Genomic DNA, 230,686 nt, shown 5'->3' with positions numbered 1-230,686 from the left:
ACTAATTCTGTATTAAGTTTTAATATTCCTCGTTTTTCTGCATCCCAAACCATATTAGCTCCTATTCTGCATTTTACGCTAAAGCTGGGATTACGAGATTCTATTTTTACAAGTATCGAACTATTTCCTATGCGATTTAATCTAACTAGTGGTGTATTACCAATTGTAAAAGAGTTGTCTTCGTAGATTTTATTCATCTCGTATTTAACCGAATGAAGTAACAATTACGTTAAAATTTTAAGCATAACTTTTATACTATAGATAAATTAAATAATTGTATGTATGCTCAGTTGTAATAAAATTAATAATTTTTATTCAATTAATACTTTATTAAATATATTTTAAAAATATTAATTTTTAAAAGAACAAATTAGTATAAATAAAGACAAATACCATTCCTAAATTAAAAAATAAAAGATAATCCAAGAATTAAGTTACAAGAATAAACTTAACCTTAAATAGTTAAGTTTATTAATAAAAAAGATATAAATTATAAAAGAGAAAATATATATATTTGTTAAAATAGAATAAAATCTGTTACATTATAATTTATATAAATATATATTTAATATAAAACTAGATTATTGATTATAAAATATCAAAATATAAAAACTAAAATATAATATTATAGGAATATAAACTGAAATTTATTTTAAATACCATGTTAAAATTTATAGATTAAATTTTATTTATTATGTAATAATTATAATTTTATAAATTTAAAACGGTAATTTTCACATGAGAATGAACAAAATACTATGAAATTGATTAGAAAGAAAATTGCTAATCTTAGAAAGCTTTTACGTTATCACGATTATCTATATTATATAAAAGATTCACCAGAAATTCCAGATGTACAATATGACCAAATGATATTGCAATTAAAAAAATTAGAAAAAGACAACCCATCATTAGTTGAGCCATATTCTTCAACTCAAAAAATTGGTGGAGGAATATTTAAAAAATATAATCAAGTACAACATAATATGCCAATGTTATCATTAGATAATGTTTTTGATGAAAGAAGTTTTTTATTATTTAATAATCGTATAAATAACAAATTAAAAAACAAAAATATAATAAGATACTGTTGTGAATTAAAAATTGATGGTTTAGCTGTTAACATAACATACAAAAAAAGTTTATTAGTTAAAGCTGCAACTAGAGGAGATGGTTTTTTCGGTGAAAATATTACAGATAATATCCTTACAATTAAATCTATTCCTTCAAAACTTCAAGGTATTAATATACCTGATTTTTTAGAAGTAAGGGGAGAAGTCTTCATGACTCAATCTGATTTTGAAAACCTAAATAAAGAACATAAATTGCAAAATAAAAAAATATTTGCCAATCCTCGTAATGCGGCTGCAGGTTCTTTGAGACATTTAAATCCACAAGTTACTGCTATGCGTCCTTTGAGATTTTTTTGCTATGGTTTAGGATCAGTAAAAGGTAAAACATTATCATTTAGTCATATACAAAACCTTAAACAATTAGAAAAATGGGGCTTACCTGTTAGCAAACATATTCGTCTAGCCTGCAGTACTGATGAAGTAATTAATTTTTATCAAGACATTAAAAAAATTAGGTATACTCTAGGATTTGACATAGATGGAATTGTGATAAAAGTAGATTCACATGAAATTAGGGAAAAATTAGGATGTATTGCGAAAGTGCCACGTTGGGCAATAGCCTTTAAGTTTCCAGCTCAAGAAAAAACGACTTATGTTAAAGAGGTGAAATTTCAGGTAGGAAGAACTGGAATAATTACACCAGTTGCAGTTCTTCGTTTAGTTAAACTTGCAGGAGTAAATATTAAAAGAGCTACTTTACACAATTCTGATGAAATTAATCGTCTTGACTTACATATAGGAGATAAAGTTGTCATTCGTCGAGCTGGTGATGTTATTCCTCAAGTTATGAGCGTAATTTTATCTGAACGTCTTAACAATTCAAGTAAAGTAATATTTCCTATAAAATGTCCAATTTGTAAATCTAACATAGAACGCTTAGAAGGAGAAGTTATTGCTCGTTGTACAGGAGGATTAACTTGCAAAGCCCAAAAAAATAGTTTACTTAAGCATTTTATTTCTAGTAAGGCTATGAATATACAAGGTATAGGTAATAATTTAATTGAAAAATTAATTGATAAAAAATATGTTAAAACTCCAGTAGATTTATTTTTATTAACTAAAAAAAAGTTAATTAATCTTGATCGTATGGGATTAAAATCAGCTCAAAATATATTAAATTCATTAGAAAAAGCTAAACATACAAGTCTTCCACGTTTCATTTATTCTCTTGGCATTCGAGAAGTAGGTGAAGTAACATCTAGTAATTTAGCAAATTATTTTATTACTTTAGATAAATTAATTAATGCAGATATTAATACATTAATCAATATAAAAAATATTGGTTTAAAAACAGCCATTAATATCATTCATTTTATGAATGAAGAAAATAACCTAAAAATAATAAATAGTCTTATAAACGATATAGGTATTCGCTGGACAAGCGTTATAAAAAAAAATTTAAAACAATCAAGTAATTACTTTCATGGAAAAGTTGTTGTTCTTTCAGGTTCTTTTATGAATATAAAACGTAATGAGATTAAATTGAAGTTAATTGAATTAGGTGCAATTGTTAAAAATCATGTGTCCAAAAAAACTAATTTATTAATATGTAATACAGCAATCAGTAATAAATTAATAAAAGCACAAAAATTGGGAATTAAAATAATAAATGAAAAAGAAATGTATAACATAATAGAAAATTAATTATCATTTTGAATGAAATTGTCATACAGTATTTTAATCGCTCCTATTATTTTCTTTATAATATTGAGCAATATATGAACACACCATCAATTGAATTTGATGAAATACCATTAAAGGTAATATAATCATTCCTATCGAACCAACAGGAAATAAAATATTTGCTAAGGGGATCCCATTTGCTAAACTTTTTTTGGATCCACAAAATAATACTACAATTTCATCATGACGATTAAATTTAAGCAAACGTGAAAAGAAATAGTTAATAATTAATACAAAAAATAATAGTAAGACACATTCTATAATAATGTAGAAAAGATCATAACAACTCACTTGATGCCATATTCCATTATTTACAGCATCACTAAAGGCAGAATACACCACTAGCAAAATTGATATTTGATCAATTTTATTGATTAAATTATGATTTTTATCAATCCATAAATTTATCCAACGGCGTGATATATGACCTAATAAAAACGGAATCAATATCTGTAATATTATTTTTATAATCTGTTTTATTTCATTTCCTATATTTATATTTGTATTATGCAAACTTAACAACAAATCAACAATCAATGGAGAAATAAATATTCCTAGCAAGCTTGAAACAGAAGCACTGCATATAGAAGCTGCTACATTACCTCCAGCTATAGAGGTAAGAGCAATCGCTGATTGTACTGTAGCAGGCATACTGCATAAGTATAAAAAACCAGAATCAATTTCTCTATTAATATTTATTGGATTCCATCGAACTAAAATTAATCCTAAAATAGGAAATAGTATAAAAGTACTAAATGTTATCCATAAATGAAGTTTCCAATTTCTACTTCCTGAAATAATTTTTTCATGTGATAATTTAGCACCATGCATATAAAATAGTACAGAAATAGCTATGATAGTTAGATACTTAAATAAGTATATAAAACTACCTTTTAACGGTATAAAAGAAGCTAATAATACAGTAATTATTATTTTGATTATCATTGTTATGATTTAGCTATAGAATTAAATAGTAAAATGATTAATAGATAATAAATATAAATTGAAAATAAATTGTGATGTTTAAATGTTACTAACATTAAGAATAAGAACTTAATAGTGATATTTATATAATTTTAAAAGTTGATATGATTTAGATAATAATTAAGAAAATAAATAAAATATGTTAGATCAATTTTTTGGGTCGTGCAGGATTTGAACCTGCGACCAATTGATTAAAAGTCAACTGCTCTACCAACTGAGCTAACGACCCAATTTTACTAAAGATAAACTAGAATTATAGCATTTATCTTCACATTCTTCATAAATTATTTTTCTAAAAAACGATCTTAATGATGGTGGGTAATGACGGATTCGAACCGCCGACCCCCTCCTTGTAAGGGAGGTGCTCTACCAATTGAGCTAATCACCCGAACTAATTTTATATTTTTGATATGTAGTTAATCTTGAATCATATTTAAATATACTAGATTATAAATCTATATACAATAGGATATATTTCCTATTTATTCATAGTATAATGTTTTTTTTAGAAATACAAGTTTTATATTAAAATTTAATTTTTATTTATTAAATAGTAACATTATAAAATATAATGTAAATTGTTAATAACAAAAATTAATTTTTGGCAAATTGAAGGGATTACCTAAATGAACGTAAAAACTCGTTTTGCACCAAGTCCTACTGGTTATCTACATATTGGTAATGTTCGTACAGCGCTTTATTCCTGGCTATTTGCACGTCATCATAATGGTACATTTATCTTAAGAATAGAAGATACTGATATAGATCGTTCTAAACAAGAATTCGTTAAAGATATTATAGACAGTATGAATTGGTTAAAATTAAATTTTAATGAAGGACCATATTACCAAACTAAAAGATTTCATCGCTATAATAATGTTATTAACAATATGTTAAAAACTGGTCTTGCATATAAATGCTTTTGTTCAAAAGAACGTTTAGAATATATACGTGGAATACAAATGAAAAAAGGGGAAAAACCAAGATATGATGGATTTTGTAGAAACAATCAAAAAATACCAGATAACATGCAATATGTAGTACGTTTTCGTAATCCACAAGAAGGACATATCATTTTTAATGATCAAATTAGGGGTATGATTAGATTTAATAATGAAGAATTAGATGATTTAATTATTCGTCGTACTGATGGATCTCCTACATATAATTTTTGTGTAGCAATAGATGATTGGGATATGGGCATTACACATGTTATCCGCGGTGAAGATCATATTAATAATACACCAAGACAGATCAATATATTAAGAGCTATAGGAGCAAATATACCAGTTTATGGACATGTTTCTATGATTTTTGGTTCTGATGGTAAAAAACTATCTAAACGTAATAGTAGTATATTAAAAATATCAGACTATAGAGAAAAAGGCTACTTACCGGAAGCATTGCTTAATTATTTAGTAAGACTTGGTTGGTCTCATAATGATAAAGAAATTTTTACTATATCTGAAATGATAAATTTGTTTACAATAAATAAAATAAATAAATCTGCTAGTATATTTAGCATTGATAAACTTAGATGGGTTAATCATAGGCATATCAATACATTGCCTTTAGATTATATAGCAAACCAGTTACATGAACATATTAAAAATCAAGATATTAATATTAGTGATGGTCCTAAATTAACAAAAATAGTTGCATTATTCAGCAAAAATTGCAAGACTTTACAAGAAATGGCAATTTCTTGTCGTTATTGCTTTGAAGATTTTACTGAATTTGATCATAACTACGCTAGAAAATATTTACATTATAAAAACTATGAATTACTAAAATCTATTCGTAATAAATTAATCACAATTTGTGATTGGAATATTGAAAACATTTATAGTACAATTTTAAATGCGGCGAATGAATTTAAAATCAATACTAACACTGCATGTATGGCTTTACGTGTGGCTATTACAGGTGTGAATTATTCGCCAGCTATCAATTATATTATTGAAGCAATTGGTTTAAATAAGACTATATCGCGTATCGACAAAGCACTAACTTTTATTACTAATAGCTGACTTATTTGCAGAAGTTAATTTTTATTATTGTTAGATAAACAAGTTTAATTATTACGATTTAATCCAATATATATCATATAAACATAAATTACTTTCCTCTTTATTTATTGAAAAATTATTATTTAAGTGAACTACTGTTAAATTATATTTATTTTAATTAAGGGGCTATAGCTCAGTTGGTAGAGCAGTTGCATGGCATGTAACGAGTCGGCGGTTCAACTCCGCCTAGCTCCAATAATGTTAATTAAATTTAATTTTTGTTTTTCACATATAATGTTTTATACTATATTCCATTGAGTATAATCTTTAGTTGGGATAACATTTAAATATTAACATTGGTTAAATTTTAGCTCTGTAGTTTAATTTATTTTTTTTAATTTTTATTAAAGAATGCTTCGATACTTCTCTATATATCGTTTTGATTATACAATTGCCATGATCAGTTTTTTTAAATGTTTATAGCAATTGCTAATAATTATAATTTTCGGTATAAAATTAAATTTACTATAAATTTTTATTACTATAAAATTTAATAAATGTTCAGATAGGATACTGAATATGTTTGGAACAAGTATTATTGGAAACCTTATTAAGGGAATAAAAAGAGTTAAATTAGTATTATTAGGACCAGCATTTGTTGCTGCAATAGGTTATATTGATCCTGGTAATTTTGTAACTAATATTCAAGCTGGTACTGCTTATGGATATAAATTATTATGGGTAATAGTATGGGCAAATATTATGGGCATGGTAATACAATTAATGTCTGCTAAATTAGGAATTGTTACTGGTAAAAATCTAGCTGAACATATTAGAGATAGATTTTCGCCTCCATTAGTTTGGTTTTATTGGATTCAAGCTGAAATTATTGCTATAGCAACTGATTTAGCAGAGTTTCTTGGAGCTTCACTTGGTTTTAAATTATTATTAGATATTACTCTTTTTCAGGGAGCAATTTTAACTGGAATAGCTACTTTTTTAATTTTATTTCTTCAAAATTATGGTCAAAAATACATTGAAATAGTAGTTGGTTCTTTATTGATTTTTGTAGCTGGTGCATATGCTGTTGAGTTATTTTTTTCAAAACCAAAAATTAATGAATTATTTATGGGTATTGCTTTGCCTGTATTACCAAATCTCGAGACAGTATTTTTTTCAGCCGCCATATTAGGAGCAACTATTATGCCGCATGTGATATATTTGCATTCGGCTCTAACTCAATCTAGTGATGGTAATAGTAGCATAAAAGAACGTTATACATCTGCTAAATTAGACGTAATAATTGCTATGACTATTGCTGGTTTTGTAAATTTAGCTATCATGGCAACTGCCGCTGCGGTTTTTCATTTTAGCGGATTTACTAGCATTAATAAATTAGATCAAGCCTACTTAACTTTAAAACCAATTTTAGGACAAGCTGCAGCAACTATTTTTAGCTTAAGCTTAGTAGTAGCAGGTCTATCATCTACAGTAGTTGGTACAATGGCAGGTCAAGTTGTAATGCAGGGTTTTGTACATTTTAAAATACCTTTATGGTTTAGAAGAACTATAACCATGATACCATCTTTTATTGTGATTTGGGTAGGTTGGGATATAGCACATATTTTAATTTTAAGCCAAGTATTTTTAAGCTTTGGCATAGCATTAGCACTGGTTCCTTTAATTTCTTTTACAAGCAATCATGAAATAATGGGTGATAAAATGGCTAATTCATACCTATTACATAATATAGCCATATTGATCACATTAATTGTAGTTGTATTAAATGTTTATCTTATAGTAGGAGAACTTATGGGTAATATAACACCATTTTAAAATTAATTTTTAAATTATATATTTTAGATTAATATTGGAGTTAAAGTTAGCTATGCGATTTATAATTTAATACCTATGACATTCATTATAAATTAATCTAAAAAAATGTAATTATGTATGCTTGACCAATTAAGTCTTATTATTTTAATAATAATTTGATTTTTTTAAAAAATTAAGTGTTTTTTTGCTAGTTAATATGTCCCCTACAGGAATCGAACCTGTAATTAACCCTTAGGAGGGGTTCGTTATGTCCATTTAACTAAGAGGACTTATAAATTTAAATTTTTTAATTAAAATTGTTGTTAATAATAGTATGTTAACATCTAGTTATATTAAGTCTAGTTATATTAAGATTTTAATCTATATTATTTAATAATTTTAAGTCATAAATTTTATACAGTTAAAAATCAGTTTTATTGAGAGAAGGTTTTTGTTAACTAAAATAATTAATCCTTTAAGTAGTAGTCTAAAAATAATTATCTAAAATTAATTTTAAACTAAAAATTATAATTTTATTACATGGATATGATACAGCTATATCATTAATATAATTTTACTTCGGTTTCGAACATATAATTAAACATATAATTATTATAAAATAATTTCAATTAAAGATAATTATTATTATAAACTTGGAGTTTTTATGCAAATTTTTATCATGAGACATGGTGATGCTTTATTAGGAGCAAAAAGCGATAAAAATAGGTCTTTAACGCTGCGTGGTATTAATGAATCATGTCTTATTGCAAATTGGCTTAAAGATAATGATGTTTATATTGAATCAGTGCTAATTAGCCCTTATAAAAGAACAATACAAACCTTTTTGACAATAAAAGATATTTTGAAATTTACAAGTCAAGACATCAATTTAGATTTAACACCAGACGGAAAGTCTTTATCAGTTATTCAATATATAAAAAGAATGCAAAGTCAAGGAATAAAATCGGTGTTATTAATATCACATTTACCATTAATAATTAATTTAATTAATGTTCTGTGTCCTGAAGAAAAATTAATTGAATTTGCAACCTCTTCTATTGTTTTTATAAATTTTTGCTTTATTACAAAAAAGCATAAGATAGTATGGTTAATCAATCCATCTGATATTATAAAATAAGAAAAATAAACCACATTTATTATATAGATTACTTATAACGTATTTAATTTATTTTACTTTATTAATTTACTGCCAAAAGTTTATTAAACAATTCTTCATATTAATTAAAAAAGATTTTAAAAGCAAACTAGTTTATATTTTATTAATTTAAAAAGCATGTATTAAAATTTATTTATCATTTTCTTTGATATTGTCTTATATCTTATTATTTTATTTCTTTTTTTTATAAGTTAAATTAAAATTACTATATTAAAAGGTGTTTAATATGGATCAAATTCTTATTGAAGAAGCATTAAATGAACTTAGTACTATTCAAGATATGCTTCGCTGGGCAGTAAGCAGTTTTGTAGATGCTAAAATCTGCTATGGACATGGTACAGATAATCCTTGGGATGAAGCAGTCCAATTAATTCTTCCTGCCATTTTTTTACCAATAGATATTCATGAAGAAATTAGTAGTGCACGTTTAACTACAAGTGAACGTAATCGCATTATAAAATTTGTAGCACGTCGTGTTAATGAATATATTCCGTCTGCTTACTTAACTAATAAATCTTGGTTTTGTGGTTATGAATTCTATGTTGATAAAAGAGTAATTATACCACGTTCTCCAATTGGTGAATTAATAAAAAGTAATTTCATAGGCTTAATTAAACATCCACCTAATTACATTTTAGATATGTGTACTGGCAGTGGTTGTATTGCAATAGCCTGTGGTTATAATTTTCCAGAATCTACAATTGATGCAGTTGACATTTCTAAAGAGGCTTTAGATGTTGCTAAAAAAAATCTTAGAAAGCATCATTTAATAAAAAATGTTAATTTAGTTAAATCTAATTTATTTTGTAAATTACCTAATATAAAGTATGATCTTATTATTACTAATCCACCATATGTTAGTATGAAAGAGCTAGATATGTTACCTGATGAGTATCATCATGAACCTAAAATAGGGTTATTATCTGGTAGTGACGGTTTAAAAATTATAAATCTTATTTTAGATGGAGCTCCAAATTATCTTAGTGATGACGGTATTCTTATTTGTGAAGTAGGTAATAATAAAACAAAAATGATTGAGCAATATCCAAATATACCTTTTACTTGGTTAAAATTAGATAATGGTGGTGATGGAGTTTTTATGATAACACGTAAACAACTTAATTAATGTACAATTTTCTTTTTAGGTAGATTAAATAATAATCAAAAAGGAAAATATATGGCTGGGAATAGTATTGGACAAATTTTTAGAGTAACAACATTTGGCGAATCGCATGGAATAGCATTAGGTTGTATTATTGATGGAGTGCCACCTGGAATTCCATTAAATGAATCCTTAATACAAAGTGACCTTAATCGTCGGCGTCCAGGTTTTTCCAATTATACTACACAACGCAAAGAATTAGATCAAGTAATAATACTATCAGGTTTATTTAAAGGTATTACAACAGGAACTCCAATAGGTTTATTCATTGCAAATAATGATTGTCGTTCACAGGATTACAATAATATAAAAGATTTATTTCGCCCAGGACATGCTGATTATACTTATGAAAAGAAATATGGGATACGTGACTATAGAGGTGGTGGTCGTTCTTCAGCTCGCGAGACTGCTATGCGCGTAGCAGCAGGTGCAATTGCAAAAAATTATTTAAAGATGAAACACGGAATATTAATCAGAGGATATTTATCACAAATTGGAAATATTAATTGCGATTTTAAAAATTGGAATGTTATTGAAACAAATCCTTTTTTCTGTCCTGATCCAAATAAATTAGATTTATTAGCTAAATTAATACGTTCTTTAAAAAAAGAAGGTGATTCTATTGGAGCTAAAATTACAGTAACTGCTGAAAATGTACCTCCTGGACTAGGTGAACCAGTTTTTGATAGATTGGATGCAGATTTAGCTCATGCTCTAATGAGCATCAATGCAGTAAAAGGAGTAGAAATTGGTGATGGTTTTGCAGTAGTAAATCAAAAAGGTAGTCAACATAGAGATGAAATTGGCAATAATGGCTTTCAAAGTAATCATGCTGGAGGAGTTTTAGGAGGTATTAGCAGTGGTCAAATTATTATTGCTAATATAGCAATAAAACCTACTTCTAGTATCACAAAACCAGGAAATACAATTAATAAAAATGGCGAAACAACAAAGATAGTAACTAAAGGGCGTCATGATCCATGTGTAGGCATTCGTGCTGTCCCTATCGCTGAAGCAATGATGGCTATTATATTAATGGATCATTTATTAAGAAATAATGCTCAATGTTCTGATATAATTTCTATTCAATCTTATCAACGATAATTAATTTAATTTTCTTAAATAATACAATAATTTATATTGTTTAAAGTTGATTTAATTGATACAACAATAATTGTACTATAATTTATTTTTAATAATATTAAACATTATTTAATGATAACTACTAAAATAATTTATATAAAATTATAAAAGTCTTATATTATGCTTAAAAATTAAAAAATTAAATTTTTAAGATTCTAAAAATAAATAATAAGTTTTACTCTAATTTTAAGTTATCTCGGATGAGGTTTTAATGAAATCTGCTGTAATTACTGGTTTAGGAATAATTTCTAGTATTGGAAACACTCAGAAAGAAGTATTGGATTCCCTTATTGAAGGTCGCTCTGGTATAAATTTTTCTGAAGAAATGAAAAATTCTGGAATGCGTAGTCAAGTTTGGGGTGATATTAAATTAGATACTACTGGTTTAATTGATAGGAAGATTTTAAGATTTATGAGTGATGCGTCTATTTATTCTTATCTTTCGATGAAAGAAGCCATTAGAGATGCAGGATTAAAAGTTCAGATGTATCAAAATAATCCTCGTGTTGGTTTAATCGCTGGCTCAGGAGGAGGATCTCCACGTTTTCAAGTATTTGGTGCTGATGCAATGCGAAGTCCACGTGGTTTAAAAGCAGTAGGTCCTTATATAGTAACTAAAGCTATGGCTTCATCAATTTCTGCTTGTCTCGCTACAGCTTTTAAAATTCATGGTGTAAATTATTCAATTAGTTCTGCATGTGCTACTTCTGCACATTGTATTGGTAATGCAGTAGAACAAATTCAACTAGGCAAGCAAGATATTATATTTGCAGGTGGAGGTGAAGAATTAAGTTGGGAAATGGCTTGTGAATTCGATGCTATGGGTGCATTATCAATAGGTTATAATAACAATCCTAAACAATCTTCTCGAGCTTATGATGAAAAACGTGATGGTTTTGTCATTGCAGGTGGTGGTGGGATAATTGTAGTAGAAGAATTAAAACATGCTTTGAATCGTGGTGCTCATATTTATGCTGAAATTATTGGTTATGCAGCTACATCAGATGGTGTAGATATGGTTATTCCTTCTGGTGATGGCGCAGTGCGTTGTATGAAAATGGCAATGCAAAATTACACATGTCCTCTTAATATTGATTACTTGAATAGTCATGGAACTTCAACAATAATTGGAGATAAAATAGAGTTAGAAGCAATTCGCAAAGTTTTTGGTAATAATATACCTAGTATATCTTCTACTAAATCTATAACTGGTCATTCATTAGGTGCATCTGGTGTACATGAAGCAATTTATTGTTTATTAATGTTAGAATATGGGTTTATAGCACCAAGTATTAATATTGAATCTTTAGATATATCTGCTGTAGGAATGAATATTATTACCCAAACTAAAAAAAAGGCTCTTAAAACTGTTATGTCTAATAGTTTTGGTTTTGGTGGTACTAATGCTACTTTAATAATGCGTAAATATTAGTTTAATTGTGAAATTACTTTTATAAAATAAAAATTTTTATTATTATAATTTAGTATATCAATATCTTATATTTTAGTTTTTTATAATTTTAAATTAACATTCACATCAGATATTAACTTACTAATCCTTAAAATCTTAGTAAGTTGTAAGTTATAATTTAATTTTTGGAAAAGATCATTTTTATTAAATCTAATCTAAAATATGATGTTTTATTTTTAATTAGATAATAATTAAAAATTATTTGTTATTTAAATATTATAATAAATAAAAAAACTTTAAAAATATTAACAAATATAAATAGTATAAAATTTTAACAGATATGTGGTAAGGATAATATAGTTTATCAGTCTATTTACTGAAAAATGAATATTAGTGCTTAACATATTACTGTTTATTTAAAAAACAAAAACTTATCTGATAATCTAAATTATATACTGATGATTATTTATTGATATTATATAAAATAATCCCTAAATTAAGGTTTTTGTTTATAAAATAATTTTATTTATAATACATTTTACTTGCAATATATGTATAAAATTGATCTTATTTATTATTTAAAATTTAAAAATTTTTAACAAATATATTTATTATCTAAAATAATAATTAGGTTTATTATTTTATGTTAATTTTATGTATATTTTATTAAATATAACTGAAAATAACTTTAAATATTAATAATGTTTTCTTTAATTAATCTATTTATGAAATATTTATTTCAGACTAATAGTCTTAATTTCAAATAAAAATAATGATGTTATTTTAAATAATAAATTATTAAATAAATAAAATGTAAAAGAGGTATTTTTATTAAAATTTCAAAAAAAATAGCGCTTTGTGTTGAATACGATGGCACTAAATATCATGGATGGCAACGTCAAGCAGATGCGCTTAGTATACAAGAAGAATTAGAACATGCTTTATCACAAATAGCTAATCATTCAATAAATGTTTTTTGTGCTGGACGTACAGATGCAGGCGTACACAGTACTGGGCAGATAGTACATTTTAAAACAAATACTCAGCGTAGTATTGAAGCTTGGACATCAGGTGTTAATACTAATTTGCCAGATAGTATTTCTATTATTTGGGCTAAAGTAGTTTCTGATAAATTTCATGCTAGATTTAGCGCTACAGCACGTAGATATCGTTATATTATTTATAATAATCACCTTCGTCCATCCATTTTTATCAATGGCTTAGCTCATATTCATTACCCTTTGGATGAAAAAAAGATGGAACATGCTGGTAGTTTTTTGATAGGAGAACATGATTTTACGTCTTTTTGTGATTCTTCTAGTCAATTAAGTAACCATAGACGTAATTTAATTCATCTTAATGTAATACGTCAAGGAAAATATGTAGTAATTGATGTTAAAGCAAATGCTTTTTTATATCATATGGTTCGTAATATTGTCGGAAATTTAATTGATATTGGATGCGGAAAAAAATCATCATCTTGGATGAAAACACTTTTACTAGCAAAAAATAGAATACTTGGATTAGCAACAGCAAAAGCAAAAGGGTTGTATTTAGTCGAAGTAGATTATCCTTTATGTTTTTGCTTACCTAAATCACCGATAGGACCACTATTTTTCTAAAATATAAATAGAATTAATCATTTTTTAATAAACAATAGTTTATTAAAATTTATTAAATTTACTTTAAATGTATTTTTACTTTATTACTAATATAATATTAATTAAATAAGATTATACATTAAATATCTTTATGTAAAGATAATGTTGATTAATTTAAAATTAATATCAATTAGAATATTAATACATTATACATGGATAAGTCATAAATGAGTTGGATAGAACGAATACCTAATAAAAAAAAAATTGTTCCTATTATACGTCGTAATATACCAGATGGTATATGGACTAAATGTGATAAATGTTGTCAAATATTATACCGTATTGAACTAGAACGTAATTTTAAAGTATGTCCAAAATGTGATCACCACATGAGAATAAAAGCCAGAGATCGTTTAAACAGTTTATTAGATCAAAACACTACATTAGAATTAGGCAAAGAATTTAAACCTAAAGATTTACTTAAATTTCGTGATTCAAAAAAATATATAGATCGCTTGCTAAATGCTCAAAAAGAAACTGGTGAAAAGGATGCATTAGTAGTTATGAAAGGACGATTATACAATATTCCAATTGTAGCTGCAGCATTTGAATTTAATTTTATGGGTGGATCGATGGGATCAGTAGTTGGTTCTCGTTTTGTGCGTGCAGTAGAACAAGTTATTAAAGATAATTGTCCATTAATTTGTTTCTCTTCTAGTGGTGGTGCACGAATGCAGGAAGCTTTAATATCTTTAATGCAAATGGCTAAGACTAGTGCAGCATTAGCTAAAATGAAGAATTTAGGTATACCTTATATTTCTGTGCTTACCGATCCAACTATGGGAGGTGTTTCTGCTAGTTTTGCTATGTTAGGTGATCTCAATATAGCGGAGCCAAAAGCTTTAATAGGATTTGCTGGGCCTAGAATTATTGAACAAACAGTAAGAGAAAAACTTCCTTTAGGTTTTCAACGTAGTGAATTTCTCATAGAAAAAGGTGCTATTGATATGATAATTAGGAGACCTCAAATGCGTTATAAATTAGCAAACATATTATCAAAATTAATGAATTTACCTGCACCAGCGATTGATAATAATGAAAAATTTGTTTTTATAAATAAACAACAATAATTATTAAAATTAATTTACATATCAAGTCTTATTTAATAAGACACCAATTATAAAAAAGGAAAATAGATATAAAAAATAATATAAAACTACCAAAACAGACAGATTCATTAGCATCATGGCTCAATTATTTAGAATTTATTAATAAACAAACTTGTTTAGACACAAAAAGCATAAAATTAGTAGCAAAAAGTTTAAAATTATTACAACCTAAAGAATTTGTTTTTATTGTATCTGGGACTAATGGTAAGGGTACTACTTGTCGTGTTATAGAAATGTTATTAATACAAGCTGGCTACCGTGTTGGCGTGTATAGTTCACCACATTTTTTAAATTATACTGAGAGGATTCGTATTCAAGGTAATTTATTAGATGAGAAACAACATATTTATAGCTTTATAGAAATTGAAAAAAAACGTATTAATAATTTATTAACTTATTTCGAATTTAGTACACTTTCAGCACTAATACTATTTAAACAATCAAACCTCGATGTAATTATTTTAGAAGTAGGTGTTGGTGGTAGACTTGATGCTACTAATATAATTGACGCAGATGTTGCAATTATTACTAACATAGCTCTTGATCATATGGATCTACTAGGTTCAGATAGAGAAAAAATTAGTATCGAAAAAGCTGGAATATTTCGTTCAGGGAAATTAGCAATAATAGGTGAACCTGATATACCTTATAAATTTAAAATAATCGCAAAAGAAAAAAGAACAACATTATTAAAAGTTAATAAAGATTGGTTTTATTATAAAAAAAAGAACAGTTGGTCTTTATTTGATAGATATGGATTATTAAATAATTTACCTTTTACGCAAATTCCATTATCTAATGTCGCTGTTGCTCTAATAGCTTTGCGTACTTCAGGATTTAAAATACCTACAAAAATTATTTATGAACAATTACCATTAATAAATTTACCAGGTAGATTTCAAACTATATGTAAATCACCACATATTATTCTTGATGTAGCTCATAATCCACATGCAGCAAATTATTTATCTCATCGTTTAAATAAATTACTAAAAAGAGGTAAAACACATGCAGTAGTAGGTATGTTAAAAGATAAAGATATTAAGGGAACTTTAATTGCTTTAATTAATCAAATAGATTACTGGTATTGTGCTACTTTAAATTGTCCACGAGGAGCTAAAGCTGATCAACTTGCATTATACCTACAGAATTCATATATTTTTTCAGATATTAAAAGTGCATGGCAAAAAGCACTTGAAAATGCAGAACCTAAAGATATCATTTTAGTATTCGGTTCATTTATAACTGTAACTGAAATTATGAAAATAACTTCAATAAATAAACTTTTTGATAAACACTAAAATTTCAATTTGTTAAATAATATATTATTAGATAATTAGTACAAGTTATTATAAATAAATATATTTATCTTAGTAAAGAAATAGTGTAAATATATATTAGTTAAATGTAATCTGATTTTAAATTTAATCACGTAATTAAATTATTTTAAATATTAAAAAATTAGTAAAATTTAACTTTTTAAAACAGTAAAATATTATTTTTTGGTTCTAATGATTTTAAATACTTAAAATATTAATTTATTCTTTTATTAATATACAATTAAATTTATTTAAATGTTTAATCAAATAACATACATTATATTTAGATTTTACTGTTTAAATATTAATTATTATTGATAATAAACTTTAAAATATACGGATGGATAATAAAATGATTTGGATTGACTATCTTATAATTATAGTTATTAGCATTTCAATTGTTATTAGTCTATTTCGTGGATTTATACATGAGGCTTTATCTCTAACCACTTGGATATGTGCATTTTATGTATCTCATCAGTCTCATCAATATGTTATGAAATGGATTTCAGATTTTTACGGAAATAATTTAATTAGTAAAATTATATCCTTGGTGATACCTTTTATCATGACTATGATTACAGGGACAATATTAAGTAATATTATTAGATTTTTAATAAAAAAAAGGGGCTTATCAAGCACTGATAGAATATTAGGAATGTGTTTTGGAGCAATCAGAGGTATTTTAGTAATGGCTTTAATTATTTTTTGCATGAACGTTTTTACTGATATTCCAAAAGATGAAGATTGGAAAAGATCCCATTTAATTCCTCATATTAATTATGTTGTTAGAATTTTATTTGATTATTTAAAAACATATAGAATCTTTCGTTTTGATGAAAATGCTGAAAAATCATTTTCGACAAGGAAATAATAACATGTGTGGTATCGTTGGTATTGTTGGTTTTGTGCCAATAAACCAATCTCTATATGATGCTTTAACAGTGCTGCAACATCGAGGACAAGATGCTGCAGGTATTTGTTCTATAGATAAATTAAATTGTTTTCGTTTAAGGAAAGCCAATGGTTTAGTAAAAGATGTTTTTAAAAAAAAACATTTGAAATATTTAAAAGGTAATATAGGAATTGGTCATGTTAGGTATTTGACGGCAGGTAGCTCAAGTTCTTTTGAAGCACAACCACTGTATGTTAATTTTCCTTATGGGATTACTCTAGCACATAATGGTAATTTAACTAATGCTAGTGAATTAAGAAATAGTTTATTTAAAAACAATCGTCGTTATATTGACACAACTTCAGATTCGGAGGTTTTGTTAAATATATTTGCTCAAGAATTAAGTCTTTTTAAAGATAATGCTTTACTTCAATCTAACGATATATTCAAAGCAGTCAATAGTGTTCATCAACGAATAAGAGGTGGTTATGCAGTAGTTTCTATGATAATTGGCCATGGAATAGTAGCATTTAGGGATCCTAATGGAATACGTCCAATTGTATTGGGAAAACGTATTCTTATAGATGGACGCATTGAATATATGGTTGCCTCAGAAAGCGTAGCTTTAGATACAGTTGGTTTTGAATTTATTAGAGATATTGAACCAGGAGAAGCTGTTTTCATTAATCAGAAAGGTCAATTGTTTGCTAATCAATGTGCTAAAAATCCAAAAAAAAATCCATGTCTATTCGAATATGTTTATTTCGCTAGACCTGATTCTTTTTTGGATAAAATATCTGTTTATAGTGCAAGAATTAGAATGGGTACTAAACTTGGCAAAAAAATTTCTTGTAAATGGAAACATCTCAATATAGATGTTGTAATTCCAATTCCAGAAACCTCTAATGAGATTGCATTAGAAATAGCACATGTTATTAATAAACCATATCGTCATGGTTTTGTAAAAAATAGGTATATTGGTCGTACGTTTATAATGAAAGGGAAAAATTTACGTAATATAGCATTGAAACATAAACTTAATGTTAATAGAACTGAGTTTATTAATAAAAATATATTACTGGTAGATGATTCTATCATTAGTGGTACTACTTCAATAAAAATCATAGAAATGGCACGTAAAGCTGGAGCAAAAAATATTTATTTTGCTTCTGCTTCACCAGAAATTAGATTTCCAAATTTTTATGGTATTAATATGCCAAGCTCAACAGAGCTTATTGCATATGGTCGTAAATTAGAAGAAATTCGTAAAATATTAAAGGCAGATGAATTAATTTTTCAAGATCTGAATGATTTAATTGAAGCAGTACGTGAAGAAAATAAAGATATTGTTAAATTTGAATGTTCAGTTTTTGACGGTATCTATATAACTAAGGATATCGATAAAGAATATTTAAGTAAATATAAAACTGACTAAAATATTTTTATAATATACATCATAAAGATAAATCAGTTATTTCTATTTTATATAGATAAAATTAATATCATAGATACTATGATAAGGTCGAGTGATGAAAAGACTTATTATTGGTATTACAGGAGCTAGTGGTATTATTTATGGCTTACGTATGCTTCAAGTATTAAAAAAAGTAAAAGAACTAGAGACCCATCTTATAATGAGCCAATCATCCTACCATACACTAAAAATAGAAAATGATTGTAGTTTACATGATATCCAAAAATTAGCAACTGTAGTACATAATGTTCAAAATTTAGCCGCTAGTGTTTCATCAGGTTCTTTTAAAACTATTGGTATGATTATTTTACCATGTTCAATTAAAACGTTATCATGTATTGTTCACAGTTACAGTAATTCACTATTAATCCGTGCTGCTGATGTTGTATTAAAAGAAAAACGAAAATTAGTATTATGTTTAAGAGAAACACCGTTACATATTGGACATTTGCGCATGATGATTGCTGCTTCTGAATTAGGTGCTATTATCATGCCAACAACTCCAGCATTTTATCATTGTCCGAAAACGATTGACCAAATAATAGATCAAACAGTTAACCGCATTATTGATCAATTTGATATTGTTTTGTCAAAAGATTTATTTACACGTTGGAAAGGTATATAGAATTTTTAATTATTTAAAATTAATATTTATATAATGTGTTTTTTCTAAAATTTATTTATAATATTGTTATTTAGCATAATAATGCTATGATATTGGTCATTTATCCATTATTAAAATAATTAATTATTTTATAATATCTAATATTTATTTTTTTGTTTTTGTAATGATTGAATTACAGTTAATGCGATAGTATATATTATATCATCTACAGAAGCACCACGCGATAAATCATTCACTGGTTTACTTATCCCTTGTAACATTGGGCCAATAGACATTAAATTAGCTGAACGCTGTACAGCTTTATATGTAGTATTTCCTGTATTAAGATCGGGAAAAATAAATACGGTTGCTCGACCAGCTACTTTAGAATTTGGTGCTTTAGATTTAGCTACATCTTCAGTTATTGCTGCATCATATTGTAATGGACCATCAATTACTAAATCAGGACGTTTTTTTTGAGCAATAAGTGTTGCTTCGCGTACTTTATCAACATCATTACCCTTACCAGAGTTACCGGTAGAATAAGATATCATCGCAACACGTGGATCAATACCAAAAGCTTTAGCAGAATCAGCAGATTGAATTGCTATTTCAGCTAATTGAATAGGAGTTGGATTAGGGTTTATTGCACAATCTCCATATATAACAACTTGTTCAGGCAATAACATAAAAAAAATTGAAGAAACTAATGAATTATTAGATGTAGTTTTGATTATTTGCAATGATGGTTTAATCGTATCAGCTGTTGTGTGGATAGCACCAGAAACTAGACCATCCACCTCATTATTTTCTAACATCATAGTACCTAATACTATATTATCTTCAAGTTGTTTTTTTGCTATTAACATAGTCATGCCTTTATTTTTTCTTAATTCAACTAGTCTTGATATATATTTTTCTCTAATTGTAACTGGATTAATAATCTTGATACCAATATTTAAATTAATATTTTGTGTTAAAGCGATTTTTCTTATTTCATAAGGACATCCTAATAGGATACAACTAGCTATTTTACGTTCAGTACAAATTACTGCTGCTTTAATAATACGCAGTTCATTCCCTTCTGGAAGAACAATACATTTTTTTGCTTTGCGTGCTAGTGAAGTTAATTTATACCTAAATGCAGGTGGCGATAAATAATCAATATATTTAGGAGATAAGGTTAATGATTTAATCCAATTGGAATGTATAAAACTAGCAATATATTCTTGTGTTTTTTTTATACGATATGTATCATCAAATGGTATTTTAATATCAAATACTTGCAACTTATGATAAGTTTGCCAAATATTAGTAGTAACCAGAAATACTGGTAATCCAGTTTTAAAAGCATTCTCACACAATTTACTTATATGATTGTTAATTTTATAGTTTCCGGTTAATAAAATTGCAGAAATTTTTACTCCATTCATTACTGCCAAACAAATAGCAATAATCACTTCTGGACGATCAGCAGAAGTAATTACTAATGTTTCTGAATGTAAATTCTTCACTATATCTGATAGACTATAAATACAGAAAGTTATATGTTTAATACGTCTAATTTTCATATCACCTTCGTTAATAATTTTAGCACTAAGGTGATGATATATGTCTACTGCTCTGATTGTGATTAAATCACGGCTCCATGGTATTAATCCGAGCACTGGCAATGAATTATCGAGAAATAATTTTTTAAAATTAACGTGATTTTTTTTATTTATCTGAAAAGTATTATTTAAAACTTCTGAAGTATAATAATATATATAGTTACTCTTATTTGTAGGAATATTTATTTTGTTAATTATAACTCCAATTATATTTTTGTTTTTTATTCCACCAAAATTATTTTGAGTTAATTTGATATGATCTTTTATTTTTGATACAGAAATATTTTCTGTTGACATAACGAAAATAATTTCAGCATTTAATGCTTTAGCAATTTCGTAATTTAATGCAATAGAAAATTGATATTTTGTTGATATACCTTGAATCAATACCATTTCTGCAGTGTTTGAAGTAAAATGATATCTGTCTATAATTTCTTCTATTAAAATATCTTTTCTATTAGCACTTAACAGTGATTCAACAATTGTTATTTTTAATGACTTTTCTAGAGGAATTAAAGAATATTTACTAAAAATATCATTAGATTGATTTAATATATCATCTTGTATGATAGGTCTAAAAAATTTAATGTTGATGTTTTTTTGTTCTATAACTCTAATTACTCCAAGACAAACACTATTAAGACCTACATTATTACAAGTAGGAATAATTATAATTGCACGTGACAAGATTTAATCCTTAAAATTTATAAATTTTGAATATTTTTATTATTACAATTAGTCTAATAAATGCTATTTCGTTAAATTTACAGTCTCTTTAGCAATTATTAGTTCTTCATTTGTTGGAATCACTAATATTGGACGATAGTTTTTAATATTTATAAAGCCAGCTTTACCAAATCTATTATTTAGGTTTAAATTATGATTTAATTTAAAATTAAGTATTTTTAGTTTTTTTAACACAAAATTACGTACCATTGCAGAATTTTCTCCAATACCACCAGTAAAAACTAACGCATCAAGTCTACTATTCATTAATGTAGTATAACTACCAATATACTTTGCTACTCGATGACAAAATACATCCATAGCGCGCTTAGCTTCCTCTTTTATTTTATAATTATCTTCAATGTATCGACAATCACTTGTAATCCCAGTTAAACCTAATAGACCAGATTCCTTTGTTAGTAATTCATGAATTTTTTCTGTTGTCATTCCTAATGAATTATGCATAAAAAATATAATAGAAGGGTCAATATCACCGCTTCTTGTACCCATTACTAATCCTTCTAATGGGGTTAAACCCATTGATGTGTCAACACATATACCATTACGTATAGCAGATATCGAACAACCATTTCCTAAATGACAAGTAATAATATTTAATTCTTTTTGTTTTTTTTGTAATATCTTTGCAGTCTGTTGCATAACATATAAATGACTAATGCCATGTGCTCCATAGCGACGTATTCCATGATCTTTATAAAATCTATAAGGCAAAGCATATAGATATGAAGATTCTGGAATTGTTTTATGAAAAGTAGTATCAAATACTGCAACATTTCTCTTTGAAAGATGTGGAAATTTTTTCATCGATTCACTAATACCAATCAAATGTGCTGGAATGTGTAATGGTGCAAATAACGTAGCATTTTTAATCATTTTAATTACATCTTTATTTATTATTAAAGAACTATTTATATATCTACCACCATGCACTATACGATGTCCAATTGCATTTATTTTACTTAAAAGTTTAGGTTTTTGTTGTAGTATTTCTGACATAATAAATTTTAATGTTTCTTGATATGTAGTACCTTTATTTAATATTTTTTCTTGTTTTTGATATTCGAATTGCCATTTAATTCTTGTTTCTGAAAGATAGAAACACTCAGCTAAACCTGAAAGATATCTATTACCTGATGAATTTATTATAGTAAATTTAATTGAAGAACTACCACAGTTTAAAACTAATATTAATTTATTTAGCATATAATTGCCTTTTATAAAAATTTAATTAAATAAAATAGAAACAATAACAATTAGTTAAACTATTTCTTAAAATTTAATTATTAATTGTATATCATAGAAGTATTTTAGATTAAATTAAACATTTAACAAAAAAAATTCTAAAAAATTTCTATATTTAGAAAAGATTATAAATATGTTCTAAAAATAAAAAAGTTAATGCAAACTATTTCCAATAAATATAAATCTATTATTTTATAAATAAAATTATTTCCAATAAAAACTAAATTTATTTACTTAATCCAACAATATAAATGATTTTTAAAAATAATCTGTTGAATATTACATTAATCATATTGAGTACTAAAACAACAATTAAATGAAGTTTTACTTCATCATAAACTATATTACTATAAATTTAATTAGAAAAAATTTCTATTACAGTGATCAAAATAAATAACTAAAATAATTTTTTATAATATGATTGATATCAAAATAAATTTTATTTTCATTATATAAATAATATTAAATAATATATAAGCATCTTATTTAAGAATAATAAATAAAACAAATACAATTATCCATAGTTATTCAAGAATGATAATCATGGAAGATGAAATTAATGTTTTTCATTACTAGTATTTAAAAGAACTTAAAATTGATTGAATAATTATTTCAGAGATTTCGCTTTATATATTCAAAGTAAAATCTTTTATTATTTTACTAGAAATTCATATTCTTTAAAGGTATCATTCCTTTATACTTAATATAATTTCATTACTTTCTTTAATAAGAAGCAAAATTATTTAAAATCAATTTATTTATGTAAAATGTATTTTTAACTTATCAGATTTATTAACTTACAATGATTATTATCTTTCGTAATTAACGACAATTATTATATCTTAATTTAAGATAACAATATTTTTAGTTAAATAATTTTTTATAGTTTACTAAATTTATTTCATTTAATTTTAAAAATTTGAGATTTAAAACTTATAATTAAGTAATATTTTATTAAAATTATTACAATAAAATTAAATTCCAAAAATAATTTAAAATAAAAAGTTCAAATAATATATTAAGTTAGCTATATTTATAATAAGATTTAATTAATTAATAAATCTGAAATTATTCATTGCTTAACATGGATTTGCTTTTAAGATTCAATTTATAGAATTCCAATTAATACGTTAAATTATAAGGAGTTGTTAATGGTATGATAACAAATACTGAAATAACAGCTCAATACTGGGCTTTTACATCTTTTGTAATTATTGCATTTTGTTTTTGTTTTTTTATGCTATTTGGAGGTTGGTTTTTAGGTGGTAAATCACATGGACGCTACAAAAATATACCATTTGAATCTGGTATTAAATCAGTTGGTAATGCAAGGATTAGATTGTCAATTAAATTCTATCTAATTGCTATGCTATTCGTAATTTTTGATGTTGAAGCTCTTTTCTTATATATATGGGCTGTCTCAGTACGAGAAAATGGTTGGATAGGTTTTACAGAGGCAACTTTTTTCATTATAACAATTTTATTAAGTTTAATATATCTTATAAGATTGGGAGTATTCAATTGGAATCCTAAATATCACTAAATTATCAATAATTTAAAATTAATGATTGCTAATAAAAATAAACAATATTAAATATAGGTAAAACATTAATGGATTATACATTAACCAAAATAAACAGAAATAACAAAAACAATGATCATTACCCCTTACAAAAAAAACAAATTGTTAATGATCCTTTAGATCATAATATTAAACGTAATGTTTATATGGGAAAACTTAAATTTGCTTTAAATAATTTAGTTAATTGGGGACGTAAACATTCGCTTTGGCCATATAATTTTGGTCTTTCTTGTTGCTATGTTGAAATGACCACATCATTTACTGCAATTCATGATGTGGCAAGGTTTGGTTCTGAAGTTATACGTTCATCTCCACGTCAATCTGACTTTATGGTTATCGCTGGGACACCTTTCATAAAAATGGTTCCAGTGATTCAGCGGTTATATGATCAAATGTTAGAACCAAAGTGGGTTATTTCTATGGGTTCATGTGCTAACTCTGGTGGAATGTATGATATTTATTCAGTAGTCCAAGGTGTTGATAAATTTCTACCTGTTGATATTTATATCCCTGGTTGTCCACCACGTCCTGAAGCTTACATACAAGCGTTAAGGTTATTACAACAATCAATTGAAAAAGAACGTCGTCCACTATCATGGAAAATAGGAGATCAAGGAATTTATCGTGCTAATATGCAATCTGAAAGGACAAGAAAACAAAAAGAAAATATTTCGGTTGTTAATTTAAGATCACCTGATACAGTTTGATAATAAATTAAAACTTAAAATAAATAATTTATTTTTTATATAACTATAGTCTTATTAAATTATTTTACTATAGGTTAATAATGGTGATGAGTTTATGACAAACTTATCTACAACTAGTTTAGTTAAACCGATATTACAAAACAATGATCATCTAGATGATCCTATAATTAATGATCTATATAATAATTTTGGAGATAATTGCTTCACTGTTCAATCTACTAGTATTGGATCTTTAGTATTATGGATTCAAAGAGAAAATTTATTAAAAATAATCAAATTTTTAAATAACCTACCTGGTAGGTATGTGATGCTTTACGATCTGCATGGCATTGATGAGAGAGTACGTATTCAACGTAAAAATTTACCTTTAGCTGATTTCTGTGTTTTTTATCATTTGTTATCTATTCAACGAAATAAAGATATAATTATAAAGGTAGCTTTGTTAGAAAAAGATTTACATGTACCTACTATTACAAATATTTTTGTAAATGCTAATTGGTATGAAAGAGAAACATGGGAAATGTTTGGAATTATTTTTGATGGACATCCTCACCTTGTCAGAATTATTATGCCACAAAACTGGGAGGGTTATCCTTTACGCAAAGATTACCCTGCACGCGCTACTGAGTTCGATCCTTTTTTTCTTACAAAGCAAAAAGAAGATTTAGAAATGGAAGCTCTTACTCTTAATCCTGAAGATTGGGGTATGAAAAGCAGAACTGATAATGAAGATTTTATGTTTTTGAACCTTGGTCCTAATCATCCTTCCGTGCATGGTGCATTTCGCATTTTTCTTCAGCTGGATGGAGAAGAGATTGTTGATTGCGTTCCTGATATAGGTTATCACCATCGTGGAGCGGAAAAAATGGGAGAAAGACAATCCTGGCATAGTTATATTCCTTATACAGACCGTATTGAATATTTAGGCGGTTGTATTAATGAAATGCCTTATATACTTGCAGTAGAAAAATTAGCTGGAATAATTGTTCCTGATAGGGTAAATGTAATTCGTATAATGATTTCAGAACTATTTCGTATTAATAGTCACTTATTATATATTTCTACATTTATTAATGATACAGGTGCTATGACTCCAATTTTTTTAGCATTTACAGATCGTCAAAAAATTTATGATATAATCGAAGCTATTACTGGCTTTCGTATGCATCCAGCCTGGTTTAGGATAGGTGGTGTAGCACATGATCTACCTAAAGGTTGGCAATATCTGTTAAGTAATTTTCTTAAATGGATACCTAAAAGGATTAAAGAATATAGTTTAGTTGCATTAAATAATAAAATATTAATAGAAAGATCTAGAGGTATAGCTGCTTATACAAAAAAAGAAGCGTTAGCTTGGGGAACTACTGGAGCAGGATTAAGAGCAACTGGACTAGACTTTGATATAAGAAAATGGCGTCCTTATTCAGGTTATGAACATTTTGATTTTGAAATTCCAATTGGTAATGGTATTAGCGATGCTTATAATAGAGTTTGTTTAAAAGTAGAAGAGATATGGCAGTCATTATCTATTTTAGAACAATGTTTAAAGAACATGCCTCAAGGACCATTTAAAGCAGATCATCCACTTACTACTCCTCCGCCTAAAGAACATACATTGCAACATATAGAAACTCTCATTACACACTTTCTTCATGTGTCATGGGGACCTGTTATGCCAGCAAATGAATCATTTCAAATGATTGAAGCTACCAAAGGTATAAATAGTTATTATTTAATTAGCGATGGTGGTACAATGAGTTATCGTACACGTATACGTACTCCTAGTTTTCCTCATCTTCAACAAATACCTTCAGTAATTCGCGGTAGTTTAATATCCGATTTAATTGTTTATTTAGGTAGTATTGATTTTGTTATGTCAGATGTGGATAGATAATTATGTATGATAAAAAAATACCTATTAAGACAATTTACTCAAATGAAGTGTTTGTATTTAGTGAAGAAGAATACTGCGCAATTGAAAATGAAAAAAAATATTATGAAAATACTCGTTCTGTATGTATTGAAGCTTTAAAGATAGTTCAAAACAAAAGAGGTTGGGTATGTGATGGAGCAATTAATGCTATTTCTGAAATATTGAATATCCCCCCTAGTGATATAGAAGGCGTAGCAACATTTTATAGTCAAATTTTTAGAAAACAAGTTGGTCGTCATATAATTCGTTATTGTGATAGTGTAGTTTGTTATATTAATGGTTATAAAGATATTCAGAAAAAATTAGAACAAAATCTAAATATTAAGCCTGGTCAAACTACAATAGACAGTCGTTTCACTTTATTGCCTATTTGTTGTTTAGGTAATTGCGATAAAGGTCCAATCATCATGGTAAATGAAAAAACATATATCAAGTTAAAACCGAATGATATTGTTAATATATTGGAGCAATATCAATGAAAATAAAAAAAATTATTTGTAAACCTGAAACTCATCCTTTAACTTGGCGTTTACGTAATGATAAAAAACCGGTTTGGATTGATGAATATTGTAATAAAAATGGGTACTTAGGCGCTAAAAAAGCTTTTAAAAACATGAAACCTAATGAAATTATATCTTTAATAAAAGAATCTGGTTTAAAAGGACGAGGAGGAGCAGGTTTTCCTACTGGTTTAAAATGGAGTTTAATGCCTCAAGATGAATCAATGAGTCCTCGTTATTTAATATGTAATGCTGATGAAATGGAGCCAGGAACTTATAAAGATAGATTACTAATGGAACAAAACCCTCATCAGTTGATAGAGGGTATGTTAATTGCTGCTTTCGCATTAAGGACTTATAGAGGTTATATTTTTCTACGTTGCGAATACATTGAAGCAGCAGCTAATTTACGTCGTGCAATTATTGAAGCTAATAGAGCAAATTTTTTAGGTAAAAATATTTTTGATAGTGATTTTAATTTTGAACTAATTATCCATACAGGTGCAGGTCGTTATATTTGCGGAGAAGAAACAGCATTAATCAATTCATTAGAAGGACGACGTGCTAATCCTAGAGCTAAACCACCATTTCCAGCAAACGTAGGAGTTTGGGGTAAGCCAACTTGTATCAATAATGTTGAAACGATATCCAATCTACCAGCTATTTTGCTAAACGGTATTAAATGGTATAAGAGTGTTTCTAAAAGTGAAGATGCCGGTACTAAAATTATGGGTTTTTCTGGGCGTGTTAACAATCCTGGCCTTTGGGAGTTACCTTTCGGTATTACAGCTTTGGAAATACTGGAAGATTATGCGGGAGGGATGCAAGATGGTTTACGCTTAAAAGCTTGGCAACCTGGTGGTGCTAGCACAGATTTTTTGATTGATAAGCATTTAAATTTACCAATGGAATTTTCTAGTATAAGTAAGGCTGGTAGTCGGTTAGGAACCGCTTTAGCCATGGCGGTAGATAATAAAATTAATATGATTTCTTTATTGCTTAATATTGAAGAATTCTTTGCTAGGGAATCATGTGGTTGGTGTACTCCTTGTAGAGAAGGTTTACCGTGGAGTGTAAAAATTTTACGTGATATGGAAAAAAAACAAGGCAGATTAGGAGATATAGAAATATTACAACAAATTTGCTATGAGCTTGGCTCAGGAAAAACTTTCTGTGCACATGCCCCCGGTGCTATAGAACCATTGCAAAGTGCGATAAAATATTTTAGAGAAGAATTTGAAGCAGGAATTGCATTAAAAATATTTAGTAATATTAAACCTATTACTGGTATTCAATCATATATTCCAAATATGAATTAAACAATTTATTTATTTATAGTAAAATATTAAGAATAATTTTCTTATATCTTTATGGAAGAAAGTCACTATGGCTATAATCCATGTGGACGGTAACCAATATAAAGTAAATGAAAAAGACAATCTGCTACAAGCTTGTTTGTCTATTGGTATTGATATTCCTTATTTTTGTTGGCATCCTATTCTAGGAAGCATTGGTGCTTGTCGCCAATGTGCAGTAAAAAAATTTCAAAATACTGAAGACCAAATAGGTAAAATTGTAATGTCTTGTATGACTCCAGCAGATAATGGAAGCATTATTTCAGTTAATGATAATGAAGCAAAACAATTTCGAAAAACAATAATTGAATTATTAATGATCAACCATCCACACGATTGTCCAGTATGTGAAGAAGGTGGTAATTGTCATTTACAAGATATGACAGTAATGACTGGACATAAGTCGCGACGTTATCGTTTTAATAAACGAACTCATCAAAATCAAAATTTAAGCACATTTATTTCTCATGAAATGAATCGTTGTATAACTTGTTATCGTTGTGTTCGTTATTATAGAGATTATCTTGACGCTGATTGTTTAGGAGTATACGGAGTAAATAGTAATATTTATTTTGGTTGTTTCGAAGGGGAAAAACTTAAAAATGAATTTTCTGGGAATTTAATCGAAATTTGTCCAACTGGTGTATTTACTGACAAAACTAGTTTAAAAAAATATAATCGTAAATGGGATATACAATTTGCACCAAGTATATGTCAGCATTGTAGCATTGGTTGTAATATTAATATTGGGGAACGTTATGGTGAAGTATGTAGAGTTGATAATCGTTATCATGGCTCTATAAATCATTATTTTATTTGTGATCTCGGACGTTTTGGATATGAATATATTAATCGTCAAGATCGACCAAATCAACCTATGCATTTAATAGGTCAGGATAGACTAAAAATTAGTTTAGAACAAGCAATTAATTTAAGTGTAGACATCATAAAACAAGCAAAAAGAGTAATCGGAATTGGTTCTGCACGTTCTAGTATTGAAAATAACTTCGCACTGAGAAAGCTTGTAGGTGTTGAAAATTTTTCCACTGGTATTCTAAATGATGAACAAGCTTGTATTGAAATGGTAATAAAAATATTAAGTGATGGAGGTATTTATAGTCCTTCTGTACGTGAGATTGAAAATTATGACACTATACTAATATTAGGTGAAGATATTACTCAAGTGGGTGCAAGGATTGCTCTTTCTGTACGTCAAGCAGTTAAAAATAAGTCTTATAAGATAGCAGAAAACAGTAACATACCTTATTGGCATGCAGAAGCAATCTCTAATATTAGACAAAATAATAAAAATCTATTGTTTATAACTAATGTACATGAAACAAAGCTTGATGATATTGCAAATTGGAGTTACTACGGATCTATTGAAGATCAAGCACTTTTTGGTTTTGCTATTGCTAATGCATTAAATTCAAAAGCACCATCAATTGATGGTAGTTTAGATAATAATTTGAAAAATAAAATGCAAGAAATAGTACAAGCATTAATTAGTGCAAAAAAACCGCTAATTATTTCAGGTACTAATTCTGGTAGTATTGCAATTATTGAAGCCGCAGCTAACATAGCAAAAGCTTTGAAGTATAGAGGTAGTGATGTTGGTATTACATTATTAGTTAGCAATGTAAATAGCATTGGTCTTGTTTTAATAGGTGGAAATACTTTAGAATTTGCTTTAGAACAATTCTCTAAAAATGAAGCTGATGTCTTATTAATAATGGAAAATGATCTTTATCGTCATGTATCTAAACCGCTGCTTGATGATATCATTTTCTCTAATCCTAGGAAAGTTATTGTACTAGATCATCAAAATACTTCTACATTAAAAAAAGCTGGATTAGTACTTTCAAGTGCTAGTTACGTTGAAAGTAGCGGTACACTTATTAACAATGAAGGTCGAGCTCAACGTTTTTTTCAAGTATATGATCCATCATATTATAATAAAAAAATTATAATACCAACAAGTTGGCGTTTGTTACATTATATACATAGCAAAATAGAAAATAAAAAATTAAGCTGGATAAATTTAGATAATGTAATTGATTCAATAATTACAGAATTGCCATATTTAAAAGAAATCAAAAATGCAGCACCAAATTCTAAATTCAGGATCAGTGATCAAAAATTAGCAAGAATGCCATGTCGTGCTAGTGGACGAACATCTATGCTAGCTAATATTGATATACATGAACCTCGTCAACCTCAAGATTTGGATACTATTTTTGCTTTTTCTATGGAAGGCAATAATCAATTAAAATCATCATGTTCTCAGATTCCTTTTGCTTGGGCACCAGGTTGGAATTCTACTCAAGCTTGGAATAAGTTTCAAAATAGAATAGGAGGAAATTTATTTAATGGCGACCCCGGTATACGTATTTTAAAAACTAGTACTAAAAAACTTCCTTGGTTTAAACCAATATCTATATTAATTAATAATAGTGACAGTGATATATTGCGTATAACACCCATCTATCAACTTTTTTCATGTGAAGAAATGTTTCAGCGTTCTCCAATCTTTCAAAAATTAAAATTGCAACCTATGCTTACGCTTAATGTTAAGGATGCGGCTAAATTAGGTTTGAGTAAAGATATTATTGTTGAATTTACTTGTATAAATGAAAAATGGCGCTTTCCAATAAAAATTTCTTCTACTTTACGGTCAGGTTTAGTAGGTTTGCCTGTGGGAATGACTGGAATTCCATTGTTATTAATAAACAAGCAAATTTACAATCTAAAGGAAGTAGTATGATAAATTGTTTTTCAATTAACAATTTTAGTATTGTATCAATATCTGTTTTTAAGTCTATAATAATTTTATTATTTCTATTGATTTTTAGTTCATTTATGAGCTTTTATGAACGACGTGTCTTAGGTTTATTTCAAAATCGTTATGGACCTAATCGCGTTGGTTGGGGTGGATCGTTGCAATTACTAGCTGATATGATTAAAATTTTTTTTAAGGAAGATTGGACTCCACCATTTTCTGATAGTCTCTTTTTCATATTAGCACCAATCATTTCTTTCATGTCTATGTTGTTAGTTTTTGTTATAATACCTATTTCACCCAAATGCGTAATTATTGATTTGCATATTGGTGTATTGTTTTTTTTAATGATGTCAGGATTATCAATATATGGAGTATTATTTGCAGGTTGGTCAAGCAATAATAAATACTCTCTATTAGGATCAGTAAGAGCTGCAGCTCAAACTTTAAGTTATGAAGTTTTTCTGGGTTTATCTATTATGGGTGTAATTATTCAATCTGGTTCATTTAATGTAAATGATATTGTAAAAAGTCAAGAACATATTTGGAATATTATCCCACAATTTTTTGGTTTTTTTAATTTTTGCATTGCTAGTACTGCCGTTTGTCATCGTCATCCTTTTGATCAACCAGAATCTGAACAGGAATTAGCTTCTGGTTATCATATTGAATACTCTGGAATGAAATTTGGTCTATTTTTTATTGGTGAATATATAGCAATTACAACTGTTTCTGCATTAATAGTTACTTTGTTTTTAGGAGGTTGGTACGGTCCATTTTTACCACCTTTTGTTTGGTTTTTTATTAAAACAATATGTTGTATTACAATGATTATATTAGTTCGTGCATCGTTACCACGACCACGTTATGATCAAATGTTATCGTTTGGCTGGAAATTTTGTTTACCTTTAACTTTGATTAATTTATTGATAACTGCTGCATTAGTTTTATATAAAATGTAGTCATAATTAAGAAGCAAGGATAACAAAAATGAATTTAAAAGATATTATCTTTGGTATAGGAACGATAATACGTAGCATGTTTTTAACAAGTTTACATGCTTTTTCAAAGAGGGAAACACGAATGTATCCTGAAGAAAAAGTATATTTATCACCAAGATACAGAGGAAGAATAGTACTAACACGTGATCCTAATGGAAAAGAACGTTGTGTCGCATGTAATCTTTGTGCAGTTGCATGTCCTGTTGGTTGTATTTCTTTAAAAAAAAATGAAACTAAGGATGGTCGTTGGTATCCAGAATTTTTTAGAATCAATTTTTCAAGATGTATTTTTTGTGGTTTATGCGAGGAAGCATGTCCAACAACCGCAATTCAGTTAATACCAGATTTTGAATTGGGTGAATTTAAACGTCAAGATTTAGTTTATGAAAAACATGATCTTTTAATTTCAGGTCCTGGTAAATATCCAAACTATAATTTTTATCATATAACTGGAATGGAAGTTAAAGGAAAAAATAAAGGTCAAGCTGAAAAAGAAGAAATACCTATTGATGTTAAAGATTTGTTGCCTTAAAGGAGTAATAAGTGAAGGAATTAATGTTTTATTTTTTTTGCTCATTAGCAATTATAACTACTTTATGTGCTATCATTCATACTAATCCGATACATATGCTATTATATTTAATTATTTCTTTATTATCAATTTCATCTATTTATTTTATAATAGGTGCTTATTTTGTTGGTGCATTACAAGTCATTATTTACACTGGTGCAATTATGGTTTTGTTTGTTTTTGTAGTAATGATGTTAAATCTTGGCAAAATCACTGAACAAAAAGAACGTAAATGGTTAAAGTCTTCTATGTGGGTTATTCCAACTATCATATCCATCTTATTACTCATTTTTATAATAGCTTCAATTATAACTACTAACCATAAAAGTATAAATAACAAAATTTTTGACGCAAAAGATATCGGTATTAGTTTATTCGGCCATTATGGATTATTAGTAGAATTTATATCAATGCTGTTACTAGCGAGCTTACTAGTTACACTACACATTGGTCGCAAAAATAATCAAGGTAAATTAGTTAAATAATTATTAGATAATAAAAAATAAACAAGGAGTCTTCATGATCAATCTACAACATGGATTAATCCTTGCAATAGTACTTTTTATGATAGGATTTACTTCTTTAATAATACGTCGTAATTTATTTTTTATTTTGGTTGGACTTGAAATTATGATTAATGCTGCAGCATTAGCTTTGGTGTTTGCAGGAAGCTATTGGGGACAGGTTGATGGTCAGATAATGTACATAATAGCAATTAGTCTTGCTGCTTCTGAAGCTGGTATTGGTTTAGCTCTATTAATCCAACTTTATCGTCGCTATGGATCATTAAATATTGATTCTATAAATGAGATGCAAGGATGAATCTTATATATTTAACTATATTATTTCCTCTTTTAGGTTTTTTATTATTGTCTTTTTCTTGTGGTTATTGGTCAGATAAGATATCAGCTATTATTGGTATGTGTTCTGTGGGATTATCGGGTATATTAACGATATTCATAGGATATGATTTTTTTGTACATAATCAAGCTTCGTTTTCTCAAGTATTATGGAATTGGGTAAATATAAATAATTTTAGTATTAATATTAAATTGATGCTTGATGGTTTATCATTAACAATGTTATGTATAGTTACTGGAATAGGGTTTTTAGTTCATTTGTTTTCAACTTGGTATATGAAAGGACAAGAAGGTCATTCGCGTTTTTTTGCATATACTAATTTATTTATTGCTAGCATGATTATGTTAGTATTAGCTAACAACTTGATGTTAATTTTCCTTGGTTGGGAATGTGTAGGATTTTGTTCTTATTTATTAATAGGTTTTTATTATACTAATTTAAATAATTGTAAAGCAGCTATAAAAGCATTTATTACAACTAGAATTGGAGATGTTTTTCTTATTATTGCATTGTTTCTTATATATAATAAGTTGGGTACTTTAAATTTAGATGAGATATCAAAATTAATAATAAATTATTCAAATAATGATCACATATTTAAATGGATTACATTTTTGCTTCTAGCAGGTGCGATTGGAAAATCTGCTCAATTTCCTTTACAAACATGGTTACCTGATGCCATGGTGGGGCCTACTCCTGCTTCGGCTTTGATTCACGCTGCAACCATGGTTACAGCAGGAGTTTATTTGATTGCACGTACTCATTATTTATTTTTATTAGCACCTCAAATACTTAATTTAGCTGGTATTATAGGTGCTATTACATTAATAATAGCAAGTTTTTCTGCCTTGGTTCAAACAGATATTAAACGTATCTTAGCATATTCTACTATAAGTCAAATTGGATATATGTTTTTAGCATTAGGCGTTAAAGCTTGGGATTCTGCTATTTTACATCTATTAACTCATGCATTTTTTAAAGCATTAATGTTTTTATCTGCAGGATCTCTTATTTTATCGTGTAATCACGAACAAAACATTTTCAAAATGGGTGGTTTAAGAAAAAAAATTCCTTTCATTTATGCTTGTTTTCTAGTAAGTGGTTCTTCCTTGGCTGCCTTTCCTTTAGTTACTTCAGGCTTTTATAGTAAAGAAAAAATTATTTTCAGTGCTTTAGTTAACGGTAATAATGTTTTAATGTTAGCTGGTTTATTTGGTACATTATTAACCTCTATCTATACATTTAGGATGATTTTTACTGTGTTTCATGGCAAAGAGAATATTATCATAAATCACAAAATAAACCAATATAAAGGTTTTAACTACTATGCGCCTTTAATTTTACTTTTACTTCTATCAACTTTTATTGGTTCATTAGTAACACTACCATTAAAAAATGTATTTCCCATTAATAATGTTCATTCAACTAGTAAATGGACATTAGAAATTATTTCCAGTATATTAATTATTATTGGTATTTTGATATCTAGAGCTTTATATATAAAAAAATATAAACTAGTAAATAATATTATTAATAATTTATCAAACAATTTTATTTTTGTTTTGTGTTATAGAGGGTGGGGTTTTGATTTTATTTATTATAACTTGTTTATTAAACCATATATTTTAATTGCATCCTTCCTTAAGAAGGATCCTTTAAACAAATTAGTTAACTCTTTATCATTTCTATTTAATTTTATTAACAAAGGTTTATTAATTAGTGAAAACGGATACTTAAGATGGTATATCTTATCAATTAGTATTGGTACTTTGGTATTAATGATTTTGATTTTAATCTAACATATTTATTAATATTATTTTTTTTATAAATATCATAAATGAAATAATTTATAGATAATTGAGAAAGGAATATACGCTGTGTTACTACCTTGGCTTATTATGATTCCTTTTATTGGTGGGTTGTTATGTGGATTAACTGGATATTTTAGTATCAAAACACCTCGTTTTGTTGCTATAACTACTGTTGGATTGATTTTACTTATTTTATTGCGAATATGGATAAATGGATATTTTGCTAATATAGAAGTAATTGGCATTCCTCAATGGCAATTAACTTATTGTATACCATGGATTTCAAGGTTTGGTATTAATTTTGATCTAGCATTAGATGGATTATCTTTTCTTATGTTAGTTTTGACTGGTTTTCTAGGTACTATAGCTGTACTTTGTTCTTGGAATGAAATTGAAAAAAACCAAGGATTTTTTTATTTAAATTTAATGTTCATTGTTGGTAGTGTTATTGGAGTTTTTCTTTCTGTTGACATGTTTTTGTTTTTCTTATTTTGGGAAATCATGTTAGTTCCAATGTATTTTCTCATTTCATTATGGGGTTATAAATCATCGGATATTGAAACTAGGGTAAATGCAGCTACTAAATTTTTTATATATGCTCAAATTTCTAGTTTAATTTTGTTAGTATCAATCATTGGATTATCTTTGGTATATTATAAATCAACTGGGATTTGGACGTTTAGTTATGAAAAATTATTGAAAACTACGATGTCTCATGATCTTGAATATGTATTAATGTTAGGATTTTTTATATCATTTGCTATTAAAATACCAATAGTTCCATTTCATGGTTGGTTACTAGATGCACAAAGCCAGACACCAACTTCTGGATCTGTAGATCTAATAGGAATACTGATAAAGACAGCTATTTATGGTTTAGTGCGTTTTAATTTACCATTATTTCCACATGCTTCAATTGAATTCGCATCAATTAGAATGTGGCTTGGTATTATTACTATTTTCTATGGAGCTTGGATGGCTTTTTCACAAACAGACATGAAACGTCTGATTTCCTATACTTCAATTTCTCATATGGGTTTTATACTAATAGCTACTGGTACTAATAGTGAATTAGCATTTCAAGGGATAGTTATTCAACTATTATCTCATAGTATTTCAGCAGCAGCACTTTTTATTTTATGTGGTCAACTTTATGAACGTCTTAATACACGTGATATAAAAAAAATGGGTGGCCTATGGTCTAAAATTAAATTAATTCCCGGTTTATCAATATTTTTTATAGCATCTAATTTGGGTTTACCTGGTACTGGTAATTTCATAGGAGAATTTTTGATTTTAATTGGTTGTTTCAAAACCATGCCGATGATCGTTATCATAGCAACATTTAGCTTGATTTTTTCTTCCGTATATTCATTAGTCATGATGTATCGTATTTATTATGGTAAATCAGTAATTAACATAGATATATCAGGAATGTCATCACGTGAACTACTAATTATAGGAATATTAATGATTTTTTTATTATTATTAGGCACTTATCCTCAACCAATTTTAGATATTTCATCTACTCCAATAATTAATATTCATAAATGGTTAAATGTCTCAATTCCAACAACAGGGCTATAATTTATCATGATAACTATTCCTAAGCAATTTATAGCATCTTTACCATTGATAATTATTGGATTTACAGTAGTTATTTTATTAATTTCCATTACATGTTATAGAAACAATTTTTTTAATGCCTCATTAGCATTGATCGGTTTGGCACTATCTTTATTATCTCTTTATTTTGTAAAACAAATTAATGAAATAGATATAATGTCATTGTTATCTATTGACAATTATTCTATTTTTTATATGTCATTAATAATTATATCAAGTTTATCAACTTGTATTTTTTCTTATATTTGGTTAAATAATTTTATAGGTTATAAAGAAGAATTTTATATTTTATTATTAATTTCAACTCTAGGCGGTTTGATTTTGTCAAGCGCAAATAATTTTGCTGTTTTACTTTTAGGTATAGAATTATTATCTTTACCTTTATTTGGTTTAATTGGTTATGATTTTTATAAAAAATTATCTCTTGAAGCTTGTATAAAATATACTATTTTATCAATAATAGCATCTTCTTTTTTACTTTTTGGTATTGCTTTGATTTATAGTAAGTGTGGTGGTTTAAATTTTTTCATACCAAGTAAAAAAATACCTTTGAATTTTATAGAAGAACCGCTATTCTTAGTTGGTTTAATCATGATAGTTGTAAGTACTGGTTTTAAATTATCTTTAGTACCATTTCACCTTTGGACACCAGATGTTTACCAAGGAGCTCCTACACCAATTTCTTCTTTTTTATCTACAGTAAGTAAAGTATCTATATTTAGTGCAATTACAAGACTATTTATTTACATTCCTATTATAAATATAGTAGCTATTAAAAACATATTAATTATTATGGCTTTTATGTCTATTATTTTTGGTAATCTTATGGCAGTTTTTCAAAAAAATATAAAGAGACTATTAGGTTATTCATCAATTTCTCATATAGGCTATTTACTGATATCACTAGTTGCTATAAAAGAACAAAAATTATCTTTGGAAACTTCTGGAATTTATATTATTAGTTATATAGTTAGCAATTTAGCAATATTTGGAGTAATTATATTAATATCTAATATTTATAAAGAAATAGATTTTGAGTCAGTTTATTCCTATCGTGGTTTATTTCGATATAATCCTTTTTTAACTATAGTAATGACCGTGATGTTATTATCATTAGCTGGTATTCCAATAACTTTGGGTTTTATTGGAAAAATGTATGTTATTATACTAAGTATAAAATCACATCTATGGTGGTTAATTGGTGCAATTATTATAAGTAGCGGAATTGGTATTTATTATTATCTAAGAATAATATTAAGTTTTTATATTAATACTTCTACAATAATCAATAATAATTCCATTATAAGTAATAATAATTGTACGTTAACAAATAATTTAATCTTAGGGAAAATAATATTGCTAATATCAACCACCTTGATTTTAATTATGGGTATTTATCCTCAACCTTTAATCAATTTAATACAACTTATTCATCCTATGATGTATGCTTAATATTAGATCTATTTTTTTAATAGACTTTATTAATAAATATTTTTATATATTAAAATATTTTAAAAATAAATAAATTATCAAAAATACTAAATTAGATTTTTATTTTTAGTTAAAAGTACTTAAAATTTTACCGGAACTGGAGTGAAAAATGTTAAAACGAACTATATCATCTAATGATAGTGTAATTGACGATTTAGCTCTAATGACTGATACATTAGAAGAAGTCTTGAAATCATCTGGTGATTTGTCTGATCAAAAATATATTGAATTAAAAAAAAAGGCAGAAAAAATTTTAAGTGATGTAACATCTCGTATCAATGAAACTTCAAGTGATTATTATTCTAGAATGAAAAAAACTGCTTTCCATATGGATGATTATTTACATGAAAAACCATGGTACGGTGTAGGAATTGGAGCTATCGTAGGATTATTAACTGGTTTTTTATTAATGAATAAATAAGTTGTTGTTTACGAAAAATAAACGGTGAGTATAAACTCGCCGTTTTTATTTTTATAAAATTGGAAGTTATTTATTTTTAATATTTATATCAAAACCTTAGAAGTATATTAATAATATATTTAAATATTTTAGATCAAAATAACAATTTTTATTGTTATTTATTGTAGTTTTATTTAAAATATGGTCTTTATACTTTAATTAATCGTATAAAATAAAATTTTTATTTAAAACAGAAATGTTTAAAATTTCAAAACAAATAAATTCTGATTTAATCAGAAAAAAATCTTCAAACCGGAACAAATAGTTAAGGAATCTTAATTCAATGAGTAATCCTCTAAAAGAAATTATACCGGTTAGTATTGAGGAAGAATTAAAAAATTCTTATCTTGATTATGCTATGTCAGTAATCATTGGAAGAGCTTTACCAGACGTACGTGATGGTTTTAAGCCTGTTCACCGTCGAATACTTTTTGCTATGAAAGAACTCGGTAATGACTGGAATAAACCTTATAAAAAATCAGCTCGTGTAGTTGGTGATGTTATAGGAAAATATCATCCACATGGTGATTCAGCTGTTTATGATGCTATAGTAAGAATGGCACAATCTTTTTCTTTACGTTATATGCTAATAGACGGTCAAGGTAATTTTGGTTCAATAGATGGTGATTCAGCTGCTGCAATGCGTTATACCGAAATAAGAATGTCAAAAATTTCCCATGAAATGTTAGTAGATTTGGAAAAATCAACTGTTAATTTTACTCAAAATTACGATGGTACTAATACCATTCCGGAAGTTCTTCCAACTAAAATTCCTAATTTATTAATTAATGGTTCATCTGGTATTGCTGTTGGTATGGCAACTAATATACCTCCTCATAATCTTAACGAAATCATAAATGGTTGTTTAGTTTATATAGATAATGAAAATATTTCTGTTAAAGAACTAATGAATTATATACCAGGACCAGATTTTCCAACAGCAGCTATTATTAATGGTCAGCAAGGAATTGAACAGGCTTATATTACTGGAAGGGGGAAAATATACATTAGAGCTCGTAGTAAAATTGAAGTAGACATAAAAAATGGTCGTGAAATCATTATAATTTATGAACTTCCTTATCAAGTAAATAAAGCACACTTATTAGAAAAAATAGCTGAGTTAATAAAAGAAAAACGTGTTGAGGGAATCAGCTTATTACGTGATGAATCAGATAAAGATGGTTTGCGTATTATTATTGAAATAAAACGTAATTCAGTAGCTGAAATAGTTTTAAATAATCTTTATTCATTAACACAGTTACAAATTTCTTTTAGTATAAATATGGTTGCTTTACATAATGGACAGCCAAAAATAATGTCCTTAAAAGATATTTTAGGAGCTTTCATATGTCATAGAAAAGAAATTATAACTCGTCGCTCTATGTTTGAACTTAGTAAGGCTCTAGATCGCATCCATATTTTAGAAGGATTACTTATTGCATTAGCTAGTTTAGATTCGGTGATTGCTTTAATTAGGAATGCAAATACACCTCTAGAAGCAAAATCTAATTTAATTTCTCAAGCTTGGAATTTTAGTAGTATTAAATTGCTTTTCAAAAATATTAATAATAATTTTATTTTATTGGATTCATTTGAAGAAAAATTTAATAAAGTTACAAAAATATGCAACCTTTCAGAAAAACAAATTCAAGCTATTTTAGATTTACGACTACATAAGCTTACTAGTCTTGAATGTAATAAATTAATACATGAATATAAATTTTTACTTAATCAAGTTTCTAATTTAAATTGTATTTTACAAAATTCAAGAATATTAACAAATGTTCTTCGTGAAGAATTAGAATCCATTCGTGATCAATTTAGTGATGAACGTCGTACTGAAATTATAACTAATAGTATTGATATTAATACAGAAGATCTAATTAATTCAGAAAATGTTGTAGTTACTTTATCACATCATGGTTATGTTAAGTATCAACCATTAAGTGATTACGAAGCTCAACGCCGTGGTGGTAGGGGAAAATCAGCCGCTCGTATTAAGGAGGAAGATTTTATATGTCGGTTACTAGTAGCTAACACTCACGATATTATATTATGTTTCTCTAGTAGAGGAAGATTATATTGGATGAAAGTATATCAATTACCTGAAGCTAGTCGTATATCACGAGGCCGACCAATAGTTAACTTACTTCCTTTACAATCTAATGAGCGTATCACAGCTATTCTCCCAATGCGTGAATATACTCAAGGTTTTAATGTTTTTATGGCAACAGCTAATGGAATTGTAAAAAAAACATTATTAAAAGAATTTAGTCGTCCGCGTGGTACAGGTATTATTGCAATCAATTTACAAGATGAAGATGAATTAATTGGAGTTGCTCTTACCAACGGTAATAATCAAGTAATGTTATTTTCTGCATTAGGCAAGGTGGTTAGATTTTCAGAAATTTCTGTACGTAATATGGGTAGAACTGCGTCAGGAGTTCGTGGAATTAAATTAGCTAAAAGTGATCGTGTTGTTTCTTTAATAATACCTAATAAAGAAGGTTCTATTCTAACAGTAACAAAGAATGGTTATGGTAAAAGAACTGCAAATAATGAATATCCAATTAAATCACGTGCAATAAAAGGTATAATATCTATTAAAGTAACAAAAAGAAACGGTTCAGTGGTAGGAGCTCTTCAAGTAGTAGATAATGATCAAATTATGATAATAACTGATGCTGGTACATTGGTACGAACAAGAGTATCTGAAGTAAATATTATAAGTCGTAATACTCAAGGAGTGATTCTGCTCCGTACTTCAGAAAAAGAAAAAGTTGTTGATATTCAACGCGTTGCAGAACCAATAGATAATGAAATTAATATAAATTAAAGTTAATAAGTTAATTTATTTAAAACAATATTATTTTTTAACGGTTTTTTGTTACGTCTTTTTCATTTTATAAATATAACTTATTAATTAATCCAAATTTTTATAAAATTTAGTTCCTATACGAATAATATCTCTACCTTTATCAAGTCGATGCTTATTTGTATCACGTAGTGAATAAATACAACCACAATATTCTTGTTGATAAAAATTTTCACGTTTACTTATTTCTATCATTCTTGATGATCCTCCTTTTTTACGCCAATTATATGTCCAATAGGTTATATTTTTGTAATTATTTACTGCACGTTGACCACAATCGTTTATCTGTTTCATATCTTTCCATCGTGAAATTCCAAGAGAACTAGATATAACGTCAAAATTATTCTCAAAAGCGTATAATGCAGTTCTTTCAAAACGCATATCAAAACACATTGTGCAGCGTATACCACGCTCAGGCTGTTGTTCTAAACCCTTTGCACGAATAAACCAATTATCTTTATCGTAATCAGAATCAATAAAAGGTATATTATATTTAAGAGCAAACTTAATATTTTCTTTTTTACGAATTAAATATTCACGTTGTGGATGTATATTTGGATTATAAAAAAAAATAGTATAATTAATATTAGAGGCAGTAATTGCCTCCATAACTTCTCCTGAACAAGGAGCACAACAGGAATGAAGTAGTAACCTTTTAGTATCATTAGGTAATGTTAATTTAGAACGGATATATTTATTATTCATTATTTTTAATACTTAAATCTTATATTAAGATGCTTTTTAAAAAAACATCTTTTAAGAATTTATATTTTACAACTATAGGAAAATAAATTATATAATTATATAATTTATTTTCCTATATATAATTTATTTTGTATAATATGTTTTGTTTTTTTTTAATTATTTTAATAAAAATTTAAATCTGATATTATCAATGCGTGACAAGCTATTTAAACTTAATATATTTTAATATTATAATATTAAGTTAAAAAGGATTTTATCCTTAATTTACAGTATATAATTTATTTATATTTTAGTCTATTTTTAATGATTTTATTTATTTTTAAAAGATCAATAACTTAAGATATTTATAATTTTATTATAAAATGGATATTTAAAAGAATATTAAAATAATATTTTAAATAAGATATTCTATTAAATTATTACATAATATCTTATGCTTACATAAATAACATTGAATTTATTTTTCATAATTAGCACAAAGTTTCATTAGTAATTCATAGTTGAAAAGTTAACTAAGGAAAACATAATAAAAAATGGAATGGTCTATTGAAAAAATTATATATGCATCAAGATGGTTATTGTTTCCTGTTTATATAGGATTATCTTTTGGATTTGTTTTGCTTACCTTAAAATTTTTTCAAAATATAATTTACGTTATTCCCATGCTATTTACTATATCTGAATCAGGATTAATATTAACTGTTTTATCTTTAGTAGATATTGCATTAGTAGGTGGGCTTTTAGTAATGGTAATGTTCTCAGGTTATGATAATTTCATTATCAAAATGACTGTTGATGATCAGCATCAAAAACTAAGCTGGATGGGTAAAATGGATGTTAATTCCATTAAAAATAAGGTAGCGTCGTCAATTGTCGCTATATCTTCTGTACATCTTTTAAGATTATTTATGGAAATAGAAAAGATGAGTGATAATAAAATAATGTGGTGTGTTATTATTCATTTATCATTCGTTCTTTCTGCTTTTGGAATGGCATATATTGATAGAATGAGCAAAATTTTAAAAAAATAACTTTTGATTAATATCAAAACAACATTTCATGAAGTATAAAATTAACTTCTTGTTTTTATATCTTTATCGATAATTTACAATATTGTTATTTAATAATGTTTATTTTATTATTTAAGTGTAATATATTTAATTGTTTTAATAAAATAAGTTAAAATTAATTACTCCTTATTCCAATTTTAAAATAATAATTCATCTTAAATAATAATTTAATATTAAAACAATTATTTGGTAATAATATTTTAATTTCAAATTAATTATTGTCTATTAGATATGTTTATTGCTTTAAGTTATTTATAATTAAATTTCTTTTCTTAAAATTTTAATTAATAATTTAAAAATTGATTTTAAGCTCATTAAAAATAAACATCTTAGTTAATTTATCGGCACGAGAGGATTTGAACCTCTGACCACTAGCACCCCATGCTAGTACGCTACCAATCTGCGCCACGTGCCGAATTATTATTTATATAATAAATATAAATGGAATATAAAAATTAGCTTAATATTGAAATAATGTAACCAACAATAGTTTTATACTAATATTCAATTAATTTCTATTGATTTCTATTTTATATAAATATACATAACATTTCATAATATAAAAATTATTTTAATAAATATTATAAAAGTTAAACGATAAAAATAAACTAAAATATAATTATTTTGGTTAAGATGTAGTCAAAATTATACTATAACAAAGTCTATATGATTTATTTTTGGTTTAAAAGCGTGTCTTTGGATTTCTTTTACTTTAACTTTTATTTCATTTCCATTTAATACTAATATTATAGTTTCTTTATAAAAACCATTATTCTTCTGCAAATTCATTGTAAAATTATGATCTAAAGATATATTAATATTATTTCCATAATTATCATAAACAACAGCTGGAAAATAATTTGTTTTATTTCTCAACCTTCTACTAGCTCCTTTCCCTATATCCTTACGTTCTATTGCGTTTATGGTAAACATCTTATCTCCTTGAGTGATTATTATTACTATTTTATTTTTATTTTACACAAAATAAAATTCTAGCTACTTATATAAATAAAAATATTATAAGTGTTTAAGAATTTGTTTTTGCTTCATTAAGTAAATTTTCTATTTGTGATGTTTTAATACGAAAATATAAATTTTTATAAGAATTAATTTCATGATTTAATAATGGTTTGTTTATGGAAGATAAACACAACTTACTATTAAGAAATATTTCTACACGATTATGTAGTGATGGCATAACAGGTTGTAACCAAGTTATTAATATGCGAAATAAATTAATACCCATTGAACATATTGAATGCAAGTAATCAGTTGAACCTTCTTTCTTTGCTAAAATCCAAGGTGTTTTTTTATCTATATAATAATTTGCTATATCAGCCATAGAAATTATCTTACGTATTGCTATATTAAATTCGCAACTTAACCAAGCATCACTAATTTCTTTTGACATATCAATGAACTTTTGATATAGATCCAGATCTTCTATATCATTAGATAGTTTATTATTAAAATATTTATTTATAAAACTTGCATTCCTAGATGCAATATTTATTATTTTGTTAACAACATCGCTATTTACACGATTAACAAAATCATGTAAATTTAAATTAATATCTTCGATATTAGAAGATATCTTTGTCGCATAGTAATAACGTAAACTATCTGAATCTAAATGTCTTAGCCATGTTCTTGCAGTTATTAGGGTTCCTTTCGATTTAGATATTTTCAAACCATTAATCATTACATAACCATGTACAAATATTTTATTTGGTTTTCTAAAACTACTTCCTTCAAGGATGGCTGGCCAAAATAAACTATGAAAATAAATTATATCTTTTCCAATAAAATGATATAATTTTGTTTTAGAATTTTCTCCCCAAAATTCCTTAAAACTAATATCATTCTTTTTATTACATAAATTTTTGAATGAGCTCATATAACCGATTGGCGCATCTAACCAAACATAAAAAAACTTATTAGAGTAATTTGGAATATTAAATCCGAAATAAGGAGAATCACGAGATATATCCCATTGCTTTAAACCTGCATTAAACCACTCCTGTACTTTATTTATTATTTGATTTTCTAATACTCCAGATCTAATCCAATTTTTTAACATTTTACTAAATGATGGTAAATCAAAAAACAAATGTTCTGAGTTTCTAAGTTCAGGTTTTGTATTTGATAATGTTGATTTCGGATTTATTAAATCTATGCTATTATAAATAGCACCACAAATTTCGCAGTTATCGCCATATTGATTAGATGATTTACATTTGGGGCATATGCCTTTAACAAAACGATCTGGTAAAAACATGTTCATTTTACTATCAAAAAATTGAGTAACAATATGATGTTTAATTAAACCTTTTTCATGAAGCTTATGATATATTAACTCAACAAGCTTTCTGTTTTCATCACTATGAGTGGAATGATAATTATCATAATTGATATTAAAATCAGCAAAATCTGCTTCGTGTTCTTTTTTTATTTTAGAAATCATTTTTTCCGGAGAAATACCAATTTGTTTAGATTTAATCATAATAGGTGTACCATGGGCATCGTCAGCACATATAAAATATACTTTTTTACCAAGCATTTTTTGATGACGAACCCAAATATCCGCCTGTATATGTTCTAGTAAATGACCTAAATGAACTGATCCATTAGCATAAGGTAAAGCACATGTGACTAAAATTTTTTCAATTGATTGAATCATATATTTTATATACTTAAAATTATTCAAATAAAATATCAAAAATATTTTTATAATTTATAAATCTCAAAATAAACTATTTATAATTTTTATATGATTAGTGTTTATATTTAGATTATTTTTAAATTATACTTGTTAGGTATTTTGTATGTTGATTTAAAATTAAAAATAAATTATCTATCGATAAGTTTTAGAAATATTATATCATTTTTAATAAATTTAAAATAATAATATAATAAAAATAATTATTTATTGTTTTAGAGATATTTTTAAAAAATTTATATCAGATTTTAAGGAGAATGATATATGTCTATTATTAATACTAAAGTTAAACCATTTAAAAATATTGCATTTATGAATAATAAATTCATAGATATAACAGAAAAAGATATAGAAGGCAAATGGAATATTTTTATATTTTATCCAGCTGATTTCACATTTGTATGTCCAACAGAATTAAGTGATATTGCTGAACATTATTATAAATTTCAAACTATTGGAGTTGAAATTTATTCAATATCTACTGATACTCATTTTGCTCATAAAGCCTGGCATGATTTATCTAATAACATAGCAAAAATTCAATATGCTATGATTGGTGATCCTGATGGTAGTTTGACTCGTAATTTTGATATAATGCAATATGATAAAGGTTTGGCTAGTCGTGGTACTTTTATCATAGATCCAGAAAATATTATTCAATCTATTGAAATCAATTCTGATGGTATTGGCCGTAATACATCTGAGTTATTACGTAAAGTTAGAGCAGCTCAATATATTTATAATAATCCAGGTAAAGTATGTCCGGCCAAATGGGAACAAGATGATGATGCTTTAACTACATCGGTAGATTTAGTAGGGAAAATTTAACTTCTGAAATTAGATTTTTAAGATAATTCTAATACAAATATAAGCACTTGATTTTTCAATAAAATAAAGTGCTTATATTTTATAATATTTTCTATTCGTCATGTATTGATATTTAATTATAACTTAATAATGAGTGAACTTAATGAGATTATGTGATAAAGATATTAAGGTTTGGTTAGACAATGGTAAACTATCCATCATACCTCGCCCACATACTAGTAATATTAATGGTGCCACAGTAGATTTAAGACTAGGTGATAGATTTCGTATCTTTAATGGCCATGCTAATGCTTTCATAGATTTAAGTGGTTCTAAAAAAGAAATAAGAAAATCATTGAATTCAGTAATGAGTGATGAAATTAAATTAACTGAAAATGAATTATTTTTTCTTCATCCTGGTAACTTAGTTCTAGCAATAACGTTAGAGTATATCATTATGCCAGATAATTTAATCGGTTGGTTAGATGGACGTTCTTCATTAGCTCGTTTTGGGTTGATGGTTCATTCTACTGCTCATCGCATTGATCCTGGTTGGGAAGGATGTATTGTATTAGAATTTTATAATTTTGGTAAATTACCATTGGCTTTATCTCCTGGTATGTTGATTTGTGCTCTTAGTTTTGAAATACTTTCAGATTCAGCATTACATCCTTACAATCTTAGAAAAAACGCAAAATACCATTGTCAGAAAGGATTTGATCAAAATAAAACAGAAAAAAATTAATCTATTAATTATTCTAGATAAAAATATTATGCTGTATTTACTTTAATTAAAGTAAATAAATTTAATTCTAAATGATAGTAGATGTATAGCGTTTTCTTAAGTTATTAATAATAATATCTAAATCTAAATTTTGATCCTGTAATAAAACTAGTAAATGATAAACTAAATCAGATGCTTCATTAATTAATTCTTGACGATTGTTTAATACAGCTGCTAATGCAGATTCAATTCCTTCTTCTCCAACTTTTTGGGCAATACGTTGTGTACCATTATTATAAAGTTTAGCAGTATAAGAAAATTTAGGATTACTATTTTTCCGTTCAGCTATTAATCGTTCTAATTTATATAAAAAAACCGAATTTGTTTCTTTAATAGAAAAACAACTAGAATATCCTAAATGGCATGTAGGACCAACAGGATTAGCTAAAATTAATAGTGTGTCATTATCACAATCCATTGTAATATTGATTAATTTTAATAAATTGCCAGATATTTTACCTTTAGTCCATAGACAATTTTTAGTACGTGAAAAAAAAGTAACATTACCTTCTTCTAAACTCTTTTCTAGCGATTGTCTATTCATATAGCCATGCATTAATACTTGACTAGAAATATGATGTTGAATGATTGTTGGTATCATTCCATGTGTTTTTTTCCAATCTAAATATGAAATTTGTTCTTTGTTTAACAAGTTCTAACCTCCACACCTTGGTTTGTTAAAAAGTTCTTTAATTGGCTTATATTAATAATATTTTTATGAAAAACTGATGCAGCTAATGCACCATCTATACCCTGTTTAAACGCATCTAGAAAATGCTGCATTGTTCCGGCACCTCCTGAAGCAATTAACGGCACTTTACACACACTTCTTATTTTTTGTAATTGAACTAAATCATATCCAGTAAACATCCCGTCTTGATTCATCATATTAAGCACTATTTCTCCAGCTCCTAGATTTTGAACTTCTTGCACCCAGTCTATTATCTCCCAATGAGTTGAAATCATACGAAATTCATCACCTGTATATTGATTAACTAAATATCTATTATTATTTTTATCAAACCATGTATCAATTCCTACAACAATACACTGCACACCGAAACGATCTGCTAATCTTGTTATTAAAGAAGGATCTAATAAAGCAGGTGAATTAATGGAAATTTTATCAGCACCAGATTTAAGGATATTATTAGCCTTTTCTAAATTAGAAATACCACCTGCTACACAAAATGGAATATCAATAACCTCTGCAATACGAAATATCCAGTTTTTATCTACTACTCTAGAATCAACAGATGCCGTTATATCATAAAAAACTAATTCATCAGCACCTTCTTCAGAATAATATTTTGCTAATGAAATTATATCACCGATAACTTTATGATTACGAAATTGAATTCCTTTAACAACTTGATTATTACAAACATCAAGACAAGGAATTATCCTTTTTGCCAGCATCTATTTGCCTCCAAGAATGTAAATTTATTTTCAATGAATGCTCTGCCGATAATTGATGCTTGAATTCCTGTATTACGTAACAATATAATGTCATTTAATGAACTAATCCCACCAGAAGATTGAAATATAATATTAGGAAAATTTATACTTAATTCTTTATATAATTTAATATTAGGACCTATTAATGTGCCATCACGAGAAATATCAGTACATAATACATGCTTTAAATTTACAGTTTCAAACTGTCTTATTATTTCTTCAATTGTTATATTTGATGTTGTTTGCCATGCGTCAGTCACTACTTTTTTTAAGTTATTAGGACCAATACGTACATCAATTGCTAACACGATAGATTCGGATCCAAATTCTATAAACCATTTCTTTACCTCTTCTGGGTTTTTTACAGCCATTGATCCAATAACTACACGATAGGCGCCAGCATCAAGTAATGTCATTATATCATCTCTATTACGGATGCCACCTCCTATCTGAATAAAAATATTGATTTTTTTTAATAAGCTTTTCAATAACAAAATTTGACGATTATTAGGATCTTTAGTCCCATCTAAATCAATTAAATGAAGTATTTTTGCACCTTGTTTTACGTATTTTTCTATATATAATAAAGGATTAATATTATAACTTATTTTTTTATTATAATCACCTTGATATAACCTAACTATATCTCCATCAATAAAGTCTAATGCTGGAATAATCATTTATATCTCCAAAAAATTTTTCAGCAACTGTATTCCTACTTTGCTAGAACGTTCAGGATGAAACTGTACTCCAAAAAAATTATTTTTTTGAACAGCAGCTGTAAAAAAACCTCCGTAATAACATTGAGCAATAGTATTAATATTTAATGGCATAGCATAACTATGCATAAAATAAAAATAACTTTCATTTTTAATTTTTTTAAATAAATAGTTATCATATTCAAAAACAACCTTATTCCATCCTGTATGTGGTAAAGTTAGATGTTGAGTATTCATTAATGAAATTGATCTATTAATAAGGCCTAACGTATTGATACCTCCATTTTCACTACTATAATCTCCTAATATCTGCATGCCTAAACATATACCTAATACTGGTTTTTTAAAAGATTTTATTAAATCTATTAAATTATTTTTATTTAAATTGTTCATTACTGTTTTTGCTGTACCAACTCCAGGTAAAAATAATTTATCTGCACATGATATAATATCAGGATCACAACTAATATAAGGATAATAGCCAATGCGTTCAATTGCCCATTTTACTGAAAGTAAATTAGAACAACCGGTATCTAAAATAACTACGTTCATCATATAATTCCTTTAGAACTTGGAATAGTATTATCTTCTAAACGAATTGCCTGCCTTAAACTACGTCCAAAAGATTTAAATAAACTTTCTATCAGATGATGATCATTTGTTCCTTCACTTTTTAAGTGAATAGCGCTCATCATACCGTAAGAAAGAGAATTAAAAAAATGTTCAATCATTTCCGTGCTTAAATTACCTATATATTGATAATTAAATTTAGCTTTGAAATCAATATAGGGACGTCCTGAAATATCCAATACACAATTCGCTAGACATCCATCCATTGGTAAAACAAAACCGAAACGTCCTATACCAATTTTATTACCCAGTGCTTTCAGTAAAACTTGTCCCAATACTATACCAGTATCTTCAATAGTATGGTGATCATCAATATGAAGATCTCCTTTTACATCAATATTCATACAAAAACCACCATGTATTGCAATTTGTTCTAACATATGATCAAAAAAACCTATACCAGTATTTATATTACTTTGATCTACAAGATCTAACCAAACCTCAACTGATACTTCAGTTTCTTTTGTAGTACGTTTAATTATTGCATGACGTTTATATTTATTTAGGTATTGTGATATTTCATCCCAGTTTTTTCCTTCTTCACCATATCTAATTGATTTAATATTCATATTATAAGCTAACTGAACATCAGTTAAACGATCACCTATTACATAACTATTATCTTTGTCAATTATGTCATTTATTAACCATTTTTCTACTAGCTTGGTTTTAGGTTTGCGGCAACTACAATTATCCTTAATTGTATGTGGACATATTAATATATCATCAAAAATAACACCTTGTGATATCAGAACTTGTAGCATTAAATTATGTGGACCATCAAAATCTATTTTAGGAAATTTATCAGTTCCAAGACCATCTTGGTTCGTAATCATAACTAAATGGAATCCGTTATTTTTAAAAGATAAAAGGGCTTGAATTACATTTTTTTCAAAATATAGCTTATTAAAATGATCTACTTGAGAATTAATTTTTGGTTCCTTGATAATAGTTCCATCACGATCAATGAAAAGTATTTTTTGATTCATATTTATTCCATAGATAAATCTTGCAATGAATTAATGACATATTCACATTCTTTCTTTGTTCCAATAGATATTCTCAGACATTTTGATAAGCCAAGATTTTTATTTTGATCACGTAATATAATGCCTTTATTACATAAAGTTTTAAAAACTTTAGATGAATATTTAAATCTTACTAACACATAATTGGATTTGCTAGGGAAAACATGTTCAACACAATTACAACTATTTAATTTTTTAATAAACCATTCTCTAGTCATATTTAATTTTTTTACATTATTGTTCATTAAAATAATATTTTCCTTACTTAATGCTTGAGTTGCTATATCAGATACGGGTATTGATAAAGGATAAGGTGTAATTACTTTTAATAAAAGTTTAATTACTTGTTCATTAGCAAGTACAAAACCACAACGCAAACCAGCTAAAGCAAAAGCCTTTGATAAAGTACGTAATATAACTAAATTCATATAATTTTTTAATAGATTAACCAATGTAGATTGCATACAAAACTCAATATAAGCTTCATCTGCTACTAAAAGTGTTTTTCCTTTAGTTATTTCTAGAAGGTAACAAATATCTTTTAAATTAATAAGATTCCCAGTAGGATTATTTGGGTTGCAAATAAAAATTATTTTTACATTATCTAAGCTTTTAGCAATAACTGGTAAATTTAACTGCCAATTATTAATTTTAGGCACAATACGATAATTGATCCCTATAGTTTCAGCGCTAACTTTATACATACCATATGTAGGTGGACAAAATAAAATAATATCCTTGTTTGGTTCGCAAAATGTTTTAATTATTAATTCTATTGCTTCATCTGCTCCACGACTTGCTAAAATTTGATTAGGAAGTAAATTAGCATAATTAGCATAACGCTCAATCATTAATTTTGGTTGACATTCTGGATATCTATTCATTAGCTGCTTAGATAAACAAAAGGGTACTCCAACTGGAAACTCATTGGCATTAAGCCATGTATTTCCAATTCCTCCTAAACTACGTGCTGATTGATATGGAACTAGAGTACGTATATTTCTACGAGCTAATTTTTCAATATTATTAAAGTTCATGTTTTTTCCTTTATTATATCAACACGTAATGTAACAGATTTTTTATGAGCATCTAATTTTTCAGCAGCTGCTAGAATTTCAATTGTTGAAGATAAGTTAAGAAAACCTTGTAAAGTTAGTTCCTGAACTGTAATACGTTTTTGAAAATCCATAACACTAAGGCTAGAAAAACTTTTAGTATAGCCATATGTTGGTAATACATGATTAGTTCCAGAAGCATAGTCACCGGCAGATTCCGGAGACCATTTACCAAGAAAAACAGATCCAGCATTATTGATTAATTTTAAAAGATCTCTTGGGTTAGATGTTTGAATTATTAAATGTTCAGGTCCATAAGTATTAGATATTTCTATACATTGTCTTAAATTGCTTGCTACAATAAATGAACTATTATTTAAAGCTTGAATTATAATTTTTTTTCTTTTTAAATTTACTAGTTGTTTTTTAATGGTTTCTAAAACTTTTTTTGCTAATTCTAAAGATGTAGTTAAAAGAATTACTTGAGAGTTTGGTCCGTGTTCTGCTTGTGATAATAAATCAGATGCAATAAATATTGGAATCGCTTTTTCATCAGCAATTATTAATAATTCTGACGGACCAGCAGGCATATCAATTGCAACTCCGTCTTGCAGTTGACTAACTTGTTTTTTAGCTTCAGTGACGTAAACATTACCTGGACCAAAAATCTTATCAACTTTTGGTATTGTTTCTGTCCCAAAAGTAAGAGCTGCTATAGCTTGAGCACCACCTATTTGAAATATTTCATTTATTTTACATAATTGAGCAGCATATATAATTTCATTAGCAATTGGTGGTGGGGAACATATGACGATATGTTTGCAACCTGCAATAAGTGCAGGAATTGCTAACATTAAAACAGTTGAAAATAATGCTGCTGAACCTGCTGGAATATATAAGCCTACTGATTGTATAGGGAGCGTAATTTGTTGACATCTTATACCAGGCTGAGTTTCTATATCAATATTGTTGATAAGTTGTGCTTCATGAAAAGTTTGTATATTATTATATGCTATTGCCAAAGCTTTTTTTAATTGATTACTAATATTTATATTAGCTTCTTTTATTTGTTGTGATGTAACATTAAGGTCTTTCAATTTTATATTGTCTAATTTAAAATTAAAATCATGTAAAGCCTGATCACCACTTTTTTTAACCTTATTTAATATATTCATTACTGTTTTTTGTACATTAATAGAAGATATAACATTTGGACGTGTTAATAATGTTTTTTTCTGTAATTTATTACAGTTTTTCCACTCAATTGGTATGAGATCAATCATCATTCACTCCATTATTTGCTCAATAGGTAATACCAAAATTGAGCTAGCTCCGATTGTTTTTAATTTTTCCATTGTTTCCCAAAATAATGTTTCACTACTAACCATATGCATTGCTACACAGTTAGTATTCCCAGCTAAAGGCAATATAGTAGGATATTCAGCTCCAGGCAGTAAATTTATTACATCTTCTAAACGTTCACTTGGTATATGTAATATAATATACTTAGATTCACGTGCTTTAATTATACCTTGAATACGTATCATCATTTTTTTTATTAGATCTTTCTTGATTTCAATCATTTCTCCATCACGTTGAATTAAAACTGCTTGTGAACTATAAACTACTTCAACTTCTTTTAAACCATTAGCTTCTAATGTAGCACCTGTAGAAATAAGATCACAAATCGCATCAGCTAAGCTAGCTCGTGGAGCTACTTCAACTGAGCCATTTAACATACAAGCTTTAAAAATAATACCTTTTTTATCAAGATATTTTTTTAAAATATGAGGATATGAAGTAGCAATACGAGCATTGTTTAAACAATTTAACCCTATATATTCTTTATTAACTGGTATAGCTATTGAGAGACGACAATTACCAAAATCAAGACGACGCAATATCACATAGCTTGGATTATCACCTTGTGCTAATCTAGTTAGTAGTTCTTCTTCAAGAACATTTGATCCGACAATACCTAAATCTACTACGCCATCCATTACTAGACTAGGAATGTCATCATCACGTACTCGTAAAATGTCAATTGGCATATTTTCTGCAAGTGTAATCAATGTATTTTGCTCAAGGTTAATTTTTATTCCACATCGTATTAAAAGTTCTTTTGAATCATCACTTAAACGACCAGATTTTTGTATTGCTATGCGTATACGAGGGTTATTTAACATATTTATTATCTTTTTATTATTTTTACATGAGGGGATTATTTCATTTTATTAAATATATTTATTTAATTTTATTTGTTAGATAGAGGAATATAAAAATTATAGGAGATATCAAAAATGGTATATTATATGAATTTCTAATAAGATATTCTTATGTTAAGTTTATGTCTTATGTCAGTATTTTTAGATTGATTGATATATTAGGATGTAATTATATTTTTAATTTAATCATAAACCAATAATTTAGTAAAAAGATGTTATTTCTACAATAATAGAAATTAATTTGTTAATTAATATGTTATAAATAAAGTAATAATGTTTATACCTCATTATAAATATATTATACCAATGACACGTAAATTATTAATATTTTTTAATAATATAATTAGTAATATATAACTAAAATATATTATTTTTATAAAACGTTAATAGTTTTGTTCGCAAAATGATAAATATTAAATATATTGATTTGATATTATCTTTTATTCATTATTTAAAATAGTTTTAAAGATATTAATATAAAATTAAATATGAAAAGATGGTGATGTGTAAGATATTATTATAATGTGATACTCTTGAAGTAAAAATATAATGATTTTAGTTTTTCGATTTTATTTTGGTCGTTTTTATACAAATTTTTAAATAATTTTAATTCTGATAAGAATTGTTTTATTTTTTTATCACTTAAAATGTTTTTGCAATGTTTTTTCCAAATTTGTTGTTCTAAATGACTTAATGTATTAGGATAATTTCTAGCACGATATCTAAAAAAAAGTTCTTTTAATCTAATATTTTCAAATTTTAAATTTAATCTTGATAGTAATTTTGGAGTTGTTTGACGAATTATATCCATTTTAGCTCGATCTGACATACTGAAAAAACCATCATATAACTGAGCATCCACATCAGATTCAATAGTTTGTTTTTTTTTATTAAAAATTATTGAAACTTTTTCTCTTAGTTTCGGATTATTACGAATCAACATTAAATTATTAAGACAATTAGCACGATCAATTTTTAATCTTAATTCATCTTCTGGACGTAATGCATTAATAGATACTAAAATAGGGCATCTATTTATATGTATTAATTTTATAGGAATCTTTTCTATATTTCCTATGTTACTAGTATACAATAATTTTTGTATATCAAGAATATCTAATTTTAATATAGGATATATGTTAGCAGATAAATCAATTGCTATTAATGCATTACGATTATTTGGATGCCATGCTAATGGTAAAATCAAACTTATATTACTTCTTGATGATCCAAAAATATGAGATACATGAACTAATGGTTTCATTCCGGCAATATCAATCATTGATATTATTTTTTCTTTTGTACGATATTTAAAAAAAAACTCAAAAAGTTTAGGTTGTGTTTTCTTAATTAATTTTGCTATTTCTATAGTAGCATGAACATCAGATATTGCACTATGAATATTTTTGTGAGTTACACCGTTTGCTTTAGTTAAATGTTTTAACTTAAAACTAGTGAAACCATCTTTATTTTTTGGCCAATTTATCCCATCAGGACGTAATGCATAACATGCTCGGATTACATTTAAAATATCCCAACGTGAATTTCCATTCTGCCAACTCCAACTATAGGGGTCATAAAAATTGCGATATAAAATGTTACGTGTTACTTCATCATCGAATTGTATGTTATTATACCCAACCACGCAAATTTGCTTTTTTGTAAGTATATTATAAATACGTTTAGCAAATTCAGCTTCATTAAAACCTTCAGACATAACTATTTGAGGAGTAATACCATGAACTAACACAGCTTTAGGTTGAGGTAAATAATCATTTGGCAAACGACAATAAAATACTTTAGGTTCTTTAATAGGATTAAATTCACTATCTGTATATATCCCGGCAAATTGAGCAGGACGATCAAAAGAAGGGTTAATACCAAAAGTTTCATAATCATGAAAAAGGAATTTATTACCAAAAAAATTCATATTTTCTGCCATTTTAAGATAATAAATGTCAAAATAAGATAATTTATTTCTATGATTTACTTGACAATTAAGTATTAATGTAAATTTATTCAGAATAAAATGTAATATTAATTAAGAAAACACATTAGTCACATTAGTTAAAAAAATAGAATTAACATATTGAACACCTAATATGAGTAAATTAAAATTCATTAAAAAAAGAAAATCCAAATATCACATAGATCGTGAACATAATTAATATTGATTATATTGGTATAAAAACCATCACATCCTAAAAGTTTAAAAAGAATTAATTCATGTTAATAACATACCAAACTAACAGTACTGTTTTTTATATTTTCTTTATAAACGAAATAGATTATTAAATATTATTAATATGGCTCCTCTGACTGGATTCGAACCAGTGACATACGGATTAACAGTCCGCCGTTCTACCAACTGAACTACAGAGGAATTCTTAAAATAACAATTTTTTAATTGTAGTTATTTCAAAAAAAATCAAAACAATACTTTATACTTCATAAACGATACAATTTTTGAATTTTATTTTAAATATATTCATAAGTCAATCACTATATTATAGAATAAATAAAATATTTCATAACTTAAATATGAATTATTTTGTTTTTTAAGTTTTTTATATAGTATACAGTACATCTTTTAAAATATAGAAATTTCATTTCATTAGGAATGATTAACAATGAAAATAGGTGACCATATCACTATAACATCTCCTGGTAGTTCAAATAAAATAGGAAGAATTTTAACAATTATTGAATCAATTAATAATAGAAAGATGTATTTAGTAATGTTAGAAGATTATCCTATAGGAATTTGGTTTTTTGAAGAAATTAATTCTGAGAAAAACATTCCATCTATTGAGGGGATGTGTATTAAAAAAATAAATGTTAATTTTAACAAAATATAACAATGGAAATACCAAAAACATAAATTTGAAATATATTAAATATCTTTATTAATGTAAAAAAATAAATTTATAAGGCCATGGTAATAATAACTACAATGCCATGGCTTTATTTTTTTAATTAATAGTCATAAGACTTGTGTTTCCTCCAGCTGCTGCAGTATTAATACTTACAGAACGTTCAATTAATAAACGTTCAAGCATTATATTAGTTTCACCTGGAGCAAATCCTTGTATTGAAATAATTCTATTACATTTTGCTGCAATTATTTTACATAATTGACTTAAATGATTTCTATTTCCATGAAAAATTACGGCATCAAAATACAAAGAAAATGGATTTAAATCTAATGAAATTAGATTTCTAATTTCATTAGGTAATTCATTAAATATATTTTGGTGTAATAAATCATCTTGCCAAATTATTTTACTACCTATACTTATAACAGCTGCTAATTGAATTAGAACATCTCTTTTATTATCTGATACACAAAAAATTTGTTCTCTAGGTAATAACAAAATAGAATTTTTTTCTCCTGTAGGACCAAATAAATTACGTACAGATCCAGATTGAGATAGGGTGGTGTATTGTAAGTATAAAGATTCAATTTCTGGTTCATTTTTAATCCATTTACTAAATACGGAATGTGATAAAAACAAATTTTGTTGTAACTTATCGGTTTTTTTAAAGCACTTAAAACTTTGTTGATCTAAAGTTGAGATTACTGAATTATTTGGGTATTTTGATAGTAAACGATAGAGATAAAACGATCCTCCTGCTTTTGGGCCAGTTCCTGAAAGACCTTCTCCTCCGAAAGGTTGTACACCTACCACTGCTCCAATCATATTACGATTAATATATATATTTCCAACCTTTGCTGCTGATATCAATTGATCAATAGTTCCTTCTACACGAGTATGTAAACCTAATGTTAATCCATATTTTGATCTATTAATTTGTTGAATAACATTAAATAAATTATCTATTTTAAACCTAACTACATGTAGTACTGGTCCAAATATTTCTTCTTTCAAGTCACTTATTCTATCTATTTCAATTAAAGTAGGTTTTACAAAGCTATCGCTTAATAATTCACTATTTTTATTTTGATTTTCAAATATTTTTTGATAAACTTTAAATCCTTTATTTTGCATTGATTTAATATGATTATTAATATTTTCTACAGCTTTTAAATTAATTATTGGACCAATATCAGTAGATAATTGATCAGGATTTCCCATTTTATATTCTGCCATTGCACCAAGTAACATTTCTAATGTTCGATCAGCTACTTCTTCTTGTATACATAACAAACGTAACGCTGAACATCTTTGACCAGCACTATCAAATGCTGATGAGATAATATCTGTCACTACTTGTTCTGTAAGAGCAGATGAATCTACGATCATTACATTTATACCACCAGTTTCAGCAATCAAAGGTATAGGCTGTCCTTGTTTATCTAAACGACCAGCTATTTTTTTTTGTATTAATTTTGCTACTGAAGTTGAACCAGTGAATAAAACACCTTGAACTCGATTATCAGTTATTAATTTTGTACCTATATTCTTTCCTGATCCTGGTAAAAATTGTAAAACCCCAGTGGGTATACCTGCATTTAATAGAATCTGAACTGCTTGTGCAGCGATTAATGGGGTTTGTTCTGCAGGTTTTGCTAAAACAGTATTTCCTACTGCTAATGCAGCAGAAATTTGTCCTACAAAGATAGATAAAGGGAAATTCCAAGGACTAATACAAACTACTGGCCCTAATGGTAAATGTGTTTCATTTGTAAAATTATTTTTAACTATACTAGCATAGTAATAAATAAAATCTATCGCTTCACGAACTTCAGCTATAGCGTTATTATAAGTTTTACCTGATTCTCGTATTAAAATACCCACTAAAATATTTATTTTATTTTCCATAATATTAGCAGCACGTTCTAAAATTATAGCTCTTTCATTTGGTGAAGTATTACACCAAGTTGGACCGATATCTACTGAAATTTCTATTGCTTGAGATATTTCTTGTATACTGGTTTCACGTACTCTACCTACAATATCATTTGAAATAGCTGGATTAATTATCAAATGACTACTTACATTATCATCAATAAAAATTCCGTGAATTATTGGCTTTGCTAAAAACAAAGTTTCTGTACTATTCACTAAATCATTAGACATCGAAGCTAAATAATATTCATTATTTATATTTATACCTTTAGAATTTACTCTATTTTTTCCATATAGATTACGAGGTAAAGGAATTTTTGGATGAGATAAGCCAATAATCCCTTCATTAATTCCAATGTTTTCTATTGTTTTCACTGGATCTGCAATCAATTCATTAATTGATATAGATTTATCAGCTATTTTATTAACAAATGAAGTATTTGCACCATTTTCTAATAAACGACGTACTAAATAAGATAGCAATGTTTCATAAGTACCTACAGGCGCATATATACGACAAGGTCTATTTAATTTATTATTATTTATTTTCCCTACTATTTCTTTATATAGTTTTTCTCCCATTCCATATAAACACTGGAACTCATATTGCCCATCATAGTAATTATTCCCTGCTAATTGATATATAGTTGCCAAAGTATGAGCATTATGTGTAGCAAATTGCGGATATATTAAATCGGGAAATGATAGTAATTTACGTGCACAAGCTATATATGAAACATCAGTATATATTTTTCTTGTATATACTGGATAATCTTTAAAACCATCTATTTGTGCGCGTTTAATTTCACTATCCCAATAAGCACCCTTTACAAGACGGACCATAATGCGATGATTGCTACGTTTTGCTAAATCAATTATTTCGTCTATTACGTAAGGACATCTTTTCATATAAGCTTGAACAACAAAACCAATACCATTCCAATTTGCAAAATCTGATTCAAAACAAATTTTTTCTAATAAATCCAAGGATAATTCAAGACGGTCAGATTCCTCTGCATCGATATTTATTCCTATATTATAACAACGTGCTAAAAATATTAATGATTTCAAACGTGGATAAAGTTCTTCTATAACACGTAAGTACTGTGATCTACTATAACGTGGATGAAGTGCAGATAATTTTATTGAAATTCCAGGGTTATCATAAATAGTCATGCCTTGTGAAACATTACCAATTGCGTGAATTGCCTTTCTATAAGACATAAAATATTTTTTTGCATCAGTAGCAGTTAAAGCAGCTTCTCCTAACATATCGTAAGAATAGCTGAAACCTTTTTTTTCAAATTTACGAGCATTTTTTAATGCTTTTTTAATATTTTCGCCAATTACGAATTGTTTACCTATTATACTTATTGTTATATTTACAGCTTTACGAATCAATAGATCGCTCTTCTTACATATTTTGCTAATTATTTTTTTATAAAAAGGTTGTAATATTTTTTTTTCATTATTTACAGATATAATTTGTTTAATAAATATTAATCCACGAGTCATAATATTAACAGGTAAAGAATTACTATTGCTTAGATGTAAATGCCATTTTCCACTTTTTATCTTATCATGAATTAATATATCACGCATTTTATTATCGGGAATTCGTAATAATGCTTCAGCTAAACACATTAACGCAATACCTTCTTTAGATGATAATGGAAATTCTTGAAGTAATTTTTGCACTATCTCGGAAGTTATAGATATATTTTTGCTGTTATTTCTTAATTTATTAGAAAGACTCCAAGCTAATTTATAAATTTTTTTATTTAAATCTTTATCAATACGTGATTGTTCCAATAATACAGGTACTAATTCTGTTTCGGGACTACACCATTTTGACGTGATAATCGATCTAGTTAATGATTTTAATAAAATTTGTTCAGATAGTTCTAAAAAAGGTTGATATATTTTATATGATTTTGTTTCTTCAATAGAATTCAAATAAAAATTAGCAAATGAACTACATGATAAATTTTTATCTTTTTCAATTTGAGCTAAGTAATTAAGAATAGCTTGTTTTGTTAACCAATAAGGTGTTTTATTAATATTTTGTGCAGCTATCCTAATACGTTTATAAATATCATTGTCTAGTCTTAAACCCATGGTAATCATACCCATGATTCCCTGCTCCCTAAGATTGTTTCAATGCTTCGTGATTTATAAAAATTACTTATTTTTATTATATTAGATTAAATTATACAAACGTTTTCTATTATTGTTATTTATTATATTTTTTACTATCCTTTAGAATGAAAATGTTTTAAATCTTCATAATTTAATATTTAAATCATATAATTCATATCGAACAACATATTTACTGTTAGATAAAATTAGTTTATATCGTTAAAATACAATTTGTAATTAGTTTATTCATTTAGTAAATAATTTTAATGCATAAGTTTAATATATCATATTATGATGTGCTTTTCCGGTTAGATTTACATTTTAGCTGATTAAAATGCATCCTTGTTAACAAGAAATGATTAACTTTATTATCTCTTAATTGAATTATTTAATTGTAAACAATAGATAATATGTTAAGAATTAATTAAATTTTACATAAAGCGGAGAGCATATATGAATGTAAAAACACCGATGGTGATAACATTTGTAGTTTATATTGTTGGAATGTTGCTAATAGGTTTTTTTGCCTATCGTTCAACTAAAAGTTTTAATGAATACATCTTAGGAGGACGAAGTATAGGTAGTTTAGTTACTGCTCTTTCAGCAGGTGCATCAGATATGAGTGGATGGTTATTAATGGGATTGCCTGGCGCTGTTTATATCTCGGGTATTTCTGAGAGTTGGATTGCTATTGGATTAATAATTGGGGCCTGGCTTAATTGGAAAATAGTAGCTAGTCGATTACGTTTGCAGACTGAATACCATAATAATGCATTAACATTACCTGATTTTTTTACTAATCGTTTTGAAGATGACAGTAAAATTTTAAGGATTATATCAGCATTTATTATCCTATTTTTTTTTACAATTTACTGTGCATCTGGTATTGTAGCAGGTGCTAGATTATTCGAAAGCACTTTTAACATTAGCTATGAATATGCGTTGATGGCCGGTGCAGTTACTACTATCATATATACTTTATTTGGAGGATTCCTTGCAATTAGTTGGACTGATACTGTACAAGCCAGTTTGATGATTTTTGCGTTAATGATGACATCTGTCGTATTAATTATTGCATCGGGTGGATTATCTAATGCAATATCGATAATTGAAGCTAAAAACATATCAAATATAGATATGATTAGAAATTTGAAATTTGTTGAAATAATTTCTCTTCTAGGATGGGGTTTAGGTTATTTTGGTCAACCCCATATTTTAACACGTTTTATGGCAGCCAAATCCCATCAATCGATTTCTATAGCTCGAAGAATTAGTATGACATGGATGATATTATGTTTATTAAGTGCAATATCGGTAGGCTTCTTTGGTATTGCATATTTTGCAAAGAATCCAGAACAATCAAGCATAGTTATTAATAATAGTGAACGTATATTTGTTGAATTAGCTCACATATTATTTAATCCATGGATTTCTGGTGTTTTATTATCCGCAATCCTTGCGTCTATAATGTCGACTTTAAGTTGTCAATTACTAGTATGTTCAAGCGCTTTAACTGAAGATTTATATAAAAATTTTTTTCGCAAGAATGCTAATCAACGTGAACTAATATGGGTTGGTCGTTTTATGGTTTTATTGATATCAATGATTTCAATATTTTTAGCTATGAATCCAAACAATAGAATATTAAGTTTAGTTAGTTATGCTTGGGCAGGTTTTGGAGCATCATTTGGCCCAGTAATTGTTTTTAGTATTTGCTGGAGACGTATGAATCGTAACGGTGCATTAGCAGGTATGATAGTAGGTGCTATTACAGTACTACTATGGAAAAAATATGGATTGGGTAATTTATATGAAATAATTCCAGGATTTTTATTTGCTAGTATAGCCATTATAATTTTTAGTTTTATCGGAAAAAAACCATCTAAAGAAGTAGTTAAAAGATTTGATTCAGCAGTGGTTAAACTAAAAACAAAATAATGTTTATGTAACTTGTTTGATGTTTGTATACAGTCTGCTTTTAGATAAAAAGCAGACTTTATGTTTACGATAAATGAAATAATTCTATTAATTAGATCAGTTAAACCAATTAACTAATTATAATTAATCTAACAAACAACTAACAGAAAAATAACTTATTACTATAAATACCTTTCTTTGATCTTATATGACGGTGAGAGAGGGATTTGAACCCTCGATACGTTATCGTCGTATACACATTTTCCAGACGTGCTCCTTAAACCACTCGGACATCTCACCAAAATATATTTTTCTTTAAGTTTTAGATTTATTTTTATCTTATTATATGTTTTATGAATAAAATATACATCATATTTTTATAAATTTAACTTAAAATATTTATTATTAATATAGCATAACTAATTATGTAGACTATTTTACTATATTAAATATATTTATAATATATAAAATATATATCTACGACATATATTTTCATTGTTTTAGTTATATTACATATATTTTACAATTTTTATTCCTAATATATTAAGAACTTCTGTTAATATTTTAAAAGTTAATAAAGATAATTGCAATCTACTATATTTAATTGATGTATCTCCTATATTCAATATAGGACATTTTTCATAAAAACTAGAAAATTTACTAGTTAAATCATATATATAATTACACATTACATGAGGGGTACCACTTTTTGCAACTTTAACAATTACTTCTTCAAATTGCAATAAGCACAATACTAATCTTTCTTCATTAGTATTGCTAATGATAATATCTTTATTTAAAAAATTTTTATAATGTTTTGATTTATCTAATATTGATGTTAAACGTGTATAAGCATATTGCATATAAGGAGCTGTATTACCTTCAAATGTTAACATTTGATCCCAATTAAAAATGTAATCTGTAACTCTATTCTTTGATAATTCTGAATACTTAATAGCACTCATTCCAATTGCTTCTGCTAAATGTTTTGCTTTGTTATCGTCTATTTTTTTGTTTTTCTTTTTTACTAATTTATATGCTCTTAAAAATGCTTCATCTAATAATGATGATAATTTTATGGTATCACCTGATCTAGTTTTGAAGGGATTATTATTATTATCTAAAATCATACCAAAGGAATGATGTTCTAAAATAACATAATTTGGAATATAACCTGCTTTTCTTACTATATTCCAAACTTGTAATAAATGTTGATGTTGACGTGAATCAGTATAATATATGATACGATCTGCCTTTAATTTTTCATATCTATATTTAATACAAGCAATATCAATAGTAGAATATAGATATCCTCCATCTTTTTTTTGAATAATTACTCCCATTGGTTTTCCTTCTTTATTTTTAAATTCATTAAGGAAAACAACAGTGGCTCCTTGGCTTTTTACAGCGAGTCCTTTCTTTTTTAAATCAGAAACAACTTCTGAAAGCATAGGATTATATAGACTTTCTCCCATTATATCTTTATTAGTTAATGTTACATTTAAGCGATTATATATTTCTTGATTTTGTTTCATGCTTATATTAACTATTTTTTTCCATATATTAAGACAGTTTTTTTTGCCTCTTTGTAATTCTAATACATAATTTCTTGCAAGATTTGCAAAAATGGGATCATTTTCGTAATTATGTTTTGCTTTACGATAACAATCTTCAAGATCTTTTAATAAGTTGATATCTATATAGTTTTTATTTTGTTCTTTTTTGATAAATGCTATCAACATACCAAATTGCATACCCCAATCGCCAATATGATTAGCACGGATGACATTATGACCAAGAAATTCAAATACATGTGCCATGGCATCCCCTATAATAGTAGAACGCAAATGACCAACATGCATTTCCTTAGCAATATTAGGAGAGGAATAATCCAAAACAATTGTTTGCGGTTTTATGGGAGTTATACCTAATTTTGGCATAATTAACATGTCTTTTGCCTTTTTAGCCATCCAATTATTATCAAGAAATATATTGATAAAACCTATGCCACCGATTTCAATTTTATTGGCAATATCTTTTAAATCAAGATAATTAATAATATCTTCAGCCAAACATCTTGGAGATTTTCCTAATTTTTTTGCCAAAAACATAACACCATTTACTTGATAATTACCAAATTCAATTTTTGTAGCTTGACGTACTTGAGGTTTACAATCTGCTTCCGGTATGCCAACTAAAATCATTGCTTCAATGATTTTTTTTGAAATTAACAATTTAACATTCAAACCACTAACCTTATTCATTTTAAAATAATATTTTTATTATATAATATAATTACGGTTTTCTAATGCAGATTTAAGTCTTTTTATCGCTTTGTCTAAGGTATTACGTGTACAACCAAAATTAAAACGAATAAAATTATTATCACCAAAGTCTATTCCAGGAGAAAATCCTAGTCCATGTTTTTCAAAATAAATTACTGGATCATTAATATTAAAGCTACTAATATCTATCCAACCAAGATAAGTAGCTTCTGGTGATACCATTGATAAACCTTGAATTAAATTTATTTGATGTACTAATCGATCTCTATTACTACGTAGGTAATTAATTAACGATTTTAACCATTTGCTACCTTTAAGCCACGCAGCTTCAGCAGCTACAATAGCAAGTATATTTACTTCTGGTACAATAGCTTGACGAGCACGCATAAATCTTTTTCTTAGAAATTTATTAGGAATAATTGCTATAGAAGTACCTAACCCAGCAATATTAAAAGATTTCGAAGGAGACATAAAAGTAATACTACGTTGAGCAGCATCCTCGTTTAAGGAACCAAATGGAATATGTTTAATACCTGGTTCAAGTATTAAATCACAATGAATTTCGTCCGAACATACAATTAAATTATTTTTCTGTGCAAAATTTAATTGTTCTTTTAATTCAGTATATCGATAAACAGTACCTCCAGGATTTTGTGGATTGCATAACATAAGTAATTTTTCTTTATTAGTTATTTTATCTCTAGCAATATCAAGATCTAATACCCAGCGTTTGTTTTTTAATACTAATGGTATATTTAATTGACCTCTATTAGCTAATATTGCAGAATTACGAAAAGGTGGATAAATAGGAATAGGCGTTATAATATTTTCGTTAGCTATAGTAAAGGCACGTACGGCCAAATTCAATCCACTTACAACGCCTGGTAATATTACAATCCAATCATGTTTTAAATGCCAATTGAAATTTTCATGTACATAATCAATAAATATATCCATTAATAAAGTTGGTTTATGACCATAACCGAAAACACCATGCGATGCTCTTTTTTTTATGGCATCTATAATACATTTTGGTGACATAAAATCAGTATCAGCTATCCACAAAGGTATTATGTCTTTGTCCTTATATTTATTCCATTTAATACTATCACTATGACGACGTTCTATTTGATTATCAAAATTAAATATCATTTTTATTTCCTAGATATAAGTTGAAAATACCTATAAAATAGTTAATAATGCATATTTATGAATATTTTATTATAAAATAAGTTCATAACTAGATTTTAAATACAAATTTAGTTCAATGTAAGGTTTTTTAGCTATAGTTATTGCTCTTGTTGGTCCAGACATACTTTAATTATTTTTAAAATCATTTGAATTTAAAATATTAATAATAATATTTAATCTTAATAAGATATTTACTTATCATCTATTCAGTACTTCGTTATTCTGTACACGAAGTAATTATATAATTAAAAATATGTGCATTTATGAAATTGATTTTTTAGCTAAGCCTTTAGCAACTCAGATGTAGGAATAAAAATACATTTTTCATTTGTGAACATGTGCATAACTTTTTTAGGTATTAATAAATTTCTGTCATTATCATTGATAACTCATTTTTATAAAACCAGTTAATCACTATTTTTTAATTATAAAATATGCTTAATAAAACGCCTATGATAAAGAACTCCAATTGAGAAAACCATATCAAATGCTTTTAATGCAGGTTCTTGTTCAATGCTTAAAGATAATAAATAAAGTCTACGATCATTTTTTATCAGATTACGTATAGCTTAGAATTAAAATAAAAATAATTTTGGATCAATGCCAATTACTAAATTAGTATAATAAACAACCATCCTCAACATATAATACCCATTTCCACAATCATATCTAAAATAATTTTCTTTTTAAAGAATAAATATAAGGTAAAAGCCTTTTATATTTTCAATCTCAGCAATAAGGAATAATAAACTTTATGCCGAGTATAAAATTATAAATAATTTTATACCTATTACATTTATTATTGTTAATATTATCACGAACTGATTTTATATCACGTATTAAATTAAATATTGTAGTTCTAATCTAGGAAAATATTCTAATGATTTAACACTCATAAAAATGACTATGAAGTTTTTTCTTTCTAATGATTAATTTTCTAAAAAGCTATCTACTGCAATAATAGTACAATTAGATGAGATGATATTATAATAACTTACTAAAGTTGCTGTTCCTAAGTAGTTATTAAAAATTTTGGATTAATGATTAATAGAACGACTAATATCACAAATATTAATATAGATTTAATAAACATTTTGCCGGTATATCAATTTTTCATCGAAAATCTAACTATCTATTATTGTAATAATAATTGAATATAATGTATTTTCTCGTTCATTTCTTTACTTAATAAAAAATATTAACTTGTTATTTTTATAATAATTTAAAATTTTTCCTAAAAATATATTTTATATATTTAATATTTTTGAGAATAAATATTATATTTAAATTAATCCGTTATTAATAACTCAAAAACTAAAAATAATGAAAATATACTTTATAAAGGCTTATAATTTGAAATTTTAAAAAATATCATTCTGTGGAATATTAATTGTTTTTGATATAAAATGATTAATTTAAAAAATTATATAGAACATAAAATTTATCATTAAATTTTAATGTTAAAAATCTTAATTATTATATCAATGCTATTTATTTTTAATATAGAATTAATTTTAATCAAGGATAAGTATTTTTTATGCGTACTATATACTGTGGCCAGATAAATTCAATTAATATAGGTCAACAAGTAACCGTTTGTGGTTGGGTAAATAATTTTCGTAATTTTGGGGGAATGATTTTTGTAGATATAAGAGATCGGGAAGGTATTATACAAGTATTTTTTGATAATAACTCTTATTCAGATACTTTCAAATTAGCATCTAAATTGAGAAATGAATTTTGTGTGCAAATTACTGGAATTGTTATTACACGTGAAGAGAAAAATAAGAACTCAAAAATCAAAACTGGAAAAATAGAGATTTTAGCTAGTGTTTTAAATATTATTAATAAATCTGAACCATTACCACTAGATTATAGTCAAAATAGTAAAGAGGAGGCCTATCTAAAATATAGATATTTAGATTTACGTAATTCAAAATTAACTGAAAGATTAATATGTAGATCTAAAATTACTAATTTTATTCGTTGTTTTATGAACAAAGCAGGTTTTCTTGATATTGAAACTCCAGTATTAACCAAGACGACACCAGAAGGTGCTCGCGATTATTTAGTGCCAAGTCGCATACACAAAGGTAAATTTTATTCATTACCACAATCTCCTCAATTGTTTAAGCAACTTCTTATGATTGCTGGATTTGATCGTTATTATCAAATTGTAAAATGTTTTAGGGATGAAGATTTACGATCAGATCGTCAACAAGAATTTACTCAAATTGATGTAGAGGCATCCTTTGTTAAATCAAATCAAATACTTGATATAATGGAAAGTCTAATAAGAGATCTGTGGTTACATATAAAAGGAATAAATCTTGGTAAATTTCAGCAAATAACTTTTGAAGAAGCAATATATTTTTATGGATCAGATAAACCAGATTTACGTAATCCATTAAAAATAATAGATATTAGTGATATTTTAAAAGATATTAACTTTAAACCTTTTGAAAGTTTATCAATTAGTTTAAAAAATCGTATTGCTGCATTATGTATACCTAATGGTATAAAAATTAGTAGGAAACAAATTGATGAATATAATAATTTTGTTAAAAACTATGGAGTTAAAAATTTAATTTGTGTTAAAGTAAATGACCGTAAGCAAGGTTTAAAAGGGATGCAAGGTTCAATAATAAAATTTTTAAATCCAGAAATAGCTGAATATATTCTTCAAAGAACTAATGCAAATGATGGTGATCTGATAATGATTATTGCTGACTATTATAAAATAGTAGCAGATGCGTTAGGTGCATTAAGAATTAAATTAGGCTTAGATTTAAAAATGGTTGATGATAATATCTATGTTCCTTTATGGGTTGTTGATTTTCCAATGTTTACTAAAGAAAGAGATGGTTCTCTGTATGCGACACACCATCCATTTACAGCACCAAAAACTGCAAATGCTGATGAATTGTTTGCTAACCCAACTTATGCTTTATCTAATTCATATGATATGGTAATTAATGGTTATGAAGTTGGTAGCGGTTCAGTTAGAATTGATAACTTTGAAATGCAAAAAACTGTATTTAATATACTTGGACTTTCAGAACATGAACAACAAGTTAAATTTGGCTTTTTTTTAGATGCATTAAAATTTGGTACACCCCCTCATGCAGGTATAGCTTTGGGGTTAGATCGTTTAACAATGCTACTAACAGATACAAATAATATACGTGATGTTATTGCTTTTCCAAAAACCACCTCTGCTACTTGTTTAATGACAAATGCTCCTAGTGAAATAAATTCAAGTACTTTATTAGAATTAGGTCTTGAATTAGTAAAAAACAAAATTTAATATTAAAATGCAAATTTGACTTGGTATATCATATTGTTATAATTGTAATTATATAGTTTTCTACTATTTATTATTAATTAAAATTTTTTAATATAAAAAAGATAATTAAATGGATTTTTATATTAAATTTATTAAAGCTTTAAATTTAGATATAAAAATCTAACATATTTTTATAGGTATTTATATTTATTTAAAAATAAATTAATTTAATTAAAACTACAATATACAAATTGACACAATTCAATTAGAGATTTATGATGCCCATCATTTTAGGTATTGATCCCGGATCTCGTTTTACTGGATATGGTATTATTTGCCAAAATAATCATTGTATCACTTATGTAGGTAGCGGATATATTTCTACAAATACAACTGAATTATCTACTAGTTTACAATTAATTTATTCTGGTTTAACTAGAGTTATTAAAAAATTTTCACCTGATTGTTTTGCTATCGAAAGAATATTTATGTCTAAAAATGTCCATTCAGCATTGAAATTAGGCCATGCAAGAGGAGCAGCTATAGTTGCAGCAATCAATTTTAACCTTCCGATGTTTGAATATACTGCTAGCCAAATAAAAAAAACTGTAGTTGGAATAGGAAATGCTAAAAAAAATCAAGTTCAATATATGGTTAAAATGATATTAAAATTATCTGTAAGTCCACCTATTGATTCTTCTGATGCACTGGCAGTTGCTATTACTCATTATCATATTTATAAAAGTAAAAAAGATCATGTCAAGATGAAATAATTTTTATCTATAAGCAAATATAATAAAAATATTTAAATAAATTTATATATCTAATATTTTCAATATAGTTTTATTGCAAAGGAAATGAATTTAGTGATAAGTCAATTGAAAGGTAATATTTTAGAAAAATATCCTCCGATAATATTGCTTGAAGTTTATGATGTAGGTTATGAAATAAACATGCCAATGACTTGTTTTTATAAATTACCAGATATTAATAGTAAAGTAATAATTTTCACTCATTTTATAATAAGAAAAGATATTCAATTACTATTTGGATTTAATAGTAAACAAGAACGCACATTATTTAGAGAGTTAATTAAAGTAAATGGAGTAGGACCTAAATTAGCTTTATCTATACTTTCCAGTATGTCAGCACAACAATTTATAACAGCAATAGAGAACGAAGAAATAATCTCATTAAAAAAGTTGCCTAGTGTAGGAGAAAAAACTGCTAAACGTTTAGTTATTGAAATGAAAGATGTATTTAAAAAAATGTATAAAGATTTATTTGAAGGTGATTCAGCATTTAATGTCAATAAATTAAATAAATTACAAAATATCACTGATGCGGAATCGGAAGCAATTGCTGCCTTGATATCATTAGGATACAAATCAAAAGATGCTAAAAATATGATCACTAAATTAGGTAAATCAAACGAAAAAAACTGTGAAATATTAATAAGAACAGCACTTCGTAATATCATTTAAGGTAGTAATAAACTATGATAGGAAATGATAATTTAATCACTGATTATATTAATATTAACAAAGAAGAAGAGAATATTGAAAAAACAATTCGTCCAAAATTTCTCAAAGAATATATTGGTCAAAAACAAGTACGTGATCAAATGGAAATTTTTATAAAAGCAGCAAAATTGCGTGGGCACGCATTAGACCATTTATTAATTTTTGGTCCTCCTGGACTAGGAAAAACAACATTGGCGAATGTTGTTGCTAATGAAATGAATGTAAACTTATCTATTACTTCAGGTCCAGCCTTAGAAAAAACTGGAGATTTAGCTGCAATATTAACTAATCTTGAACCTAAAAGTGTGCTTTTTATCGATGAAATTCATCGTTTATCTTCGTCACTAGAGGAAATGCTTTATCCTGCCATGGAAGATTATAGACTAGATATCATAATTGGTGAAGGACCAGCAGCTCGTTCTATTAAACTAGAATTACCCCCTTTTACTCTTATTGGAGCAACTACTCGTATGGGATCCTTAACAGCTCCATTACATGATCGTTTTGGCATTATTCAACGTCTAGAATTTTATCACATAAATGATTTAAAAAATATAGTTATTAAAACTGCTAAATGTTTAGGTTTAAAGTTAAGTGAAGAAGCTGCTTTAGAAATAGCATGTCGTGCCCGAGGAACTCCTCGTATTGCTAATCGTTTGTTACGTCGGGTAAGAGATTTTGCTGATGTTTGTGCTAATGGTGATTTAAATAGATCAGTTTCAAATAGCGCTCTTGAAATGCTAAATATTGATAAAGAAGGTTTAGATTATATGGATCGTAAATTTATTTTAGTTATTATAGATAAATTCATGGGTGGACCAGTGGGACTAAATACTATTGCATCTGCTATTGGTGAAAAACGTGAAATGATTGAGGATGTAATTGAACCATTTTTAATTCATAAAGGTTTTATTAAACGCACTCCTAGAGGACGTATAGCAATGCAACAAGCTTATAAACACTTAGGTATGAATTACAATGATACTATAATAAATATTAAATATTAATTTCTAGCATAAAATAAACTAATAATAAAAAGACAACTTAAACATAAGACTATAGAAGGAGCAGCTGGAGTATCATAAAAAGCTGATAAAATTAAACCAGTAGTCACTGCGATAATTCCTATTACAATAGCTATAATAGCCATTTGTTCTGGAGACTTTGCGAAGTATCGTGCTGTAGCAGCTGGAATTATAAGTAATGACGTAATAATCAATGCTCCTACAAATTTTATTGATACACCTATTAATACTGCTATTATAAACATCAAAATTAAACGAGTATATTTAATATTTATGCCATTTACTTTCGCTATTTCAGTATTTATCGATATTAATAACAGAGGACGCCATTGCCATATTAGAATTGTTAATACCAAAATCATGAAAATTGTTATTATCCATAAATCATTAAAAGTAATTGATAGTAAATCTCCAAATAAATAACCCATTAAATTTACTCTAATATTTGATATTAAACTAACAATTACCAAGCCAAGAGATAACGCACTATGTGCTATAATGCTTAGAAATGTATCCACACTTAATTTAGAATTGTTTTCAATTATTATTAAACTTAAAGTTATTAAAAGCCCAATAAATATTAAAGTATAATTAGGATTTATATTTAATAACAAACCTAAAGCAACACCAAGAAGTGAAGCATGTGCTAAAGTATCACCAAAGCATGATAATTTATGCCAAATAATAAAACAACCTAAAGGACCAGCTGCTAAAACTAATAAAATACCTCCTAACCAAGCTGGCAATAAAATATCAATCATAAAATAAAAACCTTTATTATTTTTTTAGATCATTTTTGTGAATGTTACAGCAATTGCTATGATGATGACGATAAAGAGCTAGTTGTTGGATATCATGTAAACCAAACATTGATATAAATTCTGGATGTTTTGATACTGATTCTGAACTACCAGAGCAGCAAATATGTTTGTTAAGACATATAACTTCATCAGTTTTTGACATTACTAAATGTAGATCATGAGAAACCATTAAAACTCCGCAATGAAATTCATATCTTAACTGATCTATTAAATCGTACATCGCAATTTGACCTTGTACATCCATTCCTTGTGTTGGTTCATCTAAAACTAATAATTGTGGTTTATTAAGCATCGATCTAGATACTAAAACACGTTGAATTTCTCCTCCAGATAAATTTTGTATTTGATAATTCAATAAATGAGAAGCGTTAACTTTATTAAGTGCTAATGATATTTCATTATCAGTACTGTTGTAAGATAGTTTCATAAATCTTTTAACTGTAATTGGTAAAGTTAGGTCTATATATAATTTCTGAGGAACATATCCAATTTTCAATCCTGAAAGTCTACTAATTTCACCGGAAGATGGAATTAATAGATCTAATATTACATATACTAATGTAGATTTTCCTGCTCCATTAGGGCCGATCAACGTTAAAATTTTGTTTGATTTTAATGAAATATTAATATTATTTAATATAGATCTATTATCATATATAATTGATACATTTTTAAGTTTTACTAGTATAGTCATTTTATAATATGTTAACTAAAAAGTATTAATATTGTATAATAAAATTTTTTATTTTAAATAAAATTACTTATGACTAAAAAAATATTTATTCTATTAATTAATTTGGTTTTATCTAACCTGATTGTATTATCTATATATGCAAACGTAGTTGTATCCATTAAACCTATTGGATTTATTGCAGCGGCTATTATTGGTAATATTATGCCTATCGATGTTATCGTTCCAGATGGTGCATCGGAACATAGTTATATGTTACGCCCATCAGATGAAAAAAAATTAAAAGATACAAATTTATTAATTTGGAACGGAGCTGAAATAGAACCATTTATGGCTAAATCAGTAAATAATATCCCAAATAATAAAATTATTGTTATTCCACAAATACAAGGAATAAAAAGATTCTTTATTCAAATAAAAAAAGATAATTATAATTATAATATAATAAATAAATGTAATAAAGATATTAATACAAATTTAAGTAATAAACAATATAATATGCATTTTTGGACTTCTCCTGATATAGCTAAAACTATTGCAATTGCTATTCATGAAAAATTATTAAAACTTATGCCGGAAAATAAAATTATATTAAATAACAACTTAGAAAAATTTAAGAAATCACTAGATAATATAGATAATCAAATTATGAAGCAACTTAGGCCAATTAAGGATAAAGGATATTTTGTTTTTCATGATGCTTATGTTTATTTTGAAAAACATTATGGATTAGCCCCTCTGGGATACTTTACTATAAATCCCGACATTCAACCTGGTGTTAAACATTTATATGAAATAAAAAAAAAATTAAAAGAAAAAAAAGTTGTTTGTGTCTTTTCAGAACCGCAATTCAAACCAGCTGTTATCGATAGTATAACTAAAGATGTAAAAATAAATAAGGGTGTTTTAGATCCACTAGGAAGTGACATAAGATTATCAAAGGATAGTTATTTAAAATTTCTTTTGCAATTATCTAATCAATATAAAAATTGTTTATTAAAAGATAGCGATAGGAATAAAAAGCAATAATGAAGAGAAAAATTATACCATCTATCATATATAAATTTAGTTATTTATCAATATCTATTTATTCTTTAATATTATTATCAACAATTATATTTGTTAATATTAAAATGGATTATTTTAATGAACATAATTTGTCTCAAATCAATAATTGGATAAATTTAGATAATAATAGCTATATATTATTATCCAAATTTTACAGTAAACAAAAAATTAATTTACCTATTAATACAAATATTAATTTTGTAAATAGTAATATAAATCTTAATAAAAATTTAAAAAAATCAGTACATTTATGTCATGTTGCATTAAATAAGAATATTAATGAAACAGTATTAGTTATAGATCATCATGTTAAAATTAAAAAAAAAAATTACATTAATATAAAAAATAAAAAATTAGATAAAAATAAAAATTCTATTTTGTTAAAGAGTTTTGTTAGTTTATTAACAAAAAAGAAAAAACTAAGAGTTTCATCTAATTTTAATTTAAGACGTTTAAATCCAGTAACTGGACATATAACTCCACATAAAGGTGTTGATTTCGCTTTACCAATAGACACTCCGATATTTGCAGTTGATAAAGGTAAAGTTATAGTAGTAAAAAACGATAGTATTGGAGCAGGAAATTATATTGCAATTTTACATAATTATGGATATATTACCCGTTATATGCATATGAACAAGATATTGGTTAAAGTAGGACAAAAAGTACAACGTGGAGAAAAAATTGGTTTATCCGGTAATACTGGCCGATCCACCGGACCTCATTTGCATTTTGAAATTTGGATTAATAATAAAGCAATTGATCCATTAAAAGTATATTTATCGATTGGTGAAATTAAAAAAAATCATATAAAGAAGAACATTAAGAAATAATCATTTAACTTTATAAATATACTTATCAAAAAAAATAAGTTTTTAGCTATTTTATTTTCTAATTCATCACTTCAATATTTTTAATATTTATATATTTAAATTATATAACGCATAAAATACGGTTTGTATTCGTAGTGCCAGTCGTACCCATGATATCTCCTTGTGTGACAATTACAAGATCACCTAATGCTAGATATTTTTTATCCTTTAATAGATTTATAGCATCATAAGCAGCAAAAACTCCTTCTCTATTACTATTAAAAAATATTGGCGTAACACCTCGATATAAAGAAGTTAAATTTAAAGTGTTCTGATGACGTGACATCGCAAAAATTGGTAAACCAGAAGTGATCCGTGAAGTTATTAGAGGAGTACGTCCTGATTCTGTCATAGTTATGATTGCTGTAACACCTTGTAAATGATTGGCAGCATACATAGCAGACATAGCAATAGCTTCTTCTATATTATCAAATTGCACATCTAGTCTGTGTTTTGATACATTAACACTAGGCACTTTTTCAGCTCCTAAGCATACTTTAGCCATTGTTGATACAGCTTCTTTAGGATATTTACCAATTGCTGTTTCGGCTGAAAGCATTACTGCATCTGTTCCATCTAGCACAGCATTTGCAATATCCATAACTTCTGCACGGGTAGGCATAGGATTATTAATCATTGACTCCATCATTTGAGTTGCAGTTATAACTATTCTATTTAATTGACGTGCACGTCTTATTAAATTTTTCTGAACTCCAACTAATTCTGCATCACCTATTTCTATACCTAAATCACCACGAGCTATCATTACGGCATCCGATGCTATGATAATATCATCCATAGATTTTTGATTTGTTACTATTTCTGCACGTTCAATTTTAGCAACTAACTTGGCTTTACAACCTAGCTTACGAGCTAAATAACGAGCATTATCCATATCTTTACCACATCTTGGAAAAGATATAGCTAAGTAATCTACGTCAATTTTAGCAGCAGTTATAATATCCAATTTGTCCTTTTCAGTTATAGCTTCTGCTGATAAACCTCCATGTAATTTATTAATACCTTTATTATTTGAGAGATAACCTCCAATTAAAACTTTAGTAAATATTTTAGTATATTCAACTTTAATTACCTTTAATTGTATTCTTCCATCGTCCAATAAAAGAACATCTCCATAAACTACATCTTTAGGTAATTTTTTATAGTCAATACCAACTTGTTTTTCATCACCTTCATTTTTATCTAAGCTAGAATCTAATAAAAAGTCATCTCCAACTTCAAGAAATATCTTATTCTCTCTAAATGTAGATATCCTAATTTTAGGACCTTGTAAATCGCCTAATATTGCTATATGATAACCAAGTCTGTTTGCAATTTCACGCACTCTTTTAGCACGTAATTTATGATTGTTTAATGTATCATGAGAAAAATTCAGTCTCATTACATTAGCTCCTGCAATAATAATTTTTTCTAAATTATTTTCTTGATCCGTAGTGGGACCGAGAGTTGTAACAATTTTAGTTCTTCTTAAACGATTAAACATAAATAGAACCTCTGATTTATATAATCTAACCTAGAATAGGTTAAAATTAATATTTATTAAACATATCTTAAAATACAAAAAAATAAATATGTTTATTTTTATATTAATTTATAGTTTGCTACATTAATATATTTTTTTAAAGTAAAATATAACTATAAATAAAAATATATTGCATATAAAAATTGAAATATAAAATTATGAAAAAACCCTTTATAAAAAAGATTCCCCATAAAAGATTATTGCATGGTGATCAATATATCGATAATTATTACTGGCTACGTGATGATAAACGTAATAACTCTAATGTTATCAAGTGTTTACAAACTGAAAATGATTATACAAAAAATATTATGTCATCTCAAAAAGATTTAAACGATCTTTTGCTAAAAGAAATAGTTAATCGTTTGCCTAATGATGATTATTCTGTTCCTTATATCAAGGATATATATTTGTATCAAAGTCGTTATGAAAATGGTCTCGAATATCCTAAGTTCTACCGGCGGCTTGTTACAGAAAAAGAGAATACGTGGACTTTAATACTTGATAGTAATCAAAGAGCAATGAATAGTAATTTTTATTCTTTAGGTTCATTAATTATAAGTCCAAATAATTGTTTAATTGCTATATCCGAAGATTTTGTTTCTCGTTTTCAATATAGTATTAGCTTTTTTAATATAAATAATAATTATTGGTATCCAGAGGAGTTAAATAATACTTCTGAAAATATAGAGTGGGATAAAGACTCAAAAATTTTATTTTATATAAAAAATCATCCAGATACCTTAAGATCTTATCAAGTATGGTGTCATGAATTAGGTACATTGCAGTCAGAAGATAAGTTAATATATGAAGAAAAAGACGACTCGTATCATTTATCTATATGCAAAACAACTTCAGAAAAGTTTATACTAATATGTATTAGAAATGCTATTTCTAGCGAAATTAAAATAATAGATATTTACTGTATTAATAAAGAACCTCAATTGTTTTTAGCCAGGAGAAATTACCATAAATATAGTTTAGATCATTATAATGATAAATTTGTTATTTGTTCTAATCGTGATATAGAAAATTTTAATCTCTATTATACAAAAAAACTGCAAGAATCTCATTGGAAACCTTTAATAAGTGCAAATAATAATTCAATATTAGAAAATTTTCAATTGTTTCGTGATTGGATAGTAATAAAAGAAAGAAAAAATGGATTATTAAGTTTACGTCAAATTGGATGGAATAAAAAACAAAATAGAGAAAATATTATCAATGTATCTTTAGACGATTCTAGTTATACAGTTTGGTTAGAATATAATTCTAATCCATCTGGTAATAAATTACATTATGGCTATTCTTCAATGACTATACCTAATACTATATTTGAAATCAATCTGGATACTCATGATAGACGTATAATAAAAAAAACTATTATCAATAATTTTAATTCAAATGATTATAAAAGTGAATATCGTTTTATTAAGGTTAGAGATGGTTCTAAAGTTCCAGTGTCTTTGGTTTATAATCGTAAATATTATAGGTTAAATGAAAATCCAGTGTTAGTATATGGTTATGGTGCATATGGCAATAATATAGAAACTGAATTTTCTATAAGTCGTTTAAGTCTTTTAGATCGAGGATTTATTTACATATTAGCTCATATACGAGGAGGTGGAGAATTAGGTAAAAAATGGCATGATTATGGAAAATTATTTAATAAAATAAATACATTTACAGATTTTATTGATGTAACTACCTCTTTAGTAAACTCCGGTATAGGTAATCCTAATAAATTATATGCAATAGGTGGAAGTGCTGGAGGTTTATTGATAGCAGCTGTAATTAACTTAGCACCTAGGCTTTTTCATGGCGTAATAGCACAAGTACCTTTTGTTGATGTAATAACAACTATGTCTGATAAATTTATGCCTTTGACTGTTATAGAGTATGATGAGTGGGGAAACCCTGAAGATATTAATTATTATCAATATATGAAAAAATATAGTCCTTATGATAATATTGAAGCTAAAGATTATCCACATATCTTTGTTACTGCTGGTTTGTATGACTCTCAAGTACAATATTGGGAACCAACGAAATGGGTGGCAAAATTGAGAGAATTAAAAACCGATAAAAATCTATTATTACTACATATAGACATGGATTCTGGTCATTTAGGGAAGTTAGGAAGATATAAAAGATACGAAGATACAGCTATGGAATTTACTTTTCTAATTTCATTGGCAACAAAAAAATTACCTTGTTTTAATCTTTAAGGTTATCAATTATTAATTATATATTTTATTTTATAATTATTTTTGCTTTATTAAATTATTTTAATAGTTTACTTTTTTATTAATTAAATTGATGATTTTTAATAATTAAGATATTGTTTTGATTATTAAAAAACTTATAAGATAATACTTATAATGAAAATAATTATTGTAAAATCTATAACCAATAAAAAATGTAAAACAATTACTATGATTAATTAATTTAATATTTAAAATATTTATTAATAATTAGTATATCTAAGTAATTTTATAAAAATTAATATTTTCATTTAATAATATAATTAATTTTTAAATAACATAATTTATTTATAAAATAAAAGAATATTTATAAAAAAAAAAATTATAAATTTAAATGTTTAAATTTAATTAATAAATATTAAATAATTGTATGATTAAATTCTTTTAATTAATTATTCTTAAGATTAAGAATAAAGGAAAAATAAAATTATGATACGTACTGCTGTTTTCATAACCACCAACCTTATGATAATGTTATTGATTGGATTTTTTCTTGTTATAACTGGGATGTATTCACATAATGTAGCTAAGATGATGTTTAGTGCATGTTGTATTGGTTTTGGTGGTTCTTTTGCTTCGCTTTTTTTATCACAATGGATTGCTATACGTTCTGTAAATGGGAGAATAATAGAAAAACCAAGTAACGAATATGAACATTGGTTAGTTAATACTATTCAAAACCAAGTTAATATGGTTGGTGTTAAAATGCCAAAAGTTGTTATTTATCCAGCAAATGATATAAATGCTTTCGCTACTGGTTCTAAAAGGAATCAATCTCTGGTAGCTGTTTCGAGTGGTTTATTACAGAATATGAATAACAGTGAAGTAGAAGCAGTATTAGCTCATGAAATATCACATATTGATAACGGCGATATGGTCATGATGACTTTAATACAAGGGGTTTTAAATACTTTTGTAGTATTTTTTGCTAGTATTATTGCCACAGTAATATCTACAATAATAGCAAATATCTTTTTCTCAAATATTAAAAATCATGAAAATAATAAACATCTAACAGCATTAAACTCTACTATTTCTTCCGCATTAATGAATATATTAGGCACATTTGCAAGCATAGTTGCCATGTGGTTTTCGAGACGGCGTGAATTTCATGCAGATGCAGGTGCTGCTAAACTAGTAGGAGCAGAAAAAATGATTGCTGCTTTAGAACGTTTAAAAACTAGTAAGGAACCAAATGAACCAAATAATATAATAACATTCTGTATTCATGGAAAAAGAAATTCTTGGTTTGAATTATTTATGTCACACCCCCCATTAGACCAAAGAATTGATGCTTTACGAAAACAATATTTTAAATCAACTATTAAATAAAATATTTAGAATATATCAATACAAAATTATAGTGATAATTGATAATAATGAAGGGAGCTAAAGCTCCCAATTATTTTATTTATAATCCTAATAATTGCATCCAATAACCGAATATACCAAGTATAAAAAATCCAACAATAATCCATTGTGGATTTATATTGCGATTTAACAACCACATACAAAAAAAAGTAAGCAAAAGAGGTACCATGCCAGGCATTAGTTGATCTAAAACAGATTGAACTGTGGTTATTTTAAGTTTTCCAAATTGATCAGTAATACGAGATATTACAATTGGAATATTAACATGAGTCCATTTATTAACTAAAGCACCCATAACGAATAAACCAAGAATTGATGCTCCTTCAGTTAATTTTTGTAAAAAATCATTTCCCATATCATTAACAATATTTATTCCTTTTTTATATCCGTAAATTACACCATAATAACGTATAGCAAGACGTGTTATATTAAATAATACGAAAAATAATAATGGACCTAACAGACTTCCGTTCATTGCTATTCCAGCACCTAATGCTGCAAATATTGGACGAATAGTACCCCAAAAAATAGGATCTCCTACACCAGCTAATGGACCCATTAAACCAACTTTTATGCTATTAATAGCTCCATCATCTATTTTTGCACCATTTGCCCGTTGTTCTTCCATTGCTGCTGTAACACCTAAAATAGGAGCAGCCATAAAAGGATGTGTGTTAAAAAATTCTAATTGACGTTTTATTGCTTGTTTACGATATTGATCATTTTTTGGATATAACCGACGAATTACTGGTAACATAGAAAAACAAAAACCAAGTGCTTGCATACGTTCGAAATTCCAGGAACCCTGAAATATATTAGATCTTATAAATACAGCACGTAAATCGCTGATGGTTAGTTTTTTTTCTTTTTTTATAATATCTGTACCTGTCATATTATTAGCTCTCATATATTTTTTAATCAAGTTCATTATCTAATTTATCAGTTGTTAAATTATCATTTTGAGGTAAGATAGCTAGATTCTTATTATACTTAGGACTAACTTGTATATATAATACTGCCATGATTGTTCCAAGTATACCTAACGCTATTAAATTAAAATTAGTAAAAGCAGCAGTAACAAAACCAAGGTAGAAAAAAGGCATTAAGTATCCAGTCCGCATCATATTGATGATCATAGCATAACCAACTACTACTATCATTCCACCAGCAATATTTAAACCATTTGTTACAACTTGTGGTATTGAATCGAACAAATTACGAACAGCACTTACATTAACTGAAATAGCAATTATTAATACTGGAATTGCTACACGTATTCCTTGCAATAATAAAGCAAGAATATGTATCCATGAGACAGCGTTTAAATTACCTTTATTTGCCGATCTATCAGCTGCATGTTGAAATGCTACTGTGATAGTACGTATTATAATAGTTAGAACTTGTCCTGCAGCAGCTAATGGAATAGCTAATGCTATACCAGCTCCTTTACTTTGACCTCCAGAAATTACTAAAATAGTTGAAATAATTGAAGCAAGAGCAGCATCAGGTGCAATAGCAGCACCGATGTTCATCCAACCTAAAGCAATCATTTCTAAAGTTCCGCCTATAATAACGCCCGTTTTTATATCACCTAATACAGCACCTATTAAAGTACAAGCAACTAGTGGCCTATGGAATTGAAATTCATCAAGAACTGATCCCATACCAGCTATGCATGAAACTACAAATATTAATAAAATTTGTAGTAAACTCATTTCTGTCATTTTTTTGTTCTCATTAAGATAATAATTGTTCTTATTATAAATATAAGTATAAATAAATGATTATTGAATATTATTTATATTATTAATTAAATCTATAATTTTTACTTTTGGATCATTTGATATTTTTCTTATTTCTAACTCAATGTTAAGTTTATGTAATTTACGAAAAGCAATAATATCTAATTCATCTAATGATACTGCCTTACTTATTTGTATTTTACCTTTTTTAAATGCCATTCCACCAATATTGACGCTCTTGATATTTACTCCTTGTTCAACAACTCTAAATACATCAGTTGGGTTAGTAAATAATAACATTGCCCGATCTTCTTTATATTTAGGATTATTCCATACACGTATCATTTTATCTATACTTATAATGTGAGCAGTAATGCCAGGTGGAGTGGACTGCTTTAATAAAAGTTTCCGCACCTCATCTTTTGATATTTCATCATTAACTATAATTATTCTGTCTACATTAGTTTCTTTTGTCCATCTAGTAGTTATTTGACCATGAATAAGACGATCATCTATTCGAGCTAAAATTATTTTCATTTTTTCATTTGATGCAGTTTGTTGAGATTTAATAATTATGGGTTTTAAAGTATTAGATTTGTTTTTTTGTGTTTGATCTTGAAATGATCTTATACTTTCTTTTCCACTTTTAACTGCAATAGATACTAATTCATTAAAACTAATATTTTCTTCTCGTTTCATTAAAATTTCTATTAATATAGGAATATTAACTCCAACAATTATATCTTGATTTTTTTTTTCAAAAATCATCCTGCTAGCTGCATTAAATGGACTACCACCCCACATATCAATTAAGAATAATATACCTTTGGAAACATTAAGATTTTTAATCTTGTTATTATATTTTTCAATGAGTGTTTCTGTATTTTCTCCTGTTGAAAATTCAACAAAATCAATATTTTTTTGTTTTCCTAAAATCATTTCTGTCGTTTTAAGTAATTGTTCTGCTGCACAACCATGTGTGCTAATTATGACTGCAACAGTCATATTTTTCCTCCCATTAGTCATGTAAAATATTTATTATATGTAAATAATATGATTTAATAAATTTAACTAAATTAATAATAGTAAATCATCATTACTAATGATACGTTTTAATATTAACAATAAAAATAATAAATTTAGAGAGAAACAATTATCGATTATTTTAGTATATAATGTAAAATTTAAACATTAAATTTTTAACTAATAAATAAATATATAACTTATAAATTTAATTTAAATATCAAACTTAATATTTTTAACAGAAATTCTAATTATAAAGATATTAATTATTAACAATTTTTTAGCTTTGTTAATTTATTTTCTTTAATTGAAATACGTTATTTAATTTATCTCTTAACTAAGAGTTTATAATGGGGATCATTTTTAATTCATCTATTTGGGTAAGTTTATTAGTTCTTATATTATTAGAAATTATACTTGGGATTGATAACTTAGTTTTTATTGCAATACTCACTAATAATTTACCGACTAAACAACGTGATAAAGCAAGATTAATCGGTTTATCATTAGCATTAATGATACGTTTATTATTAACTATTTTAATTTCTTGGTTAATAAAGTTAAATAGATTTTTATTGAAAATAAATAATTTTAATATTTCTATAAGTAATTTAATTTTCATAATAGGAGGTCTATTCTTAATATTTAAGGCTATAATTGAATTGTATAATAGATTATTTAATACTAAACATAATAAAACTTCAATTGAAAAAATATACAGCAGTTTTTGGGTTATTATTTTACAAATTATTTTTTTAAACACAATATTTTCTTTTGATTCAATAATCACTGCAATAGGTATGGTAAATAATTTATATTTAATGATAATAGCTGTTATAATTGCAATGTTTATCATGTTTATAGCATCAAAATCAATAACTGATTTTATTAATTTATATCCTAATATAGCTATATTATGTCTGGGTTTCTTGTTGATAATTGGATTATCACTAGTAGTAGAAGGATTTAATTTTTTATGTTATTAACAATAAATATATGTCCTATGTTATGTGTTTAATTTTAGTTAAATTGATTGCAAATTGTATTTAAAATTAATTTATACATAGGGAATTTTAATTTAAAGTATTACTTTCTTTAACTACTAAAGTTAATAATTATTTTGTGATATATATCAAAATTAATACTAATAGATATCTTAGTATTAGTTAATAATATAAATTATAAAACTATTAATTTTTCAAAACCTGAATGTAGTATGCATTTTTTTGAATAATCATAAGGATATTATGTAAAAATGATTTTATATTTGTAAATATAAAAATAATAATGCTGTAAATCATTGAAACAAATTAACTTCATTATTATGAATTTCATGTTATCATTGAAATAAATGTATATTAGTTATTACTCATTGAATAAACATAAAATTATTTTTAATATTTAAAATAAAAAATTTTAGCAATTTATAAACATTAGGATTATTTAATAAATGTCCATAAGAATTTTAGCATTCAATACTGCAACTGAAGCTTGTTCAGTAGCGTTATTAGACAAAGATAAAATTTATACCAAATATAAAATTATCAAGCAAAATAGTTCCAATCATATTTTATCATTAATAAATGAACTACTTCAATCTAATAATATTGAATTAATTGATATTAATGCTATAGCATTCAGCATTGGTCCGGGAAGTTTTACTGGTATTCGCATAGGAATTGGTGTAGCGCAAGGCTTAGCATTTTTTAGACCTATAATAATGCTTGGTATTTCTACATTAGAAACTTTAGCTCAAGGAGCATGGAGAACTCAAGGTGCTATGAGTGTGTTAACAGCTATTGATGCTCGTATGGGTGAAATTTATTGGGCTAAATATAGTTTAGATGAGAGTAACCAGTGGTTAATGAGTGAAAAAGAGATTGTTTTACCACCTAAAGATATATTAGAACGTATAAGGGTTTTAGATCAAAAATGGAGTATAGCTGGTAACGGTTGGGAAGTATATCCTGAACTCTATCAAGAAAATAAATTATATCTTAACCCTTGTGTTGTTAAATTACCTTTGGCAGAAGATATGTTACCACTAGCAAAAATAGCAATAAAGAAAGGAAATTTTGTTAAGATAGAAAACATAAATCCTGTTTATTTACGTGATAAGGTTATAAAATAATAAATTATTTCTAAATATATAAATAATTCTATTTCTTTGTATCTGGTATAGTTACATTAAGCTCTAGAATAGAAATATCATTTTCTTTTTTATCTAATGTAATTATAACCGTTTTAGGATCAATTTGAACGTATCTACAAACAATTTCCAAAATATCCTTTTTAAGATCCTGAAGATGCATCATATTATTTATACTACTGTTTTTTCTGCGTTCTGCTACTATAATCTGCAACCTCTCTTTTGCTATAGAAGCAGTATATTTTTTTTTAGGTAAAAAGAAATTAATTAGAGACATAATTTATCCTCTAAATAAGCGTCTAAAAAATCCTTTTTTCTCTTCCTTGATAAAACGAAAAGGAACCGATTCACCAAGTATTCTTTCAACTGTATCTGAGTACGCTTTACCGGCATTAGATTTATTATTTAAAATAACTGGTTCCCCCTTATTTGAAGCACGTAATACTGATTGATCTTCTGGAATAACGCCTATAACAGGAATACGTAAAATTTCTATTACATCTTCCATACTGAGCATATCTCCATTCTTAACACGAATAGGATTATAACGTGTCAATAATAAATGTTCTTTTATAGGTTCAAGATTACTTACAGCACGTCTTGACTTTGAAGCAATAATACCAAGGATGCGGTCTGAATCACGAACTGATGATATTTCTGGATTAGTTGTAATAATTGCCTCATCTGCGAAGTAGATTGATATTAAAGCACCAGTTTCAATACCTGCTGGTGAATCACATATAATGAAATCAAATTTCATATTAATTAGTTCATCTAAGGTTTTCTCTACTCCTATAAGAGTTAGTGATTCTTTATCACGTGTTTGAGAAGCTGGTAAAATATATAGCATTTCAATTCTTTTATCTTTAATTAAAGCTTGATTTAAATTAATATCACCTTGAATAACATTAATCAAATCATAGACTACGCGACGTTCACATCCCATAGCTAAATCAAGGTTACGTAACCCAATATCAAAATCTATAACTACTGTTTTCTTTCCTCTTTTAGCTAAGCCAGTAGCAATAGCTGCACTTGATGTGGTCTTACCGACACCTCCTTTTCCTGATGTAACAACAATGATATGTGCCATAAATAAAAATATTACCTAATTAAGTTTTTGAATAGTAAGCACGCCGTCTTTTAGATACAAACATGCTGATTTATAATAAAAGCTCTTTGGTATTTGATCCATTACCCAATATTTTCCAGCAATTGAAATTAATTCAGCTGCTAAACTGCTACAGAAAATCTGGCAATCATGATTGCCACTAGCACCTGCTAAAGCTTTGCCACGCATAATACCATATATATGAATATTACCATCAGATATTAATTCTGCTCCTGCGCTAACGTTTCCTGTTATGACTAAATCTGCATTACGTGAATAAATCTGTTGTCCAGATCTTACTGGTATTTTAATAATAAGTGTTTTGTTATATAATTCTTCATTGAAGATAGATTTAAATTTATTTGTTTTAAATTCATTATGATTAACGTGATGCTGTTTTTTAATTTCTTTAAGAATAGGTAATCCAATATCTGCCATTACCTTTTTTAAGGCAATATGTTTACAACCAATGATACCTACGATATAAAGACCTGTAGCTAATATAGCTTGCTTCATTTTCTCCCAATTTACTTCCTGGTTTAAAGCTTCAATATTTAGAACTATAGGCATATTTTTGGGGAAACAAGGAACTTGCTTAAGTTTACTTTGAATTGCCTTACAAACTATTTCAGGTTCATGATTATATAGATACACCACAAATAATGTAAAACTACTGCCTTTAAATTTTATTGGAAATTGTGACATCTATAACCAACTCTCTACTTTATTTCATAATTTTTATAGTAAATAAATATATTAATGACTATTTCTATTATTCTAATCTCAAAAACATTAATCTTAATAAAAACAACTGAATATTTTATTTAAATAAACTAATTATAATATATAAACTACATTATCTATTTATAAAAAAAATAGATAGCGTAATGTAATTATTTTCAACTAATCTATAAGACAAAAAACACAATATCATACTTATAATATCTTATAAGTATATTAGTATTTATTCCAAAATAAAGACTAATTACTAATTATTATTCATTTAAGGTAAGTTCTGATAATCTTAATCAAGAACTATATATAATTATATCATAAAAAGTTATAATATAATTAATATATCAAAAATAACTAAAAAGAGTAAAATTATGGGAAAAATAACCTTAATTACTTCTATTAGTTTAAATCATTTTAAATATTTATTAAGTAATCGTTCAAGCAATTTAGTCAAATATTAACGATAAAAATAAAGTTATAGCAAATTCTATATTAACTTCTTACCATCTAATAAATTATAAAAAATACTTGTGCCATTCAAAATAGTACTAAATATAATTGAAAATTATACTAAATTTTGTACAAATGAATAAATTTAAAAAAACACCAAATATTGTTTTATTTATGTTTCCTTCTCTTATGTTCAATAATTTTACTATTATAAATAAATATTTTTTATATATAAAATATATCAATAGAATTATTATTAAAGGTATAAAAATTATATTTCATATGATTTTGTATATAAAAATACATAAAAATAAAATTTATGATTAATATCAATTAATTATCTTAAATTGAATATCTTTTTAAAAAATTTTTATATTTTATGATATGATTACACAATTTAATTGTTTTAATACTTCGTTAAGTAAAATTTACTTTCTTTTATTTAAGACAATATCATTGAACTAATGATAGTATATCTTATAGACTAAACTTTACTTTAATTTACATTCTTATTAAAAAAACTATAAATAATCATAATAATTATTTTACAATGAAGTTTTTATATTATAAGATTATGTTAATCAAAAAAATAAAAAATTTAATAATTAGCTTTGATTGATTTTAATAAAAATAAATTTTATGTCTCGTCCAATTATCGCTACTATTAACCAAAAAGCATTAAAACATAATTTATCAGTTGTTAAAAATTTATCTCCAAAATCAAAAATTTGGTCAGTAGTAAAAGCTAATGCATATGGTCATGGTATAAATAATATCTGCTTTAGTCTGTCAGATACAGACGGTTTTGCCTTATTAAGTATAGATGAAGCTATATTATTGCGTGAACTTGGCTGGAAAAAACCAATACTATTGTTAGAAGGTTTTTTTCATCCAAATGATTTGTATCTCATTGACCGTTATTGTTTAACAACTACCATACATAGTCAATGGCAAATAACAGCATTAGAGAATTTTTTACCATTAAATAATCCTATAAGAATTTACTTAAAAATAAACAGTGGAATGAATAGATTAGGCTTTGATTTCAAGTCAATCCAGAAAATATGGAAAAAATTAATTTCACTTAAGAATGTTTATGATGTAACGTTAATGATGCATTTCGGTAATGCAGGTAATCGTAATGAAATTATTCATTCATTTAAAAATATTCAGAAATTAATTATAGGATTAAATTGCTCTTGTTCTATATCTAATTCAGCTTGTGTTTTATGGCATCCTGAAGTTCATTATGATTGGGTTCGTGTTGGTATATTACTTTACGGAGCATCACCAAGTGGAAATTGGGTAGACATATCTAATACTAATTTACAACCAGTGATGACCTTATCAAGTAAAATTATTGCCATTCAAAAATTGAAAATAGGTGATAGTATAGGTTATGGTTGCAATTACCAAACTCAAAAACCAAAACTTATTGGAATAGTTGCATGTGGTTATGCAGACGGTTATCCACGCCATGCACCAACAGGTACTCCTTTATTGGTAGACAATAAAATAACACAATTATTAGGTACTGTGTCAATGGATATGATGACTGTAGATTTAACATACTGCCCACAAGCAGATATTGGTTCTAATGTAGAATTATGGGGTAATCACATAAAAATTGATCAAGTAGCAAAATCAGCTGGAACTATAGGTTATGAATTAATGTGTTCTCTTACATCTCGTGTGCCTATAAGAGTTATATAATTAAAATACTGTTTTGATAAAAATTTATAACACATAATTTATGTTGAGTTATAAAATTTTTTTATTAGATTATCTTTTTTAATAATCTTTAGTTTTTTAATTGTTATCAGCAATTAATGAAGTTAAATCTAAAACTTTATTTGAATATCCAATTTCATTATCATACCATGCAATTAACTTTACAAAATTTTTATTTAAAGCTATACCAGCTCTAATATCAAATATACAAGTCAAGGTATTACCATTAAAATCGCTTGAAACAACATCATCTTCTGTATAACCTATTATATCTTTCATTTGTCCTTCTGAAGCAAGTTTAATTTCATCACATATATCATTATAAGACGCAGTTTTATCTAGTCTAACAGTTAAGTCAACAACAGATACATTTGAAATAGGAACACGAAAAGACATGCCTGTTAATTTACCTTCTAATTCCGGGAGAACTTTCCCAACAGCTTTTGCAGCACCCGTTGTAGATGGAATAATATTTTGAAATACACTTCTACCGCCTCGCCAATCCTTTTGAGATGGACTATCAACAGTTTTTTGAGTTGCAGTAGCTGCATGAATAGTCGTCATTAAACCTTCAACAATGCCAAAACGATCGTTAACAACTTTTGCTAATGGGGCTAAACAGTTGGTAGTGCATGAAGCATTGGAAACTATATTTTGTCCTTTATATTTTTCAAAATTAACCCCTCGAACAAACATTGGAGTATTATCTTTAGAAGGTCCAGTCAATACGACTTTTTTTGCACCAGCAATTATATGTTTGTTTGCATCTTCTGAAGTTAAAAAAACACCTGTAGCTTCAATTACTATATCTACTCCTATCTCATTCCATCTTAAATTAATTGGATCTTGCTCAGACATTATAATAATGTCTTGATTGTTAACTATTAATTTATTTTTTTTTATATTTACTGTTCCATCAAATGGACCATGAATGGAATCATATTTTAGCATATATGACATATAATCAGCATTTACTAAATCATTAATAGCAACAACTTTAATATCAGTACGATATTGAGCTGCACGAAGAACCATACGTCCAATTCTGCCAAATCCATTAATACTTATTCTAGTTATCATATTTTTAATAATTTTTATTTTAAGAAATTAATATTTCTGTAAATGTACAGAAATATTAATTAACGTCAAGGAAAATAAAGGAATTAATTGTAATTATTTAATCTATGAAACTGAACTATTTTCTAATTAATAAATTAGATAATTAATTATTGCTAGTGTACATCATCCTTAAAAGGTAAGACACAGGATCAATAAAAAATTATAGTTCAGCTTTTAATTAAAATTGATTTAATAAATTTTTATCAAAATTAATTACTTTTGTAGATTATTACAATCCAAACAAAAAGCATATCTATTTTGAGGATCGTTAAGATCATCTGTTAAAATAAATTCGTTTTTCAAAATTCCGAAATTTAAGTTAAGCAAATTATTTAATAAATCAAAAAATTTATTAGACCCAAAAGCCTTAACTAAGGTATCAATTAATGTGGAATCATCGTTATACCACACTAATTTCGGAGTGGTAATTTTTGCTAATTCTTGTGCTTTTTTTACTGCATCGTCAAAATCACCTAAAGAATCTACTAAACCATTTTGTTTTGCATCAATACCTGTCCATACACGACCTTGTGCAATGTTATCAATTTGTTCAAAAGTTTTCTTCCGAGATTTTGCAACTAGATCAACAAATTTATTGTAACCATTATTTACACTCATTTGCATTATTTGTTCAACTTCTTTCGGTAATTTCTGTGTGCTAAATATTTTAGCTAGTGGAGAGGTGCTAACACCATCAGCATGTATTCCAATTGAATCTAAGCTTCTTTCGATGGTATTAATTGCACCAAAGATACCAATAGATCCTGTTATTGTATTTGGGTTTGCTATTATACAATCAGCAGCAGTAGATATCCAATAACCACCAGATGCTGCTACACTACCCATGGAAACAACGATAGGTTTTTTTGCTTCATGCAAAGCTAATAATTCTTGACGAATCGCTTCTGAAGCTACTACGCTTCCCCCTGGGCTATTTACATATAAAACAACAGATTTAATATTAGGATTCAATCTTGCATTTCTTATATGTTCAATAATGTTATTGCTAACAATATTATCTGAATTAGCTTTATTATTATTTGAAATAGCACCATTTACCATGATAACTGCAATGTTACCTAATTTTTGATTTATTATTTCATTTGTTTTGGGTTTGTAATTATAGATACTAGTGTTAAAATAACTACTGGTGTTTGTATCCAAACCAAATTTATTTATCAAATCTTTTTCCGCTACTGGAATAGAAGCAATATGATCAACTAGTTTATTATTAAAGGCATATTTTGCAGTATCGCCTTGTTCTTTCTTTAATTTTTCAATAATCTTTGATGCACCTGGAAATAATTTTTTCGGTTTGATTTTTCGATTAGAAGAAACTGTATCTAAATAACTTTTCCACAGTTGATTAAGCCAATGACTATCCATTGTTCTAATTTGATCTGACATTTTATCTAATAATAAAGGTTCAACAGCTGATTTATAATTACCTATTCTAAATACGTGTGAATTAATTTTTAATTTTGTTAATAACTGATTATAGTATAATTCATTAGTTGCAAAACCTTTCAAATCTACTGCTCCTAAAGGGGAAAGATAAATTTCATTAGCAAAACTAGAAAGATAATATTGTGCTTGATTATAATTATTACCTATAGCATAAATAGGCTTACCACTTAAACGAAATTCACGTAACGTTTTACCAATGTATTGTAATGAAATCTGATCTCCTCCTTGAAAATCATGTAAATCTAATACAATTCCTGTAATATTGCTATCATCTTTAGCTTGACGTATTAAATTTACTACATCAAATATTAAATTTTGATATACATTAAATTTTTTATCGATTTTACCCAATACTTTATTTTCAATTTTATTTATGTAGCTATTAACAGACATTTTATCTACTAATATTCCTTTTAGATCTAGTTTCAATGCTCCTTTGTTTATTACAGGAAAATTATGCGAATGATTAGTTAAATGTAATATAAATGTAGAACAAAACATTATCGCAATTAGTACGAAACAATTGAGTATGAATACTCTAATAAAATTCAATACAAGCCATATAGATTTAAATATACCAGCGATTATTCGCCATAATCTTTTCATAAACGTCTCCGTTTTTAAATATAGTAGAAATAAATAGCCTGAAATTAATTATTTAACAATTTATAAATTTGGTTTCATTTTTAAAATTAAATATTTAATTTTTTAATAATTAACAATTAATATTAAATAATTATTTAATAATAAAAGTAATAGGTTATAATAATTATTTAAAATTGAAATTTAGACCAAACGGGTGCATGATCGGAAGATTTATTCATACTGCGTATGTTATAATCAATTCCTGATGCAATACAATAACTTGCTAGTATTTTAGTTGATAATAATAAATCAATGCGTAATCCACGATTATCATAGAAACCTTTTGACCTATAATCAAACCAAGAAAAACAATTATTAATTTTTGGGTTTTGTTTTCGCCAAATATCAATTAAGCCAAGGTCAAATAAATTTTTAATCCATTCACGTTCTTCAGGAAGAAATGCGCATTTCCCAATTTGTAACCATTTTTTTATATTTTCATCTCCTATTCCAATATCAAGATCCGTACTGGCAACATTCATGTCACCCATTATTAAAATAAGTTTGTTAAATACTAATTGTTTTGTTAAATAATCTTTAAGATCACTAAAAAATTTTCTTTTTGCAGGAAATTTTACAATGTGTTTTCGATTTTCTCCTTGAGGAAAATAACCGTTTATTACAAAAATATTTCCAATAGGACTAGGAATTTCCACTATAATTAACCTACGTTCAGCATTTGTATTGTCAGTAGGTAAACCTTTATATACAGCGATTGGGCTTATTTTTGTTAATAATGCAACTCCATAATGTCTTTTTTGACCATGATAAAAAATTTCATATCCTAAGTTAGATAGATCTTTAATAGGAAACATAGAATCTTCTACTTTAGTTTCCTGTAAACCTATTATATCAGGTTTATGTAATATTATTAGTTCTTTAAGCTGATGTATTCTAGCTCTCAAACCATTAATATTAAATGATATTAATTTCATAATAGTTTATGTACAGTAGTTAATTTGAATTAACTAATTATAGTTTTATTTAATTTACTTTAAAATATACTTATTCAAATAATTAGAAAGGATTTATTGAAATAAATTAATGTAAAATTAAACATTTCAGATTATAATAACTCAAATAAGGATTTTTTGATATTAAATTTAATAATATTTGGCTATAATATTATATAAATAAATGTACTATATTAATTAGTACTTAGTATTAAACTAGTATCTAATTGATGAAACTAAATTAATTATGTTTATTATAAAACATAATATTCAATTATAAATATTGAAATTTTAAAGAACTTTAATAAAGTTAATTATCGTTATCATTTTTAGGTTTTGTGATTTTTAATAGATTGGGAATAATATCTATTAATCAATCTCTTTTACGATAAAATATATAATATTTTGGATTATTTTTTAATATTTATAATAAAGGACTAAATAAATAAAATATCATTTCTAAAAGTTTTTGCCAAAATGAACGTTTTGACCAAGTTTCTCTGTCCAATAAACGAGAATTTGAAATATAATCATATTGTAAAGAAGCTAAGTTATTGCTAAAACTAGAATTATCTACAATTAAAGTAATTTCAAAATTCAGCCATAAACTACGCATATCTAGATTAAAAGTACCTAATAAAGTTAATTGTCCATCTACTAATATACTTTTTGTATGTAATAATCCTCCTTCGAATTGATAAATATTTACTCCTGCTTCTAATAATTCACTAAAAAATGCACGACTTGCCCAAGTTACTAATAAAGAATCATTGTGAAGTGGAATAACAATATCAACATCTACCCCCCTTAATGCTGCAGTACAAAGTGCATGTAATAAATCCTCACTAGGAACAAAATAAGGTGTTGTCATAATTAAATGTTCACGTGCGGAGTATATAGTTGTTAAAAGTGCTTGATGCATTATACCTTTTGGAAAGGTAGGACCAGAAGCTACTATCTGAGCAGTACAAACATTTTTTTCTCTTATCTTTTGTATCCCTTTCTTTTCATATATTGGTAAAATACTATTTCCTGTTTCAATTTCCCAATCACAATTAAAGATCATTCCAATTATTGTGGAAATAGGACCTTCTATACGTACCATTAAGTCTACCCAATGACCAACGCCAATATTTTGTTTAAAAAATACAGGATCTACTAGATTCATGCTACCAATATAAGCTGTATAACTATCAATCAATACGAGCTTGCGATGTTGACGTAAATCTATGCGACGCAAAAAAAATTGTAATAAATTAATTTTTAGTGCTTCTATTACTTCAATTCCAGAACTACGCATTTTTTTTACCCAGTTACTACGGAAAAATGATATACTTCCAGCAGAATCTAATATTAATCTACATTTTACTCCACGACAGGCTGCTTTGATTAATGATTCAGCAACTTCATCAGCTAATCCACCTGGATGCCATATGTAAAATATCATTTCAATGTTATGACGTGCTATCTTTATATCATTAATCAATGATCGCATAATATCGACAGGATTATTTATTAATTTTAATTTATTACCTTTAACTGCAGGAATACCTTGTCTTTTAGTACATAACTTAAATAATGAATGTGCAACATTACTATATGTTGTTGCAAAAATTTTTTTTTGTTGTGTAAGTTTGTTAATAAGATTATTTGTATGTGTCCATATTGAACGTGTTCTGTTAATACGACTTTTTTCAAGATATAATTCTCCAAAAGATAAGTAAATAATCATACCTATTACTGGGAGAACATAGATGGCCAACAGCCAAGCCATCGATGAATTAACAGCTCGACGTTTCATTAATATTCGTAAAGTAATATTAGCTACTAATAACCAATAAACAAACAGAAAAAAAAATCTATCGTATTATGAAAATTAATCATTAATTAAATATCCTATTATTAGTATTTTAGTGCTTTAATATTACAAATATTTATCGTTAATAAATATTAATATGGTAAAATACGAACCAATTATTGATTAATTTTATGCTTTATATCAGTAATTTAATTACAATTTTAATTAAATTATATAATATATTAATGAATATTAGATAATGATATTTATCATTATTAGATAATGATATTTATCATTATTAGATAATGATATTTATCATTTATAAAAAACTATTTTATATTTAATGATTTTTTATTTTTAACAAATAATATTAATTAAAAAATTATCTTAAATGGTTTTATAATTAGTTTATTACAATCATTTATATATGGATCTTCTTCAACCCAAAGCTGAACATCATCTAATGAATAAAATTCAGCAATAATTGTTAAGCCAGTAAAGCCTGACATGCCAGGATCATTACTATCTACAGCAGGCATATAACCATAAATAATAAGTCTACCTTCTTTTTGTAAAAATTTAACACGTGATGCATGGATTTGCTTAAGGTTTTTTTTCTTCTTTGACAAAAAAGTATCATGTTCTAAATAAATTATATAAAACACTAATAAAACCTCTATATTATCTTTTTTTATTTAAGGTGATTAATTTATGCATTACTAATCGATAAATCCAATCGTAATTTATATAAAAATATTTAATATAATTTACTTTTTAATAAAATCTATTTATTTTATGTTTTAATGATTAAAATTACTGTTAATATTTTATATATTGTCATATTAAAACCATAGAATATTTCCTAATTAAAATATGTTATCTAAAAATTATTTTACAAGTATAGAATTTATTTAATTTAGTTTTATTTAAATAATATTAAAAAATTTATTTATATGTGAAAAAATAATATTACATTTTATCCTGCTTGCTTTTAGATTTATCTTAAAAAATAATTAATAATAGGTTTAATATGAGTATTTAACGTAATGTAATTAATAAAATATTATATTACTTGTTTAACAATATATAAAACCTATATACATTAAAACCTATATAAATAAATAATATTGATTGTAAATGCTGTTTTTTTAAAGAAAAAATCATTATAAATATAATTTTAATTAACAACCATAAAGCAATTATTTAAGAAGATATATATACTACTTTTCATAGAAGCAATAATTTCAATTATATCATTTACCAATATTATTAGAAATATTAAAAACAGAAACATCAATAATATTCCTGAAAAAATAAAGTTAAAAGATTAATTTGAACTATAAAAAATAAAATTATAAGATTGTGTAAAATGAAATAATTACACCTAACATACTTACTATTTTTTTAGCCGTAATAAAAATTACTTATAAAATAGTTATTAGCAGTAAAATATTTCCAATTAATCCAGAAAAAACGATATGCTATTGATTATATCTAATGATATATTATATATTTTTTATAATTTAACTATTAATGCTAGCAGATTTAAAATTTTTAGCTATTATTTTTATTTCTTTAATCATTACATCAATTTTATCAAAATAATTTTCTATTATTTTGATAATTGCAGAACCAACTATTACACCATCAACTCCTGCTTTAATAATTTTTTTTACTTGATTAATATTAGAAATACCAAATCCTTGTACTAATGGAGCTGAATTATATGAACGTAATTTATTTAATATATCTGGAGCAATTAAGTTAGCATGTTTTTCAGTACCTGTTACACCTGTTCGTGATAATAAATAAATATAACCACAGCTGTATTTTGATATTTTACGCAACAAATCCACATTAGAATCTGGAGGACAAATAAATACTTGATTGATATCATATTTTAATGATGTTTTAATAAAAACTTTAGCTTCTTCAATAGGTATATCAGCAACTAATATAGAATCTATATCTACCTTATGACAATTACTATAAAAATTTTCAATTCCATTAGAAAAAACAAGATTTGCATACATTAATAATCCAATTGGCAATTTAGGGTATCTATAACGTATCTTAGTTATTATATTAAAACATTTTTCAACTGTAATACCTGCATTAAATGCACGTAAATTAGATTTCTGAATAATAGGACCATCAGATAATGGATCAGAAAAAGGCATACCCAATTCTAATCCATCTGCTCCACCTTCAACTAAAGCTTCAATAATTTTTATTGATAGTTTTGGAGTTGGGTCTCCCAAAAGAACAAAGGGGAAAAAAGCACCTTCTTTATTATTTTTTAATGTGTTAAAAAGTTTTTGATAACGATTCATTCTATTTCCTTATTATATTTGATGATGATCATTAACAATAGAAATATCTTTATCACCACGGCCAGAAATATTTACTATTAATATCTGTTCTTTTTTTGGATTTAATTCTATAATCTTTAAAGCGTAAGCTAAAGCATGTGAAGCTTCTAAAGCCGGAATAATGCCTTCTGAACTACATAATTTCTTAAATGCTAAAAGTGCTTCTTGATCTGTAATTGATACATAATTAGCACGACCTATACTGTTTAAATATGCATGTTGAGGACCAATAGAAGGAAAGTCTAAACCAGCAGATAAAGAGTATGATTCTTTTATTTGGCCTTCTGATGTTTGCATTACTAATGATTTCATACCAAAATAAATACCAGTACGGCCATGTTTTAACGGAGCACCATGTTTTCCTGTTTCAATACCGTGACCTGCAGGTTCAACACCTACTAATTCCACCGTATTATTTTCAATAAAATTAGTAAATATACCTATAGCATTAGATCCACCACCAACACATGCTATAATTGTATCCGGTAATCTGCCTTCTTTTTTTAAGATTTGATCTTTAGTCTCTTTTCCAATCACACTTTGAAATTCACGTACTATAGTTGGAAATGGATGAGGACCTGCAGCTGTGCCTAAAATATAGTGTGTATTTTCGTAATTATCAGACCATTCACGTAATGCTTCATTACATGCATCCTTTAAAGTTGCTGAACCATTGTGTACTGGAATAACTTCAGCACCCATAAGTTTCATTCGAAGTACGTTAGTTACTTGACGATTTATGTCTTTAAATCCCATATAAATACGACACTTCATATTTAGTAAAGCACATGTTAATGCTACAGCTACACCATGTTGGCCAGCGCCAGTTTCAGCAATAATTTTATTTTTTCCCATTCGATTAGCTAATAAACCTTGTCCTAAAACTTGATTTATTTTATGAGCACCACCATGTAATAAATCCTCTCTTTTTAAATATAATTTAGTATTTGTACCCTTTGTTAAATTTCTACATAATGTTAATGGAGTAGGACGACCAGCATAATCTTTTAATAGTGTTTTAAATTCAAATTGAAAATTTTTATCATTTTGTGCAACAACAAATTCTTTTTCAAGTTGTAAAAGAGCTGGCATCAATATTTGTGGTAAATACATACCACCAAATTCACCAAAATAGGGATTTAATAAAGTCATCTTTAAATTCCTTATTTATCATTTAGTAATAAAATTAATAGTTCCTGAGCATTTGAAATATAGATTTAATTTTACTAAAATCTTTAATGCCAGGTGAACTTTCAGTTCCTGAATTAAAATCAAGCCCATAACAACCCATTCTAGAAGCTAATGAACAATTATCTAGATTTAATCCTCCTGCTAATATTACATTGTCTAATTTTTGACCTTTTAACAAATTCCAATTAAAATTCTGTCCTGAACCACCTGTCTTATTATCAAATACATAAAAATCAATTTCTGATAAATTACGTTCAGGAACTATATCATTTATACTTAATGCCTTCCAAATTTGTACTTTTAGAGGTAATTCTTGACGTAACTTGGTAATAAAATCTTGATTTTCATTTCCATGTAGTTGAACAGCTGATAGACCAAGTGTAATAGTATCCATTACAATTTTACTAATTTTGGCATTTTTATAGACGCCTACATATTTAAGTGGTGTATTAGAAATAATTCTTTTTGCTTGTATCATATTAACTTTACGAGGAGATTCTTCAATAAAAATTAATCCACCAAAAATAGCACCTACATCATATGATACATATGCATCTTCGATACGAGATAGACCACAAATTTTATTATTTCCTAATACAATACTACGAATGGCTAGTTCAAGATTATCTTCTTCCATTAGTTTTGAACCAATTAAAAATCCATTAACTAAATGACTTAATCTTATAATATCAGAGTGATTACTAATTCCAGATTCACTAATTACTATTTTATTGTTTGAAATAAAAGAAACCAACTGTTTTGTTTTTTCGATGTCAATGGAAAAATTTTGTAAATTACGATTATTAATACCTATTACCTTTGCTTTAAGAGAAATAGCACGTTTAACTTCGTTTTCATTGCTAACTTCCGTTAATATTCCCATATTTAATTCATTAGCAATTGCTGCAAATTGACAATATTGCTGATCATCTAAAATAGACAACATTAATAAAATAGCATCTGCATTATAGTTACGTGCTAAATAAATTTGATATTGATCAATAATAAAATCCTTACAAAGTACAGGTTGTGTAGTTACTGAACTAACTATAGAAAGAAAAGAAAAATCTCCTTGAAAATATTTCTCATCAGTTAAAACTGATATTACAGATGCATAGTTTCTATAAACATTAGCTATTTTTAAAGGATTAAAACCTTTTCTAATTAATCCCTTAGAGGGAGATGCTTTTTTACATTCAAGGATAAATTTAGTATTTGGACCTTTTAGTGCATTGTAGAAATTACGGTTTGAAGGTTGAATTTTTTTATTAAAACTAATTAATGGTTGTTTTTTTTTGCGAGTTTCAATCCAAAATATTTTATCTTGAATAATTTTATTTAATATATTGTCTTGCATATTTATCCTCTTGATAACAGACTTGATAAAAGTTCATATACTTTTCCACTTTTAATTACTTTAAGGGCATATTGCGCATTATCATGTAAGTTTTTATTACCAAAAACCTTAAGAATCATAGCTACATTAGCAGCAACAGTTTCTTCATGTGATTTATCTCCTTTGCCTCTAATTAATTTCATAAAATTATTATGATTTTCTTCTGGAGTATTAATGTTTAACAATCCTTTAGGTTGTAATTCAAATCCAAAATCTTTATGAGTTAAATGATAAAATGTAATATTGCCTTTATGTAATTCGGCAATATGATTTATATCATATAAAATTACTTCATCCATTCCTCCTCCATGAACTACTATCGCATGTCGATACTTAAGAATTTTCAATATGTTAATAATTGGTCTTAAAAGTTTTGTACTATATACGCCAATTACGGTTAAAGATGGACGTGCTGGATTTACTAAAGGTCCTAATATATTAAATATTGTTCTCGTTTTTAATCTTTGACGAACTTTAATTGCATGATAAAATCCAGTATGATATTTTGAAGCAGACAGAAAACAAATATTTAAATCATCTAGTATCTCACGTGCTTTATTTGATGAAATATTTAAATTAATTCCTAAAGATTTCAATATTTCAGAAGATCCAAAATTATCTGATGTACTTTTACCTCCATGTTTGACGATTTTAACACCACAAGCTGCAGCTACAAGTGAGCTAGCTGTAGAAATATTTATAGTTTTAATTGAGTCTCCACCAGTTCCAACTATATCTGCAAAATCATATTCTGGACGATTGAATGTTTTAACATTATCCAATAAAGCATTTACTGCACCAAAAATTTCCTCCTGAGTTTCTCCTCGTACTTTCATTGCAATTAAAGCTCCCGATAACTGTGTTTCGTTAAGTTGGCCGTTAATTATTGCTTTAAATAATTGATAACTTTCTAATTTAGAAAGATTTTGTGCTTGGAAGAGTTTCTCTAAGAGAATATACATAATATTGCTGTCCTTAATTTTATTTTTTAATTACCCAATTTACTGTTTGTTCAATTAACTGAGCTCCTTGTGTTGTTAATATAGATTCAGGATGAAATTGAAATCCACATACAAGGTCTTTGTCATGACGTACTGCCATGACCATGTCTTTATATCTGGCATTAACAGTTAAACAAACTGGTATATTATCTCCAATTAATGAATGATATCTTGCAACTGTCATGGGATTTTTAAGATTTTTAAACATGGCTTCTCCATCATGATGTATTAAAGAAATTTTTCCATGTAAAATTTCCCTTGACTGACAAATTTTACCTCCATAAAATTCTATAATAGCTTGATGACCAAGACAAATTCCTATAATAGGTTTATATCCACATAATCTTTCAATAAGTTTTAACATACAGCCGGCATCTTTAGGAGATCCAGGTCCGGCTGATAAGACAATAACTACATTTTTCATATAATTAATAAAATCAATTAATAAATCTACAGATACATTATTTCTATAAACAAAAACATCATGATTAAGAATTCTTAATTGGTCAACAAAGTTATATGTAAAAGAATCAATATTATCAATAAGCAAAATCTTGGCCATTAAAAATTATCCTCACAATTATGTGCGATTGCAATAGCACGTAGAACGGCTCTAGCCTTGTTTCGGCTTTCATCTGCTTCTTCTTGCGGATTAGAATCTAATACTACACCAGATCCAGCTTGTACTGTAGCTATTCCTTTTTCAATGTATGCAGAACGAATAACAATACATGTATCTAAATCTCCTTGCGCAGTTAAATAACCTATAGATCCCCCATAACTACCACGACTAATACCTTCTACATCAGCTATTAATTGCATAGCACGTACTTTAGGAGCTCCACTAAGGGTTCCCATATTCATGCAAGCTCTATATGCATGCAAAGCATCTAAATCTGGTCTTAGTTTGCCTATAACACGAGATACTAAATGCATTACATAAGAATAACGGTCAACTTTAGTTAAATCAGATACATACCTGGTGCCGGGTATACATATGCGTGCTAAATCGTTGCGTGCTAAATCTACCAACATAAGATGTTCAGAAAGTTCTTTATGATTAGTACGCAGTTCAAGTTCAATACGACTATCAAGATCTAAGTCTAATGATCCATCAGAATATAATCCTCTAGGTCTTGTTCCTGCTATAGGATAGATCTCAATTTGTCGTGAATTTGCATCATATTTTAAATAACTTTCTGGTGAAGCACCGAATAATGAAAAATATTTATCTTGCATAAAAAACATATAAGGACTTAAATTATCATTTTTTAGTATGTTATAAGCAGATAATGGAGAGGGACATGGTAAATAAAAACGACGTGAAGGTACTACTTGAAATATTTCTCCTAAACGTATAAATTGCTGCATTTGCTGAACTATATTACAATATTCCTCATCATTTTTATTGATGATTAATTTCATATTTCTAATTTTTTTTGTTGGTAATTCAGAAAATGTTTTTAGCATTTTTATATGCAATTGTTTTACACGCATTTCTAAGCGTTTAAATTCCTCTATAGATCTACAAAAAACACTAGCTTGCAAATAAGCAGTCCTACTTTGATGATCTATTTTTAATAAAATTTCAGATAAATAAAAACAATAATCAGGACAATTTTGTTCTCTTTTTGTTTTAGGTATATTCTCAAAATTTGAAACTAAATCATAAGCAAATAAACCTCCAAGTAAAAATGCTTCTTTTTTATCTTTAGGTACTTGTATTAATTGTAAAATTAATCTAAGTGGATCAAATATAGATGGGTTTTTTAATCTATTATCTTCATCTTGTATATTATAAGTATTTGGAAATATTAATTTACATTCATTATTATTTATTTCTTTATTTATATATTTAGGTAATACATTGTCCAATAATGATAATAGTGTTTTGCCATTTTTCGATAAAGCCTGTAAAAAAACATGATTATCTATAGCACTAATTCGTAATGCACTATCTACAATTAATAAACTTTTTAAATTTTCTTTACTATCTATATTTGCAGATTCAAGGAGTAAAGTTGCTGGACGTAAACCACATAATTGGTAAAATAATATTCCTGGATTTTCACAATAGGGAACATCAATAGTAATTAATTTTACTGTATGTTTATCATTTGACATAATCATTTTCTCTCAATTATATAAAAAAACCCGCTTGTTTATAGCGGGTATAATTAGTTTTCAGATTTATGTTCAGTAAATAAATTCAAAAAATAAAATATTTTATTTTTTTATCTTATAAGTATGTAAAATTGATTAAGATATTAAGCAATATTGTCTTTTATTAATTGAATTTTATTATTTAGTTAATAAAATACTAAAATTATATTTTTTGTATTTTAGAATATTTATTAACATTGGTTATTTATTAATTTAATAAAAATATTTATATTAAAATATCATTTTTACCATATATTTAATTCTATTAATATAACCATATTATCTAATTAGGCGTTTTTTTGATAAAAAATGTATAATTTTTAAAATTGTTATTAATATAACAATATTAAATTTTATAAATCTAATTAAGAAATTGTAAATAACAATAACAATATTGCCATTTAATTTATCTTTAAAAAAATAATGACGAAATGATTTAATATAAAGTTAAATTATCTATATTTAATTATTAATTAATTAATATTAATTTTGAAAATGATTAAACATAAAATTAGAAATAAATTCTAATTAAAATAGATGTACAATAATTTAAATTAAAATAATCATTAACATCTTATGTTTAATTACATATTATATAAATAATTAACTAAAAATTTCACTATTTATAGTATAATCAATTATTAATAATTAAGATAAATAATGAAATTAATTTTGTTTTAATTTCTCTAGTAGTAGGGTAAAATAATGAATTTTTTATTAAATTATGGACTTTTTTTAACAAAGTTTGCAACAGCAATAATTTTAATTTTTGCTGTTGCTCTAATTTTTATAAGCGGAACTTTAAGAAGAAAAAATCAAGGTGGTCGATTTCATATTAAGAATTTAAACAAAGATTACTCTCAAATGAAAAGAGATTTACAACTATCTAAAATCTCATCACAAGCGAAAAAAAATTGGTTAAAAAAAAAAAAAAAAGAAAAAAAGAAACAATTTAAATTAGAAAAAACAGCTATAAAAAATGGTGAATTACAAGAAAAAAACACATTATATGTTATTGATTTTAAAGGAAGTATTAGCGCTAAAGAAGTAGATTCATTAAGAAAGGAAGTATCTGCTATTTTAGCAGTTAATCAAGTTAATGATAAAGTTTTAATACGTTTAGAAAGCTCTGGTGGAGTAGTTCATGGTTACGGATTGGCAGCTTCTCAAATACAACGAATGAGGGATAGAGGTTTGCATATTACTGTAGCCGTAGATAAAGTAGCAGCTAGCGGAGGATATATGATGGCCTGCGTAGCTAATCATATTATAGCAACGCCATTTTCGGTATTAGGTTCAGTGGGCGTTGTAGCCCAAATTCCTAATTTTAATCGTTTATTAAAACAAAATAACATTGATATAGAGATGCATACTGCAGGACAATATAAACGTACTTTAACATTATTTGGAGAAAATACTGAAGAAGGACGTGAAAAATTTAAAGAAGAACTAAATAAAACACATTCATTATTTAAAAATTTTGTTTATAAAATGCGTCCAATAGTAAACATTGATAATATATCAACAGGAGAATATTGGTATGGGCATGATGCTTTATCAATGGGTTTAATTGATGAAATAGGAACTAGCGATGATTTTATCATTAACAGTATGGATGATTTTAACGTAATAAGCATAAGATATATAAAAAGAAGGAGTAAAATATTTGATATTTTAATGGATGAGACGTCTATCTTAAAGGATTCCTATTTTTTTAAGTATATAAAAAAATAATTGCTTAACAATTTATTTATATCCTTCTACTAATAGTGTTTTAGTTTTATAACCAATATAGTGTATTATCATTGTAAATATTTCAAATATACCTAAATTTAAGTTTTACAAATGAATTAACTTCAGACTAAATAATAAATTTATCCATAAAATTAACGAGATTTTATATTTATACTTCTTATTTATAAGAATTAACTTAAAATTAAAAAATTTTTATTATTAAAATCGTCCTAAAAAAATTTAGGATAAATTATTAAATATGTAATTATAATCTTCTATAAATAGTTATCTATATTTTTAATATATAAACTAGACATTTAGACTCATTATATAATAATTTTTTAAACTAATTTATACTAAATATTATTTTAATTGAAATTTAATAGTGTAAAACAAATATTGAAAGCATCCAACTCTTTAATAAAAATAAATTTAGGTATTAGTAAACATGGGTAAAACACTTGTTATTGTTGAGTCACCAGCAAAAGCCAGAACAATTAATAAATATCTTAGTAATGACTATGTAGTGAAATCCAGTGTAGGTCATATTAGAGATTTACAAAAAAGTAATGTTTTTGTTATTAATAAAGATATTATAAGTAAAAACATAAAAACAAAAATAGATCGTCAAACAACTATTATAAAACGTATGGGAGTTAATCCTTATAATGATTGGGAAGCGAATTATCAAATTATTCCTGGCAAAGAAAAAATAGTTTCAGAAATAAGAACACTAGCTGAAAAAGCAGATCATATTTATATTGCTACTGATCTTGATAGAGAAGGAGAAGCTATTGCTTGGCATTTACAAGAGGTTATTGGTGGAAATAATAATCGCTTCAGTCGTATAATATTTAATGAAATTACAAAGAATAAAATTCTACAAGCTTTCAAACAACCTGTTCAATTAAACATTAATAGAGTTAATGCTCAGCAAGCACGTCGTTTTATGGATCGAGTTGTAGGTTATATGGTTTCTCCTTTATTATGGAAAAAAATTGCTCGAGGACTATCTGCAGGTAGAGTTCAATCTGTAGCTGTTAAGCTAATAGTAGAAAGAGAACGCAAGATTAAAACATTTATTCCCAAAGAATATTGGAAATTAAAAGCTAATTTTAAAACTTTTAAGGATGAAGATCTTGAAATGGAAGTAACTCATTTTAATGATAATGTTTTTGATTCTAATAATAAAGATATCCATAATCATATTAATTTATTAAATAAATTATCTTATAAAATTAGCAAATATCAAAAAAAAATAATTAATGTTAAACCTAATGCTCCTTACATCACTTCGACATTACAGCAAGCGGCTAATATACATTTAGGTTTTAGTTGTAAAAAAACAATGTTTATTGCTCAACATTTATATGAAGCTGGTTATATTACCTACATGCGTACTGACTCAACGTATATAAGTCAAGAAGCTATAGATGCTGTTCGTCTCTATATTAAAAAACAGTTTAGTAATAAATATATTCCAAAAGACCCAATTAATTATTTAAATAAAAAAAACTCTCAAGAAGCTCATGAAGCAATTAGACCTTCTAATGTTACATTGTTAGCAGAAAATTTAGAAGGAATGGAACTAGATACAAAAAAATTATACCAATTAATATGGTCTCAGTTTGTTGCGTCTCAAATGCTACCAGCACAATATGAATCGATAACATTAATAGCAATAGCTGGTAAATATAAATTAAAATATAGAACAAGAATTTTATATTTTGATGGTTGGGTTAAAATTTTACAAAATAAAAAGCATGAAAATCATATACTACCTGATATTAATATTGGTGATGTTCTCTATCTTAAAAAATTAATTCCAAGTCAACATTTTACCCAACCTTTATCTCATTTTAATGAGGCATCTTTGGTTAAGGAATTAGAAAAACTAGGAATAGGTCGTCCTTCTACTTATTCTTCTATTATTTCCACTATTCAAGATCGAGGATATATACGTACTAAAAATCGTCGTTTATATATAAAAAAGATAGGAGAAATTGTTACCGATTGTTTAGAAAAAAATTTTAGTGAATTGATGAATTATAATTTTACTGCTCAAATGGAAAATGTTCTTGATAAAATTGCTAGTAATCAAGCAAAATGGAAAACAGTATTAGATGTATTTTTTAATAATTTTATTAAACAACTAAATAAAGCGGAAAAAGAACCTCAAGAAGGAGGTATGCAGCTAAATAATGTGGTATTAGTGTCAATTAATTGTTCAGTTTGTAATCGTAAGATGGGTATTCGTACTGGAAGTACTGGCGTTTTCTTAGGATGCTCAGGCTATTCATTATCTTTAAAAAATCGTTGTAAAAAAACTATTAATTTAATATTAGAAGATGAATTAACCAATGATTTAAATCATGATTATGATAAAAATAATAATTTAATTATACATAAACATTGTTTAAAGTGTAATATAATTATGGATAATTATATAACTATTGATGGTAAATATAAAATTTATATATGTAGTAATAATCCTAATTGTGATGGCTACAAAATAGAAAAAGGTCGATTTTATATTGAGGGAAACAAGTATTTAGAAATAAGTTGTGAAAAATGTAGTTCTAGAATGGACTTAAAAATAGGGCGTTTTGGTAAGTATATTAGTTGTACTAATACTAATTGCAAAAATATTCGTAAAATCTTAAAAGATGGTAATATTGCTCCACCTACTGAAGATCCAGTTCCGTTTCCAGAATTACTTTGTGAAAAATCAAATGATTATTTTGTATTACGTAATAGTTCTACTGGAGTATTTTTTTCAGCAAGTACTTTCCCTAAATCACGTGAAACCAGATCTCCTTTAGTTGAAGAACTGAAACGCTTTAGTGAACGTTTACCTAATAATTTGAAATATCTTGCTGAAGCACCATGTACCGATCCAGATGGTAATAAAACCATAATACGATATAATCAAAATAAAAAACAGCAGTATATAGTATCTAAAAAACGAGGTAGAATAACTAATTGGATTGCTTTTTATACAAAAGGCAAATGGCAAGAAATCAAAAATTAATTACTTCAATAAAAATAAGCATGAATATTGTTTTTATATTAGTGAATATAAAAATGAGTTTTATGATTATATCTAAAATACAATATAATTGTAACATTATTTCTAATAGATATTATTTTTAAAATTTATAAGATAATAATATATCAATCAGAAATATAAATCTATAAATTACTGGGATAAACTAATTATGAAATTACAACAGCTCCGCTATATCGTCGAGGTAGTTAATCATAACCTTAATGTTTCTTCGACAGCAGAAGGACTTTATACTTCACAACCAGGTATTAGTAAGCAGGTGCGGATGCTGGAAGATGAATTAGGAGTACAAATTTTTTCACGTAGTGGTAAGCATTTAACTAAAGTTACTTTAGCAGGTGAAGAAATTATACGAATTGCTCGTGAAATATTATCTAAAGTTGATGCAATTAAGTCAGTTGCAGGTGAGTATACTTGGCCAGATAAGGGATCTTTATATGTAGCTACTACTCATACTCAAGCACGTTATGCTTTGCCTATGGTAATCAAAGGATTTATTGAACGATATCCATTTGTATCATTACATATGCATCAAGGTTCGCCTACACAAATTGTTGAAGCAGTATCTAAAGGAACTGCTGATTTTGCTATCGCTACTGAAGCATTACATCTATACGAAGATTTAGTAATGTTACCTTGCTATCATTGGAATAGAGCTATCATTGTTACTGCAAATCATCCTTTAGCAGAAAAAAAAGAAATAACTGTTAACGAATTAGCAGAATTTCCTTTGGTAACATATACATTTGGCTTCACTGGTCGATCTGAATTAGATATTGCATTTAAGCGCATAGGATTAATTCCACGTATTGTGTTTACTGCTACGGATGCTGATGTTATAAAAACGTATGTTAGACTAGGTTTAGGAGTAGGTGTTATTGCAAGTATGGCTGTTGATCCAGTATCAGATTCTGATTTAATAAGAATTGAAGCTTCAAAAATTTTTACAAATAGTACTACAAAAATAGGTTTTCGTCGTAGTACTTTTTTAAGAAGTTACATGTATGATTTTATACACCGTTTTGCTCCTCATTTAACTAGAGATATTGTAGATGCTTCTGTATCTTTACGTTCTAATGATGATATTGAAACAATGTTAAAGGATATAATTTTGCCATTTAAATAATTTAAATTATTTAAATTGATTGTTTTTAATATTAAACTAATATATAGCCTATAAACATCAAGTCAAAGATAGTATCTATAACTAGCTTTTCATATAAAAGCTAGTTATATGTCGATTTTTAAAAAAGTTAATTAATATTATAGATGAAAATTGATAAAAATTTTATATTTTATATAATTAAAAAACTTATTTTTATAAATTTATTTATTGCAATTATTTATTGTTTTATTTTACAAATAATGTCATTAGTAATGATTATATCTATAATTAATTTAATTTTAAATTAAATTAATATAAATTATTTTATAATCCATATATTGTCTAGCTTCACCACCTTTAGTGGTAACTTATGCAATAACTAAAATAATTAATATTAACTTACAAACGGATCCCATAGGTAGTAATTTTAATGGTAATTATATATTTTTAAAAAACATATGGCTATTTAATAAAGAAATTAATTATATGACTCACCAAATAAAAAAATATAATATTTTTCAAAAAATATACAAAATTATTTTTTGGAAGTAAAGATTGGGAAAGTATTCAAATAAATAAAAATACTACCTATGAATAGAATAAAATATCTAAATATATTCGTACATCTCCATTTTTTTGACAATAATAAAGAAGAAACAAATTTAATAGTAAAAAATATTTTAAATGATTAGAATATTAGCAATATTTGGTCATTAAATTATTTCTCGTGCTGGTATTGTTAATATAGACAGCTCTATAGGATGTTATTTAATATCTAATAATATGGATGATATACTAAATATTTCCCGAATGGAAAACAACTAACGATTTAGGATTCAGCGATGAAATATAAAAAATATAAAACCCCTTTAATATTAATCGCTGGTAAAGAATATGTATCTGGTTCTAACCGTGATTGGGCAGCAGAAAGACCATATTTACAAGGCGTAAGAGTATTAATTTCAGATTTTTTTGAAAAAATCCATCGTTCTAATCTAACTAGAAAAATCTTAAAATAAATGGTTCAGAACTAAATGAAGAAATAAAATATTTTTACCATGGAATAATTTTAAATTATATAATAAGAAAAATGATTAATTAAAGATTTAATCTTAAGATTCAGGTATTAAATGACCCATTTTTTTTGCTTTTGTATCAAGATAATATGCATTTTTAGAATTTCTACCAACAACTAAAGGAACTCTTTCAACGATATTTATTCCAGATGTTGTCAAAATTTCTACCTTTCTAGGATTATTGGTTAGTAATCTGATATCATTTATACCTAATAATTTCAGCATATCAGCACAAAGTGTGAAATCTCTTTCGTCTGCATTAAAACCGAGGTGATAATTAGCTTCTACTGTATCATAACCTTTATCTTGCAATGCATAAGCAAGAATTTTATTCAATAAGCCAATATTTCGTCCTTCTTGACGATGGTATAATAAGATACCTCTATTTTCTTTTGCAATAGTTCTTAAAGCTGCTTGTAACTGAAAACCACAATCACAACGAATACTAAAAAGTGCATCTCCAGTTAGACACTCTGAATGTATTCTAGCAAGCACTGGTCTTCTTGAATTATTAATATCTCCAAATATTAATGCAACATGATTATTACCTGTTGCTAATTCCTCAAAACCTACTATAAGAAAATCCCCCCACATTGTTGGTAGTATAGCCTCTGCTACTTTTTTAAGTTGCATGTAACTCTCCCAAAAACCATTAGAAGATGCACTATTAATATGAATATTTATATGGTATCTTAATTTTATATAATTTCCCACTTTCTATAAGGTATAAAATTTTATTTTTAATTTAAGATGATTAATTTATTAGAAATTTGATTTTAGTGAATTATATTAACTTTTTAAAGTTAATATAATTAATTGTATCCTATTTTAAAGGAAAAATTTTTGTTTAAGATTCTGAGGTATACTACGTTAGGGATTATATTATTACTAATAATACCAATAACATTTTGGTTATTAGGATGGCATTGGTATCCTTGTAAAAGTGATGTAAAATTAAAATGGATTTTTTTCGTAATGCAAACAGTTACTAGTCCTTGGATAGTATTAACTAATATCATTTTAAACAGTTTGATACTTAGAAAATTACATTATAAGCTAAAAACTACAATAAAGCTGTTTTTTATAATTAATATTTCAATTTTTGCAGGGCAACAGATTAAAAATTTTATTAAAGAAACAATTAAAGAACCTCGTCCTTATATAATATGGTTAGAAAATAATTACAGTTTAGATAGATATAAATTTTATCAATTAAAAAAAACAGAACGTAGTATTATAGTAAATAATTTAACTAATAATAATAAAAATTTACCTATTTGGCTAAAGAAACACTGGATTAATGAAACTGGGTTCTCTTTACCATCAGGCCATACTATATTCGCCACTAGTTGGGCATTATTAGTAATTTATTTATTGTGGCCATATCGATGTTATAAAACGATATTAATCGTATTTATTTGGGCTTGTCTTATCGCGACTAGCCGTTTATTATTTGGTATGCATTGGATACAAGATCTAATAATAGCTAATGTATTAGCATGGATTTTAATTAATTTAACAATACTGCTAATAAGATTTAATAAGCTAATAGTGATTCATAAATGAACCTCCTGTTAAATAAATATATACTAAAATATATAGCTGTATATAATGTTTTTTTATTGATTTTATATAAAATAAATTTTTATATTTCATATAACTTTAATTAATAACATTAATGACAATCAGTACATAAATTTTAACACTTGAGATAACGCATCATTATTGCTTAATTGCTTGTATATTTACATAACTAAAAAGATGTAAAAATAATAATATCTATTAATGAAAAAATACATTTTTAATTAATTAAAAATCATTAAAACCAAAATATTTTTACTTAAAAGTTATATCATGATAGTCTATTACCATTTATTCAAACAACTTAAATTTTCAAAGATATGTATATAAAATATTATATGTTTAATTCTTTACAATAAAATTCTAATATTTATTAGGATAATATGAATTTTTAGTTTCTAAATATTATAAATTTAATCATAAAAAATTAAAATAGTATGATAAAATCAAAAGATTTATCGCAAATGTTAATTGTAGCCCTTAATTTTAATAATTTAAAGGATACATTCCAGTTAATTGATCAAATCCATCCTAATAGTTGTCATTTAAAAATAGGTCAGGAGATGTTTACATTATTCGGTCCTTCTTTGATAAAAGATATTCAAAAACGCAATTTTTCTATTTTTTTAGATCTGAAATTTCATGATATTCCAAATACTACTGCATATGCTGTCGCTGCTGCTGCTGATCTTGGTGTTTGGATGATAAATGTCCATGCTAGTGGTGGAACACGTATGATGATCGCTGCAAAAAAAGCATTATTACCCTTAGGAAAAGAAGCTCCTTTCTTAATTGCAGTTACTATACTAACCAGCATGGATAAAAATGATTTAGAAAATTTAGGTATTTTTTCTTCTCCAGCAGAGCAAGCAGAGCGTCTAGCGATAGTTACGCAAGAATGTGGTTTAGATGGAGTAGTATGTTCTGCTCATGAAGTTCAACGTTTTAGGCAAATTACTAGCGAACAATTTATATTAGTAACACCAGGTATTCGTCCAATAGGAACTAATGCTAATGATCAACGTCGTGTAATGACTCCACAACAAGCAAAAAAAACAGGAGCTGATTATATAGTAGTGGGTAGACCGATAACTCAATCTAAAAATCCAATCAATACCTTGAAATTAATTATAAAAAGTTTAAAATAATAATTAATAATTTTCAGTTACTATATATAAACTTGAGATTATTAAAATTATTAATAATACAATAATGTTATTAAATAATTGGACGCACAAATATAGTTCGCGTATCTACACATACTTTTGTAATAGTTGTGTCTATAATATCACTAACACGAAATGAAAATTTATCTTTGACATTCAATGTACCATTTTCATAATTACATATTATTTCATCACGAACTAAATGAATAGATGATAAAGGAATGAAAGCTAAAGCTCCATTATCTAATAATCTTACTTTGATACCTTTTCTAGAAATATAAATAATTTCTGTAATAAACTTGTGGTTAGTTCCAACAAATTTCAATAAGTAACGAGCATATAACCAATCACTAATATCTCTTTCAGCTATACGATTTAATCTTCTACGTTCACTTATTTTTATAATTAATGAGTTATCAGGACATGAAATTTTATTGCCAATAATTATTGCTTTTAATAATCTATGATTTATCATATCACCAAATTTACGTATAGGGGAAGTCCAAGTAGCATAATTTTCAAGACCTAAACCAAAATGAGGTCCTGGTTTATTACTTATTTCAGCAAAAGCTTGGAAACGCCGTAATCTATTGTTAAGAAATTGTGTCGGTTGAGCATCTAATTGACGACGTAATAGTCTAAAACCATCTAAAGTAGTGATAGTTTTTGCGTCAACTATAATGTTATGTTCTGCTAAAATAGCAATAGCTTGTTGAATATTAGTTAAATCGAAACCTAGATGTACATTATAAATACCAAATCCTAATCTTTCATTTAATATCTTACCTGCACATATATTAGCAAGAACCATAGCTTCCTCAATAATATGATTAGCTATACGGCGTTGTTCAGCAATGACTTCTAATACTTCACCTTTATCTCCAATTAAAAAACGATAATCTGGACGACCCTGAAATACTAATGCATAATTTTGCCTCCATTTAATACGTATTAGGCATAAACGGTATAAAAGAAGTATTTGATTAGCAATTTTAACATCTGTAGGCTTCCATGTTCCAATATTTTCTAACCAATCAGAAACTTCATTATAAGCTAATTTAGCTTTGGATTTTATCCATGCAGCAAAAAAATTAATATTTAACAAATTACCTTCATTAGTTATCATTACACTACAAGCAAGCACTGGACGTCTATAATTAGGTCGTAAAGAACAGATATTATCAGAAAGTTGACGTGGTAACATAGGTATGTTAAACCCTGGCAAATAATTAGTAAAACAACGCTGAGCAGCAATTGTATCTAATTCACTACCTTCTGATACATAAGAAGTGGGATCAGCGATGGCAATAATAAGATGTAAATTTCCGTCAGATAATTCTTCTATATAAAGTGCATCGTCCATATCTTCAGTATTTATGCTATCAATTGTAATAAAATCCAAATCAACTAAATCCTTACGATTTAAATTTTCATCTATCATTTCAATTAAATCAACAGTAGGAGGTTTACGTTCAAGATTATAACGAGATAAAGTTACCCACCAAGGAGCATAATGATCGTTAGATTTTATTACAAAATCAATTAGTTCAGCATGAAATCCACATTTATCTTTTAATGGATGTGCACACATCTTAGCTATTGCCCAATCACCATTTTGAAATTTATATTTCAAACTTTCTATGTTTTTACAAGGAATTAATTCCTTTAAACATGGATTATCTGGCATAATTAATATAACATTGTTTTTTGCGTATATACGTCCTACAAAGCGATTTAAATAAGGTATAACTAATTTTTCAGGAGTAGCAAATTCTCGATCTTTATTGCTTTTTATAGTAGCAATGATTCTATCACCATGCATCACTTTCTTCATTTGAGACTTAGGAATAAGATAACTTTTTTGAGAATTAACTTCTAGGAAACCAAAATCTTTTCCTTTACTCCTAACAATACCTTCAACAAAATTATTTTTTGCTCTTAATTTTTCTTTAAGTTGTATAAGTAGTATATTATTCTGAAACATGACTTTTAATATTTAGATGAATTACAGATATAAAATAGATTAATGAAAATATCATATTTAAATCTTAGTTAGATAATTTCAAATTTAACTGGAATAGATTTAGAAGTTGCTACCTGTTAAAACTAATTGCTATCATTATATTAGCTTACATGATAAGCTATGAAATTACTATAAAGAACCTTAGGTGTATAAGACAGTAGCTTAAAATTTATAATAAGACATACTATACCTCTGTATTATTTTTATATCTCAATTATATTATTTATAGAATTATAATTTTAAATAAAAACAACAAATTTTTATTTAATTTATCAAAATATAGAATAGATGCAAAGATTTGTTTGTGAATAAAATTGTAACTATTTGATAAATTTTCTGTCTTGTTTTTTGATTGTCAGATACTTTACAAAGTATCTTAGATATAAGATACAATATAACGTATAATTTGTAATTTCATAGTTACCTTATGGAAACTATTAATAATAAAAGATTAGTTAATATTATATTTCAATCTATTGCAGTATATTTAAATATGGAATCAATGATTACTTAATATCAAGTATTACATTACAATGTTCTAATAAGTAAATACTATTTTGTTGACAAATAAATCTACCTTTATAAATTTCCTTTTTTTAATTAGATAGAAAAACACTTTTTTATTAATTTTTATATCTTAATTTTTTAAATCTTAAAAATTATAAACTATTTTATTGTTTTATTAATTTATTAAAATAAACATTTTTCATTCCTTAGTAGTATGCATAAAGTATGCTTTTGCTTTATGACATATGTTTGAACAACAATAAACAAAAAATATTTTATTTGTTTAAATAATATATTTTTAACATATTAATCAATATAATTATTTTTAACTAATAGATTTATAATAGATAAAACCTATAAACAAAATTGTTTTATTAGATATATTAAAATTACATACAAGTAAGTAACAATAGTTATTATTTATTTAAGTATAAAGTTATAAATTTGATTTATACAGTAAATATTAAAATCACTTATAACATATTAATTAACTAATTTTATAAATTTTAATATAACATATAAACATAAAATATGAATATAAATAATATATCATAACTCATTCATTGTTGCGATATTAAAACCACCATCTACATAAATGATTTGACCTGTAATACCACTTGATAAATTAGAACATAAAAAAGCGGCTAAATTTCCTATTTCTTCAATAGTTACAGTACGTCGAAGTGGAGCAACTCTTTCACAATATGCTAACATTTTACGAAAATTTTTAATACCTGATGATGCTAAAGTACGAATAGGACCTGCAGAAATAGCATTAACTCTTATTCCTTCCGGACCTATTATATTTGCAATATAACGAACATTTGCTTCTAAAGAAGCTTTTGCTGGACCCATTACATTATAATTGGGGATTGCTCTTTTAGAACCTAAATAAGATAAAGTTATTAACGAAGAATTTGGATTTAACATCATTCTGCATTCTTTTACCATGCAAACAAAACTATAACTACTTATTTTATGTGCAATCTTGAATCCTTCATATGTTACTTTATTTACATAATCTCCATTTAATTGATTTTTTGGAGCAAATGCGATGGAATGAATTAAACCGTCAAATTTTGACCAATATTCAGATAATGAAAGGAACAACAATTTAATATTGTTTTCTTGAGATACATCACATTGTAAAGTAATTTTTGAATCAAAATTTTTAGCAAATTCTTCAACACGATTTTTTAATTTGTTATTTTGATAAGTAAAGGCCAATTCAGCTTGTTGTCTATGCATAGCTTCTGCAATTCCATAAGCAATAGACAATTTACTGGAAATACCAGTAATTAATATACGTTTACCATTAAGAAAACCCATCTCTTAATCCTTTGTATATAAATAAATATATTTAATAAGTAGTTGACTTATAACTAAACATAGTGAATAAATAATAAATTATTATTTATTTGATATTAATCATATTTGCTATATTTGAGTATTTATCCATAATCATTTAATTGGTTTATTTAAAACAATAAATAAGATTTCATTTTTATATAAATATTTATTTACAATAATTAATTTTATTAATTCAAAAAGTAATTTTAAAATACAAATATTTTTCAATTCTATAACAAATAACAAAATAGAGCTATTAATACAATAAAAATTGTATGCTCTATATATCATTATATATAAATAGATCAAGTAAATTCTATAGTAATATCTTAATAAAAATAAATTATAAACATTTAAGTACAGTAATTAAATCATTATTAATATAATGCTTAACATTAATGTTTTCAAAGTATAATTTCTATAATTTTAGAAAATATTATATTAAAAAGGAACGTGTATGTTAATAGGTATACCTAAAGAAAAATCATCAAATGAAGCCCGTGTATCTATTACACCTAAAGTTGTTAAACAATTAATTAAAATAGGTTTTGATATTTTCATTGAACATGAAGCAGGTAAAAATTCTGGTTTTGATAATCAAAGCTATTTCAATGAAGGGGCAAAAATTGTTAATAGTCAAGATATTTGGCAAGTTGATATAATTTTAAAGATTAACCCACCTAATGATGAGGAAATATCTTTAATAAAACAAGGAAGTATATTAATAAGTTTTATTTGGCCAGCTCAAAATCAATCTTTAGTAAAAAAATTAGCAAAACAAAAAATAACAGTAATTGCCATGGATGCTGTGCCACGTATTTCTCGAGCACAATCTTTAGATGCTCTTAGTTCAATGGCAAATATTGCTGGCTATCGTTCTATAATTGAAGCTGCTTATGAATTTGGTGGTTTTTTTGGAGGACAAATTACTGCAGCAGGAAAGATATCTCCAGCTAAAATATTAGTTATTGGTGCAGGTGTAGCTGGTTTAGCAGCTATAAGTGTTGCTGTAAAAATGGGTGCTATAGTAAGAGTATTTGATACTCGACTAGAAGTAAAAGAACAGATAAAAAGTCTAGGTGCTGAATTTCTTGAATTAGATTTTGGAGAAAAATCTAGCTCATCAGATGGGTACTCATCAGTGATGTCTGAAGCTTTTATTAAAGCCGAGATGAAACTATTTTATAATCAAACAAGAGAAGTTGATATCATAATTACTACTGCCATGGTTCCAGGCAAACCAGCGCCAAAACTTATTACAAAAGAAATGGTATTAAATAATATGAAGAAAGGTAGTGTTATTGTCGATATAGCTGCACAAGCAGGTGGAAATTGTTCTTTGACTGTTTGTGATCAAGTTTTAACTACAACTAATGGTGTAAAAATCATAGGCTATACTAATCTTCCTAGTCGTTTACCAAGCCAATCTTCACAATTATATTCTACTAATATATTTAATTTAATTAAACTAATATATGAAGAAGAAAAAGGTAAAGTAAAATTAGATCTTAATGATGTAATAATAAGGAATATTACTATTGTTGATAATGGAAAAATCATTTGGCCTGCTCCTCCTGTTAAAATTTCTATTACAGAAAAAACAAAACCAATTTCTCTCCAAGAAAAACAAATTGTGAAAAATCAAAGCAATTTTATTTATAAATATTGTCTTATTATTTTATTATTAATATCATTTGTTTATTTAGCTAATAATGCTTCAACTGAATTTTTATCTCATTTTAATATATTTATCCTTTCATGTATAATTGGTTATTACATAGTTTGGAATGTTAATCATGCATTACATACTCCATTAATGTCTGTTACTAATGCTATTTCAGGAATTATTATCATTGGAGCAATATTACAAATGGATAGTACTTATTTGATTAATTATATTTCTTTTATAGCAATATTAGTATCCAGTATCAATATATTCGGCGGTTTTAATATTACTCACCGAATGTTAAAAATGTTTCGTAAGGGGTGAATTATGTTTAGCGGGTTAATAACTGCAGCATACATCATTTCTTCAATATTTTTTATCCTTAGTTTAAAAGGATTATCAAAACATGATACTTCTAAACAAGGAAATTTCTTTGGTATAAGTGGTATGGTAATTGCATTAATTGCAACTATTTTTACTAAAAATTTTATCCATGCTAAAATCTTGATTTTTTTAGCCATGATTATAGGTGGATTAATTGGCATTTTTATATCAAGAAAAATTGAAATGACTAAAATGCCTGAATTAATTGCTATTTTACATAGTTTTGTTGGTTTGGCAGCCGTTTTAGTAGGTATTAATAGTTATATTAATTATTCACCTTTTTTATACCCATTTGTAGAAAATAGTATTCATTTAACTGAAATTTTTATTGGTATTTTTATTGGTGCAATAACTTTTACTGGTTCTTTATTAGCATTTGGAAAGTTATCTGGCAAAATTAGTTCTAAACCATTTATAATACCATATCATCATAAACTGAATATTTTGATTTTAGTAGTTTCTTTTATATTTTTATTATATTTCATTAATACTAGTGATCAAAAGATACAAATTATATTATTAGTAATAATGATTTTAATTGCACTTTTATTTGGAATTAATTTAGTGTCATCAATTGGCGGTGCTGATATGCCAGTTATAGTTTCTATGTTAAATTCCTATTCTGGTTGGTCTTCGGCTGCTGTAGGTTTTACGCTTAATAATGATCTATTAATCATAACTGGTTCTTTAGTAGGTTCATCAGGAGCTATACTTTCTTATATTATGTGTAAAGCAATGAATCGTTCTTTTATTAATATAATTTCCGGAGGAGCTAATAATAAAAACATTATTAAAACAGAAGATTTAGGTAAATATTGTGAAATTGAGATAGAAGAAATAGTAAATCTTTTAAAAAATGCTTCATCAGTTGTTATTACTCCAGGCTACGGTATGGCAGTAGCACAAGCTCAATATTCAGTTGCAAAAATAACTCAAAAATTGCAACAATATGGTATTAAAGTTGTTTTTGCTATTCATCCAGTTGCCGGTCGTTTACCAGGTCATATGAATGTTCTACTTGCAGAAGCACGAGTTCCATACGATATAGTATTAGAAATGGATGAAATTAATAAAGATTTTGTTAATACCGAAATCGTTTTAGTCATTGGAGCTAATGATACTGTAAACCCAGCTGCACAAGAAGACCTTAATAGTCCTATATCTGGAATGCCTGTACTAGAAGTATGGAAAGCTCAAAATGTTGTTGTTTTTAAAAGGTCTATGAATTCTGGTTATTCTGGAATTAATAATCCGTTATTTTTTAAAGAAAATACATATATGATATTCGGTGATGCAAAAACTAGTATCGAAGCTATTTTAAAATTAATCTAAATTAACATATAATATATCTGATAAAATAAAATATTTATTTGATATTAATAACCAAACAAAATACAAATTTTTTTATTATTCTACATTACCTACCATATTTTCCGGTTTTACTAAAAAATCAAATTCTTCTTCAGTTAAATATCCTAATTTTAGCGCTGAAATTTTAAGTGTTGTACCTTCTTGATATGCTTTTTTAGCAATTTTTGCTGCTTTATCATATCCAATATGATTATTAAGCACAGTAACTAGCATTAATGATTCGTTTAAAAATTTATCAATACGTTCATATACTGGTTTAATGCCAATGGCACAATAACGATTAAAACTATCTATTCCATCAGTTAAAAGTCTAATTGATTGAAGAAAATTATACATTATCATTGGACGAAATACATTTAATTCAAAATTACCCAATGAATTTCCTATGTTAATAGCAACATCATTACCCATAACTTGACAACAAATCATAGTCATTGCTTCACATTGAGTAGGGTTGACTTTACCAGGCATAATTGAACTTCCAGGCTCATTTTCTGGAATCATTATTTCTCCAATACCACAACGTGGTCCCGATGATAACCATCTTATATCGTTAGCAATCTTCATTAAAGATGTGGCTAAGTTTTTAAATGTACCATGTGAATTTACTATCGCATTACTATTGCTCAATGCTTCAAATTTATTTGGTGCAGTAATAAAAGGATATTTAGTTAAATTAGCAATTGTTTTAGCGACATTAACTGCATAATTTGGATGAGTATTCAATCCAGTACCAACTGCTGTGCCACCCAAAGCAAGTTCAAACAAATAAGGGATACTTTGTTCTATTTGTTTAATATTGCTTTCAATCATACTTACCCAACCAGAAATTTCTTGACCTAACGTTAATGGTATAGCATCTTGTAAATGAGTTCTACCAATCTTTACTATTTTTTTAAATGCATTAGATTTATCATTAAGTATTTTCTTTAATGTATTAATTTTGGGGATCATTTGTTCTCTAATAGTTATTACTGATGCTATGTGTATTGCACTAGGAAAAACGTCATTAGAACTTTGACTTTTGTTTACATCATCATTAGGATGCACTAAACGTAAAACACCTTTTTTTCCTCCAAGTATTTCACTAGCTCTATTAGCTAATACTTCATTCATATTCATATTTGTTTGGGTACCAGAACCAGTCTGCCAAATAACTAAAGGAAACTCTTCGTTATGTTTACCATCCATTACTTCATCAGTTGCTTTGATGATTGCTTCAGCAATATTTTTTTTTAATATCCCTAAATCACAGTTTACTATTGCTGCAGCACGTTTAATTAAAGCTAATGAATGGATAAATACAATTGGCATTCTTTCTGTAGAAATATGAAAATGTTCTAATGAACGTTGAGTTTGCGCTCCCCATAATTTATCGTTTGGAACATTTACAGACCCCATTGAATCCTTTTCAATACGACTTGGTATCATTGATAAATTCTCCTTTATTAAAAATTAATAAATATGTTAATATATTTAAAAACTACGGTTATTTTTTATTTATGCTATAACTATTAATATAGGCCATGCAGAATATTTTATTAGCACAATGATATTAAAATTAGAGAATTCGTTACAAAATTATAATTGGGGTAGTAGAACTTTTTTATCTGAAACATATAATTTTACAAATCCTCATAACTTGCCAATGGCCGAATTATGGATAGGTACACATCCTAAAACTCCTTCTAAAGTACATTATAATAATAAAATATCATTTTTAAGTGATATTATTAACTCAAATCCTCAGAAGTTATTAGGCAGTTCAGTATACCAATATTTTGGTGAATTACCTTTTTTATTTAAGATAATATGTGTTGAAAATCCATTATCAATTCAAGTTCATCCTAATAAAATATTTGCTAAACAAGGCTTCTTAAAAGAAAATAGTAGATCAATTCCAATAAATAGTTATAAAAGAAATTATAAAGATAAAAATTACAAACCTGAATTGATTTATGCAATTACTCCTTTTCATGCATTGATAGGTTTTAAAACATTTGCTCAAATAAATTCATTATTAAATATAATCAATGAAATACATCCCTCAATTAATATTTTTCTCAGAATGCCAAACCAGAATAATTTATTAAAATTATTAAAATATCTTTTATTATTAAAAGGTCAAGAAAAATTAAAGGCATTTAATATTTTAAAATCAAAACTTAAACTTTTTAAAGAAGAACCTTGGCATACTATCAAAACTATAATTATAAACTATCCAGAAGATAATTCTTTATTTTTGCTTTTATTTTTTAATAATATTTTTCTAAAACCAGGTGAAGCTGTATTTATATCTTGTGGAACACCTCATATATATTTGAAAGGTAATGCAATAGAAATTTCGGCTAATTCTGATAATGTTTTACGTGCGGGTTTAACATCAAAATATATAGATATATCTGAATTTTTGATGAACTTAAAATTAAGTGATTCTTTATTAAGTAAAATATTAATAAAACCTAAAAAATTACAAAACGAATTACGTTTTCCAATCGAAATATTGGATTTTGCTTTTACAATTCACGTATTAACAAATGAATTGCAAAATATCAATCAGAAAAGTATGGCAATATTATTTTGTATTCAAGGTGATTTTACTATTATTAAAGATGATAGATTATTATTATTAAAATCAGGTGAATCTTGTTTTGTTTCTGCAGAAGAAATGCCAATTAAAATTAAGGGAAATGGCTCTTTGGCTCGTGTATTTAATGAATTATATTAGCAATTGTAACACATTGACATAAAAATATAAGTATCATTTAAAGATTAGTTATTATTCATTACTCTAAAATAATACATTAATATTATCTTTTATTTTAAAGAAATAAACCTTTGTTATTGTATAATAATTAATTTAAATTATTTGATAGCAAAAATAAAATTATTAATCTATATAATTTATGATTCATATCAAATTTAATAATTTAATTATTAAAGCATTTAAGTGTGAGGTAGTAATAAAATATGCTAGAAATAGCAAAAATGCTTAATATAGAACCAAAACTAATCAGACACAGCAATAAAATTATTTTAAAAAAAATAGCATATATTGAAGAAAATAAATGCATAGGTTGTAATAAATGTGTTAAAACATGTCCAGCTGGCGCCATAGTAGGAGCTGTACGTAATATTCATACAGTAATAAGTAATTATTGCACCTGTTGTAATTTATGCATAGATTATTGTCCTGTCAATTGTATTAAGTTAATTTCTGTAAATATAACTATTAACCACATAGAATGGGATGTAGATCATATTCCTATTAAACTAGATTTAATCTGTAACTGTAATTTTTAATATAAATAAATTTATAACTTATTTATTAAAATATTATAATTAAAAGAACTTAAATGAATCAAAAAATACGAATAAAAATACTTAATATTCTTAAAGATAAAAATCCTAATCCTATTATTGAACTTAATTTTAAATCACCCTTTGAACTTCTAATATCTACTCTATTATCGGCTCAATCTACTGATATAATTGTTAATAAGGTGACACAAAAACTTTATCAAGAAGCTAATACTCCTGAAAAATTTTTAAAACTAGGCTTAAATAATATAAAAAAATATATTAAACCTATTGGATTATATAATATAAAAGCATTAAATATAATAAAAACTTGTCATATGTTATTAGAAAAATATGACGGCAAGATACCAGAAAATAGAATTGCATTAGAAACACTACCAGGAATAGGTAAAAAAACTGCTAATATTATACTAAATATTGTTTTTAATCAATCTACAATTGCAGTAGATACTCATGTTTTTCGGGTATGTAATCGTACTCGTTTTGCAACCGGTAAAAATGTCATACAGGTAGAAAATAAATTATTAAAGGTAGTTCCTAAATCTTTTAAAAAAAACTGTCATATGTGGCTGGTTTTTCACGGACGTTATACTTGTAAGGCTCGTATTCCGAAATGTAATTTATGTATTATTAATCACTTATGTGCATCAAATACATCTTATTACAAGATATAAGATATTTATTTTTAAATTAAATTTTATTAACAAAGGCTGCTTATATTAATTTTTTCTAAAATATAAAAATTTATACCCAATTTATTAAACAATAATTTTTTTTACCACGACGCACTAATGTATATTTATTAAATAATTTATCAATATCATTGAGTTTATATTTAGGATTAGATTGTTGTTTACCATTTATATAAATAGCATTACTATAAATCATAGTACGGGCTTGGCTACGTGAAGTTACTAGTTTTGATTTTACTAAAACTTGTTGTAAATCTTCGGGTCCATCAAGATGAACAGTTGGAATACCATCATAAGAAAGTTGTTTAAAATCAGATTCATTTATTTTATCTATTCTGTTAGAAAATAAATTATGAGTAATATTTTTTGCAGAGTCTAGGGCACTTTTTCCATGGACTAAATTAGTAACTTGTTCAGCTAATATATATTGTGCTTCAGGTACTTTATTTATATTTTTATCTTTATGCTCTAATATTTTTATTTCATCAAGGCTAATAGATGTAAAATATTTTAAAAAACGATAAACATCAGCATCAGCAGTATTAATCCAAAATTGATAAAATTTATAAGGACTAGTTTTTTTAGGATCTAACCATATAGTTTCTTTTTCAGTTTTACCAAATTTAGTACCGTCAGATTTTGTGATTAAAGGAAAAGTTAAACCAAAAACTTGGCTATTATTTAAACGGCGTGTTAAATTAATACCTGACGTGATATTACCCCATTGATCAGAACCACCAATTTGTAAAGAAACATCTAATAATTTATTTAAATAAGCAAAATCATAACTTTGTAATAAATTATAAGAAAATTCAGTAAAAGATATACCATGATCATCACGGTTTAATCTTTGTTTAATAGCCTCTTTGTTGATCATTTGATTGACAGAAAAATGTTTACCTATATTTCTCAGAAAAGATAATATATTCATATTATTAAACCAATCAAGATTATTTACAATAACAGCGCTATTAAATCCACAATCAAAATTTAAAAACTTTATAAGTTGTGTTTGTATTTTTTCTGTCCATGTCTTTATAAGGTTATTATCGTTAAATTTACGTTCTGTAGCCTTAAAGCTAGGATCCCCAATTAAGCCAGTAGCTCCTCCTAATAATAAAATAGGTTTATGACCTAAATTTTGAAAGTGTTTTAAACATATTAAAGGTATTAAATGGCCTAAATGTAGGCTTTCTGCAGTAGGATCAAAGCCACAATAAAGCACACTAGGACCTTGTTGCAATTTTTTTATTAATTGCTCTTTATTTGTTAATTGAAATATCAAAGATCTGCTATAGAGATATTCTATAATATTGTTTGTAATCATTTTTATACCTAAATTAATTAATTTGCTATTATAATAATAAAAAAATTATTCATGGCGCAAGTCTATTTATTCTCCAGATATTATCTTCTAATTGATATAAAAATCTATCATGTAGTCGATGTTCACCACCTTGCCAAAATTCCATGGTGTTAAATTTTACTCTAAATCCACCCCAAAAACTAGGTAATGGTATTTCACGATTCTTGAATTTACTTTTCATATCTAAAAAACTTTTTTCAAGAACTTCACGTGATGAAATAAAAGATGATTGTTTAGAAACCCAGGTAGTAATTTGGCTTTCACGAGGACGTTTATAAAAATATTTTAATGTTTCCAACATTGATAATTGCTCTATTTTGCCTAAAATCATTAATTGACGATCAAGACAATGCCAGAGAAAATGTAATGAAATCTTTGGATTTTTTTTTAAATGGATAACCTTTCTACTATTGAAATGGGTATAGAATACCATACCTTTTTTATCGTAATATTTTAATAAAACAGTACGTTGATAAGGTTGACCATTTTGATCTACTGTTGCTAATGTCATTGCCGTTGGATCTGGTATAAATGATTTACAAGCATCTATTAACCAATGATCAAATAAAATTAGTGGATTATCTGGTAAGTCTTTGCGGCTTAATCTTCCTTTTATATATTCTCGGCGTAAGTTAGAAATATCAGTTGTTTCTTTTATATCTTTCATGATTAATTACTCATTTTAATAATTAATAACAATATTTTATTAAATTATTTTAAAATAATAATTACATATATAAAATCATAATAATTTCTCATTTAAAATATTTTAATTTATATCAAAAATATTAATAATATAATTTATTTTTTAAATAATTTTAAAGTCTAACCTATATATTTATAAAATTTAATACTTAATTCAAAATTATATTTAATTAATGATAATTTTATCAAAAATAGGCTATTCGTTTCTTTATAAATAAAAATAATTTTTATTTATCATGTTAATATTTAAATATTTTTAATTTATATAATTATATTAAATAAATTAATAAACAAGTATGGTTATCATAGCAATTAAACAATTAAATTGATCTTTTTTAAAATAAATAATAAAATGACTTATTGTTTTATAAAACCCTAAATATTAATCTTTATAAGAAGTAATTTTTCTAAACATCTAAGAATATAATATTTATTTACAAACGTATTTATATAATAAATTAATAAATCATAATATTAATTTTATAAAACAAAATTAAACTAAATTTTTAATTAAATTAGAATAATTATTTGCAATAAAAAACAAATTAAAGTTCATTGTTATATTCTATAAAATGAGAGATTATGTCTGAATTAAATTATTTAAATTCTATCAATCAACGATTTCGTGGTTTTTATCCCGTGGTAGTAGATATTGAAACTGCTGGTTTTAACGAACAGACTGATGCTCTATTGGAAATTGCTGCAATTACTTTAAAAATGGATTCACATGGATGGATTCACCTAAATGAAACAAGGCACTTTCATATTGAACCATTCAAAGGATCACTACTAAACCCTGAATCACTTGCATTTACTGGTATTGATCCGACAAATCCTTTACGTAGTGCTGTTAGTGAATATGAAGCGCTTAATGCTATTTTTGAGATGGTTAGAAAAGGTATAAAGGATACAGGTTGCAATTGTGCTATCATGGTAGCTCATAATGCAACTTTTGATTTTAAATTTATGATGGCAGCTATTGAACGTACTAGTCTAAAGCATAGCCCATTTCATCCCTTTGCTACCTTTGATACTGCTACATTAAGTGGACTTATTTTAGGGCAAACAGTTTTAGCAAAAGCATGTAAAGCTGCTGGTATAAATTTTGATAATATTCAGGCACATTCTGCACTTTATGACACAGAACAAACTGCAGTACTATTTTGTGAATTAGTAAATCGTTGGAAGAGATTAGGAGGTTGGCCACCAAAGTTTACTGATAATACAGAAAAATAATTTTATTATAAAGCCAACTGATATGTCGGCTTTATAATTTTTTGATTGTTTTATTTTTTTTAATGGCTTGTTTAATAATAGCTTGTAATTCATTACAATTAAACATTTCAACAATGATATCACAACCACCTATTAATTCACCATTGATCCATAGTTGAGGAAAAGTAGGCCAATTTGAATACCTGGGTAATTCTGAACGGATGTCAGGATTTTTTAAGATATCTACATAGGCAAAACGTTCTCCGCAAGCTGATAAAAATTTCACTGCTTGAGCGGAGAAGCCGCAACTTGGTTGACTAGGAGATCCTTTCATATATAATATGATTGGATTTTCTTTAATTTGACGTTCAATTTTTTGTATAATACTATCAACCATAGTCACATTCCTTAAAATAAATTATTTATAATTTTTATGTTAAGAATTTTTTAATTTAAATTGATAATTACATTCTTAATATTAATGTTTTTTAACTTAAAATAAAAATTACACATCGATATATCAGTCAAATATTTTATTATTACTTTATAATAACGGCTTTTATGTAAGGATGGATGAAGATAATCAGTTTAGCAAAATAATCAATGTATTAGATAAAAAATTTAATAATTTATATTAATTTTAATCTAACCTTATTTTATCAACAAATATAATTTCTTTCAATTATTTGTTTTAACCCTTAATTATCATCTAAAGAAATAATAGATTATATCAATAATTAATATTGTTTTTATATAAAGGAATTAAACGTTCAACTGTATCTACTATAACTTGAGTATGTAAATCTATTTCAATATTTGCAAAATAACCAAGTCTTTTTCTGCCAATAGTAGTTCTTTTCAATGTTTCAGGTATAATGAAAACACAAAAATTTCTATCGAAAACATCACCTACTGTTAAACTAATCCCATCTATTCCTATAAATCCCTTATTAAAAATATATTTCATATTTTTTAAGTTTATCATTTTAAACCATAAAACATAATTACAATCTGATTTAATTACTTCATAAATTTCAGCTGTGGTCATAACATGACCTGACATTAAATGTCCTCCTATTTCATGGTTTATTTTTATTGCACGTTCAATATTTACCATATCTCCTTCACACAAATTATCTAAATTACTAACTTTTAATGTCTCCATAATTAATGCAAAACTAACAAAACAATCATTGATATTATTAACAGTTAAACAGCAACCATCAATCATTACTGAAGCTCCTAAATTTAAATTAGCTATTAGTTCTTTAGGAAATCTGATAGTATAATTATAAGGAAAATGTTTTTTTTCAATAGATACTATTTCTGCAATTCCTTCTACAATACCAGTAAACATATTATTTTTGCCTTATTAAAATAGCTAAATTTTTCAAAAGATTTTATTTAAAATAACATTTAATTTCTTTAATTATCAAATTCAATATTTATTGATTTTGTTAAAAAATTAATAATAAAATTCTTGCTAAAATTGATTCAAAACAGGTATAATTTTAGTTTGTTGGGTTATTGCGTTCTTAGCTCAGATGGTAGAGCACCACCTTGACTTGGTGGGGGTCAATGGTTCAAATCCATTAGAACGCACTAATTGTAATTCAACATTATAATATATTAACATTAAATAAATCCATATTAATATCAATCAACTAAAATTATTTCAATTTAGTTGATATTTAAAATATATCGCAATAAGTGAATTGCGGTATAATATAGAATAAATAAATATTTATTTATTTCTATTATTAGCATGTTCAAAACTATTTTTAGATATTTTTTTTATAGAATGACGAATAGATCTAATTACTGCTTCTATTCCTTGTGAACGAGTAGGTGTGATATGTTGTGTTAGTGATAATTTATTGAACCAATAACCGATATCTAAAATCATTATGTCAGACATAAGTAAATTATTATATATAATAAATATTATAGCAATCAATCCCTTGACTATAATTGAATCGCTGTCCCCTTCAAAAATAACAGTACCGTCTGGTTTTGGTGTTATTTTAATCCATACATGGCTTTGACAACCACCAATCATATTTTCAGGATTATGTAAATTTTTAGATATAACTGGAATTTTTCTTCCTAATTCAATTATATAAAGATATTTTTCTTCCCAATTAGAACAGCGATTAAAGTTGAAAATCAACTTTTCTTTTTCTGGTAAAGTCACTGTTAATCACTCCAATTAAGCTATTTAAAGATAATTAAATTTAAATTTTTAATAAACGATTGATATGTATTAGACTTGATACTAAACGGTCTATTTCTTCTTCACTATTGTAAAAAGCCAAGGAAGCTCGACACATTGATGACACATTATAATGTCTCATCAATGGAATTGCACAATGGTGACCTGTGCGAATAGCAATTCCAAATTGATCTAAGAAACTTCCAACATCAAAAGAATGATGTTTACCAAGATTGAACGAAATAATACCATTATTATTTAAAGGACTGTATAATTGAATATCTGATATAGATGATAATTGTTTATATGCATAACAAACCAAATCATTTTCACGTTCATTAATTACTTTTAATCCTAATTTTTGAATATAAGTCAGAGCAGCACCTAATCCTATAATTCCAATAATATTTGGTGTCCCTGCTTCAAAACGCCAAGGTACGCTGTTCCATGTCGTACCATTAGGTATGGTTACGTCACTAATCATAGAACCTCCGCCCTGCCATGGAGGCATCTCATTTAATATATTTTTTCTCCCGTATAATATACCAATACCGGTCGGTCCATATATTTTATGTCCAGAAAAAACATAAAAATCACATCCAATCTTTTGGACATCAACCTTATTATGCATTACAGCTTGTGCGCCATCTACAACAGTAATGATACCTGTAGATTTAGATTTAACTTTAGCTATAATATCTTGAATTGGATTTATTATTCCAAGAACATTAGAAACATGTGTTATTGCGAATAGACGTGTATTTTTATCAATTAAATTAGTAAGTTTTTCAACAAATAAATTACCTCCTTTATTCAAAGGTAATACACGAATTTCTGCACCAACTCTTTTAGCTAAAAGTTGCCATGGCACTATGTTAGAATGATGTTCCATCTCAGTGATAATTATGTTATCATTATAACCTATGTTAATACTGCCCCAACTATTAGCTATGAGGTTTATTCCTTCTGTAGTACCTTTAACGAATATAATTTCATTATGAGATGATGCATTTATAAAACATGCTACTTGACTACGGACTTGTTCCATATGACTAGTTGCTTGAGCACTTAACGTATGAATTCCACGATGTACAGCTGAGTAATTGTTTTTATAAAAATACTTTTCAGCATTAATTACATCTAAAGGACGTTGGGAACTAGCAGCATTATCAAAGTAAGCTAAAAAATGACCATTAATTTTGGTTTTTAAAATAGGAAAATCATTCCTAATAAGCTCAAGATTAAAATTTATCACATATCTTCTCTAGAAATACGTCGATACATACGATTTAAAATAGCTTTTTTTATTATACTGTTTTCTAATATTTCAATTAACTCTATAGCAAACGCATCTATTAACATTCTCATTGCATCATTCGTACTAATACCTCTTGATATTAAATAAAAAATCTGTTTATCATCTATGCATCCAACTGTAGCTCCATGACTGCATTTTACATCGTCTGCATAAATTTCTAATTGAGGTTTAGTATAAACTTCAGCTTGAGTACCTAACAATAAATTATTGTTAATCATTTTACCATCTGTTTTTATTGCATCTGAAGCAACTTTAATATGGCCATTAAAAACTGAACGACCTCTGTCTAATACTATGGCTTTATGTTTTTGACGACTTGTACAATAACTTTTATTGTGTTCTAGATGAGTACGTATATCAAATATTTCTTGATCTTTCGGTAAAGATAAACTATTAATTATCAATTCAGAATTATTACCTTCTAATTTAATACTGGTATTATGACGCATTATATTTGCGCCTATCACAAATGTATTGCTGATAATCTTTGAATGATTGCCAATTATTATGTCATTATGGGAGAAGTGATAACTTTTACTACTTTCAAAAGCTAACTTGACATGTCTTAAGTTAGAATTATTGGCTATATTCACAGTTAAACGTGAACCAGTAAAATGTGCCTTTAAATTTAGAGTTACAAAATGCTCTATTATCTCAGCTTTAGTATTATCTTCTAAAATTAAATGATGACGATAATGCACTGTGTTAAGTCTATCTTGATAACCATCAGTTATGTGTAATAAATATATAGGAAATAATGCTTCTTGATTACTCAGTAAACGAATAACAGTAATTTCTTCAGTCAAACCTTCAGTTAAATGTAAAAATACTTCAGGCTGAATAGGTTGTGGTAATTTTATATTTTTATTTGTTATATAGTTTTTAATCTCAAATATTTTACTGTCATAAGAACTTAGTAGTGGTTTAAATTGACCATTAATAAAAATCAAGCGGAAAGCATCTAAAGGAAGTGATAATTTGTTTACATCATTAATATTTAATTGAATTTTTCCCGGTAAAACAAATTCTTGTGATATAAAAGTATCTAAAGGTGTATACTTCCAATTTTCATCTTTACTATTTGGAAAACCCATTTTTATTAATTTGTTCCAATGTTTTTTAGCTTGAGTCGAACGATTTGTAATATTTGATATAAATAAATTATTGAATTTTTGTAAAGCAATATCATTTTTTATCGGAAAGCCAGCCATAACCATGTTCCTCTAACTGTCTAACCAAAGAAAAATCACCAGATTTTACTATACTTCCGTTATATAATACATGTACTAAATCTGGTTCTATATAATTCAGAATACGTTGGTAATGTGTAATAATAATAAAAGAACGATCTTCGTTTCTTAAATTATTGACACCTTTTGCTATAATTTTTAATGCATCTATATCTAGACCAGAATCAGTTTCGTCTAAAATACATAATTTTGGCTCTAATAATGACATTTGTAAAATATCATTACGTTTCTTTTCTCCTCCAGAAAAACCTACGTTTACATAACGTTTAAGCAGGTCTGCTGGCATATCTAAAAAATCAATTTTTTCTTGAATCAGATCTTGTAATTCAAAACGGTCTAGTTCTTTTTGATTACGGTATTTACGAACTGCGTTAATTGCAGTTTGCAAAAAAAAATGATTACTAACACCAGGAATTTCAACTGGATACTGAAAAGCTAAGAAAATTCCTTCTCCTGCACGCTGTTCAGGTTCTAATTTTAATAGATTTTTATTATTAAAAGTTATTGATCCACTGACTATTTCATATTCTCCACATCCAGTTACAGTTGATGAAAGAGTACTTTTTCCTGAACCATTAGGGCCCATAATAGCATGGATTTCACCAGGTTTTATTTTTAAATCAAGATCATTTAAAATTGTTTTATTTTCAATACTAACATTAAGTTTTTTTATATTTAACATAGTATATCTTATTCCTTTCCATCGTTTAATGGAAATATATATATGACATTAACCAACACTATGTTCAAGGTTGACAGATAATAATTTTTGTGCTTCTATAGCAAATTCCAAGGGTAATTTAGAAAAGACATCTTTACAAAATCCATTAACTATCATGGAAATAGCATCTTCTTCACTTATTCCACGCTGCAAGAAATAAAACATTTGTTCTTCACCTATACGAGATGTTGTAGCTTCATGCTCCAATTGTGCTGTATTGTTACAATTTTCTATATATGGGAAAGTATGTGAACTACAATTACGACCAATTAACATGGAATCACATTGTGTAAAATTACGTGCATTTTTTGCCTGTGGTAATATTTTTACTAATCCACGATAGGTATTTTTACTCTTACCAGCAGATATTCCTTTTGATATAATAGTAGACTTAGTGTTTTTTCCAATATGGATCATTTTTGTACCACTATCAGCTTGTTGATATCCAGTAGTTAATGCTACTGAATAAAATTTTCCTATTGAATTATCTCCTTGCAAAATACAACTTGGATATTTCCAAGTAATAGCAGAACCTGTTTCGGATTGTGTCCAAGACATTTTACTGTTATTTCCTTTACATAATGCACGCTTAGTAACAAAATTTAGGATTCCACCTTTTCCATTTCGTCCTGGAAACCAATTTTGCACTGTAGAATATTTCACTTCTGCATTTTTATGAACTACTACTTCTACTACTGCTGCATGTAATTGATTGGTTTTATGTATAGGAGCAGAACAACCTTCTATATAACTTACATAGCTATTTTCTTCTGCTATTAAAATAGTTCTTTCAAACTGCCCAGTATTTGCAGCATTAATGCGAAAATAAGTTGATAACTCCAAAGGACAGCGAACTCCTTTTGGGATATAAACAAAAGTACCATCAGATGCTACAGCAGAATTTAAAGATGCAAAAAAATTGTCATTTATTGGTACTACAGAGCCTAAGTACTTCCTCACTAGTTCTGGATATTCTTGAATTGCTTTATTAAATGAACAAAAAATAATTCCATGCTTAGCTAATTTAGCTTGGTATGTAGTTGCTACTGAAACTGAATCAAAAATTGCATCAATAGCAACTTCATTTGCTTCACGAACTGGAACTCCTAATTTATTAAAAGTATTTTCAACTTCTTTAGTTAAGTAGTTAATATCATGTTTTTTATTTGAATATTCAAATTTATTATTAAAACTAGATGAATTAGAATTACTATTGCAATCACTACATAAAGGTATTGAGTAATAAATATAATCTTGATAATTGAGTTTATTATAATGTCCTTTAATCCAGTGTGGTTCTTCCATTTTTAACCAAACATTAAATGATTCAAGACGAAATTCTAACATCCATTTTGGTTCATTTCTTTTTTCTGAAATTTTACATATAATATCTTTATTAATACCTTTGGTAATTTTTTCAGTTTTTAATTTAGTAAAAAATCCTTCTTTATAATTTAAGTTACCTTGCCAAAATTGATTTTTTTCAGATAATTTTGTATTTTGTGACATATTCTATTTACTCTATACTAAAACTTTCCCCACATCCACAAGAGTGTTGTGCTTTAGGATTATTAAATTTAAAATTATGATTTAACCCATCGTAAACATAATCTATTTCAGTACCATCAATAAAGGGCATGGCTTGCATTGATACAAATAAAGTAATAGATTTGAATGAAAATTCAAGATCTTCATTCAATGGATCTTTTGTTAAATTCATAATATATTTAAAACCTGCACAACCAGATTTTTTTATACCTAACCATAATCCTTTTATCTCAGGATCTTTGCTAATTAAATTAGATAATTGTTTTTCTGCAGATTTAGTTAATGTAAATCCCTTCCATACAAGATCGTGATGTGAAATATCATTTACATTAACGGATTCCATAACATTTCTCCTATCACATATGTGTAGTGTTATTAATATAAACCTAATTTTAGTTTTAATATTCATAGTTACAGACTATAAATAATTAAAATTTTATTGAGTATATTAAGAATAAAAATACATTTAAATAAAAGATATTTTAATATAAAAAATACATAACTTATAAAAATAAACCTAAATACTGTTTTCAAAAAATATTATCTTTTGGTCAAAATATACTATATTGATACTTTTTTATTGTTAATATGATTTTGTTTATTATATAAAAATTCAAATAATATTAATTTCTTAAAACATATCACATAAATATCAGAACTATTAACTTTTGTTTTAAACTGAAATAATTGTTTTCTATAAAGTTAGTTATATATGTAATCTATAGATTTAATTTTAATATTAGAATATATTAAAGATTACTAGATATACAATGTTTATATTTAGAAAATGACCGAATGATTTTAATCTTAAAAACAAGTAATTTGTTTTTATTAAATTTTATTTATTTTAAACATAAGAATAATATCTTAAATGAACATTACATTAGTAAATTATAGATGATTTCTATTATTAATTAAATTAAATTACTTAATTTAGCAATTTGTAGCCATGACTCTATAATGTTACCTGGATTTAAAGATAAGCTATCTATTCCTTGTTGCATTAACCAAAATGCAAAATCAGGATTGTCAGAGGGCCCTTGTCCACAAATACCTATATATTTATTTTGTTTTTTTGCTGCTTTAATTGTCATAGAAAGTAAAATTTTTATTGATTCATCAAATTCATTAAATGAAGAAGATAAAATACTGGAATCACGATCTATACCTAATGTTAACTGTGTCATATCATTAGAACCAATTGAAAATCCGTCAAAATACTGTAAAAATTGATCTGCTAGTAAAGCATTAGCTGGTATCTCGCACATCATAATTATTTTCAAATCGTTTTCACCACGATTTAATCCATGGTTACTCAATTCTTTGATAACAGATTTTGCTTGTTTAATAGTTCTAACGAATGGAATCATTATTTCTATGTTAGTTAACCCTATCTCATTACGTACTCGTTTAATTGCCTCGCACTCAAGAGCAAAACAATCACGAAAACCATCATTTATATAACGTCCTGCTCCACGAAAACCTAACATAGGATTTTCTTCTTTTACTTCGTATTGGATACCTCCTATTAAATTAGCATATTCATTTGTTTTAAAATCAGAAAAACGAACAATTACTTTTTTAGGGAAAAAAGCCGCACCTAAAGTTGCAATACCTTCTGTCAATTTTGATAGATAAAAATCTATTGGATTTTTAAACCCCTTTATAACTTGATAGATTTTATTTTTTATTTGCTTTGTTTGATTGCTAAAATTTAACACTGCTTTTGGATGGATACCTATCATACTATTTATGATAAATTCTAAACGAGCAAGACCAACTCCATCATTTGGTAAATATGAAAAATTAAATGCATTATTCGGATTACCAATATTCATCATTATTTTTAATGGTAATTTAGGCATTGTATCAATTTTTGAACTATTTACGGTAAATTTAAGCAGATTATTATATACATATCCAGTATCACCCTCAGAACAGGATACAGTTACTGCAGAAATATTATTAAGTCGATCAGTAGCATCTCCACATCCAACTACCGCAGGAATACCTAATTCTCTTGCAATAATCGCAGAATGACAGGTGCGACCTCCTCGATTGGTAATAATTGCAGAAACTTTTTTCATAATTGGCTCCCAATCTGGACCCGTCATATCAGTTACTAAAACATCTCCTTCTTCGATAGAATTTATTTTATTAATATTGGAAACAACCTTTACTTTTCCGGAACCTATTCTATGACCTATAGCACGACCTTGAGCTAATATTTCGCTTTTTTCTTGTAAAACATAACGTTCTATTTTATTAAAATTAGAACAAACAGTTTCTGGACGTGCTTGTAAAATAAATAATTTATTTGTATTCCCATCTTTTGCCCATTCTATATCCATAGCATTTTTATAATGTTTTTCAATTATTATTGCTTGTTTAGCTAATATTTGAAGATCATTATCGTTTAAACAAAATTTATCTCTTTCTATTTTAGGTACTGCTTCAATATGTACTTGTTTATTATTTTTAGAACAATTAGAATAAATCATTCTAACCTTTTTAGATCCTATAATTCTGCGAATTATTGATGGTCTATCAGCTAATAATGCAGGTTTATAAATATAAAATTCATCTGGATTCACAGCACCTTGCACTATCATTTCTCCAAGACCTAATGAAGCTGTGATAAATACAACTTTATCAAAACCAGATTCAGTATCAATAGTAAACATTACACCAGAACAAGATAAATCAGATCGAACCATATATTGAATACCCACCGATAGAGCAACATTTCGATGGTTATATCCTTTATGAATACGATACGAAATTGCTCTAGGGCTAAATAATGAAGAATATACCTTCTTAACTGAAATTAATACTGAATCAATACCCCTAACATTTAAATATGTTTCTTGTTGACCAGCAAAAGATGCATCTGGTAAGTCTTCAGCGGTTGCTGAAGATCTTATAGCAAAAGATGCATTAATATCACTAATTAACATTTGTTCATAAGCTTTACAGATTTCTTGTTCTAATTGCTCTGGAAGTGGTTTATTTAAAATCAATTGACTAATATGTTTGCTGATTTTATTCAATTTATCAATTTCATTAAGGTTTGTTTTTTCTAAAAGATGATAAATATCATTCTTCATGCCATCTTGATTAAGAAATTGATTAAATGCATAAGATGTAGTTGCGTATCCGTTTGGTACATTAATGCCAAGAGAGGATAATTTATTAATCATTTCACCTATAGATGCATTTTTGCCTCCAACTAAATGAATATCATTAATATTTATTTGGTGATACCAAAGTATTAATGGTTTTTCGGTTTTGCTATACATTTAGCTTATCCCTTTTTAACTTAATAAAATGATATAAAAAATAAAAAAAATGTAATTTAAGATACAAATTATAAATATTTTTAATTATAAAATTAGGTGTTTATATCTTAATTTTATCTAAATAATTTTTGCATATAAAAATTATTTTAATTAAAAAATATTTTATCCTATTACATTATAATAAATATCTTTAGTAAGATCTAAATTTAGTTGTTTATATTATTTATTATATAAATTTAATCATATTTAGGAAATAAACGTAAAAACTTAACCATTATATTTCACACGTTATATCTATATTACATTTATGAACTTATAGTAATCTTGAAATAAAAATTAATAATCTATCTAATTATGATGTATTTTTAATATTATAATTTGAACAGAAAAGCCAATAGTATATTTGGCTTTTCTGTAAATAAAAAATTAATTATTTTCTTTAAAAATTGCGTTTTCAACTCTATTTTTTAATTTTTGTCCTGGACGAAACGTGACTACACGGCGAGCAGTAATTGAAACATTTTCTCCGGTTTTAGGATTCCTACCTGGACGTTGATTTTTATCACGTAAATCAAAATTACCGAATCCAGAAAGTTTTACTTGTTCTCCATTTTCTAAAGTACAACGAATTTCCTCAAAAAATATTTCTATTAGTTCTTTTGAATCACGTTTACTTAAACCAATTTTTTCAAATAGATAATCTGACATTTCAGCTTTTGTAAGCGCCATAGGTTTAATTCCTCAAGGTTACCTGGAATCGCTCTTTTAATGCAATAATATACTTATTTAATATCATAGAAATCTCTTCTTCCTTAAGTGTTCGTTTAGTATCTTGTAAAATCAAACTAATTGTTAGACTTTTATAACCTTTAGAAATACCTTTTCCACGATACACATCTAATAAGTTTATCCCAACCAACTGATTTATGCCAATTTTTTTACATAAAGCAATTATGTTTGCTATGGGAATTTTTTCATTTACTATGAAAGAAATATCTCTTCTATTTGTTGGAAGATATGAAATTTCTTTTATTCTCATAATAGATTTGCAATCTGTAATGTCATTCCAAAATAATTCAAATACTATGGTTTCATTTTTTATTTTTAACTTATTTTTTAAGTTTGGATGAATTATACCTATAAGACCAATTTTTTTATTATTTAGATAAATCTCAGCACTTTTTCCAGGATGAAGTGCTGGATTTAATGCAGATCTAAAAACTATGTCATCTATTTCTTTAAATAATTCAAATAAAGATTCTAAATCACCTTTTAAGTCATAAAAATCAACTGGTTGAGATTTGCAATCCCAATGGTCCTCAAATTTATTTCCACTTATTAAACCTGATAGCATAAATTCTTGTCGAACCCCTAATTCAAATTTTTTATCTGGAAAAAAACAATATCCACTTTCAAATAAACGTATTCGGTTTTGTTGATGATTATTATTATAATTTAATGTTTTTATTAAATTAGTCCATAATGATAAACGCATAACGGACATCTCTTGAGATATAGGGTTGACAATCTTAATAGCTTTTTGATTTGGAAAAAATAGGGTTTGAAGCTTAGGATCAACAAAACTATAAGTGATAACTTCTTGATATCCTTTATCAACTAATAAATGTTTTGCCCTTTTTAAAGGGAAAATAGTTTCATAGTGATCGTGATCTATAATTTTTAAATTAGTCTGCATAGGTATATTCTGGATATTATTATAACCAAAAATACGAATTATTTCTTCAATCACGTCTTCTTCAATAAATATATCGACTCTCCAACTAGGTATTTTTATTTTCCAATTATGTTTTATTTTGTTTACCTTAAAACCAAGTCTTTTTAATATATTATTAACTTGGTAATCAGGAATCTTAAAACCAATTATGCGATCTAATGTTTCTCGATGTAAATTAATTATCAATTCTGACGGTAACGATTTAACATATGTTTTATCTATTATAGGACCTGGTTTACCTTTACAAATTTCTAATAATAATTTAGTTGCTAGTTCAAGTGATTTATATTGCAATTTATGGTCAATACCACGTTCATATCTATGTGATATATCATTATGTAAATTATAATAACATGCGTTATTAATGATAGATAATGGATTAAAATAAGCACATTCTAATAAAACATTTTTAGTATTATTATTTATATTAGAATGAAAGCCTTTACAAATACCTGCTATTGATAAAATTTTATTTTGATCAGCAATTACTAATGTTTTATCATTTAACTCAATATTTTTACCATTACATAAGGTCAATCTTTCACTTTTTTTTGCCATCCTAACATTTATATGCCCATCAATATTATCTAAATCATAAGATTGTATAGGTTGACCAATTTCTATCATAATATAATTATTAATATCTGTTAGTATATCTATAGAAATAATTCCACATCGTCTTAATTTTTCTTTCATCCAAAATGGTGTAGTGATATTAATATTAATATCTTTTATTACTCGTGCTAGATATCGAGGACATGAATTTGACTCTTCTATATGAATTGGTATAATACTATCTGTCTTTGCTGTGATTGGATTAATTATTAATTTTTTTAATGATAAACAATTCAACGCTGCAATATCACGAGCTATACCGATGATACTAAGACAATCAGCACGATTTGGCGTGATATTAATATCAATAATATTATCATTAAATTTAAAATAACTATAAACATCTTTGCCAATAGGAGTATTAATTGGTAATTCAATGATGCTATTATTTTTATATTTTGTTAATGATTCTGATGTGCTATCTGAAATTCCTAATTCATTAAGAGAACAAATGATACCTTCTGATATTGTTCCAAAAAATTCTGTTTTTTTAACTAGTATATTTTTTGGTAATTTTGTGCCTACAGTAGCTACAGCAACCTTCAAACCTAAACGACAGTTAGATGAACTACATACGATATTTAATATATTACCATCACCTACATCTACCTTAGTAAATTTTATTGAATTAAATTCATTTTTTTCTTTACATTCAATGATCTTACCGGTTAATACACCGCAGAATAAATCAGCAACTGAAGATATATTTTCAACTTCCAAACCTATCATGGTCATTTGATCACATAATTGAGCACTATTAAGATTTGGATTAATCCATTCGCGTAGCCATAATTCACTAAATTTCATTCAAAATCCTGAGATTTATTTAAATTGTTTAAGAAAACGTAAATTATTTTCGAAAAATGAACGGATATCTTTGATTCCATAACTTAACATGGTTAGGCGCTCTATTCCTATACCAAAAGCAAACCCAGAATATATTTTGGGATTAATATTCATATTAATTAATATATTTGGATGTACAATTCCGCAACCTAATACTTCTAACCATTTATTTCCTTTATCTATTACATCAAATTCTGCTGATGGTTCCGTAAAAGGAAAATAAGAAGGACGAAAACGAATTTTTACATCTTTTCGAAAAAAATTATATAAAAAATCATAAATAGTATTTTTTAAATTGGTAAAATTTATATTATTATCAATAACCAAACCTTCTACTTGATGAAACATTGGGGTATGAGATTGGTCATAATCGTTACGATATACACGTCCTGAGGAAATTATACGAATTGGTGGTCCCTGTCGTTTCATTATCCTGATCTGCACTACTGAAGTTTGAGTACGTAATAAAGTAGATTTATTTAACCAAAAAGTATCATGATTAGTGCGTGCTGGATGGTGTTCTGGAATATTAAGTGCATCAAAATTATAATATTGATCTTCAATTTCAAAACCATCAATTATGTTAAAACCTAATTTACTAAAATAAGCTTCAATTCTATCTATTGTAAGAGTTATAGGATGTAAACCACCATTATTTATTCGACGACCAGGAAGAGAAACATCTATTTGTTCTTCTAATAAAGATGTGTTTAACTCAATAGATTCTAATTTATTTTTGTGATTATTTATATAATCTGTTAATTCTTGTTTAGCTTTGTTAAGTATTGCAGCTTGATTTATCCGTTCTTTTTCTGATAGATTTTTTAGTAAATTTATTCTTTTTGTTATGTATCCTTGTTTTCCAAGATATCTTATTCTTAACAACTCAAGTAAAGAAATATCTTCACATTTATCTATAATTATAATAGCTTCTTCTATCAAAAATGATAGTTTAGACATCTTATTCTCTTGAATATTAAATGATTGATTAAAATATTAAATACAAATTTAAATTAATATTAAAAACAAAAAACCTCCTCCATAAATAAATAGTGGAGGTTTTGTGTAATTTTTATTTTCCTATCTATTCTAGAATTAAATTAAAAAACAAGAAAAATAAAAAATAATAAAATTAAGATTAGCTATTTAAATTGTAGAACCAAATTATCTATTTAGATAATATTACCCTAATTAATAGCCATAAAAAATAATATAAAAATAAATTCTAAAGTTAAAAATTTATTCAATAATCGCCTTATTAGCTTTTTCTATTAATTTAGAAAAAATATCTTTATCTATAACAGCAATATCAGCTAAAACCTTCCGATCAATTTTAATAGCTGCTTTTTTAAAAGAATTAATCAACTTGCTATAAGAAATACCATTTTGACGTGCTGCAGCATTAATACGTGCAATCCATAGTTGACGAAATTGGCGTTTACGTTGTTTACGATCACGATATGCATATTGTCCAGCTTTAATAACAGCTTGAAATGCTGAACGATATGTACGTGATCTTGCACCATAGTATCCTTTAGCTCTTTTTAAAATTTTTTTATGACGCGAATGACCAGTTGTACTGTGTTTTACTCGAGCCATCTAGGATCTCCTGTTTATATCTTTTTTCTATAAGTATGGTAAACATGTAGTAATTGAGTTTAAATCTCCTTTAGAAATTATACCCTTAAGACGAAGATGACGTTTACGCTTAGTGGATTTCTTAGTTAGTATATGACGCATGTTAGCATGTTTATGCTTAAAACTACCACATGCCGTTTTTTTAAACCTTTTAGCTACACTACGTATTGTTTTAATTTTTAACATTGTAAAATGTCCATTTTATTTTAATATGAATAACATAAATAATAAATAAAATGACTATACATAAATGTATTTAATCTTTTATTTCTTTTTAGGAGCAAGTATCATAATAATTTGACGGCCTTCAATTTTTGCAGGAAAAGATTCGATTATAGCTAAATCTAAATCCTCACAAAGATTTTTTCTAATACGATTTAAAATTTCTATGCCAATCTGTTGATGTGCCATTTCGCGACCACGAAAACGAAGAGTAACTTTTGTTTTGTTTCCTTCTTCTAAAAATTTAATCAAATTACGTAATTTAATCTGATAATCACCTTGATCTGTTCCAGGACGAAACTTGATTTCTTTAATTTGAATAATTTTTTGCTTTTTTTTCTGTTCCTTAGAAGATTTACTTTTTTCATAAATAAACTTTCCGTAATTCATGATACGGCAAACTGGTGGTTCAGCATTAGGACTGATTTCAACTAAATCAACTCCTAGATCTTCAGCTTTTTGCAAAGCTTCCTTCAAACTTACAACACCAATTTGTTCACCATCAAATCCTGTTAAACGCACTTCAGTAGCATTAATTTCATAGTTAATGCGATCTGAACGAGCCATCTGTGTTCTTTTTGTGCCTTTAATACTTTATTCCTCCAATTGTTGAACACTTCTAGTAGAAATTTCTTGTTTTAATTTTCTAATAAATAAATTAGTGTCCATTAATCCAATATCTTTACCATATCTAGTACGAACTGATATTTTTTCGTTTTTTATTTCTGTATCCCCACATATTAATATATAAGGAACATGATTTAATGTATGTTCACGAATTTTAAATCCTAACTTTTTATTTCTTAAATCTGATATAACACGAAATCCTTCATTATATAACTTACATGTTAGATTTCTAGCATGTTCTATATGTTTATTATTAATATTAGTTACTACTATTTGTATAGGTGTCAACCATGTAGGAAGTGAACCTGAATATTCTTCAATTAATATACCTATAAAACGTTCTATTGATCCTAAAATAGCACGATGAATGAGTACAGGAAAACGATGATTATTATGTTTATCTACATATACTGAATTAAGACGTTTGGGCAGAGAAAAATCTAATTGAATTGTACCACATTGCCAAGCTCTATTAAGAGAATCGAATAAAGTAAATTCTATTTTTGGTCCATAAAAAGCACCTTCACCAGGTTTAAATTGAAAATCAATATTATTTTCTTTTAAAACAGATTCTAAATTTTGTTCAGCACAACACCATATTTGATCTGTACCAATGCTTTTTATTGGACGAGTAGAAAGATGTACAATTATCTTTTTAAAACCGAATGTATGATAAATATCGAAAACCATACGTATACATTCATTAATCTCTTGTTTTATTTGTTCTTCTGTACAAAAAATATGAGCATCATCTTGCGTAAAGCTACAAACACGCATTAAACCATGTAGAGCACCAGATGGCTCATTACGGTGACAATTGCCAAATTCCGCCATACGTATCGGCAAATCACGGTAAGATTTTATTCCTTGATTAAAGATTTGTAAATGCCCAGGACAATTCATAGGCTTGATACAATATTCATGATTTTCCGAATTAATTGAAAACATTAGTTCTTTATAATTTTCCCAATGTCCAGTTTTTTTCCATATTTTACGTTCCATTATTAATGGACTTTTAACCTGTTGGTATTTATATTCACTTAATTTACTAGAAATAAACATTTGTAATTCATTAAAAATTATCCATCCATTATGGTGCCAAAAGATCATACCAGGAGCTTCTTCTTGAATATGATACAAATCCATTTGTTTACCAATTTTACGATGATCACGTTTATTTAATTCTTCCAATTGTTGTATATAATCAGTTAATTGTTTTTCATTTGACCAAGCAGTACCATAAATTCTTTGTAACATTTTATTGTTTTTATTTCCCTTCCAATAGGCTCCGGAAATTTTTTGTAATTTAAAATAACGACAAAAACCTATGTTGGGTACTTGAGGACCATCGCACATATCAATATAGTTTTCATGAATATATAAATTGATATGCTTTTCTTTATGCATACGTTCATTAAGAAGAATAGTTTTATATGTTTCACCTTTTTTTAAAAAAAAATCAAGAGCCTCCTGATAGGAAACTTTTTTGTTCAATATTTTGTAATCAGAATTAATCAATTCATTCATACATTTTTCTAAAATTTCTAAATCCTTATCATTCAAAGAACAATCAACATCAATGTCATAATAAAAATCTTCGTTAATAATCTGATTAATAGCCATCTTAGATTTAGGCCATATCATTTTTATCGCATAACCTAATAATTGTATACATGACTTACGGATAATTTCTAAACTTACATTATCTTTTAAAGTAATAATATCAAGTGATGAATCACAATCTATAATATAAAATGAATCAACTAATTTACCGTTTACTCTACCAGCTATACAAGATTTTGCTAAATCATTACTAATACTTAAAGCAACATCCATAACATTGATATCGTAATCGTAATAACGATTACTCGTATCAGAAAAAGTAATTAAAGGCATTTCATATCCTTGATATTACAATTATGTAATCTATAAAAATTTAAAATTAGATTGTATTAAATAATAACTTATCATCATTTAGAATATTATAAAAATCTATTTAAGTATAGTAAAAACACAATAACTAGATAATTTAACTTATTAAAGTTTCCTAATATATTGATTTAATAATTTTTAATAACTTTATAATCATATAGAAATTCAAAAATCAGTATGATTTTAATATAAAAACAATGATAATATTTTGTATATTAATATTATTTATTTTTTAAATGAACTTTTTTAATAATTAATAAATCCAACATAAGATATTAAAAAGCACTAAAATTAAAATATAACATAATTAAATTTTAATATTGCTTGAACACTATCTTAATATAAATTAACATAATTTAACACAAAAAAATACAAATAGAAAAATAATTTAAAATTGATTATTAAAAACGTTAAAGTATAGATTAAACTGTACTTAAGTTAACTTATAAGTTATTTAGCAAGATTTTTATATTTTATAACTTTAGTTATTATTAAATTACGATATCTAATCGTAAAGTCTTTAATATAAATTATCTTTAATATAAATTAAATAAAAATAAGACAGAAATAATATTTTTAAAATAAATTGACTATTTTATTAAATTGTTCTAAAAAATTAGAGATAATGACAATTACTTAATCAAAAGACCTTATATATTTATAATTTTAACTGCTTTATTTTATATATTATATATATTATATAATAAAGTGAAATATTATTGACGCAATCTATAATTAAGACGAAAAATTTATGTATCCTGAAAGACGTATTTTAGCAACTTTTTTTGACATGGATGGAATTATCATAGATTCCGAACCGCTATGGTTTCAAGCCAAAAATGAAGTTCTTTCTAAATTAAATATTGACATATCTTGCTATACTAAATTACCTAATACAATTGGTTTGAGAATAGATCAAGTAATATGCACGTGGTATGAACTTTTACCCCTAAACAAACCAAGTAAAAAGGAAATAATAGATATGATTACAACAAATGTAATGATTTTAATTGAAGAAAAAAAACCTCTATTGCCTGGAGTTAAATTTGCATTAAAATTATGTAAAAAATATAATTTTAAGATTGGACTTGCCTCTGCTTCGCCACTACGTATGTTGGAAAGAGTATTAGACATATTTAATTTAACTCATTATTTTGATCTAATTATATCTTCTGAGAATTTACCTTATAGTAAACCTCATCCTCAAATTTACTTAGATGCAGCAACTCAATTTGATATTAATCCACAAAAGTGTGTTGCTATAGAAGATTCTTTTAACGGAATGATTGCTGTTAAAGCAGCTCGTATGCGTTCAATTGTAATCCCTGCAATTGAATATCATAACGACTTAGTATGGTCTGTGGCAGATGTAAAACTTAAAAGTCTTGCACAACTAACATTTGCACATTTAAATGGTTAAACATGATATCTAATATTAAAAATAAAATTAATAAATAATTTAAATATTAGTTAATAATCAAACACTGTCCATATTTTTATAATTTTTAAATTGAAATATTTATTTCAATAAATTTATTTATTAAATTTAAATTGTTGTATACTGAATAGTTCGTTTAAATCTTCAAAAGATTAATTATGACAAAAAACGGCCACATTATTTTTGCTGTAACTACCGCTATTTTTGCTAAGCGTTTTGAACTTAATTCAGTAATGATACAAGCAGATTGGTGGCACCTTATTCCAGCTGTGTTAATTTCTTGCCTTATTCCTGATATTGATCATCCAAATTCACTAATCGGACAGAAATTACGTTGGATTGCTCAACCTATATCATTAACTTTTGGGCATAGAGGATTTACACATAGCTTATTAGCATTAATCATTTTATGGCTTTCTAAATTTACTTTTTTTAAAAACTTAGTAATACCAGATGATATATTTCAAGGTATTATACTTGGTTATTTTAGCCATATTATTGCTGATATACTTACTCCTGCTGGAGTACCCTTATTTTGGCCTTATCGAAAACGTTTTCGTTTTCCAATTATAAATAATAATAAAAATAAAAAAATTGAAAAAAGAGTTTGTTTTAGCTTATTTGGTTGTGTCATATTATTTCCAATGTATTTTCCTTTGTTAGTGAAATATATTGCTCTATTATATATTAAAATTATATAATTTTAACTAGTTATCACATAATAAGTTAAAAAAAGATGTGTTTTTATTTATTAAGGAATAAAATATAATGTCATTACAACAAGAAATTATAAAAAAACTTGGAGTTAAACCAATAATTAATACAAAACAGGAGATTCGTAATAGTATTAATTTTTTAAAACAATATTTAATTAAACATAAAAATATAAAAAAATTAATACTTGGTATTAGTGGTGGTCAAGATTCAACTCTTGCAGGAAAGTTATCCCAGTTGGCTATTTCTGAATTAAGAAAAGATACAGGCAGAAATGATTATATTTTTATCGCTATAAGATTACCTTATGGAATTCAACTTGATGAACAAGATTGTAAGGATTCTTTATCTTTTATAAAACCAGATCGTCATATAATTGTAAATATTAAGAATGCAGTTTTAGCTAGTGAAAACGCTTTAAAAGATGCCGGAATAATTATATCTGATTTTGTAAGAGGTAACGAAAAAGCTAGAGAAAGGATGAAAGTGCAGTATAGTATAGCTAGTATGAATCAAGGTATAGTAGTTGGTACTGACCATGCAGCAGAATCAATTACTGGTTTTTTTACAAAATATGGTGATGGGGGAACTGATATTAATCCGTTATTCAGATTAAATAAACGTCAAATCAAAAAAATGTTACAAGCAATTGACTGTCCACAACATTTATACCTTAAAAAACCAACAGCTGATTTAGAAGATAGTCAACCAGCTAGAGAAGATGAATCCGTTTTAGGAATTACTTATGATATCATAGACGACTATTTAGAAGGTAAATCATTAAGCATAAAGAATATAAAAATTATAGAACAACTTTATTTAAAAACACATCATAAAAGACATTTGCCAATAACTATTTTTGATAATTTTTGGAAATAATTATCTAAATTTAAAACAATTGTTTTAATTATTAAAATTAATTCATTTTATATTTCTATGACATTATTATAACAGCAATAATCATTTATTTTTTATAACAAACTTACATGCGTTAGCAAATCTTTTCATACCAATGTTTATTTCTTTTTTACTAATATTTAATGCTGGAGTAAAGCGTATAACATTGGAACTAGCTACTAAGGTCATTACTCCGTAATTTGCAGCTGAAATATTTATTTGATTAGCTTGATTTTCAAAATTTTTATTTAAAACTGCACCAATAAGTAATCCTAAACCTCTTATTTTTTTAAATATATTTAACTCTCTGTTTATTTTGTTTAAATAGTTAACAATCCATGCATGACGTTGAGCAACTCCTTCTATAATTTTATCTTTTTTAATTAATTCTAGTACTTTTGTCGCTAATGCACCTGCTAATGGATTACCACCATAAGTAGAACCATGAGTACCAACAGTCATCGTTAATGCAAGTTCGTTTGTAGTCAAAACAGCACCAATAGGAAATCCACCACCAAGTCCTTTAGCACTTGTTAAAATATCTGGTATTACTCCATAATACATATAGGCATAAAGTTGTCCGGTACGACCTATTCCAGTTTGGATTTCATCAAAAATTAATAATGCATTATACTTATTACATAATTCTCTTATTTTTTTCAGAAAAGCTATTTTAGCTGGGATAACACCCCCTTCTCCTTGAATTGGCTCAATAATAACTGCACAAGTATATTTATTAATCAATGAAATAACAGATGCAATATCGTTAAATGACGCATGTTGAATTTCTTTAGGAAGTGGTTCAAAATGTTTTGCATATTCATATTTTCCTCCAGCTGCGACTGTAAAAAAAGTACGACCATGAAAAGAATTATCAAAGGCTAATATATTATTCTTATTTTTACCAAATCGATCTCTAGCTACCTTACGTGCTAACTTCATTGCTGCTTCATTTGCTTCTGCACCAGAATTACAGAAAAATACTTTGTCTGCAAAAGTAGAATCAATTAATTTTTTTGCTAGACGTAAAATCGGTTCATTAGTATAACCATTACCAACGTGCCATAGATTAGCTGCTTGTTTCCGTAAAGTTTGTTGTAATAATGGATGTGCATGTCCTAACACATTTACAGCAACTCCACTAGTAAAATCTATGTAATCTTTGCCGTTTTGATCCCATACAGTTGAGCCTTTAGCATAAACAGGTATAAACTTAGCAGGATTATAAACTGGTATCATCCAATTATCGAAATCTTGACGCAAAATTTTTAATGACATAGTTATTTCTCTTGTTAATTACAATTAGTAAAATGAATAAATTTTAATTTGCTAGAATAAATTGATAGATATAACTTCAATCAAAAATTGAAAAATGAATAGTATTAAAATTGTTTTAAATAAATTATTAGCTAGATAAACATAGAATATGTGATAAAATTAATATTTAAAATATATTTTTTTTTAATACTTGAGGTAATAAAAATATTAACAATAACTATTAATTAGTAATTATTTAATTATAAACAATAAACAAAGTTGATTTTTATTTTACTAGTTAATTAAGTTATTATATTTAATGTATAATTACCTTTTTTTGTTTAATTATATTAATTTGAAATTTAATCATTTCACTTACTAAATCTTCCGGACAATGTTCAACAAAATAAGTCAAGTCATTAATTGCAATATGTTCGCAATCTAACTGAGCATAAATTAAACCACGATCTCTAATTTCGTAAGGATCGTTAGGATTGATAAGAAGTAATATTTTATTAACATTAAGAGCTAATTCCATTTTTCTTTCTTCCATTAAAGCAATTTTTAGTGTAGTTAACAGCTTATAAATAACACTGATATTTGTAGCCTCATCAAGATCATCATCATGCAATTTAGCATTTGAGTCAATATTTCCTTTTAACCAAGCCTCTAATATAGAAAGGTTAAGCGTATCTCCATTAAATGGATCAATCAGCCAATCGTAATTATCAACCCAACCAGCACGTAAAATCAATTGGGTAGGGAAAATAATAGGCATTAACGTTAACTGTAATTCGTTAGCTATATGAATTAAAATTATACTTAAAGAAATTGCGGTACCTTGTCTTGTTTGTAATACCTTATCTAACCATAATACATCTGATAAATTATACGTGCCACTAGCTCCTCCAAATCTCCATTCATTATAAAAAAGTTCAAATAATTTTTTGAGTTTTAATTTAGAACTTTGTTCTAATTCTACATAATCCTTAGCTTTATTAACTAATATTGACAGTTGATTTTTTACAAAAGACAATGGAAAATCGGAACGAATATCAACCATAGTATCAACAACTGCTTCACATAACATCATCTGACTAAAGTCTAATTTTTTAACCAAAGTATACCATCCCTAATATAAAAGTTTTCAATTATTGTTGATAAATTAATGAAATTATTAAAATGACTATTGATTATAGTATAGTTATTTGTTTAATATTAAATAATAACTTAAATATTTTTTGTAATCTAATTTAAATTATTATTATGAAGTATAATAAAAAGATTATTTTGGTGCATTACCAAAAGTAACACGAGGATTTCCTTCATAATCATATATGGTATTGATGTTTCTATATCCATAGTTATACATCATAAAACGAACTGCTTCACCTTGTTTCCAACCATGTTCTAATAAAAGCCAACCATTAGTGTTTAACCAATTTAATGCATTTTTAATGATTATTTTTAAATCAGATAAACCATTTTCACTAGATACTAATGCGCTAATAGGTTCAAAACTTAAACCACCTAGTTTAAGGTATATACTATTAGGTTCAATATAAGGAGGATTACTCACGATTAAATCAAATTTATTTGGTGATAAATTATCGAACCAGTAACTTAAAACAAAATCCACATTATAAATGTTAAGTTTTTTAGCGTTTTTTCGCGCATTCTCAACTACAGTAGGAATAAAATCTACTCCAATAATTTCACAGTTTGGACGTTCAGTAGCAATTGCTAATGCAATTGCTCCGGTTCCAGTACCAAGATCTAAAACTTTAAAATATGAATTTGATATATAAATTAAAGATTGTTCAACTATAATTTCCGTATCCAAACGAGGAATGATTGTATCATATGTAACATTTAATGGCAGAGACCAAAATTCACACTCCCCTATTAAATAGGCTAATGGCTCTCCTTTTAAACGCCTAATTAGTAATTGTTCTAAAGATGCTAATTGTTTATCATTAATAATCTGTTCATCAAAAGCACGTAACCAAGTACGAGATTTTCCGATATTAAAGCTTAATAGCATTTCTGCGTCAAATTTCGGATTTTTACTATTATATAAAGTTACAATTGCTTTTTTTAACCAATCTCGAATATTCATTAATTTTTTTCTGACAATGATGCTAATTGATCAGCTTTATATTCCTGAATAATAGGATAAATTAAAGATTCTAATTTTCCATTTAGTATTTCATCTAAACGATAAATTGTTAGATTTATTCTATGATCAGTAACTCTGCCTTGGGGAAAATTATAAGTTCTAATTCGATCTGATCTATCACCAGTCCCTAAAAGATTACGACGCATATTAGCCTCTTCAGCATGACGCTGAGATTTTTTAATCACTTGAATTCGAGATGCAAGTATTGTTAATGCTCTGGCTTTATTTTTATGTTGGGATCGTTCATGTTGACATTCCACTGTAATGCCGGTGGGCAAATGAGTAATCCTAATAGCTGAATCAGTTGTATTAACATGTTGCCCCCCAGCTCCTGATGAACGAAAAGTGTCAATTTTTAAATCATTACTATTAATTTTTAACACTGATTCCTCAGTTATTTCAGGAATTACAGCTACAGTACAGGTTGATGTATGAATACGTCCTTGAGATTCGGTATCAGGTACACGTTGAACACGATGACCACCAGATTCAAATTTCAACTTACCATAAGCATTTTTACTATTAATACGAATAATTATTTCTTTATATCCACCTTGTTCACTATCATTAGAACTAACAATTGTAACATCCCAATTACATATTTCAGCATAACGAACATACATACGAAATAAATCTCCTGCAAAAATTGCTGCTTCATCTCCTCCTGTAGCAGCACGTATTTCTATAAAACAATTACGTTCGTCATCAGGATCTTGTGGTATTAATAAAATTTGTAATTCATGTTCTAATATTTCGATGTTTTTATATGATTCTTGTAGTTCACTTTGCACTATATCTTGTAATTCAAGATCTTTAGATAAACTTTTCAAATTTTCAATATTTTTATGAACTTTTTGCCATTTCTTAAAACAGTTAGTGATAGTAGTAAGTTTAGAATATTCACGTGAAAGGTTATTGAAAAGTTTTGGATTTACGATTATATCTGAATTAGTTAAAAGAACTTCTAATTCTTCATATCTGTTTTGAAGTTCTTTTAGTTTAGTAAAAATAGAAGTTTTCATTTATTTAAAAATTTCCATAACAACTGTTGAATAATAATATTAATTTAAACCCAAACTATCACATAAAATTTTCAAACGTTCCTTATCACCATCCAAAGCTGCCTGTTGAAGAGATTTCGTAGGTGCATGCATTAAACGATTTGTTAATCTATATATTAATGCCTGCATAACTTTCTGAGGATCAACACCTTTTTGTAAGTCATGTAATGCTCTTTTCTCCATTTCCAGACCTATATCTTTAATTTTTGCACGGTATTTATAAACAGTATGCATTGTTTTTTGTGATTTCAACCATAACATAAAATTGTTACTTTCCTGAATGATTATATTTTCAGCTTTTACAATTTCAACTTTTCGATATATTAGATGTTTATCTATGATTTCTTTTAAATCATCCACTCGGTAAAGGTAAGTATTAGGTAAATTACTTACTTCTAATTCAATATCATAAGGCACTGCTATATCGACTAAAAACAATGGCTTATTAAATCTTGTTTTCAGTGCTTTTTCTACCATATTTTTACTAATTATTGGAAATGGACTAGAAGTTGAAGATATTATAATATCAGCCTTGTATAAATGTTTATCTATGTCAATTTGATTTATTACCTCTGCATTTACTTCTAAACCTAATATTTCAGCACGTGAACGAGTACGATTAGAAATGATTAACTTCTTTACTTTATATTTGCGTAAATAATGAGCAACTAAGCTAATATTTTTTCCAGCCCCTACTAATAATACTATGGTTTTAGATAAAGATTTAAAAATTTGACAAGCTAAAACACAAGCGGCAAATGCTACCGAAATAGCATTAGTCCCAATATTAGTTTCAGATCTAATACGTTTTACCGTAGAAAACGTTTTCTGAAACATTTTATTGATTTCACTATTTACTGAATTATTTTTTTGTGAAATAGCAAAAGCTTGTTTTACTTGACCAAATATTTGGGATTCTCCTAATATCATTGAATCTAATCCGCAGGCAACACGCATTAGATGACTTATTGCTTCTCTATTTTTATAATAATATAAACTGTTAGATATCTCTTCTTTGTTTAATCGGTGATATTTACATAACCAATTTATTAAATATTCTTTTAGAGTAACTTGTTCATTTATACTTATATAAATCTCTATCCTATTACATGTTGAAATAAATACTGCACTCTGTATCCTTGAATTAGATAACAAATTATTAAGAGCTTTATGTACTATTTCTTGCCCAAATGATAAACGTTCACGCAAATTAATAGACGCAGTTTTATGATTAACTCCAAGAACAAACAATGTCATCAGTAATCTAGTATTTTAAGTTAGGATATTTTAATAATTTAAGGATTCTTAATTATAAATATAATCAACATTCAATATATAATTAAAAGGAATAAAATAGATATAAGATATAAAAAAATATAAAAGATTTAAAATAAAAATTTATCCTATTCATCAGTCATGTATGATTAAAGCAATCATTATATTGTTTGCATGTATTGTAATTAAGTCTATAAATACTTGTTTAATTGATAACATAATATTATGTGATGTTTATAAGATATATAATCTTTTTAATTATCAAGTATACTATAGTTTAATCATTAAAATAACAAAATTAACGTAATTTAATATATAGATTAATCACAATTTTCTAGATATATTTCAATGGGTAACAATATAATAATAAAATCAACTTTTTTAAAATCAATATAATTATATTATATTAATAAGGAGATATCTAATTAATTATGATTTATACATTTTTATTATTACAATAATGATTTTTTATATTATTACAATAATGATTTTTTAATAATAAACTATTCTTTAAATAAAAGAATTTAATTTAATTTTTTATCTAAAATTATCAGTTAGTTAAATCCAACAAAGTATATATTAATTATGAATTTAATTTGAATTCGTTTAGTTGAATATAAATTATAAATATAATAAAATAACAGCTATTAAAAATGTAATAGAATATGATAGTATGACGACTTTATGGCCAGCTCCAGCTAAATTGAACCTTTTTCTTTATATAACTGGACGTAGATCGGATGGTTACCATAATATACAAACTATTTTTCAACTTCTTGATTATAGTGATATGATCAAAATAGAGATAAATAATAGTGGTGATATAGATTTACTGACAGATTTAATTAATATACCAAAAGAAAACAACTTGATTATAAAAGCTGCAACTTTATTAAAGTTAAAATCAAAAAAAATATTACCTTTAAAAACTGGTGCATTTATTAGTATACAAAAGAAATTACCTATAGGTAGTGGATTAGGAGGCGGTTCGTCTAATGCTGCTACAGTTTTAGTAGCACTTAATTATTTATGGAAAACTCAATTTACAGTTTATGAACTTGCAACACTTGGTTTGCAATTGGGTGCTGATATACCGGTGTTTATTTATGGATTTACAGCATTTGCTGAAGGGATTGGTGAAAAAATTAGACCTATTAAAATAAAAGAAAAATGGTATCTTATTGTTTATCCTAATATAAATATAAGCACATCAGAAATATTTAGTTGCTTTAATTTAACAAGAAATAATAAAAATTATAATCTTCAAACACTTTTGCACTTACCATTTTCTAATGATTTTGAAAAAATAGTACGCACTAATTTTATTCAAATTGATAACATCATCTCATTTCTTTTAAATTATGCACCTACTAGATTAACTGGTACTGGATCTTGTGTATTTTCTGTATTCGATATTGAAAGTAAAGCTTATGATGTGTTGAAATTAATTCCTCAATCTTTTACTGGATTTGTAGCTAAAGGTATAAATATATCTCCATTACGCAAGTTATTTTATGAAAAATTAAGTAATAAGTCATTATAACATATATGAATATTATTTAATTAAATACATATCATTAATAAATTCTTTTACAATAATTAACAAGGATTTTTATGCCAGATATGAAATTATTTACTGGTAATGCTACTCCAGAACTAGCACAATTAATTGCTAATTGTCTATATACTAATTTGGGCGATATTGCTGTTAGCCGTTTCAGTGATGGAGAAGTAAGTGTGCATATAAATGAAAACGTTCGGGGAGGTGATGTTTTTATTATTCAATCTACTTGTTTTCCAACTAATGATAATGTAATGGAACTATTTGTAATGGCAGATGCACTGCGTAGAGCTTCTGCTGGTCGTATTACTGCTGTTATTCCTTATTTTGGTTATGCTCGTCAAGATCGGCGTGTACGTTCTGCCAGAGTGCCTATTACTGCTAAATTAATAGCAGATTTTCTTTCAAATATTAGAGTCGATCGTATTCTTACTGTTGATCTACATGCTGAACAAATTCAAGGATTTTTTGATATTCCAGTTGATAACGTATTTGCTAGCCCAGTTTTATTAGAAGATATGTTAAGTTTAGATTTAATAAATCCTATTGTTGTTTCTCCCGATATTGGTGGTGTAGTTAGAGCCCGTGCTATTGCTAAATTATTAAATGATACAGATATGGCAATTATTGATAAACGTCGTCCTAATTATAACGTTTCTCAAGTTATGCATGTTATTGGAGATGTTTCTGATCGAGATTGTGTTTTAATAGATGATATGATTGATACAGGCAGTACTTTATGTAAAGCAGCAGAAGCATTAAAAGAACGTGGAGCTAAACGTGTTTTCGCATATGCTACACATCCTGTTTTCTCTGGTTATGCATCTAAAAATTTAAAAAATTCACTTATTGATAAGGTGATAGTATGTGATACTATTCCTCTATCTAAAGAAATAAAATCCTTGCCTAATGTTAGAGTATTAACTTTATCAGGGATGTTAGCTGAAGCAATCAGACGTATCAGTAATAATGAATCTATATCTGCTATGTTTGAACATTAATATATTTTAAATTATTTATATAATTATAATTTTTAATTTTTTATCATTAGTTATATAATCAATTTATTTATTAACAAAATATATAAAGATATTGAATTTTCAATATGGTATTATTTATGAACAGGCTTAAATTAATAGTAGGTCTTTTAAATCCTGGAAAAAAATATGTTTTTACACGTCATAATGTAGGGGCGTGGTATTTGAGTTCATTAATAAAAAAATATAATCTTTTTTTAAAAAATAATTCTAAGTTTTTTGGACTTACATCAAAATTAGATATTGATCATAATATTTTATATTTATTAATGCCAGATACTTTTATGAATTTAAGTGGTACAGCAGTAAATACTATGTCTAAATTTTATAACATTAAACCAGAAGAAATTTTAATAGTTCATGATGAACTTAATTTACCTCCCGGCATAGCAAAATTTAAACAAGGTGGCAGTCATGGTGGACATAATGGTTTAAAAGATATTATTAATAAATTTGGAAATAATAAAAATTTTTATAGGTTAAGAATTGGCATTGGTCACCCTGGAGATAGTGATCAAGTAGAAAGGTTTGTACTTAGCGAACCATCTGTTGATGAAAAAAAACTTATTAATAAAGCTATTGTTGAAGCCTTATTTTGTACGGAAATATGGTTAAAAAATAATTATACTAAAGCTGTTAATTGTCTAAATTCTTTAAATAAATAATTTTGATTAAAAATAATTAATAATTTAAACAAAAAAGGATATTAAAATTTGGGATTTAAATGTGGTATCATAGGTTTACCAAATGTAGGTAAGTCTACTGTTTTTAATGCACTTACCGGTAAGAATATAAAATCAGCAAATTTCCCTTTCTGCACAATTAAACCTAATATTGGTGTTGTTTCTGTACCAGATTTAAGATTATATCAGTTAGCAGAAATCATTAAGCCTCGTTGCTTGGTTCCAACAACTATGGAATTAGTTGATATTGCAGGATTAGTTAAAGGTGCATCTAGAGGAGAAGGATTAGGAAATCTTTTCTTAAATAATATTCGCTCAACTGAAGCGATTTTTCATGTAGTTCGTTGTTTCAATGATAAAAGTATTATTCATATTTCAGGAAAAGTTAATCCACTAGAAGATATTAATATTGTTAATGATGAGTTAATTTTAGCTGACTTAGATAGTTGTGAAAATAAAATAAAGAGATTAACAAAAAAAACAAGCGAAAAAAATATTAATTCTATAAATGAATTAAAGGTATTAGAGAAATGCATGGATCATCTTTTGGATTCAAATATGTTAAGAACATTATATTTGACTTTTGAAGAAAGGTCTTTAATTAATTGTCTAAATTTTTTAACTTTAAAACCAACTATATACATTGCGAATGTTGAAGAAGAAAATTCAAATAATAACTATAATTTGGATAAATTATATGAAATTGCTGAAAAAGAAAATATATTAGTGATACCTTTATGTGCATTAATTGAAGCTGATATTACTAAAATAAATCATCAAAATCTTAATAATCAGACTAACATTCTTAAATTAGAAAAAGAACCTTGCTTAAATCAAGTAATCCGTGTTGGCTATTCATTACTTAATTTACATACTTACTTTACTGCCAGTATAAAAGAAATTCGTGCATGGACAATACCTATTGGTACAACTGCACCACAAGCAGCTAGAAAAATTCATAATGATTTCAAAAAAGGTTTTATTTGTGCAAAAACTATTTCATTCGAAGATTATATATTATATAAAGGAGAACAAGGTGCAAAAGATGCAGGCAAAATACGATCAGAGGGCAAAGATTACATTGTTAAAGATGGTGATGTAATTAAGTTTTTATTTAATATTTAGAATTAATATTTTTAATAGTGTATTACATGTTTTTAATAATTGCATTATCAAATTCAAAGCATTTTTAACAACTTAGAATTATCAATTAATCGTTGGATATCGTAATTGACTGTTTTTTATTTATTGTACAATTAATACTTTTACTTTTAATTATAAGGTATGCAGCTTCTGACCATCTTTAGGCACAGTAATATGTCGGTTCAAATAATATACAATCATCTCCCATATTTGCATCAGGTAACATACCAATTCCTCCTATTTGTTGTATTGTAATATCATCAAAAATATATTCACTATTTAAATTTATTCAGGCTATAACATCTAATTCAATTGGATGTAGTAACATTTTTTGTAAAATTCATCAGTAAGTATTTCTTTAATAATTATAGTATTACCATTTTTTAGTTGTTGATTTTCCATCATTCATTAAAAAAATTTAGCTCCGAATTTATTTCTAATAATTCATATTCCCAATTTTAAATATTCCTTCTGTAAATTTCATAATATTGCCTTTATGAACCAATGTAAGTGATTTTCGATTACTATCAATAGTATATTTTATTGCTGAACGTATTAGACGTTAAGTACCTTGTTTTGAACATAATTTTACTCCTATTCCACAATCTAATAGAAAACGGATTATTTTAATATTCATTTTATTTACCAAAAAATTTGATTATCTTATTTGCTTCAATTGAATTAGCTTTCCATTCTATATTAGCAGAGATATCTTTTAAATTTTCACAAAAAATTATTATATCAATGTTTTCTGGGTCTTTAACTGGATTTGGGGTATTATTGTAATAACGTATCGGAAGTAAATAAACATATAAATCAAGCTGTTGACGATAGAAATATTTAAAGAACGAATGCCTTTTTCAATGGGAGTTATAAGAAGACCTTTAATAGCTATGAATAATTTAAATAGCTATAGAATAATTTATAATTAAATGATTGGGTTATTTGGCACAATTAAGTTGTCATCTTTAAAAATAATTCTTTGATCTTGCTGAGTAATAATCACTTTTAATTCCATTTATATTCTCCATTAATATGATAAATAACTATAATTTACTTTATTAATTGATATTACTGGAGATATAAATACTTAATAAAAGTATAATAATATTAAATATAATATTTTATTTATTCTTCAAGTAATAAATTAATTTGTTAATATATAAATTATTTAGGTTATAGTTTATTATTTTTATTAAATTTTTAATTTATTGCTTTTAAATTAGTTAATAAATTTTTTCAATCATTTAAAAAAACATAATTAAATAAAAATGGTTTATTTCTTTCTTGTGAAATATAATTGAATTAATTTTAATAGTTAAATTTTTACTAATTATAAATTAACAAAATATTTAATAATAAAAATATTTATATTATAATAAACAAAACTAATTATTTTTTACTAACATACTAAATATTGATTTTAAACAATATATATTGTTTAAATTTATTCAAATACTTTTAAATGGTTAATAACAACTTAATTGCCTTTATTACACTCGCATACACTCGGAAATATGATGTTCAAAAAAAAAGTAGTTGTCGGAATGTCTGGAGGTGTCGATTCTTCAATTTCTGCCTGGTTATTGCAAAAACAAAAATACCATGTGGAAGGTGTGTTTATGAAAAATTGGGAAGAAGATGATGGAGAGGGATGCAGCATAACAAATGACTTAGCTGATGCACAAGCAGTTTGTGATAAACTCAAAATTCATTTGCATAAAATTAATTTTGCTACAGAGTATTGGAATGATGTTTTTGAACCTTTTATCGAAGGATATAAACAAGGATATACTCCTAATCCAGATATTATTTGTAATAAAAAAATAAAATTTAAGTTATTTCTTAAATTTGCTATTGAAGATCTGAATGCTGATTTTATTGCTACTGGTCATTATGTTAGAAGCAGAGATAATTTTGATCAAGTTAATTTACTACGTAGTTTAGATATAAAAAAAGATCAAAGTTATTTTCTTTATACATTGAATCAAAATCAAATTAAAAAAAGTATTTTTCCGTTAGGTGAACTTAAAAAAACACAAGTACGTAATCTTGCAAAAGAACTTAATTTCATTAATGCCACAAAAAAAGATTCTACTGGAATTTGCTTTATAGGCAAACGAAAATTTCATGAATTTATAAAAAACTATTTACCGCCGCGTATAGGTGATATAGTAACTATTGATGGTCAAATTATCGGCAAACATCAAGGAGTGATATATTATACTTTAGGTCAACGTAAAGGATTAGGTATTGGTGGATTGAAAAAAGGTAAAAACCATCCATGGTATGTAGTAGACAAAGAAATTGTCCGTAATCGTTTAATAATTGCGCAAGGTAAAAACCATCCAAATTTATTATCAATTGGTTTAATTGCTAAAGATTTACATTGGATTAATGATAATAAGTTAATTAAAAATATTCTTTACTGTACAGTAAAAACTAGATACCAACAGCAAGATATTGCCTGTAAAATTATTCCATGTTCTAATAATTGTGTTAAAGTAATATTTAGTAGACCTGTTATAGCAGTTACACCTGGTCAGTCAGCTGTATTTTATCTTGATCAGATCTGTTTAGGAGGAGGTATTATTAAAGAAAGATTACCTTTACATAATAATATTTCTTTAAATAATCTTTAATATGACTTAATTCATTTGATCTTTTTATTTAATCTATATTAATAAGAAATTGTTAAATTAACTAAGATTAAAGTAAATTAATTTAGGAACGCAAATAATGGAATTATCTATTTTAAAAAACATATCACCTATAGATGGTCGTTATAGCGATAAAGTAAATGAATTAAGGGCTATTTTTAGTGAATATGGTCAGTTTAAATATCGTATTAAAATTGAAATAAATTGGTTAAAAAAGCTTTCTGATACTGCAGAAATAAAAGAAGTGCCAATTTTTTATGAAGATATTCAAGAATTTCTGAATTCAATTATCGATAATTTTAGCGAAAATGATGCTAGCTATATAAAATCCATTGAGAAAGATATAAATCATGACGTTAAAGCTGTAGAATACTTTATAAAAGAAAAAATAAATGATATTCCAGTTTTACATAATATTTCTGAATTCATTCACTTTGCTTGTACATCTGAAGACATTAATAATTTATCTTATGCATTAATGTTAAAAACAACTATTTACGAAATAATAATACCCTGCTGGAACCAATTAATTAGAGAAATAAAAAATTTAGCTAAAATATATAGAAATATTCCTCTATTATCGCGCACACATGGACAACCTGCTACACCAACAACAATGGGAAAAGAAATGGCTAATACTGTATTTCGTATGCAGCGTCAATTAAATCAGTTAAATAAAATTCAAATATTAGGCAAGATTAATGGAGCAGTAGGAAACTATAATGCTCATATTGTTGCTTATCCAGAAGTAGATTGGTTAAAATTAAGCAAAGAATTTGTGATGTCTTTAGGACTAACATGGAATCCTTATACTACACAAATTGAACCACATGATTATATTTCAGAATTATTTGATTGTATAACTAGATTTAATAACATTTTAATAGATTTTAATCGTGATATGTGGAGTTATATATCATTAAACTATTTTAAACAAAAAATTATTCTTAAAGAAGTTGGTTCATCTACTATGCCTCATAAAGTAAATCCTATTGATTTAGAAAATTCTGAAGGTAATCTTGGTATAGCTAATACTATGATGAAACACATGTCCAATAAATTACCTATATCACGTTTGCAAAGAGATCTTACTGATTCAACTGTATTAAGAAATATGGGAGTTGCTTTTAGTTACTCAGTTATAGCATATAAAGCAACATTAAAAGGAATTTCTAAATTAGAAATAAACAAAGATTGTATGATGGATGATTTGAATAGTAATTGGGTAGTACTAGCAGAACCTATTCAAACTATAATGCGTCGTTATGGTATAAAAAAACCATATGAGACATTAAAGAATTTAGTACATAAAAATAATATTGATCAATCAACTATTCATCAATTTATAGATAAGATTGATATACCAAATAAAGAAAAAATAAGATTAAAAAAACTAACTCCTTACAACTATATAGGCTATGCTATTAAATTGGTTGATGAACTAGATTAACTTAATAAGTTATTATTATATTAAATTCATTTGCAAATTATGTTCTGTTTTACAGAAATTGAGTTTAATTATAAAGAATAAAAAATATTTTGAAATAAAACTTAAAGTATTAGCCTAAAATAAAGTTAGCAAAACCTAAATTACTAATAAGCAATAAGTTTTTATATTTACCAATGTATTACCTATAACCTACATTCTAAATAATAACATAAATAAAATTTATGTTAAATAATTATTTTAAATATTTAATTTACTATTTTATTAATTTTAAAATAAAACGAGATTGAAATGACATATGAAAAAACAATGCAATCATTAATGATATTATCTGATATTAATAAACTTTTTGATAATAAATTAGTTATTGATAATTTCAACTTGAGAATTTATAACGGTGAATTTATTACTCTTCTTGGTCCTTCTGGTTGTGGTAAAACTACTATTTTGCGTTTAATAGCAGGATTAGAAAAAGCCAATACAGGTTCTATTTTTCTTAATTGTAATGATATTACTAATACATCTGCTGAAGAGAGAAATATTAACACAGTATTTCAAAGTTATGCACTTTTCCCACATATGTCTGTATTTGAAAATATAGCTTTTGGTTTACGTATGCAGAAAATTCCGTCTTATGAGATTAATATACGTGTTAAAGATGCATTGACAATGGTACAGTTAGAAAATTTTAGCAACCGTTACCCACATCAACTTTCTGGTGGACAACAACAACGTGTCGCTATTGCTAGAGCTGTAATAAATCGTCCAAAAGTTTTGTTATTAGATGAGCCATTATCAGCATTAGATTATAAATTACGTAAACAAATGCAAAATGAACTCAAGGCGTTACAACGTAAGCTAGGTATTACTTTTATTTTTGTAACTCATGATCAAGAAGAAGCACTTGCAATGTCTGATCGTATTGTAGTAATGAGGAATGGTAAAATAGAACAATATGGTGTTCCACGTGAAATATATGAAAAACCTAAGAATTTATTTGTAGCAAGTTTTATTGGTGAAATCAATGTTTTTGATACTGAAGTAATAGAAAGTGATAATCAGGGTTTACATGTTCGTGCATTGGTTGAAGGTTATGAATGTGATATTCACTGTCCTTTTCCAGTTAAAGTAGGTGATAAATTACACGTTATGTTACGTCCAGAAGATCTACGTGTTAAAGAATTATATAATAATGAAGACAATGACGGACTTATTGGTTATGTACGTGAACTTAATTATAAAGGTATGACATTAGAATCCTCTATAGAACTAGAGAATGGCAAATTTATAACTGTAAGCGAATTTTTTAATGAAGATGATCCAGACGTTGATCATTTTTTAGACCAAAAAATGCTTATAAATTGGGTAAAAAGTTGGGAGGTAGTTTTACCATATGAAGTTAATGAGTAATACATTTCAAAAATTTGTTATTTTTCTGATAGTTGGATGGTTAATTGTATTTGTGTTTTTACCAAATTTAATTATTTTCGTAACTAGTTTTTTAACTCGTGATGATAATCATTTAATTAAGATAATATTTACATTTAATAATTATTTAAGATTATTAGATCCTTTATATTTAAAAGTCTTGTTGCATTCTTTGAATATAGCTATTATAGCTACTGCTTTTTGTTTATTGTTAGGATATCCATTTGCTTGGTATTTAACTAAATTACCTATAAATATAAAACCATTAATGTTATTTTTATTAATTATACCATTTTGGACTAATTCATTAGTTAGGATTTACTGCTTAAAAGTTTTCTTAAGTACTAGAGGTTGGCTAAATAATTTTTTAATAGGGATTGGGATAATTAATAAACCTATTCATATAATATATAAACCCGAAGCAGTAATTTTAGGATTAATTTATATTCTATTACCATTTATGATTTTACCTATTTATTCTAATTTAGAAAAATTAGATAAAAATTGTTTAGAAGCAGCTTATGATTTAGGAGCGGGGAGGATACAAACTTTTATTTATATAATATTACCTCTTAGTATACCTGGAATTATTGCTGGATGTTTACTTGTATTAATTCCTGCTATGGGTATGTTTTATATATCAGATTTAATGGGAGGTGCACAAAATTTACTTATTGGCAATATTATTAAAAATCAATTTCTCAATATTAGAGATTGGCCATTTGGGGCCTCTATAAGTATTGTAGTAACATTTTTAATGTGGATAATGTTATTAATTTATTGGCGAACTATGCGTTTATTAAATAATTAAGGTAAAATTATAATTATGATACGTTATTTATATAGTGGATTTATAGCTATAATTTATATTTGGCTTTATATTCCTATATTAATCTTGATTATTAATTCATTTAATATATCTAAATTTGGTATTCATTGGCAAGGATTTACTACAAATTGGTATAAAATTTTGGCAAATAATGATAGCTTAATTCAAGCTTCTAAAAATTCATTAATTATAGGGATATGCTCTGCTAGTATCGCTACCGTCATAGGTTCTTTAACTGCGTTAGCGCTTTATCGTTATAATTTTCGTGGTAAACAATTTATTAATGGAATGTTATTTATAGTTATTATGTCACCAGATATTATTATGGCAATTTCATTATTAGTCTTATTTATGTTATTAGGTATCCCACTTGGATTTTGGTCATTACTAATTTCTCATATTACTTTTTGTCTTCCATTTGTAGTTGTTACTTTTTATTCATGGTTTAAAGATATTGATATACGTATATTTGAAGCTGCAAAAGATCTAGGTGCTAATGAATTTACTATTTTAAAAAAAATAATTTTACCTTTAGCTATTCCAGCGGTAACTGCAGGATGGTTGCTTAGTTTTACTTTGTCTATAGATGATGTTATAGTTTCATCCTTTGTGACTAGCCCTAGTTTTGAAACTTTACCATTAAAAATTTATTCAATGGTTAAAGTTGGTGTTTCACCTGAAGTAAATGCAATTACGGTAATTTTAGTTTTAATTTCTTTGCTTTTAGTAGCAAGTAGTCAATTTTTACTCATTAACAAAATAAGTAAAAAAAAGAAGGAGAGAACTAATAATGAATTGGTTTGCTAAATTATTAATTACTACATTAGCTCTAACTTTTAATTTTGCAAAAGCACATATAAAAGATAATAATGTTTTGTATTTTTATAATTGGACTGAATATGTACCTTCAGGATTATTAGAACAATTTACCAAAGAAACAGGTATTAAAGTTATTTATTCAACTTATGAATCTAATGAAATGATGTATTCTAAATTAAAAACCTGGAAGAATGGTTTTTATGATTTAGTAGTTCCGTCAAGTTATTTTGTTGCTAAAATGCGTAAAGAAAAAATGTTACAAAAAATTGATAAAACAGCACTAACTAATTTTAAAAATTTAGATATCCGTTTACTAAATAAACCATTTGATCCTCATAATAATTATTCCATTCCATATATTTGGGGTGCTACTGTTATTGGAGTTAATTCTGATGAAATTAATCCAAAAACTATTAATAGTTGGGCTGATTTATGGAATCCAAAATATAAAAAAAGTTTATTATTAATTGATGATGCTCGTGAAGTATTTCAAATAGCATTACTTAAACTAGGACTTTCAGGTAATACTAAAGATATAAAAAAAATCAGAGCTGCATATAAAGAATTGAAAAAATTAATGCCAAATGTAGTAACATTTAATTCTGATAATCCTGGAAATCCTTATATGGAAGGAGATGTATTGTTAGGTATGGTTTGGAATGGTTCTGCTTATGTGGCGCGTAAATCTGGTGCTCATTTGCAAACAATTTGGCCTAAAGAAGGTGGAATATTTTGGATGGATAATCTTTCAATTCCAATAAATGCTAAAAATAAAAAAGGTGCTTTAAAACTAATTAACTTTTTGCTCCGTCCTGATATAGCCGCAAAAGTAGCAGTATCAATTGGTTACCCAACTGCAAATAAAGAAGCAAAAAAATTTTTACCAAAACAACTAACTAATAACCAATTATTATATCCTTCAGAAAATATTATGCGGAAAGGAAAATGGCAAAATGATGTAGGAAGTGCTAGTAGAGAATACGAAACTTTATTTCAAAAACTTAAAGCTGATCATTAAATTAATTTATGATACAAAAAAATAATGAATAACGTCGTATTATTGATGTACAACTAATAACATACACCATTTTTTGATTAATAGTGAATTTTAGCGGATTAAATATGTAAATTATATTAAAACAGAAATGGTCGGTCTTTTATTATTAAGTTTTTTGAAAAACAATTAATTAATAAAATTAAATTCCTTTAAAAAGGAATTTAATTTTTTATGATTTTAATAATTAACTAATTAGATTATAAAAAATCAATGTATTGTGTTATCTTAACCTTAAAAAGGTAGTCAAAGTAGTCTATGATAGACTATATAATTTGTTTTTATATAATAAAAACTAGCATAAGAAATAAAATGTATATTTTGATTAAGATATGAAATTTTATAATAAAATTATCTCTTGTAATTATAATCTTTAATATAGATGTCAATAAATATAAAATATCTTAATAGAAATTAAAAACTACAACTAATAATTATCCTACTAATTTTTACTTATAGTTTAAAATTTATTATATATGATTTTTAGGTTTTCTTTATTTTGATTTAATATTATTTTTATTCTTAATTAGTAAAGATTACTTACAATTAACATTAATAGGTAACATATTTGATGATTATAATTTGTTAACATGAATTTACTAAAAACATAAAAAGATGAAATAAATATTTGCAAATATAATTTAGAACTATTTTTAATATACAAAAAGTTAATTAAATTGTATGAATATCATGCTAGTAATATATCTTTTAGAGACGTAATTTATATTAAATCAATTCTCTTATTAAAGAACTTATTTTTTTTAATTGTGTATTTAATGTAATGTAAAAAAATAATTTTTAAATAAACGGAAGATTTTGAAGTTTTATGTTTAAACAAAAAAAGTACTTTATACCCAAAAAAGCAGGTGAAGTTTATCATTTTGGTCAATTAATTAATGCATCATATGCAATAGAATGTGCTAAAATCATCGAAAATTATTTCGGGTTTATATTAATCGTAACATCAAATACACAAGACGCTATTAAACTTTTTAATGAAATAACTACTTTCACTAGCCATTCTGTTTACTATTTTCCTGATTGGGAAACAATTCCTTATAGCAATACATCTCCTAACCCCAAAATTATATCAAATAGAATTTATATACTTTCTATACTACAAAAAATACGTCACGGAATACTAATCATATCAATACAATCACTTATGCAACGTCTTTGTCCAAATAACTTTTTATCTTATAATATAATTTTGATAAAAATTGGTGATAAATTGTCTAATATTGATTTCAAAAATAAATTAGATACAATGGGTTATAGGTATGTTGATAATGTGTTAGAACCAGGTGAATATAATGTAAAAAAAAATATTATTTTTGATCTATTTCCGGTAGGGAAGGATAAAATCTATCGTATAGATTTACTTAATGATCAAATAAATAGTATAAGTAAAATAAATTTAGAAAAACAAGAAGTTATTGAAGAAGTTTCGAAAATAAATTTATTGCCTAAACATGAATTTCCTAGTAATAAAAATTCTTTAAAATTATTTTGTTATCGTTGGGAAAAAATTTTTGATAAATCTTGTAAACAAGATTATGTATATAAAAATATTAGTATGGGAATTTTACCTTTTGGTATTGAATATTGGCATCCTATTTTTTTTGATCAACCATTGTCAAATTTGTTTAATTACCTACCATCTGAGACTGTAATAATAAATCAAAGCAACTTAGAACAAAATGCTATAATTTTTTGGGAAAATTTAAATAAATATTATAAAAATCAACCTTACTATAATAAAAAATATTTATTAAAACCAATTGATTTATGGATGACACCTGATTATTTAATAAATCAATTAAAAAATTGGCCTCAAATAAAAACAACACATGAAAAATTACCCAATAATAGTAAAAATATTAATTTAGGTTATGAACCACTTCCTTCATTAACTTCAAAAGGAGTAAATAAATTTTCCTTAGAATATTTAGATAAATTTATTAAGAAATTTACTGGTTATATAATTTTTTGTGTTAAAGATGAGATAAGCCAAAGAAAATTTAAAAAATTATTTAATGTTATAAAGATAAATCCAATTATCATAAAAAATTTAGATGAATTATCTAATCAAAAATTTTTTTTAATAATTAATAATATTAATCATGGTTTTATAGATTCTTTAAATAACAAAGCGATAATTTGTGAAAATGATATTATACCAGAAAATTTTAATTACCATTATAAAAACAAAATAGAGTGGAATGCCACATATTTAAGTAAATTAGTTTCTAATCTTGAAGAAATAAGCTTTGGTCAACCCATAGTTCATATAGAACACGGCATTGGTCGTTATATGGGTTTGACAATTATTGAAACAAAAGGTATTAAAGCTGAATATCTAATACTATCTTATGCCGATGATGCTAAACTTTATGTGCCAGTATCATCACTTCATTTAATTAGTTATTACATGGGTTATTCTAAAAATCATACGCCATTACATAAATTAGGTAGTGATATTTGGGTACGTTCTAGACAGAAAGCTATTGAAAAAATTCGTGATATTGCAGCAGAACTTTTAGATATTTATTCGAAACGTGATTCTAATGTTGGTTTTTCTTTTAAATACGATAAACATAGGTATCATCTATTTTGTAATAAGTTTCCATTTAAAATCACATTAGACCAAAAAAAAGCTATTGATTCTATATTAAAGGATATGTGCCAACCTATAACTATGGATAGATTAATATGTGGCGACGTTGGTTTTGGAAAAACTGAAATAGCAATGCGTGCTGCATTCATTGCAGTAGAAAACAATAAGCAAGTAGCAATTCTTGTACCAACTACTATTTTAGCACAACAACATTACGAAAATTTTAAAAATAGGTTTAATCATTGGTGCGTTCATATTGATGTATTATCTAATTTTAGAACCTTTAAGGAACAAAAATATTTATTGGAACAAACAAAAGAGGGAACAATAAATATATTAATAGGCACTCATAAATTATTAAATAAAAATATTAAATGGAAAGATTTAGGTTTATTAATCATTGACGAAGAACATCGTTTTGGAGTACGTCAAAAAGAATGTATTAAGGCTATAAGCAATAATATAGATATAATAACATTAACTGCGACACCAATTCCACGTACATTACATATGGCAATGACTGGTATGAGAGATGTTTCTATTATTGCCACTGCACCTGACAATAGGCGACCTATTAAGACTTTCATAACTGAATTTAATTGCTCAACTATACGTGAAGCAATTTTGCGTGAAATTTTAAGAGGTGGGCAAGTATATTATTTACATAATCAAGTTAATGATATTGAAAAGACTGCTAATTTTATAAGCAAATTGGTACCAGAAGCTCGTGTGACTATTGGTCATGGACAAATGCATGATATTGATTTAGAAAAAGTAATGCATAATTTCCATTGTCAACGTTTTAATGTATTAGTGTGTACTACTATAATAGAGAATGGTATTGATATTCCTAATGCAAATACAATTATTATTGAACAGGCAAATAATTTTGGTTTAGCACAATTACATCAACTAAGAGGAAGAGTTGGACGTTCACATCACCAAGCTTATGCTTGGTTATTAATATCAAAAAATAAAAGTTGTATTACTAATGAAGCAATAAAGAGATTTGAAGTGATTTCTTCTTTAGAAGAACTAGGTTCAGGATTTCAATTAGCAACAAACGATTTAGAAATTCGTGGATCAGGCGAATTGTTAGGTGAAAAACAGAGTGGTCAAATAGAAACACTAGGTTTCTCACTCTATTTAGAATTATTAGAAAAATCTATTCATGAGCTTAAAGATCAGCAAAACTGTTCACCAAAAAATTGGCTATATAGCGAAATTGAAATAGAACTTCAAATTCCATCTCTTATTCCAGAAAATTTTATCACAGATGTAAATAAACGTTTATCATTATATAAAAGAATTGCAAGTGCTACAAATGAATCTGATATTCAAGAAGTAAAAATAGAATTAATCAATAATTTTGGTTCATTACCTGAGTCAACACACAATCTATTCAATATTGCTTTATTACGATTACAAGCTCGTCAATTAGGTATACGCAAAATAAAAATTAGCGATAAAGGAGGATATTTTGATTTTTATCAAAAAAACAATATTAATATTTTAAAATTAGTTAATTTAATACAAAAAGAACCTAATAAATGGAAATTAGAAGGAAAAACAAAATTGCGATTTTATTATAATGAAATAAAAGAAAAAAAATCAAGAATCTACTGGATACAAAACTTTATTAATAATCTAACCAATTAGAATACTGAATATTAATTATATATATCTGATATAAATAAATTTTAAAAATTATTATGTCATTTAATGACTTAATTAATTGATAACATAGGGCCTAGTGCTATACCCCCTAATAAATGCATATGCATATGGTATATTTCTTGTCCACCATGTTTATTACAGTTAATAATAAGACGATAACCATCTTTACTAATATTTTCTTTAATTGCAATTTTCGAAGCCACAATAAACATTCTACCTAATGTTTGTTCATGTTCATTTTTAACTTCATTTACAGTTGGAATTAATATATTGGGTACAATTAAAACATGGGTAGGTACCTTAGGAAAAACATCACGAAAAGCTGTTACTAATTCATCTTGATATAAGATGTCGGCTGTCATTTCATGTTTAATTATTTTGCTGAAAATAGTTTCTTCAAACATCAAATAGTTCCTTATTTATTTTTTATTAAATAGATAAAGATCTTATCTATAGTTTAATATAATTATTCATATCAGTTTTTATATTTTCAGATTTAGTTCCAAAAATTGCCTGAATACCACATCCAGAGATAATAATACCACGTGCACCAAGATTTTTTATTGCTTCTCTATTCACTTTTTTAGTATCTACTACTGTTACTCTCAGACGAGTTATACAGGCGTCAAGATTTATAATATTTTCTTTTCCACCAAATGCCAAAATTAAATTTTGAGCTATTTCACCAACACTGAGAGATAATTGATTTTTATTTATTTCTTCACGTCCTGGTGTTTTGAAATCAAATTTAACAATTAAAAAACGAAAAAATATATAATAAATAAAAGCATATATAATTCCAATAATTGGAAATAGCCAAATTTTACTACTATGGCTACTTAAAATAATAAAATCAATTAAACCATGAGAAAAACTAGTTCCATTACGCATATTCAATAAAATACAAATTGGAAAGGATAAACCTGCTAAAATTGCGTGAATTATATAAAGAATAGGAGCAACAAAAATAAAAGAAAATTCAATAGGCTCAGTAATACCTGTTAGAAATGAAGTCAACATTGCTGTAATCAGAATGCCGCCTATTTTAGAACGATTTTCAATTTTAGTTGTGTGCCACATTGCCAGCGCTGCTGCTGGCAATCCATACATTTTAAATAAAAACCCTCCAGACAATTTACCAGCAGTTAAATCTCCAGCCATATATCTTGGAATATCACCATGAAATATTTGTCCAGATTCAGTGATGAATTCACCAATTTGCATCTGAAAGGGGACATTCCATATATGATGTAAACCTAATGGCATTAAAATACGCTCAATTAATCCATAAATACTAAAAGCAATAACTGGATTTTGATAAGCTGCCCATTTCGAAAAATTTTCAATTGCGAACTCTATTGGTGGCCAAATAATAGATAATAATATACCTATAATAATTGCCGATAGTCCAGAAATAATTGGCACGAAACGTTTGCCAGCAAAAAAACCTAAATATTCTGGAAATTTAATACGATAAAACTTATTAAACATATATGATACTAAAAAACCTATAATAATACCTCCTAAAACACCAGTATCAGATAAATGTTTAATTTCAATATTATGTGTAGTATCAGATAGTATTAATGAAGATACTATTAACATAGTTTTTGTCATTATACTATAAGCTACTACTGCGGCTAAAGCTGATACTCCATCATTTTTTGTAAAACCTAAAGCTATACCTATTGCAAAAATTAACGGCATATTAGAAAATACCGATTCTCCAGCTTCTGCTATTACATGTGACGCTGTATTAGATAATAAACTAAAATTAGCTGAGCCTAAACCTAATAAAATACCTGCAATTGGTAATACAGATATTGGTAACATAAGCGATTTACCAACTGTTTGTAAGTTAGCAAAAGCATTTTTAAACATAAGGTAAAGCTCCCAGAACAGAATAAAAATCTATCAACGCAAACTTATTGTATAGATAATTAAAAAGGATCAATTATAAAATAATTATAATTTATAATTAAATATCAGATTAGGGAATCAATAGGTACATTAAATAATTTTGAAAAATTATTAGTAGTTTCTTCTGCTATAATTTCTACATCTATATTTTTTAATACAGATATATACTCAGCAATATCTCTAGTATAGGCTGGTTGATTTTCTTTTCCACGATATGGTACAGGAGATAAATATGGTGAATCGGTTTCAAGTAACATTCTATTGATTGGAGTATAGCGTATAACTTTATCAAGATTTTTAATTTTATTGAAAGTAACTATGCCAGAAAAAGAAATATAAAATCCCATATCTAATAATTTACATGCTATAGCTTGACTTTCAGTGAAGCAATGTAATACACCACCACAGATGTCACTTTTTTCTTCTTTTAATATATTTAATGTATCTATAGGAGCATCTCTCATATGAACTATAATTGGTTTATTCAATGTTATTCCTGCTCTAATATGATTTCGAAAAGAAATTTGCTGATGTTTTTTATTATATTGTTGATAATGATAATCTAAACCAGTTTCTCCTAATGCTACTACTTGAGAATCTTTAGCAAGATAATATAAATCTTGGATATTATATGATTCTGGTTGATTAAGAGGATGAACTCCACAAGATATTACAATATTTTTAAATTCACCAACTAATTTTTTTGTAATCTTAAAATCTTCTAAATCAGTAGCTACTGTTAGCATAAACTTTACATTGCGTGCTGCTGCTTTTTCTATTACTGAATCAATATTATTGTGAATACTTTTATAATTTAGTAAATTAAGATGACAATGTGAATCAACAATAATCATAGGTTTTCTCATTTTAAAATTAGTAATTAACTGTTAAATTATAATTAAGAGTATTAACCCATTTTAATAATAAACTTTAATAATAAATTAGTTAACAATAACTCTTCATTAAGTACTTCTAACTTCATTAACCTATCTCTAAATTTAATCCAATTATATATAATATTGTTTAAAATATTAAATGAAAAAGATCTAGATATTAAAAGAACGATATCTTTACGATCTAGATTAGTTAAGTTTTTAGTTATATTATTTTGTAATTTCATAGCATCTAATAGTAAAGATATTAACCAATTAATACATAACTCCTTGTCTTTATTAATAATAGGTAATAATTGTAAAATATCATGTTCAAAAGCAATAAATAAAGTATCGCATAATTTTTTTCTAAGTTCCCAATTATTTTTAATTAGATTAAGTGCTGCAATTGGTATTCCAAAACTTAAACGTAAAGCAGATAAAATAATTATCTCTTTTTGCGAAGATTGTTTTTTTAGCCATGTTAAGCTTTCTTCTTCACTTGGAGTTGATAAACGCAATATCATACAACGACTGCGAATTGTAGGTAATATTGTTGAAATATTTTCTGTATTTAAAAAAAAACAAGTATTATAAGGTGGTTCTTCGATAATTTTTAATAAAGCATTATTTGCAGATGTAGTTAACTGATTAATATTTTCTAACCATACAACTTTTTTGTTGCTTTGATGAGCACATATATATAAATTGTCAATTAAATTTCTAACCATATCTACACCTATGGTTTTTTCTCTTTTTTCAACTTTGAGTTTATAGTAGTCTGGATGACTATTAAATTGCATTAACTTACAACTTTTACATCTACCACAATTTTTTAAATCGTTCCTTTCTTGACACAATAACCAATAACTCAATTTCAATATAAGAATCTCTGCACCAATACCTTTTATCCCTTGAATCAAGACTACAGGATGGATAAAACCTTTTTGATATTGCGTTATTATTTTAAAGTAAATTACATCAATCCAAGGATAATCATTCATTTTTATTGTTTTTTAATCCATTTTAATAAAACAAATTTCAAATCTTGAATAACTTCGTTTAAAGATTTAGTTGCATCAATAAGTACAATATTATTATCTTTTTTTGTTATTTTTAAATAATAATTACGGGTACGTTCGAAAAATTTTAAAGATTCTAATTCAATACGGTCTAGATCACTCCGTATTTTTAATCTCTGCAAACATATGTCAGGTGTTATGTCTAAATAAAATGTTATATCTGGATGAAAATCACCTAATATCATATGACTAAGTTGATTAATTAATTTAGAACCTAACTGTCTACCACCACCTTGATAGGCTTTAGATGAAAGATTATGTCTATCGCCAATTACCCATTTACCTGATTTTAATGCTGGTTTAATAATATTTTCTACAACTTGAACACGTGCAGCATACATTATTAATAATTCTGTCTTATTTAACATACGTTCTTTTGTTTTTTTCTTAATTAAATGACGCAAATACTCAGCTATTTGAGTTCCACCAGGTTCTCTAGTAATAATAATATTTTCGTTTTTAATGCCACGTTCTTTTAATATTTTTGCAATAAAGTTGCAAACGGTAGTTTTACCAGCGCCTTCCAATCCTTCTATGGCAATAAATTTATTGTTCATTTTTATAATCAACTACAATAATATAGAAATTATTATTTAGAATTCATTTTATGAAAAAATATTATTTTTGATTAAAATTTTCATTAATTATTACTAACTATATTTTTAAATATCTTAAGAATAACTTTTAAAATATTAGACTATTTAATATATTTATTGTATCTAATTATTGTTTTGCGAAATTATTTTAACTAAACTTCACGTTCGTTATTATTATCCAAATAATAATTTTTTATTAATTTTATATGATTTAAATAATTATTACTATTGCTAAAGTATTTAAAAAAATATTAGATAATATTACATATTTAAAAACTGAATTTAATTTAATATTTTAAATCCAGGTAGCTAAAACATAGCTACCTGGGTATGTTATTTAGCTCTTATGGTCATTAATATAATCTATCGCTGCCTGAACGGTAGTGATTTTTTCAGCTTCTTCATCTGGAATTTCAGTATCAAACTCTTCTTCCAGAGCCATTACCAGCTCAACGGTATCAAGAGAATCAGCACCTAGGTCATCTACAAAAGATGCAGAATTAGTGACTTCATCTTCTTTCACACCTAGTTGTTCACTGATGATTTTCTTAACTCGTTGTTCGATATCACTCATACTATTTGATTTCCTGTCAAAACTCGCTTATGCGATAATTTTCATAGTTTATAAAATATTGAAAAAGATGCAACAAAATCTAAGCTAATTCAATCACAATATTGAAGTTTTAAATTAAATATAAGAATGGTTTTTAAAATTAATACTAAAATACATACATGCCACCATTAACATTAATTATTTCACCAGTTATATATGATGCTTCTTCAGAAGCTAAAAACACAACAACATTGGCAATTTCTTGAGATTTACCTAAGCGTTTCATAGGTATTTTTGATAAAATGCTAGAATGTTGATCTTTATTTAATGCTTTTGTCATACTTGTTTCGATAAATCCAGGAGAAACAATATTAACAGTTATACCACGTGATGCGATTTCAAATGCTAATGATTTAGTAAGTCCTATCAAACCTGCTTTTGCTGCTGCATAATTTGATTGACCAATATTGCCAAGTGTTCCAACTATAGAACTAATATTAATAATGCGTCCCATACGATTTTTAAGCATCGAAGGTATAACAGCTTTGGAAAGTCTAAAAGCAGAGGTAAGATTTGTATTTAAAACATCATCCCAATCATCATCTTTCATTTTTATTAAAAGATTATCACGCGTTATACCTGCATTGTTAATTAAAATATCAATTTTACCAAATTCAGAATTGATATTTTTTAAAGCTTCACAGATAGATGTATAATTATTAATATTTAATAGTAAACCTTTACCAAGATTTCCTAAATGAGAGTTAATAATTGAAACCCCTTCTTTATATCTTGAAGTTCCAATAACATTAGCATTACGTAATGTTAATGTTTTTGCAATTGCAAGACCAATACCTCTACTTGCTCCAGTTACTAATGCAACTTTATTTTTAAAAGTCATGATATACCCATATATCATCTATCTTTATCTAGAGCTATCAACAATGAATTATTGTCATTTATAGCTATAGAAGTTAAATGTTTTGAAATACGCTTTGTTAAATTACTTAAGATACTACCCGGACCAATTTCTAATAATCTTGTAATTCCTTTTTCAGCCATTAGTTTTATAATATCAATCCAACGTACTGGATTATACATTTGACGTATTAAAGCTATACGTATAGCTTCTATACTATATTCTATTTTAACATCAACATTATTAATTATTGATATAGATGGTTTTTTAAATATTATTTTTTTTAATGTAATTTCCAATTTTTCTGCTGCTGATTTCATTAACATACAATGTGCGGGTATACTAACTACCAAAGGAATAGTATATTTTGCACCTGCTAATTTGCAGATAATACTAGCACGATCAACAGCTTCTTTATCACCTGAAATTATAAACTGATCTGGTGCATTGAAGTTTGCTATAGAGACAACTTGATTTTTTTTGGTTTCTTTACATATTTGCTGAATTGTTAACGGACTTAAACCTATAATAGCTTGCATTGCAACTATTCTCTCTTTAACTGATTCTTGCATTAATTTTCCACGTAATTCAACTAATTTAATAGTATCAGTGAAATTTAAAACTCCTGCACAAACCAATGCAGAATATTCACCTAAGCTATGTCCTGCCATAAATATCGGTATTTCTCCTCCTTTTTGTTTCCATATACGATATAAAGCAACAGAAGAAGCTAAAATAGCTGGTTGTGTCTTACATGTTTTATTTAGATCTTCGTTAGGACCGTTACTAACTAATTTCAATAAATCATACTTTAAAACATATGATGCTTCTTGAAATGTTTCTCTAACTATAGAATAGTTAGATATAAGATCTTTTAACATACCAACATGTTGTGATCCTTGTCCAGGAAAAATGAATGCTAGCTGAGTCATTATTAACTCCTGTCTATATTTAAAAACGTAATAATGCTGAACCCCATGTAAATCCACCACCAAAAGCTTCTAATAAAATGATTTGCCCTGATTTAACACGACCATCTCGAACTATCTCATCTAATGCACTAGGTACTGAAGCTGAAGAAGTATTACCATGACGATCAATTGTAATAATTACTTTATTCATGTCTATACCTAATTTTTTTACGATAGCAATAATAATGCGCAAGTTAGCTTGATGTGGTATTAACCAATCTATCATATCTTTATTAAATTTATTAGCATCTAGTGTCTCATAAATAACATGAGTTAACTGTTCTACTGCAATTTTAAAAACTTCATTTCCAGCCATATCAAGATAAATTGGTTTATTTTTATATGTGCTACCTTGATAAGGTAACGTTAATAACTGTGCATATTGCCCATTGGAATGCAAATGAGTAGAGATAATACCAGGTGTATCGCTTTGTGCTAGTACAACCGCACCTGCTCCATCACCAAATAAAACTATAGTATTACGATCAATTGGGTTTATAGTACGAGTTAAAACATCAGACCCAATAACTAAAGCATATTTTATTTTACCGTTTTTAATATATTGATCTGCTACACTTAAGGCATAAATAAAACCGGAACAAGCTGCAGCAAGATCAAATGCGGTACAATCTTTTATTTTTAGCATTTGTTGAATCATACAAGCAGAACTTGGAAACGCATGACTAGAAGATGTAGTTGCTATAATGATTAATTCAATGTCATTATATTTTATATTTGCCATTTGCAAAGCATGCTTAGCAGCACTATATCCCATGGTTGCAACAGTTTCATCTGGTGCTGCAATATGACGTTCCCTTATCCCAGTTCTGGAAATAATCCATTCATCTGATGTATTTACCATCTTTTCTAAATCAGCATTTGTACGAATGCTGATTGGTAAATAACTACCTGTACCAATGATTTTGGCAAACATCTAAAATTAATTGCTCCTAACTAACTTAATTGTTAAAGATATTACAGTTATCTTAATTCAATATATTATTATTGATAATTTATTAATATCTGAAAGATTTAGGTTAATATGGTTTCATTTCTATAATTTTTTTTATTTTTTAAATTAAAATACTTAATTATATTTATGTATAAATAGTAATTTTGTTATGATTGTTAATTTACTTAATAAGTATTAATTTCTAATTATATTGTCTATAATTCTTAATACAATACTTAAATTTAAATTATCTAAATAAACAATTATTTATTTTATTTGATAATGATAAACATTAGTAAGAATTAAATTAAAATTATTAAGAATAATTACTAATTATTTATATATCATTATCTTGTCCTGTTTTTATATTAATTATTATATTTTACTAGTTTATTTTTTTAATTAATAATATACTCAAAATTTTATCGAGTTCTTAATTTTTTAATTATCAAATAACATATTTCATGGTTATTAAAATAATACTAATTCTTGTCAAAGAGAATTTATATTAAATAACATTTTCGTTATCTTTAGAAATAAATAAAAAACCTCTTTATTTATAAAAACAAATATCTGTTAATATAATTGAATTTGTTAGTTATTAAATTTAAAATATGTAAGTTATAACTAAGAAATTTATCTTAGACTAAGCTTAAAACCACGATAATAACCATCTGACGTAACATGATGACGTAAATGAATTTCACCAGAAGTTTTATCTATTGATAAAGTTTTAGTTTTGAGAAAATCATGCGAACGACGCATACCTCTTTTGGAACGAGTTGGTTTATTTTTTTGAACGGCCATAGTAAAAACCCCTACTTTGTTATCTTTTACATATTAATATATATATCACATTCTACTTTACTAGATATCTTGAAAAGATACTAATACAATATTTAATGTAAAACAAATAATATTATTTATTTGTTTTATGTAATATTTTAAGTGCTTCAAAATGTTTTTATAATTTAAAATATAAAATTTATTTAATTACAAATAAATTACTTAGTTAAATAAAAACATGTTATAATTAACAGCTGCATCGGATTATAAATTTTGCCCTATACTAACAAATATATTTATATTTGTTAATAGGTTTGTTTCTTAATTTCTTTTCTATTTATTTTTAATAGTTTTAGTTCCATAATAAAACATATTTTAACATCTTAGTATATCTAAACAACGTTTTAATGTTTCATCTATAGGAGCTTCTATATTTATATTTTTTCCAGTTTTAGGGTGAATGAATGAAAGAGAAAAAGCATGAAGAAATAATCTATTTAATCCTGTCATAAAAAAATTTTTATCAAACAAATGATTACCATATCTTTTATCAAATAAAATAGGGTGACCAGCATGTAATGCATGAACGCGAATTTGGTGTGTATATCCTGTAATCGGGCTAGCTTTTATCAGAGTAGCAAATTTGAAATATTCTTTTACTTGAAAATGAGTTTCAGAAGGTTTTCCGTTAATATCAACGTATACCATAGATTTTCCATATTTAGGAATCCTTTTTATTAAAGGAACTTTTATGGTCTGCAGACTTATTGGCCAAATACCGTTAACTACTGTTAAATAATTTTTTTTAATGCTTTTATTACGTAATTGTTCATGTAATGATCTTAGTATAGAACGTTTTTTAGCAATTAATAAAAGCCCAGAAGTATCACGATCAATTCTGTGTACTAATTCAAAAAATGAAAAATCAGGACGTAATGCTCTTATTAATTCAATAATACCAAAACTTAATCCACTACCACCATGAACAGCTATACCAGAGGGTTTATTTATAATGATTAAATAATCATCTTCATATAAGATAGCTTTATCTAATAAAGATATATTATTCAGATTTAATGGTAAAATTTTTTCTTTTTTTTCGGATAAATAAATAGTTGGAATGAGCACTTCATCATTTATTTGTAATTTATACAAAGGTTTAACGCGTTTATTATTTATTTTAACTTCACCTTTTCTTAATATTTTGTATATAAAATTTTTTGGAGGTTTTTTTAGTTTTGAATATAAAAAATTGTCAACTCTTTGATTTGAATTTTTATCACTTATAAAAATTTTTTGTAAATCAAAATATTTTTTTTTCATTACATTATTTTTTAATAATAATTAAACCATTAATAAAGTTATTCTTTTGTTAATATAAAACAAATTACTTTAATTTTTGATTAATAATTTTTAGCTTATTTTAATAAAATTAATTTAAATAAAAATATGAATTGTATCACAAAATAATATTAAATTAATCGTATTAATGAAATAATTTAAAAATTATTTAATTTTCATATTGTTTAATTAAAAATACAACACTATATAAGATTAAGAAAAAATCTTATAATTAAATAAATTTAATTCAAATTAAAATAATTAGAGTACTTCATTAAATAATCATTATTTAATGATATTTAAGATATTATTTAAAACAAACAATTACAATTATTATATTAATAATATTAACTTATCTTAAGTTTTAATTTAAAGTCATGCTTTATTTAAAAAAATTGAAAGTTATTATTTAATAAATAATAAATGTAAATATATTAACAGATATAATTAATTAAAATAATGAGCAATTCACGATGAAAAGAATGTTAATTAATGCAACTCAAGAGGAAGAGTTGCGTATCGCTTTAGTTGACGGGCAGCGTCTTTATGATTTGAGTATTGAAAATACTCGACATAAACAAAAAAAATCTAATATTTACAAAGGTAAAGTCACTCGGATAGAACCTAGTCTTGAAGCTGCGTTTGTAGATTATGGCACTAAACGTCAAGGTTTCCTTCCATTAAAGGAAGTTTCTAAAGAATATTTTTCAGAACATTCATATCTAAATAATCTGAATAATATTCAAAATCTTATTTACGAAGGCCAAGAACTGATTGTTCAAGTTACAAAAGAAGAAAGAGGTAATAAAGGTGCTGCTTTAACAACTTTTATTTCTTTGGCTGGGTCTTATTTAATTTTAATGCCTAATAATCCACATACTGTTGGAATTTCTCGTAAAATTGAAGGTGAAAATCGTACTGATTTAAAAGAAATATTACCATTATTAGAAGTTCCAGATGGTATGGGTATAATTATTCGTACAGCTGGTTTAGGTAAATCAGTTAAATCTTTGCAATGGGATTTAGGTGTTCTTATTAGACATTGGGAAATAATTAAAAATTTATCAAGTAATCATACAGCTCCTTTTTTACTTTATCAAGAGAGCAGTGTTATCATACGTGCTTTTCGTGATTATTTACGTCAGGATATAGGTGAAATTTTAATTGATAATCCAAAAATTCTAGAATTAGCACGCAAACATATTTCTGAAATCGGTAGACCAGATTTCATTAATAAAATCAAATCATATCGCAGTGAAATTCCTTTATTTAGTCATTATCAAATTGAATCACAGATAGAATCAGCTTTTCAAAGGGAAGTATGCTTACCATCAGGAGGTTCTATTATTATAGATAGTACTGAAGCATTGACTGCAATTGATATAAACTCTGCACGTTCTACTAGAGGTAATGGTATAGAAACAACTGCCCTTAGTACTAATCTTGAAGCAGCTGCAGAAATTGCTCGACAACTTCGTTTACGTGATTTAGGGGGTTTAATTGTTATTGATTTTATTGATATGGAATCAACAGATAACCAACAGATAGTTGAAGATCGTTTGCGTGAAGAAGTTTCTCAAGATAGAGCACGTATTCAAATTAATCATATTTCTTGTTTTGGTTTATTAGAGATGTCTCGTCAAAGAATCAGTACATCATTAGGTGAATTAAGTCATCATATTTGTCCACGTTGTAATGGTAATGGTATTATACGGGATAATGAATCACTTTCACTTTCCATTTTACGATTAATTGAAGAAGAAGCTGTTAAGTACAATACAAAAGAAGTGCATGCTATAGTTCCAGTACAAGTGGCATCATATTTATTAAATGAAAAAAGAGAAGAAGTTAATGCTATTGAGAGGCGTCAGAATGGAGTTCGTGCAGCTATTATTCCTAGTGTTCGATTAAAAACACCACATTACTCTGTGTTAAGAGTTAGAAAAGGTGAAGAAACTAAGATACTTAGTTATCATTTACCAAAATTATATGAGACAGCAATATTTATGTCAGATAAAGATAGTCAAGTTAAAAATGATCATATGGAAAAAACTGAAATAAAAACATTTACAGTACCAGATAGCTCAATATCGTCTAATGAAATTATTTTAGATAAATGTAAAAATATAAATAAACACAAAATTAAATCATTAATTACTAAAACAGAACTAAATATAAATAATAATTTTTTTACCCGATTATTTTGCAATCTAAAAAAATTATTTATTAACGAAGAATCATCTTTTATTACTTTTAACAATGATGAATCTATCTTAAAGAAAGATAAGTATGAACAAAAAATTAATTTTCAGAAAAAACAAAATAACTATAAACACGTTAATAATATTTTAAAAATATTTAAAAAAATTAAGCTACATAATTGCTATAACAATCTTTATTTAAAAGAAAGTAATCTTTTATCAAATAAAATAATTAGTGATAATACTCAATTAAAACAAAGAAATTTTAATCGAGAGATAACTATTGATAGCTGTAATGAATTAGCATGCTTGCAGATTATAAAAAAAAATAATGATATTATTGCTAATAATATAAATATTATGAAACATTATTATTTATTTTATTTTAAAATAGATCCTAAAGACATAAAAATAACATCAAATAAATTTTTAATTACATATTTTCCTAAAAGTAAAGTAGAAAAAAAACAAATAAAAAAATACCTGTTAAATAAAAAGCCAGAAAATAAATCTTCTATAATTCTTTTAGATAAAATTAAAGATAATTCATTTGATAATAGGAAGAGTTTTCTTATTAAAAGAATGAAATTTACAAATGATACGAAAATTGATTCATGTATCAACATGAAATGTTCTTTAATTCCGACAACATTATCAAAAAAGAAAGATAAAATCATAAAAAAAACATATCATAATAATATAGATATCAAAAGATTAATAGATGGAAATTATAATAAAAACAAAAAGAAATCATCTTCTGCTTTTAACCTTCCGTATAGCAATATTGCAAAAAATAAAAAATATTGGAAATATTGTTCTTCAGCACCAATGACTAAAGTTCCAACGCCTGTGTGGATTCCAGATCCTATAAGATTTAGTAATTGGGTGAGACCTCCTTTTCATTTTAATAGAAAAGGTCCAGCAGGAGGTCATAGTGCAACTCATAAAGTAGCAGTACCTGTCACTAAACCATAAAATTAATATTTTAAAACACAAACTAATATTAGTTTGTGTTTTAAATATTTTATTTAAAATATATTAATTGATTAATATCAAATCTATGATTTAGATTGATATGAAAAATTTTCTAATTGAAAACCAAAAATTTTTAACACATAAAAATAAACAATTACACCAATAGAACAAATTAATGATAGTTTGAATATACGTATTATTATTAATCCTTCTCCCCATTTAGTAATAAATTGCAACATAATTAATAAAACTACTCCCATCACTGAAGTTGCTATACCAATATGAATTAAAAACTTATTCCATCCTTCTTGTAATTTAAAGATATGTTTTTTACGTAAATTATAATAAAGTAAAAATGCGTTTAAAATTGCTGCTATACTAATAGATAAAGATAAGCAAAGATATTTTAATAAACTAAAAAATAGCAAATTTATCAATTGTGTTATAATTAAACTGAATATCGAAATTTTAACAGGAGTTTTCATATCATTGTTAGAATAAAAACCAAGTACTAACACTTTTATTGCGATTAGGCTTACTAAGCCAAGTGAATAGCAAATTAATGCTTGTTGTGTCATAAGTGTATCGTGAGATTTAAACTTTCCATATTGAAATAATACAGTTATTATAGGTTTTGATAATATAATCAATCCTACAGTACTAGGCAATGATAACAAGAAACAAATTCTTAAACCCCAATTAATTGAACGTGAATATTCTTTATAATCTCCTTTAGTTAAACTTTTTGATAAATAAGGCAAAATAATTGTACTCAATGCTACACCTAGTACTCCTGCAGGAAATTCTATTATTCTATTAGAAAAATATAACCAAGATATAGATCCATAGGGTAAGAATGAAGAAAAAACATTATTAATCAATGAAGAAATTTGACTAACAGACATACTAATAATAGCAGGTCCCATTCTACTAATTACTAACAAAACATAAGCATTATTAAATACAACATTAGGTATCACCAATAATTTAATCTTTCTTAAAGAAGGTAATTGAAAACACAATTGTAGTAAACCACCAATTAATACACCCCATCCTAATAATATTATCTTACAGGAAAAATAAAATTTAGATAATAAAGCAAATATTATTATACTTATATTGAATAGAACAGGTGTAAATGCTGGTACTAAAAAATAATTAAAAGTATTTAATATAACACCTACTAAAGATGCTAATGAAATTAGCAATATATAAGGAAACATAACTTGAGATAAATGAACAGTTGCATAAAAAATATTATCATCTTTAATAAAGCCAGGTGCTGTAATTGCAATCAACTTAGGTGCAAAAATTATACCAATAATTAAAAATAACATTAAAATTAATGTTAATATACCAGATATATAAGATATAAATAAACGAACTGATTCATTATCTTTTTTACTTTTATATTCTATAAAAACTGGAATAAAAGCTTGAGAAAAAGCACCTTCAGCAAATACGCGCCTTAATAGATTAGGCAATTTATAAGCCGTAAAGAAAGCATCTGTAAACATTCCAGCACCAAAGTACTGTGCAATAATAACATCTCTAGTAAAGCCTAATATTCTAGATAATATGGTTACACCACTAACTGTTGTTAAAGATTTTAATAAATTCATAATTAAAAATAAATCCTCAAATTACGATATTCTAAAATAAATATGCTTTATATGTTTTACATTTTAAACATATTAAAATATAAGTATGTTAGTTGAATTATAAAAAGTTTTATACTTATTAAATTTAGCAATACCATATCATAGATAATAATTAAAGAATGTATTAAAAGTAATATAAAATATTAAACAAATTTAATTACTAAAACAAATATTTAATTTCTTAATTATTTATAAAATACTAAACCTTAATGAAATTGAAATTTCATTAATTTGAATATAGGATAAAAAGTAAGTGATTATTGGATTAAATAAAATAACTATAAGACGTCCAGATGATTGGCATTTACATGTTCGTAATGATTATTTACTTAAGTTAGTCTTACCTTATACTAGTTCAATATTTGGCAGAGCTATGATAATGCCAAATTTATTACCACCGATAACTAATATAAAATCAGCAATAAATTATCGAAATAAAATTTTATCCTTATTACCCAAAAATCATAAATTTATACCTTTAATGACGTGTTACTTAACAGAATCATCAAATCCCAATGAAATAGAATTAGGTTTTAATACAGGTGTATTTGCTGCAGTTAAATTATATCCTCAATCTTCAACTACAAATTCTTCTTATGGCATTAAAAATATTACATCAGTTAATAAGGTATTAGAACGTCTTCAAAAAATAGGAATGCCTTTATTAATTCATTGTGAAATAACAGATATAAATGTTGATATTTTTGATCGTGAAGCTTATTTTATAGAAAAAATAATGCAGCCATTACGTAAAAGATTTCCAGAACTAAAAATAGTGATGGAGCATATTTCTACTAAAGAAGCAGTAGAATACGTTAATTCGAGTGATAATAAAATTGCTGCTACCATCACACCTCATCATTTGATGTTAAATCGTAACGATTTATTAACAAATTATATTAATCCTCATTTTTATTGTTTTCCAATTATAAAAAGCAAATTACATCAGCAAGCATTACGTGAAGCAGTATCAAAAGGTAATCCAAATTTTTTCCTTGGTACAGATAGTGCCCCTCATTTTCGTTGTACAAAGGAAAACAAATGTGGACATGCTGGTATATTTAACGCTCCAACTGCATTATTAGCTTATGCTACCGTATTTGAAGAATTAAATGCTATCAAATATTTTGAGTCTTTTTGTTCTGAAAACGGTGCTCGTTTTTATGATTTATCTCTGAATAAAGAAAAAATTACCCTGATACGTAAGAGGTGTGAAATAAAAAAAACCATTAATTTATTTCCTTATGATTTAGTACCTTTTCTTGCAGGAAAAACATTAAATTGGAGTATCAAAGATTAATTATTATTTTTTTAAAAAAGCCATTAATAAATATTAAGATAATGTTTATTAATATAGATGTTAATCACAAATATTATATTAAGTTATAATAGAATACCTAATTGTTATATCTAATAAACTAATTACCTAATATTTTGCTTTGACAAAATAAACTACAACATTTATTAAATTTATTATTACAATTTATACATTGTATAAATAGCAAATGACATTTATCATTTGCACAATTTACATGAGTATCACAAGATTTTCCACATTGATAACAAAAAGATAAAACTTCTTCAGAAACTTTTTCACACATACGTTGATCAAAAACAAAAATTTTACCTTGAAATCTAATGGGTAGATTTTGTCTTCGTGCTTGATGAATATATTCAATAATTCCTCCTTTAATTTGGTAGACGTTTTTAAATCCATTATAAATCATCCATGCGCTGGCTTTTTCACATCTAATACCTCCAGTGCAATAAAGAACAATTTTTTTGTTTTTATAGTCTTTTAATATATCAATTACTTTGGGTAATTGATCACGAAAGGTGTTAGAATGGATTTTTATAGCATTTTTAAAACGTCCAATTTCATATTCATAATGATTTCTCATATCAACAAATATAATATTGGAATCGTCCAACATCTCATTAACTGTTTCAGCTTTTATATAAGTTCCTACTTTGCTAATATTTAAAATATCTTCTTTAAGTCCATCTGCAATAATACGATTACGTACTTTAATGCGAAGAACCCAAAATGATTTAATTTCATTGTCTAATGCAATATTCATATGTAAATTATTTAAACAAAAATCCAAATTATATATGAAAAATTTAGTTTCTTCATAAAAAGAATTAGGCACACTAATTTGAGCGTTTATACCTTCATGAGCAACATAAATACGACCAAATACTTTTAATTTATTAAGGTTATAATACAATTGATCACGAAAAATTTTTGGATTACTTATATTAAAATACTTATAAAAAGAAACAGTGATACGAGAGTCTTTTTGAGATGACAAGCGATTTTTTAATTCTTTATTAGAAATGAGATTATACAGAAATGGCATAATATTGATCCTATTAGGACATTTAAATGACATCTTTGTTTATTCAAATAGTATTTATTGAAATATATTTTACACCAATACAATACTATTTTAATATAATAAAAACACTAAATATAATTTATAATCTTATATATGGTTATTTAATATATCTTATAAATTAAATAATTAAAATAACTATTTACCAAAATTAAAATAAAAACAATTAAAAATTACTAATTTAAATTTAGTTATTATTCATAAATAATCTAATATTATGGTGCCCAGAGCGGGACTTGAACCCGCATAGCGATTAAGCCGAGGGATTTTAAGTCCCTTGTGTATACCAATTTCACCACCTGGGCAATGATATATCATATTTTAATGCATTAATAATATAAAAATAATTAAAATATAATAATTCACTTATTTGTATAAATTATGGAGGCGCGTCCCGGAATCGAACCGGGATAAACGGATTTGCAGTCCGGTGCATAACCATTCTGCTAACGCGCCAGTTAACATTTTTTATATTTTCTTCAAATTACTTTATTCATAATATGATACTATTTTAATAAAACTAGTCAATAGAATTATTATTAAATAATATTTCAATTTTAATATTAACAATAAAAATTGATTATCATCTTTTAAGTAAATTATATTGAAATATTTTGATATATAAAAACATCGACCATAATGTTAAAATTAATGCAATATACAATGTAATTATACCAATATTTATTATCTTAATATTAGGATGCCATATAAGTGCTATTAAAGAAAACATTTGTATAGTGGTTTTTATTTTACTTATCCATAATACTAAAATAAAATCAATTTTGTTAATTTGCGGAATCCATTGACGGATAGCAGAAATAATAATTTCTCTAGAAATTATTATCATGGTTGGTAAACTAACCCAATAAACATGAAAATATTCTGATACCAAAATCAATCCCATTACTACCATAACTTTATCAACTATTGGATCTAAAAAACTACCAAATTCTGTAGTTTGTTTTAAACGACGAGCAAGAAATCCATCAAACCAATCAGTTATAGAAGCAATAAAAAAAACTAATGCACTCATTATGGTTGCATATTTGCAAGGAATATAAAATAACACTACAAAAAATGGTATCAGAATAAACCGGAATAATGTAAGAGCATTAGGAATATTTAATTGCATTATAGTTATCTAAGCATTATAGTTATCTAAAAATAATACTAATAAATCAAATTTAGGTTTTTTAGTAATTTATTATAAATTTTATATTCATTCAATATACTTTGAAATAAAAAATTAAATTAAGAACTAATAATAAACTTATTAATGAATAATTAACGGAAAACACAACTATGTTTTTTATTTTTCCTTCTTTAAAATTATTAACAACGGAGGAGGAGAGATTCGAACTCACGGATAGTTTCCCATCGACGGTTTTCAAGACCGTTGCCTTAAACCACTCGGCCACTCCTCCCTATTATTGAATTTTATTGGAATTATAAATATTTTTATTTGAAATGTAAAGTAAACATAAATTTAAATTAATGATGCATTTATCTAAAATAAATTTGTTTTATTTAAATTAGCACATTAATTAATGATATTTTAATTTAGTATTGTTTTTGCAATCATCATTTTATGATATCATTTATGGTATGATAATCAATCTATATTTATCAATAAAATATTTTATGTCTAATTACTCTTAATATGTTAACAACAATACGTTTTATTAAAAATGATGATTAATAACAAATTTATATTATAATCTACAATTTTTTATTTTAGGAAAAATTTATGAAATCTAATGATAAAATTATAGAATATGATATCGAAGGTTATTTAAAAAATAGTGATGATTGGAATGAAGATTTAGCAGTAAAAATTGCTTTACAAGAGAATATTTCTATGACTGTAGAACATTGGAGTATAATATATTTCATTCGTTCATTTTATTTAAAATACAATATATCACCTAAGATGCGTATGTTAGCAATGGCAATTGCAAATCAATATGGAAAAGAAAAAGGTAATAGTTGTTATTTATTCCATTTATTTCCAAAAGGGATTATAAAACAAGCAACTAAAATAGCTGGAATTCCCAAACCCAATAAATGCCTTTAATAATATTAATTGTTAAACTAATAACATAATCTTTATAAGCTGATATAATAAAAAGATTAAATATATTTTTGTAAAAATTGTAATCAATTTTTAATTAAAATTTCTATTATATATAACAATTATTTGAATTTTAAAATCTAAAAATTATTTATTTAAAATAAAATACTTAAGAATCGAAATGTAATTTTTAAATTGTTTGTCGATAATTACAAATTATGCTAAATTTCAATATGTCTAATAAAAAAATAATTCTTAACAACTTAAAATATATACTTTACATAAAGCATAAAGATAAATGGGTTTTATTTTATCAAAAGTTGATTTACTATATGTTTATTACGTACTTACTTCATAGTAAGAAATTTTAACTAGTTTTGATTAAAAAATAATTCTGATTATTATAAAAAATAAATTGATTTATTAATAATAATTATACTTTTTTAATATAATACCTCAAAACATATTACTTTTGATATTTAAATTAAAATTATAATAATTAACTTCTTCATTTCTTATTTTGGATAATCAAGAGGTATAAAACGAGGTAAAAGAGGTATAAAATGAAAAAGATAGTTAATACTGCAGTTGCAGTTTTACTGGCTGGATTTTCGATTTTTGTTAAAGCGATGCCACAAAAAGAAGTTTGGTATATTGGTAGCAAATTAGGATGGTCTCATTTTTATAATACTGATGAGCATTATGGTATGTATCTTTCTAATGATGGTAATACTTATAAAAATACATCTAGTAATAATTTCTTTTTTGGTTTCCAAGCAAATCCAAACATAGGTTTTGAATTTAATTATGATGTACTGGGTAGTGTAGCGTATGGTGGTCATAAGATCGTTGGTGAATTTAGACCATATGATTTTAATGCAACTTTTAAATTAAGTTATCCAATTTTTGGTTATTTAGATGTATATGCTCGTATAGGAGGGATGCTATGGTATGCAACTTCAGACCAAATTAAAATATCAAATGACAATTTTCTAGAAAATAGTGATTCAGGTCTTTATCCCTATCCATTGATAGCAGGTGGATTAGAATATTTTATACATAAAAATGTAGCATTACGTCTAGATTTACAATGGATTAATATTATTGGTAATAAATATACTTTAGGTTCACAGCCTAGAAATGGATTACTAAGCGTTGGTTTTTCCTATATATTTAATCCTCATGATCTTCCTAGATCGATTTATACTTATAAAAAAACACCTTTATATAAAGATGTTAAACATTTTAATTTACAAGCAGATATTTTATTTAAATTTAATGACTTTGCTTTAACAAATGAAGGTGAACAAGTTTTAGATAAATTATATGATCAATTGGAAGATTTAGATAGAAGTACTGATCTTATTATCGTCGGTTTTACAGATAAAATTGGATCCCATAAATACAATCAACAATTATCAAACAAAAGAGCTAAGTCTGTCTTAAATTATTTAGTATCTAAGGGTATTTATTCGGATAGAATGTCTATAAATAGCAATGGTAAATCTCATTCTATTACTAAAAGCAATTGCGACAATATTAAAGAACGTAAATCTATTATTGAATGCTTAGCTCCAGATCGTAGGGTAGAAATTAATATAAAAAATAATATTAATAACAACCTTAAAGATATATTAGATTATTGACATTAAAAATAGTAACTATCCTTTTCCTTTTTTGGAATAGGATAGTTATATAAAACAATTTAATTAATTATTAATTAATAAATATTTTTTTATAAGTATTAAATACAAAAAATATATTATGTTTTATACACACAATATGTAGTATAATTTAATTTTAAACTTAAAAAAAGTGCTAATATTTTGAATCATAAACAACTTACGTGGCAAGATTTACAACCAGATATTTTAAAATATAAATCTGTTTTTTCTAAAATTAAAGATGAAAAGATTAATCCTTTAGAAAAGGTGCAACCTAGATTAATAAATGGGTTAGCACATCTACATCATCAAAAGCAAGGTTTTCCTATTTTACTATTATGTAGTCAAGAAAATCGCGATTATCTTAAAGTTATTTCACAAATTGCCAAAAGTTTTTTTTCTACTTCTTCTGAATTATTTGGTGGGGAATACCAAATTATTAATGATACTGTTATATTAAAGCCGCCATCAGAGATAGAAAATCCATTTACTAGTCATGGTGAAGTTTGTTTTGCTGATTGGATTGAAAAGAGATTATTATTCGGATATGCTTGCATATATAAAAACAAGATTCATCTTGAACCTGGTTTGATACATAAAGCTAATGGTGGTACTTTAATCCTTTCTTTAAAATCTATTTTATTAAAATCAGAAATTTGGTTTCAATTAAAAAAATCAATTGAACAAGGATACACAGAATTAGGTTCTCTAAATGAAAAACGTCCTTTACCTTTATCGATTCCAGCTCTACCTCTAAAATTAAATTTAGTTCTTTGTGGAGATATGGAATCATTATGTAATTTTCAAAAAATTGATTCAGAATCGTATAAGATGGCTATTTATACTGAATTTGAAGAAAATATGAAAATCTTAAATGAAGATGACATGCTATCATGGTGTAGATGGACTACTAATTTAGCCGAACAATCTGGTTTACCTTTACCAGAAGAAAGTTTTTGGCCAGAATTAGTTAAAGAAGGTGTTCGTTTTAGCAATGATAAAGAAACTTTGCCTTTATGTCCAAGATGGTTAATTCGTCAAATTCGTGAATCAGTATTAATAATGAACGATACCTTAAATGATAAGGCGTTATGTAATGCATTAAAAGTACGTTTATGGCGTGAAAGTTATCTTAAGGATTTAATAAATAATGATATTTTTTTAAAACAAAATTTAATTGAAACTGAAGGTCAAGTTATAGGACAGATTAATGGATTAACTGTTGTTGATTATCCTGGTCATCCACGTCTCATATGTCATCCTTCTAGAATTACGTGTGTGGCCTATCCTGGAAATAATGATTTGATCGATATAGAGGGAGATTCTGAACTAGGTGGTAATATATATATAAAAAGTATGATGATAATACAGTCTTATTTAATGGCTGAATTAAAAATACAGTCACCATTTGTTGCATCATTAGTATTTGAACAATCCTATTTTGAAATTGATGGAGATAGTGCTTCATTAGCTGGTCTTTGTGTATTAATTAGTGCTTTAGCAGAATATCCTATTAATCAACAAATAGCAGTAACTGGTTCTATAGATCAACTTGGAAATATCCAACCAGTTGGAGCATTAAATGAAAAAATTGAATCCTTTTTTGATATTTGCTATGAGCGTAATCTCACAGGTCAACAAGGTGTAATTATACCAACTCAAAATATACGTCATTTAAGTCTTAAGGACGATTTAGTAGAAGTTGTTAAACAAAATAAATTTCATATTTGGGCAGTAAAACATGTTAGTGAAGCTATTTATTTGTTAACTGGAAAATTATGGAATAGCAAAAATAATAAAGAAAATTGTCTTTTATATAATATTCAAAAAAGGATAATTAATCAAAACCAAAATACGATACCACGTTCAAATTCTAATCGTTGGTTTAATTGGTTTAATAATAAATGAAGATTTTATAAAATATATGAAATTATAATGTTTATACAAAAATTATTAATAAATCAGTTAGTGTTGTATTATAATGTAATAATACAACACAGTAATTTATTTTTAAATTAGATTTAAGATTTAATTAAGGTTTTTTAATTTAATTAATTCAATGGATATTTGATTTGATACTTTTTGCCAACCTAGACTTAAAGTATTAACAAGTTCATCATAGCCATCTTTATATTGTGGTAAAATAAAATTAAAGTTTCTTTTTATAAAAAATTTTTGATATTTTATCATCCAGTTGCCACTGATTATCGCTTTACCATCATACCTTCCTTGGAATTTATTTACTATTACAACTAGCTTGTTTTTTTTTGTTTCCGATAAGGAGGGTAAATCAGATATAATCCATTCGGGAAGATTTTTGCTTAAATTGTAAATCATAGTCTGTTTCAATTGTTGAACTAATGGATTAGTCCAAAGATTATTACTAGTGATTATATATTCTACGTCATTAATTTGATAAACTAATCCATTACCTGCTAAATGATCTGGTACTAACACTTGTTGTATCCAAATAAAAAATTTTTTATCGATTTTTTTTTTATATCAATATTTATTGAATTATTAGTAAAAGGTAAATGATAGTATGTTTTTTTTATTGAACTATGGCATGCTGTTAATAATATCGTAATAAGTATTATTATTTTTTTTTTCATTATCTTATCCTCTTTGGTTGAGGATCTTTTTCTGGTTCAGGTTTATATATCAAAGCATTACTGTTAAGATTTATTGTTTTAAGTATTAATCTTAATTCATTTAAAACTTGATTTAATATTTGAATATTGTTTATTATTGTACTATAAAGAACAGATCCAGGTTGTAATTCTTGAATAATTATATTAAGATTATCCATAGTTTTGTGTATATCTTTAGATAGAATATTAATTTTAGGTTTTTGTAAAATATCATTAATTTTATTAATTAAATTCTTAAGGTTTTTAATTGTTGTTTTTCCTTCCCTTAGATTTAAATTAGATTCCTTAATAATATTATCAAATGATATTTGATTTATTTTATCAATTAGTATTATAATTCTCTTTTGTATATCATTAAAGCTGTTATTTATAGTAGGAATAATTCTATATCCTAAAAATTTTTTTATTTTAGTAACATTCAGCTCTTTATCTTTATAAAAATCCAAGTCAATATAAGTTAAATTAGAGAATATATTGATATTTTTTATGGTTGCATAAATTGTACTTTTTGTATTATTGAGAAAATATTCTTCTAAATTAAAATTATTACCTAAAGTTTTAATGAATCTATTTGGTTCAATGCGGATAAGTACTGGTATTAGATAATTACTATTTAATTTCTGTTTTTTAATTGCTTTTAAGAAAGGAATTTCTAATACAGTACCAATACGAATGCCACGAAATTCCACTGGTGCACCAATCTTTAAACCACTAATAGAATTTGAAAAAAATAATATATAATTATTATAGTTTGCATTTAACACTTCTTGAATACTATCTTTATTACTAAATAAATAATATAATCTTTTATTATTAATATATTTTCCTGAAAAACAACCTATGTTTGTATCAAAATTCACACTATTATTGAATATATTATTTAATGATTCAATTTCAACATTCATATTATAATTAGCTATATTTGCTGAAATGCCGCTATTTTTCCAAAAACATATTTTATCGGTTATTAAGTGACTATAAGGTTCTTCAATAAATAATTGATAAGAAATTTTATAATTAACAAAATTAAATTTACTATTTTCTACTGTTCCAACACGATAACCGCGAAAAAATACTGGATCACCATTAAATAAATTTTCAGATTTTTCGCTTTCTAATATAATTCTAGTTCCTTTTGCATTAGGTAATACTGAAGGTTCTACTTCTATAAGTTTATATTTTTTATTAAATTTATCCGTACTATTACCAGGATATAATTCGATATAACTTCCTGATATCAGATTACTAATTCCGTTTAATCCTTCATTTTTTATTTTAGGTTTTACTATCCAGAACATACTATCTTTATGTAATAGATATTTCATACCATATCTTAATCTAATTTTTATTTCAATGTTATTTAAATCTTTTGATATTGATATTTTTTTTACTAAACCAACATTAACATTATTGCTTTTAATAGCTGTTCTGCCTTCCTCTATCCCTCTAGCATTTTTAGTCAGTAATATTACTTCAGGTCCTAAATGAGAAAATTGGTTGATCATAATCCATATAGCAATAAACAAAGTCAGTAGAGGAAATATCCATATTGGAGACCAATTTTTTATTTTAGTTAAACTAGCATATTTATAATTAATTTCCATTAAGATAGTAATTCCTTTGATTATGATTTATACGATCCCATATTAATCTAGGATCAAAATTCATTTCTGCCATCATAGTCAAAATAACAACTAATACAAATAATAACAAACCAGATGCAGGATAAATTTTTATTAATGTTCCCATTCTTAATAAAGAAGAAAGTATTAATATTACAAACATATCAATCATTGACCAACGACCTATAAACTTAATAAAATTATAAATTGAATGCATTGTTTGACTCTCATTATTTCCCATTCCATATGCATTCCAACATAGCCAACCCATTGATAGTATTTTTAATACTGGAACAACTATACTACAAGCAAATATTAATAAACTAATAAAATAATAACTTTCGTTCCATAATATAATTATTCCATTTATAATATTAGAAGGATATTCTAAACCTATTATTTCTGTAATCATAATAGGCATAACATTAGCAGGAATATAAAATATTATTGATGTGATTAACAATGCTAAAGTATATTGCAGACTATATTTATAGCGTGGACCAGCTACGATGCCACATCGTATACATTTATTTTGAATTATTGGTAATATAGCTGTACAACAAGGGCAAGAACGTAAACCTTGGCTTAAACCACTCTTACCAATTATAGGTTTTTGTATTAATTTAGGCATTGGTTTGATATATTGCCATAACCAATTGCGATCAATGCATTGAAATAAACGAAGTTGTAGCAAACAAAATAAAAACCACAGCAAGAAACTAGGTTGCAATTTAATATTGCTATAATCTGTTAACTTGATTAAGCTTATAAACATACCTACCATAAAAATTTCTACCATAATCCAATTACGTAATTGAAAAAGCATTCTAGCTAGTATCAATTTTATTTTAGTTGGTATTTTTATAGGATTAATTAGTAAAAAAATTATAATGATACAACATATAGGTATGAATTGTGTAAATAATATAAATAAAGTTGCTAATATGGTATAACCATCATTTATCATTGTATAAGAAATTTGGCTTAATATAATCCGATTATTGATACCAGCAATATTTATATCTATAAAAGGAAAAATGTTTGATAAAAATAATAAAAAAAGAGTAGTTAAAGCATAAACATTATGACGCTTATGAGGTTCAAGCCAATTTGAAGCTAAAACAGACTTACATCTAGGACAAGATGCTCGATTACCAACAAATAAAAAAGATAACTCCATTACTAAATCACATTTAGAGCAAAGTATATAATTAATATTATTTTTTACTAACACATCTATTTTACCTTAAAATTACCGTAATTAACTTTTATTGCTGTAATCATCCTGATAAATAATTGTAAAAAAAGCTATATTATTAACGTTAATAATATCACTAATATGAATAGAATCTTATATTATATTAGCTTTATTCATCAAAATCTAATTTATTATTAAATTAGAATAATTAATGGAATCTTTAAAGAAAAATTTTTATTAAATTATTAGTAAGATTTTTAATGTTTATTAAATAATTAACTATAAGTTAATAAAAATTAAATGTGATTGATAATATCTCTTATTAACTTTGGACCCTTATAAATTAAACCAGAATAAATTTGAATTAATGATGTTCCTATAAAAATTTTTTCTCTAGCTGCAATTACAGAATCAATGCCACCTACGCCAATAATTGGAATACGACCCTTAAGTTCTTTTGCTAAACATTGAATTACAAAACTACTAATTAGTTGTAAAGGACGTCCGCTCAATCCGCCTATTTCTTTATAATATTTTGATTTTTCATTAATTAAAGAACGTTTAATAGTTGTATTAGTAGCTATAACACCATCAATGTTATGTCTTAATAGGCTGTCTGCAATTTGAATAATTTCTTCTTCTGAAAGATCAGGTGAGATTTTTACAACTACTGGAACATATTTAAGAGTGAGCTGTGTTAATTTTTTTTGCTTTATTTTGATAGAACTAAGAAGATCTTCTAATGCTTCTCCGAATTGTAATGCACGCAAAAATGGTGTGTTTGGAGAAGAAATATTAAGAGCAATATAATTAGCATAGGGATAAACTTTTTCCATACAAATAAGATAATCATCTTTACTGCGTTCAATAGGAGTACTGTTATTTTTACCAATATTAATACCAATAATACCTTTAAATTTAGATTTTTTAATATTATTAACCAAATTATCTACTCCAAGATTATTTAAACCCATACGGTTAATGATAGCTTCTGATTCTATTAAACGAAATAACCTTGGTTTTTTATTACCAATTTGAGCAATTGGTGTTACAGTACCAACTTCAATAAAACCAAATCCCATAGCTCCAAATAAATCAACACACTCTGCATTTTTATCAAGACCAGCGGCAAGACCAACCAAATTTTCAAAAGTTAATCCCATACAATTAACTGGATTAGACGTCAATTTTCTCTTGAAAATTTTTTCTAAGGGTGTTCTGTTCATGATACTTAATTGTTTTAGAATAAAATTCTGTGTTAATTCAGGATCTAATCTAAACAACATAGATCTGATAATATCATAAATCATATTTTCTCCTAATATTCTTAATTTATTCTTAATTAAGAAATTAAATTTTATTCATAATTAAATATAAAATTAATTTTTAATAAAATTTTTTCAAAATATTTTAATATCTTCATTAAGATCAGCTATAATATTTAAGATTAATATGTTAGCTAAATATAGGTCTGGTGACTTTATAGTTGAAATGATATGCGTTATATCACCTATTTTTAATTATTAACCAAAATAAAAAACATAAAATACAGTTGGAACTATTTTGGTCTTTCGGTATAGCAATTATCTTTATTTAAAATAAATTAATATAAAAACTAAAATAATTATAAAAAATTAAAAAAATATATCTCAATAACTAAATTAATATTACATATATAATATTATATTATAAGTTATATTTAATATATTTTATTTTATTTTGCAACAAATATTTGTTTATACAATTATATAATTGATTGAATATTAATAAAAATTAAGATAATAATACCTTTTTCTATTTAAGAGATATTTTATGAACTTAGTATCTATATCAGATATATTACGCGGTCATGTTCAAATTAATAACATAATTACTATATGTGGCTGGGTAAGAACTAAAAGGGATTCAAAAGCAGGACATTCATTTATCTCTGTTTATGATGGTTCTTGTTTTAAGATTATACAGGTTGTTGTTAGTAGTTCTTTGAGTAACTATAAAAACGAAATAATACATTTAACTACTGGTTGTTCAGTCATAGTTACTGGCATATTAACAGATTCTCCTGGTTATAATCAAGATTTTGAAATTAAAGTAAATAAACTAAAAATAATTGGCTGGGTTGAAAACTCTAATACTTATCCTATGGCGGCAAAAAGTCATAGTATGGAATATTTACGTGAAATGGCACATCTACGTCCTAGAACAAATATAATTGGTTCTGTAACTCGTATACGTCATACATTAGCTCAAGCATTACATCGTTTTTTTGACGAAAATGGATATTTTTGGATACCTACTCCAATTATTACATCTTCTGATACTGAAGGTGCTGGTAAGATGTTCCGTGTGTCTACTTTAGATTTAGATAATTTACCTTATGATGATTTTAAAAAAGTTGATTTTAATAAGGATTTCTTTGGAAAAGAAGCATTTTTAACTGTTTCAGGTCAATTAAATGCCGAAACTTATGCTACTGCTTTGTCTAAAGTATATACTTTTGGTCCTACTTTTCGTGCTGAAAATTCTAATACTAGTCGTCATTTATCCGAATTTTGGATGCTAGAGCCAGAATTAGCATTTGCTAATTTAGAAGATATTGCTATATTGGCCGAATCAATGCTCAAATATGTATTTAAAGCAGTTCTTGAAGAACGTAAAGATGATTTAGAATTTTTCTCTAAACGTAATGATAAAAATATTATTAACCGTTTAGAACAGTTAGTAAAGATTGATTTTATACATATAAACTATACAGAATCAATTGATATTTTAATAAATTCTAAAAAATCCTTTAAGAACAATGTTTATTGGGGCATCGATCTTTCATCTGAACATGAACGTTATTTAGTAGAAGAATACTTTAAAATTCCAGTAATAATTAAAAATTATCCTAAAGAGATAAAAGCTTTTTATATGCGTTTAAACAATGATAGCAATACTGTCGCTTCCATGGATCTTTTATTGCCAGGCGTAGGAGAAATGATTGGAGGTTCTCAACGTGAAGAACGTATTGAAATATTAAACGTGCGTATTAAAGAATTAGGTTTAAGCAAAGAAGCTTATTGGTGGTATTGTGATCTACGTCGTTATGGTACTGTTCCTCATTCAGGTTTTGGATTGGGATTTGAACGTTTGATTTCTTTTGTTACAGGCATACAGAATATTAGAGATGTTATTCCATTTCCACGTACACCACGTAATGCAAATTTTTAATAAATAGAAATTTAATAAATATACCTTTTATATAAAATATAAAAAAATTAAATAGTTTTATTTATAAATATCAATTTTTTTATATTCTTATATTAAGTCAATTAAAAAATTATTTTCTAATTAGGAGGTGGTAGACAAAGACAATTAACAGAAAGTAATAAAATTATTATAGGATATTAATTATTTACTAGTTAATTTTTAATGAAATTATTAATATTAATTAAAATAATATGATAATTATGCTGAATAACCTTAATGAGGCTAATGAATAATAATGGTTAGGCAAAAAATTATTATAATAATGATGTTAGCTATTTTAGTTAATAGCACAGCAAATGCAGTAGAATTTTATAATAAAAACAAAACTAAATTAGATTTATATGGCGAAATTAATGGATCACATTACTTTATTCCTAATTCCCCAAAACTACCTCTAGTTTATAGTGATCCTAATGTTGATCCATATCTTCCACGTCAAATTTTAAATACTCCAATTAAAGATAGTGATCTCGGAATAGATAAAAGTCATGCTAATTTTGGTTTTAAAGGTGAAACTATATTAAGTGACAAATTAGTAGGATATGGACAGCTACAGTATGATATTCCATTAGATATCTCTGAAAACAACATGAAAATCAATAGTAAAGCAACTTTAGGTTTCGTAGGATTTAAGTTTCCTTTATTAAGTTCATCAGTAGATTATGGACGCAATTACGGTATTCTTCATGATGTAAGTAGTTGGACCAATGTAATAGCAGAGTTTGGTGGCAGTTCAGAATATTCTGATAATTTTTTAGTTGGAAGAAATAATGGACTTCTTACTTATCGAAATAAAGATTTTTTTGGATTAGTGAAAAACTTAAATTTTGCTTTCCAACATCAAAGACAAAGAGTTCACTATCATAACACTTTTAATTTTAATGGAAACACATTAGGAGTTTCAGCTTCTTATGTTTTTCCATCAGGTTTAGGAATAACAGCTGCATATGGAAAGAGCAGTCTTATTACTAACAATGAAGAAAGTCAAATAACTCTTCCTGAAAAAAGTCCATCAATAGAAGAGATAGAAAATTTTTCTGATAAAAGAAGTGGTGAATTTAAAATACATCCCCTTAAGAAGAAGGATAAGAAGGATAATAAGGATACTAAGGATAATAAGGATACTAAGAATAATAAGGATAATAAGGATACTAAGAATAATAAGGATAATAAGGATAATAAGGATAATAAGGATAATAAGGATAATAAGGATAATAAGGATAATAAGGATAATAAGTCTAAAGTAAACAACATTCCTAAAAAATGCAACAAACATAAAGTAACTTCCCGTCCTAAGGATGAAGCATCTCAGTGGTCTGCTGCTATTAAATATGACAAAGATAATATTTACTTGGCTGCAATGTATGGTTCAAATTATACTAGACCATACAAAAAAGAGCCTGGTAACAACTATTTTTTTGGTTTTGAAGGGAGAATACGTAATTTTGAAATAGTTGCTCAATATAAATTTGATTGCGGTTTTACTCCTTCTATAGCCTATATGCAATCAACAGTTGATGATGTAATGGGTAATAACAGCAAATATTTATATAGATATATAGATATAAGTGCAACCTATGATATTGGTAAAAATGTTACAACATATATTGATTATCGTATTAATCAAAAACAACGAGATCGTTTATTTGACTTTAACAGTCCAGATAATTTATTGGCAATGGGATTGGTTTATAAATTTTAATCAGAATAAGTTTTTACAAATAAAAAACGGAGCTTTTAGTTCCGTTTTTTATTTGTAAAAAACTATTTTTAATTTATATTATAGAATAATTTAAATTTTTCTTTAATATTAATTGTCAATCAATATAATTATTTACTACATTGGAATTAATTTATGTTTGAATCGATTTTATATGCCCCAAATGATCCTATTTTAGGACTAGCTGATTTATTTTATGCTGATAACCGTTCTAACAAAATTAATCTTGGAATAGGTGTATATAAAGATAATTTCGGTAATACTCCTATTCTCAAGAGTGTAAAAAAAGCTGAGCATATCTTAACAGAAACAGAGAATACTAAAAATTATCTTAGTATTGAAGGTTTATTTGATTTTAATACTTTTACACAAAATCTCCTCTTAGGAAAAAATAGTTTAATAATTAAAGAAGATCGGGCACGCACTATCCAAACTATAGGTGGAACAGGAGCATTAAGAGTAGCTGCAGATATTATATTATTAGCTAAAAATTCTACAAATCGTATTTGGATTAGCAATCCAAGTTGGCCTAATCATCAAAACATATTTAATTCTTTAGGTTTTGAAATACATTATTATCAATATTATGACAAAAAAAATCATAAATTATCTTTTGATAGTATGATTGATTCTTTAAAAAAGGTTAAATCAGGAGATGTAGTATTATTTCATGGATGTTGTCATAACCCAACAGGAGTTGATCTTAATATTGAACAATGGAAATATTTAGCAAATATGTCTCAAAATAATGGCTGGTTGCCATTATTTGATTTTGCTTATCAGGGTTTTGCTAATAATATCAATGAAGATGCTAAAGGGTTGCATATATTTTTAGAATTACATCAAGAAATAATCATAGCTAGTTCTTATTCAAAAAATTTCAGTTTATATAATGAAAGAACTGGCGCACTCACTTTGATTTTAGAAAGTTCTAAAATAGCTGAAAATACTTTTAGTCAAATAAAATCTATTATTCGTTCTAATTATTCTAGTCCACCTGCACATGGTGCTAAAATTATAACAACTATTTCTAAAGATCGCTCTCTATATGATTTATGGGAACAAGAATTATCAGAAATGAAAATGAGAATTAAACTTATGAGGATATTATTTGTTGATACCTTAATCAAAAAAAATATCCAGAAAGATTATAGTTTTATTGTTAAACAACAAGGTATGTTTTCATTTATTGGATTAAATAAAAGACAAGTTTTAGAGCTATACAAAAAATTTGGTATCTATATATTAGATTCTGGTCGTGTAAACTTTGCAGGTATTACGCCAAATAATGTATCTATTTTATGCGATGCTATTAAGAAAGTTCTTTGCTTGTAATTAACATATCTTAGTTTTTATATATTTGATTTAAAATAAGGATTATTTATTTTTTCAAATCCTAAAGTAGAAATGTCTCCATGACCAGGTATAAAAGTTATATCATCACCTAAAGGAAATAATTTCATTTCAATAGAATTCAATAAATCTTGGTGACTACTTCTAGGAAAGTCAGTACGACCTATAGAATTATTAAAAATTACATCTCCAGAAATTAAAAAACGTCCTTTTCTATAAAAGAACACAACATGTCCTGGTGTATGTCCAGGGCAATGTATAACTTCAAAATTTAACAACCCTATTTTTATAATTTCACCATGTGAAAGCCAATAGTTAGGTACAAAAGATAGAAATTTAACTGAATTACAAACATTATTTTGAATTGATGATTTAAGTAAAAATTCATCAAATTTTTGAGGTCCTAATATTGGAATCTGATAAAATTTACTCAATTCTACAGCCGCACTAACATGATCCCAATGTCCATGTGTTATAAGAATCTTAGTTGGCTTAAGATCAATATTTAATAGTTTTTGTTTTATATTTTCGGCATTTCCACCTGGATCAATTATAGCTGATTCACGTGTTGATTTGCACCATATAATACAGCAATTTTGCATAAGATGAGTAACAGGAATAATATGATAATTCATACAACCTCATAAAATAGTAAAATGGTAATATCAAGTTATAATATGCACAAAAACTCATACCAAAATATTAGTATCTATTCTGTCAATCAATTGTCTGTTTTACAATGAATTTACCTAATTGAGATAACAATATAATTGATTATAAAATACAATAAAATTAATTTTATTTTTATTTTTTTAAAACATATATTCTTATTATTTATAACATATGTTCTAGTTTCAAGAATTTATATTTGTAATTATACAGTTTTTAATATGAATATTGCAGTGCTAGTGCTATTTTTATGTTTAAATTTATAAATTCAAATTAAATTTTATTTCAATGACTTTCGTTTTTTTATTAACACTTATGAATATATTTATTATTAACTTATAAATATTTGTATATTTCTCTATATGTTAATTAAAATTTACTACATATCTTTTAATTTATGAAATACTCTTAATAGATCATAAAATGGATGCTGCGGTAAAGTGCAGCATCAAATAGAAAAAATTGAAGCAAGATAATTAATTAATTATAGATATTTGCACGATCACGAAGTTCTTTTCCTGGCTTAAAATGTGGAACATACTTACCTTCTAAATCTACTTTATCTCCTGTTTTAGGATTTCGACCAATACGAGGAGCACGGTAATGCAAAGAGAAACTGCCAAAACCTCTAATTTCAATACGTTCACCTTGCGCTAGTGTACTTGCCATATATTCAATTATTTCCTTGACTGCATTTTCAATAATCTTAATTGATATATGAGTATTTTGTTCTGCTAATCTTTCAATAAGTTCTGATTTTGTCATATAATTAACCCATCAAATAATATTAATATTATTTCCAATAATTATTAATACTCAATAATTTTCCTGTTTTCTAAAATAAAGATCTATTCATTTTTAGCTGCTTTAAATGCTTCAACCATAGCACTTGAAAAATTATTTTCTTCATTATTATTAATAGTATTGTTAATAAAATTCTTTTTTTCTTCTAATGGTTCTTTGGGTTTAATAGATAAACCAATAATGCGATTTTTACGATCTATACTAATTATTTTAACTTCGATTATATTTCCAATTTTCGTTAAATGTTGAGAAATTTCTTGACGATCTCGAGAAATTTCAGAGATTTTTAAATGACCTTCAACACCTTCAGATAATTCAATTATAACATTTTTAGCATCAACAGATATTATCTTGCCAGAAACAATAATACCTTTTTTATTTAAAATAATGTATTTATTAAATGGATCTTCTTCAAGCTGTTTTATACCTAAAGATATACGTTCACGTTCTGTATCCACTTGTAGTACAACTGCAGAAATATCATCTCCTTTCTTGTAATTACGTGATATTTCTATATCTTCATAATTTAAATTCCAAGAAATATCTGATAAATGAACTAAACCGTCAATTCCACCATCTAATCCAATGAAAATTCCAAAATCCGTAATTGATTTAATTCTACCCTCAACACGATCACCTTTATTGTGTTTTTCAGAAAATTGTTGCCATGGATTAGTTTTACATTGTTTTAAACCTAAAGAAATACGACGTCGTTCTTCATCTATATCTAATACTATAATTTCAACCAATTCATTCACACTAACTACTTTTGAAGGATGTATGTTTTTATTAGTCCAATCCATTTCAGAAATATGTACTAAACCTTCTACTCCCTCTTCTATTTCTACAAAGCACCCATAGTCAGTTAGATTAGTTACACGTCCAGTAAGCTTAGTCTTTTCAGGATATCTTTTAGCAATTGCTATCCAAGGATCTTCACCAAGCTGTTTTAAACCAAGAGATACACGTGTTCTTTCTCGATCAAATTTCAATACTTTAACTTTGATTTCATTCCCTACATTAACTATTTCACTAGGATGCTTAACTCTTTTCCAAGCCATATCAGTTATATGTAATAGGCCATCAACTCCACCTAAATCAACAAATGCTCCATAATCTGTGAGGTTTTTAACAATACCCTTTATTTCCATTCCTTCGGATAAATTTTCTAATAATTGACTACGTTCAGCACTATTTTCAAATTCAATAACCGCACGACGGGAAACTACAACATTATTACGTTTTTGATCTAATTTTATTACCTTAAATTCAATATTTTTTCCTTCAAGATGAAACATATCACGTATCGGACGAACATCTACTAATGAACCTGGTAAAAATGCACGAATACCATTTAGCTCAACAGTAAATCCTCCTTTAACTTTGCCGTTGATAATGCCTGAAACGACTTCATCATTTTCATAAGCATGTTCCAACATAATCCAAGCTTCATGACGTTTAGCTTTTTCACGAGATAAGATAGTTTCTCCAAAACCATCTTCTACTGCATCTAGAGCAACATCAACTTCATCACCTATTTGAATTTTGATTTCTCCTGAAATATTCTTAAATTGGTCTATAGGAATTGCTGATTCAGATTTTAATCCTGCATCTACCATAACTATATCATTATCTATGGATATTACTATACCACGCACAATAGAACCAGGTCGTGTTTCTATTTCTTCTAGTGATTCTTTAAATAATTGAGAAAAAGATTCAGCCATATTTATTATTTTAAAAACTCTTAACTTTAACTGCCATTTGACTTCATGTCATATGGTGTTGTTTAACATAACTTATGCCTAATCCCTGGTATAAGCTTATTATAATAATCAATTATTAAATAATAATTTTTCCTGAGCGTATTGCAATATATTTTCTATTATTTGATTAATAGAAATATGTTCTGAATTTATAATTATTGCATCAGTAGCAGGGAACAACGGTGAAATCTTGCGATTATAATCATGTTCATCTCTTTTTTTCATTTCTTGAAATAAAAGCCCAAACTTAACATTAAAACCTTTTTTTTTCAACTGTAACTTTCGTCTACGGGTACGTTCTTCTAAACTAGCATCTAAAAAAATTTTTACTGGTGCATGAGGAAAAATAACAGTACCCATATCACGTCCGTCAGCAATTAAACCAGGTTCTTTAAGAAAAGATCTTTGTTTTTCTATTAAAATATTACGAATAGTAGATGATTCTGCTATACTGCAGGATAGTTTGCTTATCTGTTCTTCACGTATTTTATCAGTAATGTCTTTGCTGTTTAACAAAACTCTGATTTCAGAGTTTTTGTAGAAGAATTTTATGTTAAAATTTGATAATATGCACTTGGATAAGTTTTTTAGGTCTAAAACATTCAATTTTTTATTTAAGCTCAAAAGAGCTACAGAACGATATATAGCACCTGAATCTAATATATTCCAACTTAACAATTTCCCAATTGCTTTACATATAGTACTCTTACCCGCTCCACTAGGACCATCAATAGTTATTATTGGAATAGCCAATATTATATCCTTAATTTATCAATTAATATTAAATAAACAGTTAATTTAAAATGACTATTTATGTTTATTTTAAATAAATTGCTTTGATAAGATGTAAATTACTAAAAAGATTATATTAGTATTGGCTAATTTTATCAAACTCTCTAAAATATTCCGGAAAAGTCTTTGACGTACAATTTGGGTTGTTAATAGTAACAGGTGTATCTGATAGCGCTACAAGAGAGAAACACATCGCCATGCGATGATCATTATATGTATTAATATTAGCATGAGTAATATTACGTGATGGTTTAATAAAAATATAATCGTAACCTTCTTTAACTTTTGCACCTAATTTTCGTAATTCAGTTGCCATCGCTACTATACGATCTGTTTCTTTTAAACGCCAATTGTAAATATTTCTTATTTTTGTTATACCTTTAGAAAACAAAGACATCACAGCAACTGTCATTGCAACATCAGGAATATCATTCATATCCATATTAACGGCGTGTAATTTGTTTAGTTTAGCTACTGAACATGAGATATAGTTCTTATTTCGATGGACATCAGCTCCCATATCCTCCAATATATCAATAAAACGTATATCACCTTGAATGCTATTATAACCAATTCCTTTTACGCATACGGTACCACCCTTAATTGCACCTGCAGCTAAAAAATAAGAAGCTGAAGATGCATCTCCTTCAATTAAATATTCTTTTGGTGAACGGTATTTCTGTTTGCCTTGTATATAAAAATTATTGTAATCTTGGTTTTCTATTTTAATACCAAAATCATTCATCATTTTTAAAGTAATATCAATATAAGGTTTTGAGACCAAGTTACTTTTAACACTAATTTTCGTATCTTGTGCAGCTAATGGGGATACCATTAATAAAGAAGTTAAAAACTGACTAGATATACTACTATCTATTATCAGTTTTCCACCTAAAAATCCACCATATATCCTAATTGGGGGGTAGTTAATTTTTTCTAAATAATTGATTTTTGCACCACCTTTACGTAATACATCTACTAAATGGCCAATAGGACGTTCTTTCATACGTTGCTCACCAGTTAATATAATGTCTTGTGAACCTAAACATAAAGCAGCAGTTAGAGGTCTCATGACTGTACCTGCATTACCTAAAAATAATTTTAAAGTATTTAATGATTTTAAAGGACCAGCATTACCTATTATTTCACATGTAGTATTATTATTGTATAATTTATAGCTTATACCTAATTTATGCAAAGCATAAAGCATATATTTAACATCATCACTATTTAGTAAATTTTTTAATTTAGTTGTTCCTTCTGACATAGCAGCAAGTAATAAGGCACGATTGGATATACTTTTAGAACCAGGGAGATCAACTGTACCATTAATTCGAGAAATTGGTTTTAAAATCATAGAATCTTTCATGATAAAATCCAAAAAATATAAATATCATTTTTGATATAATTATCAAATAAAACAAGTGATTTTTAATTACCCATATTTATTTGCAAAATAATTCATAAAGTTAATTAAAGCCTTAACTCCATCTAAAGTCATTGCGTTATATATTGATGCACGAATACCTCCTACTGCACTATGACCTTTTAGAGAAATTAAACCTGCTTTAATAGATTCTTCTAAAAATAAACTTTCTAATGAATTGCTTAATAAGTTAAAAGTAATATTCATACGTGATCTATTTTTCTTTGAGATATTATTATTATAAAAACCACTACTATGATCAATAGTTTCATAAAGAAGATCTGATTTCGTTTGATTTATTTTATCAATTGCATCAACACCACCTTTTTTCTTTAACCAATCAAATATCAGACCTGCTAAATACCAAGAGAACGTAGATGGCGTATTAAACATTGAGTTATTTTCAGCCAAAATTTGATAATTAAGAATTGATGGTATATATGAATTTATTTTATTATCCAATAATGTTTCATTTATAACTAATATGGTTAAACCAGCTGGACCTATATTTTTTTGAGCACTAGCATAAATCAATCCATAATTATTAATATTAATTGGACGTGACAATATAGTCGATGATAAATCAGCTACTACTATTTTTTTACCAAAATTAGGTTGTTCATCAATAGAGATACCATCTACAGTTTCATTAGGACAATAATGTAAATATGCTGAATGATCACTAGTATTCCAATTTTTCATTGGCATTATTTCATATTTACCTTCGCATATCCTTTTTACATTTGTAATTCTAGGGAAACAATAATTTTTAGCTTCTTCTATTGCCTTACTAGACCAATAACCTCCATTTATATAATCAGCTGTTGTAGACGAACCTAATAAATTACCAGGCACTGCAGAAAATTGTGCTCTTGCTCCTCCATGACAAAATAAAATTTTATAATTAGAAGGTATGTGCAAAAGATCTCGAAAATCATTAATAGTCCTTTCAGCCATTTCGATAAAATCTTTACTTCGATGACTGATTTCCATTACAGAAACACCTAAATTATTCCAATTTGTTAGTTCTTTTTTTACATGATAAAGAACTTCAATTGGTAACATTGCTGGACCTGCACTAAAATTATATATTTTTGTCATTTTTGTTTTAAATATTTTATATTAATTAGTATAAAAGTGTCTTGATTTAAATTTATTTAACTTTAGCAAATTTTAATAGTCAAAATATAAAATCATAATCTTTAATTTAAAAATCGTTAATATATTGAATGCATGCTATTCATATAGGGATATAAAACTTTAGGAATTATAATTTTCCCATTTTCTTCCTGATAATTTTCCATAACTGCTGCTAATGTTCTTCCTACTGCAAGAGCTGAACCGTTCAAAGTATGCGTTAATAAATTTTTTTTGTTTTTTTCAACACTGCGATAACAAGCTCTTATTCTACGAGCCTGAAAATCCCCCATATTAGAACAAGATGAAATTTCTCGGTAGGTATTTTGTGATGGGAACCACACTTCCAGATCATATGTTTTAGCTGCACCAAAACTCATATCTCCAGTACATAGCAAAACTTTTCGGTATGGTAAATTTAATAACTTCAATACTGTTTCTGCGTGACTTGACAATTCTTCTAAAGCATTCATTGATAATTCTGGTTTTACAATTTGAATTAATTCAACTTTATCAAATTGATGCATACGAATCAAACCTCTAACATCACGCCCATAAGATCCAGCTTCAGAACGAAAACAAGGAGTATATGCAGTTAATTTAAAAGGCAAATGTTGTTCATTAAAAACTTTGTTTCTCGCAAAGTTAACTAATGGAACTTCAGAAGTAGGAATAAGAGAGTAACTATTAATTTCTGATTTATTTTTTTGCTGTTTAATATGAAATATATCTTGACTGAATTTTGGTAATTGTCCTGTACCATATAAGCTATTCTGATTAACTAAATATGGAACATAGGTTTCTAAATATCCATGTTTTGTTATGTGAAGATCAAGCATAAATTGTCCCAATGCACGATGTAATCGGGCAATTTGACCCTGCATTACTACAAATCTTGCACCAGTTATTTTTGCTGCAGAGGCGAAATCAAGTCCTTTATTTATTTCACCTAATTCAACATGATCTCTAATTTTAAAATTAAAATCACGTAACTTGCCCCAGCAACTAATTTCAACATTTTCACTATTGTTTTTACCATAAGGAACTTCATCTGCAGGTAAATTAGGCAATTGCAATGTAAAATCTCTGATTTGAATTTGTAAATTATTTAATTGTGTTTTAATATAATCTAACTTTAATTTCAATGTCTTAATTTCTTTAGATAATTCGTTTATATTTCCCCCACATTTTTTTGTTTGGCAAATATGTTTAGATTTTATTTTGTAATTAATATTTAGATTTTCAATTGTTTGTTGTAATGTTTTACGTTTATCTTCAAGAGAAGTTATTGTTTCTAAATCTAAAATAAATCCTCTTTTTATTAGTTTCGCTGCTATAATTTGTGGTTCCTTACGCAATAAACTCGGATCTAACATAACTATCCTACATATTTAATATTATTAAAATTACATTCAGTTGAATTATTTTAGTTATTATTTTTAACCATTCTATGATTATATTCAAATAATGCTGGAACATACTAAACATTAAGATAAAGAAATTTATCTTACATAGCATATAATAAAATAACAATTTATTTAATTGTAGAATAAATTATTAGATATTATTTTTGACATTAAGAAATTATATCACAACAATTATTTGATCTTTTGTATATTTTAATTTATTTATTTTAATATTAAAAATTAAATTATTAAATAATAATGATAAAAAATCAATTTTTCTTTAAAAGAATTTGTATTTTTTGTTTTTCTCTATTTGAATATACGTATAAACAGTACATAAATTGCAATACCAGATATTGTTTTATATGTTTTTATTAAAATTAATTTCATTTATTCATTGATAATAAATATTTTATATCTTATTAAGATTATTAAATATAATCATATATGTCCATATTATTTATTTGTATAACATGTAATATTTTTGTTTATCGAAAACTATCTAATTAAATTATTTTAATAAATTAGTATTAGTATCCTAGTATTTATGCATATAAATTTTTTATCAGTTATTTTTATATTTAATAGTATATCTTTACATTTATGATATTGTATATAATTAATAATACATATATCTATAAATAGATGTAATTAATGAATAAAAATTAAAAACATACTATATGTCTATAAGCAATATCTGAAAAATAATAAATTGTCTTAATACTTGACATATACTTAAATAAAATATTTCATTAAATTAATGATTTCAGTATATAATGTCACTATCTTGCTAAGATTAAGATATTACAAGATAAATATACCATTATATAATATATTAAAGATTTTGTATTAAAATATTTATTTTAATTATTAATACTATAAAATAATTAAGACTTATTTTATAGTATTAATCTAGTAATTATTGTTAATTATTAGATTATTATTTAACAAGTAGTTTTTTTATTTTCATTAAATTACATAATATAAAAATTATAAAACTGATTTAAAATTATATGTTCAATAAAATTAATCAAATAAAGTTAAAATAATTTAAGATATTACATAAAATTGAAAAATAAATAAGATTCAAAAGAGAAATAACACTATTATAAAAGTATAATATATTAAATTTGTAATAATTTTAATATGTTACTTTATATTCTAAAACTTTATATTTCTAAATATTAGATAATCAATAAACGACCTAGTTTCTTGAATCTAAATAATTATTAATAAAAACATGTTTTTTAGTTTTTTGAGGTTAATTATGAAAAAATTCTTATATTTATTAGCATTAGCTTGCATAATATCATTATCTGCAAGTATGGCGAATGCACAAAGATTAATAACTGGAAGTGCTGTTTATGGTGTTTCTAAAACAATGCGTAATAATCCAAAGGGTTTTGTTTTTAAATACCGATATGAATATGATGATATATTTAAACCAATTAGTTTTATTGGTGCCTTACTTTATACAGAAACAGATAAATTTGAAAACAAAGTTTCTTATTTAAAAAGTCAATATATGGATATTAGTGTTGGTCCTGTTTATCGTTTAAATAATATGGTTAGTGTTTATGGAACAATGGGTTTTATATCAAATAAACTTCAAAGTAAAAGTATAAATAAAACTAAAAAAGATTTAGTTTTTTTAGATTATGGAATTTCTTTCACAGCAGGCATACAAATTGATCCACTAGAAAATTTTGTAATTGATTTTGGTTATGAAACAGGTATTTTGCATGATGACCGAGTTAAAAATATTTTTGCTGGTGTAGGTTGTTCTTTCTAATGAATCAAGACGGTCTAAATAAGGCCGTCTTCTATTGGTGTCAATATATTTATTAATAAACTGTTATATTTTCATATTATTTTAAATAATTATTATAAAACTTATATTTAACTATTTTAATCCCTCAAAATTATTTATGTAATATACCAATATGCAATCAAATTAAAACATATTAATTATTACTAAAAATATAATTACTTAATAATATTAAGTTATCTATTGATAATTAAATTCAATGATCTTATACATAGATTTCAAAATATTTTGTTATCAATTTTTATATTATTCATATTTTCAAACCACTAACAGTTGAGTATATATTAACATATTCTTTATGATAATTGAATTTTTTAATTAAAATACCAAAATATAATAATTAAATTATTTTAATTAAATACTTTATTTTAAATATTATTTTTAGTTAATATTAGTTTGTTTTAAATAAAATATATTTTAAAATTTATTAATACGAACAACTATATAAATAACTATTTAGTTTAAAGAATAAAACATTATTTAATAAATTTAATTTTATACAAGTATTAAATTAAATTTTTTTTATTTACTTAAAAGTATTAAGAAATATTCTTAATTAATCCTAATAAAAATTAAACTTTAATTAATAATATAAAATTCATATATTAAAGAAATTTAATTTATTTAAATTAAATAAAAATAGGAACTTGTATGAAAAAAAAAATTTCTAATTATATAGAAAGTTTCCAAAAAGTACGTAAAGCACATCGTTATGAACTAGTTGATGATTATATCGAACTAATACACAATTTAAATATTGAGTTTGGTGAAATACGTCAGATAGACATAGCCACAAGACTAGGAGTATCACAACCTACAGTTGCAAAAATGTTAAAACGTCTCAGTAGTCACGGATTAATTATACAGATACCTTATCGCAGTATATTTTTAACAACTAAAGGTAAAATACGTGCTAAAAAAATTTTAATAAGACATCAAATTGTTGAAAATTTTCTATTAATATTAGGTATTGATGCGAAAACAGCTCGTCTAGATTCAGAAGGAATAGAACATCATGTTAGCGACATAACATTGGCTGTTTTTAAAAAATTTTATGAAAACCATAAATATAACTCAAAATAAGTAATTAAATTTATATATCATGAAATCAATTTTAAATTGAAAATTATTTAACAGATAACAAAATATTTGTAATAATATTTATCATAACTATAATACGTTATTAATAAGATTAATGTAAGTTTATTTATGAAAATTATTAATTTTAAATTACTAAACTTTAATAATGATTGTTATTATAGATTTGTGAAATATATTACAATAAAAATAACTTTTTAAGTTATTTTTATTTATTATAATATATAAATTTAAAATCCTTTATATTGATTTAAAATAAATCCTCATAATAAATAATTAAATACATAATTATAAAATTGAATAATTAGTTAAATTTTTTAGAAAAAAGAAAACAAATTTTAAGTTAATATAATTAGAAATGTATTAAAATATTTTTAATATATAATCATTTTCATATTATCAATTAATTTAACATTAAATTTTTTAAAAAATGTATGATAAAATTAAAATAGTGATTAATGTTATATTACCAATGATAATATAATTTATAATTAGATTTAATTAATTGATTAATTTTTTTTCTAATTAAAAATTGGCATAATTTTACTAAATAAAATTATGTTGTTTTTTATTGAAATTAGACAAATATTATCAACAAAATTTTATTACAATCCTGATTTATAATTAAGGATATTATTATGAGCGATCCTTTTAAAATTTTAAATAACATACGTACATTACGTTCTCAAACGAGAGAACTTCCACTCGCTGATTTAGAAGAGATTCTTGAAAAATTAACTGTAGTAGTAACTGAACGACGAGAAGAAGCTGAAACAGAAGAAATTCAAAATCGTCAAAAAGAAGAAAAATTGTCTAAATATCGTAAAATGTTAATAGAAGATGGTATTGATCCTAATGAATTACTAGGTGTTCTAGAGATAAGTAAAAAACGTACCAAACGTATACCAAGACCTGCAAAATATTCTTATACTGATGAAAATGGTGAACAAAAATCATGGACTGGTCAAGGAAGAACGCCTGTAGCCATAAAAAAAGCTATTGCATCAGGAAGAAATTTAGATAGTTTTCTTATTGATTAATAATGGTTAAAAATGATATTAAGCAACAATACAGTAAAAAATAACAGCTGAGAACCATGTAAGGTACTCGGCTTTTTTATTTTATCTATAATAAGTTAGATAACTATCTTCTAGGTCAAAATAAATTACAAAATGAATCAATATACTTTTAAGTGAAATTTTAAATATTGAAAATTTAAATTAAATTAATTTGAATATATTAACTACATATTTCACAATTCATCTTTTTTACCAAATATTACGCGGCGATATTGTAAATTTAATTTATTATATAAAAATAATATTTTTATAGTTATAATAAATGTATTATAATTAGTTAATAATGTAATTGCCTTTACTGATTACATGGCACTAATGATACTGAAAATAGGTAAAATTGTCCTTATTTTATATGATTATAATCACTTATCTTAAAAAGATGACTAATACATATATATAGCATGGAGTATTTAATTGCCAATTAAAAAAATAAAATACCCTTCAATATTTTTTGATGAACTAGATATTAGTGAATCTTGACTTTACAACATATTTGATTGATTTGTTCGTGAATTGTTATGTTATCAGTACAATTAATAACTAATTTTTGACGTATAATAATTTATATCATATCAGTATATTCTAATTCGTAATTTATTATATTTATGAAACAATGAGGATTGACTTTTGATAAATACTCAGCAACAGATTAAACTTTAGATATGCTAATATTGTTATGTAAAATTCGATGGTGTAAATTGGATATACTAGAACTATTAAAATTAATTAATTAATGTTATTTCTTTTATTCCTGCTAATACCATATTCATTGCAGCTATAAATCCTAATCCACTTAAACCAATTACTGCTAATTTACCTAATTTAAATTTTTTATAGATTTTTAAATTAAATTTATTTAATTTAATTATTATAACGTAATATTTCTTTTTTATTTTTTCAAATTAGACATTTAACCCAAGTAGTTTATTAAAATATTCAATTTTTTTGTTAATTCACATTACATCAATTTACTTACTCAAAATAAAAAATTGATTCTCGTAAAAGAACTGTAATTACAATTATCTCATAATATATATTATGATTCTTTATTTGGTGTCTTTAAACAACAATTTTACAGTTCTAAACTATTAGGTAATATTTTTTTATAAATAATGTATTGTTAATTAAAGTTATAGAAAATATTTCATCTACAATATTTTAGAATTGTGTATTATAAATAAAATTTTATAATTAAAGAAACTGTAGTTTCTAAAAAATCAATTTATTTTAAACTACAAAAATTAAAAATCTTCTGTTTTATGGTTTCTTTCTCAAAAGAATTGAACTTGAATTTTTATGAAATAGGTTTGACTAACTAATAGTAGTGTTTAATATATTAAAATAATGATTCATTTTAATTATGTTATTATATAAGAATGATATTTTATAAGATTAAAACTTATAACTTTACATAATTATTTTTTTAATTAAACAGTAAATCGATTAACACCATAAGTATCTTAATATATTAATTTATCTCTTATATTATGTATCTTATTAAAGAGAAGGTAGTAACTATAAAATGCCATTAAATTATCTTTGTAGTAAATACGAATTGATTACTATTTAATATCTTTTATTATTTTAATAACATAATTATTAATTTAATGTTAAATCAAAGTAACTGAAAAAAAGATTTTTTTATTTAACAATGATATTTTTATTACTTTGTTAAGATAATTATCCATTATTGGTATAATATTTAAATAATTCTTAAAGGTAAGTATTATTTGATAATGAAATTTTATTTCAAATAATTTATTATATGATAATATATAAAATATAAACGCAACATAATTATGTAATAAAATTAAGTCATCATTAATTAATGACTTAATTTAAGTAAAATATCATTAATATTTTATTTAAAATTAAAACAAGAACTATTAATCTTTTTAAAAGCAAGTAAAATAAATTGTATATTATATTAGAATAAAAAAATAATTGATTTAATTTAAGATATTTTAAATTTATTCTTTATAAAAATATTTTCCAACCAAGATGTTCAATGTAATAAAATTTAATTGAGTACATATGACAAATATTAGAACTGGTTTTTTTATAATGATTTTCACTTCAGTACTTTTTTTATTGTTTATTACTTCCATAAATATTAGTGCTGAAGAAATACCTTTATCGCCAAAAATCAATGCTAAGGCTTGGATTCTTATGGATAGTTCTAGTGGAGAAATACTATCAGAATTTAATGCTGATAAGAGATTAAATCCAGCTAGTCTTACTAAGATGATGACTAGTTATGTAATAGGACAAAAAATTAAATCAGGCAGTATTAAATATGAAGATATAGTAGAAATAGGTAAAGATGCTTGGTCACCTAGTAATCACATTCTACAAGGTTCATCACTAATGTTTCTCAAACCTGGTGATAAAGTATCAGTATATGATTTAAATAAAGGAATTGTAATTCAATCTGGTAACGATGCTTGCATAGCATTGGCGGATTATATAGAAGGTAGTCAAGAAACCTTTGTTGACTTAATGAATTACTATGTGAAAAAGTTAGGATTAAAAAATACTCATTTTATGACAGTTCATGGTCTTGATGCTAAAGGACAGTATAGCACTGCTCGTGATATGGCATTAATTGCTCAAGCATTAATCCATGATGTTCCAAAAGAATATGCCTTAAATAAGGAAAAAGAATTTACTTTTAATAAAATTAGACAGATAAATCGTAATAAGCTTTTATGGAGTCATATTATAAAAGTTGATGGTGTTAAAACTGGTCATACATTAGGTGCAGGTAATAATTTAGTAGCATCTGCGGTAGATAAAAATACTCGTTTAATTTCAGTTATATTAGGTGCTCCTAACGATAATATTCGTTTTAGAGATAGTGAAAGATTATTAATATGGGGTTTAAATTTTTTTGAAACGATAACTCCTGTTAAATCTAATATGGCTTTAGTACAGCAAAAAGTATGGTTTGGAAATAAAAATAAAGTTGATGTTGGTATAAATAAAGATATTGCAATAACTGTTGCTAAAAACGAAAAAAAAGACATTAAAATGAATTTGAATTTTAATTCACGTATTTTAGAAGCTCCTATAACTAAAAATCAAATAATTGGTACTATTGATTTTAAAATTAATGATAAATTAATAAAACACTATCCATTAATGGCACTTGATGATATAAAAAAAGGTAATTTTTTTAGCAGATTAATTGATTTTATAATCATGAAAATTACTAGTTGGTTTAATATATGGTTTTAATAAATTTTACATAAATAAAATTAAGTATTAATTTTATCAAAATAGTTTGCTTATTATTATATTTAAGTAGATTTTAATTTGGTAATGTTTTGTATATTATAAATATTAAATTATCATATTCGTTATGATCAGCTCAATTTGCTTATTTTTTATATTATAAACCTATAAAGTTATTATAAACAAAGTTTATTGTATTCAAAAATAAACAAGTATTTTATATAAAATTTCTATAAGTTTAATAATACTTATATCAAATATTTGGAGATTTTATGAGCATGAAATCTATTATTGATTTAATATGTAATCATCGTTCTATTCGTAGCTTTACTAATCAAGATATTAGTAAAGAACAATGCAGACAAATAATTGCTGCTGCTCAATCAGCTTCTACATCTAGTTTTTTACAATGTTATTCTATTATACGTATCACTGATTCATGCTTACGTTCTAAATTAGCTATTTTGTCTGGCAATCAACAGTGGATAATAAAATCTCCTGAATTTTGGGTATTTTGTGCTGATTTTAATCGTCATTTACAAATTGCTTATAATGCTAAACTTGGTTACATTGAACAACTTATCATCGGTTGTATTGATACTGCAATGATGGCACAAAACGCAATACTTGCTGCTGAATCAATGAATCTTGGTGGTGTTTTTATAGGAGGAATTCGTAATAACATTAAAAAAGTTGTAGAATTATTAAATATACCTAAATTTGTGTTACCATTGTTTGGGCTTTGTTTGGGTTATCCTAAAAATAATATACCTAATATAAAACCACGAATACCTCAAGAAGCAATTGTACATGAAAACTGCTATTATACAACAAATCAGAAGGTATTTGACATATATAACATAGACATTCAGAATTACTATAAAAATCGTTCTACTAATAAACGTATTGAAACTTGGAACCAATTAATACAAAGATTAATTGTAAAGGAAATGAGACCATTTATGATTCATTATTTACATAAACAAGGTTGGGCAATATATTGAAACCAACATTCATTAAGGAATTAAACGATGAAAATAGCTATTTTATCACGTGATAAAACGCTCTATTCTTGTTGTCGTTTAACCAAAGTAGCTGAATATAGAGGACATTATATACAAATAATCGATCCTTTATCATGTTATATAAATATTAATTCTGAATCACCAAATATTTATTTTAATGGAAAATTATTAGATTATTTTGATGCTGTAATTCCACGTATAGGTATTTCTGCTTCATTTTATGGTATTAATTTATTACGTCAATTCGAAATTTGTGGCAGCTATTCTCTGAATACCTCAATTGCAATAACTAAAGCACGTGATAAATTGTGTTCTTTACAACTATTATCAAAAGCAGGGATTGATATTCCAATAACTAGTTTTGTTTCTTGGAATGAAAATACTAAAAATTTAATTGCCTTAGTTGGTGGTGTTCCACTAATACTGAAATTAATAGAAGGTACTCAGGGGATAGGAGTTGTAATAGCTGAAACATATAGATCAGCAGAAAGCATAATTGATGCTTTTAGGATTACGAATACTAATATCTTAATACAGGAATTTATTCAAGAAGCTAAAGGTTGTGATTTGCGTTGCTTAGTTATCAATAAAAAAGTAGTAGCTGCAATTGAACGAAGAGCAAAAATAGGAGATTTTCGTTCTAATTTACATAGAGGGGGTCAAGGTTATACAGTAGATATTACAGAACAAGAGCGAAAAATTGCAATAAAGGCAGCTTCAACATTAGATTTAGAAATGGTAGGAGTTGATATAATAAGAGCTAAAAGAGGTCCATTGGTTACAGAACTAAATATCTCTCCCAGTTTAGAAGGAATTGAAACTATAAGCGGTGTAAATATTGCAAATTTAGTAATTGATTTAATTGAAAAAAAAGTATTATCCAGTAAATAATTTAATAAAGTTAATTGTTAACCTGTTAATTGAAATAATTAATTGATTTTTTATGCATTTATATAATAGAGCAATTCTATTAAAAATAAATAGATTAACAAATATATTATTAACGGGTACGGAAAATAATTCTACCTTTACTTAAATCATAAGGGGTTAATTCAACAGTTACCTTATCACCAGTTAATATTCTAATATAATTCTTACGCATTTTCCCAGAAATATGGGCAGTTATTACATGTCCATTTTCTAATTCTACACGAAACATAGTATTTGGTAAAGTATCTAATACAGTACCTTGCATCTCGATATTATCTTCTTTAGCCATTATATCTCCTAAATATGTTCTTAAATACATTAATTATTCAAAAAATACTTTTTTGTTAAAAATTATCAATTTAACAAACATTTTAATCTTTATTCTTATCATTAATAAAATAATGATAGATATACTATCTTTGATAGTATAACCATTTTAAAATCTAACTTGATATTTTACTATAATCTCGCAAATAAATTTGCAACTATAATTAAATACATAAAAAATATATATTGATTATCTTTTAATCAAATAATAACCATAAGATAATAAATCTTTGATTAATTTAAAATATTATAATTATAGTTCTTAGATATTTTATTTTTTAAATAAGCAATCAAGATAATATTCAGCATCAAGTGCAGCCATACAACCAGTACCAGCTGATGTTATTGCTTGACGATAAATACGGTCTGTCACATCACCTGCAGCAAATACACCTGGAACACTAGTTCTAGTTGCATCACCATTAAGTCCAGATTGGACTTTTATGTATCCGCCGTTTTGTAACTCTAGCTGGTTATTTAAAAAATTTGTGTTTGGAATATACCCAATTGCGATAAATACTCCTACTACATCTAAAATATGATCTTTTTGTTTATCTGAATTAAGCCCCAATCTTAATCCAGTTACTCCTTTTTGATCACCTAAAATTTCCTTCACCACAGAATTTAAATGTAGTATTATTTTCCCTTTATTTACTTTTTTCATTAATCGATCGATTAAAATTTTTTCAGCATTAAAACTGTCTCTACGATGAATTATATGGACTTCAGAAGCTATATTAGCTAAATAAAGGGATTCTTCTACGGCAGTATTCCCTCCACCAACTACTGCTATTTTTTTATTTTTATAAAAAAATCCATCACAAGTTGCACAATAAGATACACCCTTACCCCTAAATTTTTCCTCTGATTCTAAATCAATATAACGAACTGATGCTCCAGTTGCAATTATTAACGCATCACAAGTATAAGTATTATTACCAATCAAATAAAAAGGATTTTTTTGTAGATTAACACTTTTAATGTGATCAAAAATTATCTCTGTATTAAATTTTTTAGCATGCTGATACATTCTTTCCATTAATAATGGTCCGGTTAAATTAGTATGATCACCTGGCCAATTTTCGACTTCTCTAGTGTTAACAAGTTGTCCTCCTCTTTCCCATCCAGTAATTAAAACTGGGTTAAGGTTTGCACGTGCAGCATAAATAGCTGAAGTATAACCAGCTGGACCAGATCCTAAAATTATTAATTTACAATGATTTTCATTATTCATATATTGCTCTGTAATTAATTTAAATAAATCTTCAAAATACACTTTAAAAATATAATAACATAATTCGTATTTTTTATTATATATAAAACAACTAATGAATGAATTACATTACTGGAGAATAAAAATAATTTGTATGTTCTTAAAGAATTATTTTAAATAACTAATTCTATATTAAGTAAATAAAACATTCAAACATCATATCTGCTTTTTAACTTAATAAGTTGAAAATTAATTTTAACCGTTTGTATACAAAATTTATATCCTAATTATTTTAAATTAGTTTAAGAAATAAATTATAAATAGTGACAACTATTTATAATTTTTATTTGTTAAACTATGAAAATAAAATATTAAAGAATTTTAATTATAATATGATTTAAATAAGACAATATTTTTTTTATTAGAGATAAATAAAATAAATTAATATTAATATCTAAAATTGCATGTTTCCTATAACTGATTATAATATTATAAATAAAAAATTATATATAGATAAGTTTTTTGTTTTATAACTAATTAAGCAATTTTATATAAAAATAGAGATTATATCAATAGGTAATATTATGACAATTGTCATTGTAACTATCATAATGCATTTTTAATATTAATTAATACAAAAATTTATTAAAAATAAGATATATCTTAAATAAAATTTATTATATGTATTAAATTAATAAAAAACCTCAAAACCATATCATTTAATCTGCATATGAACATATAAATCAAGAATCCAACTAAATTTTTATCGAAGGAGAGTAGGATCTTGCACTTAAATACTAGCGAACTAATAGCTCAATATGGCTATTTAGCTCTTTTTATTGGATGTCTTGCAGAAGGGGAAACTTTTACTTTAATTGGTGGTATAACTGTACACGAAGGATTGTTAAATCCTACTGGAGTATTTTTAACAGCAATGGCAGGAGGTATACTAGGAGACCAAATACTTTATTGGATTGGGCGCAAATATGGTACAAGAATTTTACAAAAAGCAAAAAAATATAAAAATAAAATTATAAAGGCAAAAATATCAATTAAACGTCAACCCAGTTTTTTCGTTATTGGAGTTAGATTTATGTATGGTTTTCGTATAATTGGGCCAATTATCATAGGTGCTAGCCGTCTCAATTCAATGAAATTTTTCATATTAAATATAATAGGAGCATTTATTTGGTCATTTACATTTATTACTCTAGGCTATTATGCTGGAAGTGCAATTATCCATTGGTTATATAAAATCAATAAACATTTGAAATATGTTCTTTGGATATTTATTCCTTCAGTAAGTATATTATTAATAAGTTATATATTAATATTGTTTTTAAATAAAAAAAGAGATAAATAATATTATAATTATTATCCTTAATAAAAGTTAATTTTCTTCTATGCGAAATTAAGACAATAAAAATCTATTAAACATACCGTAAAAAATATTGCAAGATATTGTATAATATATTAAAAATAGTAAATAACAAAAATTATTTCTTATTTTTCTCCCTAACTTCTAACAGGAGCTAGGGAGATATAAAAGTATATCTATTTATTACGATCACCACATATTTTAAGTAACAAATTGAATAGATTAATAAAATCTAAATAAAGAATAAAAGCACCTGCAATTGATTTATTTCTCAGATTAGTACTATTACTAATATCAATTTTATTACCTAAATTTTTTAATTTTTGTGTATCATAAGCTGTTAATACAACGAACAATAATATACCAATATATGTTATTAACCATGTTAATGATGAACTTTTTAAGACAAAATTAATTAATGAAGATACTACTAACCCAATTAATCCCATAAGCAATATATTTTTAAAACAACTTAAATCTTTTTTTGTAGTATAACCATAAATGCTCATTATTCCAAACATACTCGCAGATATAAAAAAAGTAATTGAAATTGAAGAATAATGGTATAGTAAAAAGATATGTGATGTTACTAATCCAGTTAGCATAGAATAAAACATGAACATTCCTGTTATTAAGGAGCTACTTAAATTAGTCATTGCACTAGAAATAATAATTGTTAAGGTTAATTGGATAAAAATTAATGTAAATAAAACACTTTTATTATTAAATACAAAATTTATTAAAATTGGCGTATGAGCAACTAACCAAGATACAAATGATGTAAGTATTAAACCACATGTCATCCAACCGTATACATGAGCCATGTAAGTTTGAAGCTCTTTTACTGATTGATGAGAAATTGAACCATTTTTTGAGTATCGGTTCATAATTTATACCTCTTAAAATAAAGCTAAAAATGTCATTGTTAAGTAAAAATATAATTCTTATACAAAGACAAATTCTTTTAAGCAAAATATTTATAAAAACAAATAAGTTAAAATTACATTTTATTTATAATTTTTTATTATAATAATTTGATGTTTCTTTAAATAATTTTATATTTCGACGATTATTTATAATTATATAATAAAATCAATTATTATATAATAATTAATTTTATTATATAAAAATCATTAAATATTAATTCAATAAGTTTATATTGAATTAATATTTAATGATTTATTTTTTATCTTAATCAAAGAATTGATAATTCAATAGAGTTATATTTTTCAATGATCGCGTTTTAAGTAATAATTAAATAATAAATATTTATTTGATATATACTAAAACTTACAATATTATATATTTAATTAAAATAAAATTGATATTAATTATTTAGTAATTGAGTTATTTATAAGGGAAAGATAATTGAATAAAATACTTAATTGAAATAAGATCTTTGAATTCAATATCTAATATTGACGTTTTAATTTATTTAAAATCATTAAATTTTAAAGGAATTATCGGATTCTAGGGGAAAAGGTAACGAAAAAATTAAAGTCATCATAAATAAATATTAATCATAATATATTCATTCTTATAATTTAAGAAAATAATCATTCAGGCAGAACTAAAAATTTTTTATAATTGACGACTTTTTTATTTAGTAATTTTAAATGAGGTATTATGCCTAAGAATTGATTTGGTAGCATTCTTTTAAGACTATCAATATAATCATCATAATACTTATCCGGTGGAATTACAGTATTAGCAATCCAACCAGCTAATCTTAACCTACGAGCTTTGATTGCATCAATAGTTAACATCGCATGATTAATGCAACCTAATTTAACTCCAACTACTAAAATTACCGGGATTTTTTCTAAACAAACCCAATCAGCATAAGTTTGTATTTCAGAAAGTGGTGTATACCAACCACCTGCACCTTCTATTAATATCCAATTAGCTAATTTTTTTAATTTTAATAATCCTTGTGATAAAATAGAAAAAGATATTGGATTGTTATTTTTAATACTAATTATATGTGGGGAGGTTGGTTCAATAAAAGCTATTGGGTTTACCTGTGAATATTCCAAATCTACGCTACTGTATTTTCGTAATATAATTGCATCTTTATTACGGATTCCTTTAGATGTTATTTCACACCCAGAAGCAACCGGTTTGTAACCTGCAGTACGATAACCATATTCATTAGCTATTTGAAGTAATAAGCTACTAGATATTGTTTTACCAACTTCAGTATCAGTGCCTGTAATAAACAAACATTTCATAAATTAGTAACTCCATATATTAAATGATAACTAAGACGAAAACCGTGTTTATCACGTGGCCAATATGTTTCTAATAGATTTAAATTCTTACGAAGTAAAATACCACTATTACGGCATTTCTTATGTATATGTGTAGCTCCAACACCTTTTAATGAACGCATTGCGCTAAGTGCATTAGGAAAATGCATAATAATAACTTGAGATTTACATGTTAGACGTTTTTCACGACATATTTTAAATATTTCCTCTTTACTAAGGAATTCATTTACATGATAATAATTATCAATATATGACCAAGCACAATGTAATTCCTTTAAAGAACCTTCACTAAGCGTAGAAAAAAGCAAATATCCATTTGGTTTTAATGTTTTATTAAACTGATTCAATACCCTACCTAGATCGCTACTCCATTGTACAACTAAATTGCTCCAAATTATATCTAAGCTAGAATTAGATATTGGTAAATAATCAATGTCACCTACTATATAGTAATTTGCAGAATTATTTTTTTGAGCTTGTTTTAACATTTCAATTGAAAGATCTAATGCTATTACAAATTTTCCACGTTCACGCCAAATATTACTATACCATCCTGTACCACATCCTGCGTCAAGCAGCAATCTTCCAGAAAAAAAAGAAGGTGCTATTTTTAATAAAATATCACCACTTAGACGTTGTAGTACTGCATAATTATTATAATTTATTGCTGCTCTATCAAAAGCTGTTATTACAGCTTGTTTGTTAATTTGCAGCTTCATTTAAAACCTCCAGTAAAACATCTATATCTTTAAATGTATGAACAGAAGTTAAAGTAATTCGTAAACGAGTTGTACCAATTGGTACTGTTGGTGGTTTTATTACGTTAACCCAACATCCAGCACTAGCTAATTTTTCTGACAAATCTTTAGCTTTATTATCATCGCCTATAATTATTGGCTGGATAGCACTATTTGAATCTAAAAATCTCCAAGAAGTGGATTTTATTCCTAATTTAAAGTAACTGATGTTATCATCGAGACACTTTCGTAAATATTCTCCTTGTTGAATTAAACTTAAGGCAGATTTTAAAGCGAAAGCTTGTGCAGGTGGAATAGAAGTTGAATAAATTAAATGTCTTGAAAACTGTAAAAAATAATCAGCAATATTTTCGTTACATAATAGAGCAGCACCACTAATGCCAAATGCCTTACTAAATGATATAGTTAATAAATCAGGTTTGATTTTATGAACCCAACAACTACCACGTCCTTTATCACCTATAATTCCAATTCCATGAGCATCATCTACTAATAATAAACTATTGTTTTTTTTAGTAATTTGATTAATTTTATTCAAAGGTGCTGCATCACCGTCCATACTAAAAATTCCTTCAGTTACCACTAATGTTTCGCCACTACATAAATATTGTAAATAAAAAATTAGATTTTCTATTATATTATGTTTAAAACGATATAACTTAGCAGGACTATGAATTGCAGCATCAAGTAATGAAGCATGAATTAATTTATCAGCGATAATACGATCATTCTTTTTACTAAGCAAACTAATAACTGCTTGATTAACAGCAAAACCAGAAATAAACAATATTGCACGTGAGTAACCTAACCAAGCAGCAATTTGTTTTTCTAAATCTGAATGAAAACGACTAAACCCAGTGATATGACCAGATGATCCTGCACCTACACCCATTAAATGCATACCTTTTTTCCAGCTATCAATTATCAAAGGATGTT

General features: G+C 26.0%; 177 protein-coding genes, 11 tRNA genes and 7 pseudogenes (2 of these 195 only partly in view). 88 read left to right on the top strand and 107 right to left on the bottom strand.

The features are described from left to right. Positions 1-197, bottom strand: partial view of a cysteine synthase A gene (cysK, locus tag CRV09_RS01345; protein ID WP_136132331.1) — the start only. 757 nt of this gene lie to the left of the window's left edge; only the first 197 of its 954 coding nucleotides appear in the window; the start codon lies at positions 195-197; the stop codon falls past the left edge of the window. 561 nt (positions 198-758) lie between these two features. On the opposite strand from cysK, the gene ligA reads away from it, so the two are divergent. After that, positions 759-2,777 (top strand): NAD-dependent DNA ligase LigA, encoded by a 2,019-nt coding sequence (gene ligA / locus CRV09_RS01340; protein ID WP_136132330.1) that lies wholly within the window; start codon positions 759-761, stop codon positions 2,775-2,777. Positions 2,778-2,810: 33 nt separating this feature from the next. Here ligA and CRV09_RS01335 read toward each other — a convergent pair whose 3' ends face one another. The 3 genes from CRV09_RS01335 to CRV09_RS01325 form a co-directional block, all read right to left on the bottom strand. After that, positions 2,811-3,761, bottom strand: a complete 951-nt coding sequence (locus CRV09_RS01335) for a bile acid:sodium symporter family protein (protein ID WP_136132329.1) — start codon at positions 3,759-3,761, stop codon at positions 2,811-2,813. Positions 3,762-3,956: 195 nt separating this feature from the next. Further along, positions 3,957-4,029, bottom strand: a tRNA-Lys gene (locus CRV09_RS01330). Between the two features lie 83 nt (positions 4,030-4,112). After that, positions 4,113-4,188, bottom strand: a tRNA-Val gene (locus CRV09_RS01325). A gap of 238 nt (positions 4,189-4,426) precedes the next feature. On the opposite strand from CRV09_RS01325, the gene gltX reads away from it, so the two are divergent. The 3 genes from gltX to CRV09_RS01310 all read left to right on the top strand — a co-directional run bounded on the left by gltX (position 4,427) and on the right by CRV09_RS01310 (position 7,645). Continuing rightward, positions 4,427-5,830 (top strand): glutamate--tRNA ligase, encoded by a 1,404-nt coding sequence (gltX, locus tag CRV09_RS01320; RefSeq protein ID WP_136132328.1) that lies wholly within the window; start codon positions 4,427-4,429, stop codon positions 5,828-5,830. A 161-nt stretch (positions 5,831-5,991) separates the two neighbouring features. After that, positions 5,992-6,064 (top strand) — tRNA-Ala (locus tag CRV09_RS01315). Positions 6,065-6,388: 324 nt separating this feature from the next. Further along, positions 6,389-7,645 carry an Nramp family divalent metal transporter gene (locus CRV09_RS01310; RefSeq protein WP_136132327.1) on the top strand — a complete coding sequence of 419 codons (1,257 nt, stop codon included), beginning with the start codon at positions 6,389-6,391 and terminating at the stop codon, positions 7,643-7,645. Positions 7,646-7,842: 197 nt separating this feature from the next. Here the strand turns inward: CRV09_RS01310 and CRV09_RS01305 are convergent. Beyond that, a tRNA-Arg gene (locus tag CRV09_RS01305) sits at positions 7,843-7,914 on the bottom strand. A 374-nt stretch (positions 7,915-8,288) separates the two neighbouring features. Here CRV09_RS01305 and sixA point away from each other — a divergent pair. The 10 genes and pseudogenes from sixA to CRV09_RS01255 all read left to right on the top strand — a co-directional run bounded on the left by sixA (position 8,289) and on the right by CRV09_RS01255 (position 19,600). Next, a complete protein-coding gene (gene sixA / locus CRV09_RS01300) occupies positions 8,289-8,762 on the top strand; it encodes a phosphohistidine phosphatase SixA (protein WP_136132326.1) in 474 nt (157 codons plus the stop codon). A 265-nt stretch (positions 8,763-9,027) separates the two neighbouring features. Then, positions 9,028-9,927, top strand: coding sequence for a 50S ribosomal protein L3 N(5)-glutamine methyltransferase (prmB, locus tag CRV09_RS01295; RefSeq protein ID WP_136132325.1), 900 nt, complete (start codon positions 9,028-9,030; stop codon positions 9,925-9,927). A 51-nt stretch (positions 9,928-9,978) separates the two neighbouring features. Beyond that, positions 9,979-11,067 carry a chorismate synthase gene (gene aroC / locus CRV09_RS01290; RefSeq protein ID WP_136132324.1) on the top strand — a complete coding sequence of 363 codons (1,089 nt, stop codon included), beginning with the start codon at positions 9,979-9,981 and terminating at the stop codon, positions 11,065-11,067. Between the two features lie 250 nt (positions 11,068-11,317). Continuing rightward, on the top strand, positions 11,318-12,538 hold the full coding sequence (gene fabB / locus CRV09_RS01285) for a beta-ketoacyl-ACP synthase I (RefSeq protein WP_136132323.1): 1,221 nt from the start codon (positions 11,318-11,320) through the stop codon (positions 12,536-12,538). 803 nt (positions 12,539-13,341) lie between these two features. Further along, positions 13,342-14,139, top strand: a complete 798-nt coding sequence (truA, locus tag CRV09_RS01280) for a tRNA pseudouridine(38-40) synthase TruA (protein WP_136132322.1) — start codon at positions 13,342-13,344, stop codon at positions 14,137-14,139. 206 nt (positions 14,140-14,345) lie between these two features. Beyond that, positions 14,346-15,248, top strand: a complete 903-nt coding sequence (gene accD / locus CRV09_RS01275; protein WP_136132321.1) for an acetyl-CoA carboxylase, carboxyltransferase subunit beta — start codon at positions 14,346-14,348, stop codon at positions 15,246-15,248. A gap of 68 nt (positions 15,249-15,316) precedes the next feature. Beyond that, positions 15,317-16,588: a bifunctional tetrahydrofolate synthase/dihydrofolate synthase gene (folC, locus tag CRV09_RS01270; RefSeq protein ID WP_136132320.1), complete on the top strand. Its 1,272-nt coding sequence runs from the start codon at positions 15,317-15,319 to the stop codon at positions 16,586-16,588. A gap of 370 nt (positions 16,589-16,958) precedes the next feature. Beyond that, positions 16,959-17,480 (top strand): CvpA family protein, encoded by a 522-nt coding sequence (locus tag CRV09_RS01265; RefSeq protein WP_158675179.1) that lies wholly within the window; start codon positions 16,959-16,961, stop codon positions 17,478-17,480. A gap of 4 nt (positions 17,481-17,484) precedes the next feature. After that, positions 17,485-18,915: pseudogene (gene purF, locus CRV09_RS01260) on the top strand (amidophosphoribosyltransferase); the annotation flags it as partial. Between the two features lie 115 nt (positions 18,916-19,030). Further along, complete coding sequence (locus CRV09_RS01255; protein WP_136132318.1) at positions 19,031-19,600, top strand: UbiX family flavin prenyltransferase; 570 nt, start codon at positions 19,031-19,033, stop codon at positions 19,598-19,600. A gap of 137 nt (positions 19,601-19,737) precedes the next feature. Here CRV09_RS01255 and pta read toward each other — a convergent pair whose 3' ends face one another. Both pta and CRV09_RS01245 read right to left on the bottom strand, forming a co-directional pair. Further along, the gene (gene pta, locus CRV09_RS01250) at positions 19,738-21,876 is read right to left on the bottom strand and encodes a phosphate acetyltransferase (RefSeq protein WP_199733969.1); all 2,139 of its coding nucleotides are present in this window, start codon (positions 21,874-21,876) and stop codon (positions 19,738-19,740) included. A gap of 63 nt (positions 21,877-21,939) precedes the next feature. After that, entirely contained in the window at positions 21,940-23,139 is a 1,200-nt protein-coding gene (locus CRV09_RS01245) for an acetate kinase (RefSeq protein ID WP_136132317.1), read from the bottom strand. Between the two features lie 1,195 nt (positions 23,140-24,334). On the opposite strand from CRV09_RS01245, the gene ndhC reads away from it, so the two are divergent. From ndhC to gyrA, 15 genes and pseudogenes are all read left to right on the top strand, one after another. Continuing rightward, complete coding sequence (gene ndhC, locus CRV09_RS01240; RefSeq protein ID WP_136132316.1) at positions 24,335-24,721, top strand: NADH-quinone oxidoreductase subunit A; 387 nt, start codon at positions 24,335-24,337, stop codon at positions 24,719-24,721. A gap of 68 nt (positions 24,722-24,789) precedes the next feature. Beyond that, positions 24,790-25,467, top strand: a complete 678-nt coding sequence (locus tag CRV09_RS01235; protein ID WP_136132315.1) for a NuoB/complex I 20 kDa subunit family protein — start codon at positions 24,790-24,792, stop codon at positions 25,465-25,467. A 94-nt stretch (positions 25,468-25,561) separates the two neighbouring features. Next, on the top strand, positions 25,562-27,361 hold the full coding sequence (nuoC, locus tag CRV09_RS01230) for an NADH-quinone oxidoreductase subunit C/D (protein ID WP_136132314.1): 1,800 nt from the start codon (positions 25,562-25,564) through the stop codon (positions 27,359-27,361). Positions 27,362-27,363: 2 nt separating this feature from the next. Beyond that, the gene (gene nuoE / locus CRV09_RS01225) at positions 27,364-27,879 is read left to right on the top strand and encodes an NADH-quinone oxidoreductase subunit NuoE (protein ID WP_136132313.1); all 516 of its coding nucleotides are present in this window, start codon (positions 27,364-27,366) and stop codon (positions 27,877-27,879) included. 2 nt (positions 27,880-27,881) lie between these two features. Beyond that, positions 27,882-29,219: an NADH-quinone oxidoreductase subunit NuoF gene (nuoF, locus tag CRV09_RS01220; RefSeq protein WP_199733970.1), complete on the top strand. Its 1,338-nt coding sequence runs from the start codon at positions 27,882-27,884 to the stop codon at positions 29,217-29,219. Between the two features lie 67 nt (positions 29,220-29,286). Continuing rightward, positions 29,287-32,019 (top strand): NADH-quinone oxidoreductase subunit NuoG, encoded by a 2,733-nt coding sequence (gene nuoG / locus CRV09_RS01215; RefSeq protein ID WP_136132311.1) that lies wholly within the window; start codon positions 29,287-29,289, stop codon positions 32,017-32,019. Beyond that, positions 32,016-32,996 (top strand): NADH-quinone oxidoreductase subunit NuoH, encoded by a 981-nt coding sequence (nuoH, locus tag CRV09_RS01210; protein WP_136132310.1) that lies wholly within the window; start codon positions 32,016-32,018, stop codon positions 32,994-32,996. Before nuoG ends, nuoH begins: the two co-directional genes overlap by 4 nt. 28 nt (positions 32,997-33,024) lie before the next feature. After that, complete coding sequence (gene nuoI, locus CRV09_RS01205) at positions 33,025-33,567, top strand: NADH-quinone oxidoreductase subunit NuoI (RefSeq protein ID WP_136132309.1); 543 nt, start codon at positions 33,025-33,027, stop codon at positions 33,565-33,567. A 23-nt stretch (positions 33,568-33,590) separates the two neighbouring features. After that, positions 33,591-34,091 carry an NADH-quinone oxidoreductase subunit J gene (gene nuoJ / locus CRV09_RS01200; RefSeq protein ID WP_136132409.1) on the top strand — a complete coding sequence of 167 codons (501 nt, stop codon included), beginning with the start codon at positions 33,591-33,593 and terminating at the stop codon, positions 34,089-34,091. Positions 34,092-34,125: 34 nt separating this feature from the next. Beyond that, positions 34,126-34,428, top strand: a complete 303-nt coding sequence (nuoK, locus tag CRV09_RS01195; RefSeq protein ID WP_136132308.1) for an NADH-quinone oxidoreductase subunit NuoK — start codon at positions 34,126-34,128, stop codon at positions 34,426-34,428. Further along, positions 34,425-36,266 (top strand): NADH-quinone oxidoreductase subunit L, encoded by a 1,842-nt coding sequence (nuoL, locus tag CRV09_RS01190; protein ID WP_136132307.1) that lies wholly within the window; start codon positions 34,425-34,427, stop codon positions 36,264-36,266. Before nuoK ends, nuoL begins: the two co-directional genes overlap by 4 nt. 78 nt (positions 36,267-36,344) lie before the next feature. Beyond that, positions 36,345-37,865 carry an NADH-quinone oxidoreductase subunit M gene (gene nuoM, locus CRV09_RS01185; RefSeq protein WP_136132306.1) on the top strand — a complete coding sequence of 507 codons (1,521 nt, stop codon included), beginning with the start codon at positions 36,345-36,347 and terminating at the stop codon, positions 37,863-37,865. 6 nt (positions 37,866-37,871) lie between these two features. Next, complete coding sequence (nuoN, locus tag CRV09_RS01180) at positions 37,872-39,356, top strand: NADH-quinone oxidoreductase subunit NuoN (protein WP_136132305.1); 1,485 nt, start codon at positions 37,872-37,874, stop codon at positions 39,354-39,356. A 148-nt stretch (positions 39,357-39,504) separates the two neighbouring features. After that, positions 39,505-39,816, top strand: coding sequence for a DUF883 family protein (locus tag CRV09_RS01175; protein ID WP_199733968.1), 312 nt, complete (start codon positions 39,505-39,507; stop codon positions 39,814-39,816). 322 nt (positions 39,817-40,138) lie between these two features. Next, a pseudogene (gyrA, locus tag CRV09_RS01170) lies at positions 40,139-42,676 on the top strand (DNA topoisomerase (ATP-hydrolyzing) subunit A); the annotation flags it as partial. 102 nt (positions 42,677-42,778) lie between these two features. On the opposite strand, the gene CRV09_RS01165 reads toward gyrA, so the two are convergent. Then, positions 42,779-43,435 carry an epoxyqueuosine reductase QueH gene (locus tag CRV09_RS01165; RefSeq protein WP_136132303.1) on the bottom strand — a complete coding sequence of 219 codons (657 nt, stop codon included), beginning with the start codon at positions 43,433-43,435 and terminating at the stop codon, positions 42,779-42,781. Between the two features lie 533 nt (positions 43,436-43,968). Here CRV09_RS01165 and CRV09_RS01160 point away from each other — a divergent pair. After that, positions 43,969-44,466: a TIGR00645 family protein gene (locus tag CRV09_RS01160; RefSeq protein WP_136132302.1), complete on the top strand. Its 498-nt coding sequence runs from the start codon at positions 43,969-43,971 to the stop codon at positions 44,464-44,466. A gap of 380 nt (positions 44,467-44,846) precedes the next feature. Here CRV09_RS01160 and CRV09_RS01155 read toward each other — a convergent pair. From CRV09_RS01155 to metG, 3 genes and pseudogenes are all read right to left on the bottom strand, one after another. Further along, positions 44,847-44,920: transfer RNA gene (locus tag CRV09_RS01155), tRNA-Pro, on the bottom strand. A 230-nt stretch (positions 44,921-45,150) separates the two neighbouring features. After that, entirely contained in the window at positions 45,151-45,438 is a 288-nt protein-coding gene (rplY, locus tag CRV09_RS01150) for a 50S ribosomal protein L25 (protein WP_136132301.1), read from the bottom strand. A 97-nt stretch (positions 45,439-45,535) separates the two neighbouring features. After that, a pseudogene (metG, locus tag CRV09_RS01145) lies at positions 45,536-47,185 on the bottom strand (methionine--tRNA ligase); the annotation flags it as partial. Between the two features lie 303 nt (positions 47,186-47,488). On the opposite strand from metG, the gene ahpC reads away from it, so the two are divergent. Together ahpC and dcd are read left to right on the top strand one after the other, a co-directional pair. Then, positions 47,489-48,052 (top strand): alkyl hydroperoxide reductase subunit C, encoded by a 564-nt coding sequence (gene ahpC, locus CRV09_RS01140; RefSeq protein ID WP_136132299.1) that lies wholly within the window; start codon positions 47,489-47,491, stop codon positions 48,050-48,052. Positions 48,053-48,194: 142 nt separating this feature from the next. Continuing rightward, positions 48,195-48,776: a dCTP deaminase gene (gene dcd, locus CRV09_RS01135; protein WP_136132298.1), complete on the top strand. Its 582-nt coding sequence runs from the start codon at positions 48,195-48,197 to the stop codon at positions 48,774-48,776. Between the two features lie 67 nt (positions 48,777-48,843). On the opposite strand, the gene hisIE is transcribed toward dcd, so the two are convergent. The 10 genes from hisIE to CRV09_RS01085 form a co-directional block, all read right to left on the bottom strand. Continuing rightward, positions 48,844-49,467, bottom strand: coding sequence for a bifunctional phosphoribosyl-AMP cyclohydrolase/phosphoribosyl-ATP diphosphatase HisIE (gene hisIE / locus CRV09_RS01130; protein ID WP_136132297.1), 624 nt, complete (start codon positions 49,465-49,467; stop codon positions 48,844-48,846). Beyond that, the gene (gene hisF / locus CRV09_RS01125; protein ID WP_136132296.1) at positions 49,461-50,234 is read right to left on the bottom strand and encodes an imidazole glycerol phosphate synthase subunit HisF; all 774 of its coding nucleotides are present in this window, start codon (positions 50,232-50,234) and stop codon (positions 49,461-49,463) included. Before hisF ends, hisIE begins: the two co-directional genes overlap by 7 nt. Then, positions 50,216-50,953 (bottom strand): 1-(5-phosphoribosyl)-5-[(5-phosphoribosylamino)methylideneamino]imidazole-4-carboxamide isomerase, encoded by a 738-nt coding sequence (gene hisA, locus CRV09_RS01120; RefSeq protein ID WP_136132295.1) that lies wholly within the window; start codon positions 50,951-50,953, stop codon positions 50,216-50,218. Before hisA ends, hisF begins: the two co-directional genes overlap by 19 nt. Beyond that, positions 50,954-51,544 (bottom strand): imidazole glycerol phosphate synthase subunit HisH, encoded by a 591-nt coding sequence (hisH, locus tag CRV09_RS01115; protein ID WP_136132294.1) that lies wholly within the window; start codon positions 51,542-51,544, stop codon positions 50,954-50,956. It lies immediately after the preceding gene. After that, the gene (gene hisB, locus CRV09_RS01110; RefSeq protein ID WP_136132293.1) at positions 51,544-52,611 is read right to left on the bottom strand and encodes a bifunctional histidinol-phosphatase/imidazoleglycerol-phosphate dehydratase HisB; all 1,068 of its coding nucleotides are present in this window, start codon (positions 52,609-52,611) and stop codon (positions 51,544-51,546) included. The genes hisH and hisB overlap by 1 nt, the downstream gene beginning before the upstream one ends. A gap of 2 nt (positions 52,612-52,613) precedes the next feature. Then, positions 52,614-53,687 carry a histidinol-phosphate transaminase gene (gene hisC / locus CRV09_RS01105; protein WP_136132292.1) on the bottom strand — a complete coding sequence of 358 codons (1,074 nt, stop codon included), beginning with the start codon at positions 53,685-53,687 and terminating at the stop codon, positions 52,614-52,616. Further along, on the bottom strand, positions 53,684-54,991 hold the full coding sequence (hisD, locus tag CRV09_RS01100) for a histidinol dehydrogenase (RefSeq protein WP_136132291.1): 1,308 nt from the start codon (positions 54,989-54,991) through the stop codon (positions 53,684-53,686). The genes hisC and hisD overlap by 4 nt, the downstream gene beginning before the upstream one ends. After that, positions 54,992-55,891, bottom strand: coding sequence for an ATP phosphoribosyltransferase (gene hisG, locus CRV09_RS01095; RefSeq protein WP_136132290.1), 900 nt, complete (start codon positions 55,889-55,891; stop codon positions 54,992-54,994). It lies immediately after the preceding gene. A gap of 556 nt (positions 55,892-56,447) precedes the next feature. Beyond that, on the bottom strand, positions 56,448-57,860 hold the full coding sequence (gene sbcB, locus CRV09_RS01090) for an exodeoxyribonuclease I (RefSeq protein WP_136132289.1): 1,413 nt from the start codon (positions 57,858-57,860) through the stop codon (positions 56,448-56,450). Between the two features lie 377 nt (positions 57,861-58,237). Then, positions 58,238-58,313 (bottom strand) — tRNA-Asn (locus CRV09_RS01085). Positions 58,314-58,560: 247 nt separating this feature from the next. Here CRV09_RS01085 and CRV09_RS01080 point away from each other — a divergent pair. Next, positions 58,561-58,788 carry a hypothetical protein gene (locus CRV09_RS01080; protein ID WP_136132288.1) on the top strand — a complete coding sequence of 76 codons (228 nt, stop codon included), beginning with the start codon at positions 58,561-58,563 and terminating at the stop codon, positions 58,786-58,788. Between the two features lie 114 nt (positions 58,789-58,902). Here CRV09_RS01080 and putA read toward each other — a convergent pair whose 3' ends face one another. Next, the gene (putA, locus tag CRV09_RS01075; protein WP_136132287.1) at positions 58,903-62,874 is read right to left on the bottom strand and encodes a trifunctional transcriptional regulator/proline dehydrogenase/L-glutamate gamma-semialdehyde dehydrogenase; all 3,972 of its coding nucleotides are present in this window, start codon (positions 62,872-62,874) and stop codon (positions 58,903-58,905) included. 459 nt (positions 62,875-63,333) lie between these two features. On the opposite strand from putA, the gene putP reads away from it, so the two are divergent. Further along, complete coding sequence (gene putP / locus CRV09_RS01070; protein ID WP_136132286.1) at positions 63,334-64,818, top strand: sodium/proline symporter PutP; 1,485 nt, start codon at positions 63,334-63,336, stop codon at positions 64,816-64,818. A gap of 191 nt (positions 64,819-65,009) precedes the next feature. Here putP and CRV09_RS01065 read toward each other — a convergent pair. The 4 genes and pseudogenes from CRV09_RS01065 to CRV09_RS03680 form a co-directional block, all read right to left on the bottom strand. Then, a tRNA-Ser gene (locus tag CRV09_RS01065) sits at positions 65,010-65,097 on the bottom strand. Between the two features lie 209 nt (positions 65,098-65,306). Next, a complete protein-coding gene (gene argS / locus CRV09_RS01060; protein WP_136132285.1) occupies positions 65,307-67,043 on the bottom strand; it encodes an arginine--tRNA ligase in 1,737 nt (578 codons plus the stop codon). 36 nt (positions 67,044-67,079) lie between these two features. Further along, positions 67,080-68,234 carry a MalY/PatB family protein gene (locus tag CRV09_RS01055; protein ID WP_136132284.1) on the bottom strand — a complete coding sequence of 385 codons (1,155 nt, stop codon included), beginning with the start codon at positions 68,232-68,234 and terminating at the stop codon, positions 67,080-67,082. Between the two features lie 464 nt (positions 68,235-68,698). After that, a pseudogene (locus CRV09_RS03680) lies at positions 68,699-68,926 on the bottom strand (DUF1698 domain-containing protein); the annotation flags it as partial. 884 nt (positions 68,927-69,810) lie between these two features. Between CRV09_RS03680 and aspS the strand changes: the two are divergent. The 4 genes from aspS (at position 69,811) to ruvB (ending at position 74,089) form a co-directional block, all read left to right on the top strand. Then, complete coding sequence (gene aspS / locus CRV09_RS01040; RefSeq protein WP_136132283.1) at positions 69,811-71,580, top strand: aspartate--tRNA ligase; 1,770 nt, start codon at positions 69,811-69,813, stop codon at positions 71,578-71,580. Positions 71,581-71,837: 257 nt separating this feature from the next. Further along, positions 71,838-72,332 carry a crossover junction endodeoxyribonuclease RuvC gene (ruvC, locus tag CRV09_RS01035; RefSeq protein WP_136132282.1) on the top strand — a complete coding sequence of 165 codons (495 nt, stop codon included), beginning with the start codon at positions 71,838-71,840 and terminating at the stop codon, positions 72,330-72,332. 93 nt (positions 72,333-72,425) lie between these two features. Continuing rightward, on the top strand, positions 72,426-73,043 hold the full coding sequence (gene ruvA, locus CRV09_RS01030; protein ID WP_136132405.1) for a Holliday junction branch migration protein RuvA: 618 nt from the start codon (positions 72,426-72,428) through the stop codon (positions 73,041-73,043). A gap of 14 nt (positions 73,044-73,057) precedes the next feature. Next, the gene (ruvB, locus tag CRV09_RS01025; protein WP_136132281.1) at positions 73,058-74,089 is read left to right on the top strand and encodes a Holliday junction branch migration DNA helicase RuvB; all 1,032 of its coding nucleotides are present in this window, start codon (positions 73,058-73,060) and stop codon (positions 74,087-74,089) included. On the opposite strand, the gene znuB is transcribed toward ruvB, so the two are convergent. Continuing rightward, entirely contained in the window at positions 74,086-74,868 is a 783-nt protein-coding gene (gene znuB / locus CRV09_RS01020; protein WP_136132280.1) for a zinc ABC transporter permease subunit ZnuB, read from the bottom strand. The two genes, ruvB and znuB, sit on opposite strands and share 4 nt — an antisense overlap. A 16-nt stretch (positions 74,869-74,884) precedes the next feature. Then, entirely contained in the window at positions 74,885-75,622 is a 738-nt protein-coding gene (gene znuC, locus CRV09_RS01015; protein ID WP_136132279.1) for a zinc ABC transporter ATP-binding protein ZnuC, read from the bottom strand. A 69-nt stretch (positions 75,623-75,691) separates the two neighbouring features. Between znuC and znuA the strand changes: the two genes are divergently transcribed. Together znuA and CRV09_RS03635 are read left to right on the top strand one after the other, a co-directional pair. Continuing rightward, the gene (gene znuA, locus CRV09_RS01010) at positions 75,692-76,648 is read left to right on the top strand and encodes a zinc ABC transporter substrate-binding protein ZnuA (protein ID WP_136132278.1); all 957 of its coding nucleotides are present in this window, start codon (positions 75,692-75,694) and stop codon (positions 76,646-76,648) included. A gap of 386 nt (positions 76,649-77,034) precedes the next feature. Continuing rightward, positions 77,035-77,469 (top strand): annotated as a pseudogene (locus CRV09_RS03635) (peptidoglycan DD-metalloendopeptidase family protein); the annotation flags it as partial. Between the two features lie 151 nt (positions 77,470-77,620). Here the strand turns inward: CRV09_RS03635 and pyk are convergent. Beyond that, positions 77,621-79,063, bottom strand: a complete 1,443-nt coding sequence (gene pyk / locus CRV09_RS01000) for a pyruvate kinase (RefSeq protein ID WP_136132276.1) — start codon at positions 79,061-79,063, stop codon at positions 77,621-77,623. A 197-nt stretch (positions 79,064-79,260) separates the two neighbouring features. Between pyk and CRV09_RS00995 the strand changes: the two genes are divergently transcribed. Then, positions 79,261-81,330 carry a S9 family peptidase gene (locus CRV09_RS00995; RefSeq protein WP_136132275.1) on the top strand — a complete coding sequence of 690 codons (2,070 nt, stop codon included), beginning with the start codon at positions 79,261-79,263 and terminating at the stop codon, positions 81,328-81,330. Positions 81,331-81,795: 465 nt separating this feature from the next. Next, a complete protein-coding gene (gene htpX / locus CRV09_RS00990; RefSeq protein ID WP_136132274.1) occupies positions 81,796-82,698 on the top strand; it encodes a protease HtpX in 903 nt (300 codons plus the stop codon). 79 nt (positions 82,699-82,777) lie between these two features. Here htpX and CRV09_RS00985 read toward each other — a convergent pair whose 3' ends face one another. From CRV09_RS00985 to manX, 3 genes are read right to left on the bottom strand one after another with little or no spacing between them, the layout of a single operon-like run. Beyond that, positions 82,778-83,629: a PTS mannose transporter subunit IID gene (locus CRV09_RS00985; protein WP_136132404.1), complete on the bottom strand. Its 852-nt coding sequence runs from the start codon at positions 83,627-83,629 to the stop codon at positions 82,778-82,780. 22 nt (positions 83,630-83,651) lie between these two features. Then, positions 83,652-84,461, bottom strand: coding sequence for a PTS mannose/fructose/sorbose transporter subunit IIC (locus tag CRV09_RS00980; RefSeq protein ID WP_136132273.1), 810 nt, complete (start codon positions 84,459-84,461; stop codon positions 83,652-83,654). Between the two features lie 60 nt (positions 84,462-84,521). Then, complete coding sequence (gene manX / locus CRV09_RS00975; RefSeq protein WP_136132272.1) at positions 84,522-85,484, bottom strand: PTS mannose transporter subunit IIAB; 963 nt, start codon at positions 85,482-85,484, stop codon at positions 84,522-84,524. A gap of 368 nt (positions 85,485-85,852) precedes the next feature. Here manX and CRV09_RS00970 point away from each other — a divergent pair, with 368 nt between their 5' ends. Then, entirely contained in the window at positions 85,853-86,488 is a 636-nt protein-coding gene (locus CRV09_RS00970) for a TerC family protein (RefSeq protein WP_136132271.1), read from the top strand. Between the two features lie 464 nt (positions 86,489-86,952). Then, positions 86,953-87,633 carry a tRNA (adenosine(37)-N6)-threonylcarbamoyltransferase complex dimerization subunit type 1 TsaB gene (tsaB, locus tag CRV09_RS00965; protein WP_136132270.1) on the top strand — a complete coding sequence of 227 codons (681 nt, stop codon included), beginning with the start codon at positions 86,953-86,955 and terminating at the stop codon, positions 87,631-87,633. 28 nt (positions 87,634-87,661) lie between these two features. Here the strand turns inward: tsaB and minE are convergent, their stop codons facing one another. The 3 genes from minE to minC are packed head-to-tail and all read right to left on the bottom strand — an operon-like array spanning position 87,662 to position 89,467. Further along, positions 87,662-87,928, bottom strand: a complete 267-nt coding sequence (gene minE / locus CRV09_RS00960) for a cell division topological specificity factor MinE (protein WP_136132269.1) — start codon at positions 87,926-87,928, stop codon at positions 87,662-87,664. 3 nt (positions 87,929-87,931) lie between these two features. Then, positions 87,932-88,744 (bottom strand): septum site-determining protein MinD, encoded by an 813-nt coding sequence (minD, locus tag CRV09_RS00955; RefSeq protein WP_136132268.1) that lies wholly within the window; start codon positions 88,742-88,744, stop codon positions 87,932-87,934. 15 nt (positions 88,745-88,759) lie between these two features. Next, positions 88,760-89,467, bottom strand: a complete 708-nt coding sequence (minC, locus tag CRV09_RS00950) for a septum site-determining protein MinC (protein WP_136132267.1) — start codon at positions 89,465-89,467, stop codon at positions 88,760-88,762. Positions 89,468-90,586: 1,119 nt separating this feature from the next. On the opposite strand from minC, the gene alr reads away from it, so the two are divergent. Continuing rightward, entirely contained in the window at positions 90,587-91,660 is a 1,074-nt protein-coding gene (gene alr / locus CRV09_RS00945; RefSeq protein WP_136132266.1) for an alanine racemase, read from the top strand. 96 nt (positions 91,661-91,756) lie between these two features. On the opposite strand, the gene gap is transcribed toward alr, so the two are convergent. The 11 genes from gap to CRV09_RS00890 form a co-directional block, all read right to left on the bottom strand. Then, positions 91,757-92,758 (bottom strand): type I glyceraldehyde-3-phosphate dehydrogenase, encoded by a 1,002-nt coding sequence (gap, locus tag CRV09_RS00940; RefSeq protein ID WP_136132265.1) that lies wholly within the window; start codon positions 92,756-92,758, stop codon positions 91,757-91,759. Between the two features lie 252 nt (positions 92,759-93,010). After that, entirely contained in the window at positions 93,011-94,870 is a 1,860-nt protein-coding gene (sppA, locus tag CRV09_RS00935; protein ID WP_136132264.1) for a signal peptide peptidase SppA, read from the bottom strand. A 167-nt stretch (positions 94,871-95,037) separates the two neighbouring features. Then, positions 95,038-95,844 carry an exodeoxyribonuclease III gene (xthA, locus tag CRV09_RS00930; RefSeq protein ID WP_136132263.1) on the bottom strand — a complete coding sequence of 269 codons (807 nt, stop codon included), beginning with the start codon at positions 95,842-95,844 and terminating at the stop codon, positions 95,038-95,040. Between the two features lie 442 nt (positions 95,845-96,286). After that, positions 96,287-97,663, bottom strand: a complete 1,377-nt coding sequence (cls, locus tag CRV09_RS00925; protein ID WP_241973702.1) for a cardiolipin synthase — start codon at positions 97,661-97,663, stop codon at positions 96,287-96,289. A gap of 371 nt (positions 97,664-98,034) precedes the next feature. Beyond that, positions 98,035-98,325 carry a YciI family protein gene (locus CRV09_RS00920; RefSeq protein WP_136132261.1) on the bottom strand — a complete coding sequence of 97 codons (291 nt, stop codon included), beginning with the start codon at positions 98,323-98,325 and terminating at the stop codon, positions 98,035-98,037. Between the two features lie 858 nt (positions 98,326-99,183). Then, a complete protein-coding gene (gene trpA, locus CRV09_RS00915; RefSeq protein WP_136132260.1) occupies positions 99,184-99,993 on the bottom strand; it encodes a tryptophan synthase subunit alpha in 810 nt (269 codons plus the stop codon). A gap of 12 nt (positions 99,994-100,005) precedes the next feature. Next, positions 100,006-101,184 carry a tryptophan synthase subunit beta gene (trpB, locus tag CRV09_RS00910; RefSeq protein ID WP_136132259.1) on the bottom strand — a complete coding sequence of 393 codons (1,179 nt, stop codon included), beginning with the start codon at positions 101,182-101,184 and terminating at the stop codon, positions 100,006-100,008. Positions 101,185-101,218: 34 nt separating this feature from the next. Next, the gene (trpCF, locus tag CRV09_RS00905; protein ID WP_136132258.1) at positions 101,219-102,580 is read right to left on the bottom strand and encodes a bifunctional indole-3-glycerol-phosphate synthase TrpC/phosphoribosylanthranilate isomerase TrpF; all 1,362 of its coding nucleotides are present in this window, start codon (positions 102,578-102,580) and stop codon (positions 101,219-101,221) included. Between the two features lie 2 nt (positions 102,581-102,582). Continuing rightward, positions 102,583-103,581, bottom strand: coding sequence for an anthranilate phosphoribosyltransferase (gene trpD / locus CRV09_RS03660; RefSeq protein ID WP_136132257.1), 999 nt, complete (start codon positions 103,579-103,581; stop codon positions 102,583-102,585). A 19-nt stretch (positions 103,582-103,600) separates the two neighbouring features. Then, the gene (locus CRV09_RS03655; protein WP_136132256.1) at positions 103,601-104,182 is read right to left on the bottom strand and encodes an aminodeoxychorismate/anthranilate synthase component II; all 582 of its coding nucleotides are present in this window, start codon (positions 104,180-104,182) and stop codon (positions 103,601-103,603) included. Next, positions 104,182-105,744 carry an anthranilate synthase component 1 gene (locus CRV09_RS00890; RefSeq protein WP_136132255.1) on the bottom strand — a complete coding sequence of 521 codons (1,563 nt, stop codon included), beginning with the start codon at positions 105,742-105,744 and terminating at the stop codon, positions 104,182-104,184. Before CRV09_RS00890 ends, CRV09_RS03655 begins: the two co-directional genes overlap by 1 nt. 744 nt (positions 105,745-106,488) lie before the next feature. Between CRV09_RS00890 and sohB the strand changes: the two genes are divergently transcribed. From sohB to CRV09_RS00870, 4 genes and pseudogenes are all read left to right on the top strand, one after another. Then, a complete protein-coding gene (gene sohB, locus CRV09_RS00885; protein ID WP_136132254.1) occupies positions 106,489-107,517 on the top strand; it encodes a protease SohB in 1,029 nt (342 codons plus the stop codon). Between the two features lie 448 nt (positions 107,518-107,965). Next, on the top strand, positions 107,966-110,548 hold the full coding sequence (gene topA / locus CRV09_RS00880) for a type I DNA topoisomerase (RefSeq protein ID WP_136132253.1): 2,583 nt from the start codon (positions 107,966-107,968) through the stop codon (positions 110,546-110,548). Positions 110,549-110,735: 187 nt separating this feature from the next. Continuing rightward, positions 110,736-111,710, top strand: a complete 975-nt coding sequence (gene cysB / locus CRV09_RS00875) for an HTH-type transcriptional regulator CysB (protein ID WP_136132252.1) — start codon at positions 110,736-110,738, stop codon at positions 111,708-111,710. 812 nt (positions 111,711-112,522) lie between these two features. After that, positions 112,523-112,687 (top strand): annotated as a pseudogene (locus CRV09_RS00870) (hypothetical protein); the annotation flags it as partial. 114 nt (positions 112,688-112,801) lie between these two features. Here CRV09_RS00870 and ribA read toward each other — a convergent pair. Then, a complete protein-coding gene (gene ribA / locus CRV09_RS00865; RefSeq protein WP_136132250.1) occupies positions 112,802-113,398 on the bottom strand; it encodes a GTP cyclohydrolase II in 597 nt (198 codons plus the stop codon). 210 nt (positions 113,399-113,608) lie between these two features. Between ribA and pgpB the strand changes: the two genes are divergently transcribed. Beyond that, the gene (gene pgpB / locus CRV09_RS00860; RefSeq protein ID WP_136132249.1) at positions 113,609-114,331 is read left to right on the top strand and encodes a phosphatidylglycerophosphatase B; all 723 of its coding nucleotides are present in this window, start codon (positions 113,609-113,611) and stop codon (positions 114,329-114,331) included. Between the two features lie 452 nt (positions 114,332-114,783). Then, complete coding sequence (pyrF, locus tag CRV09_RS00855) at positions 114,784-115,494, top strand: orotidine-5'-phosphate decarboxylase (RefSeq protein ID WP_136132248.1); 711 nt, start codon at positions 114,784-114,786, stop codon at positions 115,492-115,494. A 70-nt stretch (positions 115,495-115,564) separates the two neighbouring features. On the opposite strand, the gene CRV09_RS00850 is transcribed toward pyrF, so the two are convergent. Continuing rightward, on the bottom strand, positions 115,565-117,496 hold the full coding sequence (locus CRV09_RS00850; RefSeq protein ID WP_136132247.1) for an exoribonuclease II: 1,932 nt from the start codon (positions 117,494-117,496) through the stop codon (positions 115,565-115,567). Positions 117,497-118,591: 1,095 nt separating this feature from the next. Then, the gene (locus CRV09_RS00845) at positions 118,592-119,371 is read right to left on the bottom strand and encodes an SDR family oxidoreductase (protein WP_136132246.1); all 780 of its coding nucleotides are present in this window, start codon (positions 119,369-119,371) and stop codon (positions 118,592-118,594) included. A gap of 478 nt (positions 119,372-119,849) precedes the next feature. Here CRV09_RS00845 and CRV09_RS00840 point away from each other — a divergent pair, with 478 nt between their 5' ends. Beyond that, positions 119,850-121,382, top strand: coding sequence for a Re/Si-specific NAD(P)(+) transhydrogenase subunit alpha (locus tag CRV09_RS00840; protein ID WP_136132245.1), 1,533 nt, complete (start codon positions 119,850-119,852; stop codon positions 121,380-121,382). Positions 121,383-121,385: 3 nt separating this feature from the next. Then, positions 121,386-122,774 carry a Re/Si-specific NAD(P)(+) transhydrogenase subunit beta gene (gene pntB / locus CRV09_RS00835; protein ID WP_136132244.1) on the top strand — a complete coding sequence of 463 codons (1,389 nt, stop codon included), beginning with the start codon at positions 121,386-121,388 and terminating at the stop codon, positions 122,772-122,774. A 75-nt stretch (positions 122,775-122,849) separates the two neighbouring features. Here pntB and fumC read toward each other — a convergent pair whose 3' ends face one another. After that, positions 122,850-124,244 carry a class II fumarate hydratase gene (fumC, locus tag CRV09_RS00830; protein ID WP_136132243.1) on the bottom strand — a complete coding sequence of 465 codons (1,395 nt, stop codon included), beginning with the start codon at positions 124,242-124,244 and terminating at the stop codon, positions 122,850-122,852. Between the two features lie 118 nt (positions 124,245-124,362). On the opposite strand from fumC, the gene manA reads away from it, so the two are divergent. From manA to nth, 3 genes are all read left to right on the top strand, one after another. Further along, positions 124,363-125,541 carry a mannose-6-phosphate isomerase, class I gene (gene manA, locus CRV09_RS00825; RefSeq protein ID WP_422386569.1) on the top strand — a complete coding sequence of 393 codons (1,179 nt, stop codon included), beginning with the start codon at positions 124,363-124,365 and terminating at the stop codon, positions 125,539-125,541. A 242-nt stretch (positions 125,542-125,783) separates the two neighbouring features. Beyond that, on the top strand, positions 125,784-126,116 hold the full coding sequence (locus tag CRV09_RS00820) for an RnfABCDGE type electron transport complex subunit B (protein ID WP_136132242.1): 333 nt from the start codon (positions 125,784-125,786) through the stop codon (positions 126,114-126,116). A 53-nt stretch (positions 126,117-126,169) separates the two neighbouring features. Then, positions 126,170-126,808, top strand: a complete 639-nt coding sequence (gene nth / locus CRV09_RS00815) for an endonuclease III (RefSeq protein ID WP_136132241.1) — start codon at positions 126,170-126,172, stop codon at positions 126,806-126,808. A gap of 70 nt (positions 126,809-126,878) precedes the next feature. On the opposite strand, the gene tyrS is transcribed toward nth, so the two are convergent. Both tyrS and pdxH read right to left on the bottom strand, forming a co-directional pair. Continuing rightward, positions 126,879-128,153, bottom strand: a complete 1,275-nt coding sequence (gene tyrS, locus CRV09_RS00810) for a tyrosine--tRNA ligase (protein ID WP_136132240.1) — start codon at positions 128,151-128,153, stop codon at positions 126,879-126,881. 49 nt (positions 128,154-128,202) lie between these two features. Then, positions 128,203-128,859: a pyridoxamine 5'-phosphate oxidase gene (gene pdxH, locus CRV09_RS00805; RefSeq protein ID WP_136132239.1), complete on the bottom strand. Its 657-nt coding sequence runs from the start codon at positions 128,857-128,859 to the stop codon at positions 128,203-128,205. Positions 128,860-129,479: 620 nt separating this feature from the next. Between pdxH and rnt the strand changes: the two genes are divergently transcribed. Continuing rightward, a complete protein-coding gene (rnt, locus tag CRV09_RS00800) occupies positions 129,480-130,133 on the top strand; it encodes a ribonuclease T (protein ID WP_136132238.1) in 654 nt (217 codons plus the stop codon). 31 nt (positions 130,134-130,164) lie between these two features. Here the strand turns inward: rnt and grxD are convergent, their stop codons facing one another. Together grxD and CRV09_RS00790 are read right to left on the bottom strand one after the other, a co-directional pair. After that, on the bottom strand, positions 130,165-130,509 hold the full coding sequence (gene grxD, locus CRV09_RS00795) for a Grx4 family monothiol glutaredoxin (protein ID WP_136132237.1): 345 nt from the start codon (positions 130,507-130,509) through the stop codon (positions 130,165-130,167). A 333-nt stretch (positions 130,510-130,842) separates the two neighbouring features. After that, the gene (locus CRV09_RS00790) at positions 130,843-131,469 is read right to left on the bottom strand and encodes a riboflavin synthase subunit alpha (protein WP_136132236.1); all 627 of its coding nucleotides are present in this window, start codon (positions 131,467-131,469) and stop codon (positions 130,843-130,845) included. A gap of 172 nt (positions 131,470-131,641) precedes the next feature. Between CRV09_RS00790 and CRV09_RS00785 the strand changes: the two genes are divergently transcribed. After that, positions 131,642-131,714 (top strand) — tRNA-Val (locus tag CRV09_RS00785). Positions 131,715-131,856: 142 nt separating this feature from the next. Here the strand turns inward: CRV09_RS00785 and sufE are convergent. From sufE to thrS, 14 genes are all read right to left on the bottom strand, one after another. Next, positions 131,857-132,306: a cysteine desulfuration protein SufE gene (sufE, locus tag CRV09_RS00780; protein WP_136132235.1), complete on the bottom strand. Its 450-nt coding sequence runs from the start codon at positions 132,304-132,306 to the stop codon at positions 131,857-131,859. 40 nt (positions 132,307-132,346) lie between these two features. After that, positions 132,347-133,576, bottom strand: a complete 1,230-nt coding sequence (gene sufS / locus CRV09_RS00775) for a cysteine desulfurase SufS (RefSeq protein ID WP_136132402.1) — start codon at positions 133,574-133,576, stop codon at positions 132,347-132,349. Next, on the bottom strand, positions 133,576-134,853 hold the full coding sequence (sufD, locus tag CRV09_RS00770; protein ID WP_136132234.1) for a Fe-S cluster assembly protein SufD: 1,278 nt from the start codon (positions 134,851-134,853) through the stop codon (positions 133,576-133,578). Before sufD ends, sufS begins: the two co-directional genes overlap by 1 nt. Beyond that, the gene (gene sufC / locus CRV09_RS00765) at positions 134,828-135,574 is read right to left on the bottom strand and encodes a Fe-S cluster assembly ATPase SufC (RefSeq protein ID WP_136132233.1); all 747 of its coding nucleotides are present in this window, start codon (positions 135,572-135,574) and stop codon (positions 134,828-134,830) included. The genes sufD and sufC overlap by 26 nt, the downstream gene beginning before the upstream one ends. A gap of 48 nt (positions 135,575-135,622) precedes the next feature. Continuing rightward, entirely contained in the window at positions 135,623-137,122 is a 1,500-nt protein-coding gene (gene sufB / locus CRV09_RS00760) for a Fe-S cluster assembly protein SufB (RefSeq protein WP_136132232.1), read from the bottom strand. Positions 137,123-137,129: 7 nt separating this feature from the next. Continuing rightward, positions 137,130-137,504 carry a Fe-S cluster assembly scaffold SufA gene (sufA, locus tag CRV09_RS00755; protein ID WP_136132231.1) on the bottom strand — a complete coding sequence of 125 codons (375 nt, stop codon included), beginning with the start codon at positions 137,502-137,504 and terminating at the stop codon, positions 137,130-137,132. A 571-nt stretch (positions 137,505-138,075) separates the two neighbouring features. Further along, a complete protein-coding gene (ppsA, locus tag CRV09_RS00750) occupies positions 138,076-140,460 on the bottom strand; it encodes a phosphoenolpyruvate synthase (protein WP_136132230.1) in 2,385 nt (794 codons plus the stop codon). 426 nt (positions 140,461-140,886) lie between these two features. Next, on the bottom strand, positions 140,887-141,189 hold the full coding sequence (gene ihfA / locus CRV09_RS00745; RefSeq protein ID WP_136132229.1) for an integration host factor subunit alpha: 303 nt from the start codon (positions 141,187-141,189) through the stop codon (positions 140,887-140,889). Positions 141,190-141,193: 4 nt separating this feature from the next. Then, on the bottom strand, positions 141,194-143,617 hold the full coding sequence (pheT, locus tag CRV09_RS00740) for a phenylalanine--tRNA ligase subunit beta (protein ID WP_136132228.1): 2,424 nt from the start codon (positions 143,615-143,617) through the stop codon (positions 141,194-141,196). Positions 143,618-143,632: 15 nt separating this feature from the next. Then, positions 143,633-144,616, bottom strand: coding sequence for a phenylalanine--tRNA ligase subunit alpha (gene pheS / locus CRV09_RS00735; RefSeq protein WP_136132227.1), 984 nt, complete (start codon positions 144,614-144,616; stop codon positions 143,633-143,635). Between the two features lie 279 nt (positions 144,617-144,895). Next, positions 144,896-145,255: a 50S ribosomal protein L20 gene (rplT, locus tag CRV09_RS00730; RefSeq protein ID WP_136132226.1), complete on the bottom strand. Its 360-nt coding sequence runs from the start codon at positions 145,253-145,255 to the stop codon at positions 144,896-144,898. 27 nt (positions 145,256-145,282) lie between these two features. Continuing rightward, on the bottom strand, positions 145,283-145,480 hold the full coding sequence (gene rpmI / locus CRV09_RS00725) for a 50S ribosomal protein L35 (RefSeq protein ID WP_136132225.1): 198 nt from the start codon (positions 145,478-145,480) through the stop codon (positions 145,283-145,285). Positions 145,481-145,558: 78 nt separating this feature from the next. Next, complete coding sequence (infC, locus tag CRV09_RS00720) at positions 145,559-146,107, bottom strand: translation initiation factor IF-3 (protein WP_136132224.1); 549 nt, start codon at positions 146,105-146,107, stop codon at positions 145,559-145,561. 3 nt (positions 146,108-146,110) lie between these two features. Further along, positions 146,111-148,039 (bottom strand): threonine--tRNA ligase, encoded by a 1,929-nt coding sequence (gene thrS / locus CRV09_RS00715; RefSeq protein WP_136132223.1) that lies wholly within the window; start codon positions 148,037-148,039, stop codon positions 146,111-146,113. 787 nt (positions 148,040-148,826) lie between these two features. Between thrS and hxpB the strand changes: the two genes are divergently transcribed. The 3 genes from hxpB (at position 148,827) to nadE (ending at position 151,106) form a co-directional block, all read left to right on the top strand. Further along, positions 148,827-149,495, top strand: coding sequence for a hexitol phosphatase HxpB (hxpB, locus tag CRV09_RS00710; protein WP_136132222.1), 669 nt, complete (start codon positions 148,827-148,829; stop codon positions 149,493-149,495). Between the two features lie 176 nt (positions 149,496-149,671). Beyond that, on the top strand, positions 149,672-150,214 hold the full coding sequence (locus CRV09_RS00705) for a metal-dependent hydrolase (protein ID WP_136132221.1): 543 nt from the start codon (positions 149,672-149,674) through the stop codon (positions 150,212-150,214). A 67-nt stretch (positions 150,215-150,281) separates the two neighbouring features. Continuing rightward, the gene (gene nadE / locus CRV09_RS00700) at positions 150,282-151,106 is read left to right on the top strand and encodes an ammonia-dependent NAD(+) synthetase (RefSeq protein ID WP_136132220.1); all 825 of its coding nucleotides are present in this window, start codon (positions 150,282-150,284) and stop codon (positions 151,104-151,106) included. Between the two features lie 81 nt (positions 151,107-151,187). Here the strand turns inward: nadE and CRV09_RS00695 are convergent, their stop codons facing one another. From CRV09_RS00695 to hemA, 5 genes are all read right to left on the bottom strand, one after another. After that, entirely contained in the window at positions 151,188-152,402 is a 1,215-nt protein-coding gene (locus tag CRV09_RS00695; protein WP_136132219.1) for a bifunctional succinylornithine transaminase/acetylornithine transaminase, read from the bottom strand. A gap of 295 nt (positions 152,403-152,697) precedes the next feature. Beyond that, positions 152,698-153,501 carry an invasion regulator SirB1 gene (gene sirB1 / locus CRV09_RS00690; protein WP_277870350.1) on the bottom strand — a complete coding sequence of 268 codons (804 nt, stop codon included), beginning with the start codon at positions 153,499-153,501 and terminating at the stop codon, positions 152,698-152,700. Positions 153,502-153,666: 165 nt separating this feature from the next. After that, a complete protein-coding gene (gene prmC / locus CRV09_RS00685) occupies positions 153,667-154,500 on the bottom strand; it encodes a peptide chain release factor N(5)-glutamine methyltransferase (RefSeq protein WP_136132218.1) in 834 nt (277 codons plus the stop codon). Next, positions 154,500-155,582: a peptide chain release factor 1 gene (gene prfA, locus CRV09_RS00680; protein WP_136132217.1), complete on the bottom strand. Its 1,083-nt coding sequence runs from the start codon at positions 155,580-155,582 to the stop codon at positions 154,500-154,502. The genes prmC and prfA overlap by 1 nt, the downstream gene beginning before the upstream one ends. Before the next feature lie 39 nt (positions 155,583-155,621). Then, on the bottom strand, positions 155,622-156,878 hold the full coding sequence (gene hemA / locus CRV09_RS00675) for a glutamyl-tRNA reductase (RefSeq protein ID WP_136132216.1): 1,257 nt from the start codon (positions 156,876-156,878) through the stop codon (positions 155,622-155,624). 691 nt (positions 156,879-157,569) lie between these two features. On the opposite strand from hemA, the gene ispE reads away from it, so the two are divergent. From ispE to mfd, 11 genes are all read left to right on the top strand, one after another. Continuing rightward, positions 157,570-158,439, top strand: a complete 870-nt coding sequence (gene ispE / locus CRV09_RS00670; RefSeq protein WP_136132215.1) for a 4-(cytidine 5'-diphospho)-2-C-methyl-D-erythritol kinase — start codon at positions 157,570-157,572, stop codon at positions 158,437-158,439. Positions 158,440-158,510: 71 nt separating this feature from the next. Then, positions 158,511-159,458 carry a ribose-phosphate pyrophosphokinase gene (locus tag CRV09_RS00665; RefSeq protein WP_136132214.1) on the top strand — a complete coding sequence of 316 codons (948 nt, stop codon included), beginning with the start codon at positions 158,511-158,513 and terminating at the stop codon, positions 159,456-159,458. Between the two features lie 116 nt (positions 159,459-159,574). Then, entirely contained in the window at positions 159,575-160,159 is a 585-nt protein-coding gene (gene pth / locus CRV09_RS00660; RefSeq protein WP_136132213.1) for an aminoacyl-tRNA hydrolase, read from the top strand. Positions 160,160-160,207: 48 nt separating this feature from the next. After that, positions 160,208-161,302: a redox-regulated ATPase YchF gene (gene ychF / locus CRV09_RS00655; RefSeq protein WP_136132212.1), complete on the top strand. Its 1,095-nt coding sequence runs from the start codon at positions 160,208-160,210 to the stop codon at positions 161,300-161,302. Between the two features lie 1,538 nt (positions 161,303-162,840). Next, a complete protein-coding gene (gene mnmA, locus CRV09_RS00640; RefSeq protein ID WP_136132211.1) occupies positions 162,841-163,962 on the top strand; it encodes a tRNA 2-thiouridine(34) synthase MnmA in 1,122 nt (373 codons plus the stop codon). Positions 163,963-164,059: 97 nt separating this feature from the next. Continuing rightward, a complete protein-coding gene (gene purB / locus CRV09_RS00635; protein WP_136132210.1) occupies positions 164,060-165,430 on the top strand; it encodes an adenylosuccinate lyase in 1,371 nt (456 codons plus the stop codon). Positions 165,431-165,718: 288 nt separating this feature from the next. Next, positions 165,719-166,837, top strand: a complete 1,119-nt coding sequence (potA, locus tag CRV09_RS00630) for a spermidine/putrescine ABC transporter ATP-binding protein PotA (RefSeq protein WP_136132209.1) — start codon at positions 165,719-165,721, stop codon at positions 166,835-166,837. Next, positions 166,830-167,666: a spermidine/putrescine ABC transporter permease PotB gene (potB, locus tag CRV09_RS00625; RefSeq protein ID WP_136132398.1), complete on the top strand. Its 837-nt coding sequence runs from the start codon at positions 166,830-166,832 to the stop codon at positions 167,664-167,666. Before potA ends, potB begins: the two co-directional genes overlap by 8 nt. Positions 167,667-167,681: 15 nt before the next feature. Next, positions 167,682-168,491: a spermidine/putrescine ABC transporter permease PotC gene (potC, locus tag CRV09_RS00620; protein WP_422386568.1), complete on the top strand. Its 810-nt coding sequence runs from the start codon at positions 167,682-167,684 to the stop codon at positions 168,489-168,491. Next, positions 168,475-169,521 carry a spermidine/putrescine ABC transporter substrate-binding protein PotD gene (gene potD, locus CRV09_RS00615; RefSeq protein ID WP_136132207.1) on the top strand — a complete coding sequence of 349 codons (1,047 nt, stop codon included), beginning with the start codon at positions 168,475-168,477 and terminating at the stop codon, positions 169,519-169,521. The genes potC and potD overlap by 17 nt, the downstream gene beginning before the upstream one ends. Before the next feature lie 862 nt (positions 169,522-170,383). Then, on the top strand, positions 170,384-173,833 hold the full coding sequence (gene mfd / locus CRV09_RS00610) for a transcription-repair coupling factor (RefSeq protein ID WP_136132206.1): 3,450 nt from the start codon (positions 170,384-170,386) through the stop codon (positions 173,831-173,833). Between the two features lie 68 nt (positions 173,834-173,901). Here the strand turns inward: mfd and CRV09_RS00605 are convergent, their stop codons facing one another. The 11 genes from CRV09_RS00605 to rluC form a co-directional block, all read right to left on the bottom strand. Then, positions 173,902-174,255, bottom strand: a complete 354-nt coding sequence (locus CRV09_RS00605) for an HIT domain-containing protein (RefSeq protein WP_136132205.1) — start codon at positions 174,253-174,255, stop codon at positions 173,902-173,904. A 46-nt stretch (positions 174,256-174,301) separates the two neighbouring features. After that, a complete protein-coding gene (gene ptsG / locus CRV09_RS00600; RefSeq protein ID WP_136132204.1) occupies positions 174,302-175,732 on the bottom strand; it encodes a PTS glucose transporter subunit IIBC in 1,431 nt (476 codons plus the stop codon). 104 nt (positions 175,733-175,836) lie between these two features. Further along, positions 175,837-176,625, bottom strand: a complete 789-nt coding sequence (locus CRV09_RS00595) for a YchF/TatD family DNA exonuclease (protein WP_136132203.1) — start codon at positions 176,623-176,625, stop codon at positions 175,837-175,839. 53 nt (positions 176,626-176,678) lie between these two features. Continuing rightward, positions 176,679-177,647, bottom strand: a complete 969-nt coding sequence (locus CRV09_RS00590) for a DNA polymerase III subunit delta' C-terminal domain-containing protein (protein WP_136132202.1) — start codon at positions 177,645-177,647, stop codon at positions 176,679-176,681. A gap of 2 nt (positions 177,648-177,649) precedes the next feature. Further along, a complete protein-coding gene (gene tmk, locus CRV09_RS00585; RefSeq protein WP_136132201.1) occupies positions 177,650-178,282 on the bottom strand; it encodes a dTMP kinase in 633 nt (210 codons plus the stop codon). A 376-nt stretch (positions 178,283-178,658) separates the two neighbouring features. Continuing rightward, a complete protein-coding gene (gene acpP / locus CRV09_RS00580) occupies positions 178,659-178,895 on the bottom strand; it encodes an acyl carrier protein (protein ID WP_136132200.1) in 237 nt (78 codons plus the stop codon). 145 nt (positions 178,896-179,040) lie between these two features. Further along, positions 179,041-179,775 (bottom strand): 3-oxoacyl-ACP reductase FabG, encoded by a 735-nt coding sequence (fabG, locus tag CRV09_RS00575; RefSeq protein WP_136132199.1) that lies wholly within the window; start codon positions 179,773-179,775, stop codon positions 179,041-179,043. Positions 179,776-179,789: 14 nt separating this feature from the next. After that, entirely contained in the window at positions 179,790-180,725 is a 936-nt protein-coding gene (gene fabD, locus CRV09_RS00570) for an ACP S-malonyltransferase (protein ID WP_136132198.1), read from the bottom strand. 19 nt (positions 180,726-180,744) lie between these two features. Continuing rightward, positions 180,745-181,698 carry a beta-ketoacyl-ACP synthase III gene (locus CRV09_RS00565; protein WP_136132197.1) on the bottom strand — a complete coding sequence of 318 codons (954 nt, stop codon included), beginning with the start codon at positions 181,696-181,698 and terminating at the stop codon, positions 180,745-180,747. A 654-nt stretch (positions 181,699-182,352) separates the two neighbouring features. Beyond that, on the bottom strand, positions 182,353-182,523 hold the full coding sequence (gene rpmF / locus CRV09_RS00560; RefSeq protein WP_136132196.1) for a 50S ribosomal protein L32: 171 nt from the start codon (positions 182,521-182,523) through the stop codon (positions 182,353-182,355). Positions 182,524-182,877: 354 nt separating this feature from the next. Next, positions 182,878-183,825 (bottom strand): 23S rRNA pseudouridine(955/2504/2580) synthase RluC, encoded by a 948-nt coding sequence (gene rluC, locus CRV09_RS00555; protein ID WP_136132195.1) that lies wholly within the window; start codon positions 183,823-183,825, stop codon positions 182,878-182,880. A 491-nt stretch (positions 183,826-184,316) separates the two neighbouring features. Between rluC and rne the strand changes: the two are divergent. Together rne and CRV09_RS03675 are read left to right on the top strand one after the other, a co-directional pair. Then, positions 184,317-186,257: pseudogene (gene rne, locus CRV09_RS00550) on the top strand (ribonuclease E); the annotation flags it as partial. 147 nt (positions 186,258-186,404) lie between these two features. Continuing rightward, a complete protein-coding gene (locus CRV09_RS03675; RefSeq protein WP_136132397.1) occupies positions 186,405-187,019 on the top strand; it encodes a hypothetical protein in 615 nt (204 codons plus the stop codon). Positions 187,020-187,102: 83 nt separating this feature from the next. Here CRV09_RS03675 and murJ read toward each other — a convergent pair whose 3' ends face one another. Then, positions 187,103-188,641, bottom strand: a complete 1,539-nt coding sequence (murJ, locus tag CRV09_RS00540) for a murein biosynthesis integral membrane protein MurJ (RefSeq protein WP_136132194.1) — start codon at positions 188,639-188,641, stop codon at positions 187,103-187,105. Positions 188,642-188,933: 292 nt separating this feature from the next. Here murJ and pyrC point away from each other — a divergent pair, with 292 nt between their 5' ends. Next, positions 188,934-189,980 carry a dihydroorotase gene (gene pyrC, locus CRV09_RS00535; protein ID WP_136132193.1) on the top strand — a complete coding sequence of 349 codons (1,047 nt, stop codon included), beginning with the start codon at positions 188,934-188,936 and terminating at the stop codon, positions 189,978-189,980. Between the two features lie 118 nt (positions 189,981-190,098). On the opposite strand, the gene trhO is transcribed toward pyrC, so the two are convergent. The 5 genes from trhO to CRV09_RS00510 all read right to left on the bottom strand — a co-directional run bounded on the left by trhO (position 190,099) and on the right by CRV09_RS00510 (position 192,503). Continuing rightward, positions 190,099-191,043 (bottom strand): oxygen-dependent tRNA uridine(34) hydroxylase TrhO, encoded by a 945-nt coding sequence (gene trhO, locus CRV09_RS00530; protein WP_136132192.1) that lies wholly within the window; start codon positions 191,041-191,043, stop codon positions 190,099-190,101. 254 nt (positions 191,044-191,297) lie between these two features. Continuing rightward, positions 191,298-191,384 (bottom strand) — tRNA-Leu (locus tag CRV09_RS00525). Positions 191,385-191,461: 77 nt separating this feature from the next. After that, positions 191,462-191,535 (bottom strand) — tRNA-Cys (locus CRV09_RS00520). 127 nt (positions 191,536-191,662) lie between these two features. Continuing rightward, positions 191,663-192,211, bottom strand: a complete 549-nt coding sequence (gene pgsA, locus CRV09_RS00515; RefSeq protein WP_136132191.1) for a CDP-diacylglycerol--glycerol-3-phosphate 3-phosphatidyltransferase — start codon at positions 192,209-192,211, stop codon at positions 191,663-191,665. Positions 192,212-192,418: 207 nt separating this feature from the next. Beyond that, positions 192,419-192,503 (bottom strand) — tRNA-Ser (locus tag CRV09_RS00510). Between the two features lie 323 nt (positions 192,504-192,826). On the opposite strand from CRV09_RS00510, the gene CRV09_RS00505 reads away from it, so the two are divergent. The 3 genes from CRV09_RS00505 (at position 192,827) to CRV09_RS00495 (ending at position 196,722) form a co-directional block, all read left to right on the top strand. Continuing rightward, on the top strand, positions 192,827-193,153 hold the full coding sequence (locus CRV09_RS00505) for a TusE/DsrC/DsvC family sulfur relay protein (RefSeq protein WP_136132190.1): 327 nt from the start codon (positions 192,827-192,829) through the stop codon (positions 193,151-193,153). A gap of 560 nt (positions 193,154-193,713) precedes the next feature. Continuing rightward, positions 193,714-194,796 carry a porin OmpA gene (gene ompA / locus CRV09_RS00500; RefSeq protein WP_136132189.1) on the top strand — a complete coding sequence of 361 codons (1,083 nt, stop codon included), beginning with the start codon at positions 193,714-193,716 and terminating at the stop codon, positions 194,794-194,796. A gap of 180 nt (positions 194,797-194,976) precedes the next feature. Beyond that, positions 194,977-196,722 carry an AAA family ATPase gene (locus tag CRV09_RS00495; RefSeq protein ID WP_136132188.1) on the top strand — a complete coding sequence of 582 codons (1,746 nt, stop codon included), beginning with the start codon at positions 194,977-194,979 and terminating at the stop codon, positions 196,720-196,722. A 120-nt stretch (positions 196,723-196,842) separates the two neighbouring features. Here CRV09_RS00495 and CRV09_RS00490 read toward each other — a convergent pair whose 3' ends face one another. From CRV09_RS00490 to pyrD, 4 genes are all read right to left on the bottom strand, one after another. Beyond that, entirely contained in the window at positions 196,843-197,286 is a 444-nt protein-coding gene (locus CRV09_RS00490) for an ABC-type transport auxiliary lipoprotein family protein (RefSeq protein WP_422386572.1), read from the bottom strand. Between the two features lie 139 nt (positions 197,287-197,425). Further along, entirely contained in the window at positions 197,426-199,069 is a 1,644-nt protein-coding gene (pqiB, locus tag CRV09_RS00485) for an intermembrane transport protein PqiB (RefSeq protein ID WP_136132187.1), read from the bottom strand. Continuing rightward, complete coding sequence (locus tag CRV09_RS00480; protein ID WP_422386567.1) at positions 199,059-200,321, bottom strand: PqiA/YebS family transporter subunit; 1,263 nt, start codon at positions 200,319-200,321, stop codon at positions 199,059-199,061. The genes pqiB and CRV09_RS00480 overlap by 11 nt, the downstream gene beginning before the upstream one ends. Before the next feature lie 260 nt (positions 200,322-200,581). Beyond that, positions 200,582-201,595 carry a quinone-dependent dihydroorotate dehydrogenase gene (gene pyrD, locus CRV09_RS00475; protein ID WP_136132185.1) on the bottom strand — a complete coding sequence of 338 codons (1,014 nt, stop codon included), beginning with the start codon at positions 201,593-201,595 and terminating at the stop codon, positions 200,582-200,584. Between the two features lie 502 nt (positions 201,596-202,097). On the opposite strand from pyrD, the gene asnS reads away from it, so the two are divergent. From asnS to CRV09_RS00460, 3 genes are all read left to right on the top strand, one after another. After that, the gene (gene asnS, locus CRV09_RS00470; RefSeq protein ID WP_136132184.1) at positions 202,098-203,498 is read left to right on the top strand and encodes an asparagine--tRNA ligase; all 1,401 of its coding nucleotides are present in this window, start codon (positions 202,098-202,100) and stop codon (positions 203,496-203,498) included. A 274-nt stretch (positions 203,499-203,772) separates the two neighbouring features. Beyond that, positions 203,773-205,239 (top strand): porin, encoded by a 1,467-nt coding sequence (locus CRV09_RS00465; protein ID WP_136132183.1) that lies wholly within the window; start codon positions 203,773-203,775, stop codon positions 205,237-205,239. A 153-nt stretch (positions 205,240-205,392) separates the two neighbouring features. Next, the gene (locus tag CRV09_RS00460) at positions 205,393-206,592 is read left to right on the top strand and encodes an amino acid aminotransferase (RefSeq protein WP_136132182.1); all 1,200 of its coding nucleotides are present in this window, start codon (positions 205,393-205,395) and stop codon (positions 206,590-206,592) included. A gap of 17 nt (positions 206,593-206,609) precedes the next feature. Here the strand turns inward: CRV09_RS00460 and CRV09_RS00455 are convergent, their stop codons facing one another. The 7 genes from CRV09_RS00455 to serS all read right to left on the bottom strand — a co-directional run bounded on the left by CRV09_RS00455 (position 206,610) and on the right by serS (position 214,580). After that, on the bottom strand, positions 206,610-207,245 hold the full coding sequence (locus CRV09_RS00455; protein ID WP_136132181.1) for an MBL fold metallo-hydrolase: 636 nt from the start codon (positions 207,243-207,245) through the stop codon (positions 206,610-206,612). 514 nt (positions 207,246-207,759) lie between these two features. Beyond that, entirely contained in the window at positions 207,760-208,044 is a 285-nt protein-coding gene (gene ihfB / locus CRV09_RS00450) for an integration host factor subunit beta (protein WP_136132180.1), read from the bottom strand. Between the two features lie 83 nt (positions 208,045-208,127). Next, on the bottom strand, positions 208,128-209,810 hold the full coding sequence (gene rpsA / locus CRV09_RS00445; RefSeq protein ID WP_136132179.1) for a 30S ribosomal protein S1: 1,683 nt from the start codon (positions 209,808-209,810) through the stop codon (positions 208,128-208,130). Positions 209,811-209,918: 108 nt separating this feature from the next. Further along, complete coding sequence (gene cmk, locus CRV09_RS00440; protein WP_241973699.1) at positions 209,919-210,602, bottom strand: (d)CMP kinase; 684 nt, start codon at positions 210,600-210,602, stop codon at positions 209,919-209,921. Positions 210,603-210,717: 115 nt separating this feature from the next. After that, complete coding sequence (gene aroA / locus CRV09_RS00435) at positions 210,718-212,010, bottom strand: 3-phosphoshikimate 1-carboxyvinyltransferase (protein WP_136132177.1); 1,293 nt, start codon at positions 212,008-212,010, stop codon at positions 210,718-210,720. Positions 212,011-212,076: 66 nt separating this feature from the next. Then, complete coding sequence (serC, locus tag CRV09_RS00430; RefSeq protein WP_136132176.1) at positions 212,077-213,168, bottom strand: 3-phosphoserine/phosphohydroxythreonine transaminase; 1,092 nt, start codon at positions 213,166-213,168, stop codon at positions 212,077-212,079. 116 nt (positions 213,169-213,284) lie between these two features. After that, positions 213,285-214,580 (bottom strand): serine--tRNA ligase, encoded by a 1,296-nt coding sequence (serS, locus tag CRV09_RS00425; protein ID WP_136132175.1) that lies wholly within the window; start codon positions 214,578-214,580, stop codon positions 213,285-213,287. A gap of 1,297 nt (positions 214,581-215,877) precedes the next feature. Here serS and CRV09_RS00420 point away from each other — a divergent pair. From CRV09_RS00420 to rimK, 6 genes are all read left to right on the top strand, one after another. Then, on the top strand, positions 215,878-216,402 hold the full coding sequence (locus tag CRV09_RS00420) for an Ail/Lom family outer membrane beta-barrel protein (protein ID WP_158675178.1): 525 nt from the start codon (positions 215,878-215,880) through the stop codon (positions 216,400-216,402). Between the two features lie 687 nt (positions 216,403-217,089). Continuing rightward, complete coding sequence (gene mntR, locus CRV09_RS00415) at positions 217,090-217,521, top strand: manganese-binding transcriptional regulator MntR (protein WP_136132173.1); 432 nt, start codon at positions 217,090-217,092, stop codon at positions 217,519-217,521. A gap of 653 nt (positions 217,522-218,174) precedes the next feature. Then, the gene (locus tag CRV09_RS00410) at positions 218,175-218,576 is read left to right on the top strand and encodes an H-NS family histone-like protein (protein WP_136132172.1); all 402 of its coding nucleotides are present in this window, start codon (positions 218,175-218,177) and stop codon (positions 218,574-218,576) included. A gap of 2,073 nt (positions 218,577-220,649) precedes the next feature. Then, positions 220,650-221,852 (top strand): serine hydrolase, encoded by a 1,203-nt coding sequence (locus CRV09_RS00400; protein ID WP_136132171.1) that lies wholly within the window; start codon positions 220,650-220,652, stop codon positions 221,850-221,852. A gap of 275 nt (positions 221,853-222,127) precedes the next feature. Next, complete coding sequence (nfsA, locus tag CRV09_RS00395) at positions 222,128-222,853, top strand: oxygen-insensitive NADPH nitroreductase (protein WP_136132395.1); 726 nt, start codon at positions 222,128-222,130, stop codon at positions 222,851-222,853. Between the two features lie 27 nt (positions 222,854-222,880). After that, positions 222,881-223,765 carry a 30S ribosomal protein S6--L-glutamate ligase gene (rimK, locus tag CRV09_RS00390; RefSeq protein ID WP_136132170.1) on the top strand — a complete coding sequence of 295 codons (885 nt, stop codon included), beginning with the start codon at positions 222,881-222,883 and terminating at the stop codon, positions 223,763-223,765. A 109-nt stretch (positions 223,766-223,874) separates the two neighbouring features. On the opposite strand, the gene infA is transcribed toward rimK, so the two are convergent. Both infA and trxB read right to left on the bottom strand, forming a co-directional pair. Then, the gene (infA, locus tag CRV09_RS00385; protein ID WP_136132169.1) at positions 223,875-224,093 is read right to left on the bottom strand and encodes a translation initiation factor IF-1; all 219 of its coding nucleotides are present in this window, start codon (positions 224,091-224,093) and stop codon (positions 223,875-223,877) included. A 309-nt stretch (positions 224,094-224,402) separates the two neighbouring features. Further along, positions 224,403-225,365, bottom strand: a complete 963-nt coding sequence (gene trxB, locus CRV09_RS00380; protein WP_136132168.1) for a thioredoxin-disulfide reductase — start codon at positions 225,363-225,365, stop codon at positions 224,403-224,405. Between the two features lie 763 nt (positions 225,366-226,128). Between trxB and CRV09_RS00375 the strand changes: the two genes are divergently transcribed. After that, on the top strand, positions 226,129-226,707 hold the full coding sequence (locus CRV09_RS00375; RefSeq protein ID WP_136132167.1) for a DedA family protein: 579 nt from the start codon (positions 226,129-226,131) through the stop codon (positions 226,705-226,707). 191 nt (positions 226,708-226,898) lie between these two features. Here CRV09_RS00375 and CRV09_RS00370 read toward each other — a convergent pair whose 3' ends face one another. From CRV09_RS00370 to CRV09_RS00355, 4 genes are all read right to left on the bottom strand, one after another. Beyond that, a complete protein-coding gene (locus tag CRV09_RS00370; RefSeq protein ID WP_136132166.1) occupies positions 226,899-227,609 on the bottom strand; it encodes a Bax inhibitor-1/YccA family protein in 711 nt (236 codons plus the stop codon). A 669-nt stretch (positions 227,610-228,278) separates the two neighbouring features. Further along, a complete protein-coding gene (gene bioD / locus CRV09_RS00365) occupies positions 228,279-228,953 on the bottom strand; it encodes a dethiobiotin synthase (protein WP_136132165.1) in 675 nt (224 codons plus the stop codon). After that, on the bottom strand, positions 228,950-229,711 hold the full coding sequence (gene bioC, locus CRV09_RS00360) for a malonyl-ACP O-methyltransferase BioC (protein WP_136132164.1): 762 nt from the start codon (positions 229,709-229,711) through the stop codon (positions 228,950-228,952). Before bioC ends, bioD begins: the two co-directional genes overlap by 4 nt. Next, a protein-coding gene (locus tag CRV09_RS00355; RefSeq protein WP_136132163.1) for an 8-amino-7-oxononanoate synthase crosses the window boundary here: on the bottom strand, positions 229,695-230,686 show its 3' portion. 160 nt of this gene lie beyond the right edge of the window; 992 of the gene's 1,152 nt are visible here — the last part of the coding sequence; its start codon lies beyond the right edge, outside the window; it ends in the stop codon at positions 229,695-229,697. The genes bioC and CRV09_RS00355 overlap by 17 nt, the downstream gene beginning before the upstream one ends.

This window comes from Candidatus Pantoea edessiphila, from assembly GCF_002933345.1.
Lineage (GTDB): Bacteria > Pseudomonadota > Gammaproteobacteria > Enterobacterales > Enterobacteriaceae > Pantoea_C.
The sequence above is the reverse complement of the archived record's forward strand: the minus strand, read 5'-3'. Positions and strand labels throughout refer to the sequence as shown.

Bases quoted from the DNA above. Each gene is read 5' to 3' on its own strand.
- potC (WP_422386568.1), top strand. From the start codon at position 167,682: ATGATACGTTATTTATATAGTGGATTTATAGCTATAATTTATATTTGG.
- nuoJ (WP_136132409.1), top strand. From the start codon at position 33,591: ATGTTTTATTTTTTTTGCTCATTAGCAATTATAACTACTTTATGTGCT.
- ahpC (WP_136132299.1), top strand. From the start codon at position 47,489: ATGTCTATTATTAATACTAAAGTTAAACCATTTAAAAATATTGCATTT.
- CRV09_RS00980 (WP_136132273.1), bottom strand. From the start codon at position 84,461: ATGACAGAAATGAGTTTACTACAAATTTTATTAATATTTGTAGTTTCA.
- xthA (WP_136132263.1), bottom strand. From the start codon at position 95,844: ATGAAATTAATATCATTTAATATTAATGGTTTGAGAGCTAGAATACAT.
- serS (WP_136132175.1), bottom strand. From the start codon at position 214,580: ATGTTAGATCCGAGTTTATTGCGTAAGGAACCACAAATTATAGCAGCG.
- hisG (WP_136132290.1), bottom strand. From the start codon at position 55,891: ATGTTAAATAACCCTCGTATACGCATAGCAATACAAAAATCTGGTCGT.
- nuoK (WP_136132308.1), top strand. From the start codon at position 34,126: ATGATCAATCTACAACATGGATTAATCCTTGCAATAGTACTTTTTATG.
- rluC (WP_136132195.1), bottom strand. From the start codon at position 183,825: ATGAAAAAAAAATATTTTGATTTACAAAAAATTTTTATAAGTGATAAA.
- CRV09_RS00410 (WP_136132172.1), top strand. From the start codon at position 218,175: ATGAGCGATCCTTTTAAAATTTTAAATAACATACGTACATTACGTTCT.
- cysB (WP_136132252.1), top strand. From the start codon at position 110,736: ATGAAATTACAACAGCTCCGCTATATCGTCGAGGTAGTTAATCATAAC.
- pdxH (WP_136132239.1), bottom strand. From the start codon at position 128,859: ATGAAAGATATAAAAGAAACAACTGATATTTCTAACTTACGCCGAGAA.
- manX (WP_136132272.1), bottom strand. From the start codon at position 85,484: ATGACTGTTGCAGTCATAATTAGCACACATGGTTGTGCAGCAGAACAA.
- CRV09_RS01335 (WP_136132329.1), bottom strand. From the start codon at position 3,761: ATGATAATCAAAATAATAATTACTGTATTATTAGCTTCTTTTATACCG.
- nadE (WP_136132220.1), top strand. From the start codon at position 150,282: ATGTCATTACAACAAGAAATTATAAAAAAACTTGGAGTTAAACCAATA.
- hisB (WP_136132293.1), bottom strand. From the start codon at position 52,611: ATGAATCAAAAAATACTTTTCATTGATCGTGATGGAACTATTATCAAG.
- ispE (WP_136132215.1), top strand. From the start codon at position 157,570: ATGACGACTTTATGGCCAGCTCCAGCTAAATTGAACCTTTTTCTTTAT.
- hemA (WP_136132216.1), bottom strand. From the start codon at position 156,878: ATGACATTGTTTGTTCTTGGAGTTAATCATAAAACTGCGTCTATTAAT.
- aroA (WP_136132177.1), bottom strand. From the start codon at position 212,010: ATGAAAGATTCTATGATTTTAAAACCAATTTCTCGAATTAATGGTACA.
- CRV09_RS01160 (WP_136132302.1), top strand. From the start codon at position 43,969: ATGGAATGGTCTATTGAAAAAATTATATATGCATCAAGATGGTTATTG.
- CRV09_RS00505 (WP_136132190.1), top strand. From the start codon at position 192,827: ATGAAATCTAATGATAAAATTATAGAATATGATATCGAAGGTTATTTA.
- znuB (WP_136132280.1), bottom strand. From the start codon at position 74,868: ATGATTGATATTTTATTGCCAGCTTGGTTAGGAGGTATTTTATTAGTT.
- rplY (WP_136132301.1), bottom strand. From the start codon at position 45,438: ATGTTTACCATAAACGCAATAGAACGTAAGGATATAGGGAAAGGAGCT.
- rnt (WP_136132238.1), top strand. From the start codon at position 129,480: ATGTCTGAATTAAATTATTTAAATTCTATCAATCAACGATTTCGTGGT.
- pntB (WP_136132244.1), top strand. From the start codon at position 121,386: ATGTTTAGCGGGTTAATAACTGCAGCATACATCATTTCTTCAATATTT.
- CRV09_RS01055 (WP_136132284.1), bottom strand. From the start codon at position 68,234: ATGATATTTAATTTTGATAATCAAATAGAACGTCGTCATAGTGATAGT.
- sppA (WP_136132264.1), bottom strand. From the start codon at position 94,870: ATGAAAAGATTATGGCGAATAATCGCTGGTATATTTAAATCTATATGG.
- CRV09_RS00890 (WP_136132255.1), bottom strand. From the start codon at position 105,744: ATGTCAAATGATAAACATACAGTAAAATTAATTACTATTGATGTTCCC.
- hisF (WP_136132296.1), bottom strand. From the start codon at position 50,234: ATGCTGGCAAAAAGGATAATTCCTTGTCTTGATGTTTGTAATAATCAA.
- CRV09_RS00970 (WP_136132271.1), top strand. From the start codon at position 85,853: ATGGGGATCATTTTTAATTCATCTATTTGGGTAAGTTTATTAGTTCTT.
- ligA (WP_136132330.1), top strand. From the start codon at position 759: ATGAAATTGATTAGAAAGAAAATTGCTAATCTTAGAAAGCTTTTACGT.
- CRV09_RS00850 (WP_136132247.1), bottom strand. From the start codon at position 117,496: ATGTTTCAGAATAATATACTACTTATACAACTTAAAGAAAAATTAAGA.
- CRV09_RS00845 (WP_136132246.1), bottom strand. From the start codon at position 119,371: ATGGGTTTTCTTAATGGTAAACGTATATTAATTACTGGTATTTCCAGT.
- znuC (WP_136132279.1), bottom strand. From the start codon at position 75,622: ATGACTATACTAGTAAAACTTAAAAATGTATCAATTATATATGATAAT.
- potA (WP_136132209.1), top strand. From the start codon at position 165,719: ATGACATATGAAAAAACAATGCAATCATTAATGATATTATCTGATATT.
- CRV09_RS01255 (WP_136132318.1), top strand. From the start codon at position 19,031: ATGAAAAGACTTATTATTGGTATTACAGGAGCTAGTGGTATTATTTAT.
- CRV09_RS00400 (WP_136132171.1), top strand. From the start codon at position 220,650: ATGACAAATATTAGAACTGGTTTTTTTATAATGATTTTCACTTCAGTA.
- tsaB (WP_136132270.1), top strand. From the start codon at position 86,953: ATGTCCATAAGAATTTTAGCATTCAATACTGCAACTGAAGCTTGTTCA.
- hisA (WP_136132295.1), bottom strand. From the start codon at position 50,953: ATGATTATTCCAGCATTAGACTTTATTGATGGAGATATAGTTAGGTTA.
- CRV09_RS01235 (WP_136132315.1), top strand. From the start codon at position 24,790: ATGGATTATACATTAACCAAAATAAACAGAAATAACAAAAACAATGAT.
- CRV09_RS00460 (WP_136132182.1), top strand. From the start codon at position 205,393: ATGTTTGAATCGATTTTATATGCCCCAAATGATCCTATTTTAGGACTA.
- bioC (WP_136132164.1), bottom strand. From the start codon at position 229,711: ATGAAGCTGCAAATTAACAAACAAGCTGTAATAACAGCTTTTGATAGA.
- asnS (WP_136132184.1), top strand. From the start codon at position 202,098: ATGAACTTAGTATCTATATCAGATATATTACGCGGTCATGTTCAAATT.
- serC (WP_136132176.1), bottom strand. From the start codon at position 213,168: ATGACAAAAATATATAATTTTAGTGCAGGTCCAGCAATGTTACCAATT.
- gap (WP_136132265.1), bottom strand. From the start codon at position 92,758: ATGATAACTAGAATAAGTATTAATGGATTTGGCAGAATTGGACGTATG.
- CRV09_RS01245 (WP_136132317.1), bottom strand. From the start codon at position 23,139: ATGCTAAATAAATTAATATTAGTTTTAAACTGTGGTAGTTCTTCAATT.
- cls (WP_241973702.1), bottom strand. From the start codon at position 97,663: ATGAAACGTCGAGCTGTTAATTCATCGATGGCTTGGCTGTTGGCCATC.
- nuoL (WP_136132307.1), top strand. From the start codon at position 34,425: ATGAATCTTATATATTTAACTATATTATTTCCTCTTTTAGGTTTTTTA.
- putA (WP_136132287.1), bottom strand. From the start codon at position 62,874: ATGGGTATGATTACCATGGGTTTAAGACTAGACAATGATATTTATAAA.
- CRV09_RS03655 (WP_136132256.1), bottom strand. From the start codon at position 104,182: ATGGCCAAGATTTTGCTTATTGATAATATTGATTCTTTTACATATAAC.
- sufD (WP_136132234.1), bottom strand. From the start codon at position 134,853: ATGGCTGGCTTTCCGATAAAAAATGATATTGCTTTACAAAAATTCAAT.
- nuoH (WP_136132310.1), top strand. From the start codon at position 32,016: ATGATAAATTGTTTTTCAATTAACAATTTTAGTATTGTATCAATATCT.
- nuoC (WP_136132314.1), top strand. From the start codon at position 25,562: ATGACAAACTTATCTACAACTAGTTTAGTTAAACCGATATTACAAAAC.
- CRV09_RS00465 (WP_136132183.1), top strand. From the start codon at position 203,773: ATGGTTAGGCAAAAAATTATTATAATAATGATGTTAGCTATTTTAGTT.
- CRV09_RS01265 (WP_158675179.1), top strand. From the start codon at position 16,959: ATGATTTGGATTGACTATCTTATAATTATAGTTATTAGCATTTCAATT.
- accD (WP_136132321.1), top strand. From the start codon at position 14,346: ATGAGTTGGATAGAACGAATACCTAATAAAAAAAAAATTGTTCCTATT.
- fumC (WP_136132243.1), bottom strand. From the start codon at position 124,244: ATGATACCAAGTCGTATTGAAAAGGATTCAATGGGGTCTGTAAATGTT.
- alr (WP_136132266.1), top strand. From the start codon at position 90,587: ATGTCTCGTCCAATTATCGCTACTATTAACCAAAAAGCATTAAAACAT.
- trpA (WP_136132260.1), bottom strand. From the start codon at position 99,993: ATGAATCGTTATCAAAAACTTTTTAACACATTAAAAAATAATAAAGAA.
- minC (WP_136132267.1), bottom strand. From the start codon at position 89,467: ATGTCACAATTTCCAATAAAATTTAAAGGCAGTAGTTTTACATTATTT.
- CRV09_RS01310 (WP_136132327.1), top strand. From the start codon at position 6,389: ATGTTTGGAACAAGTATTATTGGAAACCTTATTAAGGGAATAAAAAGA.
- pheS (WP_136132227.1), bottom strand. From the start codon at position 144,616: ATGTCTAAACTATCATTTTTGATAGAAGAAGCTATTATAATTATAGAT.
- rpmI (WP_136132225.1), bottom strand. From the start codon at position 145,480: ATGTTAAAAATTAAAACAATACGTAGTGTAGCTAAAAGGTTTAAAAAA.
- rpmF (WP_136132196.1), bottom strand. From the start codon at position 182,523: ATGGCCGTTCAAAAAAATAAACCAACTCGTTCCAAAAGAGGTATGCGT.
- CRV09_RS00590 (WP_136132202.1), bottom strand. From the start codon at position 177,647: ATGAATGATTATCCTTGGATTGATGTAATTTACTTTAAAATAATAACG.
- sufA (WP_136132231.1), bottom strand. From the start codon at position 137,504: ATGGAATCCGTTAATGTAAATGATATTTCACATCACGATCTTGTATGG.
- tmk (WP_136132201.1), bottom strand. From the start codon at position 178,282: ATGAACAATAAATTTATTGCCATAGAAGGATTGGAAGGCGCTGGTAAA.
- prmB (WP_136132325.1), top strand. From the start codon at position 9,028: ATGGATCAAATTCTTATTGAAGAAGCATTAAATGAACTTAGTACTATT.
- hisD (WP_136132291.1), bottom strand. From the start codon at position 54,991: ATGATGATTGATCTCATACCAATTGAGTGGAAAAACTGTAATAAATTA.
- putP (WP_136132286.1), top strand. From the start codon at position 63,334: ATGAATGTAAAAACACCGATGGTGATAACATTTGTAGTTTATATTGTT.
- pth (WP_136132213.1), top strand. From the start codon at position 159,575: ATGAACAGGCTTAAATTAATAGTAGGTCTTTTAAATCCTGGAAAAAAA.
- potD (WP_136132207.1), top strand. From the start codon at position 168,475: ATGAATTGGTTTGCTAAATTATTAATTACTACATTAGCTCTAACTTTT.
- CRV09_RS00705 (WP_136132221.1), top strand. From the start codon at position 149,672: ATGACAAAAAACGGCCACATTATTTTTGCTGTAACTACCGCTATTTTT.
- sufC (WP_136132233.1), bottom strand. From the start codon at position 135,574: ATGTTAAATATAAAAAAACTTAATGTTAGTATTGAAAATAAAACAATT.
- CRV09_RS00840 (WP_136132245.1), top strand. From the start codon at position 119,850: ATGTTAATAGGTATACCTAAAGAAAAATCATCAAATGAAGCCCGTGTA.
- potB (WP_136132398.1), top strand. From the start codon at position 166,830: ATGAGTAATACATTTCAAAAATTTGTTATTTTTCTGATAGTTGGATGG.
- grxD (WP_136132237.1), bottom strand. From the start codon at position 130,509: ATGGTTGATAGTATTATACAAAAAATTGAACGTCAAATTAAAGAAAAT.
- trhO (WP_136132192.1), bottom strand. From the start codon at position 191,043: ATGCCATTTCTGTATAATCTCATTTCTAATAAAGAATTAAAAAATCGC.
- ompA (WP_136132189.1), top strand. From the start codon at position 193,714: ATGAAAAAGATAGTTAATACTGCAGTTGCAGTTTTACTGGCTGGATTT.
- mnmA (WP_136132211.1), top strand. From the start codon at position 162,841: ATGTTCAAAAAAAAAGTAGTTGTCGGAATGTCTGGAGGTGTCGATTCT.
- ruvB (WP_136132281.1), top strand. From the start codon at position 73,058: ATGATAGGAAATGATAATTTAATCACTGATTATATTAATATTAACAAA.
- CRV09_RS00790 (WP_136132236.1), bottom strand. From the start codon at position 131,469: ATGTTTACTGGTATTGTAGAAGGAATTGCAGAAATAGTATCTATTGAA.
- mfd (WP_136132206.1), top strand. From the start codon at position 170,384: ATGTTTAAACAAAAAAAGTACTTTATACCCAAAAAAGCAGGTGAAGTT.
- sbcB (WP_136132289.1), bottom strand. From the start codon at position 57,860: ATGAATTTTTTTGGTAATAAATTCCTTTTTCATGATTATGAAACTTTT.
- trpCF (WP_136132258.1), bottom strand. From the start codon at position 102,580: ATGCAAGACAATATATTAAATAAAATTATTCAAGATAAAATATTTTGG.
- CRV09_RS01165 (WP_136132303.1), bottom strand. From the start codon at position 43,435: ATGAATAATAAATATATCCGTTCTAAATTAACATTACCTAATGATACT.
- nuoE (WP_136132313.1), top strand. From the start codon at position 27,364: ATGTATGATAAAAAAATACCTATTAAGACAATTTACTCAAATGAAGTG.
- tyrS (WP_136132240.1), bottom strand. From the start codon at position 128,153: ATGATTACAAACAATATTATAGAATATCTCTATAGCAGATCTTTGATA.
- nuoN (WP_136132305.1), top strand. From the start codon at position 37,872: ATGATAACTATTCCTAAGCAATTTATAGCATCTTTACCATTGATAATT.
- pyk (WP_136132276.1), bottom strand. From the start codon at position 79,063: ATGTTTAATCGTTTAAGAAGAACTAAAATTGTTACAACTCTCGGTCCC.
- hxpB (WP_136132222.1), top strand. From the start codon at position 148,827: ATGTATCCTGAAAGACGTATTTTAGCAACTTTTTTTGACATGGATGGA.
- purB (WP_136132210.1), top strand. From the start codon at position 164,060: ATGGAATTATCTATTTTAAAAAACATATCACCTATAGATGGTCGTTAT.
- CRV09_RS00820 (WP_136132242.1), top strand. From the start codon at position 125,784: ATGCTAGAAATAGCAAAAATGCTTAATATAGAACCAAAACTAATCAGA.
- sohB (WP_136132254.1), top strand. From the start codon at position 106,489: ATGAATTTTTTATTAAATTATGGACTTTTTTTAACAAAGTTTGCAACA.
- CRV09_RS00595 (WP_136132203.1), bottom strand. From the start codon at position 176,625: ATGATTATTGTTGATTCACATTGTCATCTTAATTTACTAAATTATAAA.
- pyrD (WP_136132185.1), bottom strand. From the start codon at position 201,595: ATGATTTATGATATTATCAGATCTATGTTGTTTAGATTAGATCCTGAA.
- CRV09_RS00665 (WP_136132214.1), top strand. From the start codon at position 158,511: ATGCCAGATATGAAATTATTTACTGGTAATGCTACTCCAGAACTAGCA.
- aroC (WP_136132324.1), top strand. From the start codon at position 9,979: ATGGCTGGGAATAGTATTGGACAAATTTTTAGAGTAACAACATTTGGC.
- pgsA (WP_136132191.1), bottom strand. From the start codon at position 192,211: ATGCAATTAAATATTCCTAATGCTCTTACATTATTCCGGTTTATTCTG.
- ihfA (WP_136132229.1), bottom strand. From the start codon at position 141,189: ATGGCGCTTACAAAAGCTGAAATGTCAGATTATCTATTTGAAAAAATT.
- nuoI (WP_136132309.1), top strand. From the start codon at position 33,025: ATGAATTTAAAAGATATTATCTTTGGTATAGGAACGATAATACGTAGC.
- murJ (WP_136132194.1), bottom strand. From the start codon at position 188,641: ATGAATTTATTAAAATCTTTAACAACAGTTAGTGGTGTAACCATATTA.
- CRV09_RS00370 (WP_136132166.1), bottom strand. From the start codon at position 227,609: ATGAACCGATACTCAAAAAATGGTTCAATTTCTCATCAATCAGTAAAA.
- ribA (WP_136132250.1), bottom strand. From the start codon at position 113,398: ATGCAACTTAAAAAAGTAGCAGAGGCTATACTACCAACAATGTGGGGG.
- CRV09_RS00420 (WP_158675178.1), top strand. From the start codon at position 215,878: ATGAAAAAATTCTTATATTTATTAGCATTAGCTTGCATAATATCATTA.
- ptsG (WP_136132204.1), bottom strand. From the start codon at position 175,732: ATGTTTAAAAATGCTTTTGCTAACTTACAAACAGTTGGTAAATCGCTT.
- fabB (WP_136132323.1), top strand. From the start codon at position 11,318: ATGAAATCTGCTGTAATTACTGGTTTAGGAATAATTTCTAGTATTGGA.
- thrS (WP_136132223.1), bottom strand. From the start codon at position 148,039: ATGCCTTTAATTACTTTTTCTGATACGAGTAATCGTTATTACGATTAC.
- nuoG (WP_136132311.1), top strand. From the start codon at position 29,287: ATGGCTATAATCCATGTGGACGGTAACCAATATAAAGTAAATGAAAAA.
- dcd (WP_136132298.1), top strand. From the start codon at position 48,195: ATGAGATTATGTGATAAAGATATTAAGGTTTGGTTAGACAATGGTAAA.
- sixA (WP_136132326.1), top strand. From the start codon at position 8,289: ATGCAAATTTTTATCATGAGACATGGTGATGCTTTATTAGGAGCAAAA.
- prfA (WP_136132217.1), bottom strand. From the start codon at position 155,582: ATGAAAACTTCTATTTTTACTAAACTAAAAGAACTTCAAAACAGATAT.
- nfsA (WP_136132395.1), top strand. From the start codon at position 222,128: ATGAAATCTATTATTGATTTAATATGTAATCATCGTTCTATTCGTAGC.
- trpD (WP_136132257.1), bottom strand. From the start codon at position 103,581: ATGTATATTCTCTTAGAGAAACTCTTCCAAGCACAAAATCTTTCTAAA.
- pqiB (WP_136132187.1), bottom strand. From the start codon at position 199,069: ATGGAAATTAATTATAAATATGCTAGTTTAACTAAAATAAAAAATTGG.
- pyrF (WP_136132248.1), top strand. From the start codon at position 114,784: ATGATAAAATCAAAAGATTTATCGCAAATGTTAATTGTAGCCCTTAAT.
- ihfB (WP_136132180.1), bottom strand. From the start codon at position 208,044: ATGACAAAATCAGAACTTATTGAAAGATTAGCAGAACAAAATACTCAT.
- CRV09_RS00565 (WP_136132197.1), bottom strand. From the start codon at position 181,698: ATGTTTGCCAAAATCATTGGTACAGGTAGTTATTTACCAATCAGCATT.
- rplT (WP_136132226.1), bottom strand. From the start codon at position 145,255: ATGGCTCGAGTAAAACACAGTACAACTGGTCATTCGCGTCATAAAAAA.
- trxB (WP_136132168.1), bottom strand. From the start codon at position 225,365: ATGAATAATGAAAATCATTGTAAATTAATAATTTTAGGATCTGGTCCA.
- rpsA (WP_136132179.1), bottom strand. From the start codon at position 209,810: ATGGCTGAATCTTTTTCTCAATTATTTAAAGAATCACTAGAAGAAATA.
- znuA (WP_136132278.1), top strand. From the start codon at position 75,692: ATGACTAAAAAAATATTTATTCTATTAATTAATTTGGTTTTATCTAAC.
- hisH (WP_136132294.1), bottom strand. From the start codon at position 51,544: ATGAACGTAGTTATTTTAGATACCGGTTGTTCTAATTTACTTTCAGTA.
- CRV09_RS00995 (WP_136132275.1), top strand. From the start codon at position 79,261: ATGAAAAAACCCTTTATAAAAAAGATTCCCCATAAAAGATTATTGCAT.
- sufB (WP_136132232.1), bottom strand. From the start codon at position 137,122: ATGTCACAAAATACAAAATTATCTGAAAAAAATCAATTTTGGCAAGGT.
- nth (WP_136132241.1), top strand. From the start codon at position 126,170: ATGAATCAAAAAATACGAATAAAAATACTTAATATTCTTAAAGATAAA.
- hisC (WP_136132292.1), bottom strand. From the start codon at position 53,687: ATGAACTTTAATAATATTGAAAAATTAGCTCGTAGAAATATACGTACT.
- CRV09_RS01175 (WP_199733968.1), top strand. From the start codon at position 39,505: ATGTTAAAACGAACTATATCATCTAATGATAGTGTAATTGACGATTTA.
- prmC (WP_136132218.1), bottom strand. From the start codon at position 154,500: ATGAATATTCGAGATTGGTTAAAAAAAGCAATTGTAACTTTATATAAT.
- manA (WP_422386569.1), top strand. From the start codon at position 124,363: ATGATATTAAAATTAGAGAATTCGTTACAAAATTATAATTGGGGTAGT.
- htpX (WP_136132274.1), top strand. From the start codon at position 81,796: ATGATACGTACTGCTGTTTTCATAACCACCAACCTTATGATAATGTTA.
- CRV09_RS00695 (WP_136132219.1), bottom strand. From the start codon at position 152,402: ATGTCATTAAAAATTTTGCGTCAAGATTTCGATAATTGGATGATACCA.
- minE (WP_136132269.1), bottom strand. From the start codon at position 87,928: ATGTCTCTAATTAATTTCTTTTTACCTAAAAAAAAATATACTGCTTCT.
- ruvC (WP_136132282.1), top strand. From the start codon at position 71,838: ATGCCCATCATTTTAGGTATTGATCCCGGATCTCGTTTTACTGGATAT.
- acpP (WP_136132200.1), bottom strand. From the start codon at position 178,895: ATGAGTGATATCGAACAACGAGTTAAGAAAATCATCAGTGAACAACTA.
- minD (WP_136132268.1), bottom strand. From the start codon at position 88,744: ATGGCACATATCATTGTTGTTACATCAGGAAAAGGAGGTGTCGGTAAG.
- CRV09_RS00985 (WP_136132404.1), bottom strand. From the start codon at position 83,629: ATGACAGGTACAGATATTATAAAAAAAGAAAAAAAACTAACCATCAGC.
- gltX (WP_136132328.1), top strand. From the start codon at position 4,427: ATGAACGTAAAAACTCGTTTTGCACCAAGTCCTACTGGTTATCTACAT.
- CRV09_RS03675 (WP_136132397.1), top strand. From the start codon at position 186,405: ATGAAACATTATTATTTATTTTATTTTAAAATAGATCCTAAAGACATA.
- trpB (WP_136132259.1), bottom strand. From the start codon at position 101,184: ATGACTTTATTAAATCCCTATTTTGGTGAATTTGGTGGTATGTATTTA.
- fabG (WP_136132199.1), bottom strand. From the start codon at position 179,775: ATGACTTTTAAAAATAAAGTTGCATTAGTAACTGGAGCAAGTAGAGGT.
- CRV09_RS01080 (WP_136132288.1), top strand. From the start codon at position 58,561: ATGAAAATAGGTGACCATATCACTATAACATCTCCTGGTAGTTCAAAT.
- pheT (WP_136132228.1), bottom strand. From the start codon at position 143,617: ATGAAATTTAGTGAATTATGGCTACGCGAATGGATTAATCCAAATCTT.
- infA (WP_136132169.1), bottom strand. From the start codon at position 224,093: ATGGCTAAAGAAGATAATATCGAGATGCAAGGTACTGTATTAGATACT.
- CRV09_RS00455 (WP_136132181.1), bottom strand. From the start codon at position 207,245: ATGAATTATCATATTATTCCTGTTACTCATCTTATGCAAAATTGCTGT.
- rimK (WP_136132170.1), top strand. From the start codon at position 222,881: ATGAAAATAGCTATTTTATCACGTGATAAAACGCTCTATTCTTGTTGT.
- bioD (WP_136132165.1), bottom strand. From the start codon at position 228,953: ATGAAATGTTTGTTTATTACAGGCACTGATACTGAAGTTGGTAAAACA.
- ppsA (WP_136132230.1), bottom strand. From the start codon at position 140,460: ATGTATAGCAAAACCGAAAAACCATTAATACTTTGGTATCACCAAATA.
- aspS (WP_136132283.1), top strand. From the start codon at position 69,811: ATGCGTACTATATACTGTGGCCAGATAAATTCAATTAATATAGGTCAA.
- ndhC (WP_136132316.1), top strand. From the start codon at position 24,335: ATGATAACAAATACTGAAATAACAGCTCAATACTGGGCTTTTACATCT.
- CRV09_RS00605 (WP_136132205.1), bottom strand. From the start codon at position 174,255: ATGTTTGAAGAAACTATTTTCAGCAAAATAATTAAACATGAAATGACA.
- topA (WP_136132253.1), top strand. From the start codon at position 107,966: ATGGGTAAAACACTTGTTATTGTTGAGTCACCAGCAAAAGCCAGAACA.
- mntR (WP_136132173.1), top strand. From the start codon at position 217,090: ATGAAAAAAAAAATTTCTAATTATATAGAAAGTTTCCAAAAAGTACGT.
- fabD (WP_136132198.1), bottom strand. From the start codon at position 180,725: ATGACTCAGCTAGCATTCATTTTTCCTGGACAAGGATCACAACATGTT.